228 protein-coding genes, 3 tRNA genes, 1 rRNA gene and 1 other RNA gene (1 of these 233 running past the window's edge) are annotated in these 227,339 nt (G+C 56.1%); 119 read left to right on the forward strand and 114 right to left on the reverse strand.

Translation table 11 applies throughout. The annotated features are described in order from the left end of the window. Positions 1-97, forward strand: a 5S ribosomal RNA gene (rrf, locus tag BJ885_RS13120); the annotation flags it as partial. Positions 98-203: 106 nt separating this feature from the next. On the opposite strand, the gene BJ885_RS13125 is transcribed toward rrf, so the two are convergent. The 7 genes from BJ885_RS13125 to BJ885_RS13155 all read right to left on the reverse strand — a co-directional run bounded on the left by BJ885_RS13125 (position 204) and on the right by BJ885_RS13155 (position 9,620). Next, entirely contained in the window at positions 204-962 is a 759-nt protein-coding gene (locus BJ885_RS13125) for an amino acid ABC transporter ATP-binding protein (protein WP_014171880.1), read from the reverse strand. Positions 963-969: 7 nt separating this feature from the next. After that, positions 970-2,073, reverse strand: coding sequence for an amino acid ABC transporter permease (locus tag BJ885_RS13130; protein ID WP_038417796.1), 1,104 nt, complete (start codon positions 2,071-2,073; stop codon positions 970-972). A gap of 9 nt (positions 2,074-2,082) precedes the next feature. Beyond that, positions 2,083-3,264, reverse strand: coding sequence for an amino acid ABC transporter permease (locus tag BJ885_RS13135; protein WP_038417798.1), 1,182 nt, complete (start codon positions 3,262-3,264; stop codon positions 2,083-2,085). A 67-nt stretch (positions 3,265-3,331) separates the two neighbouring features. Next, positions 3,332-4,357: an amino acid ABC transporter substrate-binding protein gene (locus BJ885_RS13140; protein ID WP_023333654.1), complete on the reverse strand. Its 1,026-nt coding sequence runs from the start codon at positions 4,355-4,357 to the stop codon at positions 3,332-3,334. A 473-nt stretch (positions 4,358-4,830) separates the two neighbouring features. Continuing rightward, a complete protein-coding gene (locus BJ885_RS13145) occupies positions 4,831-5,052 on the reverse strand; it encodes a lipoprotein (RefSeq protein WP_121932106.1) in 222 nt (73 codons plus the stop codon). Positions 5,053-5,355: 303 nt separating this feature from the next. Continuing rightward, positions 5,356-8,469, reverse strand: coding sequence for an efflux RND transporter permease subunit (locus BJ885_RS13150; protein WP_121932107.1), 3,114 nt, complete (start codon positions 8,467-8,469; stop codon positions 5,356-5,358). Between the two features lie 11 nt (positions 8,470-8,480). Then, complete coding sequence (locus tag BJ885_RS13155; protein WP_024906311.1) at positions 8,481-9,620, reverse strand: efflux RND transporter periplasmic adaptor subunit; 1,140 nt, start codon at positions 9,618-9,620, stop codon at positions 8,481-8,483. A 387-nt stretch (positions 9,621-10,007) separates the two neighbouring features. Between BJ885_RS13155 and envR the strand changes: the two genes are divergently transcribed. Further along, positions 10,008-10,727, forward strand: coding sequence for an acrEF/envCD operon transcriptional regulator (envR, locus tag BJ885_RS13160; RefSeq protein WP_121932108.1), 720 nt, complete (start codon positions 10,008-10,010; stop codon positions 10,725-10,727). Here envR and BJ885_RS13165 read toward each other — a convergent pair. The 14 genes from BJ885_RS13165 to BJ885_RS13230 form a co-directional block, all read right to left on the reverse strand. Beyond that, entirely contained in the window at positions 10,643-12,724 is a 2,082-nt protein-coding gene (locus tag BJ885_RS13165; RefSeq protein WP_029741744.1) for a bifunctional diguanylate cyclase/phosphodiesterase, read from the reverse strand. The two genes, envR and BJ885_RS13165, sit on opposite strands and share 85 nt — an antisense overlap. A 139-nt stretch (positions 12,725-12,863) precedes the next feature. Next, positions 12,864-13,028 carry a DUF2556 family protein gene (locus BJ885_RS13170; RefSeq protein WP_023309432.1) on the reverse strand — a complete coding sequence of 55 codons (165 nt, stop codon included), beginning with the start codon at positions 13,026-13,028 and terminating at the stop codon, positions 12,864-12,866. Positions 13,029-13,205: 177 nt separating this feature from the next. After that, positions 13,206-13,502, reverse strand: a complete 297-nt coding sequence (gene fis / locus BJ885_RS13175) for a DNA-binding transcriptional regulator Fis (protein ID WP_000462905.1) — start codon at positions 13,500-13,502, stop codon at positions 13,206-13,208. Between the two features lie 23 nt (positions 13,503-13,525). Continuing rightward, positions 13,526-14,491 carry a tRNA dihydrouridine synthase DusB gene (dusB, locus tag BJ885_RS13180; protein WP_023309409.1) on the reverse strand — a complete coding sequence of 322 codons (966 nt, stop codon included), beginning with the start codon at positions 14,489-14,491 and terminating at the stop codon, positions 13,526-13,528. A 330-nt stretch (positions 14,492-14,821) separates the two neighbouring features. Then, positions 14,822-15,562 carry a carbonic anhydrase gene (locus tag BJ885_RS13185; RefSeq protein WP_121932109.1) on the reverse strand — a complete coding sequence of 247 codons (741 nt, stop codon included), beginning with the start codon at positions 15,560-15,562 and terminating at the stop codon, positions 14,822-14,824. 128 nt (positions 15,563-15,690) lie between these two features. After that, the gene (prmA, locus tag BJ885_RS13190; protein ID WP_121932110.1) at positions 15,691-16,572 is read right to left on the reverse strand and encodes a 50S ribosomal protein L11 methyltransferase; all 882 of its coding nucleotides are present in this window, start codon (positions 16,570-16,572) and stop codon (positions 15,691-15,693) included. An 11-nt stretch (positions 16,573-16,583) separates the two neighbouring features. Continuing rightward, complete coding sequence (gene panF, locus BJ885_RS13195) at positions 16,584-18,035, reverse strand: sodium/pantothenate symporter (RefSeq protein WP_029741741.1); 1,452 nt, start codon at positions 18,033-18,035, stop codon at positions 16,584-16,586. Beyond that, the gene (locus BJ885_RS13200; protein WP_006178860.1) at positions 18,025-18,267 is read right to left on the reverse strand and encodes a YhdT family protein; all 243 of its coding nucleotides are present in this window, start codon (positions 18,265-18,267) and stop codon (positions 18,025-18,027) included. The genes panF and BJ885_RS13200 overlap by 11 nt, the downstream gene beginning before the upstream one ends. 108 nt (positions 18,268-18,375) lie before the next feature. Then, positions 18,376-19,725, reverse strand: coding sequence for an acetyl-CoA carboxylase biotin carboxylase subunit (gene accC / locus BJ885_RS13205; RefSeq protein WP_023333644.1), 1,350 nt, complete (start codon positions 19,723-19,725; stop codon positions 18,376-18,378). Positions 19,726-19,735: 10 nt separating this feature from the next. Then, the gene (accB, locus tag BJ885_RS13210) at positions 19,736-20,197 is read right to left on the reverse strand and encodes an acetyl-CoA carboxylase biotin carboxyl carrier protein (RefSeq protein ID WP_010436174.1); all 462 of its coding nucleotides are present in this window, start codon (positions 20,195-20,197) and stop codon (positions 19,736-19,738) included. A 21-nt stretch (positions 20,198-20,218) separates the two neighbouring features. After that, positions 20,219-20,671 carry a type II 3-dehydroquinate dehydratase gene (aroQ, locus tag BJ885_RS13215; RefSeq protein ID WP_023309405.1) on the reverse strand — a complete coding sequence of 151 codons (453 nt, stop codon included), beginning with the start codon at positions 20,669-20,671 and terminating at the stop codon, positions 20,219-20,221. A gap of 234 nt (positions 20,672-20,905) precedes the next feature. Further along, positions 20,906-21,505, reverse strand: a complete 600-nt coding sequence (msrQ, locus tag BJ885_RS13220; RefSeq protein ID WP_032659655.1) for a protein-methionine-sulfoxide reductase heme-binding subunit MsrQ — start codon at positions 21,503-21,505, stop codon at positions 20,906-20,908. Next, complete coding sequence (msrP, locus tag BJ885_RS13225) at positions 21,506-22,507, reverse strand: protein-methionine-sulfoxide reductase catalytic subunit MsrP (protein ID WP_029741739.1); 1,002 nt, start codon at positions 22,505-22,507, stop codon at positions 21,506-21,508. It lies immediately after the preceding gene. A 77-nt stretch (positions 22,508-22,584) separates the two neighbouring features. Next, positions 22,585-23,559: an MDR family oxidoreductase gene (locus BJ885_RS13230; protein ID WP_121932111.1), complete on the reverse strand. Its 975-nt coding sequence runs from the start codon at positions 23,557-23,559 to the stop codon at positions 22,585-22,587. A gap of 182 nt (positions 23,560-23,741) precedes the next feature. On the opposite strand from BJ885_RS13230, the gene csrD reads away from it, so the two are divergent. The 8 genes from csrD to tldD all read left to right on the forward strand — a co-directional run bounded on the left by csrD (position 23,742) and on the right by tldD (position 36,013). Continuing rightward, positions 23,742-25,682, forward strand: coding sequence for an RNase E specificity factor CsrD (gene csrD, locus BJ885_RS13235; RefSeq protein ID WP_121932112.1), 1,941 nt, complete (start codon positions 23,742-23,744; stop codon positions 25,680-25,682). Positions 25,683-25,964: 282 nt separating this feature from the next. Next, positions 25,965-27,008 carry a rod shape-determining protein MreB gene (gene mreB / locus BJ885_RS13240; RefSeq protein WP_000913396.1) on the forward strand — a complete coding sequence of 348 codons (1,044 nt, stop codon included), beginning with the start codon at positions 25,965-25,967 and terminating at the stop codon, positions 27,006-27,008. 62 nt (positions 27,009-27,070) lie between these two features. Further along, entirely contained in the window at positions 27,071-28,087 is a 1,017-nt protein-coding gene (mreC, locus tag BJ885_RS13245; protein ID WP_023309400.1) for a rod shape-determining protein MreC, read from the forward strand. Next, on the forward strand, positions 28,087-28,575 hold the full coding sequence (gene mreD, locus BJ885_RS13250; RefSeq protein ID WP_023309399.1) for a rod shape-determining protein MreD: 489 nt from the start codon (positions 28,087-28,089) through the stop codon (positions 28,573-28,575). The genes mreC and mreD overlap by 1 nt, the downstream gene beginning before the upstream one ends. 9 nt (positions 28,576-28,584) lie before the next feature. After that, complete coding sequence (locus tag BJ885_RS13255; protein WP_121932113.1) at positions 28,585-29,178, forward strand: nucleoside triphosphate pyrophosphatase; 594 nt, start codon at positions 28,585-28,587, stop codon at positions 29,176-29,178. Next, positions 29,168-30,637 (forward strand): ribonuclease G, encoded by a 1,470-nt coding sequence (gene rng, locus BJ885_RS13260; protein ID WP_010436156.1) that lies wholly within the window; start codon positions 29,168-29,170, stop codon positions 30,635-30,637. The genes BJ885_RS13255 and rng overlap by 11 nt, the downstream gene beginning before the upstream one ends. A gap of 42 nt (positions 30,638-30,679) precedes the next feature. Further along, a complete protein-coding gene (gene yhdP, locus BJ885_RS13265; protein WP_121932114.1) occupies positions 30,680-34,483 on the forward strand; it encodes an AsmA2 domain-containing protein YhdP in 3,804 nt (1,267 codons plus the stop codon). 84 nt (positions 34,484-34,567) lie between these two features. Beyond that, the gene (gene tldD / locus BJ885_RS13270; RefSeq protein ID WP_029740073.1) at positions 34,568-36,013 is read left to right on the forward strand and encodes a metalloprotease TldD; all 1,446 of its coding nucleotides are present in this window, start codon (positions 34,568-34,570) and stop codon (positions 36,011-36,013) included. Between the two features lie 76 nt (positions 36,014-36,089). Here the strand turns inward: tldD and aaeR are convergent, their stop codons facing one another. Then, positions 36,090-37,016, reverse strand: a complete 927-nt coding sequence (gene aaeR, locus BJ885_RS13275) for an HTH-type transcriptional activator AaeR (RefSeq protein WP_023309395.1) — start codon at positions 37,014-37,016, stop codon at positions 36,090-36,092. Between the two features lie 179 nt (positions 37,017-37,195). Here aaeR and aaeX point away from each other — a divergent pair, with 179 nt between their 5' ends. From aaeX to BJ885_RS13300, 5 genes are all read left to right on the forward strand, one after another. After that, a complete protein-coding gene (aaeX, locus tag BJ885_RS13280; RefSeq protein ID WP_003860416.1) occupies positions 37,196-37,399 on the forward strand; it encodes a p-hydroxybenzoic acid efflux pump operon protein AaeX in 204 nt (67 codons plus the stop codon). A gap of 7 nt (positions 37,400-37,406) precedes the next feature. Further along, positions 37,407-38,339 carry a p-hydroxybenzoic acid efflux pump subunit AaeA gene (gene aaeA / locus BJ885_RS13285; protein WP_023309394.1) on the forward strand — a complete coding sequence of 311 codons (933 nt, stop codon included), beginning with the start codon at positions 37,407-37,409 and terminating at the stop codon, positions 38,337-38,339. Between the two features lie 5 nt (positions 38,340-38,344). Beyond that, complete coding sequence (aaeB, locus tag BJ885_RS13290) at positions 38,345-40,312, forward strand: p-hydroxybenzoic acid efflux pump subunit AaeB (protein ID WP_121932115.1); 1,968 nt, start codon at positions 38,345-38,347, stop codon at positions 40,310-40,312. An 89-nt stretch (positions 40,313-40,401) separates the two neighbouring features. Then, entirely contained in the window at positions 40,402-41,856 is a 1,455-nt protein-coding gene (locus BJ885_RS13295) for an NAD-dependent succinate-semialdehyde dehydrogenase (RefSeq protein WP_121932116.1), read from the forward strand. Positions 41,857-41,901: 45 nt separating this feature from the next. Further along, entirely contained in the window at positions 41,902-42,174 is a 273-nt protein-coding gene (locus tag BJ885_RS13300; protein ID WP_121932117.1) for a barstar family protein, read from the forward strand. A gap of 62 nt (positions 42,175-42,236) precedes the next feature. Here the strand turns inward: BJ885_RS13300 and yhcN (BJ885_RS13305) are convergent, their stop codons facing one another. From yhcN (BJ885_RS13305) to argR, 3 genes are all read right to left on the reverse strand, one after another. Next, on the reverse strand, positions 42,237-42,503 hold the full coding sequence (yhcN, locus tag BJ885_RS13305) for a peroxide/acid stress response protein YhcN (RefSeq protein ID WP_023333630.1): 267 nt from the start codon (positions 42,501-42,503) through the stop codon (positions 42,237-42,239). Positions 42,504-42,614: 111 nt separating this feature from the next. Further along, positions 42,615-42,878, reverse strand: a complete 264-nt coding sequence (gene yhcN / locus BJ885_RS13310; protein ID WP_023309389.1) for a peroxide/acid stress response protein YhcN — start codon at positions 42,876-42,878, stop codon at positions 42,615-42,617. A gap of 376 nt (positions 42,879-43,254) precedes the next feature. Continuing rightward, on the reverse strand, positions 43,255-43,725 hold the full coding sequence (argR, locus tag BJ885_RS13315; RefSeq protein WP_023309388.1) for a transcriptional regulator ArgR: 471 nt from the start codon (positions 43,723-43,725) through the stop codon (positions 43,255-43,257). Between the two features lie 397 nt (positions 43,726-44,122). Here argR and mdh point away from each other — a divergent pair, with 397 nt between their 5' ends. Continuing rightward, positions 44,123-45,061, forward strand: coding sequence for a malate dehydrogenase (mdh, locus tag BJ885_RS13320; RefSeq protein ID WP_008502835.1), 939 nt, complete (start codon positions 44,123-44,125; stop codon positions 45,059-45,061). Between the two features lie 57 nt (positions 45,062-45,118). On the opposite strand, the gene degS is transcribed toward mdh, so the two are convergent. The 3 genes from degS to zapG form a co-directional block, all read right to left on the reverse strand. Further along, positions 45,119-46,186, reverse strand: a complete 1,068-nt coding sequence (gene degS, locus BJ885_RS13325) for an outer membrane-stress sensor serine endopeptidase DegS (RefSeq protein WP_121932118.1) — start codon at positions 46,184-46,186, stop codon at positions 45,119-45,121. Between the two features lie 91 nt (positions 46,187-46,277). Next, entirely contained in the window at positions 46,278-47,645 is a 1,368-nt protein-coding gene (gene degQ / locus BJ885_RS13330) for a serine endoprotease DegQ (protein WP_063442140.1), read from the reverse strand. Between the two features lie 171 nt (positions 47,646-47,816). Continuing rightward, the gene (zapG, locus tag BJ885_RS13335; RefSeq protein ID WP_008502832.1) at positions 47,817-48,215 is read right to left on the reverse strand and encodes a Z-ring associated protein ZapG; all 399 of its coding nucleotides are present in this window, start codon (positions 48,213-48,215) and stop codon (positions 47,817-47,819) included. A gap of 189 nt (positions 48,216-48,404) precedes the next feature. Between zapG and zapE the strand changes: the two genes are divergently transcribed. From zapE to sspB, 5 genes are all read left to right on the forward strand, one after another. After that, positions 48,405-49,529, forward strand: a complete 1,125-nt coding sequence (gene zapE, locus BJ885_RS13340; RefSeq protein WP_023309384.1) for a cell division protein ZapE — start codon at positions 48,405-48,407, stop codon at positions 49,527-49,529. Between the two features lie 292 nt (positions 49,530-49,821). Continuing rightward, positions 49,822-50,250 carry a 50S ribosomal protein L13 gene (gene rplM / locus BJ885_RS13345; RefSeq protein ID WP_006178824.1) on the forward strand — a complete coding sequence of 143 codons (429 nt, stop codon included), beginning with the start codon at positions 49,822-49,824 and terminating at the stop codon, positions 50,248-50,250. Positions 50,251-50,265: 15 nt separating this feature from the next. Then, positions 50,266-50,658: a 30S ribosomal protein S9 gene (gene rpsI / locus BJ885_RS13350; RefSeq protein ID WP_003860436.1), complete on the forward strand. Its 393-nt coding sequence runs from the start codon at positions 50,266-50,268 to the stop codon at positions 50,656-50,658. 308 nt (positions 50,659-50,966) lie between these two features. Further along, the gene (sspA, locus tag BJ885_RS13360) at positions 50,967-51,605 is read left to right on the forward strand and encodes a stringent starvation protein SspA (RefSeq protein ID WP_023333624.1); all 639 of its coding nucleotides are present in this window, start codon (positions 50,967-50,969) and stop codon (positions 51,603-51,605) included. Between the two features lie 5 nt (positions 51,606-51,610). Further along, entirely contained in the window at positions 51,611-52,108 is a 498-nt protein-coding gene (gene sspB / locus BJ885_RS13365) for a ClpXP protease specificity-enhancing factor (protein ID WP_029740078.1), read from the forward strand. A 29-nt stretch (positions 52,109-52,137) separates the two neighbouring features. Here sspB and gltD read toward each other — a convergent pair whose 3' ends face one another. Both gltD and gltB read right to left on the reverse strand, forming a co-directional pair. Further along, a complete protein-coding gene (gene gltD / locus BJ885_RS13370; RefSeq protein ID WP_029740079.1) occupies positions 52,138-53,556 on the reverse strand; it encodes a glutamate synthase subunit GltD in 1,419 nt (472 codons plus the stop codon). Positions 53,557-53,565: 9 nt separating this feature from the next. After that, entirely contained in the window at positions 53,566-58,026 is a 4,461-nt protein-coding gene (gltB, locus tag BJ885_RS13375; RefSeq protein WP_121932119.1) for a glutamate synthase large subunit, read from the reverse strand. A gap of 689 nt (positions 58,027-58,715) precedes the next feature. Here gltB and BJ885_RS13380 point away from each other — a divergent pair. Continuing rightward, entirely contained in the window at positions 58,716-59,657 is a 942-nt protein-coding gene (locus tag BJ885_RS13380; protein WP_121424786.1) for a TIGR01212 family radical SAM protein, read from the forward strand. Here BJ885_RS13380 and BJ885_RS13385 read toward each other — a convergent pair. Then, the gene (locus BJ885_RS13385) at positions 59,637-61,139 is read right to left on the reverse strand and encodes a helicase HerA-like C-terminal domain-containing protein (protein ID WP_023309371.1); all 1,503 of its coding nucleotides are present in this window, start codon (positions 61,137-61,139) and stop codon (positions 59,637-59,639) included. The genes BJ885_RS13380 and BJ885_RS13385 overlap by 21 nt on opposite strands. A gap of 137 nt (positions 61,140-61,276) precedes the next feature. On the opposite strand from BJ885_RS13385, the gene BJ885_RS13390 reads away from it, so the two are divergent. Continuing rightward, positions 61,277-62,923 carry a dihydroxyacetone kinase subunit DhaK gene (locus tag BJ885_RS13390; protein ID WP_121932120.1) on the forward strand — a complete coding sequence of 549 codons (1,647 nt, stop codon included), beginning with the start codon at positions 61,277-61,279 and terminating at the stop codon, positions 62,921-62,923. Between the two features lie 92 nt (positions 62,924-63,015). Here the strand turns inward: BJ885_RS13390 and BJ885_RS13395 are convergent, their stop codons facing one another. The 5 genes from BJ885_RS13395 to pepA form a co-directional block, all read right to left on the reverse strand. Further along, complete coding sequence (locus BJ885_RS13395; RefSeq protein WP_121932121.1) at positions 63,016-64,035, reverse strand: NAD(P)-dependent alcohol dehydrogenase; 1,020 nt, start codon at positions 64,033-64,035, stop codon at positions 63,016-63,018. Positions 64,036-64,118: 83 nt separating this feature from the next. Beyond that, complete coding sequence (locus BJ885_RS13400) at positions 64,119-64,622, reverse strand: GNAT family N-acetyltransferase (protein ID WP_029739608.1); 504 nt, start codon at positions 64,620-64,622, stop codon at positions 64,119-64,121. 123 nt (positions 64,623-64,745) lie between these two features. Then, positions 64,746-67,601, reverse strand: a complete 2,856-nt coding sequence (locus BJ885_RS13405) for a valine--tRNA ligase (RefSeq protein ID WP_121932122.1) — start codon at positions 67,599-67,601, stop codon at positions 64,746-64,748. After that, a complete protein-coding gene (holC, locus tag BJ885_RS13410; protein WP_008502815.1) occupies positions 67,601-68,044 on the reverse strand; it encodes a DNA polymerase III subunit chi in 444 nt (147 codons plus the stop codon). Before holC ends, BJ885_RS13405 begins: the two co-directional genes overlap by 1 nt. An 86-nt stretch (positions 68,045-68,130) precedes the next feature. Continuing rightward, the gene (gene pepA, locus BJ885_RS13415) at positions 68,131-69,642 is read right to left on the reverse strand and encodes a leucyl aminopeptidase (RefSeq protein WP_023309366.1); all 1,512 of its coding nucleotides are present in this window, start codon (positions 69,640-69,642) and stop codon (positions 68,131-68,133) included. Between the two features lie 266 nt (positions 69,643-69,908). Here pepA and lptF point away from each other — a divergent pair, with 266 nt between their 5' ends. The 5 genes from lptF (at position 69,909) to mtgA (ending at position 76,168) form a co-directional block, all read left to right on the forward strand. Then, positions 69,909-71,009: an LPS export ABC transporter permease LptF gene (gene lptF / locus BJ885_RS13425; protein ID WP_024906345.1), complete on the forward strand. Its 1,101-nt coding sequence runs from the start codon at positions 69,909-69,911 to the stop codon at positions 71,007-71,009. Continuing rightward, positions 71,009-72,091, forward strand: coding sequence for an LPS export ABC transporter permease LptG (gene lptG, locus BJ885_RS13430; protein WP_121932123.1), 1,083 nt, complete (start codon positions 71,009-71,011; stop codon positions 72,089-72,091). Before lptF ends, lptG begins: the two co-directional genes overlap by 1 nt. 135 nt (positions 72,092-72,226) lie before the next feature. After that, on the forward strand, positions 72,227-74,560 hold the full coding sequence (gene arcB, locus BJ885_RS13435; protein ID WP_029739611.1) for an aerobic respiration two-component sensor histidine kinase ArcB: 2,334 nt from the start codon (positions 72,227-72,229) through the stop codon (positions 74,558-74,560). Positions 74,561-74,792: 232 nt separating this feature from the next. Next, entirely contained in the window at positions 74,793-75,446 is a 654-nt protein-coding gene (gene elbB, locus BJ885_RS13440) for an isoprenoid biosynthesis glyoxalase ElbB (protein ID WP_121932328.1), read from the forward strand. Beyond that, positions 75,443-76,168, forward strand: coding sequence for a monofunctional biosynthetic peptidoglycan transglycosylase (gene mtgA / locus BJ885_RS13445; protein WP_029739613.1), 726 nt, complete (start codon positions 75,443-75,445; stop codon positions 76,166-76,168). Before elbB ends, mtgA begins: the two co-directional genes overlap by 4 nt. A 39-nt stretch (positions 76,169-76,207) precedes the next feature. Here the strand turns inward: mtgA and npr are convergent, their stop codons facing one another. The 11 genes from npr to BJ885_RS13500 form a co-directional block, all read right to left on the reverse strand. Next, positions 76,208-76,480, reverse strand: coding sequence for a PTS phosphocarrier protein NPr (gene npr / locus BJ885_RS13450; RefSeq protein ID WP_003861872.1), 273 nt, complete (start codon positions 76,478-76,480; stop codon positions 76,208-76,210). Beyond that, a complete protein-coding gene (gene rapZ, locus BJ885_RS13455) occupies positions 76,477-77,331 on the reverse strand; it encodes an RNase adapter RapZ (RefSeq protein ID WP_014885397.1) in 855 nt (284 codons plus the stop codon). The genes npr and rapZ overlap by 4 nt, the downstream gene beginning before the upstream one ends. 45 nt (positions 77,332-77,376) lie before the next feature. Further along, the gene (gene ptsN / locus BJ885_RS13460; protein WP_008501443.1) at positions 77,377-77,868 is read right to left on the reverse strand and encodes a PTS IIA-like nitrogen regulatory protein PtsN; all 492 of its coding nucleotides are present in this window, start codon (positions 77,866-77,868) and stop codon (positions 77,377-77,379) included. Between the two features lie 82 nt (positions 77,869-77,950). Beyond that, the gene (hpf, locus tag BJ885_RS13465; RefSeq protein WP_008501444.1) at positions 77,951-78,238 is read right to left on the reverse strand and encodes a ribosome hibernation promoting factor; all 288 of its coding nucleotides are present in this window, start codon (positions 78,236-78,238) and stop codon (positions 77,951-77,953) included. 22 nt (positions 78,239-78,260) lie between these two features. Next, positions 78,261-79,694 carry an RNA polymerase factor sigma-54 gene (gene rpoN / locus BJ885_RS13470; RefSeq protein WP_023309360.1) on the reverse strand — a complete coding sequence of 478 codons (1,434 nt, stop codon included), beginning with the start codon at positions 79,692-79,694 and terminating at the stop codon, positions 78,261-78,263. A 47-nt stretch (positions 79,695-79,741) separates the two neighbouring features. Then, positions 79,742-80,467 carry an LPS export ABC transporter ATP-binding protein gene (gene lptB / locus BJ885_RS13475; RefSeq protein WP_023309359.1) on the reverse strand — a complete coding sequence of 242 codons (726 nt, stop codon included), beginning with the start codon at positions 80,465-80,467 and terminating at the stop codon, positions 79,742-79,744. Between the two features lie 6 nt (positions 80,468-80,473). Continuing rightward, positions 80,474-81,028: a lipopolysaccharide ABC transporter substrate-binding protein LptA gene (gene lptA / locus BJ885_RS13480; protein WP_023309358.1), complete on the reverse strand. Its 555-nt coding sequence runs from the start codon at positions 81,026-81,028 to the stop codon at positions 80,474-80,476. Then, positions 80,997-81,572 carry an LPS export ABC transporter periplasmic protein LptC gene (gene lptC / locus BJ885_RS13485; RefSeq protein ID WP_023309357.1) on the reverse strand — a complete coding sequence of 192 codons (576 nt, stop codon included), beginning with the start codon at positions 81,570-81,572 and terminating at the stop codon, positions 80,997-80,999. Before lptC ends, lptA begins: the two co-directional genes overlap by 32 nt. After that, the gene (kdsC, locus tag BJ885_RS13490; protein ID WP_023309356.1) at positions 81,569-82,135 is read right to left on the reverse strand and encodes a 3-deoxy-manno-octulosonate-8-phosphatase KdsC; all 567 of its coding nucleotides are present in this window, start codon (positions 82,133-82,135) and stop codon (positions 81,569-81,571) included. Before kdsC ends, lptC begins: the two co-directional genes overlap by 4 nt. Before the next feature lie 14 nt (positions 82,136-82,149). Further along, positions 82,150-83,136: an arabinose-5-phosphate isomerase KdsD gene (gene kdsD, locus BJ885_RS13495; protein ID WP_023333606.1), complete on the reverse strand. Its 987-nt coding sequence runs from the start codon at positions 83,134-83,136 to the stop codon at positions 82,150-82,152. A 13-nt stretch (positions 83,137-83,149) separates the two neighbouring features. After that, positions 83,150-84,127, reverse strand: coding sequence for a calcium/sodium antiporter (locus BJ885_RS13500; protein WP_047646430.1), 978 nt, complete (start codon positions 84,125-84,127; stop codon positions 83,150-83,152). A 227-nt stretch (positions 84,128-84,354) separates the two neighbouring features. Here BJ885_RS13500 and mlaF point away from each other — a divergent pair, with 227 nt between their 5' ends. The 7 genes from mlaF to murA all read left to right on the forward strand — a co-directional run bounded on the left by mlaF (position 84,355) and on the right by murA (position 89,148). Then, on the forward strand, positions 84,355-85,167 hold the full coding sequence (gene mlaF / locus BJ885_RS13510) for a phospholipid ABC transporter ATP-binding protein MlaF (protein ID WP_023309353.1): 813 nt from the start codon (positions 84,355-84,357) through the stop codon (positions 85,165-85,167). Positions 85,168-85,174: 7 nt separating this feature from the next. Beyond that, positions 85,175-85,957 carry a lipid asymmetry maintenance ABC transporter permease subunit MlaE gene (gene mlaE, locus BJ885_RS13515; RefSeq protein ID WP_023333605.1) on the forward strand — a complete coding sequence of 261 codons (783 nt, stop codon included), beginning with the start codon at positions 85,175-85,177 and terminating at the stop codon, positions 85,955-85,957. Positions 85,958-85,961: 4 nt separating this feature from the next. Further along, positions 85,962-86,510 carry an outer membrane lipid asymmetry maintenance protein MlaD gene (gene mlaD, locus BJ885_RS13520; protein ID WP_023309352.1) on the forward strand — a complete coding sequence of 183 codons (549 nt, stop codon included), beginning with the start codon at positions 85,962-85,964 and terminating at the stop codon, positions 86,508-86,510. An 18-nt stretch (positions 86,511-86,528) separates the two neighbouring features. Continuing rightward, positions 86,529-87,164 carry a phospholipid-binding protein MlaC gene (gene mlaC / locus BJ885_RS13525; RefSeq protein WP_029739617.1) on the forward strand — a complete coding sequence of 212 codons (636 nt, stop codon included), beginning with the start codon at positions 86,529-86,531 and terminating at the stop codon, positions 87,162-87,164. Beyond that, entirely contained in the window at positions 87,164-87,457 is a 294-nt protein-coding gene (gene mlaB / locus BJ885_RS13530) for a lipid asymmetry maintenance protein MlaB (RefSeq protein ID WP_029739618.1), read from the forward strand. The genes mlaC and mlaB overlap by 1 nt, the downstream gene beginning before the upstream one ends. 126 nt (positions 87,458-87,583) lie before the next feature. Next, entirely contained in the window at positions 87,584-87,838 is a 255-nt protein-coding gene (gene ibaG, locus BJ885_RS13535; RefSeq protein WP_008501458.1) for a BolA family iron metabolism protein IbaG, read from the forward strand. A gap of 50 nt (positions 87,839-87,888) precedes the next feature. Next, on the forward strand, positions 87,889-89,148 hold the full coding sequence (gene murA, locus BJ885_RS13540; RefSeq protein ID WP_023309349.1) for a UDP-N-acetylglucosamine 1-carboxyvinyltransferase: 1,260 nt from the start codon (positions 87,889-87,891) through the stop codon (positions 89,146-89,148). A gap of 60 nt (positions 89,149-89,208) precedes the next feature. On the opposite strand, the gene sfsB is transcribed toward murA, so the two are convergent. Both sfsB and ispB read right to left on the reverse strand, forming a co-directional pair. Further along, positions 89,209-89,496, reverse strand: a complete 288-nt coding sequence (sfsB, locus tag BJ885_RS13545) for a DNA-binding transcriptional regulator SfsB (protein ID WP_029739619.1) — start codon at positions 89,494-89,496, stop codon at positions 89,209-89,211. Between the two features lie 229 nt (positions 89,497-89,725). After that, the gene (ispB, locus tag BJ885_RS13550) at positions 89,726-90,697 is read right to left on the reverse strand and encodes an octaprenyl diphosphate synthase (RefSeq protein ID WP_024906360.1); all 972 of its coding nucleotides are present in this window, start codon (positions 90,695-90,697) and stop codon (positions 89,726-89,728) included. 257 nt (positions 90,698-90,954) lie between these two features. On the opposite strand from ispB, the gene rplU reads away from it, so the two are divergent. From rplU to cgtA, 4 genes are all read left to right on the forward strand, one after another. Continuing rightward, positions 90,955-91,266, forward strand: coding sequence for a 50S ribosomal protein L21 (gene rplU, locus BJ885_RS13555; protein WP_003025032.1), 312 nt, complete (start codon positions 90,955-90,957; stop codon positions 91,264-91,266). Positions 91,267-91,285: 19 nt separating this feature from the next. After that, positions 91,286-91,543 carry a 50S ribosomal protein L27 gene (gene rpmA / locus BJ885_RS13560; protein ID WP_004385076.1) on the forward strand — a complete coding sequence of 86 codons (258 nt, stop codon included), beginning with the start codon at positions 91,286-91,288 and terminating at the stop codon, positions 91,541-91,543. Positions 91,544-91,639: 96 nt separating this feature from the next. Beyond that, the gene (locus BJ885_RS13565) at positions 91,640-92,605 is read left to right on the forward strand and encodes a DMT family transporter (RefSeq protein WP_121932124.1); all 966 of its coding nucleotides are present in this window, start codon (positions 91,640-91,642) and stop codon (positions 92,603-92,605) included. A 15-nt stretch (positions 92,606-92,620) separates the two neighbouring features. Further along, on the forward strand, positions 92,621-93,796 hold the full coding sequence (cgtA, locus tag BJ885_RS13570) for an Obg family GTPase CgtA (protein WP_029739622.1): 1,176 nt from the start codon (positions 92,621-92,623) through the stop codon (positions 93,794-93,796). Positions 93,797-93,830: 34 nt separating this feature from the next. Here cgtA and pmrB read toward each other — a convergent pair whose 3' ends face one another. From pmrB to dacB, 3 genes are read right to left on the reverse strand one after another with little or no spacing between them, the layout of a single operon-like run. After that, positions 93,831-94,874: a two-component system sensor histidine kinase PmrB gene (pmrB, locus tag BJ885_RS13575; RefSeq protein ID WP_047646427.1), complete on the reverse strand. Its 1,044-nt coding sequence runs from the start codon at positions 94,872-94,874 to the stop codon at positions 93,831-93,833. Continuing rightward, on the reverse strand, positions 94,871-95,533 hold the full coding sequence (gene pmrA / locus BJ885_RS13580) for a two-component system response regulator PmrA (RefSeq protein WP_033146744.1): 663 nt from the start codon (positions 95,531-95,533) through the stop codon (positions 94,871-94,873). The genes pmrB and pmrA overlap by 4 nt, the downstream gene beginning before the upstream one ends. Positions 95,534-95,535: 2 nt before the next feature. Further along, a complete protein-coding gene (dacB, locus tag BJ885_RS13585) occupies positions 95,536-96,969 on the reverse strand; it encodes a serine-type D-Ala-D-Ala carboxypeptidase (protein ID WP_047646426.1) in 1,434 nt (477 codons plus the stop codon). A 228-nt stretch (positions 96,970-97,197) separates the two neighbouring features. Between dacB and greA the strand changes: the two genes are divergently transcribed. After that, positions 97,198-97,674, forward strand: a complete 477-nt coding sequence (gene greA / locus BJ885_RS13590) for a transcription elongation factor GreA (RefSeq protein ID WP_014171793.1) — start codon at positions 97,198-97,200, stop codon at positions 97,672-97,674. 151 nt (positions 97,675-97,825) lie between these two features. Here the strand turns inward: greA and yhbY are convergent, their stop codons facing one another. Beyond that, on the reverse strand, positions 97,826-98,119 hold the full coding sequence (gene yhbY, locus BJ885_RS13595; protein ID WP_003861814.1) for a ribosome assembly RNA-binding protein YhbY: 294 nt from the start codon (positions 98,117-98,119) through the stop codon (positions 97,826-97,828). A 127-nt stretch (positions 98,120-98,246) separates the two neighbouring features. Here yhbY and rlmE point away from each other — a divergent pair, with 127 nt between their 5' ends. From rlmE to BJ885_RS13625, 6 genes are all read left to right on the forward strand, one after another. Then, entirely contained in the window at positions 98,247-98,873 is a 627-nt protein-coding gene (gene rlmE / locus BJ885_RS13600; protein WP_010436004.1) for a 23S rRNA (uridine(2552)-2'-O)-methyltransferase RlmE, read from the forward strand. Between the two features lie 102 nt (positions 98,874-98,975). Then, the gene (gene ftsH / locus BJ885_RS13605) at positions 98,976-100,910 is read left to right on the forward strand and encodes an ATP-dependent zinc metalloprotease FtsH (protein WP_029739626.1); all 1,935 of its coding nucleotides are present in this window, start codon (positions 98,976-98,978) and stop codon (positions 100,908-100,910) included. 98 nt (positions 100,911-101,008) lie between these two features. Then, positions 101,009-101,857: a dihydropteroate synthase gene (folP, locus tag BJ885_RS13610; protein WP_121932125.1), complete on the forward strand. Its 849-nt coding sequence runs from the start codon at positions 101,009-101,011 to the stop codon at positions 101,855-101,857. Then, on the forward strand, positions 101,850-103,187 hold the full coding sequence (gene glmM, locus BJ885_RS13615; protein ID WP_023309339.1) for a phosphoglucosamine mutase: 1,338 nt from the start codon (positions 101,850-101,852) through the stop codon (positions 103,185-103,187). Before folP ends, glmM begins: the two co-directional genes overlap by 8 nt. Before the next feature lie 223 nt (positions 103,188-103,410). Then, entirely contained in the window at positions 103,411-103,743 is a 333-nt protein-coding gene (secG, locus tag BJ885_RS13620) for a preprotein translocase subunit SecG (RefSeq protein ID WP_023309338.1), read from the forward strand. 9 nt (positions 103,744-103,752) lie between these two features. After that, positions 103,753-103,839, forward strand: a tRNA-Leu gene (locus tag BJ885_RS13625). A 190-nt stretch (positions 103,840-104,029) separates the two neighbouring features. Here the strand turns inward: BJ885_RS13625 and argG are convergent. After that, positions 104,030-105,376: an argininosuccinate synthase gene (gene argG / locus BJ885_RS13630; protein WP_121932126.1), complete on the reverse strand. Its 1,347-nt coding sequence runs from the start codon at positions 105,374-105,376 to the stop codon at positions 104,030-104,032. A 287-nt stretch (positions 105,377-105,663) separates the two neighbouring features. Between argG and BJ885_RS13635 the strand changes: the two genes are divergently transcribed. From BJ885_RS13635 to mtr, 12 genes are all read left to right on the forward strand, one after another. Continuing rightward, positions 105,664-105,740, forward strand: a tRNA-Met gene (locus BJ885_RS13635). 207 nt (positions 105,741-105,947) lie between these two features. Further along, complete coding sequence (gene rimP, locus BJ885_RS13640) at positions 105,948-106,400, forward strand: ribosome maturation factor RimP (protein WP_014833432.1); 453 nt, start codon at positions 105,948-105,950, stop codon at positions 106,398-106,400. Positions 106,401-106,428: 28 nt separating this feature from the next. Next, the gene (nusA, locus tag BJ885_RS13645; RefSeq protein ID WP_029739628.1) at positions 106,429-107,931 is read left to right on the forward strand and encodes a transcription termination factor NusA; all 1,503 of its coding nucleotides are present in this window, start codon (positions 106,429-106,431) and stop codon (positions 107,929-107,931) included. A 24-nt stretch (positions 107,932-107,955) separates the two neighbouring features. Beyond that, positions 107,956-110,643 (forward strand): translation initiation factor IF-2, encoded by a 2,688-nt coding sequence (gene infB / locus BJ885_RS13650; protein ID WP_029739629.1) that lies wholly within the window; start codon positions 107,956-107,958, stop codon positions 110,641-110,643. Positions 110,644-110,732: 89 nt separating this feature from the next. Then, positions 110,733-111,137, forward strand: coding sequence for a 30S ribosome-binding factor RbfA (gene rbfA / locus BJ885_RS13655; protein ID WP_003024988.1), 405 nt, complete (start codon positions 110,733-110,735; stop codon positions 111,135-111,137). Then, complete coding sequence (truB, locus tag BJ885_RS13660) at positions 111,137-112,087, forward strand: tRNA pseudouridine(55) synthase TruB (protein WP_063442175.1); 951 nt, start codon at positions 111,137-111,139, stop codon at positions 112,085-112,087. Before rbfA ends, truB begins: the two co-directional genes overlap by 1 nt. 154 nt (positions 112,088-112,241) lie before the next feature. Then, complete coding sequence (gene rpsO / locus BJ885_RS13665; RefSeq protein ID WP_003861789.1) at positions 112,242-112,511, forward strand: 30S ribosomal protein S15; 270 nt, start codon at positions 112,242-112,244, stop codon at positions 112,509-112,511. Between the two features lie 242 nt (positions 112,512-112,753). After that, positions 112,754-114,892, forward strand: coding sequence for a polyribonucleotide nucleotidyltransferase (gene pnp, locus BJ885_RS13670; protein ID WP_029739631.1), 2,139 nt, complete (start codon positions 112,754-112,756; stop codon positions 114,890-114,892). 108 nt (positions 114,893-115,000) lie between these two features. Then, positions 115,001-115,885 (forward strand): lipoprotein NlpI, encoded by an 885-nt coding sequence (gene nlpI / locus BJ885_RS13675; protein WP_121932127.1) that lies wholly within the window; start codon positions 115,001-115,003, stop codon positions 115,883-115,885. Between the two features lie 107 nt (positions 115,886-115,992). Beyond that, entirely contained in the window at positions 115,993-116,073 is an 81-nt protein-coding gene (yrbN, locus tag BJ885_RS13680; RefSeq protein WP_097397692.1) for a protein YrbN, read from the forward strand. Beyond that, a complete protein-coding gene (locus tag BJ885_RS13685) occupies positions 116,066-117,961 on the forward strand; it encodes a DEAD/DEAH family ATP-dependent RNA helicase (protein WP_029739632.1) in 1,896 nt (631 codons plus the stop codon). Before yrbN ends, BJ885_RS13685 begins: the two co-directional genes overlap by 8 nt. A gap of 142 nt (positions 117,962-118,103) precedes the next feature. After that, positions 118,104-119,348, forward strand: coding sequence for a tryptophan permease (gene mtr / locus BJ885_RS13690; RefSeq protein ID WP_047646463.1), 1,245 nt, complete (start codon positions 118,104-118,106; stop codon positions 119,346-119,348). 62 nt (positions 119,349-119,410) lie between these two features. Here mtr and BJ885_RS13695 read toward each other — a convergent pair whose 3' ends face one another. From BJ885_RS13695 to BJ885_RS13705, 3 genes are all read right to left on the reverse strand, one after another. Continuing rightward, entirely contained in the window at positions 119,411-120,418 is a 1,008-nt protein-coding gene (locus BJ885_RS13695) for an LLM class flavin-dependent oxidoreductase (protein ID WP_047646424.1), read from the reverse strand. Between the two features lie 78 nt (positions 120,419-120,496). Further along, positions 120,497-121,375, reverse strand: coding sequence for a U32 family peptidase (locus BJ885_RS13700; RefSeq protein WP_029739635.1), 879 nt, complete (start codon positions 121,373-121,375; stop codon positions 120,497-120,499). A gap of 7 nt (positions 121,376-121,382) precedes the next feature. Then, the gene (locus tag BJ885_RS13705; protein WP_023309326.1) at positions 121,383-122,378 is read right to left on the reverse strand and encodes a peptidase U32 family protein; all 996 of its coding nucleotides are present in this window, start codon (positions 122,376-122,378) and stop codon (positions 121,383-121,385) included. A gap of 211 nt (positions 122,379-122,589) precedes the next feature. Between BJ885_RS13705 and BJ885_RS13710 the strand changes: the two genes are divergently transcribed. Beyond that, entirely contained in the window at positions 122,590-123,114 is a 525-nt protein-coding gene (locus tag BJ885_RS13710; protein ID WP_029739636.1) for an SCP2 domain-containing protein, read from the forward strand. Then, complete coding sequence (locus BJ885_RS13715; protein WP_023309324.1) at positions 123,108-123,611, forward strand: GNAT family N-acetyltransferase; 504 nt, start codon at positions 123,108-123,110, stop codon at positions 123,609-123,611. The genes BJ885_RS13710 and BJ885_RS13715 overlap by 7 nt, the downstream gene beginning before the upstream one ends. Here the strand turns inward: BJ885_RS13715 and BJ885_RS13720 are convergent. Beyond that, on the reverse strand, positions 123,598-123,927 hold the full coding sequence (locus BJ885_RS13720; RefSeq protein WP_052194014.1) for a GIY-YIG nuclease family protein: 330 nt from the start codon (positions 123,925-123,927) through the stop codon (positions 123,598-123,600). The two genes, BJ885_RS13715 and BJ885_RS13720, sit on opposite strands and share 14 nt — an antisense overlap. A 14-nt stretch (positions 123,928-123,941) precedes the next feature. On the opposite strand from BJ885_RS13720, the gene BJ885_RS13725 reads away from it, so the two are divergent. Then, positions 123,942-124,376 carry a YhbP family protein gene (locus BJ885_RS13725; RefSeq protein ID WP_121932128.1) on the forward strand — a complete coding sequence of 145 codons (435 nt, stop codon included), beginning with the start codon at positions 123,942-123,944 and terminating at the stop codon, positions 124,374-124,376. Here the strand turns inward: BJ885_RS13725 and BJ885_RS13730 are convergent. After that, positions 124,356-124,874 carry a type 1 glutamine amidotransferase domain-containing protein gene (locus BJ885_RS13730; RefSeq protein WP_023333577.1) on the reverse strand — a complete coding sequence of 173 codons (519 nt, stop codon included), beginning with the start codon at positions 124,872-124,874 and terminating at the stop codon, positions 124,356-124,358. The two genes, BJ885_RS13725 and BJ885_RS13730, sit on opposite strands and share 21 nt — an antisense overlap. Before the next feature lie 128 nt (positions 124,875-125,002). Here BJ885_RS13730 and BJ885_RS13735 point away from each other — a divergent pair, with 128 nt between their 5' ends. Beyond that, on the forward strand, positions 125,003-125,647 hold the full coding sequence (locus BJ885_RS13735) for an NAD(P)H-binding protein (protein ID WP_033146736.1): 645 nt from the start codon (positions 125,003-125,005) through the stop codon (positions 125,645-125,647). A 41-nt stretch (positions 125,648-125,688) separates the two neighbouring features. Next, on the forward strand, positions 125,689-126,726 hold the full coding sequence (locus tag BJ885_RS13740) for a permease (RefSeq protein WP_059347581.1): 1,038 nt from the start codon (positions 125,689-125,691) through the stop codon (positions 126,724-126,726). A gap of 66 nt (positions 126,727-126,792) precedes the next feature. Here the strand turns inward: BJ885_RS13740 and dolP are convergent, their stop codons facing one another. Genes dolP through BJ885_RS13760 form a run of 4 tightly spaced genes read right to left on the reverse strand, consistent with a single transcriptional unit; the run spans position 126,793 to position 130,505 of the window. After that, positions 126,793-127,368 (reverse strand): division/outer membrane stress-associated lipid-binding lipoprotein, encoded by a 576-nt coding sequence (gene dolP, locus BJ885_RS13745; RefSeq protein WP_029739641.1) that lies wholly within the window; start codon positions 127,366-127,368, stop codon positions 126,793-126,795. Between the two features lie 9 nt (positions 127,369-127,377). Continuing rightward, complete coding sequence (gene diaA, locus BJ885_RS13750) at positions 127,378-127,968, reverse strand: DnaA initiator-associating protein DiaA (RefSeq protein ID WP_003861754.1); 591 nt, start codon at positions 127,966-127,968, stop codon at positions 127,378-127,380. A gap of 21 nt (positions 127,969-127,989) precedes the next feature. After that, complete coding sequence (locus tag BJ885_RS13755; RefSeq protein ID WP_121932129.1) at positions 127,990-128,385, reverse strand: YraN family protein; 396 nt, start codon at positions 128,383-128,385, stop codon at positions 127,990-127,992. Next, positions 128,343-130,505: a penicillin-binding protein activator gene (locus BJ885_RS13760; RefSeq protein ID WP_121932130.1), complete on the reverse strand. Its 2,163-nt coding sequence runs from the start codon at positions 130,503-130,505 to the stop codon at positions 128,343-128,345. The genes BJ885_RS13755 and BJ885_RS13760 overlap by 43 nt, the downstream gene beginning before the upstream one ends. A gap of 62 nt (positions 130,506-130,567) precedes the next feature. Between BJ885_RS13760 and rsmI the strand changes: the two genes are divergently transcribed. Then, positions 130,568-131,431: a 16S rRNA (cytidine(1402)-2'-O)-methyltransferase gene (rsmI, locus tag BJ885_RS13770; RefSeq protein WP_023309315.1), complete on the forward strand. Its 864-nt coding sequence runs from the start codon at positions 130,568-130,570 to the stop codon at positions 131,429-131,431. Positions 131,432-131,498: 67 nt separating this feature from the next. Here rsmI and BJ885_RS13775 read toward each other — a convergent pair whose 3' ends face one another. The 9 genes from BJ885_RS13775 to kbaZ all read right to left on the reverse strand — a co-directional run bounded on the left by BJ885_RS13775 (position 131,499) and on the right by kbaZ (position 140,717). Beyond that, positions 131,499-133,388, reverse strand: coding sequence for an enterotoxin (locus BJ885_RS13775; RefSeq protein ID WP_121932131.1), 1,890 nt, complete (start codon positions 133,386-133,388; stop codon positions 131,499-131,501). 20 nt (positions 133,389-133,408) lie between these two features. Then, the gene (gene kbaY / locus BJ885_RS13780; RefSeq protein ID WP_023309313.1) at positions 133,409-134,281 is read right to left on the reverse strand and encodes a tagatose-bisphosphate aldolase subunit KbaY; all 873 of its coding nucleotides are present in this window, start codon (positions 134,279-134,281) and stop codon (positions 133,409-133,411) included. A gap of 12 nt (positions 134,282-134,293) precedes the next feature. Continuing rightward, positions 134,294-135,442 (reverse strand): SIS domain-containing protein, encoded by a 1,149-nt coding sequence (locus BJ885_RS13785; RefSeq protein ID WP_121932132.1) that lies wholly within the window; start codon positions 135,440-135,442, stop codon positions 134,294-134,296. 246 nt (positions 135,443-135,688) lie between these two features. After that, a complete protein-coding gene (gene nagA, locus BJ885_RS13790; RefSeq protein WP_121932133.1) occupies positions 135,689-136,822 on the reverse strand; it encodes an N-acetylglucosamine-6-phosphate deacetylase in 1,134 nt (377 codons plus the stop codon). After that, positions 136,819-137,253, reverse strand: a complete 435-nt coding sequence (gene agaF / locus BJ885_RS13795) for a PTS galactosamine/N-acetylgalactosamine transporter subunit IIA (protein WP_029739648.1) — start codon at positions 137,251-137,253, stop codon at positions 136,819-136,821. Before agaF ends, nagA begins: the two co-directional genes overlap by 4 nt. A 16-nt stretch (positions 137,254-137,269) precedes the next feature. Then, positions 137,270-138,148, reverse strand: coding sequence for a PTS N-acetylgalactosamine transporter subunit IID (agaE, locus tag BJ885_RS13800; RefSeq protein WP_045355422.1), 879 nt, complete (start codon positions 138,146-138,148; stop codon positions 137,270-137,272). After that, positions 138,138-138,917 (reverse strand): PTS N-acetylgalactosamine transporter subunit IIC, encoded by a 780-nt coding sequence (agaW, locus tag BJ885_RS13805; protein WP_023309308.1) that lies wholly within the window; start codon positions 138,915-138,917, stop codon positions 138,138-138,140. The genes agaE and agaW overlap by 11 nt, the downstream gene beginning before the upstream one ends. A 10-nt stretch (positions 138,918-138,927) precedes the next feature. Next, on the reverse strand, positions 138,928-139,401 hold the full coding sequence (gene agaV / locus BJ885_RS13810) for a PTS N-acetylgalactosamine transporter subunit IIB (RefSeq protein ID WP_121932134.1): 474 nt from the start codon (positions 139,399-139,401) through the stop codon (positions 138,928-138,930). A 20-nt stretch (positions 139,402-139,421) separates the two neighbouring features. Further along, positions 139,422-140,717 (reverse strand): tagatose-bisphosphate aldolase subunit KbaZ, encoded by a 1,296-nt coding sequence (gene kbaZ, locus BJ885_RS13815; protein ID WP_259467221.1) that lies wholly within the window; start codon positions 140,715-140,717, stop codon positions 139,422-139,424. 251 nt (positions 140,718-140,968) lie between these two features. On the opposite strand from kbaZ, the gene BJ885_RS13820 reads away from it, so the two are divergent. Beyond that, complete coding sequence (locus tag BJ885_RS13820) at positions 140,969-141,772, forward strand: DeoR family transcriptional regulator (RefSeq protein WP_029739651.1); 804 nt, start codon at positions 140,969-140,971, stop codon at positions 141,770-141,772. Between the two features lie 72 nt (positions 141,773-141,844). Here BJ885_RS13820 and garD read toward each other — a convergent pair whose 3' ends face one another. Further along, positions 141,845-143,416: a galactarate dehydratase gene (gene garD / locus BJ885_RS13825; protein WP_121932136.1), complete on the reverse strand. Its 1,572-nt coding sequence runs from the start codon at positions 143,414-143,416 to the stop codon at positions 141,845-141,847. A gap of 373 nt (positions 143,417-143,789) precedes the next feature. Between garD and garL the strand changes: the two genes are divergently transcribed. The 9 genes from garL (at position 143,790) to BJ885_RS13870 (ending at position 154,048) form a co-directional block, all read left to right on the forward strand. Next, a complete protein-coding gene (gene garL / locus BJ885_RS13830) occupies positions 143,790-144,560 on the forward strand; it encodes a 2-dehydro-3-deoxyglucarate aldolase (protein ID WP_121932137.1) in 771 nt (256 codons plus the stop codon). Positions 144,561-144,581: 21 nt separating this feature from the next. Further along, on the forward strand, positions 144,582-145,472 hold the full coding sequence (garR, locus tag BJ885_RS13835) for a 2-hydroxy-3-oxopropionate reductase (RefSeq protein WP_047060279.1): 891 nt from the start codon (positions 144,582-144,584) through the stop codon (positions 145,470-145,472). 59 nt (positions 145,473-145,531) lie between these two features. Beyond that, positions 145,532-145,908: RNase P RNA component class A (rnpB, locus tag BJ885_RS13840), an RNA gene on the forward strand. A gap of 676 nt (positions 145,909-146,584) precedes the next feature. After that, complete coding sequence (gene tdcA / locus BJ885_RS13845; protein ID WP_121932138.1) at positions 146,585-147,505, forward strand: transcriptional regulator TdcA; 921 nt, start codon at positions 146,585-146,587, stop codon at positions 147,503-147,505. 100 nt (positions 147,506-147,605) lie between these two features. Further along, positions 147,606-148,595, forward strand: a complete 990-nt coding sequence (gene tdcB, locus BJ885_RS13850) for a bifunctional threonine ammonia-lyase/L-serine ammonia-lyase TdcB (protein WP_029739655.1) — start codon at positions 147,606-147,608, stop codon at positions 148,593-148,595. 9 nt (positions 148,596-148,604) lie between these two features. Further along, positions 148,605-149,936 carry a threonine/serine transporter TdcC gene (gene tdcC, locus BJ885_RS13855; protein ID WP_029739656.1) on the forward strand — a complete coding sequence of 444 codons (1,332 nt, stop codon included), beginning with the start codon at positions 148,605-148,607 and terminating at the stop codon, positions 149,934-149,936. Between the two features lie 30 nt (positions 149,937-149,966). Continuing rightward, positions 149,967-151,175 (forward strand): propionate kinase, encoded by a 1,209-nt coding sequence (gene tdcD, locus BJ885_RS13860; protein WP_121932329.1) that lies wholly within the window; start codon positions 149,967-149,969, stop codon positions 151,173-151,175. A gap of 15 nt (positions 151,176-151,190) precedes the next feature. Then, a complete protein-coding gene (gene pflB, locus BJ885_RS13865) occupies positions 151,191-153,485 on the forward strand; it encodes a formate C-acetyltransferase (RefSeq protein WP_121932139.1) in 2,295 nt (764 codons plus the stop codon). A gap of 152 nt (positions 153,486-153,637) precedes the next feature. Then, positions 153,638-154,048, forward strand: coding sequence for a Spy/CpxP family protein refolding chaperone (locus tag BJ885_RS13870; RefSeq protein ID WP_121932140.1), 411 nt, complete (start codon positions 153,638-153,640; stop codon positions 154,046-154,048). A gap of 90 nt (positions 154,049-154,138) precedes the next feature. Here the strand turns inward: BJ885_RS13870 and BJ885_RS13875 are convergent, their stop codons facing one another. Then, positions 154,139-154,840, reverse strand: a complete 702-nt coding sequence (locus BJ885_RS13875) for a pirin family protein (protein WP_121932141.1) — start codon at positions 154,838-154,840, stop codon at positions 154,139-154,141. A gap of 104 nt (positions 154,841-154,944) precedes the next feature. Here BJ885_RS13875 and BJ885_RS13880 point away from each other — a divergent pair, with 104 nt between their 5' ends. After that, positions 154,945-155,847: a LysR family transcriptional regulator gene (locus BJ885_RS13880; RefSeq protein WP_029739659.1), complete on the forward strand. Its 903-nt coding sequence runs from the start codon at positions 154,945-154,947 to the stop codon at positions 155,845-155,847. 46 nt (positions 155,848-155,893) lie between these two features. Here BJ885_RS13880 and BJ885_RS13885 read toward each other — a convergent pair whose 3' ends face one another. The 11 genes from BJ885_RS13885 to BJ885_RS13935 all read right to left on the reverse strand — a co-directional run bounded on the left by BJ885_RS13885 (position 155,894) and on the right by BJ885_RS13935 (position 163,191). After that, entirely contained in the window at positions 155,894-156,259 is a 366-nt protein-coding gene (locus BJ885_RS13885) for a DUF805 domain-containing protein (protein WP_029739660.1), read from the reverse strand. A 106-nt stretch (positions 156,260-156,365) separates the two neighbouring features. Next, a complete protein-coding gene (locus BJ885_RS13890; protein WP_033146724.1) occupies positions 156,366-157,352 on the reverse strand; it encodes a glutathione S-transferase family protein in 987 nt (328 codons plus the stop codon). Between the two features lie 69 nt (positions 157,353-157,421). Beyond that, positions 157,422-157,814 (reverse strand): DoxX family protein, encoded by a 393-nt coding sequence (locus BJ885_RS13895; protein WP_023309292.1) that lies wholly within the window; start codon positions 157,812-157,814, stop codon positions 157,422-157,424. Positions 157,815-158,066: 252 nt separating this feature from the next. Continuing rightward, positions 158,067-158,363: a YqjK-like family protein gene (locus tag BJ885_RS13900; protein WP_121932142.1), complete on the reverse strand. Its 297-nt coding sequence runs from the start codon at positions 158,361-158,363 to the stop codon at positions 158,067-158,069. 2 nt (positions 158,364-158,365) lie between these two features. Continuing rightward, complete coding sequence (locus BJ885_RS13905) at positions 158,366-158,758, reverse strand: phage holin family protein (RefSeq protein WP_023333540.1); 393 nt, start codon at positions 158,756-158,758, stop codon at positions 158,366-158,368. Position 158,759: 1 nt separating this feature from the next. After that, the gene (locus tag BJ885_RS13910) at positions 158,760-159,065 is read right to left on the reverse strand and encodes a YqjD family protein (protein WP_008503141.1); all 306 of its coding nucleotides are present in this window, start codon (positions 159,063-159,065) and stop codon (positions 158,760-158,762) included. A 31-nt stretch (positions 159,066-159,096) separates the two neighbouring features. Next, positions 159,097-159,465, reverse strand: coding sequence for a DUF1090 domain-containing protein (locus BJ885_RS13915; RefSeq protein ID WP_029739662.1), 369 nt, complete (start codon positions 159,463-159,465; stop codon positions 159,097-159,099). A gap of 142 nt (positions 159,466-159,607) precedes the next feature. After that, positions 159,608-159,991 (reverse strand): EnvZ/OmpR regulon moderator MzrA, encoded by a 384-nt coding sequence (gene mzrA, locus BJ885_RS13920; RefSeq protein ID WP_023309290.1) that lies wholly within the window; start codon positions 159,989-159,991, stop codon positions 159,608-159,610. A gap of 2 nt (positions 159,992-159,993) precedes the next feature. Then, positions 159,994-160,656 carry a DedA family general envelope maintenance protein YqjA gene (gene yqjA / locus BJ885_RS13925; RefSeq protein ID WP_023309289.1) on the reverse strand — a complete coding sequence of 221 codons (663 nt, stop codon included), beginning with the start codon at positions 160,654-160,656 and terminating at the stop codon, positions 159,994-159,996. A 344-nt stretch (positions 160,657-161,000) separates the two neighbouring features. After that, positions 161,001-161,777, reverse strand: a complete 777-nt coding sequence (exuR, locus tag BJ885_RS13930; RefSeq protein ID WP_023309288.1) for a transcriptional regulator ExuR — start codon at positions 161,775-161,777, stop codon at positions 161,001-161,003. Between the two features lie 115 nt (positions 161,778-161,892). Continuing rightward, positions 161,893-163,191: an MFS transporter gene (locus BJ885_RS13935; protein WP_121932143.1), complete on the reverse strand. Its 1,299-nt coding sequence runs from the start codon at positions 163,189-163,191 to the stop codon at positions 161,893-161,895. Between the two features lie 475 nt (positions 163,192-163,666). On the opposite strand from BJ885_RS13935, the gene uxaC reads away from it, so the two are divergent. Continuing rightward, positions 163,667-165,079 (forward strand): glucuronate isomerase, encoded by a 1,413-nt coding sequence (uxaC, locus tag BJ885_RS13940; protein ID WP_029739666.1) that lies wholly within the window; start codon positions 163,667-163,669, stop codon positions 165,077-165,079. A gap of 17 nt (positions 165,080-165,096) precedes the next feature. Further along, complete coding sequence (locus BJ885_RS13945; RefSeq protein ID WP_121932144.1) at positions 165,097-166,584, forward strand: UxaA family hydrolase; 1,488 nt, start codon at positions 165,097-165,099, stop codon at positions 166,582-166,584. A gap of 138 nt (positions 166,585-166,722) precedes the next feature. Here BJ885_RS13945 and sstT read toward each other — a convergent pair whose 3' ends face one another. The 4 genes from sstT to BJ885_RS13965 all read right to left on the reverse strand — a co-directional run bounded on the left by sstT (position 166,723) and on the right by BJ885_RS13965 (position 171,027). Continuing rightward, positions 166,723-167,964: a serine/threonine transporter SstT gene (sstT, locus tag BJ885_RS13950; protein WP_029739668.1), complete on the reverse strand. Its 1,242-nt coding sequence runs from the start codon at positions 167,962-167,964 to the stop codon at positions 166,723-166,725. Between the two features lie 271 nt (positions 167,965-168,235). Further along, entirely contained in the window at positions 168,236-169,204 is a 969-nt protein-coding gene (locus tag BJ885_RS13955) for a TerC family protein (protein ID WP_121932145.1), read from the reverse strand. Between the two features lie 250 nt (positions 169,205-169,454). Next, positions 169,455-170,453, reverse strand: a complete 999-nt coding sequence (locus BJ885_RS13960; protein ID WP_121932146.1) for a Gfo/Idh/MocA family protein — start codon at positions 170,451-170,453, stop codon at positions 169,455-169,457. Between the two features lie 70 nt (positions 170,454-170,523). Then, a complete protein-coding gene (locus BJ885_RS13965) occupies positions 170,524-171,027 on the reverse strand; it encodes a YgjP-like metallopeptidase domain-containing protein (protein ID WP_121932147.1) in 504 nt (167 codons plus the stop codon). 83 nt (positions 171,028-171,110) lie between these two features. Here BJ885_RS13965 and rlmG point away from each other — a divergent pair, with 83 nt between their 5' ends. After that, positions 171,111-172,247, forward strand: coding sequence for a 23S rRNA (guanine(1835)-N(2))-methyltransferase RlmG (rlmG, locus tag BJ885_RS13970; RefSeq protein ID WP_023333530.1), 1,137 nt, complete (start codon positions 171,111-171,113; stop codon positions 172,245-172,247). 106 nt (positions 172,248-172,353) lie between these two features. Here rlmG and BJ885_RS13975 read toward each other — a convergent pair whose 3' ends face one another. From BJ885_RS13975 to lsrR, 3 genes are all read right to left on the reverse strand, one after another. Next, complete coding sequence (locus BJ885_RS13975) at positions 172,354-174,375, reverse strand: NADPH-dependent 2,4-dienoyl-CoA reductase (protein WP_121932148.1); 2,022 nt, start codon at positions 174,373-174,375, stop codon at positions 172,354-172,356. A 178-nt stretch (positions 174,376-174,553) separates the two neighbouring features. Further along, entirely contained in the window at positions 174,554-176,149 is a 1,596-nt protein-coding gene (gene lsrK / locus BJ885_RS13980; RefSeq protein ID WP_047646400.1) for an autoinducer-2 kinase, read from the reverse strand. A 34-nt stretch (positions 176,150-176,183) separates the two neighbouring features. Next, positions 176,184-177,152, reverse strand: a complete 969-nt coding sequence (gene lsrR / locus BJ885_RS13985) for a transcriptional regulator LsrR (RefSeq protein WP_010435856.1) — start codon at positions 177,150-177,152, stop codon at positions 176,184-176,186. A 215-nt stretch (positions 177,153-177,367) separates the two neighbouring features. On the opposite strand from lsrR, the gene lsrA reads away from it, so the two are divergent. From lsrA to lsrG, 6 genes are read left to right on the forward strand one after another with little or no spacing between them, the layout of a single operon-like run. After that, positions 177,368-178,855 (forward strand): autoinducer 2 ABC transporter ATP-binding protein LsrA, encoded by a 1,488-nt coding sequence (gene lsrA, locus BJ885_RS13990; RefSeq protein ID WP_121932149.1) that lies wholly within the window; start codon positions 177,368-177,370, stop codon positions 178,853-178,855. Beyond that, complete coding sequence (gene lsrC, locus BJ885_RS13995) at positions 178,852-179,883, forward strand: autoinducer 2 ABC transporter permease LsrC (protein ID WP_121932150.1); 1,032 nt, start codon at positions 178,852-178,854, stop codon at positions 179,881-179,883. Before lsrA ends, lsrC begins: the two co-directional genes overlap by 4 nt. Further along, positions 179,884-180,861, forward strand: coding sequence for an autoinducer 2 ABC transporter permease LsrD (lsrD, locus tag BJ885_RS14000; protein ID WP_121932151.1), 978 nt, complete (start codon positions 179,884-179,886; stop codon positions 180,859-180,861). It begins immediately after the preceding gene. A gap of 1 nt (position 180,862) precedes the next feature. Then, the gene (gene lsrB / locus BJ885_RS14005; RefSeq protein ID WP_121932152.1) at positions 180,863-181,864 is read left to right on the forward strand and encodes an autoinducer 2 ABC transporter substrate-binding protein LsrB; all 1,002 of its coding nucleotides are present in this window, start codon (positions 180,863-180,865) and stop codon (positions 181,862-181,864) included. A gap of 11 nt (positions 181,865-181,875) precedes the next feature. Next, a complete protein-coding gene (gene lsrF, locus BJ885_RS14010) occupies positions 181,876-182,763 on the forward strand; it encodes a 3-hydroxy-5-phosphonooxypentane-2,4-dione thiolase (RefSeq protein ID WP_029741387.1) in 888 nt (295 codons plus the stop codon). Continuing rightward, positions 182,760-183,053 carry a (4S)-4-hydroxy-5-phosphonooxypentane-2,3-dione isomerase gene (gene lsrG / locus BJ885_RS14015; protein ID WP_023333521.1) on the forward strand — a complete coding sequence of 98 codons (294 nt, stop codon included), beginning with the start codon at positions 182,760-182,762 and terminating at the stop codon, positions 183,051-183,053. Before lsrF ends, lsrG begins: the two co-directional genes overlap by 4 nt. Positions 183,054-183,108: 55 nt before the next feature. On the opposite strand, the gene BJ885_RS14020 is transcribed toward lsrG, so the two are convergent. Together BJ885_RS14020 and BJ885_RS14025 are read right to left on the reverse strand one after the other, a co-directional pair. After that, the gene (locus tag BJ885_RS14020; protein WP_121932153.1) at positions 183,109-183,957 is read right to left on the reverse strand and encodes a dihydrodipicolinate synthase family protein; all 849 of its coding nucleotides are present in this window, start codon (positions 183,955-183,957) and stop codon (positions 183,109-183,111) included. A 12-nt stretch (positions 183,958-183,969) separates the two neighbouring features. Further along, the gene (locus BJ885_RS14025) at positions 183,970-184,656 is read right to left on the reverse strand and encodes a B3/4 domain-containing protein (RefSeq protein ID WP_121932154.1); all 687 of its coding nucleotides are present in this window, start codon (positions 184,654-184,656) and stop codon (positions 183,970-183,972) included. Between the two features lie 42 nt (positions 184,657-184,698). Here BJ885_RS14025 and BJ885_RS14030 point away from each other — a divergent pair, with 42 nt between their 5' ends. Beyond that, on the forward strand, positions 184,699-185,301 hold the full coding sequence (locus BJ885_RS14030; protein WP_063439561.1) for a helix-turn-helix domain-containing protein: 603 nt from the start codon (positions 184,699-184,701) through the stop codon (positions 185,299-185,301). Between the two features lie 38 nt (positions 185,302-185,339). Here BJ885_RS14030 and ygjG read toward each other — a convergent pair whose 3' ends face one another. Next, the gene (gene ygjG, locus BJ885_RS14035; protein ID WP_183128634.1) at positions 185,340-186,719 is read right to left on the reverse strand and encodes a putrescine aminotransferase; all 1,380 of its coding nucleotides are present in this window, start codon (positions 186,717-186,719) and stop codon (positions 185,340-185,342) included. 435 nt (positions 186,720-187,154) lie between these two features. Between ygjG and BJ885_RS14040 the strand changes: the two genes are divergently transcribed. Next, positions 187,155-188,675 (forward strand): PAS domain-containing methyl-accepting chemotaxis protein, encoded by a 1,521-nt coding sequence (locus tag BJ885_RS14040; protein WP_121932156.1) that lies wholly within the window; start codon positions 187,155-187,157, stop codon positions 188,673-188,675. A 336-nt stretch (positions 188,676-189,011) separates the two neighbouring features. Continuing rightward, positions 189,012-190,571, forward strand: a complete 1,560-nt coding sequence (locus tag BJ885_RS14045; RefSeq protein WP_121932157.1) for a methyl-accepting chemotaxis protein — start codon at positions 189,012-189,014, stop codon at positions 190,569-190,571. Here the strand turns inward: BJ885_RS14045 and BJ885_RS14050 are convergent. Next, entirely contained in the window at positions 190,568-191,062 is a 495-nt protein-coding gene (locus tag BJ885_RS14050; protein ID WP_047646390.1) for a PadR family transcriptional regulator, read from the reverse strand. The genes BJ885_RS14045 and BJ885_RS14050 overlap by 4 nt on opposite strands. A gap of 147 nt (positions 191,063-191,209) precedes the next feature. Here BJ885_RS14050 and BJ885_RS14055 point away from each other — a divergent pair, with 147 nt between their 5' ends. Further along, on the forward strand, positions 191,210-191,974 hold the full coding sequence (locus BJ885_RS14055; protein ID WP_047646389.1) for a siderophore-interacting protein: 765 nt from the start codon (positions 191,210-191,212) through the stop codon (positions 191,972-191,974). Here the strand turns inward: BJ885_RS14055 and BJ885_RS14060 are convergent, their stop codons facing one another. Next, positions 191,975-193,144 (reverse strand): DNA repair protein, encoded by a 1,170-nt coding sequence (locus BJ885_RS14060; RefSeq protein ID WP_047646388.1) that lies wholly within the window; start codon positions 193,142-193,144, stop codon positions 191,975-191,977. Positions 193,145-193,576: 432 nt separating this feature from the next. Between BJ885_RS14060 and BJ885_RS14065 the strand changes: the two genes are divergently transcribed. Together BJ885_RS14065 and BJ885_RS14070 are read left to right on the forward strand one after the other, a co-directional pair. Then, positions 193,577-194,080 (forward strand): hypothetical protein, encoded by a 504-nt coding sequence (locus tag BJ885_RS14065; RefSeq protein WP_029741396.1) that lies wholly within the window; start codon positions 193,577-193,579, stop codon positions 194,078-194,080. Continuing rightward, positions 194,077-194,424 carry a hypothetical protein gene (locus BJ885_RS14070; RefSeq protein ID WP_147449223.1) on the forward strand — a complete coding sequence of 116 codons (348 nt, stop codon included), beginning with the start codon at positions 194,077-194,079 and terminating at the stop codon, positions 194,422-194,424. Before BJ885_RS14065 ends, BJ885_RS14070 begins: the two co-directional genes overlap by 4 nt. Positions 194,425-194,479: 55 nt before the next feature. Here the strand turns inward: BJ885_RS14070 and BJ885_RS14075 are convergent, their stop codons facing one another. Further along, the gene (locus BJ885_RS14075) at positions 194,480-195,055 is read right to left on the reverse strand and encodes a phage repressor protein CI (RefSeq protein WP_047646387.1); all 576 of its coding nucleotides are present in this window, start codon (positions 195,053-195,055) and stop codon (positions 194,480-194,482) included. Positions 195,056-195,282: 227 nt separating this feature from the next. Between BJ885_RS14075 and BJ885_RS14080 the strand changes: the two genes are divergently transcribed. The 17 genes from BJ885_RS14080 to BJ885_RS14160 all read left to right on the forward strand — a co-directional run bounded on the left by BJ885_RS14080 (position 195,283) and on the right by BJ885_RS14160 (position 204,943). Further along, positions 195,283-195,621: a DUF5347 domain-containing protein gene (locus BJ885_RS14080; RefSeq protein WP_047646386.1), complete on the forward strand. Its 339-nt coding sequence runs from the start codon at positions 195,283-195,285 to the stop codon at positions 195,619-195,621. 68 nt (positions 195,622-195,689) lie between these two features. Further along, positions 195,690-195,917: a DUF2732 family protein gene (locus BJ885_RS14085; protein ID WP_121932159.1), complete on the forward strand. Its 228-nt coding sequence runs from the start codon at positions 195,690-195,692 to the stop codon at positions 195,915-195,917. Next, positions 195,917-196,138 (forward strand): TraR/DksA family transcriptional regulator, encoded by a 222-nt coding sequence (locus BJ885_RS14090; protein ID WP_059347618.1) that lies wholly within the window; start codon positions 195,917-195,919, stop codon positions 196,136-196,138. The genes BJ885_RS14085 and BJ885_RS14090 overlap by 1 nt, the downstream gene beginning before the upstream one ends. A gap of 1 nt (position 196,139) precedes the next feature. Then, positions 196,140-198,329, forward strand: a complete 2,190-nt coding sequence (locus BJ885_RS14095; RefSeq protein ID WP_121932160.1) for a replication endonuclease — start codon at positions 196,140-196,142, stop codon at positions 198,327-198,329. Positions 198,330-198,438: 109 nt separating this feature from the next. Next, on the forward strand, positions 198,439-198,879 hold the full coding sequence (locus BJ885_RS14100; RefSeq protein ID WP_029741403.1) for a DinI-like family protein: 441 nt from the start codon (positions 198,439-198,441) through the stop codon (positions 198,877-198,879). A gap of 179 nt (positions 198,880-199,058) precedes the next feature. After that, the gene (locus BJ885_RS14105; RefSeq protein ID WP_023309248.1) at positions 199,059-199,262 is read left to right on the forward strand and encodes a tail protein X; all 204 of its coding nucleotides are present in this window, start codon (positions 199,059-199,061) and stop codon (positions 199,260-199,262) included. Next, entirely contained in the window at positions 199,253-199,474 is a 222-nt protein-coding gene (locus tag BJ885_RS14110; RefSeq protein WP_029741404.1) for an HP1 family phage holin, read from the forward strand. Before BJ885_RS14105 ends, BJ885_RS14110 begins: the two co-directional genes overlap by 10 nt. After that, a complete protein-coding gene (locus BJ885_RS14115; RefSeq protein ID WP_121932161.1) occupies positions 199,458-199,967 on the forward strand; it encodes a lysozyme in 510 nt (169 codons plus the stop codon). Before BJ885_RS14110 ends, BJ885_RS14115 begins: the two co-directional genes overlap by 17 nt. Beyond that, positions 199,964-200,389, forward strand: coding sequence for an Rz-like lysis system protein LysB (gene lysB / locus BJ885_RS23485; protein ID WP_121932162.1), 426 nt, complete (start codon positions 199,964-199,966; stop codon positions 200,387-200,389). Before BJ885_RS14115 ends, lysB begins: the two co-directional genes overlap by 4 nt. Then, complete coding sequence (gene lysC, locus BJ885_RS23355) at positions 200,277-200,522, forward strand: Rz1-like lysis system protein LysC (RefSeq protein WP_229226321.1); 246 nt, start codon at positions 200,277-200,279, stop codon at positions 200,520-200,522. Before lysB ends, lysC begins: the two co-directional genes overlap by 113 nt. Beyond that, positions 200,485-200,952: a phage tail protein gene (locus BJ885_RS14130; protein ID WP_121932163.1), complete on the forward strand. Its 468-nt coding sequence runs from the start codon at positions 200,485-200,487 to the stop codon at positions 200,950-200,952. The genes lysC and BJ885_RS14130 overlap by 38 nt, the downstream gene beginning before the upstream one ends. A gap of 112 nt (positions 200,953-201,064) precedes the next feature. Then, a complete protein-coding gene (locus tag BJ885_RS14135; protein ID WP_121932164.1) occupies positions 201,065-201,706 on the forward strand; it encodes a phage baseplate assembly protein V in 642 nt (213 codons plus the stop codon). After that, entirely contained in the window at positions 201,703-202,053 is a 351-nt protein-coding gene (locus BJ885_RS14140; RefSeq protein ID WP_047646379.1) for a GPW/gp25 family protein, read from the forward strand. Before BJ885_RS14135 ends, BJ885_RS14140 begins: the two co-directional genes overlap by 4 nt. A gap of 5 nt (positions 202,054-202,058) precedes the next feature. Next, positions 202,059-202,967, forward strand: coding sequence for a baseplate assembly protein (locus BJ885_RS14145; protein WP_054830242.1), 909 nt, complete (start codon positions 202,059-202,061; stop codon positions 202,965-202,967). After that, complete coding sequence (locus BJ885_RS14150) at positions 202,960-203,568, forward strand: phage tail protein I (protein WP_029741411.1); 609 nt, start codon at positions 202,960-202,962, stop codon at positions 203,566-203,568. Before BJ885_RS14145 ends, BJ885_RS14150 begins: the two co-directional genes overlap by 8 nt. After that, positions 203,565-204,539, forward strand: coding sequence for a phage tail protein (locus BJ885_RS14155; RefSeq protein WP_121932165.1), 975 nt, complete (start codon positions 203,565-203,567; stop codon positions 204,537-204,539). The genes BJ885_RS14150 and BJ885_RS14155 overlap by 4 nt, the downstream gene beginning before the upstream one ends. A gap of 8 nt (positions 204,540-204,547) precedes the next feature. Further along, positions 204,548-204,943: a tail fiber assembly protein gene (locus BJ885_RS14160; RefSeq protein WP_121932166.1), complete on the forward strand. Its 396-nt coding sequence runs from the start codon at positions 204,548-204,550 to the stop codon at positions 204,941-204,943. Here BJ885_RS14160 and BJ885_RS14165 read toward each other — a convergent pair. After that, the gene (locus tag BJ885_RS14165) at positions 204,927-205,523 is read right to left on the reverse strand and encodes a tail fiber assembly protein (protein WP_121932167.1); all 597 of its coding nucleotides are present in this window, start codon (positions 205,521-205,523) and stop codon (positions 204,927-204,929) included. The genes BJ885_RS14160 and BJ885_RS14165 overlap by 17 nt on opposite strands. Further along, the gene (locus BJ885_RS14170) at positions 205,523-206,014 is read right to left on the reverse strand and encodes a phage tail protein (RefSeq protein ID WP_071841171.1); all 492 of its coding nucleotides are present in this window, start codon (positions 206,012-206,014) and stop codon (positions 205,523-205,525) included. The genes BJ885_RS14165 and BJ885_RS14170 overlap by 1 nt, the downstream gene beginning before the upstream one ends. A gap of 53 nt (positions 206,015-206,067) precedes the next feature. Here BJ885_RS14170 and BJ885_RS14175 point away from each other — a divergent pair, with 53 nt between their 5' ends. From BJ885_RS14175 to BJ885_RS14215, 9 genes are all read left to right on the forward strand, one after another. Then, a complete protein-coding gene (locus tag BJ885_RS14175; RefSeq protein WP_121932168.1) occupies positions 206,068-206,661 on the forward strand; it encodes a recombinase family protein in 594 nt (197 codons plus the stop codon). A 58-nt stretch (positions 206,662-206,719) separates the two neighbouring features. Then, positions 206,720-207,907, forward strand: a complete 1,188-nt coding sequence (locus BJ885_RS14180) for a phage tail sheath protein (RefSeq protein WP_047646375.1) — start codon at positions 206,720-206,722, stop codon at positions 207,905-207,907. Positions 207,908-207,918: 11 nt separating this feature from the next. Further along, positions 207,919-208,437, forward strand: coding sequence for a phage major tail tube protein (locus tag BJ885_RS14185; protein WP_023309235.1), 519 nt, complete (start codon positions 207,919-207,921; stop codon positions 208,435-208,437). 56 nt (positions 208,438-208,493) lie between these two features. Beyond that, on the forward strand, positions 208,494-208,802 hold the full coding sequence (locus BJ885_RS14190) for a phage tail assembly protein (RefSeq protein ID WP_121932169.1): 309 nt from the start codon (positions 208,494-208,496) through the stop codon (positions 208,800-208,802). A gap of 32 nt (positions 208,803-208,834) precedes the next feature. Further along, entirely contained in the window at positions 208,835-208,954 is a 120-nt protein-coding gene (locus tag BJ885_RS14195; protein ID WP_023616176.1) for a GpE family phage tail protein, read from the forward strand. Then, entirely contained in the window at positions 208,947-211,226 is a 2,280-nt protein-coding gene (locus tag BJ885_RS14200) for a phage tail tape measure protein (protein WP_121932170.1), read from the forward strand. Before BJ885_RS14195 ends, BJ885_RS14200 begins: the two co-directional genes overlap by 8 nt. Positions 211,227-211,237: 11 nt before the next feature. Beyond that, complete coding sequence (locus BJ885_RS14205) at positions 211,238-211,702, forward strand: phage tail protein (RefSeq protein ID WP_121932171.1); 465 nt, start codon at positions 211,238-211,240, stop codon at positions 211,700-211,702. After that, positions 211,699-212,853: a phage late control D family protein gene (locus BJ885_RS14210; protein WP_121932172.1), complete on the forward strand. Its 1,155-nt coding sequence runs from the start codon at positions 211,699-211,701 to the stop codon at positions 212,851-212,853. The genes BJ885_RS14205 and BJ885_RS14210 overlap by 4 nt, the downstream gene beginning before the upstream one ends. A 67-nt stretch (positions 212,854-212,920) precedes the next feature. Next, positions 212,921-213,121: an ogr/Delta-like zinc finger family protein gene (locus tag BJ885_RS14215; protein ID WP_029741756.1), complete on the forward strand. Its 201-nt coding sequence runs from the start codon at positions 212,921-212,923 to the stop codon at positions 213,119-213,121. A gap of 82 nt (positions 213,122-213,203) precedes the next feature. Here the strand turns inward: BJ885_RS14215 and BJ885_RS14220 are convergent. After that, a tRNA-Ile gene (locus tag BJ885_RS14220) sits at positions 213,204-213,279 on the reverse strand. Between the two features lie 125 nt (positions 213,280-213,404). On the opposite strand from BJ885_RS14220, the gene mug reads away from it, so the two are divergent. Further along, on the forward strand, positions 213,405-213,911 hold the full coding sequence (gene mug, locus BJ885_RS14225) for a G/U mismatch-specific DNA glycosylase (protein ID WP_029741755.1): 507 nt from the start codon (positions 213,405-213,407) through the stop codon (positions 213,909-213,911). A gap of 101 nt (positions 213,912-214,012) precedes the next feature. Here mug and rpoD read toward each other — a convergent pair whose 3' ends face one another. The 3 genes from rpoD to rpsU form a co-directional block, all read right to left on the reverse strand. After that, entirely contained in the window at positions 214,013-215,860 is a 1,848-nt protein-coding gene (rpoD, locus tag BJ885_RS14230; RefSeq protein WP_023309228.1) for an RNA polymerase sigma factor RpoD, read from the reverse strand. Positions 215,861-216,013: 153 nt separating this feature from the next. Further along, complete coding sequence (gene dnaG, locus BJ885_RS14235) at positions 216,014-217,759, reverse strand: DNA primase (RefSeq protein WP_029741754.1); 1,746 nt, start codon at positions 217,757-217,759, stop codon at positions 216,014-216,016. 115 nt (positions 217,760-217,874) lie between these two features. Next, positions 217,875-218,090 (reverse strand): 30S ribosomal protein S21, encoded by a 216-nt coding sequence (gene rpsU / locus BJ885_RS14240; protein ID WP_001144069.1) that lies wholly within the window; start codon positions 218,088-218,090, stop codon positions 217,875-217,877. 236 nt (positions 218,091-218,326) lie between these two features. Between rpsU and tsaD the strand changes: the two genes are divergently transcribed. Then, positions 218,327-219,340, forward strand: a complete 1,014-nt coding sequence (gene tsaD, locus BJ885_RS14250) for a tRNA (adenosine(37)-N6)-threonylcarbamoyltransferase complex transferase subunit TsaD (RefSeq protein ID WP_029741753.1) — start codon at positions 218,327-218,329, stop codon at positions 219,338-219,340. Between the two features lie 44 nt (positions 219,341-219,384). Here the strand turns inward: tsaD and ureG are convergent, their stop codons facing one another. From ureG to BJ885_RS14295, 9 genes are all read right to left on the reverse strand, one after another. Next, a complete protein-coding gene (ureG, locus tag BJ885_RS14255; RefSeq protein WP_023333456.1) occupies positions 219,385-220,002 on the reverse strand; it encodes an urease accessory protein UreG in 618 nt (205 codons plus the stop codon). 9 nt (positions 220,003-220,011) lie between these two features. Further along, positions 220,012-220,686, reverse strand: a complete 675-nt coding sequence (locus BJ885_RS14260; protein WP_029741752.1) for an urease accessory protein UreF — start codon at positions 220,684-220,686, stop codon at positions 220,012-220,014. Further along, positions 220,686-221,225, reverse strand: a complete 540-nt coding sequence (locus tag BJ885_RS14265) for a HupE/UreJ family protein (RefSeq protein ID WP_029741751.1) — start codon at positions 221,223-221,225, stop codon at positions 220,686-220,688. Before BJ885_RS14265 ends, BJ885_RS14260 begins: the two co-directional genes overlap by 1 nt. Positions 221,226-221,234: 9 nt before the next feature. Beyond that, complete coding sequence (gene ureE / locus BJ885_RS14270) at positions 221,235-221,699, reverse strand: urease accessory protein UreE (protein ID WP_063439541.1); 465 nt, start codon at positions 221,697-221,699, stop codon at positions 221,235-221,237. Positions 221,700-221,708: 9 nt separating this feature from the next. After that, complete coding sequence (ureC, locus tag BJ885_RS14275; RefSeq protein WP_121932173.1) at positions 221,709-223,412, reverse strand: urease subunit alpha; 1,704 nt, start codon at positions 223,410-223,412, stop codon at positions 221,709-221,711. Continuing rightward, positions 223,405-223,719 (reverse strand): urease subunit beta, encoded by a 315-nt coding sequence (locus tag BJ885_RS14280; RefSeq protein ID WP_121932174.1) that lies wholly within the window; start codon positions 223,717-223,719, stop codon positions 223,405-223,407. The genes ureC and BJ885_RS14280 overlap by 8 nt, the downstream gene beginning before the upstream one ends. Positions 223,720-223,729: 10 nt before the next feature. After that, the gene (locus tag BJ885_RS14285) at positions 223,730-224,032 is read right to left on the reverse strand and encodes an urease subunit gamma (protein ID WP_121932175.1); all 303 of its coding nucleotides are present in this window, start codon (positions 224,030-224,032) and stop codon (positions 223,730-223,732) included. Between the two features lie 10 nt (positions 224,033-224,042). Next, on the reverse strand, positions 224,043-224,870 hold the full coding sequence (locus BJ885_RS14290; protein WP_121932176.1) for an urease accessory protein UreD: 828 nt from the start codon (positions 224,868-224,870) through the stop codon (positions 224,043-224,045). Positions 224,871-225,015: 145 nt separating this feature from the next. Then, a complete protein-coding gene (locus BJ885_RS14295) occupies positions 225,016-226,029 on the reverse strand; it encodes an alpha/beta hydrolase (protein ID WP_033146672.1) in 1,014 nt (337 codons plus the stop codon). A 147-nt stretch (positions 226,030-226,176) separates the two neighbouring features. Here BJ885_RS14295 and BJ885_RS14300 point away from each other — a divergent pair, with 147 nt between their 5' ends. After that, positions 226,177-226,599, forward strand: a complete 423-nt coding sequence (locus BJ885_RS14300; RefSeq protein ID WP_045356087.1) for a MarR family winged helix-turn-helix transcriptional regulator — start codon at positions 226,177-226,179, stop codon at positions 226,597-226,599. 40 nt (positions 226,600-226,639) lie between these two features. Here the strand turns inward: BJ885_RS14300 and BJ885_RS14305 are convergent, their stop codons facing one another. Further along, positions 226,640-227,339 carry the 3' end of an MFS transporter gene (locus tag BJ885_RS14305; RefSeq protein WP_121932177.1) on the reverse strand. 767 nt of this gene lie beyond the right edge of the window, so the window shows 700 of its 1,467 coding nt (coding positions 768-1,467); its start codon lies off the right edge, out of view — the gene reads right to left on this strand; the stop codon is at positions 226,640-226,642.

Genomic DNA, 227,339 nt, shown 5'->3' on the forward strand with positions numbered 1-227,339 from the left:
TGGTCCCACCTGACCCCATGCCGAACTCAGAAGTGAAACGCCGTAGCGCCGATGGTAGTGTGGGGTCTCCCCATGTGAGAGTAGGGAACTGCCAGACATCAAATAAGTGAGAAGGCCATCCGAAAGGATGGCCTTTTTGCGTTTATGCGCCGAAAAAAGGGTAGGCCGGGTAAGGCGAAGCCTCCACCCGGCAGAGCAAACAACTAATGAATTACCTGCGACAGGAATGCTCTCGTGCGTTCTGACTTCGGATGCGCAAAGAACTCATCCGGCGGTGCCTGCTCAACAATCTCCCCACGGTCCATAAAGATCACCCGGTCGGCCACGGTTCGCGCAAACCCCATCTCATGCGTCACACACAGCATGGTCATGCCGGATTGAGCCAGCCCAATCATGGTGTCCAGAACCTCTTTCACCATTTCCGGATCGAGGGCAGATGTCGGTTCATCAAACAGCATAATTTTCGGTTTCATACACAGCGAACGGGCGATAGCCACACGCTGCTGTTGGCCACCTGATATCTGGCCAGGGAATTTATTGGCATGCTCTGCGATACGTACACGCTCCAGGTAGTGCATTGCCAACGCCTCCGCTTCCTTTTTTGGCATCTTTCGCACCCAAATTGGCGCAAGCGTACAGTTCTGCAGAACGGTCAGATGCGGAAACAGATTAAAGTGCTGAAATACCATTCCCACTTCCTGACGTACGCGCTCGATATTGCGGATATCTTCATTCAGCTCGATACCATCAACCACAATGCGTCCTTGCTGATGTTCTTCAAGATGATTAATACAGCGAATGGTTGTGGATTTCCCGGATCCAGAAGGGCCGCAAAGGACAATGCGCTCTCCCTGCTTGACCTTAAGATTAATGTCCTTCAGGACATGAAATTGTCCGTACCATTTATTCACATTTTCCAGCGTAATCATCGCGTCGGCGGGTGTCATAGTTATTTGGCTCATAATTTCCTCAGTGCGGTGTACGCCCGGTGTTAAAGCGCTTTTCCAGATGCTGGCTGTAGCGCGACATGCTAAAACAAAAGATCCAGTAGATCAGGGCAGCAAAGACATATCCTTCGGTGGACATACCCAGCCAGACAGGGTCAACGGTTGCCTGTTGCACGCTGCTAAAGAGATCGAACAATCCGATGATGATCACCAGGCTGGTATCCTTGAAGAGGGCGATGATCGTGTTAACCAGACCCGGAATGACCAGCTTGAGTGCTTGTGGAAGAATGACCAGTCCCTGCGTTTTCCAGTAACCGAGAGCCAGTGATTCCGCCGCTTCGTACTGGCCTTTAGGCAACGCTTGCAGACCACCACGTACAACTTCAGCGACATAGGCGGACTGGAAGAGAATCACCCCCACCAGGGCACGGATCAGCTTGTCGATGGTTGTACCTTCTGCCATAAACAGCGGCAGCATGACCGAGGACATAAACAGAACGGTGATAAGCGGTACGCCGCGCCAGAACTCAATGAAGATAACGGAGAGCACGCGGACGATCGGCATTTTTGAACGCCGTCCCAGGGCCAGTAAAATCCCCCAGGGTAAAGCACCGGCTATCCCCACTGAAGCGATAATCAGCGTCAGCGTCAGCCCGCCCCACTGGCGTGTTTCAACGCGTTCCAGTCCCAGGAAACCGCCATACAACAGTACCCAGACAATAATCGGATAAACCACTGCCCAGCCGGCAATATAGCGTCCCCGATGAGGCAGCTTTTTCCAGAACATGGCTGCGACAGAAAGCAGGCCGATAACCAGCGCCAGATTAATCCGCCAGCGCTGTTCGTGCGGATACAATCCATACATGAACTGGCCGAAGCGCTCATGAATAAACACCCAGCAGGCGCCGGCTTTAGTGCAGTCTGCTCGGGTTGAACCGACCCAGTTGGCCTGTAAAAACGCCCAATTCAGCAGGGGAGGAATCAATTCCCACATGAGCCACAGGCAGACAATCGTCAGCAGGCTGTTACTCCAGCTGGAGAATAGATTCTTACGCGCCCAGAGAATGAAACGTCCACCTGTCGAGTTGGCAGGGCGCGAGGAGTGCGACAGTATCGCTTTTGTCATCATAGATCCTTAGCGCTCGACCAGTGCTATACGACGGTTATAAAGGTTCATCAGCAATGAAATCACCAGGCTAATGATCAGATAGACAGACATCGTGATGGCGATAGTTTCAATGGCTTGCCCGGTCTGGTTAAGTACGGTTCCGGCGAAGAGTGACACCATATCGGGGTAGCCAATGGCAGCGGCCAGCGACGAGTTTTTGACGATGTTGAGATACTGGCTGGTCAGGGGAGGAATGATGACCCGTAAAGCCTGCGGAATGATGACCTGGCGAAGCGTCACGGTATGGGGCAATCCCAGCGAGCGTGCCGCCTCGTGCTGCCCGTAAGGTACGGCCTGGATCCCCGCACGGATAATCTCGGCAATAAACGCGGACGTATAAATCGACAGCGCCAGCGTCAGGGCTGCCAGCTCGGGAATTAATACCATTCCGCCCTGAAAGTTAAAGCCACGCAGATGTGGAATGTCCCAGTGCAGCGCGGCCCCAAACAGCCAGTGTGCAATTAGCGGCAGGCTAACGATCAGGACAGCTGCAGTGGGCCAGGTTCTACGAAGCTGACCGGTTTTTATCTGATGCTTGCGGTTAAAACGGAATACCCCCGCAGAGAGCGCAAGCGCTATCACAATCGCGCCGATAAAAGCGTACAGCCCTTCACCCGGCTGAGGAGAAGGAATGGACAACCCACGGTTACTCAGGAAAAACAGCTCAAACGCGTCGACGGCCTGGCGGGGGCCGGGAAGGTTACGCAGTACGGCGAAATACCAGAAGAAGATCTGCAGGAGCGGGGGGATATTACGGAACGTCTCGATATAAACGGTCGACAGTTTCCGCAGGAGCCAGTTTTCAGAAAGACGCGCCAGGCCAATAAAGAAGCCCAGTACCGACGCGAAGACGATACAAAGCGCCGATACCAACAGCGTATTCAGTAAACCGACTACGAACACGCGTCCGTACGTGTCACCTTCCTGGTAATCAATAAGGTGCTGAACAATACCAAACCCCGCGCTGCGATCTAAAAACGCGAAACCGGAAGTAATGCCGCGATTATTCAGGTTGGTGATGGTGTTATGGATGAGATACACGGCGATGAGAACAACCGCAACAATAGCAATAATCTGGAATAGCCAGGCGCGGACCGCGGGATGAGAAAAGGATAGCGATCCTTTTACGGCTGAGCGGCGATGGGACATAAAGAAACCTCAGTAACCATGACTCTGGAGTGGGCACTGCCGGAGCAGTGCCCGTTACAGCTATGACTTAACGTACTGGTGGTGCGTACTGAATACCGCCGTTGTTCCAGAGATTGTTCTGGCCGCGTTTGATCTTCAGCGGGCTTTCCGATCCCACGTTGCGCTCAAAGATCTCAGAGTAGTTGCCCACCTGTTTGATGATGTTGTAAGCCCACTTGTTATCCAGCTTTAGATCCTTGCCGAAATCACCTTCTTTACCGAGCAGGTGTGCCATATCCGGGTTGGATGGCTTAGCGGCTTTTTCATCAACGTTTTTGGAATTGATGCCCATCTCTTCTGCGTTCAGCATGGCAAACAGCGTCCAGCGAACAATGGAGAACCAGTCTTCATCACCACGACGAACGACGGGGCCGAGAGGTTCTTTGGAGATCACTTCAGGCAGGACAATCCACTCTGCCGGGTTGCTCAGCTTAATGCGTAAGGCATACAGCTGTGACTGGTCAGAGGCCAGCGTGTCGCAACGGCCGGATTCCAGCGCTTTGGCCGATTCATCCGAGCGGTCGAATGTCACCGGGGTGTATTTCATGTTGTTCGCTTTGAAATAATCCGCGACGTTCAGCTCGGTATCGGTGCCCGCCTGGATACAAACGGTGGCACCATCCAGTTCCTTAGCGCTTTTCAGGCCAGCTTTATTGTGGGTCAGGAAGCCGATGCCGTCATAATAGGTCACGCCCGTAAATGACATCCCCATGCCTGCATCACGGGAGGAAGTCCAGGTGGTATTACGGGAGAGCATGTCGACCTCGCCAGACTGCAGCGCCGTAAAGCGTTCTTTCGCCGTCAGCGGGGTATATTTTACTTTGCTGTCATCGCCAAAAACGGCGGCTGCAACGCCACGGCAGACATCCACATCAATACCGGTAAATTTGCCGTTCGCATCGGCATAAGAGAAGCCAGGCAAACCGTCACTGATACCACATTGAACAAAACCTTTCTTTTTAACGGCATCCAGTGTCGTTCCCGCATGGGCTTGACCGGCTACGGCAAACAACATGCCTGCAGCGGCGAGGCTGGCTATCATCGTCTTTTTCATAATGCATCCTGTGTGGCGAAATTTATCGTTATAGAGGCGTTTTTAAACGCTTTACCTGTCTGTGGCTTTGGCCAACGTTTATAAAGCAAACGTAATGCCAGTTTTGCGTTCGACAAAATAAGAGACGAGTGAACGCTTAATGCTGAGTGTAGACAGGCTTAAATAAAACGAGCGCCCCGAAACGGTGCGAAATTACAACCTGTGCCACAAATCGGAGCAAAAGTTGCGAGTCGGGTCAGGAAAAAGAAGAGATAGTTTTCAGCGTGAATATTGGCAGGGTATTCAATAATATTAATGTGTGAAAATCATCACGATAGAAGAAGCAATTTGAATGAGTATGCGAAAAAGTTGTGACTGACTTCAGGCTTAGATTAATTTAGTGAATATATACAGGGCTATTTTTTTACTTATTTGAAAATACTGCACTCATTAAAAGCAAAAGCGCGGCCAGAGCCGCGCTTTCTCAACAGATGTTACTTGGTCAGGGCAACAATACCCAGCGTCAGACCCGCTACTGCGGCAGCACCGCCGGCGATAACACCCGCAGTCTCCCAGTTATCCTGGGTGGTGCCTTTCATACAGGTATTGGTATGAACCAGTCGGCCCTGGTCGTCGTAAACCGGTACACATGGAGAGTCGTGCGCGCAACCAGCAAGCAGCGCAGCGAGAAGTGCAACGGAAATGAATCTTTTCATGATGTTACCTCAGTATTATTTCTCATCCGCTATAAAGCCAGGAGGGCGATTAACGAACTGGAGGTTATTTTACCACCGGGGTAAGTCCTCGTTACACGAGGAATAATCTCAAATTATGTAGTTTGTAAAAATCGTGGAGAAAAGTCGGTTTCAGGAGGAATTAATGGAGACATTATGGAGTTACAAGAGACTGTTTTTACTTAATGCAAATCATCATATTCTTAATGCTGCCTTTATGTAAAATCTAATTCGTTGTTTATGTTAAAAATAAAAAGGCACCAGAGATGCCTTTTCAGGGAAACATTAATCTTTATGGTGAGTAAACCGTCGCCGAACAACCACAAAGAAGACGGGCACGAAGAAAATTGCCAGAAGCGTTGCGGAAAGCATTCCCCCCATAACGCCCGTACCGACGGCGTTTTGCGCGCCGCTCCCGGCCCCGGTGCTGATTACCAGCGGCATGACGCCAAGAATAAAGGCCAGGGACGTCATCAGGATCGGTCGAAGGCGCATCCTGGAGGCTTCCAGCGTGGCTTCAATAATGCCTTTGCCTTCTTTATCCATCAGGTCTTTAGCAAATTCGACGATCAGGATGGCGTTTTTCGCCGATAAACCAATCGTCGTCAGCAGGCCGACCTGGAAATAGACGTCGTTGTTTAACCCGCGCAGCGACGCTGCGAGAAGAGCCCCAATGACTCCCAGCGGCACAACCAGCATGACGGAGAACGGAATGGACCAGCTTTCATACAGCGCAGCCAGGCACAGGAACACCACGATCAGTGAAATGGCGTACAGTGCTGGCGCCTGGTTACCCGAGAGGCGCTCCTGATAAGACATCCCCGTCCAGTCATAGCCGATACCAGAAGGCAGTTTTGCCGCGAGGCTTTCCATCATAGCCATGGCCTCACCGGTACTTTTACCCGGAGCGGATTCACCCAGGATCTCCATAGAGGGCATCCCGTTATAGCGCTCCAGACGAGGTGAACCATAGACCCAGTGAGCGTTGCTAAAGGCGGAGAACGGGACCATTTCCCCATTCGCGCTGCGCACGTAAAGGCTATTAATATCTCCTGGCAACATACGGAATTTTGCGTCGGCCTGGACGTAGACCTTTTTCACGCGCCCATGATCGATAAAGTCGTTCACATAGCTGCCGCCTAAGGCCGTCGAAATCGTCTGGTTGACGTCAGAAAGACTGACGCCCAGCGCCTGCGCTTTCTCCTGATCGACATCCAGCTTGAACTGAGGCGTATCTTCAAGACCGTTAGGGCGCACGCGAACCAGCAGGTCAGGGTGCTCATGCACCATGCTGAGCAGTTGGTTACGCGCCTGCGTCAGCTGGGTATGCCCCAGGTTGGCCTGATCGATCAATTCAAAATCGAAGCCCGTGGCAGTACCCAGTTCGATAATTGCAGGCAGGTTAAACGGGAACACGAGGCCGTCTTTAATTTGACTGAAGGCTTTCGTCGCGCGACCCACAATGGCTTCAACGCCGTTTTCCGCCCCCGGGCGCTCCTCCCAGGGCTTCAGGCTGACGAAGGCAATACCGGCGTTCTGACCCTGGCCGCTAAAGCTAAAGCCGTTTACGGTAAAGACGGATTCAACGTTCGCTTTCTCTTTGTTCAGATAGTAGTCCTGAACCTGGTCGAGCACCTGCTGAGTACGCGTCTGGGTTGCACCCGCCGGGAGTTGAACCATCGTCATAAACACCCCCTGATCCTCTTCGGGTAGGAAGGAGGTGGGCAAGCGCAGGAAGAGCACCGCCATCCCTCCGACGATAATGACGTACACCGCCAGATAGCGCCCTGCCTTACGCAAAATACCGCTCACGCTGTTGCTGTAGTGCTCCACGCTTTTATCAAAGAGCGCATTAAACCAGCCGAAGAAGCCCCCTTTCTTCTCATGATGGTCGCCGGATACGGGCTTAAGCAACGTTGCGCAGAGTGCGGGCGTAAGGATTAGCGCAACCAGTACGGACAAGGCCATTGCGGAAACAATAGTTAGCGAGAACTGGCGATAGATCGCCCCCGTCGAGCCGCCAAAAAAGGCCATCGGAATAAAGACCGCCGAGAGCACCATGGCGATCCCGACCAGTGCACCCTGGATCTGCTCCATCGACTTCTGCGTGGCCTCTTTCGGCGGCAGTTTGTCCTCGACCATGACGCGTTCAACGTTCTCAACGACCACGATAGCGTCATCGACCAGCAGACCTATCGCCAGCACCATGCCGAACATCGTCAGAGTATTGATGGAGAAACCGAATGCCGCCAGAACCGCAAAGGTACCCAGCAGAACAACCGGCACCGCGATAGTCGGGATGAGCGTCGCCCGAAGGTTTTGCAGGAACAGGTACATGACCAGGAAGACGAGAATGATTGCTTCAAACAGGGTCTTCACCACTTCGTGAATGGAGATCTTCACAAAAGGCGTGGTGTCATAGGGATAGACCACTTTCAGCCCCTGCGGGAAGAACTGCTGCAGCTGCGCCAGCTTGCTCTTAATGGCTGCCGCGGTGTCCAGCGCGTTTGCCCCGGTTGCCAGCTTAATCCCCAGACCGGTTGCCGCCTGCCCGTTGATTTTAGTGACCATGTTGTAGTTTTCGCCACCCAGCTCAATGCGAGCCACGTCCTTCAGATGAACCATCGAGCCGTCCTGGTTCACCTTCAGCGTCACGCGGCCAAACTCCTCCGGAGATTTCAGGCGGGTTTGCGCGATGATCGAGGCATTCAGCTGCTGCCCGGGAATGGACGGCGTTCCGCCCAGCTGGCCTGCCGCTATCTGATCGTTCTGCGTTTTCAGCTGGTTGATAATATCCTGCGGCGTCAGCTGGTATTTGTTCATCGCGTTGCTGTCGAGCCAGATGCGCATCGCATACTGAGCGCCAAACAGCTGAACGTCACCGACGCCAGACGTTCGGCTGATGGCATCTTTGACGTTCGACGCGACATAGTCAGAGATGTCATTCTGCGTGAGATTTTTGTTGTCTGAAACAAAGCCGGCGACCAGCAGGAAGCTGCTGCTGGATTTCTCCACGCCAATCCCTTGCTGCTGTACCTCTTGCGGCAGCAGCGGCATGGCGAGCTGCAGCTTGTTCTGCACCTGCACCTGGGCGATGTCCGGATCGGTTCCTGACTCGAAGGTCAGGGTGATGGTGACGTTACCCGCTGAATCGCTGGTGGAGGACATATACATCAGCTTATCGATACCGTTCATGTTCTGTTCGATAACCTGGGTCACGGTATCCTGCACCGTTTGAGCGTCAGCTCCCGGGTAGGTCGCGGATATCGCCACGGCGGGAGGGGCAATGGTCGGATACTGTGCGACGGGAAGTTTGAGAATGGCCAGTCCGCCTGCAATCATCAAAATGATGGCAAGTACCCAGGCGAAAACCGGTCTCTGAATAAAGAAATTAGCCATGTCGTCGTCCCTTAACCGGCTGGCGTCGTGGTGGTATCCGGCGTGGCGACGACGGTTACCCCCGGTCTGACTTTCTGTAGCCCGCTGACAATCACGCGATCACCGTTTTTCAGCCCTTCCGTCACCAGCCAGCGATCGCCAATTGCCTGAGGGGCCACGACGGTTCGCGGCTCAACCTGGTTTTTATCGTTCACCACCAGGACGGTTGCATCGCCTCGCGGTGTGCGGGTCACGCCTTGCTGTGGTACCAGAATCGCATCCGGCTGGGTGCCTTCATCAATGCGGGCGCGAACAAACATGCCGGGTAACAACAGATGCTGAGGGTTCGGGAAAATGGCGCGCAGGGTAATCGAGCCGGTACTTTCATCGACCGTGACGTCAGAGAACTGCAATGTGCCTTTCAGCGGATAGGGCTGCCCGTTCTCCATCAGCAGTTCAACGCTGCTGGCGGTATCGCCTTTTTGCAGGCTCGTCTGTTTCAGGCGCATAAAATCATTGCTGGACTGGGTGACATCGACATAAATCGGATCAAGCTGCTGGACCGTTGCCAGCGCTGCGGCTTGCCCGTTCGTCACCAGCGCCCCTTCGGTCACGCTGGATTTCCCGATACGACCATCAACCGGAGAGGTTACTTTGGTGTAGGCAAGGTTGATACGTGCGCTTTCAACGCCCGCTTTTGCGGCAACTACGCTGGCATCTGCCTGCTGAGCCGTCGCCACGGCCTGGTCATACTCCTGCTTACTGACATACTGGGTGCCTACCAGCGGGAGATAACGTTTCACCGTCAGGTGTGCAATATTGGCCGCCGCCTGAGCCTTCGCCAGTTCGCCTTTCGCGCTGTCATAGGCTGCCTGATAGGTCGCAGGATCAATCTGGTAGAGTGACTCGCCCGCTTTTACATCGCTACCCTCCGCGAAGTTACGGCGAAGGATAATGCCGCTAACCTGAGGACGAACCTCCGCAACGCGAAATGCATCTGTTCTGCCCGGGAGTTCAGTGGTGACAGCCAGAGGCGCGCTTTTCACAATATGCACGCTGACCTGAGGCGCCTGCAGGTGTTGTTGTTGATTTTCCTGACCATCGCATCCAGTGAGCAGTACCGCGCAGACAATGAAACCGGATAAGGGCAAGCGTCTGAAATGATTCGTCATTACTGTTCCTTTAAATACCCATTAACCGATATATGCCGCAAATCGGTAGCAGGGGCAGAGGGATAAAAATAAAATGTAGCTGCGTATAATAATGAGGGTATTTAATGTTTTTTAATTTATAAGTGCGAATGACCATGCTTGTAGAGGAAAATCAGAATCAGACCAGCTTCATTCTGGGATATAGTTCAGGCATGTTAATCAGGTAAATGAGATTAATATTTTATGATTATTCATTCCGTCAATTTAATTGATTGGATGTATTTGTATTAATTATAAATCAAGAGGAGTGACTTTTTTTGTGCAAAATTAAAACGGATTTTAGTGAATACTTACATTTGCATGAACGCAATATGACCTTTAAACCTTGTGAGTAACGAGTAGTTGCCTATGGCGCGTAAAAAGAAAGAAGAGGCTCAACAAACCCGGCAGCAGCTGATTGAGGCGGCTATCGGACAGTTTGCCACGCGTGGCGTAGCCAGCACGACGCTGACGGATATCGCTGATGCCGCTAAGTTGACTCGCGGCGCGATCTACTGGCACTTCACCAGTAAATCTGAAATATTTAATGCCATCTGGGAACACCAATTACCGCTTCGCGACATTATTCACGACAGGCTTTCGCTTTCCGATAGTGACGATCCATTGTTAAAACTTCGTGAGCAATTTATTACCGCGTTGCAGTATATTGCCCATGAACCCCGGCAATGTGCGCTTTTACAAATTCTGTATCATAAGTGTGAATTTAGCAGTGATATGATTTCTGAGCGTGAAATCAGAAAGCGTATCGGATTTAACGATGACACGCTACGTGCCGCGCTGGAGACCTGTATTTCGCGGAACATCATTTCGCCACAGGTGAATGTTGATCTCACCTTGATTGTATTCCACGGTTTTTTTAGCGGAATAATTAAAAACTGGTTAATGAATAACGATAGTTTTAATCTTTATCAACAGGCTCCCGCTCTGGTCGATAGCATACTGGCGATACTCCCGGTTATTCGCGTGTCGCCAGATGAGGGTGCTTACTGCTCAGCGCCAGGTAACATTTCCCCTCGGGCACAAAGTGCTTCTATGGTCTGCGCGCTGACGGGTTTACCTAACAGATAACCCTGAAGGGTGTTACAGCCAAGCTCGGTTAAAAAGGCTTGCTGCGCTTCGGTTTCCACACCTTCAGCCACGACTTTCAGGTTAAGTGTTTTAGCGAGAGCCACAATTGCTGAGACAATAGTGGCATCCTCGCTCTCGCCGCTGAGCTCTTTCACAAACGCCCTGTCGATTTTCAATTCGCAGGCCGGTAAGCGCTTGAGGTACAGCAGGCTCGAATATCCGGTACCAAAATCATCAATGGAGGCCTTCACGCCTGCATCCGTCAGCTCTGTCAGCACGCGTACGCTCTCATCCGGGTTGCTCATCGCCGTGGTTTCCGTCACTTCGAGGATCAACATTTCCGGTGGCACCTGGTGAAGTGCCAGGCAGTCGAGAACCGTTTTAACCAGCGAAGGTTGTTCAAACTGCAGTGTCGACAGATTTACCGCCATTGACCAGCTTTGATGCCCCTGGAGATGCCATTCCCGCAGCTGGCGACAGGCTTCATTAATCACCCAGTTGCCAATGGGGACGATTAGCCCCGTTTTTTCCGCCAGCGGCAGAAAAAGGTCCGGCGTCAGTAGCCCCTGCTTAGGATGCTGCCAGCGCAATAACGCCTCGAATCCGAGGACCGGGCCCGCCGGGGCGTGAAATTTTGGCTGATACAGCAGGCGCAGCTCATTGCGATCGACCGCCATCCACAGATCGTTCATTAACTGGAGATGGGTCTGCGCCAGGGTGTTCATGGAGGGCTGGAAAAAGTGGTAACCGTTACGGCCCATATGCTTCGTGTGATACATCGCCGCGTCGGCGTTAAACATCAGTTCACGCTCGGTTTTGCCGTCGTGAGGGTAGAGCGCGATACCAATGCTGAGGGTCACTACCAGTTCATAGGGGCTGAGATTGAACGGGCTATCGATCGCGCGCACCAGCGAATTTGCCAGCGATGCCGCGTCGTCCGGACCTTCTCCCTCTGCCAGCAGAACAAATTCATCACCGCCGATACGTGCAAGGGTGAACTGGCCTTTCAGGAGAAGCAGCAGACGCTGCGTAACGGCGACCAGCAGCCTGTCACCGACATCATGGCCGTAGGCGTCATTGATGGCTTTAAAGCCGTCGAGATCCATGAACATCAGGGCAAAATGGTTCCCTTCACGGTCGGCTTTGCTGATGGCCTGATCGAGTCTGTCTTCCAGCAGGATACGGTTGGGCAGGCGCGTCAGGGTATCGTGTAGCGCCAGCTGAGCGAGTTCCCGGTTAGCTTCTGCCAGCGACGAGGCCAGAAGGGCGGTACGTGCCTGAAGGCGGGCATCCAGCATCGACACCAGCAGGGTGATCCCAAGAATTGAGAGCGCGACGACGCTGACCAGCACCGCCAGCCAGCTCCCGTTGATACCCTCATGGTGAACCATTGTGGACATCGGAAACTGCGCCGCTTTCATCCCGGCATAGTGCATGCCGGCAATGGCAATTCCCATCGTGATGGCGGCACCCATGCGCATCAGCACGACCTGCGCGGCTTCGCGACGCAGGCGGAAGGTGAGCCATAATGCCGCGAGCGAAGCGGCAAGCGCAATCACGACCGAAATGGCCACCCACATCTTGTCCCAGATAATCCCGGGCATCACTTCCAGCGCCGCCATGCCGGTGTAATGCATAGCAACAATACCGCTTCCCATCACCAGCGCGCCGGGCAGCAGTCGGCGCAGGCGTAGTTGCTCGCAGCTCACGAGCCATAGCGCAAACAGCGACGAACCTATGGCTATGACCATGGATAGCACCGTCAGGGTGGCGTTGTAGCTCATGCTCATGGAGAGGTCCATCGCCAGCATGCCGATAAAATGCATGGCCCACACGCCGATGCCCATAGCAATACCGCCGCCAGCCAGCCAGACGCGGGCAGCGACGCCCTCACTCCCGGCGACGCGTGCAGCCATGTTCAGCGCGGTATACGCAGCAAGAATGGCAACAACAAAGGAGAGGACGACAAGGATATGGTTGTATTGGCTGACCAGCATGGACGGTTCTACTCGAGTGTGGGGTTACGCTAGAGCGGTTGAGAAGGGCGAGACATTATCACCGTCAGGTAATGGCTCAAAGGGATTTAAATCCCCGTTTTTAGTGGGTAATAACGGGGTGATTTGCGCAATCGGGCGGTTAGTCGAGCTCTGAGCAGTTTACGAGTTTCAGCGGATTAACGGAGTTCATATTGCGACACTTATCGGTTTCGGTGCTCATTAGTTCAATCCACTGCATCAGGAGTGTATCGAAAATGAGAACGGAGATTGCAAAGACAACCAGCCACCAGTATTTACGAATCATTGTGTCATTCCGCGGGAAGATCGCCAGTAAGGTGGGGGAAATATACACGAAAAACCGGGGTTGAAAAGCGGGAGAGGCGAAGGTTTACAATACGTTGACGGAGAAGCGCAGGTAATAAAAAAGGCGCTTCCCCATGCCGAAGAGCGCCTTTTTAAACAAGCATTTAACTGATTAGTATCAGTTCATGCCGTATTTTTTCAGTTTCTTACGCAGAGTACCACGGTTGATACCCATCATCAGCGCAGCGCGGGTTTGGTTACCGCGGGTGTATTGCATCACCATGTCCAACAGTGGCTGTTCAACTTCAGCCAATACCAGCTCATACAGATCATTAACATCCTGACCGTTCAGTTGAGCAAAATAGTTCTTCAGTGCCTGTTTAACCGAGTCACGCAGGGGCTTTTGAGTTACCTGGTCCTGAGAGTTAACGGTAGAAACGGTCAGTACGTCAGAATTTACGCGTTGTTCGAACATAGTTCTGTCAGCTCTTTATTTCATTACGCAAGATTTTCGAAGTATGCCTCCAACGCCTCCAGCTGTACGCTGGCATCCTCTATGGCGTTGAATGTGCGCCGAAACTGGTCATCTGGAGCGTGCTCCTGGAGATACCAGGAGACGTGTTTACGCGCAATTCGGTACCCTTTTGCCTGACCGTAGTGGTCATGCAGTTCCCGAACATGCGAACAAAGCAAGCGCTTAACCTCTGCCAGAGGCAGCGGGGCAAGCAGCTCCCCAGTGTCCAGATAATGCTGGATTTCCCGGAAGATCCAGGGTCTTCCCTGAGCTGCACGTCCTATCATCAGAGCATCAGCTCCCGTATAGTCGAGTACAGCCCTGGCTTTAAGCGGGTCAGTTATGTCGCCATTCGCGATAATCGGAATGGAAACTTTCTGCTTAACTGCCCGAATGCTGTCGTATTCAGCTTCACCGTTGAACAAACAGGCGCGAGTGCGTCCATGGATGGTCAGGGCCTGAATGCCACAGTCTTCGGCCAGTTGGGCAATCTCTACACAGTTACGGTGTTCCGGCGACCAACCCGTGCGAATCTTCAACGTAACAGGAACGTCCACCGCGCTGACAACCGCCGTCAGGATAGCTTTCACCTGGTCGGGGTATTGCAGAAGGGCTGAACCTGCAAGCTTGCGATTCACCTTTTTGGCCGGGCACCCCATATTGATATCAATAATCTGGGCACCACTTTCCACGTTAATCCGCGCGGCATCTGCCATCTCTTCAGGCACGCTTCCGGCAATTTGCACGGTGCGAATACCTGGTTCATCAACGTGCACCATCCGAAGGCGGGATTTATCGCTTTCCCAAACCTGCGGGTTAGACGACATCATCTCGGATACGGTTAAACCGGCTCCCATCTCATAGCACAGCGTCCTGAACGGCCGGTCTGTAATACCTGCCATTGGGGCTGCGATCAGGCGATTTCTAAGCTGGTGGTGTCCGATGCGCATGAGTTAAGAAATGACCATACTGTGACTGCAAGGCGGCGTATATTACGCATTTTTTGCACGAGATGAAAGGCCAAACTTTGAACAATCCACTGTTGTAGATCAAGGAATCGCCGCCCAATCTTTCCGTTCAAAATTATTCATTATTTAAATCATTAAGTTATATGATAATGGTTATTTTATGGACGCTTACAATTTCCCGTAACTTCTCATCATTTCTGAATAAATGCGTTACTGAAGCGGGATAATCTGCTGTTTTTAGCAGCAGATTTCCCCACTTCTTTGCGATCTGCGTCGCATTTTAGAACATGATCATCATGCGAAAAATGTGTGTTATTCGACCACGACGCGCCCATGCAGCGACTGTACCGGACGGTTATTATCGTGATGCATCGTCTGGGTGAATCTGGCCAGCTGTTCTGCAGAAACCGTCAGGGGCTGCTTAAGCACAATCCAGGTGACGCCTTCTGTACATGGTGGGGTGGTCAGTGAACCGCTAAAGCGCCAGTACGTTTTATCTTTTGGCAGCAGTTTGTTCAGGTTGAGATCCTGTTTGATGGAGACGTTCTGCTCGGCCTGCTGAGGCATAACGCGCCACAGTTTTTCTAGCTCCGGGTTTGCGGCTCCTTTATCAAACATGACCGCCACCACCGTCAGTTCCCCACTGGCATTTTTATGGACCAGATGCATTTCCATCGCGTATCTCTTGCCATGCACGGTGTTTTCGCTCGGCGCGTGGAAATGGAACTGCTGTAACGTCCAGGTTTGCTTATCAAGAGTAAGGGTATCTAGAGTGTTAGCCTGTTCACTTGCCTGAATGGTATGGCCGTTGTTTGTCAGTGTAACAGGGCCATCAACGTAGTGGGTTTGTAGCGGGGAGAGATGGGCGTTAGCGGTCGAATCAATATTAACAGGAGACTGGTTCATTCCGCTTTGACAGGTCTTGTATGCCCCGTCTAGCTCACTCCAGTGTTCCGGCGATCCTTCCCCTTCGTAGCTCCAGTGTGATGCGAATGCTGAAGCCGAGATCATGCTCAGCGCCAGCAGCGCTGCCTTGCCTGTAACGTGTGTCATCATATTCTTCCGGTGAATTTTTGTAATACAAATCAGCATGATTTGTAGGGTTATTTTACCGAAGAATGACCGGGGGAGAGAGGATTATCAGAGGGGGAGAGGCGTGGTCAGATGACCACGCCAAATGCTTATTTTTTACGGCCGGTGATGCGGCACCACTCTTCTTTTTCCACTGCCGGGTCAAGGGCAAAGAGATCGGCGTAGGCTTCACACACGCTGTCGGCCTGGCTCGCCAGGATACCGGAAAGACCCAGCAGACCGCCCTCAACGGGCAGCACGCTGATTAACGGAGCCAGTTCGCGCAGTGGGCCCGCCAGAATGTTTGCGACCACCACATCGGCTTTCATGGCTTCTGGCTGTGCATCCGGCAGATACAGCTCCAGACGATCGGAGACGCCGTTACGCTCGGCATTATCGCGGCTGGCCTGAATCGCCTGCGGATCGATATCGATCCCGATGGCTTTTGCCGCGCCCAGCTTCAGGGCTGCAATCGCGAGGATCCCGGATCCACAGCCGAAGTCGATCACTGTCTTACCGTCCAGATCCAGCCCATCCAGCCACTGCAGGCACAGAGACGTGGTGGGGTGAGTGCCGGTACCAAACGCCAGGCCCGGGTCGAGCATTACGTTGACCGCATTCTCGTCCGGAACGTCGCGCCAGCTTGGGCAGATCCACAGACGTTTGCCGAACTGCATCGGGTGGAAGTTATCCATCCACTCGCGTTCCCAGTCTTTGTCTTCCAGCTGTTCGATTTTGTGCACAAAACCCACGCCCAGCAGAGGATGATTCTCCAGAATCGCGACAACCTCTTTCATATCGGTTTCGGCATCAAACAGGCCAATAACGTCGGTATCACCCCACAGGCGGGTTTCGCCCGGCAGCGGCTCAAAGACCGGCGTGTCATGCGTGTCCTGGAAGGTGATAGAGACCGAACCGGCCTCCATCAGCGCATCGCTCAGCTCTTCAGCATTCGCGCCGGTTGTGTTCAGTTTTAGTTGGATCCACGGCATGGCAAAACTCTTTATTTATCAGTAGAAATCATAGCGGGTTGTGGAACGGGCTGACCGAAACGGTTCCCCACCACAAACGCCAGTAAACTTAGCAGTAACGAAGGCACAATTGGATGGAAGCCCAGGTACTGAATCTTAAACGTTGCGAGTACGGCGTAAAGCACGCCGCCGACAATCATAGCGCTCAGCGCACCGGCGGCATTCGCGCGCTCCCAGTAGAGCCCTAACACCAGCGGCCACAGGAATACCGCTTCAAGCCCACCGAATGCCAGCAGGTTCAGCCAGATGATCATCTCCGGCGGGCGCCACGCGGCTAACAGCAGCAATGCCCCTAATGCCAGAGTAATAACGGCCGACATGCGCTTCAGGCGCCGTTCATTCTCTGCCTGCTCAGGACGCAGGTTCAGATAGAGATCTTTAATGATCGTAGCGGAACTTTGCAGCAGCTGAGCGTTGATGGTCGACATAATGGCGGCCATCGGTGCGGCGAGGAAGATCCCGGCGGCAAATGGCGGCAGTACTTTAACCATCAGGGTTGGGATAACCAGATCGGGTACGGTAAGGTCAGGAATAACTGCCCGACCTAACGCGCCTGCCAGGTGCATACCAAACATCAGGATGGCGACAACGATAGTGCCGATAATGATACCTCTATGCACGGCTTTGCTGTCTTTGTAAGAGATACAGCGCACGGCGGTATGCGGCAGGCCGATCACCCCAAAGCACACCAACACCCAGAACGAAGTCATAAAGGTTGGCGAAAGGATGTCATCCGCGCCCTGCGGAGAGACCAGTTTCGGGTCGATGGTTTCCAGCGTTTCGACGGCGTGGCTCAGACCACCAGCAGCATGCACAATGCCCACCAGCAGAACAAGGGTGCCAACAAGCATCACCAAACCCTGCATCGTATCGTTCAGCACGCTGGCGCGGAATCCGCCAAACGCGGTATACAGCGCAATGCTGACTCCGAAGATGATCAAGCCTGTCTCGTAGGGAATACCCGCCGCCGTTTCCAGCAGGCGTGCCCCGCCGATAAACTGCACCGTCATTGCGCCAATAAAGGCCACCAGCAGGCTTAAGCTGGCCAGCCACACCAGTAAACGGCTCTGATAGCGGGCAAACAGCATATCGTTGAGCGTCACGGCATTATAACGGCGCGCCAGAATGGCAAATTTTTTACCCAGTATGCCCAGCGAGAGCCAGACGGCTGGAAGCTGGATCATGGCCAGCAGCACCCAGCCTAACCCGTATTTATAGGCTGCACCGGGTCCGCCGATAAACGAGCTGGCGCTGATGTAGGTCGCGGTCAGCGTCATGGCCAGCACGACGCCGCCCATCGAGCGGCTGCCAAGAAAATACTCGTTCAGGAAGGTGCCCGTCGTTCTTTTACGCATGGCGTAAACGGATAAACCAAACACCACTAACAAGTAAGCGATAAGCGGCAGAATGACTTCAAGCTGCATCATCGTCCTCCAGCGGAATATCGCGATAGATGAATTTCACCATTGCCCAGCACAGCAGGATGAAGACCAGCGGTACCAGCAGACACGCCATTTCGAACCAGTGCGGCAGGCCGGTGATGCCAATAGCGGAGTCAGGTAAGTAAGCAGTTACTAACCATGCTGCGAGATAGAGAAGGGTCAGCCACAGCGCCCAGCGCGCTTCTTTATGGGCCTGAACAAAACGTTTGTCCATTTTTTGTCCCTTGTGGATGAAGAAAGCGGGGATTGTACATGATGAGGCTTTCCAGGCCCCAGAAATAAAAAAGGCCGGATAATCCGGCCTTTTAGCAACACAGGTCTCTTACTTCTCGTTCAGACCGAGTTTTTTCTCCAGATAGTGGATGTTAGTTCCACCATTCTGGAAGTGCTCGTCGCTCATGATACGCATCTGCAGATCAACGTTGGTTTTGATACCGTCGATGATCAGTTCCTGCAGGGCGTTTTTCATGCGGGCAATCGCCACGTCACGGTTTTCGCCGTAGCAGATAAGCTTGCCGATCATTGAGTCATAGTACGGCGGTACGGTGTAACCGGCGTAGATATGAGACTCCCAGCGCACGCCAAAGCCACCCGGCGCGTGGAAACGCGTGATTTTACCCGGGCTTGGCAGGAAGGTGTTCGGGTCTTCGGCGTTAATACGGCACTCTACCGCATGGCCTTTCACCACAACTTCTTCCTGCTTGATGGACAGCGGCTGGCCTGCAGCGATACGCAGCTGTTCTTTGATCAGGTCAACGCCGGTGATCATTTCGGTAACCGGATGTTCAACCTGAATACGGGTGTTCATTTCGATGAAATAGAACTCGCCGTTCTCGAACAGGAACTCAAAGGTACCTGCACCGCGATAGCCGATATCGACACACGCTTTGGAGCAACGCTCGCCGATGTAGCGACGCAGTTCCGGCGTAATGCCCGGTGCTGGTGCTTCTTCGACCACTTTCTGGTGACGACGCTGCATGGAGCAGTCACGTTCTGCCAGATAGATCGCGTTACCCTGACCGTCAGCCAGCACCTGAATTTCGATGTGGCGTGGGTTTTCCAGGTATTTTTCCATGTACACCATGTCATTGCTGAAAGCGGCTTTCGCTTCTGCTTTGGTCATGGAGATGGACTGCGCCAGTTCAGCATCGCTACGCACAACGCGCATACCGCGACCGCCGCCACCGCCGGACGCCTTGATGATAACCGGATAGCCAATGCGTTTAGCATGAGCACGGTTAGCATCCATGTCGTCGGTCAGAGGGCCGTCAGAGCCTGGTACGGTTGGAACACCGGCTTTTTTCATCGCGGTGATTGCAGACACTTTGTCGCCCATCAGGCGGATAGTGTCGGCTTTCGGGCCAATGAAGATGAAGCCAGAGCGTTCAACCTGCTCAGCAAAGTTGGCGTTCTCAGAGAGGAAGCCGTAACCCGGATGAATTGCCACCGCGCCGGTGATTTCAGCGGCGCTGATGATAGCCGGGATGTTCAGATAGCTTTTTACGGACGGAGCCGGGCCAATACAGACCGTCTCATCCGCCAGCAATACGTGTTTTAAATCGCGATCCGCGCTTGAGTGCACAGCGACGGTCTTGATGCCCAGTTCTTTACAGGCACGAAGAATACGCAGTGCGATCTCGCCGCGGTTGGCGATAACAATTTTATCCAGCATGTACGCCTCGTTACTCGATGACGACCAGCGGCTCGTCAAATTCAACCGGCTGACCACTTTCGACCAGAATCGCTTTCACAGTACCTGATTTGTCTGCTTCGATCTGGTTCATCATTTTCATCGCTTCAACGATGCACAGGGTATCGCCTACGTTGACTTTCTGACCCACTTCGATGAACGCCTTCGCGTCCGGGCTCGGGGTGCGGTAGAAAGTACCAACCATTGGGGAACGTACGATGTGACCACTGATTTCTGCTGCAGCGGCAGGTGCGGCTTCAGCTGCTGGCGCAACGGCTGCGGAGAGCGCAGGCTGCTGCACTGGCGCAGCATAAGCCTGCTGCATTACCGGGAAGCTAGCGGCTGGGGCTGCACGGCTGATGCGTACAGACTCTTCGCCTTCAGAAATTTCCAGTTCGGAGATGCCTGATTCTTCAACCAGCTCGATCAGTTTTTTAATCTTACGAATATCCATGAGTGGGTTCCGTACTCTTGTTTAGTGTGATTGTGACAAGCGTTTTACCGCTGTCTGTAAAGCGTATGAATAGCCGTCTGCGCCCAGTCCACAGATAACGCCAGCAGCGATATCCGACAGATACGAATGGTGACGGAACGGCTCTCGTGCGTGCACATTACTCAGGTGGATCTCGATAAACGGGATACTCACCGCGAGCAGTGCGTCGCGGATAGCAACACTGGTGTGCGTAAACGCGGCCGGATTGATCAGGATATAGTCCACATTGTCTTTAGCCTGATGAATACGGTCGATGAGTGCGTACTCCGCATTCGACTGAAAATGATCCAAATCCACATTCAGTGACGCTGCTTCCGTTCCCAGACGGTTAACAATTTCACTCAATGTTAGCGTGCCGTACTTCTCTGGCTCACGGGTGCCGAGCATGTTCAGGTTCGGTCCGTTCAAAACTAAGATATGGAATTTATCAGTCATTATGCCGCTATCTCCTGCGATTTTCGGGTAAAAAACAAAATATACCTTCGAAACGCAAATGTCACCTTTTCAGAGGCTTAAAACCGCTGTCAGGCGAACCAAGGTCGCACATTATAACGATTTCGTAGCATTTAGCAGCTAAATACTGGTCTTATCAGGGAAGATTATCAACCGCTATCCGAAAAAGATTTGCGGTTGACGGGTAATCTGCGGGAAAACGCACAGTTTCGCGAACTATCGCAACCACTGGCGGAACTTCTTATAACGCCATGCTAAAAGCGCCACGGCCGCAAGTGCATACAGGATTGGCTGTGGCGAGAGGATCTTCACCGACCACAGGTAATGAATGGGAGCGAGGATCGCGACAAGATAGACGAAGTTATGCAGAAGCTGCCAGCGCCTGCCCAGTTTTCGCTGCGCATATTGCGTGGATGTCAGCGCTAACGCCAGTAAAACCACCCAGCTCACGATACCCAGCGTCAAATAAGGACGTGTCACCAGTTCGCGGCCAAGCAGCGCCAGATTGTTAATTCCCAGTTCCAGCAGGGCGTAGCTGGTTAGGTGCAGCGTCGCCCAGGCAAAACACCATAGCCCTAACAGGCGACGGGTGCGTATCAATAAGGGCTGTTTAGCGTAGCGCGCCAGCGGCGAGACGAGCAAGGTGGCCAGCAAAAATTTCAGAGCCATCCGACCGGTAAAATGCTGGATATCCTTCGCCGGGTCTGCGCTAAAGAGCCCCTGGCTTGCGGCCCAGAACAGCCATATAAAAGGAAGCAGCCCGGCCAGGTGCAGCAGCACTTTCAGCCAGGTAATCTGTTTTGCCGTTAAACGCACTCAGAAGTTCTCCCGTAAGTTGAGGCCACGGTAAAGCGAGGCCACTTCATCCGCATAGCCGTTAAACAGCAGCGTCGGCTGGCGCTTCACGTCCAGCGCACCGCCGGAACCGATAAACCGCTCGGTTGCCTGCGACCAGCGCGGATGATCCACGTGCGGGTTCACGTTGGCGAAGAAGCCGTATTCGTCCGGAGCCGCCAGATTCCAGGTGGTTGGCGGACGTTCGCGGGTAAGCTTAATGCTGACGATAGATTTAATCCCTTTGAAACCATATTTCCACGGTACGGTTAAACGGATAGGGGCACCGTTCTGCGGCGGAAGCGCTTTGCCATAAACGCCAACGGTCAGCAGGGTGAGGGGGTGCATAGCTTCGTCAAGACGTAGCCCTTCTACATACGGATACTCAAGCCCGCCGCCGATAAACCTATCTTTCTGCCCGGGCATCTCGTCCGGCGCATAGCGCGTCTGGAAAGCGACATATTTTGCGTTGCTGGTGGGCTCAACCATTGCCAGCAGTTTATGCAGCGGGAAGCCAATCCAGGGCACCACCATCGACCACGCCTCCACGCAGCGCATGCGATAGATACGCTCCTCGAGCGGGAAACGGGTGGTGAGATCGTGGTGGTCCAGCGTCAGGGGTTTCGCCACTTCGCCATCAATTTTCAGCGTCCACGGATCGGTTTTGAGGCTCCCCGCATTGGCGGCAGGATCGGCCTTATCGAGACCAAATTCGTAGAAGTTGTTGTAGCCGGTAACTTTATCTTCCGGCGTGAGCGTCAGCTTGTTTTGCCATTCGGCCGGTTTCGTAAAGGTGAGCGGGGCGCCGGATGGGGCCTTTGGCCGATCGTTGCCTTTAAACCAGTCGAGCAGGTCGGCGTGTGCCGCAGGAGAGAGCGTCAGGGCAGTGGCGCTGATGCCAAGCATTTTCAGGATCTGGCGGCGCTGTAACATAAAGACAGACTCGGACGTTACGTCGGCTTCCGTCAGTTTTCGGTTTTTCATGGCATCCTCCGTCATGCGTTTTTCTAAGCATGACGGAGGAGAGGGATTCGCGCGAATATGTCACGAAAATTTGAAGATTAGGCGATTTTCACCAGCGCGCGGCCGTGGAACTGGTTATCCATGATCTTACTGGCGTATTCCGGCGCCTGGCTGAGGGTTATCTCCGTTGCGCTCTGGGTATAGAAAGATTCCGGCAGATCGCGCACTAGCCGTTCCCAGGCTTCATGACGACGGGCCGCAGGGGTCATCACGGAATCCACACCCTGCAGGCGGACGTTACGCAGAATAAATGGCATCACGGTGGTTGGCAGGGCAAATCCGCCCGCCAGACCGCAGGCTGCCACGCAGCCGCCGTAGTTCATCTGCGCCAGGACTTTTGCAAGCACCTTATCACCGACGGTATCCACCGCTCCTGCCCAAACCTGTTTTTCCAGCGGACGGGTTTCGGCAAATTCGTCGCGGCTGAGAATGCGGCTGGCGCCGAGCTGGCGCAGATAGTCATGGGTACTTTCTCGGCCGGAAACCGCAGCGACCTGATAGCCCAGCTTGTGGAGCAGCGTGACTGCCGTGCTGCCCACGCCGCCGCTGGCGCCGGTGACGACAATTTCCCCTGACTCAGGGCGGATACCCGCATCTTCCAGCGCCATCACGCACAGCATGGCGGTAAAGCCTGCCGTGCCGACGATCATTGCTTTGCGGCCATCCATGCCTTTCGGCACAGGCACCAGCCAGTCGCCCTTCACGCGCGCCTGCGTTGCCAGCCCGCCCCAGTGATTTTCACCCACGCCCCAGCCGGTGAGCAGTACATGCTGGCCTGGATGGAAGCGCGGATCCTCGCTGGTATGAACCCGGCCAGCGAAATCAATCCCCGGCACCATAGGGAAATTTCGGATGATTTTACCCTTACCGGTAATAGCCAGCGCATCTTTATAATTTAAACTGGACCAGTCGATGTCGACGGTTACTTCGCCTTCCGGCAGGCGACTCTCTTCAACCGCCTGCACTGAGGCAAGCGTTTTTCCGTCCTGCTGTTCTAAGATCAAAGCCTGCATACGGGGTCCTCACGACTCAGATGATTGGAAAATAATTTCTGAAGACTATACTCGCTCAGGGAAACGCAGTGCCGATTTAACGCAATAAATTGCCAGATACGCCCGATTTGGTAGTATGCCGCATTTGAAATGCAAGTTAGCGCTTACTCGCTACCCCATCAACCCACGGAGTAATCTCAAGGATGCGATTAACGACGAAGTTCTCAGCTTTTATCACCTTGCTGACGGGGCTTACCATTTTTGTCACGCTCCTGGGTTGTTCCCTGAGCTTTTACACCGCCATTCAGGACAAGCTGGTCAACCGGGTACAGTCTGTTGCCTCGGTGATTGATACGCGTCTGCTGACGACGCCGCTACCGGCGCTCTCCCGTGAGCTCGATGAGTTGATGGTACCTGTTGATATCGTTCAGATCGACATTCAGCAGGGAAAGCATCGTGTTTTAAGCCACGAACGACCGGGAAGCTATCGCCCCGCGGGCGTGGTAAGCCAGTATCGGGAAGTGACGGTGCATTCCCTTAAAAATCCAGGGATGACCATACACATGGTCTACCTCGATCCGATGGCAAGCTATTTCCGTTCCATGATGACCACCGCGCCGCTCACCGTCGCCGTTGCGTTTATCGTCCTGCTGATCTTTCTCGCGGTCCGCTGGCTGCGTCGCCAGCTTTCCGGTCAGGAGCTGCTGGAGATGCGATCCGTACGCATCCTGAACGGTGAGCGCGGCCCGCAGGTGCGTGGCTCCGTTCACGAGTGGCCGTCTCGCGCCAGCAGCGCGCTGGATACCCTGCTCTCCGAAATCCAGTTTGCCAGCGACCAGCGCAGCCGTATGGATACGCTGATCCGCTCTTATGCGGCGCAGGATAATAAAACTGGCCTTAACAACCGTCTTTTCTTTGATAATCAGCTCGCCACGCTGCTCGACGATTCAGAAAAAGTGGGGACTCACGGGGTGGTGATGATGATTCGCCTGCCCGATTTCGATCTCCTGCGCGACACGTGGGGACAGCGGGTCGCGGAAGAAAATCTCTTTACGCTGATCAACCTGCTCTCCACCTTTATTATGCGCTACCCGGGCGCGCTGCTGGCCCGCTATCACCGCAGCGACTTTGCCGTGCTGTTGCCGCATCGCACGCTGAAGGAATCGGAAAGCATCGCCAGCCAGCTGCTGAAGGCGGTAGATGCGCTGCCGCAGAGCAAAATGCTCGACAGGGACGATATGGTCCACATGGGGATCTGCGCCTGGCGTGGCGGACAATCCACAGAGCAGGTGATGGAACATGCGGAAGCCGCTACCCGCAACGCCGTGTTGCAGGGGGCCAACGGATGGGCGGTTTACGATGACTCGCTGCCGGAAAAAGGGCGCGGCAACGTGCGCTGGCGCACGCTGATTGAGCAAATGCTCAGCCGCGGCGGTCCACGAATTTATCAAAAACCCGCGGTCATGAAAAACGGCAACGTTCATCACCGTGAACTGATGTGTCGTATTTTTGACGGTACCGAAGAGGTCATCTCTGCGGAATATCTGCCGATGGTGCTGCAATTTGGCCTGTCCGAAGAGTATGACCGCCAGCAAATTACCCGGCTGATTCCGTTTTTATCCTTCTGGCCTGAAGAAAACCTGGCGTTACAGGTCACCGTGGAGTCGTTAATACGCCCACGTTTTCAGCGCTGGCTACGTGATACGCTAATGCAATGCGAAAAATCGCAACGTAAACACATTATTTTTGAACTTGCTGAGGCCGATGTAGGTCAACACATCAGCCGGTTACGTCCGGTTGTACGTTTGATCAATGCGCTCGGTGCACGTATCGCTGTGACGCAGGCAGGTTTAACGCTGGTCAGCACCAGCTGGATCAAGGAGCTTGATGTGGAGTTATTAAAGCTACATCCGGGGCTGGTAAGGAATATTGAGAAGCGTACGGAAAACCAGCTGCTGGTACAGAGTCTGGTAGAAGCGTGCAAGGGTACGCGAACACAAGTATTTGCCACGGGCGTGCGCTCCAGAAGCGAATGGCAGATGTTAACAGCGCGCGGCGTGATGGGCGGTCAGGGGGATTTTTTTGCTGCCTCTCAACCGCTTGACACCAACGTGAAAAAATATTTGCAAAGATACTCTGTTTGACCTGCCGTTTACGCTGTTTTCACGTAGAATATCGCGCCTGTAGCTTTGAGTATGTCGAGCAAAAAGCCAGTGAACGACCTGTAACGGGTTACAAACGTCAGTGGGGAACGCTACTGTTTACTCAGCCCTGAGGGAGTCAGGGGATGATTTTGTAACATCAGGAAACGTACTGCACAAATTTTCACCGTTGCAGATGATTTTTGCGCCTTGTCGCTGCTGCGTGTGGTTGGTAAAGTAAGCGGATTTTGTTTTCCGCCCCAGCTTTCAGGATTATCCCTTAGTATGTTGAAAAAATTTCGTGGCATGTTTTCCAATGACCTGTCCATTGACCTGGGTACCGCGAATACCCTTATTTATGTAAAAGGACAAGGCATCGTATTGAATGAGCCTTCCGTTGTGGCCATTCGTCAGGATCGTGCAGGCTCGCCGAAAAGCGTGGCTGCAGTGGGTCATGACGCGAAGCAGATGCTGGGTCGTACCCCTGGCAACATCGCCGCCATTCGCCCAATGAAAGACGGCGTTATCGCCGACTTCTTCGTGACTGAAAAAATGCTTCAGCACTTCATCAAGCAGGTTCACAGCAACAGCTTCATGCGTCCAAGCCCGCGTGTTCTGGTGTGTGTGCCGGTTGGCGCAACCCAGGTAGAGCGTCGCGCAATCCGTGAATCTGCCCAGGGTGCAGGTGCACGTGAAGTGTTCCTGATTGAAGAGCCAATGGCTGCGGCCATCGGTGCGGGTCTGCCTGTTTCCGAAGCTACCGGTTCTATGGTGGTGGATATCGGTGGTGGTACCACTGAAGTGGCCGTTATCTCTCTGAATGGCGTGGTGTACTCCTCTTCCGTACGTATCGGTGGTGACCGTTTCGATGAAGCCATCATTAATTATGTGCGCCGTAACTACGGCTCTCTGATCGGTGAAGCCACCGCAGAGCGTATCAAACACGAAATCGGCTCTGCGTATCCGGGCGATGAAGTGCGTGAGATCGAAGTTCGTGGCCGTAACCTGGCTGAAGGTGTTCCACGCGGTTTCACCCTGAACTCCAACGAAATTCTGGAAGCTCTGCAGGAACCACTGACGGGCATCGTGAGCGCGGTAATGGTTGCGCTGGAACAGTGCCCACCAGAGCTGGCGTCCGATATCTCCGAGCGCGGTATGGTTCTGACCGGTGGTGGTGCGCTGCTGCGTAACCTCGACCGCCTGTTAATGGAAGAGACAGGTATTCCTGTCGTAGTTGCAGAAGATCCACTGACTTGCGTCGCCCGTGGTGGTGGCAAGGCGCTGGAAATGATCGACATGCACGGCGGCGATTTGTTCAGCGAAGAGTAGTCGAGTTTGAGAGGGTAGCAATTTGCTACCCTTTCTCTCTGACGCGAGAATACGCATAGCCTATGAAGCCAATTTTTAGCCGTGGCCCATCGCTACAGTTTCGCCTTATTCTGGCGGTTCTGGTTGCGCTTGGGGTCATTATTGCCGATAGCCGCCTCGGTACGTTCAGCCAGATCAGAACGTACATGGATACCGCCGTCAGTCCTTTCTACTTTGTTTCAAATGGTCCCCGTGAACTGCTCGACTCCGTTTCTCAAACGCTGTCTTCGCGTGACCAACTCGAACTCGAAAACCGGGCATTACGTCAGGAACTGCTGCTGAAAAACAGCGAACTGCTGATGCTGGGGCAATACAAGCAGGAAAACGCGCGTCTGCGTGAACTGCTCGGCTCGCCGCTGCGTCAGGATGAGCAGAAAATGGTCACGCAGGTGATCTCCACCGTGAACGACCCCTACAGCGATCAGGTTGTGATCGACAAAGGGAGCGTGAACGGGGTGTATGAAGGTCAGCCTGTTATCAGTGATAAAGGCGTCGTGGGCCAGGTTGTTGCCGTAGCCAAACTGACCAGCCGCGTGCTGCTGATTTGCGATGCCACGCATGCGCTGCCGATCCAGGTTCTGCGCAACGACATCCGCGTGATTGCGGCCGGTAACGGCTGTACGGACGACCTGCAGCTTGAACACCTGCCGGCTAACACGGATATTCGCGTGGGCGACGTGCTGGTGACGTCCGGTCTGGGTGGACGCTTCCCTGAAGGCTATCCGGTTGCGGTGGTCTCTTCGGTCAAGCTGGATACTCAGCGTGCCTATACCGTGATTCAGGCGCGTCCAACCGCCGGTTTGCAGCGTCTGCGCTATCTGCTGCTGCTGTGGGGCGCCGATCGTAACGGTGCTAATCCGATGACGCCTGAAGAGGTGCATCGCGTGGCAAACGAGCGCCTGATGCAGATGATGCCGCAGGTTCTCCCGCCAGCGGATTCCATGGGGCCGCCTGCGCCAGTTCCGGCGCCGGCAACCGGGTTAACGCAGCCGCTGCCGGATGCGCCGCCACCGCCTAAACTCTCTTCGGGAGGGCAGTAGTGGCAAGCTATCGTAGCCAGGGACGCTGGGTCATCTGGCTCTCGTTTCTCATTGCACTGTTACTGCAAGTGATGCCCTGGCCGGATGACATTCTCGTTTTCCGGCCAAACTGGGTATTGCTCATTTTACTCTACTGGATCCTTGCCCTGCCGCATCGCGTAAATGTCGGCACAGGTTTCGTGATGGGTGCCATACTGGATCTCATTAGCGGCTCTACGCTTGGCGTGCGCGCCTTGTCCATGAGCATTATTGCGTACCTCGTCGCACTCAAATTCCAGCTCTTTCGTAACCTTGCGCTCTGGCAACAGGCCCTGGTGGTGATGTTATTGTCGCTCGCTGCGGATATCGTTGTTTTCTGGGCAGAGTTTTTAGTGATCAACGTCTCTTTCCGACCGGAAGTGTTCTGGAGTAGTGTAGTAAACGGTGTGCTCTGGCCATGGTTATTCCTGCTGATGCGTAAGGTTCGCCAGCAGTTTGCTGTGCAATAAAAGGTTTCTATGACGTCTTTGTATCTCGCTTCCGGCTCCCCGCGCCGTCAGGAACTCCTGACGCAGCTAGGGGTCTCTTTTGAACGCATCGTTACCGGCATTGAAGAAAAACGTGCTGAGGGCGAAAGCGCTCAACAGTACGTGTCTCGCCTGGCGCGCGAGAAAGCGCAGGCGGGCGTGGCCAGTGTGCCACGCGATCTTCCCGTGCTGGGAGCAGATACCATCGTTATTCTGAACGGTGAAGTGCTTGAGAAACCGCACGACGCCGATCATGCGGCGCGCATGCTGCACAAAATGTCCGGACAAACGCATCAGGTGATGACGGCCGTCGCGCTGGCTGACCGCCAGCACGTGCTGGATTGCCTGGTGGTGACCGAAGTGACGTTCAGAGTACTTACCGACGACGACATCGCCGCTTATATTGCCAGCGGTGAACCGATGGATAAAGCAGGTGCATACGGTATTCAGGGGCTGGGTGGCTGTTTTGTCAGGAAGATTAATGGCAGCTATCACGCCGTAGTCGGCTTACCGCTGGTGGAAACGTATGAGTTGCTGAGCAATTTTAACTCACTGCGTGAGGGAAGGGATAATTATGACGGCTGAATTGTTGGTAAACGTAACGCCATCGGAAACCCGTGTGGCCTATATTGATGGTGGCATTCTTCAGGAAATTCATATTGAGCGTGAAGCGCGGCGCGGAATAGTAGGCAATATCTACAAAGGTCGTGTCAGTCGTGTACTACCGGGTATGCAGGCGGCTTTTGTAGATATTGGACTGGATAAGGCGGCGTTTTTACATGCCTCCGATATCATGCCGCACACCGAGTGCGTCGCGGGCGAAGAGCAAAAGCAGTTTGCCGTGCGCGATATTTCTGAACTGGTGCGTCAGGGGCAGGATCTGATGGTGCAGGTGGTGAAAGATCCCCTCGGCACCAAAGGCGCCCGTCTGACCACCGACATCACCTTACCTTCCCGCTATCTGGTCTTTATGCCCGGCGCGTCGCACGTGGGCGTTTCGCAGCGTATTGAGAGCGAAACCGAGCGCGAGCGTCTGAAGAAAGTGGTCAGCGCCTACTGCGATGAGCAGGGCGGGTTTATCATCCGTACCGCTGCGGAAGGGATCAGCGAAGAAGACCTGGCGTCGGATGCGGCTTATCTGAAGCGCGTCTGGACCAAGGTAATGGAGCGTAAAAAACGCAACCAGACCCGCTACCAGCTCTACGGTGAACTGGCGCTTGCTCAGCGCGTTCTGCGCGACTTTGCCGATGCGCAGCTCGACCGCATTCGCGTGGACTCGCGCCTGACCTATGAGGCGCTGCTGGAATTTACCGCTGAGTACATCCCGGAGATGCCAGGCCTGCTGGAGCATTATTCAGGGCGTCAGCCGATCTTCGATCTCTATGATGTCGAAAACGAGATCCAGCGAGCGCTGGAGCGTAAGGTCGAGCTGAAGTCAGGCGGCTATCTGATCATCGATCAGACCGAGGCGATGACCACCGTCGATATCAACACCGGCGCGTTTGTCGGCCATCGCAACCTGGATGACACCATCTTCAATACCAACATTGAAGCCACGCAGGCGATTGCGCGCCAGCTTCGTCTGCGCAATCTGGGCGGCATTATCATCATCGACTTCATCGATATGAGTAATGAAGACCATCGTCGCCGCGTGCTGCACTCGCTTGAGCAGGCGCTGAGCAAAGACCGCGTGAAAACCAGCATTAACGGCTTCTCGCAGCTGGGGCTGGTGGAAATGACGCGTAAGCGTACCCGCGAGAGCGTTGAGCATGTGCTGTGTAATGAATGCCCAACCTGCCATGGACGCGGAACGGTAAAGACTGTTGAGACCGTCTGCTACGAAATTATGCGTGAAATCGTCCGTGTTCATCATGCCTACGACTCCGATCGTTTTCTGGTCTATGCTTCCCCTGCGGTGGCTGAAGCGCTGAAAGGCGAAGAGTCACACGCGCTGGCGGAAGTGGAAATTTTTGTCGGCAAACAGGTAAAAGTACAAATTGAACCGCTCTATAACCAGGAGCAGTTTGACGTCGTGATGATGTAAGACGCAGTACGCTGCGTGACGAAAGCTGACAAGGAGAGATGCGTGAGGCGATTGCCGGGGATTTTATTGCTTACAGGGGCAACGCTGGTCGTGATTGTCGCGTTGCTCGTGAGCGGGCTACGCCTCGTATTACCGCATCTGGACAGCTGGCGTCCGCAGCTGCTGGCTAAAATTGAATCCACCACCGGCGTGCCGGTGAACGTAAGCCAGCTAAGCGCTAACTGGCAGAATTTTGGCCCGACGCTCGATGTCCGGGATATCAACGCCAGCCTGAAAGATGGCGGCTATCTGAAAATCAAACGCGTAACCCTGGCGCTGGACGTCTGGCAAAGCCTGCTGCATCTGCGCTGGCAGTTTCGCGATCTCACCTTTTATCAACTCCAGTTCCTGACCAATACGCCGCTGTCTGGCGGCGATAGCGGTCAGGGTCTTGAAGCCAACCGCTTTAGCGATCTTTTCCTCCGCCAGTTCGATCACTTCGATCTGCGCGACAGCGAAGTGAGCTTCATTACCCTCTCCGGCCAGCGCGCTGAACTGGCGATCCCTCAGCTGACCTGGCTCAACGGTAAAGAACGTCACCGCGCCGAGGGGCAGGTCAATCTCTCAAGCCTGAACGGCCAGCACGGCGTGATGCAGGTGCGTATGGATCTGCGGGACGACGACGGCCTGTTAAACAACGGCAAAGTCTGGCTACAGGCCGACGATGTGGACGTGAAGCCATGGCTGGGCGACTGGATCCAGCAAAACATGCAGCTGGAGACTGCCCGTTTCAGCCTTGAAGGCTGGCTGACCCTGACCAAAGGCGAATTTGCCAGCGGCGATATCTGGCTCAAGCAGGGGGGCGCAAGCTGGAAAGGCGAAAAACGGCAGCATCAGCTTTCCGTAGATAACCTCACCGCGCACGTGACGCAGGAGAAAGAGGGCTGGCAGTTTGCCATTCCGGATACGCGCATCACCATGGACGGCAAGCCGTGGCCGCGCGGTGCGCTGACGCTGGCCTGGATGCCGGAGCAGGACGTCGGTGGTACGGCCAGTAAACGCAGCGACGAGCTGCGCATCCGCGCCAGCAACCTGGATTTGGCGGCCATTGAAGGCCTGCGCTCGATGGCGGCAAAACTCTCTCCGGATTTGGGCGAGATCTGGCTGGCAACGCAGCCGAGCGGGAAGATAGACGCTCTGGCGCTGGATATCCCGCTCCAGGCGACGGAAAAAACCCGCTTCCAGGCAACGTGGAAAGATCTTGCCTGGAAGCAGTGGAAGCTGCTGCCGGGGGCGGAACACTTTAGCGGCAAGCTGGAAGGCAGCGTGGAAAACGGCAGGCTGACGGTTGATATGCACGACGCCAAAATGCCTTACGAGACGGTCTTCCGCGCGCCGCTGGAAATCGAACAGGGCAGCGCGGTGCTTAACTGGCTCCGTAACGACAAGGGCTTCCAGCTTGATGGCCGCCATATCGATGTGAAAGCCAAAGCCGTTCACGCGCGCGGCGATTTCCGCTATCTGCAGCCTGAGGGCGATGAGCCGTGGCTGGGTATTCTGGCCGGGATCAGCACCGATGACGGCTCTCAGGCCTGGCGTTACTTCCCGGAAAACCTGATGGGAAAAGCCCTGGTAGACTATCTCAGCGGCGCGATTCAGGGCGGTCAGGCGGACAATGCCACGCTGGTCTACGGCGGTAATCCGCATCTTTTCCCGTACAAACATAATGAAGGCCAGTTCCAGGTGCTGGTGCCGCTGCATAACGCGACATTTGCGTTCCAGCCCGGCTGGCCCGCGCTGAAAGACCTGGATATCGAACTCAACTTCCTCAATGACGGGCTATGGATGAAGTCCGACAGCGTGGCGCTGGGCGGCGTGACGGCCAGCAACCTGACGGCCAACATCCCGGACTACTCAAAAGAGAAGCTGCTGATTGATGCCAATATCAACGGTCCGGGCAAAGCGGTGGGACCGTACTTTGAGGAGACGCCGCTGAAAGAGTCGCTGGCGGCGACGCTCCAGCAGCTCCAGCTTGATGGCGATGTGAATGCTCGCTTACATCTTGATATCCCGCTGGACGGGGAGATGACCACCGCCAAAGGCGACGTCCGCCTGAAGAACAACAGCCTGTTCATCAAACCCCTTGAGAGCACGCTGAAAAATCTCAGCGGGCAGTTCAGCTTTGAGAACGGTAACCTTAAGAGCGAGCCGCTTACGGCCAGCTGGTTTAATCAGCCCGTTAATATCGACTTCACGACCACCGAGGGTGAAAAGGCTTATCAGGTGGCCGTCAATCTGGACGGTAACTGGCAGCCATCACGAATGGACGTCCTGCCGAAACCCATTGAGTCGTCAGTGCAGGGCGCAGTCGCCTGGCAGGGTAAAGTGGCAATTGACCTGCCTTATCACGCGGGCGCCCAGTATAAGGTCGACATCACGGGCGATCTGAAAAACCTTCAGAGCCAGCTGCCTGCGCCGCTGGATAAACAGGCCGGACAGCCGCTGCCGGTAAAGCTGAACGTCGATGGCAACCTGAACAGCTTCGCGCTGACCGGCAGCGCGGGCGGGACAAACCACTTCAACAGCCGCTGGCTGCTTAACCGCAAGCTCACCCTCGACAAAGCCATCTGGACAACGGATAGCCGCTCCACTCCGCCTCTGCCGGAGCAGGCTGGCATTGAGCTGAATCTCCCGCCGATGGACGGCGCAGAGTGGCTGGCGCTGTTCCAGAAAGGCGTAGGGCAGAACGTTGATGAAACCGCCCAGTTCCCGCAAACCATTACCGTACGTACGCCGTCGCTGATGCTGGGCGGACAGCAGTGGAACAACCTGAGCCTGGTTTCACAGCCTGGCGCTAACGGCACGAAGGTGGAGGCCCAGGGAAGAGAGATCAACGGCACGCTGACCATGCGCAATCACGCGCCGTGGCAGGCGGCGATCCGCTACCTCTACTACAACCCGGCAAGCGCCGCGAGCGGGAAAGATAAACCGGCAGAGGCGTCGCCGCTGAGTAATGTTTCCCGCGTCGATTTTAGCGGCTGGCCCGATCTTCAGCTGCGCTGTGCGGAGTGCTGGCTGTGGGGGCAGAAATATGGCCGTATCGACGGTGATTTCACTATTCAGGCCAACACGCTTACGCTCTCCGGTGGCCTGGTTGATACCGGTTTTGGCCGCATGACGGCCGCAGGGGAATGGGTGAATAACCCGGGCGAGCAGCGAACGTCCCTGAAGGGCGACATTAAAGGCAACAAGCTGGATGCGGCAGCCAATTTCTTTGGTATCAGCACGCCGCTGCGCGGCTCGTCGTTTGACGTTAATTACGATCTCCACTGGCGTGACGCCCCGTGGAAGCCGGATGAAGCCTCGCTGAACGGCATTCTGAAAACCCACTTTGGCAAAGGTGAAATTGCCGACGTGAGCACAGGGCGCGCCGGGCAGATCCTGCGCCTGCTGAGTTTTGACGCGCTGCTGCGCAAGCTGCGCTTCGATTTTAGCGATACCTTCAGCGAAGGTTTCTACTACGATTCCATCCGCAGCACGGCATGGATCAAGGACGGCGTTCTGCATACGGACGACACGCTGGTGGATGGCCTGGAAGCGGATATCGCCATGAAAGGCTCCGTCAACCTCGTGCGTCGCGAGCTGGATATGGAAGCCGTGGTGGCGCCGGAAATTTCCGCCAGCGTGGGCGTGGCGGCGGCCTTTGTGGTGAACCCGATTGTCGGTGCGGCGGTGTTTGCCGCCAGCAAAGTGCTGGGTCCGCTGTGGAGCAAAGTCTCCATTCTGCGCTACCGCATTACCGGTCCGGTAGATAAACCGCAGATTAACGAGGTGCTGCGCCAGCCGCGCAAAGATGCACAGCAATGATTTGACGTGGGCAGGTAATTGCCTCACTCTCAATAAATACGATCTTTATACCGCCACGGGCGGCAACGAACGAGTAGCAATACGATGAGTCTGAACCTGGTAAGTGAACATTTGCTCGCAGCGAACGGCCTGAGCCATCAGGACCTGTTCTCCATTCTTGGTCAACTGACCGAACGCCGTCTCGACTACGGCGACCTTTATTTCCAGTCGAGCTATCACGAATCCTGGGTTTTAGAAGACAGCATCATCAAAGATGGCTCCTACAACATTGACCAGGGCGTCGGCGTCCGTGCCGTCAGCGGCGAGAAAACCGGTTTCGCCTATGCCGATCAGATTAGCCTCACCGCACTTGAGCAGAGCGCACAGGCCGCGCGTACCATTGTGCGTGATACCGGCGATGGTCGCGTGAAAACCCTGGGAGAAGTGCAGCACTCTGCGCTCTATACCAGCATCGATCCGCTGCAGAGCATGAGCCGTGAAGAGAAGCTGGATATCCTACGTCGCGTGGACAAAGTTGCCCGCGCGGCGGACAAACGCGTGCAGGAAGTTTCTGCCAGCCTGAGCGGTGTGTATGAGTTGATTCTGGTTGCGGCAACGGACGGTACCCTTGCGGCAGACGTTCGCCCGCTGGTGCGTCTCTCCATCAGCGTGCAGGTCGATGACGACGGCAAACGCGAGCGCGGCTCAAGCGGCGGCGGCGGTCGTTTCGGCTATGACTGGTTCCTGGGCGACGTTGACGGTGAAGCGCGCGCCGACGCGTGGGCGAAAGAAGCCGTGCGCATGGCGCTGGTGAATCTGAATGCCGTCGCGGCGCCGGCGGGCTCATTCCCGGTGGTGCTGGGCGCTGGCTGGCCGGGCGTGCTGTTGCACGAGGCCGTAGGCCACGGCCTGGAAGGCGACTTTAACCGTCGCGGGACGTCCGTGTTCAGCGGTCAAATCGGGCAGCTCGTCTCCTCTGAGCTGTGCACCGTGGTGGATGACGGCACCATGCGCGATCGCCGCGGCTCGGTGGCTATCGACGATGAAGGTACGCCAGGGCAGTACAACGTGCTGATCGAAAACGGCGTGCTGAAAGGCTACATGCAGGACAAACTCAACGCGCGCCTGATGGGCGTAGCGCCGACGGGCAACGGACGCCGTGAATCTTACGCGCATCTGCCGATGCCGCGCATGACTAACACGTACATGCTGCCGGGCAAATCCACGCCGCAGGAGATTATCGAATCCGTTGATTACGGTATCTTTGCGCCAAACTTTGGCGGCGGCCAGGTGGACATCACCTCCGGTAAGTTTGTTTTCTCCACGTCAGAAGCGTATCTGATCGAGAAAGGCAAAGTGACCAAAGCGGTGAAAGGCGCGACGCTGATTGGCTCCGGTATTGAAGCCATGCAGCAGATCTCCATGGTCGGTAACGATCTGAAGCTGGATAACGGCGTGGGCGTCTGCGGTAAAGAGGGCCAGAGCCTGCCGGTTGGCGTAGGCCAGCCAACGCTGAAGGTGGACAACCTGACGGTGGGCGGCACGGCGTAATTTCCTGACCCTCTCCCCAAAGGGGAGAGGGTACTGCTCCACGCTGTCTTTTTTCCTCGTCCTTATGAAAAAAGGCCTACTCTTTCCTTCTCCCCCGCATCCCCTGAAACAACTCCGCCACGTCCACAAAATACTCGGTCAGATAGTTAATACACACCTGTACCTTGAGCGGGAGTTTGTCTTTTTCGGTATACAGGGCGTACACCGGACGCGGATCGGACTGGTAGCGCGGGAAGAGGATCTCCAGCACGCCGCTGTTGATCTCGTTGATCACCCACATTAACGGCACGTAGGCGATCCCGGCCCCGGCCACCAGCCAGCGCGAAATGGTCATCGGATCGTTAGTGACAAACCGTCCTTCCGGCAGCAGCCTGGTGGAGATCCCTTCCGGAGCGATCAGCTCAAATTCATTATCGGGCCGCACGCTGTACTCCAGCCACGAGTGGTTGGTGAGATCGGCGGGTTTCTCCGGAACGCCGTACTGCGCCAGATAGCTTTTCGAGGCGCAGACGACCATCGGCATGCTGCCCAGTCGTCGCGAGAACAGGCTGGAATCCTGCAACGCGCCGACGCGGATCACCACGTCCAGCCCGTCGGCAATCAGGTCCGGCGCCGGGATACCCGTCACCAGATTGACGGTAAGCCCAGGGTACTCTTTCAGCATATCCGCGGTCATGGCAGCGAGAACATTTTGTGCCATAGTTGAAGAACACCCGATGCGCAGCGTGCCGATAGGGGTGTTGTTGAAGGCATAGAGCTGTTCGTGAACATCCTGCACTTCAAGCAGCATACGGCGACAGCCCTGATAGTAAATTTTACCCGCTTCCGTCAGCCCAATGCTGCGGGTACTGCGGTTGAGCAGCTTGACCTGAAGCTCATCTTCCAGTTTGGACACCGTCTGGCTGATGGATGAGACGCTCATCTGAAGCTGGCGGGCAGCGGCGGTAAACGAGCCCAGTTCAACCACTTTGGCGAAGACCGACATGCGTTTTAAACGTTCCATTGTTCACTCTGGCTTAAAAGTGATTTAGATCACATATTATAGATAACAGCATAACAGTTACGTTAATATATTATTAATTACATAACGGCTGCGCCATTCTCGCCCGGCGTTTCTTGCTCTCCCGCGGTGGCGTACGCTTAAAAATTCTGAAGCCTGCACTCTCTCTTATCAAGGTCAACATGAGTCTGTTTCCCGTTATCGTGGTGTTCGGTCTGTCGTTCCCACCGATATTTTTCGAGCTTCTTTTATCACTGGCGATCTTCTGGCTGGTGCGCAAGGTGCTGGTCCCTACCGGGATCTACGATTTCGTCTGGCACCCTGCATTGTTCAATACCGCGCTGTATTGCTGCCTGTTTTACCTGATATCGCGCATGTTTGTCTGAGGTTGATGTGAAAACGCTAACAAGAAAAATCTCCCGCACTGCCATCACAATGGCGCTGGTTATCCTCGCCTTCATCGCTATTTTCCGCGCCTGGGTTTATTACACCGAATCACCGTGGACGCGTGATGCACGCTTCAGCGCCGATGTGGTGGCAATAGCCCCTGACGTGGCCGGTCTTATCACGGCGGTTAACGTCCACGATAACCAGCTGGTGAAAAAAGATCAGGTCCTGTTCACCATCGACCAGCCTCGTTACCAGAAAGCGCTGGAAGAGGCGGAAGCGGACGTGGCCTATTATCAGGCGCTCGCTGCGGAGAAACGCCGCGAGGCAGGCCGCCGTAATCAGCTGGGCGTTCAGGCAATGTCCCGTGAAGAGATTGACCAGTCCAACAACGTGCTGCAAACCGTGCTGCACCAGCTGGCGAAAGCGCAGGCAACGCGCGATCTGGCGAAGCTCGATCTCGAGCGCACCGTGATCCGCGCGCCGTCAGATGGCTGGGTGACCAACCTCAACGTCTATGCCGGGGAATTCATTACCCGTGGCTCTACCGCCGTGGCGCTGGTTAAACAGAACTCCTTCTACGTGCTCGCCTATATGGAAGAGACCAAGCTGGAAGGCGTGCGCCCAGGTTACCGGGCTGAAATCACGCCGCTCGGCAGCAACCGCGTCTTTAAAGGCACCGTCGACAGCGTTGCCGCAGGGGTGACTAACTCCAGCAGCTCTAACGATGCCAAAGGGATGGCGACGGTCGATTCCAACCTGGAGTGGGTGCGTCTGGCCCAGCGCGTGCCGGTGCGCATCCACCTGGATGAACAGCAGGGAAATCTGTGGCCCGCGGGTACCACGGCGACGGTGGTGATCACCGGTGAAAAGGACCGGGATGCCAGCCAGGACTCGTTCTTCCGTAAAATTGCCCACCGCCTGCGCGAGTTTGGTTAATCGCCATGGGTATCTTTTCCATCGCCAGCCAGCACATTCGCTTCGCCGTGAAGCTGGCGTGCGCCATCGTGCTGGCGCTGTTTGTTGGCTTTCACTTCCAGCTTGAAACCCCTCGCTGGGCAGTGCTGACGGCTGCGATTGTCGCGGCGGGCCCGGCCTTTGCCGCGGGCGGGGAACCCTATTCAGGCGCGATCCGCTATCGCGGGATGCTGCGTATCATCGGGACGTTTATCGGCTGTTTCGCGGCGCTGACCATTATTATTCTCATGATCCGCACCCCGCTGTTGATGCTGATGGTCTGCTGCATCTGGGCGGGTTTCTGCACCTGGATCTCGTCTCTGGTGAAAGTGGAGAACTCCTACGCCTGGGGGCTGGCGGGCTATACCGCGCTGATTATTATCATCACCATCCAGTCCGAGCCGCTGCTGGCCCCGCAGTTTGCGGTGGAGCGATGCAGCGAAATTGTGATTGGTATTGTCAGCGCGATCGTCGCTGATCTGCTTTTCTCCCCGCGCTCCATCAAGCAGGAAGTCGACCGTGAGCTTGACGCGCTGATCGTTGCCCAGTATCAGCTGATGCAGCTGTGCATTAAGCACGGCGACAGCGAAGAGGTGGATAAAGCCTGGAGCGGGCTGGTACGCCGTACGCAGGCGCTGGAAGGGATGCGCAGCAATCTTAATATGGAGTCCTCGCGCTGGGCCCGCGCGAATCGTCGTCTGAAAGCCCTCAACACCGTCTCTCTGACGCTGATTACCCAGGCATGTGAAACCTATCTGATTCAGAACACCCGCCCGGAAGCGGTCACCGATACGTTCCGCGAACTGTTTGCCGAGCCGGTGGAAACCGTACAGGACGTGCATAAGCAGCTTAAGCGCATGCGCCGGGTGATTGCCTGGACCGGGGAGCGCGACACGCCGGTAACCATCTACACATGGGTCGGCGCCGCGACGCGCTACCTGCTGCTGAAGCGCGGAGTGATCGGCAACACCAAAATCAGCGCGGCGGAAGAAGAGGTGCTGCAGGGGGAAGTGGTGATCAAGGCGGAATCCGCCGAGCGCCATCACGCCATGGTCAACTTCTGGCGTACGACGCTTGCCTGCATGCTCGGTACGCTGTTCTGGCTGTGGACGGGCTGGACGTCCGGCAGCGGCGCGATGGTGATGATTGCCGTCGTGACCGCACTGGCGATGCGTCTGCCTAACCCGCGTATGGTTGCCGTTGATTTCCTCTACGGCACCATTGCCGCCCTGCCGATAGGCGCGCTCTATTTCCTGGTCATCATCCCGTCGACGCAACAGAGCATGCTGCTGCTCTGTATTAGCCTGGCGGTAATGGCGTTCTTTATCGGCATTGAAGTGCAAAAGCGGCGCCTGGGATCGCTGGGGGCGCTGGCGAGTACGATTAACATCATCGTGCTCGATAATCCGATGACCTTCCATTTCAGCCAGTTCCTCGACAGCGCGTTAGGCCAGCTGGTGGGCTGCTTCCTGGCCATGATGGTGATACTGCTGGTGCGGGATAACTCGCAGGCAAGAACGGGCCGCGTGCTGCTGAACCAGTTCGTGTCGGCTGCCGTGTCGTCTTTGACTACCAATACCGCGCGCCGTAAAGAGAACCATCTGCCCGCGCTCTACCAGCAGCTGTTTTTACTGCTGAACAAGTTCCCGGGCGATATCGGGAAGTTCCGGCTGGCGTTAACCATGATCATCGCGCACCAGCGTTTGCGTAACGCGCCCGTGCCGATCAACGACGATCTGTCGGCCTGGCACCGCCAGCTGCGTCGTACCGCCGATCACGTGCTTTCTGCCAGCAGCGATGACAAACGGCGTCGCTACTTTACGCAGCTGCTTGAAGAGCTCGATACCTATCAGGAAAAGCTCAAGCACTGGGAGGCGCCGCCTCAGGTGACCGAGCCGGTAGGACGGCTGGTGTTTATGCTGCATCGCTACCAGAATGCCCTCACGGATAACTGACTGAAGTAAAAAACCGACGCCAAAAGCGTCGGTTTTTTTGTGGCTATACTTAGTCCAGCACGTTCTTACATTTCAGAAAGGGAGAACACATGACGACCCAGGCGCTTCAGGACCACATCCTTTTTCAGACCGGTTATCTGGTCAACGGAATCTGGAAAACGCTGGATACAACCTTTGATGTGCTGGACCCCGCGACCGGTGAGGTCATTGCTAAAGTCGCAAAAGCGGGTAAAGCGCAAACCGAAGACGCTATCGCAGCGGCTACCCAGGCCTTCCCGGCATGGCGTGCCAAAACCGCGAAAGAGCGCTCGGCGATTCTCTACCGCTGGTACGAGCTGATTATTGATAATAAAAGCTGGCTCGGGCGGTTGATGACCACCGAACAGGGCAAACCCCTGAAAGAGGCGGAGGGAGAAGTCGAGTATGCCGCCAGCTTTATCCAGTGGTTTGCCGAAGAGGCCAAACGCGCGAACGGTGAAATTATTCCGCCGATCAAACCCGGCTCACGCATTCTGGCGACCCGTGAACCCATTGGCGTGGTCGCGGCGATTACGCCGTGGAACTTCCCGATGGCCATGCTCACCCGCAAGTTAGGCCCGGCGCTGGCGGCCGGATGCACCGGGGTAATTAAACCGGCCAACAACACGCCGCTCAGCGCCTTTGCGCTGCTTACGCTGGCGAAACAGGCCGGAGTGCCCGACGGCGTGCTCAACGCCGTGGCCGGGAATACGCATGAAATCAGCGATGCGATTATGGCAAGCCGCGACGTGCGTAAAATCTCCTTTACCGGCTCAACCTCCGTCGGCAAAACGCTGGTGCGTAACGCCGCAGAAACCATGAAAAAAGTCTCGATGGAGCTGGGGGGAAATGCCCCGTATATCGTTTTTGAGGATGCGGACATCGACGCAGCGGTTAAGGGCGCGATCGCCAACAAGTTCCGCAATGCCGGGCAGGTCTGCGTCAGCGTGAACCGTTTTTATATTCAGGAAACCGTCTACGACAAATTTGTGAATAAACTTGCCGATGCGGTGAAGGCGCTGAAGGTGGGTAATGGTCTCGAAGACGGGGTCGTGGTCGGGCCGCTGATTGAACCTTCGGCGGTCAACAAGGTGCGTGAGCATGTCGACGATGCCGTTGCCCGGGGCGCAACCGTACTGGCTGGTGGGAAGCCTCATCCGCTTGGCGGGAATTTCTGGATGCCAACCGTACTGGGTGACTGCCATGAAGGCATGAAGCTCGCAGAAGAAGAGACGTTTGGCCCGGTGGCGGCGTGCTTCCGTTTTACCTCGGAAGATGAAGTTATCCAGCGCGCCAACAACACCCCCTATGGACTGGCGGCTTACTTCTACACCCAGAATCTTTCTCGGGTCTTCCGCGTTTCACAGGCCATCGAGAGCGGGATGATCGGCATCAACGAGTGCGCCGTCTCCACGGAGCTCGGGCCCTTTGGCGGCGTAAAAGAGTCAGGTCTTGGACGAGAGGGCTCCGTGCTGGGGCTGGAAGAGTATCTGGAAGTTAAAACCCTGCATATTGGGGGATTATAATAGACAGGGCGGCATCTGCCGCTCGCCTGGACTGGGTGGCTGGCAATGAAAACCTATACGTTTGATTTTGACGAGATCGACAGTCAGGAAGACTTCTACCGTGAATTTATCCGGGCGTTTAATCTTGAACGGGAAAGCGTGACGAATCTGGATACGCTGTGGGACGTGGTCACCGGCAGTCAGTTGCCGCTACCGCTGGAAATTGAGTTCATCCATTTGCCCGATAAGCTGCGAAGACGTTTTGGCGCGCTGATATTGCTGTTCGATGAAGCGGAAGAAGAGCTTGAAGGGCAGCTGCGCTTTAACGCGCGGCATTGAATGAAAAAAAGCCCCTGACCATGAGGCCAGGGGCAAGTCGTATGATGAGATACGACGAGGGTTTATTTATACAGTTCTGCCGTTGCATGCCAGTGGTCACCCTGATTCAGTTCGGTGACGCGGTAGCTGCTGGCGCCTGCTTTTTCAGCTTTGGCGGCAAGTTCGTGGCGGATATCCATCGGTGAACCGGTGACAGACGTTACGGAGATGCTGCCCATACGCTGTAGATTTTGTGCCTGGTCGGCATTTACCTGCTGTACGGCTGCGCTTGCGCCGAAAGAGAGAACAGATGCCAGACCGAGGGTTGCGATGATCAATTTGGTTTTCATAGTCTTTACTCCTGAATAGGGTTTTTTACTCAACGGCGAGAAGGGTTGAACCGCTATTTTTATGCCTGGTGCCGTTGAGTGGAGATTTACGTTTTCAGCTATTACTAAAACTTATTTGTACAGCTCAGCGGTGGCGTGCCAGTGGTCACCAGAACGCGCTTCGATGATGCGATAGGATGACGCACCCTGTTCTTCCGCTTTTTTGTTCAGCATCTCATGCATGTCCATTGGCGATGTGCCGACCGCGCCGACAGAAACCGTACCGATGGCCTGGCGGGATTGCGCCTGGTCAGCATTGATAGAGTCTGCTGCGAAAGCACCGAATGACAGGACGGACAGGACGCTGAGCGCCGCTACAGTTGATTTGATTTTCATGATTCTTACCTCGTCGAATTTTTTAGTGGGGTCTTGTTTCGTGACCCTCATCACAAAATCAAGTATACACTAATAACGGTAAAAATTAATACCAGACTAATGGTTTCCCTTGTTATTACGTGTTAACCAGTCTGTTTTTTATAACCAAAATGCATAATATTGGGTGTTTTTTGTACATCATTGTTGGTTATATCTAATAAAATCATATGGATAGCAGCTTTTTGATTTTTTGTGCGATTTTTTGATTTAGCATTCACCAGATGAATGTTAATAGGTGGTAAAAAGCACTATTTGTCAAAGTAAAGGGCAGTGGAAAAGAGGGGGAAACGCAGCAGAAGCAGAACGATCCCCGCAGCGGCGCTACGGGGAGGGGGGATTAGAGTTCCTGTTCGAACAGAACCAGAATCGCTTCGTGGAGATCTTTCACGGAGAAACCGCTAGCCGGTGTGGTGAAGATGGTGTCATCGCCGGCGATAGTCCCGAGGATACCCTCCGTTTTACCCAGCGAGTCCAGCATGCGGGCAATCAGCTGCGCGGCACCCGGGCTTGTGTGGATCACCACGACGGCGTCGTTATGATCGATATCCAGAACCAGATTCTTGAGCGGGCTGGAGGTGGTCGGCACGCCAAGTTCTGCCGGCAGGCAATAGACCATCTCCATCTTGGCGTTTCGCGTACGCACCGCGCCAAATTTCGTTAACATGCGGGAGACTTTCGACTGATTGATATTATCGAAGCCTTGTTCCTGCAGCGCCTGAACAATTTCTCCCTGAGAACTGAATTTCTCTTCTTTGAGTAGCGCCTTAAACGCCTTTACTAATTCTTCTTGCTTAGACGAGCTTCGCATAAGTCACCCGGAATATGACGATAGAAACAACATTATTATGCATGTGGATGAATTTTTATGCAAATTATCTACTCAGCGCCAGGCTGAAATAATGTTATGAAAGGGAGTGATTTTATCAGATTTCGTTATCAGAAAACATGCCTGGGTCACGCCGCGCAAATAAGCTTAAAAGTAAATTAAATGTTATCAAAATGATGTTGTTTTGGTGGCGGGGCAGGGTGTATTGTAACCACCTCTTAAAGCGTTGCCCTCTGTCGTCAGATAGTCTTCTGGTGAGAGATAAAGTCGCGTGACCTCAAATTCTTTAGCTACGAAAATTGTAATTATTTACTTGCTGAATTATGGTCGCCGCAACGGATTTACAGATACTTAAGTTAACCATAATAAGGAGTTTAGGATGAAAGTCGCAGTCCTCGGCGCTGCTGGTGGTATCGGCCAGGCGCTTGCCCTACTACTGAAAACCCAACTGCCTTCAGGCTCAGAACTCTCCCTGTACGATATTGCCCCGGTAACCCCAGGTGTGGCGGTTGACCTGAGCCACATCCCGACCGCTGTAAAAATCAAAGGCTTCTCCGGTGAAGATGCACGTCCTGCACTGCAGGGTGCCGACGTGGTGCTGATTTCTGCAGGCGTGGCGCGTAAGCCAGGCATGGATCGTTCAGACCTGTTCAACGTCAACGCGGGCATCGTGAAAAACCTGGTGCAGCAGATTGCAGAAGTCTGCCCGAAAGCATGCATCGGTATCATCACTAACCCGGTGAACACCACCGTGGCTATCGCGGCAGAAGTGCTGAAGAAAGCGGGTGTTTACGACAAAAACAAACTGTTCGGCGTGACCACGCTGGATATCATCCGTTCCAACACCTTTGTTGCTGAGCTGAAAGGCAAACAGCCAACAGAAGTGGAAGTTCCGGTCATCGGCGGTCACTCTGGCGTTACCATCCTGCCTCTGCTGTCGCAGATCCCAGGCGTGAGCTTCACCGAGCAGGAAGTGGCTGACCTGACTAAACGCATCCAGAACGCGGGCACCGAAGTGGTGGAAGCGAAGGCGGGTGGCGGTTCTGCGACCCTGTCTATGGGCCAGGCGGCTGCACGTTTTGGTCTGTCACTGGTTCGCGCTCTGCAGGGCGAGAAAGGCGTTGTTGAATGCGCTTACGTTGAAGGCGATGGCGAACACGCTCGCTTCTTCTCTCAGCCGCTGCTGCTGGGTAAAAACGGTATCGAAGAGCGTAAATCCATTGGTACGCTGAGCGCGTTTGAACAACACGCGATGGAAGGCATGCTGGATACGCTGAAGAAAGATATCACCCTGGGCGAAGAGTTCGTTAACAAGTAATACGAACCGTCTCCCGGTAAAAAAAACGGAGCTTATCGCTCCGTTTTTTTATGCCTGTCAGTTAGTGGCCGGGTATTCCTGAATCGTTACGTGCAGCGTCAGTTTCTTATCGTTGCGCATGACCTCAACAGGGATGATAGAACCCGGGCGAATTTCTGCCACCTGATCCATCGTCTCCAGCGCGGAGACCGCTGGCGTGCCGTTGACCGACACAATGACATCGTTTACCTGAATCCCCGCGTTAGCCGCCGGACCACCCGGTGCCACCTCGTTAACCACGATGCCCTGAATCTGATCGATACCGCCGCCCTGGGTGTGCAACGGCGCAATTTCGCGCCCGCCGATACCGATATAGCCGCGGATCACGCGTCCGTCGCGGATCAGTTTATCCATAATTTTGGTCGCCAGCTGGAACGGAATGGCAAAGCCGATCCCTTCCGGCGTCTCACCGTCGTTACTTTTATCGAACGAGAGGGTATTGATACCCATCAGCTCGCCCAATGAGTTGACCAGCGCTCCGCCGGAGTTACCGTGGTTGATGGAGGCATCGGTTTGCAGGAAGTTCTGCCGCCCGGAGGGGTTCAAACCGATACGACCGGTCGCGCTGATTATCCCCTGGGTGATGGTCTGGCCCAGGTTGTAAGGGTTACCGATAGCCAGTACGACGTCACCAATATGCGGGGTACGTTTACGGTTGATCGGGATGACCGGCAAACCGCCCGTGGCATTAATTTTCAGCACGGCCAGGTCGGTCAGGCTGTCAGAACCAACGAGTAACGCCTCAAACACGCGGCCATCCTGCAGAGCGACGATGATCTGGTCGGCATCGTTAATCACGTGCTTGTTGGTAATAATGTAGCCGCGCTCGTCCATGATCACGCCGGAGCCGAGGGTGCGGATCTCCAGCTGGTTATGGGCTGAGGTATTCAGGCCTCGGTTATAGACGTTAACCACGGCAGGTGCGGCACGGCGAACGGCCTGGTTATAGGTGGCCGGCGTTTCATCCGTGCTGTCGAACTGGGGAGCCGACAGTTTATTGAACTGACGTAAAGACGGCAGCGCCAGCAGCAGCAGGCCAGCGACAATCAAACCGATGACAGTAGAACGTAAGAGCTTTAAAAGCATGATGCGCGTGTCGTTAAAAAAGGAACGATTTGCAGCATAACATGAGTTATCCGGACATCACACGCAGCGGTGATGTCCGGGTCGCAAATGCTTAGCGCAACAGAATATAGATGGACTCATTGCCACGCATGACCTGCAGGGCAATAACCGCCGGTTTACTTTCCAGCACCTTGCGCAGTTCGGCAATAGACTGCACGCGGTTGCGGTTGACACCGATGATCACGTCATCCTGATGCAATCCAGCCTGTGCCGCAGGGCTGCTCTTCTCGACGGTGTCGATGCTAATGCCTTTCGTACCGTCCTTCAGCTGCCCATCGCTCAGCGTAGCCCCTTGCAGCGCCGGGGCGATAAGCTCCGCACTGGCCGAGGAAGAGGTGCTCTTATCCAGCGTCACTTCAACGTCAAGCGGCTTACCGTCACGTATCAGGCCCAGCTTCACTTTGGCGCCAGGCTCCGTTGTGGCAATCCGCGAACGCAGTTCTGCAAAGCTGCTCAGCGGTTTGTCGTTCAGGCTGACGATCACATCACCTGACTTCACGCCCGCTTTTGCCGAGCCGGAGTTTGGCAGCACTTCACTGACAAACGCCCCGCGCTGCACGTTGATGTTGAACGCTTTTGCGATATCCGCGCTCATCTCCATCCCTTTAATACCCAGCAGCCCGCGTTTGATTTCACCGAACTGGATGAGCTGCTGCGCCAGCGTTTTGGCCATATTGCTGGGGATAGCAAAACCGATCCCGATGCTGCCGCCGCCCGGGGCCAGAATTGCCGTGTTAATCCCAATCAGCTCGCCGTTAAGGTTGAGCAATGCCCCGCCGGAGTTACCACGGTTGATTGAGGCATCGGTCTGGATAAAGTTTTCCAGCCCTTCCAGATTGAGGCCGCTGCGCCCGAGCGCCGAGACGATCCCGGAAGTCGCGGTCTGCCCTAAACCAAAGGGGTTGCCCACGGCGACGGCAAAATCGCCGACGCGCAGTTTGTCGGAATCCGCGATGGCAATCTGGGTCAGGTTGCTTGGGTTTTGCACCTGAAGCAGCGCGATGTCGCTCTGATCATCGCCGCCGATCAGTTTGGCATCAAATTCACGGCCATCGTTCAGCTGGACGCTGATTTTATCGGCCTGGCTGATGACGTGATTGTTGGTGAGAATATAGCCTTTTGCCGCATCAATAATGACGCCAGAGCCCAGGCCTTCAAAAGGCTGCGCCTGCTGGTCCGGAGACTCATCGCCAAAATATTTTTTCAGTTCTTCAGGGACGCGTTGGCTTTGTACTGCGGTGCCCTCAACCTGAACGCTGACGACCGCAGGCAACACTTTTTCCAGCATTGGCGCGAGGCTTGGAATGGCCGCCTGGCCAGGCACCTGGGAAGGAATGGCGGCGAATACAGGGACGGACGCCGAGAGAGATAACCCGACACTTAACGCGATAGCGCTCAACAGCTGGTTTTTTTTCTTCATCGATGTTGACTCTCGTAACCTGGAATAAAGGAAAAACGGCCCTAAAAACACGTTGATGTTATTGAATTTTAAACCGCTGAACAATGAGGTATGTAACTAAATGATAGCTGGGGTCATCAAGAAAGGACGGGCGCAATCGCTGCGCCCGTAAAATAAATTCAGGTTGTGCGATTAATCGCGTTTTACACCGCCGCGCAGCAGGCCGGACGCGCCATCGGAATAGTCGCGAGGCATCTGAACGGGCGCCTGATCGTTACCGGCTTCAGAGTCAGCCAGACGGTTGCGGAACGGGTTGGTTTCCGCGGTCATTTCCGGCAGCAGGCTGCTGGAGCTTTTTGCCATATGTTGATACAGCTGACGATAGTCGGTTGCCATGTTGTCCAGCAGCTCGGCGCTACGGGCAAAATGGCTGACCAGCTCTTCGCGATACTCTTCCAGCTCGGCTTTGTTCTTTTCCAGTTCGTACTGCAGTGACTGCTGCTGACGCAATTTGCGATTACCGAAACGCATGGCCACAGCACCAATGACGATGCCGACGACTAAACCGATTAGCGCATATTCCCAGGTCATGAACTTCTCCCGTTGTCTTGTTGTTCCGTAGGGTGTTGGCTCGGCTCCTGCCTGTGCCTGATAATGCCACTATAACCGCTATTTCTGCAGAAGTGGAATCCTGACGTATCATCGCGTAGTGTAGAACGGCCTTTTTTTCATCAGTCACGTCTGCTGGTGAGCGTTAATTGAAGGAATAACAATAAGATTATGCAAAACCTGTCCCCTGCATCGCGATATCAACTGGCCCTTAACGAGGGCACTCATCAGCCTGATGACGTTCAACGTGAGGCGGTAAACCGCCTGGAGATGATTTACCAGGAGCTCACGGCAAAACCCGCTGAAGTCGAACAGAACGGTGGGTTAAAGGCGGCATTTGGGCGGTTACTCGGTAAAAAAGCGCCACAGGCTCACGCGCCGGTGCGCGGTTTATATATGTGGGGCGGGGTCGGTCGCGGAAAAACCTGGCTGATGGACCTGTTTTATATGAGCCTGCCTGGCGCACGTAAGCAGCGTCTGCACTTCCATCGTTTTATGCTGCGGGTGCATGAAGAGCTGACCGCACTGCAGGGCAAGAGCGATCCGCTGGAGATTGTGGCCGACAGGTTCAAAGCTGAAACGGACGTGCTCTGCTTCGATGAGTTTTTTGTGTCTGACATCACCGATGCCATGCTGCTAGGCGGCCTGATGAAAGCGCTATTTGCCCGCGGGATCACGCTGGTGGCCACGTCGAATATCCCGCCGGATGAGCTCTATCGTAACGGCCTGCAGCGGGCACGCTTCCTGCCCGCCATCGATGCCATCAAGCAGCACTGCGACATCATGAACGTCGATGCCGGTGTCGATTATCGTCTGCGCACGCTGACCCAGGCGCATCTGTGGCTTTCGCCGTTAAATGCAGAGACCACCCGCGAGATGGATACACTCTGGCTGGCGCTGGCGGGAGCAAAACGCGAGCACGCCCCGGAACTCGAGATTAACCATCGACCGCTGCCCACACTCGGCGTCGAAAACCAAACGCTGGCGGTCTCCTTTACGACGCTCTGCGTGGATGCCCGCAGCCAGCATGACTACATTGCGCTTTCGCGTCTGTTCCACACCGTGATGGTGCTGGACGTGCCGGTGATGACGCGGCTGATGGAGAGCGAAGCACGGCGCTTCATTGCGCTGGTGGACGAGTTTTATGAGCGTCACGTCAAGCTGGTGGTCAGCGCTGAGGTACCTTTATATGAGATTTACCAGGGCGAGCGGCTGAAGTTTGAGTTCCAGCGCTGCCTGTCGCGCCTGCAGGAGATGCAGAGCGAAGAATACCTGAAGCTGGAGCATATGCCGTAACAAATGCCACCCTCTCCCGTGGGAGAGGGGCTGGGGGTGAGGGCACCAGACCGCACAATACCCACCCCCGAAAAACCCATTCCAAAACGCATTTAAGGGTCGATCTTTGACCTCAACTTCTCTATAATCTTGCGACCCCACGTTACGAGAAGGTTTTTTTCCCAAAACTTTCTATGTGTCGGCATGTGCTATTCGAAGGGGTAGGTTTGCCGGACTTTGTCGTGTGAGCCTCAACTGACTAAACGTTTGGGTGTTCACCAACGTGTAACTTATTTATTTGGGTAAGCTTTTAATGAAAACTTTTACAGCTAAACCAGAAACCGTACAGCGCGACTGGTATGTTGTTGACGCGACCGGTAAAACTCTGGGCCGTCTGGCTACTGAACTGGCTCGTCGCCTGCGCGGTAAGCATAAAGCGGAATACACTCCGCACGTTGATACCGGTGATTACATCATCGTTCTGAACGCTGATAAAGTTGCTGTAACCGGCAACAAGCGTACTGACAAAGTGTACTATCACCACACCGGCCACATCGGTGGTATCAAAGAAGCGACCTTTGAAGAGATGATTGCCCGCCGTCCTGAGCGTGTGATTGAAATCGCGGTTAAAGGCATGCTGCCAAAAGGCCCGCTGGGTCGTGCTATGTTCCGTAAACTGAAAGTTTACGCAGGCAACGAGCACAACCACGCGGCACAGCAACCGCAAGTTCTTGACATCTAATCGGGATTATAGGCAATGGCTGAAAATCAATACTACGGCACTGGTCGCCGCAAAAGTTCCGCAGCTCGCGTTTTCATCAAACCGGGCAGTGGTAAAATCGTAATCAACCAGCGTTCTCTGGAACAATACTTCGGTCGCGAAACTGCCCGCATGGTAGTTCGCCAGCCGCTGGAACTGGTTGATATGGTAGAAAAACTGGATCTGTACATCACCGTTAAAGGTGGTGGTATCTCCGGTCAGGCAGGTGCGATCCGTCACGGTATCACCCGCGCTCTGATGGAGTACGACGAATCCCTGCGTTCTGAACTGCGTAAAGCTGGCTTCGTTACTCGTGACGCGCGTCAGGTTGAACGTAAGAAAGTGGGTCTGCGTAAAGCACGTCGTCGTCCACAGTTCTCCAAACGTTAATCCATTCTGCTTACGCAGAACGATTGGCGAAAAACCCGCTTCGGCGGGTTTTTTTATGGATAATGCGCAGGTTATCCACAATATCCATGCATATATCTTCTCTTTTTCCACATTTCCAGAATCCCCTCACCACAAAGCCATCAAAATCTGGTAAACTATCATCCAATTTTCTGCCCAAATATCGGTGAATACTCGATTTTTGTTCGTTTCTTGAACAATGCGTTTTCTCTGAGATGGGCGATACAACATCTGGCTGGCCCCTGTTGGGCTGGTAGCAGTAAAAATTCTGAATATACCTGGAGGTTTTCATGGCTGTCGCTGCCAACAAACGTTCGGTAATGACGCTGTTTTCTGGTCCTACTGACATTTATAGCCATCAGGTTCGTATCGTGCTGGCCGAGAAGGGTGTCAGTTTTGAGATCGAGCATGTGGAAAAGGATAACCCGCCTCAGGATCTGATCGATCTCAACCCGAGCCAAAGCGTACCGACTCTGGTGGATCGCGAGCTGACCCTGTGGGAATCCCGTATCATTATGGAATATCTGGATGAGCGTTTCCCGCATCCGCCACTGATGCCTGTTTACCCTGTCGCGCGTGGTGAAAGCCGCCTGTACATGCAGCGTATCGAAAAAGACTGGTACTCGCTGATGAACGTTATCGTCAGCGGTTCCGCTTCTGAAGCCGACGCTGCGCGTAAGCAACTGCGTGAAGAGCTGCTGGCTATCGCCCCGGTGTTTGGTCAGAAACCATTCTTCCTGAGCGATGAGTTCAGCCTGGTGGATTGCTACCTGGCACCGCTGCTGTGGCGTCTGCCAACCCTGGGCGTAGAGTTCAGCGGTCCTGGTGCGAAAGAGCTGAAGGGCTATATGACTCGCGTATTTGAACGCGACTCTTTCCTGGCATCTTTAACTGAACCGGAACGTGAAATGCGTCTCGGCCGAGGCTAATGACTGTGGAAATGTCACAACTTACCCCACGCCGTCCTTATCTGCTGCGCGCCTTCTATGAATGGCTGCTGGATAACCAGCTCACGCCGCACCTGGTTGTGGATGTGACGTTGCCGGGCGTGCTGGTTCCTATGGAATACGCGCGTGACGGACAGATCGTACTGAACATTGCGCCGCGTGCGGTGGGTAACCTGGAGCTGGCTAACGATGAAGTGCGCTTCAACGCGCGTTTCGGCGGCGTGCCGCGTCAGGTTTCCGTACCTCTGGCAGCCGTGCTGGCTATCTACGCGCGTGAAAACGGTGCGGGTACCATGTTCGAGCCGGAAGCGGCGTATGATGAAGATGTTGCCAGCCTGAATGATGACAACGCATCCGATGAGCGCGAAAGCGACACGGTGATGTCACTTATTGATGGCGATAAACCCGATCGTCACGACGACAATGACCCTGATGACGATCCGCCTCCGCGCGGTGGTCGTCCGGCTCTTCGCGTCGTGAAATAAAAAACAGGCCCAATCGGGCCTGTTTTTTTTTACACTTCCAGGTAGTTCAGGATCCCGTCAGCCGCCTTACGGCCTTCGGCAATCGCTGTTACCACCAGGTCAGAACCGCGAACGATATCGCCACCGGCGAAGATTTTCGGGTTGCTGGTCTGGAATGCGTTGTCGCTGCCTTCTGGCGCAATCACGCGGCCCTGCGAATCCAGCTCAACGCTGTGCTTCGCCAGCCATTCCATGCTGTGAGGACGGAAACCGAACGCCATCACCACGGCATCGGCCGGGATCACGTGCTCAGAACCGGCGACGATCTCGGCGCGACGACGGCCCTTCGCATCCGGTGCGCCCATCTCAGTGCGCGCCATCTTCACGCCGCTCACTTTACCGTTGGCATTCACTTCAATACCCAGAGGCTGGATGTTGAACTGGAACTCCACGCCCTCTTCACGCGCGTTTTTCACTTCGCGCTTAGAGCCCGGCATGTTCTCTTCGTCACGACGATAGGCGCAGATCACGTGTGCCGCATTCTGACGAATGGAGGTACGCACGCAGTCCATCGCGGTATCACCGCCGCCCAGCACCACCACGCGTTTGCCTTCCATGCTGACGAACGGCTCATCGGCGGTTTCGCCGTAGCCCATGATCTGCTTGGTGTTGGCAATCAGGAACGGCAGCGCGTCAAACACGCCCGGCGCATCTTCGTTCTCAAGACCGCCGCGCATGGACTGATAGGTGCCCACGCCGAGGAACACGGCGTCGTAATCCTTCAGCAGGTCGTCGAGCTGTACGTCGCGGCCCACTTCCACGTTCAATTTGAACTCAATGCCCATACCGGTGAAGATTTCACGGCGACGGGTCATAACCTCTTTTTCCAGCTTGAAGGCCGGGATACCGAAGGTCAGCAGACCGCCGATTTCCGGATGACGGTCAAAGACCACCGCCTTCACGCCGTTGCGGGTCAGGACGTCCGCACAGGCCAGGCCCGCCGGGCCCGCGCCGATAATGGCCACGCGCTTGTCGGTTTGCTTCACGCCGGTCATATCCGGACGCCAGCCCATCTCGAACGCTTTATCGTTGATATAGCGCTCGATGTTGCCGATGGTCACCGCACCGAATTCGTCGTTCAGCGTACAGGAGCCTTCGCACAGACGGTCCTGAGGACACACGCGGCCGCACACTTCCGGCAGGGTGTTGGTCTGGTGAGACAGCTCGGCGGCTTCAAAAATACGTCCTTCATTGGCCAGCTTCAGCCAGTTCGGGATGTAGTTGTGTACCGGACATTTCCATTCGCAGTAAGGGTTACCGCAGGACAGGCAGCGGTCTGCCTGTGCCTTGGCCTGGCCTTCTGAAAACGGCTCGTAGATTTCAACAAATTCAATTTTGCGGATCTTCAGCGGTTTCTTTGGCGGATCAACACGCTGCAGGTCGATAAACTGGTATACGTTCTGGCTCATCTGAATTCCTTACTGCGCCTGCACGCGCAGCTCTGCTGCGCTACGACTACGGTGACCCAACAGGGCTTTAACATCGCTGGACTTCGGCTTAACCAGCGCGAATTTCGCAGAGAACGCCGGCCAGTTCGCCAGGATCTCTTCGCCGCGCGAAGAACCGGTATGCTGCACGTGTTCGGTAATCAAGCCGCGCAGGTGTTCTTCATGGATAGCCAGCGTATCAACGTCCAGCACTTCTACCAGCTCCGGGTTCACGCGTTTGCGGAACTCGCCGTCTTCGTCCAGGACGTACGCAAAACCGCCCGTCATGCCCGCGCCGAAGTTCACGCCGGTTTTACCCAGAACGCAAACAATCCCGCCCGTCATGTATTCACAACCGTTATCGCCAATGCCTTCCACCACGGTGATAGCACCGGAGTTACGCACCGCAAAACGCTCGCCCGCACGGCCTGCTGCAAACAGACGACCGCCGGTCGCGCCGTACAGGCAGGTGTTACCGATGATGCTGGCTTCATGGCTGCGGAAGGCTGAGCCGACCGGAGGACGCACCGCCAGCAGACCGCCCGCCATGCCTTTACCGACGTAGTCGTTGGCATCGCCGGTCAGGTACAGCTCAACGCCGCCTGCGTTCCATACGCCGAAGCTCTGACCCGCGGTACCGCTGAAGTGCGCGGTAATCGGATCCGCTGCCAGCCCCTGGTCACCGTGCGTCTGCGCGATGTAGCCGGAAAGGGAGGCACCCACGGAGCGGTCGGTGTTGCGGATATCAAACCAGAACGTTTTGCTCTGCTTGTCGTCCACGTACGGTTTCGCCTGCTGCAGCAGCTGTGCGTTCAACACGCCGTTATCGAACGGCGGGTTGTTCTCGGTACAGTAGACCGCTTTGCCCGGGTGCGGCTGCGCGGTTTCCAGCAGCTTGCTCAGCTCCAGCTTCTGCTGCTTCGCCGTGAAGCCTTCCAGCTCTTTCAGCAGGTCGGTACGGCCAATCAGGTCCACCAGGCGTTTCACACCCAGCTGCGCCATCAGCTCGCGGGTTTCGCGGGCGATGAACTCAAAGTAGTTGGTCACTTTGAACGGCAGACCGTGATAGTGGTTCTTACGCAGCTTCTCGTCCTGGGTAGCAACGCCGGTTGCGCAGTTGTTCAGATGGCAAATACGCAGGTATTTACAGCCGAGCGCAACCATTGGGCCGGTACCGAAGCCGAAGCTTTCCGCGCCGAGGATCGCCGCTTTAATGATGTCGAGGCCCGTTTTCAGGCCGCCGTCCACCTGTAGGCGGATCTTGTGACGCAGACCGTTAGCCACCAGCGCCTGCTGGGTTTCCACCAGGCCAAGCTCCCACGGACAGCCCGCGTATTTCACGGAGGAGAGCGGGCTTGCACCGGTACCGCCGTCGTAGCCGGCGATGGTGATGAGATCCGCATAGGCTTTCGCCACGCCGGTGGCGATGGTGCCGACGCCCGGTTCGGAAACCAGCTTAACGGAGATCATCGCCTTCGGGTTGACCTGCTTCAGGTCGAAAATCAGCTGCGCTAAGTCCTCGATAGAGTAGATATCGTGGTGCGGCGGCGGGGAGATCAGCGTCACGCCCGGCACGGAATAGCGCAGTTTGGCGATGTACGGGGTAACTTTATCACCCGGTAGCTGACCGCCTTCGCCCGGTTTAGCACCCTGAGCGACTTTAATCTGGATCACGTCGGCGTTGACCAGGTACGCAGGCGTTACGCCAAAGCGACCGGATGCCACCTGCTTGATGCGGGACACTTTGTTGGTGCCGTAACGCGCCGGATCTTCACCGCCTTCGCCGGAGTTGGAGTTGCCGCCGATGCTGTTCATGGCTTCCGCCAGCGCTTCGTGGGCCTCTGGGCTCAGCGCGCCGATGGACATCGCCGCGGTATCAAAGCGTTTGAACAACTCGGATGCAGGCTCAACCTCGTCAATGCTGACCGCTTCATCACCCGGGTTCAGGGCAATGAGGTCGCGCAGCGTTGCCGCCGGACGGTTATTTACCAGCTCAGCGTACTGCTGGTAATCACTGTATTCACCGCTCTGAACCGCCTGCTGCAGCGTGCGCACCACGTCCGGGTTATAGGCATGATACTCGCCGCCGTGAACGTATTTCAGCAGACCGCCCTGATCCAGCGGCTTACGTGCCAGCCAGGCGCGTTTGGACAGGTTCACCAAATCCTGCTGGAAGTCAGCAAAACCGGCGCCGCCGATGCGGCTGACCACGCCCTGGAAGCAGAGGTTGGCGACCTCATCATGCAGGCCGACCGCTTCAAACAGCTTCGAACAGCGGTAGGAGGCAATGGTCGAGATGCCCATTTTGGACATGATCTTGTACAGACCTTTGTTGATGCCGTTACGGTAGTTCAGCATCACCGCGCGGTAATCTTTATCGATCGCGCGGGTATCCACCAGGCGGGCCAGCGTTTCGTAGGCCAGGTACGGGTAGATTGCCGTCGCGCCGAAGCCTAACAGCACGGCAAAGTGGTGCGGGTCGCGGGCGCTTGCGGTTTCAACAATGATGTTGGCGTCGCAGCGCAGGCTCTTATCGACCAGACGCGTCTGGATGGCGCCAACCGCCATGGGGGCAGGTACCGGCAGACGGTTTTTCGCGATATTACGGTCGGACAGCACCAGCAGAACGGTACCGTTACGCACCATCTGTTCGGCTTTGTCACACAGCGCATTCACCGTCTCTTCGAGGCTCGCTTCGGTCACGTCGAAAGTAATATCGAGCGTGTCGGCGCGGTAGTGCTCCTCTTTCATGGTGGTGAGCTGTTTGAAATCGGAGTACAGCAGGATCGGCGATTTAAAGGTCAGACGGTGCGCCTGGCCTTCTGCTTCGCAGAAAACGTTCATCTCGCGACCGATGCTGGTCGCCAGCGACATCACGTGCGCTTCGCGCAGCGGGTCGATCGGCGGGTTGGTGACCTGCGCGAACTGCTGACGGAAGTAATCGTAAATGATGCGTGGCTGGCTGGAGAGCACGGCAAACGGGGTATCGTCCCCCATGGAGCCGACCGCTTCCTGACCGTTTTCACCCAGTACGCGAATAACAGAGTCCAGCTCTTCCGCGCTGTAGTTAAACTGTTTCTGGAAGCTCGCAAGCATATCGTCGTCCAGTTCGCGACGACCCACTTCTTCATCCGATAAATCTTCGAACGGCACGAGGCGACGCACGTTCTTCTCCATCCACTCTTTGTACGGATGGCGGCTTTTCAGATCGTGATCGGTTTCGGCTGAGTGCAGAATGCGCCCGCCGCGGGTGTCGATAACCATCAGCTCGCCCGGACCGACGCGGCCCTTCTCGACCACTTCGTCAGGCTGGTAATCCCAGATACCGACCTCAGAGGCGCAGGTAATGAGCTTGTCTTTGGTGATGACGTAGCGCGCCGGACGCAGACCGTTACGGTCCAGGTTACAGGCAGCGAAGCGACCGTCGGACATGACGATGCCCGCCGGGCCGTCCCACGGTTCCATGTGCATGGAGTTAAAGTCGAAGAACGCGCGCAGCTCGGGGTCCATATCCGGGTTGTTCTGCCAGGCCGGTGGCACAAGCAGACGCATGGCGCGCACGATGTCCATCCCGCCTGCCAGCAGCAGTTCCAGCATGTTATCCATTGAGCTGGAGTCAGAGCCGGTTTCGTTCACGAACGGCGCGGCATCGTGCAGGTCAGGGATCAGTGGCGTCTGGAACTTATAGGTACGGGCGCGGGCCCACTGGCGGTTACCGGTGATGGTGTTGATCTCGCCGTTGTGCGCCAGGTAGCGGAACGGCTGAGCCAGCGGCCAGCGTGGAACGGTGTTGGTGGAGAAGCGCTGGTGGAACAGGCAAATGGCCGATTCCAGACGCAGGTCCGCCAGGTCCAGGTAGAAGCGCGGCAGGTCAGCCGGCATACACAGACCTTTATAGATGTTCACCAGGTTAGAGAGGCTACAAACGTAGAACTCTTTATCGTCCTGGAGACGTTTTTCAATGCGGCGGCGGGCGATAAACAGACGGCGTTCCATATCGCGTGGACGCCAGCCCGCAGGCGCATTAACGAAAATCTGTTCAATACGAGGCAGCGAGGAGAGGGCGATTTCACCGAGCACCCCTTCGTTGGTTGGCACATTGCGCCAGCCGACAATCGACAGGGTTTCGCGCTGAAGTTCTTCTTCGACGATGCGGCGTGAGGCGGCAGCCTTTTCAGGATCCTGGTTCAGGAACAGCATGCCGACAGCGTAGTTTTTGGCTAAACGCCAGCCGCGCTCTTCCGCCACGATGCGGAAGAAACGATCCGGTTTTTGCAGCAGCAGGCCGCAACCGTCGCCGGTTTTACCGTCGGCAAGAATCGCGCCACGGTGCTGCATTCGGGCCAGTGCGTGAATAGCAGTACGCACTACCTTGTGGCTAGGTTCGCCTTCTATGTGGGCGATCAGGCCGAAACCACAGTTATCCTTCTCAAGGGATTTATCGTACAACATATCAGTGAACCTCCCCAGGCTCGTCGGGCTTCCCACTGAACTTTAACCGTGGCGCACAGGCACAGAAAGAGCATGGCGACGGGGTTTGCGTTTCATACGCGGACCTCGCATTCGCCCTCTTTTTTCATCCTTTCGCGCAGGTAAACAAGTTTGAGGACTTGCTTCAGAGGGAATCTCAATTACTGCATAAATATGATGAGCAGGCCGCTCATCCAGAAAGCTTCCAGCGGATTTCCAACTTATCGGGAATTGGTACACAGGTCAAATGGCAATCTTATTTATACAAAAATGTGCTAAAGAGAGTTTATCTGATTGTAATTAAAGGGTATTTAACTATTTTTACATTGATTGTATGCCCTGGCAGGACGCAGCGGAGTGTGATCTGACTCACTATATGAAAGCGGTATTATCAATGTAGCGTGCTGAATAGCCGTTTTATAGCAGAATAATAATCTGGCATTGGCTGCAAACCCGCATAAAGCCACTGTTTTTCAGTGGTGGCGCTATAAATGAAAAAAACAATCAGAACATAAGGAAAAGTAATCACGGATAGCGTGAATGAAATTGCAGTAATCCTGAGTATTTATTCATATAGATAAAGGCCGTCCAGGGCGATTGATCCAGGTCATCGCCGACAGAGGCTAAAAGTGGCAGGCTTGTCCCCTTTCTCCGGGACGGTCTATCAGATTATGCAGTTACAGAAATTAGTCAATATGTTTGGTGGGGATCTTTTGCAGCGGTACGGGCAAAAGGTTCATAAGCTGACGCTGCACGGCGGGTTTAGCTGCCCGAATCGCGATGGCACCATCGGGCGCGGCGGCTGCACCTTCTGTAACGTAGCGTCCTTTGCTGACGAAGCCCAGCAGCATAAATCTATCGCGGAACAGCTCGCCCATCAGGCCAGCCTGGTGAACCGCGCGAAGCAGTATCTGGCCTATTTCCAGGCCTACACCAGCACGTGGGCGGAGGCGCAGGTGCTGCGCGCTATGTATCAGCAGGCCGTCAGCCAGGCTAACATCGTTGGGCTGTGCGTGGGCACGCGCCCGGACTGCGTGCCGGACGCAGTGCTGGACCTGCTCAGCGAGTACAAAGAACAAGGCTACGAGATCTGGCTGGAGCTGGGCCTGCAAACCGCGCACGACAAAACCCTGCACCGCATTAACCGTGGCCATGATTTTGCCTGCTACCAGCGCACCACGCGCCTGGCCCGTGAGCGAGGGCTGAAGGTCTGTTCACACCTGATTGTTGGGTTACCCGGTGAAGGTCAACAGCATGGCCTTGAAACGCTGGAAAAGGTGGTTGAGACCGGCGTGGACGGCATTAAGCTGCACCCGCTGCATATCGTTACGGGAAGCATTATGGCGAAAGCATGGGAAGCGGGGCGGTTAAGCGGAATTGAGCTTGAGGACTATACGGTGACGGCGGGGGAGATGATTCGCCACACGCCGCCGGAAATCGTCTACCACCGCATCTCGGCCAGCGCCCGCCGTCCAACGCTTCTGGCACCGCTATGGTGTGAGAACCGCTGGACGGGGATGGTGGAAATCGACCGTTATCTGCAGGAGAACGGCGTGCAGGGTTCGGCGCTTGGCCGCCCGTGGATTCCCCGTCTACCGGCGACGGCCGCCTAACAGACTCCCCAGCATGCCGCGCACTATCTGATTGGTGACCTGTCGCGCCGCGCTTTTCGCCATGGTTTGTACCACGCCGTCGCGCTTGCCGCCGCGCGGCCCGGTGCTGCCGAACAGAATGTCTTTGAGCCCCCCGAGAATACCGTCATCCACGGCGACAGACTGCCCTTTAGCGGCAGGCGCATCCTGCGATTCGGTGGTCGCCTGCACCCCCTTTTGCAGCATCTCGAACGCGGATTCGCGATCCACCTCGTCCTCGTACTTCCCGTAAACCGGAGAGTGGTTAATCAGGCCGTTACGTTCATCGTCGGTAACCGGCCCCATGCGCGAGCAGGGCGCGATCACCATGGCGCGTTCCACCACGGACGGGCTGCCCTTCGCATCCAGGAACGAGATCAGCGCTTCACCGGTGCCTAACGCCTGAATCGCCGCTTCGGTATCAAAGGCAGGATTGGCGCGCATGGTTTGCGCGGCGGCTTTCACCGCTTTTTGATCCTTCGGCGTAAAGGCGCGCAGGGCGTGCTGCACGCGGTTACCAAGCTGGCCGAGCACGTTATCCGGGATATCCGACGGGTTTTGTGAAACAAACCAGACGCCGACCCCTTTGGAGCGGATCAGGCGAATGACCTGTTCAATTTTATCCAGCAATACCTGCGGCGCGTCGTTAAACAGAAGGTGCGCTTCGTCAAAGAAGAACACCAGCTTCGGTTTTTCCAGGTCGCCCGCTTCCGGTAACTGCTCGTACAGTTCGGAGAGCATCCACAGCAGGCTGGCAGCGTAGAGCTTTGGCATCTGATAGAGCTTCTCGGAGCTCAGAATGTTGATGATGCCTTTGCCGCTGCTGTCGGTGCGCATCCAGTCTTTGATATCCAGCATCGGCTCGCCGAAGAAGTGTTCGGCACCCTGTTGCTCCAGAGTCAGCAACCCACGCTGAATGGCGCCCACCGAGGCGCTGCTGATATTGCCGTACTGGTTCTGGAAGGATTTGGCGTTATCGCCGATGTACTGGGTAATGGCGCGCAGATCTTTAAAATCAAGCAGCAGCAGTCCCTGATCGTCGGCAATGCGGAAGATAATATTCAGCACGCCGGACTGCACGTCGTTGAGGTTAAGCAGACGGGCCAGCAGCAGCGGGCCGAGATCGGAGACGGTTGCACGCACCGGATGGCCTTTCTCACCAAAGATATCCCACACCACCACCGGATTGTTATGCGGCGTCCAGTCCGTGATGCCAATATTCTTCAGCCGTTCGAGCAGTTTTTCAGAGGCCGTCCCTTCCTGAGCCACACCGGTTAAATCGCCTTTCACGTCAGCCATAAAGACCGGTACGCCAATCTCCGAAAGCGATTCCGCCAGCTTTTGCAGGGTGACGGTTTTCCCCGTCCCGGTCGCTCCGGTGATCAGACCGTGGCGGTTCGCCATCGCGGGCAGTAAATACAGCTCTTTTTCCAGCGTCCGGGCAATTAACAATGGTGTACTCATGATGCGCTTCCTCTCTTTGTCCTGGGTGGAGTATAGGCAACCTGATAGCAATTTGGTTGAGTAAATTCCTGACTTTGCGGCGCATTATCCAGTGCGGACTATGCTTTTGCATACGGTTCACAAAATAGTGGGAAACTATGTCCAGATTCTTCTTTAACGATCGCAAACAGCTGGTCAACGATGCCATTGAAGGCATACTGCTTTCTGCGCCACACGCAAACCTCGTCAAACTTGATATCGATCCGGCCATCAGGATCGTCGCGCGCGGCGACTGGGACAAAAGCCGCGTAGCGGTGATCTCCGGCGGCGGTTCAGGCCACGAACCCGCGCACGCCGGGTTTGTCGGCAAAGGGATGCTGACGGCGGCAGTGTGTGGCGATCTGTTTGCCTCGCCGAGCGTGGATGCGGTGCTGAATGCCATTGTGGCGGTCACGGGCGATCGCGGCTGTCTGCTGATCGTCAAAAACTACACCGGCGATCGCCTGAACTTTGGCCTGGCGGCAGAAAAGGCCAAACGCTACGGCCTCAAGGTGGAGATGGTGATCGTGGCGGATGATATCGCGCTGCCGGATAACAAACAGCCGCGCGGTATTGCCGGTACGGCACTGGTGCATAAGGTCGCGGGCTATGCGGCGGAGCACGGGAAATCGTTGAGTGAGGTGCGGGATATTGCGCAACAGGCCTGCGACAACCTGTGGAGCCTGGGCGTCGCAATGCAAACGTGCAACCTGCCGGGCAGCGACGAGGAAGAGGGGCGCATTAAGCAAGGCCATGTTGAGCTGGGTCTGGGCATTCACGGCGAGCCGGGGGCGTCCGTCGTGGATACGCAGAACAGCAAAGCCATTATCGACACGCTGGTGACGCCGTTACGCGCGCAGGCGGGTGAGGGGCGGTTTGCGGTATTGATTAACAATCTTGGCGGCGTATCGGCGCTCGAAATGGCGCTGCTGACCAAAGAGCTGGCGCATTCGGCGCTGAAAGAGGAGATCGCGTACCTGATAGGCCCCGCGCCGCTGGTGAGCGCGCTGGACATGAAGGGCTTTTCGCTCACGCTTCTGAAGCTTAATGATTTCTTCGAAAAGGCGATTCACGCCGAGGTCGAGACGCTGGGCTGGCAGAAGCCCGTGGCGTTTGCGCCACTGCGCACCGTGGCGCATAGCGCCATCCACGACCGCGTGGAATACACCCCGTCGGACAATCTGCGGGTGGGCGAATATGTCTCCACGGTGACCAGCACGCTGCTCCAGCTGGAAAACCGACTGAACGCGCTGGATGCCAAAGTGGGTGACGGTGATACCGGCTCTACCTTTGCGCAAGGCGCGCGGGATATTGCGCAGCGCCTGGAGGATCGCAAGCTCCCGCTTGATAACGTATCGACGCTGCTGCTGCTGGTGGGCGAGCGGCTGGCCACGGTGATGGGCGGATCGAGCGGGGTGCTGATGTCGATCTTCTTCACCGCAGCCGGGCAAAAGCTTCACGATGGACTGCCGCTACCGGAGGCATTGCTCGGCGGGCTGGCGCAGATGAAGCAGTACGGCGGGGCAGATCTCGGCGATCGTACCCTGATCGACGCGCTACAGCCGGCGCTGGAGGCGTTGCAGAAAGGCGATCTTCAGGAGGCAGTGCAGGCGGCACAGCAGGGGGCAGAGGCAACGGCGAAAATGGAGAAAGCCGGTGCAGGGCGCTCGTCGTATGTGAATAAAGAGAATCTGGACGGGGTAATGGACCCGGGGGCGGTCGCGGTGGCAGAGGTGTTTAAGGCCATGGTAGAAGCAAAACGGTAACAATCGTTACCGTTTTTAGTGTTTGCGCCCTCTCCCAGTGGGAGAGGGTTGGGGTGAGGGCATCAGGCCGCACATTCCCCGGCAATGTCACATCAAAAATCCGCTTTCAACACCACGCGGTAGCGGGCTTTGCCGTCACGCACGTGCTGGATCGCTTCGTTGATTTTCGACATCGGATACAGTTCGGTGGTCGGCGCCACTTTGGTGCGTCCGGCAAACTTCATCAGCTTGCGCAACTCAAACGGCGTACCGGTCGCGGAGCCTGACACGCTGCGATCGCCGCCGATCAGGGTAAACGCCGGAACCGGCAGCGGCTTCATTACGGCACCTACGGTATGGAAGTTGCCGCCGTAGGCCAGTGCTTCAAAGTACGGCTGCCAGTCGAGATCCACGTTAACGGTGTTGATGATCAGGTCAAACTGCCCAGCCAGCGCGTTCAGCGCTTCAGGATCGCGGCTGTTTACGACTTTATCCGCACCCATCGCCAGCACTTCTTTCTCTTTCGCCGGGTTCGAGCTAAACGCCGTGACTTCACAGCCCATCGCGTGCAGCAGCTTGATGGCGATATGCCCCAGACCGCCAATACCGATCACGCCCACGCGGCTGGTGGCGGTGATATGGTGCATCAGCAGGGGTTTAAAGACGGTGATACCGCCGCACAGCAGCGGACCAGCGGATTCGATATCAATGCTGTCCGGCAGCGGGATGACCCATTGCCAGTCGGCGCGCAGCTTATCGGCAAAACCGCCCTTGTTCAGAATGGTGGGAATGGCGCCTTCGAGGCAGTTGATCTGATTGCCGCTGATACAGGCATCGCAATGACCACAGCTGCGTGCCGTCCAGCCAATGCCCACGCGCTGGCCCACTTTCAGCCCTTTGTCCTGCGCGGCGCTACCGAGCGCCACGACGCGGCCAATGACTTCGTGCCCGGCAACCAGCGGATAGCTCGAGAAGCCCCATTCGTTGTCGATCATCGAGAGATCCGAGTGGCAGATCCCGCAGTAATCAACCTGTACTTCGACGTCTTCTGCTTTTAGTTCGCCCGCATCGTACTCGTACAGCTCAAGTTCTGCACCCGCCTGCGGTGCGGCGTAGCTTTTTATCTTCGACATCGTGTTTCCCCCGTTATGGTGTGAACTGAGAGTGTAGAGCATTCAGTTTACAGCCGCTTAACAGAAGAGGGCAGGAACGAAAGTTACAGACTTTTCAGCATCCTGACTTCGCAATCAACGTGGCCGGTACAGCCCAGCGGCGCATCGATATGCTCAAAGCCCAGATGTTCATACAGGCCGATGGCCTCTTTGAGGAAAGCGGTGGTTTCAAGGTAGCAGCGGGTAAAACCCTGCTTACGCGCGTGGTCCAGCGCAATCAGCGCCAGCTTTTTTGCCAGTCCTTGCCCGCGCGCCGTTGGCAGGAAATACATTTTCTGCAGCTCACAGATATCCGGCTCGCTGCAGCTGAGGGGCGCCACGCCGCCGCCGCCCACCACCCGGCCGTTCTGCTCGATTACCCAGTAGGCATGCCCTGGCTGGCTGTAGAGCTGGTAAAGCTCGTCCAGGTTCGGGTCAGCAACCGTGTAGCCTTTGTCAGCCGTCAGGCCATATTCGGCAGAAACGGTGCGGATTACGGCGGCGATAGCCGGATTATCCTGCTCAGTGATCCGACGCATCGTCGTCGCGACGGGGGTAATCACGCTCATAGCATTACTCATAACAAAAATTGACACATAACTGCTGTTAATAGCACCGCAGAAAGGGGAGTGCAAGCGAGGAGTTTTCAGGAAGGATACCCCTTACGCCCTGAAGCGTAAGGGGTAAAAGCATTACAGGGCTGCGATAACCGCCTGCTGCTCAATCAGCTTGGTCTTCGCATCGGCGAAAGCAACCAGACGCTCACGCTCTTTCGCGATGACCGCTTCCGGCGCGCGGGCGACAAAGCCTTCGTTCGCCAGCTTGCTTTCGATTTTGCCAATTTCCACGTCGACTTTCGCCACTTCTTTCGCCAGACGAGCCAGCTCGGCGTCTTTGTCGATCAGGCCCGCCATCGGGATCAGCAGCTCGGCGCCGTCGATGATTTTGGTCACGGAAACCGGACCTTTATCATCCGCAGGCAGCACGGTGATGCTTTCCAGACGTGCCATGGTTTTCAGGAAAGTGTTGTTCTCGGTGACGCGACGAACGGCAGCCTCGCTGCAGCCACGAAGCAGCAGCTCCAGCGGTTTGCCAGGGGCGATGTTCATTTCAGCACGGATGTTACGTACCGCGACGATCGCCTGTTTCAGCCACTCGGTATCCGCGGACGCCGCTTCATCAACCTTAGCCGCATCGAATTCCGGGAACGGCTGCAGCATGATGGTATCGGCGTTGATGCCTGCAATCACCTTCACGCGCTGCCAGATGGTTTCGGTGATAAATGGAATGACCGGATGCGCCAGGCGCAGCAGACCTTCCAGAACGGTAATCAGCGTGTTGCGCGTGCCGCGCAGTTCCGCCTCTGTACCGCCGTTCATCACCGGCTTCGCCAGCTCCAGATACCAGTCGCAGAACTGGTTCCAGGTGAATTCGTAAAGGATGCCCGCGGCGATATCGAAGCGGTAGCTGTCCAGCGCCTCGCGGAACGCTTTCACCGTCTGGTTGAATTCCGCCAGGATCCAGCGGTCTGCCAGAGACAGCTTCATCTCGCCGCCGTTGAAGCCGCAATCCTGATCTTCGGTATTCATCAGCACGAAGCGGCTGGCGTTCCACAGTTTGTTACAGAAGTTACGGTAACCTTCCAGACGCTTCATGTCCCAGTTGATGTCACGACCGGTAGAGGCCAGTGCCGCCAGGGTGAAGCGCAGGGCGTCGGTACCGTGAGACTCGATCCCGTTCGGGAACTGCTTCTCGGTGCGCTTGCGGATTTTCTCAGCCAGCTGCGGCTGCATCATGTTGCCGGTACGTTTTTCCAGCAGATCTTCCAGAGAGATACCGTCAACCATGTCCAGCGGGTCGATCACGTTACCCTTGGACTTGGACATCTTCTGGCCTTCGTCGTCGCGGATCAGACCGGTCATGTAGACGGTATGGAACGGAACCTGCGGCTTGCCGTCTTCGTCTTTGATGAAGTGCATGGTCATCATGATCATGCGGGCAATCCAGAAGAAGATAATGTCGAAGCCGGAAACCATCACGCTGGTTGGGTGGAACTGACGCAGCGCGTCGGTGTTTTCTGGCCAGCCGAGGGTGGAGAAGGTCCACAGCGCGGAGGAGAACCAGGTGTCCAGCACGTCTTCGTCCTGACGCAGCGCAATGTCCGCGCTCAGGTTGTTTTCCTGACGCACTTCGTCTTCGCTACGGCCAACGTAAACGTTGCCTTCGTTGTCGTACCACGCCGGGATACGGTGGCCCCACCACAGCTGACGGGAGATACACCAGTCCTGAATGTCACGCATCCAGGAGAAGTACATGTTTTCGTACTGCTTCGGCACGAACTGAATGCTGCCGTTTTCAACCGCTTCGACAGCCGGTTTCGCCAGCACGTCGGCACGCACGTACCACTGGTCGGTCAGCATTGGCTCGATAACCACGCCGCCACGGTCGCCGTACGGCACGGTCAGATCGTGAGGTTTGATCTCTTCCAGCAGGCCAAGCGCGTCAACGGCTGCCACGATGGCTTTACGCGCGGCAAAACGCTCCAGCTTCTGGAACTCAGCCGGGATGTCGCTGGAGTAGACGTCGGATTCGTTGCCTTTGGTGTCGTAAACTTCTGCGCTTTCACGGATATCACCGTCAAAGGTCAGGATGTTGATCATCGGCAGGGCGTGACGACGGCCGACTTCATAGTCGTTGAAGTCGTGCGCAGGGGTGATTTTTACGCAGCCGGTGCCTTTTTCCATATCGGCGTGTTCGTCGCCCACAATCGGAATACGGCGGTTTACCAGCGGCAGCACCACGAATTTGCCGATCAGATCTTTATAACGCGGATCTTCCGGGTTAACGGCCACGCCGGTATCGCCCAGCAGGGTTTCCGGACGGGTCGTTGCAACCACCAGGTAATCTTTACCGTCGGCGGTTTTTGCGCCATCGGCCAGCGGATAGCGGATGTGCCACATGGAGCCTTTAGACTCTCGGTTTTCCACTTCCAGGTCAGAGATGGCGGTGCGCAGTTTCGGATCCCAGTTTACCAGGCGTTTGCCGCGGTAAATCAGGTCTTCTTTGTACAGGCGGACGAAGACTTCTTTAACGGCGTTGGACAGGCCTTCGTCCATGGTGAAGCGCTCGCGCTCCCAGTCCACGGAGTTACCGAGACGGCGCATCTGACGAGTAATGGTGCCGCCGGATTCCGCCTTCCACTGCCAGATTTTGTCGATGAACGCGTCGCGACCGTAGTCGTGGCGGGTTTTTCCTTCTTCAGCGGCAATTTTACGCTCAACCACCATCTGGGTCGCGATACCCGCGTGGTCAGTCCCCGCCTGCCACAGGGTGTTTTTACCCTGCATGCGCTGGTAGCGGATCATGGTGTCCATGATGGTCTGCTGGAAAGCATGACCCATATGCAAACTGCCGGTGACGTTCGGCGGCGGGATCATGATGCAGAAGGACTCTTTGCTTTCGTCGCCGTTAGGCTTGAAATAGCCCTGCTGTTCCCAGTGCTCGTAAAGCGGCTGTTCGATATCGCGTGGGTTATATGTCTTTTCCATTATTTCCAGGTTGCCGTATTCAGGTTAAAACCAGCCAGGCGGTACGCTTTATAGCGTTCGCGCGCCAGTTGTTTCAAAGATTCTTCGTAAGGGACAAAGTCTACCACTTCTGTGAAAGCGGTGGCAAAATCTGCAAAATCTATCCGCAGGCTAATCAGAATATCGCGCGCGCTGCTGTTGCGCTTTTGCGGCCAGGCAATTTCAACCGGTGCACCGCCGCGCGGGCCTTCGCCCGACAGATTATGCGGCACAAAACTCTCCGGCGGGCGCGCCCACAGCGCTTCATCCAGGCGAATCGCCTGCTGTTCATCTTCACAGGCAATCAGAACGCGTTTACCTGCGCGCCAACGTTCTGCGGCAATTTCACACACCAGCTGTTCGACGGCGCTGAGGCCATCCTGATGGGTGTCGTTGTCCAGAAGGTAGAACGTTGCATTCTTCATATATGGGGCTTCTTGTGCTCACTTTAAATACTTAAGCCGGGTGGCGGCTTCGCCTTACCCGGCCTACGGTTTACTGCCGTTTTGACTTACTCGTCGCCGTTAAAACCCGCACGATTGAGCAGGAACTGCGACAGCAGCGCCACTGGACGACCGGTGGCGCCTTTGGCTTTACCGGAGCGCCATGCGGTGCCCGCGATATCCAGGTGCGCCCAGTTGTACTTGCGTGTGAAGCGTGCCAGGAAGCAGCCCGCGGTGATCGCACCGCCAGGACGTCCGCCAATGTTCGCCATATCCGCAAAGTTAGACTCCAGCTGATCCTGATACTCGTCACCCAGCGGCAGACGCCATGCGCGGTCCCCGGCCTGCTCTGAGGCACCAATAAGCTCGTGCGCCAGCGGGTTGTGGTTCGACATCAGGCCGGTGATGTGGTGACCCAGCGCAATCACACAGGCTCCGGTGAGGGTAGCGACGTCAATCACCGCTTCCGGCTCGAAGCGCTCAACGTAGGTCAGCACGTCACAGAGTACCAGACGGCCTTCGGCGTCGGTGTTCAGCACTTCAACGGTCTGGCCGGACATGGTGGTCAGAACGTCACCTGGACGATAGGCGCGCCCGCCAGGCATGTTTTCGCAGCCCGCCAGAACGCCGATCACGTTGATAGGCAACTGTAGTTCCGCGACCATGCGCATCACGCCGTAAACCGCCGCCGCGCCGCACATGTCGTACTTCATCTCATCCATGCCTTCGGCAGGCTTGATGGAGATACCGCCGGAGTCGAAGGTGAGGCCTTTACCGACGAGCACAATCGGGCGCGCGTCTTCGGACGGATTGCCTTTGTACTCGATGACGGACATCAGGGATTCGTTCTGCGAGCCGTTACCGACCGCCAGGTAAGAGTGCATGCCCAGCTCTTTCATCTGCTGTTCGCCGATGACGCGGGTAATGACGTTTTTGCTGTAGGCGTCGGCCAGCTGACGCGCCTGAGAGGCCAGGTACGCAGCGTTACAGATGTTAGGCGGCATGTTGCCGAGATCTTTGGCCGCTTTAATGCCGGCTGCGATCGCCAGACCGTGCTGGATCGCGCGTTCGCCGCTGGTCAGCTCGCGACGGGTTGGCACGTTAAAGACCATTTTACGCAGCGGACGACGCGGCTCGCTTTTATTAGTCTTCAGCTGATCGAAGCTGTACAGGCTCTCTTTTGCCGTTTCAACCGCCTGACGCACTTTCCAGTAGGTGTTACGCCCTTTAACGTGCAGTTCCGTCAGGAAGCAGACGGCTTCCATTGAGCCGGTATCATTCAGCGTATTGATTGTTTTCTGAATCACCTGCTTATACTGACGTTCATCAAGCTCGCGTTCTTTGCCGCAGCCAATCAGCAGAATACGTTCTGACAGCACGTTCGGAACATGGTGCAGTAACAGCGTCTGCCCAGGTTTGCCTTCCAGTTCGCCACGGCGCAGCAGGGCGCTAATATAGCCGTCACTGATTTTATCGAGTTGCTCGGCGATCGGGGAGAGTCGGCGTGGTTCAAAGACGCCCACAACGATGCAGGCACTCCGCTGTTTCTCCGGGCTACCGCTTTTTACACTGAACTCCATGCACTACGCTCCTGAATCTTAAAGACAACGGCGGCAGCTACGGATAGAATTGAAACCTTTCGTAACTCATGTCCGCTGTTGTGGTGACTTCGTGTTAATCTTACGTTACTACGGTTTCGACACGTCAGAAAAAGTCCTGAAGCGTGAATCCGCCGGATGTTTTAATCTTAGCGATGATTTCGACGACTCAAGAGAATAAATGACGTTTAAGCCATGAAACAAGCGATTTTCCAGCAAAGAGACGGGTTTTTACGGGCGTATTTAAAGTGATAATCATAAGATATCTGGTGCGGGAGACGCTCAAAAGCCAACTGGCGATCCTCTTCATCCTGCTGCTGATTTTTTTCTGTCAGAAGCTGGTTAAGATCCTCGGTGCGGCCGTTGACGGCGAAATTCCAACTAATCTGGTGCTTTCCCTGCTTGGTTTAGGGATCCCGGAAATGGCGCAGCTCATCCTGCCGCTAAGTCTTTTCCTTGGCCTGCTCATGACGCTTGGGAAACTCTACACCGAGAGTGAAATCACGGTGATGCATGCCTGTGGCCTGAGCAAAGCGGTACTGGTGAAAGCGGCCATGATACTGGCGCTGTTCACGGGTATTGTCGCGGCGGTGAATGTGATGTGGGCGGGTCCCATGTCTTCCCGTCATCAGGACGAAGTGCTGGCCGAAGCGAAAGCCAACCCCGGCATGGCAGCCTTAGCTCAGGGTCAGTTCCAGCAGGCGACCGACGGCAACTCCGTGCTGTTTATTGAGAGCGTTGACGGCAGTAAATTCAACGACGTATTCCTGGCGCAGTTACGTCCCAAAGGTAACGCGCGTCCTTCCGTGGTGGTTGCAGACTCCGGTCAGCTTGCTCAGCGCAAAGATGGTTCTCAGATCGTGACGCTGAACAAAGGCACCCGTTTCGAAGGCACCGCGATGCTGCGCGACTTCCGTATTACGGATTTCCAGAACTATCAGGCCATTATCGGCCACCAGGCGGTGGCGCTCGATCCAACGGATACCGAGCAAATGGACATGCGTACCCTCTGGAATACCGATACCGACAGAGCGCGCGCTGAGTTCCACTGGCGTATTACGCTTGTATTCACCGTGTTTATGATGGCGCTGATTGTCGTGCCGCTGAGCGTGGTGAACCCGCGCCAGGGACGCGTGCTCTCTATGCTGCCGGCGATGCTGCTTTACCTGATCTATTTCCTGCTGCAAACCTCGATTCGTTCTAACGGCGCGAAGGGTAAGCTGGACCCTATGGTCTGGACATGGTTCGTCAACAGCCTGTACATCTTACTGGCGCTGGGATTAAACCTGTGGGATACGGTGCCTGTGCGCCGCATACGTGCCCGATTCTCGCGTAAAGGAGCCATCTAATGCAGGCGTTTGGCGTTCTTGATCGCTATATCGGTAAAACCATTTTTACCACCATCATGATGACGTTGTTCATGCTGGTGTCGCTCTCCGGCATTATCAAATTTGTCGATCAGCTGAAAAAAGCCGGGCAGGGGAGCTATGACGCGATGGGCGCGGGGATGTATACCCTGCTCAGCGTGCCGAAAGATGTGCAGATTTTCTTCCCGATGGCGGCCCTGCTGGGCGCGCTGCTGGGGTTGGGAATGCTGGCGCAGCGCAGCGAGCTGGTCGTTATGCAGGCCTCGGGCTTTACCCGCATGCAGGTTGCGCTGTCGGTCATGAAAACCGCGATCCCACTGGTGCTGTTGACCATGGCGATTGGCGAGTGGGTCGCGCCGCAGGGCGAACAGATGGCGCGTAACTACCGTGCGCAGGCCATGTACGGCGGCTCGCTGCTCTCGACTCAACAAGGTTTATGGGCGAAAGACGGTAAAAACTTCGTCTACATCGAACGGGTGAAGGGGAATGATGAACTGGGTGGGGTGAGCATCTATGCTTTCGATGACCAGCGCCGTCTGGAGTCAGTCCGCCACGCCTCTTCGGCGAAATTTGACGCCGAGCATAAGCAGTGGCGTTTGTCCCAGGTCGATGAGTCTGACCTGACCGATCCGAAACAGATCGCCGGTTCTCAGACGGTAACCGGTACGTGGAAGACCAACCTGACGCCCGATAAGCTCGGTGTTGTTGTGCTGGACCCTGACGCGCTCTCCATCAGCGGTTTGCACAACTATGTGAAATACCTGAAGTCGAGCGGGCAGGATGCGGGACGTTATCAGCTCAACATGTGGAGCAAAATCTTCCAGCCGATGTCCGTGGCGGTGATGATGCTGATGGCGCTGTCGTTTATCTTCGGCCCGTTACGCAGCGTGCCGATGGGCGTACGCGTGGTGACCGGTATCAGCTTCGGCTTTGTGTTCTACGTGCTCGACCAGATCTTCGGTCCGCTGACGCTGGTTTATGGCATTCCGCCGATAATCGGAGCGCTGCTGCCAAGCGCCAGTTTCCTCCTGATCAGCCTCTGGCTGCTGTTGAAACGCTCCTGATCGACCTCTCCTCGCTTCCGGTTAACCGGGAGCGAGGCTAATCTCCTGTTTCACCCCGCACTTTTTCTCACAACCTTCAACGCCTCGCCCTGAATTTGAGTATTATTGAGCGATAAAGTCGTGAAGGGATCCTTTATGAAGCAAATTCGAATGCTTGCCCAGTATTACGTCGACCTGATGATGAAGCTTGGGCTGGTGCGTTTCTCCATGCTGCTTGCGCTGGCGCTGGTCGTTCTGGCCATTGTTGTGCAAATGGCCGTCACCATGGTTCTGCATGGTCAGGTCGAGAGTATCGACGTCATCCGCTCTATCTTCTTTGGCTTGCTCATTACTCCCTGGGCGGTCTATTTCCTTTCCGTGGTGGTTGAACAGCTGGAAGAGTCCCGTCAGCGTCTGTCAAAACTGGTCGATAAACTGGAAGAGATGCGCGAACGCGACCTGAAGCTCAACGTCCAGCTTAAAGACAACATTGCGCAGCTGAACCAGGAGATCTCCGATCGTGAGAAGGCGGAAGCCGAGCGTCAGGCCACGCTGGAGCAGCTAAAGATCGAAATGAAAGAGCGTGAGGTCACGCAGATCCAGCTTGAGCAGCAATCCTCTTTCCTGCGGTCGTTCCTCGATGCTTCGCCGGACCTGGTGTTTTACCGTAATGAAGATAAAGAGTTTTCCGGCTGTAACCGGGCGATGGAGCTGCTCACCGGGAAAAGCGAGAAGCAGCTGATTAACTTGAAGCCGCAGGACGTTTACTCTGAAGAGGCGGCGGCCAAGGTCATGGAGACGGACGAAAAAGTATTCCGCCATAACGTCTCGCTGACCTATGAACAGTGGCTGGATTACCCGGACGGACGCAAAGCCTGCTTTGAGATCCGTAAGGTGCCCTACTATGACCGCGTGGGGAAACGCCACGGCCTGATGGGCTTTGGCCGCGATATCACCGAGCGTAAGCGCTATCAGGACGCCCTGGAGCGCGCCAGCCGTGATAAGACTACCTTTATCTCCACCATCAGCCACGAGCTGCGTACGCCGCTTAATGGCATTGTCGGGCTGAGCCGTATTCTGCTGGATACCGACCTGACCGCAGAGCAGGAAAAATACCTCAAGACTATCCATGTCTCCGCGGTCACGCTGGGTAATATCTTCAACGATATTATTGATATGGATAAGATGGAGCGCCGTAAAGTTCAGCTTGATAATCAGCCTGTTGATTTCACCAGCTTCCTTGCCGATCTTGAAAACCTGTCCGGCCTGCAGGCGCAGCAGAAGGGACTGCGTTTTATTATGGAGCCAACCCTGCCGCTGCCGCATAAAGTGGTAACTGACGGCACGCGTCTGCGCCAGATCCTGTGGAACCTTATCAGCAACGCGGTGAAATTTACCCAGAAGGGGCAGGTGGCGGTGCGCATCCGCTTTGACGAAGGCGATATGCTGCACTTCGAGGTGGAGGACTCCGGGATGGGTATTCCGCAGGAGGAGCAGGACAAAATTTTCGCGATGTACTACCAGGTGAAGGACAGCAACGGCGGGAAACCGGCTACCGGAACCGGCATTGGCCTGGCGGTCTCTAAACGGCTGGCGAAGAGTATGGGGGGCGATATCACCGTTGCCAGCCAGCCGGGTAAAGGGTCAACCTTCACGCTGACGGTCCATGCGCCGGCGGTGGCGGAGGAGGTTGAGGACACCTTCGAAAACGACGACATGCCGCTGCCCGCGCTGCACGTCCTGCTGGTGGAAGACATTGAGCTGAACGTAATTGTGGCGCGCTCGGTGCTGGAAAAACTGGGCAACAGCGTGGATGTCGCGATGACCGGTAAGGCCGCGCTGGAGATGTTTAAACCGGGCGAATACGATCTTGTCCTGCTGGATATTCAGCTGCCGGATATGACCGGGCTGGATATCTCGCGTGAGCTGACGCGCCAGTACGCGGCCGACGAACTGCCGCCGCTGGTGGCGCTGACGGCGAACGTGCTGAAAGATAAAAAAGAGTATCTCGATGCCGGTATGGACGATGTACTCAGCAAGCCGCTGGCGGTGCCTGCTCTGACCGCCATGATTAAGAAGTTCTGGGATACCCGTGATGAAGAGGAGAGCACCATGACGTCTGTTGATAGCGCAAAAGCCCAAACGATACTCGATACCGCGATGCTGGAGCAGTACATCGATCTGGTTGGCCCGAAACTGATTACCGATGGTCTGGCGGTGTTCGAAAAAATGATGCCGGGCTATCTGAGCGTGCTGGAATCAAACCTGACGGCTCGTGACCAGAAGGGCATTGTGGAAGAAGGACATAAAATTAAAGGTGCGGCCGGCTCGGTCGGCTTACGCCATCTGCAGCAGCTGGGTCAACAGATTCAGTCGCCTGATTTACCTGCATGGGAAGATAACGTGGGTGATTGGGTTGAAGAGATGAAACAAGAGTGGCAAAACGATGTGGCGGTGCTTAAAGCCTGGGTCGACGCCAGAAAAAAATGACCCCGGCTTAACCGGGGTGCGCGAATACTGCGCCAACACCAGGGAAATCGTGGCTGCGCCTGTTTTATAAAGTTATTTTCGAAAGGGCGCTGCCTGAAAAATTTAGGCCGCACGCAGATAAGATAGCAAATCTTAAATGGTTTGTTACATGAATCAGTGAAATGTGTGAAGCATAGCGTTTTAATCAAAATTATTAATGTGCTTCAGCAAGTTGCAGAAAAGGATTGTCATGATGAAAAAGATTGGTGTCGTGCTGAGCGGATGCGGTGTTTACGATGGTTCTGAGATACATGAAGCCGTAATCACGCTGCTGGCCCTGGCAAAGCACGGAGCAGAGGTTATTTGGTTTGCGCCAGACAAAAATCAGGCGGATGTGATTAATCATCTGACCGGCGAGCCGATGGCGGAAACCCGTAATGTACTGATTGAAGCCGCGCGTATTGCGCGAGGTGATATCCATCCTCTTATTCAGGCAGACCCTACAGAGCTTGATGCGCTCATTGTGCCGGGTGGGTTTGGCGCGGCCAAAAATCTCAGTACCTTTGCTGCGCAGGGCGCGGAGTGTCAGGTCGATCCTCATTTAAAGGCGCTGTCGCAGGCCATGCATGCGGCAGGAAAACCGCTGGGCTTTATCTGCATCGCGCCGGCAATACTGCCCAGGATTTTTGATTTCCCGCTGCGCCTGACTATCGGGACGGATATTGATACCGCAGAGATCGTGGAGGAAATGGGGGGCGAACACGTTCCGTGCCCGGTTGATGACATTGTGGTTGATGAAGATAACAAAATTGTCACCACCCCGGCGTATATGCTGGCGAACAATATCGCTGAGGCGGCCTCAGGCATTGAAAAGCTGGTGGCCCGCGTGCTGGTGCTGACTGAATGAGGCGTAAATTTGCCGCAGGCGCAGGGGTGAAACGTTTTCTCTTGCGCATCGTACTTGTGCTGGCGGTATTCTGGGGAGGCGGGCTGGCTTTATTCAGCATTATGCCGGTTCCGTTCTCTGCCGTTATGGTTGAGCGCCAGCTTAGCGCGTGGTTCAGCGGCGATTTCAGCTACGTTGCCCACTCTGACTGGGTGAGCATGGACGAGATCTCCCCGTTCATGGGGCTGGCGGTCATCGCGGCGGAGGACCAGAAATTCCCGGAGCACTGGGGATTCGACGTTGCGGCCATTGAGAAGGCGCTAGCCCATAACGAACGCCATGAAAACCGCGTGCGCGGTGCGTCAACCTTGTCGCAGCAGACAGCCAAAAATCTGTTTCTGTGGGATGGTCGAAGCTGGGTGCGAAAAGGGCTGGAAGCGGGGTTGACCCTGGGAATGGAAACGGTCTGGAGCAAAAAACGCATTCTGACCGTCTATCTCAACGTCGCTGAGTTTGGCGACGGTATATTTGGCGTGGAAGCTGCCGCACAGCGGTATTTCAATAAGCCAGCCAGCCGTCTGAGCATGTCAGAAGCGGCGCTATTGGCCGCTGTGTTACCGAACCCCATCCGCTTTAAGGCAAGTGCCCCATCAGGGTACGTGCGAAGCCGTCAGGCGTGGATTATGCGCCAGATGAATCAGCTGGGTGGAGAGGGGTTTATGCAGCGTAATAATCTTATGTAGAGCGGGTAAGCGCAGCGCTACCCGCCTGAATGGCAGACCTTAATCTTCGTCGAACCCTGCGTTAAACAGGGCAATCACCGCCGCCAGAGCTTCCTCTTCCTGAGGACCGGTGGCTTCTACCTCAATCTGGCGCCCTTTGGCGGAATCCAGCATCAGCAGCGCAATCACGCTGTTCGCCTCCGCTTCGGTACCTTCGTCATTCCGCAGCAGAACCTCTGCATCGAAACCCTGCATCAGCTCAAACAGTTTCATCGCCGGGCGTGCATGCATACCCAGCTTGTTGGTGATCTCAACGGTTTGTTTAACGGTCATGTTTTACGTTTTTCCAGCGTGCGATGACGGGACTGAACGTTCTTCCCGCGCGAGCGGAAATAGTCGGCCAGCTGTTCGGCGATGTAAACCGAACGATGTTTACCGCCGGTACAGCCAATCGCCACCGTCAGGTAGCTACGATTGTTTGTCTCCAGCATAGGTAACCATAGCTCAAGGTAGCTTCGCGTCTGGTAGATAAAATTGTGTACTTCTGTGTGCCGGTCGAGGAACGCCGCGACGGGTTTATCCAGGCCGGTCATTGGACGCAGCTTCGGATCCCAGTGCGGGTTCGGCAGGAAGCGCACGTCGAAAACGTAATCCGCATCGATTGGAATACCGTGCTTAAAGCCGAAGGATTCGAACACCATCGTCAGTTCGCGCTCGCGTTTACCCAACAGCCGGGTACGTAGCATTTCCGCCAGCTCGTGAACGGACATCTCAGAGGTGTCGACAATCAGGTCGGCACGAGAACGCAGCGGCTCCAGCAGGTCGCTCTCTTCATCGATAGCGCTCTCCAGAGAGAGGTTCTTGCTGGATAGCGGGTGCAAGCGACGGGTATCGCTGTAGCGGCGGATTAGCGTATTGCGGTCTGCGTCGAGGAACAGCAGCTGAGGCGAGAACGCGTCAGGCAGGTTGCTCATGGCCTGTTCGAAGATCTCTGGCGATTCAGGCATGTTACGAACGTCGATACTGACGGCGGCAGAGGTTTGTCTCTCCGCCAGCGTGCGGGCCAGGTCGGGTAACAACACGACCGGCAGGTTATCGACGCAGTAAAAACCCATGTCTTCCAGCGCGCGCAGAGCAACGGATTTCCCCGACCCTGAACGGCCACTGACAATCATCAGCACCATGTTCCGTTTCTCCTCAGGACAACAGATGTGAAGGCCATCTCCTGGTTATGCATCATCCTGATTGCCTTCTGCTTCAGTGATAATTTGATAGAGCTCTTCATCACTTTGGGCCGAGCGCAGTCGACGGCAAATGGTTTTATCGGCCAGACGTTTTGCGACCAGCGACAGCGTATGCAGATGGGTTTTCGTCTGGTCGGCAGGCACCAGCAGCGCGAAGAGGAGATCGACGGGCTGGTTATCAATGGCATCGAAGGCGATGGGTGTTTCAAGCTGCACAAACACACCCACGGCACGCAGGGTATCCTCTTCCAGTTTGCCGTGCGGGATCGCGATGCCGTTGCCGATACCGGTACTGCCCATTTTTTCACGGGTCAGAATCGCTTCGAATACCACCTGCGGCGGCAGGCCCAGCTGTTTTGCAGCCAGTTCACTGATGATCTCCAGCGCACGTTTTTTGCTCTGGCAGTGAACCGCACTGCGGGTACATTCCTGGTTAAGGACATTGCTCAGTTGAAGAGCGGAATCGTTGTTCATCATAATTTCACCTAAGCGCTAACTGTACAAATGGCCTGTTGTGTTTCACAACAGGCCGTCCTGCACCCGTTAACTGCCCGGACAATTAGTGTTGTTTCAGTTTATCTTTATGTTTATTGAGCTGTCGTGCAAGCTTATCAATCAAGCCGTCGATAGCAGCGTACATGTCTTGCCCTTCCGCACTGGCATGCAGTTCACCCCCGTTAACATGCAGGGTGGCATCCGAGATATGAGTCACTTTCTCCACTTTCAACACAATATAGACCTGATTGATCCTTTCGAAATACTGCTCGAGTTTTGCAAACTTCGCGTTCACAAAGTCGCGTAATGCCTCAGTAATTTCGACGTTTTGTCCAGTGATGTTGAGCTGCATAGTGTCTTCCTTATCGGTTGTGTCAAACCAGCTGTTTACGCTGGTTGGACGGCGGAATGGATAAAGACTCTCGATACTTCGCAACAGTACGACGTGCCACCATAATACCCTGATCGGACAGCATGGTGGTTAACTTACTGTCGCTTAGTGGCTTCGCGGGGTTCTCCGCGGCGATCAACTTCTTCACCAGGGCACGAATGGCCGTTGACGACGCTTCGCCGCCGCCCTCGGTATTCACATGGCTGGAGAAGAAATACTTAAGCTCAAATATACCGCGTGGACTATGCAGATACTTCTGCGTGGTGACACGGGAAATGGTTGATTCATGCATCTCGACGGCCTGGGCGATATCCGCCAGTACCATCGGTTTCATATACTCTTCGCCCTGCTCAAAGAACGCCTGCTGCTGTTCGACAATACAGCGGCTGACGCGTAGCAGCGTATCATTTCGGCTCTCCAGACTTTTGATCAGCCATCGCGCTTCCTGAAGATTGCTGCGAATATATTGATTGTCGGAGTCGTTACGCGCGCTGGTGCACATGGAGGCATACTGCTGGTTGATTTGCAGGCGAGGGATGCTGTCTGAGTTCAGTTCAACGACCCAGCGGTCATTGTGTTTTCTGACCAGCACATCCGGGATCACGTACTCGGGCTCGCTGGTTTGGATCGACTGTCCCGGGCGCGGATCGAGCGACTGGATCAGATTCACCGCTTCTTTCAGCACCTCTTCCTTCAGGCGCGTGACGCGCATCAGGGAGCGGAAATCGTGGTTGGCCAACAGATCCAGATGATCGCTGATGATTAAGCGCGCCTCGTCGATCCATGGCGTCTCTTTGCTGAACTGAGATAGCTGGATCAGCAGGCAGTCGCGCAGATCTTTTGCGGCCACGCCTACCGGATCGAAACGCTGGATGCGCTTCAGTACGGCTTCGACTTCCTCAAGCTCAATCTCGTCGTCGCCCATGCTTTCCAGGATATCGTCCAGCGTGACGGTCAAATAGCCGGTGTCGTCAACGGCATCGACAATTGAGGTGGCAATCGCGCGGTCGGTATCCGAGAAGGGGGTGAGTTCCACCTGCCACATCAGGTAATCCTGCAGCGACTGGGTGGTCTCTCCCTGATAGACCGGTAGCTCATCATCCTGGTAGTCTGCACGCGTACCGGAAGGAGTTCCGGCGGTGTAGATTTCATCCCAGCTGGCATCCAGCGGTAGCTCGTCGGGCATCTCTTTTTGTTCGAGTGCATCCGCGGTGTCGAGCGCTTCTGTATCCTGTGACTGCTGAGTATCTACCTCGTCATGAAGATCGGTTTGTTCCAGCAGGGGGTTGCTGTCCAGCGCCTGCTGGAGCTCCTGCTGAAGTTCTAACGTGGACAGTTGCAACAGGCGAATTGCCTGCTGTAGCTGCGGCGTCATTGCCAGTTGTTGGCTGAGCCTTAATTGCAAACCTTGCTTCATGTTCAGAGCATTTTTCTCCGGTTCGGCGTTACGTTACCTCTACCCTATCAGAGTCTGAAGTCTTCCCCAAGATAGACGCGCTTAACATGATCGTCTTCGAGGATCTGCTGCGGCGTACCGTGGGCGATCAGATTGCCCTGGCTCACAATATACGCGCGTTCACACACGGCCAGCGTTTCACGGACGTTGTGGTCGGTGATCAGTACGCCAAGCCCGCTGTCACGCAGGTGTTCAATGATACGTTTAATGTCGATAACCGAGATCGGGTCAACGCCCGCAAACGGTTCATCCAGAAGGATAAATTTCGGGTTTGCGGCCAGCGCACGCGCAATCTCAACGCGGCGGCGTTCACCCCCGGAGAGTGCCTGACCGAGGCTGTCGCGCAGATGCTCAATATGGAACTCTTCCATCAGCTCGTTGGCACGATCCTGACGCTGTTCGCTGGTCAGATCGTTACGAATTTGCAGGACCGCCATCAGGTTATCGTAAACGCTGAGACGACGGAAAATGGAGGCTTCCTGCGGCAGGTAGCCGATCCCGCGACGCGCGCGCGCGTGCAGCGGCAGAAGGCTGATGTCTTCATCGTCAATGATAATGTTGCCGGCATCGCGAGGCACAATGCCAACGACCATGTAGAAGGTGGTGGTTTTACCCGCACCGTTAGGGCCAAGCAGCCCTACAATTTCGCCGGAGTTGACGGTCAGACTGACATCTTCTACGACACGGCGGCCCTTGTAGGCCTTCGCGAGATTTTTTGCAGTTAATGTTGCCATAACGAATTAGTTACTCTTCTTCTGTGCCGGGGCCTGGCCTTTGCCTTTGTCCTGCAGCTGCGACGGAACCAGTACGGTTGTGACGCGTTTGCCTTTCTCGCTGGAGGCCTGCATTTTTTGCTCTTTCACCAGATAGGTGATCTGGTCGCCGGTAATGTTGCTGTCCAGCTGTTCCAGATACGCATTTCCGGTCAGGATGACCAGGTCCTTCGCCAGCTCGTAGTGCATGTGCGAGGCGTGGCCTTTCACCGGCTTGCCGTTGTCCTGCATCTGGTAGAAGGTTGCCGGGTTGCCGTAACCATCAATGATCTCTTTGCCCTGCTCGCCACCCGGACGGGTCACGACCACTTTGTCGGCGTTAATTTTGATGGTGCCCTGAGTCATGACGACGTTACCCGTGAAGGTGACGACGTTGCCCTGCATATCGAGAGACTGGGTATCAGACTCGATATGGATCGGTTGGTCGGTATCGCCCGTTACAGCAAGCGCGGGGAGACTGGTCGCCAGCATCGCGCTGGCGATAATTACTTTAAGGCTGAGTTTGTTTGTTTTGAATTTCATAGGAGGTTCTAACCTTTTCAATCAGCTCGGCGTTCTTGCTGCGTAAGTTCCCGCGCATTCTCAAACCGCTGGAATTAAATGTTGTGCCATACAGTGTGACCAGATCCTGCGAGGTCACGTCCTGGGTTACCAGGTTAATCTGGGCATTATCCGTCGTAATTTTTCGCAGTTGCGAGTCAGCGGTCAGGGCGTTGACTTCAACGTGACCATACAGATAAAGCATACGGTCATTTGTCAGTTTTGCCCGATCTGACTTAATTGACCACGTCGGCACTTTGTCCTTATCAAATGTGGTCATGACAGGCTGGGTAAACCACGAAATACCGTCATCTGAAAAATATTCAACATGCTGGGCAATCAGGCGATAGTTCAGCGCGCCTTCCGGGCTGTAGACCACGGTGTCGCTGTGATCGCTTTTATAGGTTGGATCGTTATTGTTGACCACTTCCGTTTGCGTATCGTCGCGATCGGCAAGGTTCACGCCAATCAATACCAGTGCGACAAGCGAAAGCAAAATGATAATCCAGCGTCTGGTTTTACTCATATCGATTGCCCTTTGGCCTCATCAAGCTTGCCCTGCGCCAGCAAAAGCAGATCGCAGACTTCACGTACGGCACCGCGGCCTCCGTTGATGTGGGTAACGTAGTCAGCGCGCGGGATCAGCAGCGGATGCGCATCGGCAACGGCGATGCTCAGCCCTACTTCAGCCATCACGGGCCAGTCAATCAGATCGTCCCCGACGTAGGCCACGTTTTCCGGCGCGATAGCCAGTTTACCCAGTAAATCCTTAAACGCCGCCATCTTATCGGATTGACCCTGATACAGATGGGTAATTCCTAAGGTTTCACAGCGGTCTTCTACCAGTTTAGCTTTTCGCCCGGTGATGATAGCCACCTCAATACCCGAGGTGAGCGCACAGCGGATACCATAGCCGTCGCGAACGTTAAACGCTTTCAGCTCTTCACCATTATTGCCCATGTAAATCAGGCCATCGGAAAGTACGCCATCCACGTCCAGGATGAGCAGACGAATGTTTTCCGCCTTCGCCATCATCTGGGTGCTGACCGGTCCATAACAGGTTGCAAGGGATGCACCCGCATTACTCATTGTCTTATCCTTCATTACACTACGCCTGCGCGCAGCAGATCATGCATATGTACCACACCCAGCAACTGGTCGCCATCGGCAACCATCACTGAGGTAATGTGACGGGACTGCATCAGGTTCAGCACATCCACTGCCAGCGTTCCCGGACGCACGCGGATACCGCCCGGCGTCATCACATCGGCAATGCCGAGCGTGCGGACATCTACACCCATGTCGAACACGCGACGCAGGTCGCCATCGGTGAAGATCCCCTGAATTTTCATCAGATCGTCGCACACGACCGTCATACCCAGATTCTTACGGGTGATTTCCAGCAGCGCATCACGCAGTGAGGCTTCTTTACTGACGTGAGGGATCTCGTCCCCGGTGTGCATAATATCGTTTACCCGAAGCAGAAGCTTGCGCCCCAGCGCGCCGCCCGGGTGGGAAAGCGCGAAATCCTCCGGCGTAAAACCGCGGGCTTCGAGCAGCGCGACGGCAAGCGCATCACCCATGACCAGCGCGGCGGTGGTGCTGGACGTCGGCGCCAGGCCGAGCGGACAGGCCTCCTTGGGCACTTTCACGCACAGGTGAATATCGGCCGCCCGCGCCATGCTACTTTCCGGACGGCTGGTCATGCAAATAAGCGGCACCTGCAGTCGCTTCAGTACCGGGATCAGCGCCAGAATTTCATTGGACTCCCCGGAGTTGGACAGCGCGATGACGATATCCTGCGGCGTGACCATACCCAGGTCGCCGTGCGCGGCTTCCCCCGGATGTACAAAGAAGGAAGAGGTTCCGGTGCTGGCAAACGTTGCCGCCATTTTGCGTCCAATGTGGCCGGACTTACCCATCCCCATCACCACGACTTTGCCGGCACAGTAGAACATCTTCTCACATGCCAGACTAAAATCCTGATTAATGTACTGATCTAACTGCGCCAGACCTTCACGTTCAATCTCCAGAACCTCTTTGCCTGCTTTCTGAAAGTCAAAACCCGGCTGCAATTCTATTTGCGACATAATGCGTTTCCGTTTACCCAGAGAGAAGAGGCGAGAGCCAGTACAGCATCGCCATCCATACGATAAATCCACCCGTCAGCAGCGCGCCTGCTCCTTTGCCGATCTGTCTTTGCCGCCGCCAGCAGAGCAGGGCAAATATCACGCTGACCAATAACATCACACCGTAGTCGCGTGAGAATGCCAGGGGATTAAAGGGCCCTGGCGTAATCAGGGCCGGCAGGCCCATCACAATGGCGATATTAAATATGTTGGAACCGATGATATTACCAATGGCAATGTCATCCTCACCTTTACGTGCCCCCGCAATGGCCGTGGCCAGCTCCGGCAGGCTGGTGCCGATGGCAATCACCGTCAGGCCAATGGTCAGTTCACTGATGGCGAAATAGTTCGCCAGCACCGTCGCGTTATCCACGACCATGCGCGTTGCCATCGGCATGATGATCAGCGCAACGCCAAGCCAGAGCAGGGCAACAGGCAGCGTGCCTTCTCGCGGCAGTTCGGCGACCTGCTCCCGCGTGAGGCTATCCTGACCCTGCTTCTCAGCCAGACGGGCGATTTTAACACTATACAGCAGCCAGATGATGGCCAGCGCCAGCAGGAAAATACCGTCGCTGTAGCTCAGCACACCATCGTAAAATACGCAGCCTGCCAGCAGGCTTACGATTAACATTAGCGGCAATTCACGGCGCAGAACATCAGAATGCACGCGAAATGGATGGAGCAGTGCGGCCAGGCCTAAAATCAAGAGTATATTGACGATGTTGGAGCCAATCGCGGTACCTACTGCCAGGTCTAACTGACCATGCAGCGATGCCGAGACAGAGACGATGATTTCAGGAAGTGACGTTCCCACGCTGACAACGGTCATCCCGATGACGACAGGCGGTACGCCCGTCAGGCGACAGAGGATAGATGCAGCAAACACTAAACGGTCAGCACTGTAGACCACCAAAAGTAAACCAATTATTAACAGTGCTGTTGCTAAAAGCATCAAAAGTCCTTTCTTCAGGTATACTCGTCGGTCCATCGCACGGGAATGGCTGGACTGCATACAGTCTGAGGCGTAACGAATTCCTAATTTTGACTTTATGCGCCGGAAAAGTAAAACAAATGCCAGCTTTCGCTAACCTCAACGGCTATTATTCTGTAAAAATGCGGAGTTGAGGGCTGATTCAGGCGGCATGCCTTAACGTGAGCAGGGTAATAAAGGAACCATAAATGAGCCAAACGATGGCGAATTTAGTCGATGTTCGCGGCGTGAGTTTTTCTCGCGCCAACAGATTGATATTTGATGATATTTCGTTGACCGTACCGCGTGGTAAGATCACTGCCATCATGGGGCCGTCCGGGATCGGTAAAACGACCCTGCTGCGTCTCATTGGTGGGCAGATCCCACCCGATCGCGGTGAAATCCTCTTCGATGGCGAAAACATCCCGGAGATGTCACGCTCGCGTCTGTATACTGTCCGCAAACGCATGAGCATGCTCTTTCAGTCGGGAGCCTTGTTCACCGACATGAATGTCTTTGATAACGTGGCCTATCCGCTGCGCGAGCATACCAGCCTGCCGCCTGAACTGCTGAAAAGCACAGTGATGATGAAGCTCGAAGCCGTCGGTTTGCGGGGCGCCGCGAAGCTGATGCCTTCTGAGCTGTCCGGCGGGATGGCGCGCCGCGCCGCGCTGGCGCGAGCCATTGCATTAGAACCTGATTTAATCATGTTCGACGAACCATTTGTTGGACAGGATCCCATCACGATGGGCGTGCTGGTGAAGCTCATCTCTGAACTGAACAGCGCGCTTGGCGTCACCTGCATTGTGGTATCTCACGATGTACCTGAAGTATTGAGCATTGCCGATTACGCCTATATCGTGGCGGACAAAAAGATCGTCGCACACGGCAGCGCTCAGGCGCTGCAGGAAAATTGCGATCCGCGCGTGCGGCAGTTCCTCGACGGTATTGCCGATGGCCCTGTGCCGTTCCGCTACCCGGCGGGCGACTATCGTGACGATTTACTGGGAATAGGGAGTTAAGCCACTCATGCTGTTAAATGCGTTGGCCGCTCTCGGACACCGTGGCATAAAAACCATCAGGACGTTCGGGCGTGCCGGATTGATGTTATTCAACGCGCTGGTCGGCAAGCCGGAATTCCGCAAGCACGCACCGCTGCTGGTGCGGCAGCTTTATAATGTCGCCGTGCTGTCAATGCTCATCATCATTGTTTCCGGTCTGTTTATCGGTATGGTGCTTGGGCTGCAGGGCTATCTTGTTCTGACGACCTACAGTGCGGAAACCAGCCTTGGGATGCTGGTGGCGCTCTCGCTGCTGCGTGAACTGGGGCCGGTTGTGGCGGCGCTGCTGTTCGCCGGGCGCGCGGGGTCGGCATTAACGGCTGAAATTGGCCTGATGCGTGCGACCGAGCAGCTCTCCAGCATGGAGATGATGGCGGTCGATCCGCTGCGTCGCGTGATCTCGCCGCGTTTCTGGGCTGGGGTGATCTCTTTACCGTTACTGACTATTCTGTTTGTCGCCGTGGGTATCTGGGGCGGTTCGCTGGTTGGCGTGCACTGGAAAGGCATTGACGCCGGTTTCTTCTGGTCCGCAATGCAGGATGCCATCGACCTGCGAATGGATCTGGTTAACTGCCTGATCAAAAGCGTGGTATTTGCCATTACGGTCACCTGGATTGCATTGTTCAATGGTTACGATGCCATCCCGACGTCGGCGGGCATTAGCCGCGCAACTACACGTACAGTCGTACATTCGTCGCTGGCCGTACTGGGTCTGGATTTTGTGCTCACCGCACTGATGTTTGGGAATTGAGTTCATGCAAACGAGAAAAAATGAAATTTGGGTCGGTGTATTCCTGCTGCTGGCGCTGCTGGCCGCGCTGTTTATCTGCCTGAGAGCGGCGGATATCACGTCTGTGCGCACCGAGCCGACGTATCGCATCTATGCCACCTTCGATAACATCGGCGGGCTGAAGGCGCGTTCACCGGTTCGTATCGGCGGCGTGGTGATCGGACGCGTATCTGACATTACGCTTGATGAGAAAACCTATCTGCCACGCGTCGCGATGGATATCGAAGAGCGTTACAACCATATCCCGGACACCAGCTCCCTTTCTATTCGCACTTCCGGCCTGCTGGGCGAACAATATCTGGCGCTTAACGTCGGCTTTGAAGACCCCGAGCTGGGAACGACTATCCTTAAAGACGGTAGCGTCATTCAGGATACGAAATCCGCGATGGTGCTGGAGGATATGATTGGTCAGTTCCTTTACAGCAGTAAAGGGGATGAGAAAAAATCCGACGCTGCCCCAGCGCAGAGCGAAGATCATACCGACGTCGCACCGACGCCAGGTGCTGCGAATTAATATCAGGAGAAGTCATTCATGTTTAAACGACTGTTAATGGTTGCCATGCTGGTCATCGCCCCTCTTACCGCCGCCCACGCTGCGGATCAGAGTAACCCGTACAAACTGATGGACGAAGCGGCGAAAAAGACCTTCGACCGTCTTAAAAATGAACAGCCTAAAATTCGTGCTAATCCTGATTATCTGCGTGAAGTTGTTGACCAGGAGCTGCTGCCGTACGTGCAGATTAAATATGCGGGTGCGCTGGTGCTGGGACGTTATTACAAAGACGCGACCCCTGCGCAGCGTGATGCCTACTTTGCCGCGTTCCGTGAATACCTGAAACAGGCTTATGGCCAGGCGCTGGCGATGTACCACGGCCAGACCTATCAGATTGCGCCTGAGCAGCCGCTGGGCGATGCAACTATCGTCCCTATCCGTGTGACGATCATCGATCCTAACGGTCGTCCGCCGGTTCGTCTGGATTTCCAGTGGCGTAAAAACAGCCAGACCGGTCACTGGCAGGCGTATGACATGATTGCCGAAGGGGTAAGCATGATCACCACCAAACAGAACGAATGGAGCGATCTGCTGCGCACCAAAGGCATTGATGGCCTGACCGCTCAGCTGCAGTCTATCTCTCGCCAGAAAATTACCCTGGACGAGAAGAAGTAATGTCACAGCAACTCAGCTGGTCGCGTGAAGGCGAAACATTAAAGCTGTCCGGTGAACTGGATCAGGATCTGCTGAACCCACTGTGGGACAAACGCCACGAAGCGATGCAGGGCGTGACGCGTATCGACTTAACAGACGTTACGCGGGTGGATACGGCGGGTGTTGCGCTGCTTGCCCATCTGGTTGCCGTGGGGAAAAAGCAGGGGACAAGCGTTAAGCTTCACGGCGCGAGCGATAATGTCGTGACTCTTGCTCAGCTCTACAACCTCCCTGAGGACGTACTGCCTCGTTAATATTTTCAGTGCGTTACTTCCGAAAGCCCTGACTGTTTCATCGTCGGGGCTTTTTGCTTGTTTAAGACAACGCCACTTTGCTCTAAGATGTTGGGCTTGTTTTCACTATCAGATGATTAAGAGCCCATGGAAAATCATGAAATCCAGACAGTGCTGATGAATGCACTCTCCCTTCAGGAAGCCCACGTCACTGGCGATGGCAGTCACTTCCAGGTTATTGCTGTGGGTGAGATGTTCGACGGTATGAGCCGCGTGAAGAAACAGCAGGCTGTGTACGCGCCGCTGATGGAATATATTGCGGATAACCGCATCCACGCCCTGTCGATTAAAGCGTTCACGCCGCAAGAGTGGGCACGCGATCGCAAACTAAACGGTTTTTGAGCTGAGGGCGACAGGCCCGCAGCACGGTTGAATTTATAAGAGAGCACACAATGGATAAATTTCGTGTACAGGGGCCAACGCGTCTCCAGGGCGAAGTCACAATTTCTGGCGCAAAAAACGCCGCGCTGCCAATCCTCTTTGCTGCGCTGCTGGCTGAAGAGCCGGTAGAAATTCAGAACGTACCGAAGCTGAAAGATATCGATACCACCATGAAGCTGCTCACCCAGCTGGGCACGAAAGTTGAGCGTAACGGTTCCGTCTGGATCGACGCCAGCAAGGTGAACAACTTCTCAGCCCCTTACGATCTGGTGAAAACCATGCGTGCATCCATCTGGGCGCTTGGCCCGCTGGTAGCGCGTTTTGGTCAGGGACAGGTCTCTCTGCCGGGCGGCTGCGCCATCGGTGCGCGTCCGGTTGACCTGCACATCTTTGGTCTGGAGAAGCTGGGCGCCGAGATCAAGCTGGAAGAAGGTTACGTTAAAGCGTCCGTTAATGGTCGTCTGAAAGGCGCGCACATCGTCATGGACAAAGTGAGCGTGGGCGCAACGGTCACCATTATGTCTGCGGCGACGCTGGCAGAAGGGACCACCATCATCGAAAACGCCGCGCGCGAACCGGAAATTGTGGATACCGCCAATTTCCTCGTGGCGCTGGGGGCGAAGATTTCCGGTCAGGGTACTGACCGTATCACCATCGAAGGCGTTGAGCGTCTGGGCGGTGGTGTTTATCGCGTTCTGCCGGACCGTATCGAAACCGGTACCTTCCTGGTCGCTGCGGCGATTTCTGGCGGTAAGATTGTTTGTCGCAACGCGCAGCCAGATACCCTGGATGCGGTGCTGGCGAAACTGCGCGATGCGGGTGCGGATATCGAAATCGGTGAAGACTGGATCAGCCTCGATATGCACGGGCAGCGTCCAAAAGCGGTCAATGTGCGTACGGCGCCGCATCCGGCGTTCCCTACGGACATGCAGGCACAGTTCACCCTGTTGAACCTGGTCGCCGAAGGCACTGGCTTCATCACAGAAACCATTTTCGAGAACCGCTTTATGCACGTACCGGAGCTGATCCGTATGGGGGCGCATGCTGAGATCGAAAGTAATACCGTGATTTGCCACGGCGTTGAGAAACTGTCAGGTGCTCAGGTGATGGCAACCGATCTGCGTGCGTCTGCAAGCCTGGTGCTGGCGGGTTGTATCGCGGAAGGCACAACGATCGTGGATCGTATCTATCACATCGACCGTGGTTATGAGCGTATCGAAGATAAACTGCGCGCGCTGGGTGCCAACATTGAGCGTGTGAAGGGCGAGTAATCGTTCCGGCAGCCCCCTGCCAGCAATGACCGGGGGGTTGCTGTTCCTGTCAAAAACGCGTTATTCCTGCGGTTCTGTTTTTACCTTTCTCTGGCGAATCATGCGCGATCTGTCGATAAATTCATGGGTAATGGGGTCGTGATAGCGCGAAGGCCAAATTACCCACGGATGCGTATCCAGCGCCGTCGCGATAATTAATTCTCCCTTGGGCCAGGGGCGGGTGAGGGCGTTTGCCAGAGTTGAAGAACTCAGTCCATGGCGGCGGGACTCTGCTGCCAGTGAAGTGCCTCTTTTGCGCAGTGCGGCAATAATATCAGCCGTGTGCCAGTCGATAAATTTCGTATCCATAACGCCGTCCTTAAGTTCGGATTCACCTACGCCGTTTCTTCTGAAACGACGCGGTTACTATACCCATTTCAACTTCTTGTTCTAAAAAGTTCGCGTTACTTGAAGGGATATTCAGAATAAGACACGGCTTTATTCATGCGGTCTCTAAACCGATGAATTTACATGAACACGGAATTTACAGGTGTGTTCTGGAATCTCCCCGCTATCGCTGCGGGGAGAAACAAGGGGATTAACGGTCGCGCTGAACGGCGATGTGGGCAAGACCAATCAGTGCCTCGCGCCACGGACTGTCTGGAATGACCTGAAGCGCTTCGATGGCTTTGTCGGCTTCTTCTTCCGCACGCTGACGCGTCCATTCGAGCGATCCGCAGATAGCCATGGTTTCCAGTACAGGTTCCAGAAGATGGCGGCCATTTCCCTGCTCAATCGCTTCACGGATCATTTTCGCCTGGTCGGCTGTTCCGTTGCGCATAGCATGAAGCAGCGGCAGGGTGGGTTTGCCTTCGTTCAGGTCATCGCCCACGTTTTTGCCGAGCGTCTCGCCGTCCGCACTGTAGTCCAGCAAATCATCAATCAGCTGGAATGCCGTACCCAGATAGCGGCCATAGTCCTGCAGGCCTTTTTCCTGTGCTTCGGTACAGTCAGCCAGAATGCCGGAACACTGGGCTGCCGCTTCAAACAGGCGCGCAGTTTTGCTGTAGATGACGCGCATGTAGTTTTCTTCGGTAATGTCAGGGTCGTTGACGTTCATCAGCTGCAGCACTTCGCCTTCAGCTATGACGTTTACGGCTTCGGACATCACTTCCAGCACTTTCAGTGAGCCCAGGCTGGTCATCATCTGGAAGGCACGGGTATAGATAAAATCCCCCACCAGGACGCTGGCTGCGTTTCCGAAAGCAGCGTTTGCCGTGGCTTTGCCACGACGCATATCCGATTCATCCACAACATCGTCATGCAGAAGCGTCGCCGTGTGAATAAATTCGATGAGCGCTGCGATAGTGATGTGAGCATTTCCCTGATAGCCAACGGCTCTGGCAGCCAGAATGGCAATCATCGGACGAATGCGTTTACCGCCGCCGCTGACGATGTAATAGCCCAACTGATTGATCAGCTGAACGTCAGAGTTGAGTTGCTCCAGGATTGCTGCATTCACACCCGCCATATCTTGCGCGGTTAACTCGTTGATTTTTTCTAAATTCATCGCAAAAGCCGGGCTTTTTATCCTGTTGATCCCATCTTCAATGGGGTAACGAAGGGTTTCGGTTTATCAATAGTAGTGCTGATTGTACTGAAAAAACGGCACAGATAAACGTTACCGTACGTGTTGTGTTTTTTTTCTTCATGTATTGACGGTAGCACTTGTCAAAGGCTCGCGTTTTGCGTAATATTCGCGCCCTATTGTGAATATTTATAGCGCACTCTGATTCATACGAGGACGTGCGCGGAAGCGGAGTTTATATGTACGCGGTTTTCCAAAGTGGTGGTAAACAACACCGAGTAAGCGAAGGTCAGACCGTTCGCCTGGAAAAGCTGGACATCGCAACTGGCGAATCTGTTGAGTTCGCAGAAGTTCTGATGATCGCAAACGGTGAAGAAGTCAAAATCGGCGTTCCTTTCGTTGATGGCGGCGTTATCAAAGCTGAAGTTGTTGCACACGGTCGTGGCGAGAAAGTTAAAATCGTTAAGTTTCGTCGTCGTAAGCACTACCGTAAGCAGCAGGGCCACCGTCAGTGGTTCACTGATGTGAAAATTACTGGCATCAGCGCCTAAGACCTGAGGAGAGATTTAAATGGCACATAAAAAGGCTGGCGGCTCCACACGTAACGGTCGCGATTCAGAAGCTAAACGCCTTGGCGTTAAGCGTTTCGGTGGCGAATCCGTTCTGGCGGGTAGCATCATCGTTCGTCAACGTGGTACCAAATTCCACGCTGGCAACAACGTAGGTTGCGGTCGTGACCACACTCTGTTTGCTAAAGCAGACGGTAAAGTGAAATTTGAAGTTAAAGGCCCGAACAACCGTAAATACATCAGCATCGTTGCTGAGTAAGGTTTTCTCGGTCCGGTAACGGATTAAAGCCCCGCAACCTGTTGCGGGGCTTTTTACATTGGAAACCCGGTAATTTTTTCTGTAGGGAAAACGGGCATGAAGCAGCAGGCCGGCATGGGCATTCTTTTGGCACTCACCACCGCAATGTGCTGGGGTGCGTTGCCAATTGCAATGAAGCAGGTACTGGAAGTGATGGAGCCGCCTACGGTGGTCTTTTATCGCTTTCTGATGGCAAGCATCGGCCTCGGGGCCATTCTGGCTATCAAAGGTAAGCTTCCACCCTTGCGGCTTTTCCGCAAACCGCGCTGGCTGGTATTGCTGGCTATCGCGACGGGCGGTCTGTTCGGTAACTTCATCCTGTTCAGCTCTTCCCTGCAATATCTCAGCCCCACGGCGTCGCAGGTGATAGGTCAGCTTTCGCCGGTGGGCATGATGGTCGCCAGTGTCTTTATCCTCAAGGAAAAGATGCGCGGTACGCAGATTATCGGGGCGAGCATGCTGCTGTGCGGTCTGGTGATGTTCTTCAACACCAGTCTGATAGAGATTTTCACCCGCCTGACGGATTACACATGGGGTGTAATTTTTGGTGTGGGGGCAGCAACGGTCTGGGTGAGCTATGGCGTCGCACAAAAGGTGTTATTGCGTCGACTTGCCTCACAGCAGATCCTCTTTTTGCTGTACACTTTGTGTACAATAGCATTGCTGCCATTAGCAAAGCCGGGTGTGATTTCCCAGCTTAGCGACTGGCAACTGGCGTGCCTCATTTTTTGTGGGCTGAACACGCTGGTCGGTTATGGCGCGCTAGCCGAAGCGATGGCGCGCTGGCAGGCAGCACAGGTGAGCGCGTTAATTACGCTTACTCCGCTGTTTACGCTGTTATTTTCAGATTTGTTATCAATGGCCTGGCCCGATGTCTTCGTCAGACCGATGCTCAACCTGTTGGGTTATCTCGGTGCGTTTGTCGTGGTTGCGGGCGCGATGTATTCCGCCATTGGTCATCGTCTTTGGGGACGTTGGCGCAAAAATGAAGCGGTTGTAGTAGTCCCCCGCTCAGGCGAATGAGTTACGGAGAGTAAAATGAAGTTTGTTGATGAAGCGACGATCCTGGTCGTGGCTGGTGATGGCGGCAATGGTTGCGTGAGCTTCCGCCGTGAAAAGTATATCCCACGTGGCGGTCCTGACGGCGGCGACGGCGGGGATGGTGGTGACGTGTGGCTGGAGGCGGATGAAAACCTCAACACGCTGATCGACTACCGTTTCGAAAAATCTTTCCGTGCCGAGCGCGGCCAGAACGGCCAGAGCCGTGACTGTACCGGTAAACGTGGTAAAGACGTCAACATCAAGGTTCCGGTCGGTACGCGTGTGATTGACCAGGGCACCGGTGAAACCATGGGTGATATGACCAAACACGGTCAGCGCCTGCTGGTTGCTAAAGGTGGCTGGCACGGTCTCGGTAACAGCCGTTTTAAATCATCGGTTAACCGTGCTCCGCGTCAGAAAACCATGGGCACACCGGGCGATACGCGCGAGCTGCAGCTGGAACTGATGCTGCTGGCAGACGTGGGTATGCTGGGTATGCCTAACGCCGGTAAATCAACGTTTATCCGTGCTGTATCGGCCGCGAAGCCAAAAGTGGCGGATTATCCGTTTACGACGCTGGTGCCAAGCCTGGGCGTTGTTCGTATGGACCACGAAAAGAGCTTTGTTGTCGCTGATATCCCTGGTTTGATCGAGGGCGCAGCAGAAGGCGCAGGACTGGGTATTCGCTTCCTGAAACACCTTGAGCGCTGCCGCGTATTGCTGCATATCGTTGATATTAATCCAATCGATGAGTCCGATCCGGTCGAAAACGCCCGTATCATCATCGGTGAACTTGAAAAATACAGCGAAAAACTCGCAGGTAAGCCGCGCTGGCTGGTCTTCAACAAGATCGACCTGATGGACAAAGCCGAAGCGGAAGCGAAAGCCAAAGCGATTGCTGAAGCAATGGGTTGGGAAGATAAATACTACCTGATCTCTGCGGCAAGCCAGGTTGGCGTGAAAGATCTGTGCTGGGATGTGATGACTTTTATCATTGAGAACCCAATTGTTCAGGCGGAAGAAGCGAAACAGCCTGAAAAAGTCGAATTCATGTGGGATGACTACCACCGTCAGCAGCTCGAAGAGCTGGAAGCGGAAGACGATGATGAAGACTGGGACGATGACTGGGATGAAGACGACGAAGAAGGCGTCGAGTTCATCTACAAGCACTAATATCTGTCCAAAGCCCCCATTATGGGGGCTTTTTTTATTCCAGCGTTGCGGGCAGCCAGCAGCTGGCGATCAAACCACCTTCAGCGCCGTTCTCAAGCGTCAACCTGCCGTGGTGGAGCTGCACGATGCGCTGCACGATACTCAGGCCCAGGCCGCTGCCACCGTAGCGCTGGTCAAGACGGCGGAATGGCTCGGTAATTGACTGTCGGTGCGCTTCATCAATACCGGGCCCCTGATCGATCACACCGATCTGCGTCCCCCCGTCGATCTCGGTTAATGTCACTGTAATCGTTGTCCCTGCCGGGCTGTAGCGCCCGGCATTCTCCAGCAGGTTGCGCAGCATCAGACGAAGGAGCACGGCGTCTCCCTGAACCGTGAGCGCGCTTTTAGCGGGCCAAATCACCGTATGCTCTTTGGCTTCATGCCCCAGGCCGAGAGGTTCAATGATATTTTCCGTCCAGCTCACGGTTTCGTAGTGTCCGCTGGCCATTGCCTGTCCGGCACGGGCCAGCATCAGCAGCTGTTCGACGGTATGCATGAGCTGATCGATACGGCTAATTAACGTCGCGGCCTGTGGTGCGCCTGACTGCGCCATAAGCTCCAGATGAAGCCGGATACCGGCAAGGGGCGTTCGGAGCTCATGTGCGGCGTCAGCGGTGAAGAGACGCTCCTGCTGAATGGTATTGTCCAGCCGGGCGAGCAGCTGGTTCAGGGAGGTTGTCACCGCGCCTATTTCTTCCATGTCGGAATACATAGGAAGCGGAGTTAAGTTATCCGCCGAACGGTTAGCCAGGCTGTCACGCAGTTTATTCAGCGGTCGGGTTATCCAGGTGACCGCCCAGAATGAAAACAGCAGCGTGAAACCGACCATCACCAGAGAAGGGACGAGAAGGGAAGCAATCGCCTCGCGGATCTCTTTTTCGACATGGTTATTGCGGGCTTTTGCCGACAGCGTTTCATTCACCAGAAAGCCAATCTGCTCACGGCTTTCATGCCACAGCCAGATGACGCTTATCAGCTGGAAAAATAAGAGAATAACCGCCAGCAGAACCATCAAACGCCGACGCATACTGTTCATTTCTGGCTCTCAAGGCGATAGCCAACGCCACGGACGGTTTTGATTCTGTCCTTGCCGAGCTTGCGACGCAGGTTGTGAATGTGAACTTCAAGGGTATTTGACCCCGGGTCGTCCTGCCAGGAGTAGATATCCTGCTGGAGCGTTTCTCTGTGCACCGTTTGCCCGCTGCGCATGATCAGACGCGTAAGCAGGGCGAACTCTTTTGGCGTCACTTCTACCGCCTGGTCCCGGCGCAGTACCTGCTGGGTTTGCAGATTCAGCGTAATATCGCCGTCGGTCAGTAAGTTATCACTATGGCCCTGATAGCGGCGAATCAACGCCCGCACCCTAGCCTGCAGCTCCGCAAGCGCAAAAGGCTTCACCAGATAATCATCTGCGCCTGCATCAAGGCCGGTGATACGATCCTCAATGGCATCGCGCGCCGTCAGGATCAACACCGGGTTGGCGATACCGCGGCGTCGCCACTGGCTGAGCAACGTTGCGCCGTCTTTATCAGGCAGGCCCAAATCGAGGATCACCAGACTGTATTCGCCGCTCTGGATCAGGGCATCCGCCTCCGCTGCGGTGCCGGCACAGTCAAGGGCATACCCTTCATTGGCCAGCCCCAGCGCTAGCCCTTCCTGCAATAACAGATCGTCTTCAACTATGAGTAGTTTCATCGCTAGTTATTCTGGTAGATGTCCTTATAAAGCCTGCTTTCGAAGCGAACAAGCGGAATACGACGATTGCGCTGGTCGGTCGGTTCGACGGCATAGCCGGAAAGATACTGCACGAATGCCATGCGCTGTCCGCTGGCGGTAGTGATGAAGCCTGCAAGGTTGTAAACCCCCTGCAGTGAGCCTGTTTTAGCGGATACTTTGCCATCCACACCGGCAGCGTGAAGCCCGGCGCGGTACTGCAGTGAACCGTCATGCCCGGCCAGCGGCAGCATTGAAATAAAGTTTAGCTCAGTGTCGTGCTGTGCAATGTACTGAAGCACCTGCATCATCGTGGCCGGAGAGATCAAATTATGACGCGATAATCCGGAGCCATCGACGGCGATGGTATTACCCAGCTCGATCCCGGCCTGCTGGCGCAGGATCTGACGAACGGCGTCTGAACCCGCACGCCAGGTGCCCGGCACGCCGAAACGCGCGTGACCAATCATGCGAAATACGGTGTCGGCAATCATGTTGTCAGACTTTTTCAGCATGATTCGCAGTAAATCGTGCAGCGGAGGAGACTGTTTGCTGGCGATGACCGTGCCGGGCTGGTTAACCTGCGTCTGGCGAAGCAGCGTGCCGGAGTAGGTGATTCCCGCTTGTTTCAGCTCATCTTTCAGAATGGCGCCCGCATAGCTTGCCCCATCCTGTATCGCAAAGGCCAGCGGCAGCGGATCGGCGCGCTGCGTCAGGCAGCCGGTAAGCGTGAAGCGGTTAAGATCGCCCGGCACGACGTCCAGCTCACAATATTGCGCATCCGGGGAGCCTTTCGCCAGCGTGCGGACCTGACTAAACATTGTGACCGGGTAGTAGGACGCTATACGGATAAACGCTAAATCATCTGGCTTTGGCGCGCTGTAAAGCGAAACCGAGAAGCAGTTACGGTCAACAATAGCGGCGGCGGGTGGGGCGCTAAAACATTGGGTCATGTCGTTCCACGGCCAGCCAGGGGCTTTATCGTGGCTGGCAAAGATCGACGTGTCGATCAGTACATTGCCATCAATTTTCTGGACGCCAGATTTTTTCAATACCGCAACCATATTGCGGATATCCTGGCGCTTAAAGGTCGGATCGCCGCCAAAACGGGCGATAAGATCGCCTTTCAGTACGCCCCCCTCGACGTTACCTTTGGTCTCGAGTGTGGTCGTAAAACGGAAGTCAGGCCCGAGCTGGAGCAGGGCGGCGAGGGCAGTGATCACCTTTTGGGTACTGGCAGGCAGCGCCATCTGTTGACTGTGATAGTCAATCTCGGGAGCCTGTGCGCCAACCTTCTGCACCATCAGGGCAAGGTTCGCGCCTGCGGGGAGCTGATTAATGTACTCATCAACATTCGCGGCCTGGGCGGTGAACGTTATACTGGTAGTCAATCCGATGATAAATCTGGAAAATCGCATAATCTCGCGCTAACAACCCGAAAACAAACCGTCATACTACGGTGCATGGCACTGCAAAGTAAACGATGACCCATAGTGAACTTCGCGGTAAAATGCATATCAAATTGAAAAATTGCTGCTGACCTGGGGCATTGCTCCCGGGTCGGTTTTCTTTTTGCTTCTTGCCCGCTTAGGGGGGCAGGAGCAGGGAACACTGCTCCCAACAGGAATGTTTAAGAGGTATAACAAATGCAAGCTATTCCGATGACCTTACGTGGTGCCGAAAAACTGCGCGAAGAGCTGGATTTCCTGAAATCCGTGCGTCGCCCTGAAATCATCGCCGCTATCGCGGATGCGCGCGAGCATGGCGACCTGAAAGAGAACGCTGAATACCACGCCGCGCGTGAGCAGCAGGGCTTCTGTGAAGGGCGTATTAAAGATATCGAAGCAAAACTGTCCAATGCACAGGTTATCGATATCACCAAAATGCCTAATAATGGGCGTGTGATCTTTGGTTCTACCGTGACCGTGCTGAACCTGGACAACGACGAAGAGCAGACCTATCGCATCGTGGGTGATGATGAAGCAGACTTCAAACAGAACCTGATTTCAGTGAACTCTCCGATTGCTCGCGGCCTGATCGGCAAAGAGCAGGACGATGTTGTCACCATCCGCACCCCTGGCGGTGAAGTGGAATACGAAATTATCAAGGTTGAATACCTGTAATTCGCTTCTCTACTAAGATGTTGATACATTGTAAAGAAAAGAAAAAGGCCGCATAGCGGCCTTTTATCAACTCAAGGAGCATGGCATTTTGCTCGCCTGCTGACAGAAATCCCTCGTTTCACACAGAAAATGTGTTTGATTGAGGATATCCTTAGCGTGGCAGCGAGATTTTACGCTCTTTAGATGGGCGGTAGAGCACCAGCGTTTTACCGATGACCTGTACATTACAGGCGCCGGTTTCGCGCACGATGGCTTCCACGATCAGGTTTTTAGTGTCTCTGTCTTCAGAGGCGATTTTCACCTTGATCAGCTCGTGGTGTTCCAGCGCTTGTTCAATCTCGGCAAGCACCCCTTCGGTCAAACCATTGTTGCCAAGCATGACTACAGGCTTGAGCGGATGTGCCAGACCTTTAAGGTGCTGTTTTTGTTTAGTACTCAGATTCATCGTATATTTTTGCTTACGTTGGGATTGAAAACGGTTCATTCTACCGCCATCTCCCTAATATCGCCAAATAGCAGCGTAGAAATTTACGCCAAAGGTAAGCAACGATGAACCCGGACGGAAAAGTTAAATGACAGGTAAAAAGCGTTCTGCCAGTTCCAGCCGCTGGCTTCAGGAACACTTTAGCGATAAATATGTTCTGCAGGCGCAGAAAAAGGGGTTACGTTCCCGCGCCTGGTTTAAACTTGATGAAATACAGCAAAGTGACAAACTTTTTAAGCCGGGGATGACGGTTGTCGACCTCGGTGCTGCCCCTGGCGGATGGTCCCAGTATGCGGTCACGCAGATCGGCGGAGCGGGTCGAATCATCGCGTGCGATCTTTTACCAATGGATCCCATCGTCGGTGTCGACTTCCTTCAGGGCGACTTTCGTGATGAATTAGTGCTGAAAGCGTTACTTGAACGTGTGGGTGATAGTAAGGTTCAGGTTGTCATGTCTGATATGGCACCAAATATGTGTGGAACACCTGCGGTGGATATCCCCCGCGGCATGTATCTGGTGGAGCTAGCGTTAGAAATGTGTCGTGATGTTCTGGCGCCTGGTGGTAGTTTTGTTGTGAAGGTGTTTCAGGGCGAAGGTTTCGAGGAGTATCTTAAGGAAATTCGCTCCCTGTTTGCGAAGGTTAAAGTTCGTAAGCCGGACTCTTCCCGGGCCCGTTCCCGAGAAGTGTATATTGTAGCGACCGGGCGAAAATGATAACCGGTAGATTTCAGGCGAAAGTTTGAATGAAACTGGATATAGAGTATCCTGACGCTGTTTTTAACACAGTTGTAATGTGAGGTTAATCCCTTGAGTGACATGGCGAAAAACCTAATTCTCTGGCTAGTCATTGCCGTCGTGCTGATGTCAGTATTCCAGAGCTTTGGGCCCAGCGAGTCGAATGGCCGCAAGGTGGATTATTCTACCTTCCTGCAGGAGGTCAATCAGGACCAGGTTCGCGAAGCGCGTATCAACGGACGTGAGATCAACGTTACCAAGAAAGATAGTAACCGTTACACGACTTACATCCCGGTGAACGATCCTAAGCTGCTTGATAACCTTCTGACCAAAAACGTCAAGGTAGTTGGCGAGCCGCCAGAAGAACCAAGCCTGCTGGCTTCTATCTTCATTTCCTGGTTCCCGATGCTGCTTCTTATCGGCGTCTGGATCTTCTTTATGCGTCAGATGCAGGGCGGCGGTGGCAAAGGTGCCATGTCGTTCGGTAAGAGCAAGGCGCGTATGCTGACGGAAGACCAGATCAAGACCACGTTTGCTGATGTCGCCGGTTGTGACGAAGCGAAAGAAGAGGTGGGTGAACTGGTTGAATACCTGCGTGAACCGAGCCGTTTCCAGAAACTGGGCGGTAAGATCCCGAAAGGCGTGCTGATGGTTGGCCCTCCGGGTACCGGTAAAACCCTGCTGGCGAAAGCCATCGCGGGTGAAGCGAAGGTGCCGTTCTTTACTATTTCAGGTTCTGACTTCGTCGAAATGTTCGTGGGTGTCGGTGCATCTCGTGTGCGTGACATGTTCGAGCAGGCCAAGAAGGCAGCACCGTGCATTATCTTCATCGATGAAATCGACGCCGTAGGCCGCCAGCGTGGCGCTGGCCTGGGCGGTGGTCACGATGAACGTGAACAGACGCTGAACCAGATGCTGGTTGAGATGGACGGCTTCGAAGGTAACGAAGGTATCATCGTTATCGCGGCGACTAACCGTCCGGACGTACTTGACCCTGCGCTGCTGCGTCCAGGCCGTTTCGACCGTCAGGTTGTTGTGGGTCTGCCGGACGTTCGCGGTCGTGAACAGATTCTGAAAGTTCACATGCGTCGCGTACCGCTGGCGCCGGATATCGATGCGGCAATCATTGCGCGCGGTACCCCGGGCTTCTCCGGTGCGGACCTGGCGAACCTGGTCAACGAAGCTGCACTGTTTGCCGCTCGCGGTAACAAGCGCGTCGTATCGATGGTGGAGTTTGAGAAAGCGAAAGACAAAATCATGATGGGTGCGGAACGTCGCTCCATGGTGATGACGGAAGCGCAGAAAGAGTCCACGGCATACCACGAAGCGGGTCACGCGATTATCGGTCGCCTGGTGCCGGAACACGATCCGGTGCATAAAGTGACGATTATTCCGCGCGGTCGTGCGCTGGGTGTGACCTTCTTCCTGCCTGAAGGCGACGCGATCAGCGCCAGCCGTCAGAAGCTGGAAAGCCAGATTTCGACCCTGTACGGCGGTCGTCTGGCAGAAGAGATTATCTACGGTGTGGAACATGTTTCTACCGGTGCGTCCAACGACATTAAAGTTGCGACAAACCTGGCGCGTAACATGGTGACGCAGTGGGGCTTCTCCGACAAACTCGGTCCGCTGCTGTATGCAGAGGAAGAGGGTGAAGTATTCCTGGGCCGTTCTGTGGCTAAAGCGAAACATATGTCCGATGAGACGGCGCGTATCATCGACCAGGAAGTAAAATCTCTGGTAGAGCGTAACTACGCACGTGCACGCCAGATCCTGACCGACAATATGGACATCCTGCATTCAATGAAAGATGCGCTCATGAAATATGAGACCATCGATGCACCGCAGATTGACGACCTGATGGCGCGCCGCGAAGTGCGTCCGCCAGCAGGCTGGGAAGACCCAGGCGCTTCCAATAATTCTGACAACAATGGCACCCCGCGTGCGCCGCGTCCGGTTGATGAACCGCGTACGCCAAACCCGGGCAACACCATGTCAGAACAGTTGGGCGATAAGTAAGCCACTGCTGTTGAAGCGTTTGTCTGTAACTCAAACCCTGGAGCTTGCTCCGGGGTTTTTCATTTCTGTTTAACGATATAGATACCAGGGATTTCGCCATGAAACTATTCGCTCAGGACTCGCATCTCGATCTTTCACATCCCCATGTGATGGGGATCCTGAATGTTACCCCTGACTCCTTCTCTGACGGCGGCACGCATAACACGCTTATCGAGGCGGTTAAGCACGCGAATTTAATGATTAATGCGGGTGCCACAATCATTGACGTGGGCGGTGAATCGACGCGTCCTGGTGCAGCGGATGTGTCTGTGGAAGAAGAACTGGCGCGCGTGGTGCCGGTGGTTGAAGCTATCGCGCAGCGGTTTGAAGTATGGATCTCCGTTGATACCTCTAAACCCGAAGTGATTCGTGAAGTGGCGAGAGTGGGCGCTCACATTATCAATGATATTCGCTCACTCACCGAGCCTGGCGCACTTGAAGCCGCGGCAGAGACGGGGTTACCGGTCTGCCTGATGCATATGCAGGGCCAGCCGAAAACCATGCAGGAAGCACCGAAGTACGACGATGTCTTTGTCGACGTGAATCGCTTCTTTATTGAGCATATCGCGCGCTGTGAACGTGCAGGTATCCCAAAAGAGAAATTGTTGCTCGACCCAGGGTTCGGTTTCGGTAAAAATCTCTCCCACAATTATGCGTTGCTTGCGCGCTTATCGGAATTCCATCACTTTGACCTGCCGCTGCTGGTGGGGATGTCGAGAAAGTCGATGATTGGGCAGTTGCTGAACGTGGGGCCGAGCGAACGCCTGAGCGGCAGCCTGGCCTGCGCGGTGATTGCGGCGATGCAGGGCGCGCACATTATTCGTGTCCATGACGTCAAAGAAACAGTAGAAGCCATGCGTGTGGTGGAAGCCACACTGGCAGCGAAGGAAAACAAACGCTATGAGTAATCGTAAGTATTTTGGTACCGATGGTATCCGTGGGCGTGTAGGCGATGCTCCCATCACCCCTGATTTTGTCCTGAAGCTCGGCTGGGCTGCTGGCAAAGTGCTGGCGCGTCATGGTTCCCGTAAGATCATTATCGGTAAAGACACCCGTATTTCCGGCTATATGCTGGAATCAGCGCTGGAAGCGGGTCTGGCGGCGGCTGGACTGTCCGCGTCCTTTACGGGCCCAATGCCAACGCCTGCAGTCGCGTATCTGACGCGCACCTTCCGTGCGGAAGCGGGGATTGTTATCTCAGCTTCTCACAACCCGTTCTACGACAACGGCATTAAATTCTTCTCCATTGACGGCACCAAGCTCCCGGATGACGTGGAAGAAGCCATTGAAGCCGAAATGGAAAAAGAGATCACCTGCGTTGATTCCGCAGAGCTGGGTAAAGCGAACCGTATCGTTGATGCGGCGGGCCGTTATATCGAATTCTGTAAAGGCACCTTCCCGAATGAGCTAAGCCTTGCTCACCTCAAAATTGTGGTGGACTGTGCTAATGGCGCGACCTATCACATCGCCCCGAATGTTTTCCGCGAACTGGGTGCGAAAGTCATCACCATTGGCTGTGAGCCGGATGGTCTGAACATTAACGAGCAGGTGGGCGCAACTGACGTTCGTGCCCTGCAGGCGCGTGTTCTGGCAGAGAAAGCCGACCTGGGCATTGCGCTGGACGGCGACGGTGACCGCGTGATCATGGTCGACCACGAAGGTAACAAGGTCGACGGCGATCAGATCCTCTACATCATTGCACGTGAGGGCCTGCGTCAGGGCCAGCTGCGCGGCGGTGCGGTGGGCACGCTGATGAGTAACATGGGCCTGGAACTGGCGCTGAAACAGCTCGGTATTCCGTTTGTCCGCGCGAAAGTGGGTGACCGCTATGTGCTGGAAAAACTGCAGGAGAAGGGCTGGCGCATCGGTGCAGAAAACTCAGGTCACGTGATCCTGCTTGATAAAACCACCACCGGTGACGGTATCGTGGCCGCGCTGCAGGTGGTTGCCGCAATGGCGCGCAACCATATGAGCCTGCACGATCTGTGCAGCGGGATGAAAATGTTCCCACAGATCCTGGTAAACGTACGCTTCACTGCCGGTAAAGGCGATCCGCTGGAAAATGAGAACGTTAAAGCGGTGATGGCTGACGTTGAAGCGGCCCTGGGCAATCGTGGACGCGTGCTGCTGCGTAAGTCCGGTACTGAACCGCTGATCCGCGTGATGGTGGAAGGTGAAGACGAAGCGCAGGTAACCGAATTTGCACACCGTATTGCGGATGCTGTGAAAGCTGCATAATTGTGCACGCTAAATGTATAAAAAGGCGGCTTTTGTCGCCTTTCTTTTAAGCAATTAATGGCTTTTTGCTGTTTTTTTCCGCAGTTGATACAATGCGTCAAAAATGCCCTTGCGAAGGTCATTCGCTTTGGTTAGTATTCACACCCGCTTCAGTGGGAAACAAAAATCCTGCTAATTGGTCGAAGCATTGGTATGCGGCAAATCCGCAAGGAACAGGTTGATTATGTACGAAGCTCTTTTAGTTGTTTTCCTTATTGTAGCCATCGCTCTCGTAGCGCTGATTATGCTGCAGCAAGGTAAAGGCGCTGATATGGGAGCCTCCTTCGGAGCAGGCGCTTCCGGTACGCTGTTCGGTTCAAGTGGTTCTGCGAACTTCATGACCCGCACAACGGCGATTCTGGCTACGCTGTTCTTCATCATCAGTCTGGTGCTTGGCAATATCAACAGCAACAAGACCAGCAAAGGAAGCGAGTGGGAAAACCTGAGCGCGCCAGCGAAAACTGAGCAAACTCAGCCAGCTGCACCGGCTAAGCCAACCAGCGATATCCCGCACTAAGTATTCTGTACCGAGGTGGTGGAATTGGTAGACACGCTACCTTGAGGTGGTAGTGCCCTAACGGGCTTGTGGGTTCGAGTCCCATCCTCGGTACCAATATTCCAGAAGAAAGACGTCGAAAGACGTCTTTTTTTCGTCTGTAGATTGCGAGTCTCCGATCTTTTGTAGGGCGGGTAAGCGCATGCGCCACCCGCCATGTTGCCCGGTGGCGCTGCGCTTACCGGGCCTACAAAAATCAAAATAAAAAAGGCGCCCTGTGGGCGCCTTTTGCACGTTATATCAGCGATTACTTCTTATCGCTGTGCTCCAGGTTTTCAACCTGCGGCAGACCGTTACCGGAATTCGTGGAGAGCAGGCCATTCTCAACATAGTTGAACAGCTTCTCGCGGGTATCGGTGATGTCCAGATTACGCATGGTCAGCTGACCAATACGATCGTCCGGCGAGAACACTGATTCACCTTTCTCCATGGTCAGACGCTCTGCTTTATAGGTCAGGTTGTCAGACACGGTGTTCAGGATGGAGTAATCGTTACCGCGACGCAGTTCGAGCGTTACTTCACCGGTGATCGCGCTTGCCACCCAACGCTGCAGCGCATCACGCAGCATCAGCGCCTGTGGATCGAACCAGCGGCCCTGATACAGCAGTTTACCCAGCTGACGGCCATGAGAGTGATACTGCTCGATGGTATCTTCGTTGTGAATGCCGGTCAGTAGACGCTCGTAAGCGATGTGCAACAGCGCCATTCCCGGGGCTTCATAGATGCCACGGCTTTTCGCTTCGATGATGCGGTTTTCAATCTGATCGCTCATGCCCAGACCGTGACGACCGCCAATACGGTTAGCTTCCAGCATCAGTTCAACATCATCAGAGAAGGTTTTACCGTTCAGCGCCACCGGATGGCCGCGTTCGAAACGCACGGTCACTTCTTCAGCCTGGATTTTGACGTTTTCGTCCCAGAACTTCACGCCCATGATCGGGTTAACGATCTTCACGCTGGAGTTCAGGAATTCCAGGTCTTTCGCTTCGTGCGTCGCACCCAGCATGTTGGAGTCGGTGGAATAGGCTTTCTCGACTGACATCTTATAGTCGAAACCGCAGGCGATCATAAACTCGGACATCTCATGGCGGCCACCCAGCTCGTCGATGAAATCGGTATCCAGCCACGGCTTGTAGATCTGCAGTTCGGCGTTGGTCAGCAGGCCATAGCGATAGAAACGTTCAATATCGTTACCTTTATAGGTGCTGCCGTCACCCCAGATGTTGACGCCGTCTTCTTTCATCGCCGCAACCAGCATGGTGCCGGTGACCGCACGGCCCAGCGGGGTGGTGTTGAAGTAGGTCAGGCCGCCGGTGGTGTTATGGAATGCACCACACTGAATAGCCGCGATACCTTCAGCGACCAGTTGCTTACGGCAGTCAATCAGGCGCGCATTCTCTGCACCATACTCTTTAGCGCGACGAGGAATGGCATCATAGTCGTCCTCATCCGGCTGACCCAGGTTCGCAGTATAGGCGTACGGAACCGCTCCCTTCTGGCGCATCCACAGCAGTGCTGCGCTGGTATCCAGGCCACCTGAGAAAGCGATGCCAATACGTTGTCCAACCGGAAGATGCTTGAGAATCGTCGTCATAGAATAAAACCCTGCTTGATTGACTGATTAGAGACCGCTTTCGCTCTCTTGTGCATTTTTATGCAAAATAAGTGAGTATTCATTTAATCATCTTTTGGCGAAGACCGGAAGAGAGTCGTGCGTTTTTTGTAAAAATTTTGGTCTAATCGATCTGGCGGAAGTTGGGTTGACAGGTGGGGTCAACTATCAATATACTAAACGCCGATTTTACGTCCCGTCTTCGGTACCAAATCCCAGCATTATTTGCAAATTCTGTCCAAAACGCGTAGAATTTGCCACGTTTCAGGCGCGGGGTGGAGCAGCCTGGTAGCTCGTCGGGCTCATAACCCGAAGGTCGTCGGTTCAAATCCGGCCCCCGCAACCACTTTCCCATAAAGTTCTTTTTCAAATATACTGTGAAGACTTAGAGCCTTCGTAGCTGGATTTGAAAAAATTCTTTCGGAAAGTGCTCCAGGCCACAGTTGTGGCTATAGGGTTCAGTTATCTAAAGCCCCGATTTATCGGGGTTTTTTGTTATCTGACTACAGAATAACTGGGCTTTACGCCCTTTTTTTATGTCTTGGGGGTGGGCTTGTCCACATTAGAGCAAAAATTAACAGAGATGATTACTGCACCGGTCGAAGCACTGGGCTACGAACTGGTCGGCATCGAATTCGTTCGCGGCCGTACATCGACGCTGCGCATCTATATTGATAGTGAAGATGGCATCAATGTTGATGATTGTGCTGATGTCAGCCACCAGGTGAGTGCGGTTCTTGATGTTGAAGACCCGATTACCGTTGCGTACAACCTGGAAGTTTCCTCACCTGGCCTCGATCGCCCGATGTTCACGGCCGAGCACTACGTGCGCTTTACCGGTGAAGAAGTGGCTCTCGTTCTGCGTATGGCCGTACAGAACCGCCGTAAATGGCAGGGAATTATCAAAGCCGTTGATGGTGAAATGATCACGGTGACAGTCGAAGGCAAAGATGAAGTGTTCGCGCTGAGTAATATCCAGAAGGCGAACCTGGTTCCCCACTTTTAACAGTCTGGATTGAGGTGAAAAGCCCGCGATGAACAAAGAAATTTTGGCTGTTGTTGAAGCCGTCTCCAACGAGAAATCACTGCCGCGTGAGAAGATTTTCGAAGCGCTGGAAAGTGCACTGGCTACAGCAACCAAGAAAAAATACGAACAAGAGATCGATGTTCGCGTAGAAATCGATCGTAAAAGCGGTGACTTCGATACATTCCGTCGTTGGGTAATCGTAGAAGAAGTGACCCAGCCGACCAAAGAGATCACGCTGGAAGCCGCCCGTTTTGAAGACGAAAGTCTGAACGTGGGCGAGTACGTTGAAGATCAGATTGAATCTGTTACCTTCGACCGTATCACGACCCAGACCGCTAAACAGGTTATCGTGCAGAAAGTTCGCGAAGCCGAGCGCGCGCTGGTTGTCGATCAGTTCCGCGATCAGGAAGGCGAAATCATCACCGGTGTGGTGAAGAAAGTGAACCGCGACAACATCTCCCTGGAGATCAAATCCGAAGGGTTGCCGGGTAACGCTGAAGCCGTGATCCTGCGTGAAGATATGCTGCCGCGTGAAAACTTCCGTCCAGGCGACCGTATCCGCGGTGTTCTGTACGCCGTTCGTCCTGAAGCGCGTGGTGCACAGCTGTTCGTGACCCGTTCTAAACCAGAAATGCTGGTAGAACTGTTCCGTATCGAAGTGCCGGAAATCGGTGAAGAAGTTATCGAGATTAAAGCGGCGGCTCGCGATCCGGGCTCCCGTGCGAAAATTGCGGTGAAAACCAACGACAAGCGTATCGACCCGGTCGGTGCTTGCGTCGGTATGCGCGGTGCGCGTGTCCAGGCAGTTTCTACTGAGCTGGGCGGCGAACGTATTGATATCGTTCTGTGGGATGACAACCCGGCGCAATTCGTGATCAACGCAATGGCTCCAGCTGATGTGGCGTCTATCGTTGTTGACGAAGACAAACACACCATGGATATCGCTGTTGAAGCGGGCAACCTGGCGCAGGCAATCGGCCGTAACGGTCAGAACGTACGCCTGGCGTCACAGCTGAGCGGCTGGGAACTCAACGTAATGACCGTTGATGACCTGCAGGCTAAGCATCAGGCTGAAGCCCATGCGGCGATCGATACCTTCACTAAATACCTGGATATTGACGAAGACTTCGCCACTGTTCTGGTTGAAGAAGGTTTCTCTACGCTGGAAGAACTGGCCTATGTGCCAATGAAAGAGCTGCTGGAAATTGACGGTCTGGATGAACCAACCGTTGAAGCCCTGCGTGAACGCGCTAAAAACGCACTGACCACCCTGGCACTGGCTCAGGAAGAAAGCCTTGGCGATAAGAAGCCGGCTGATGACCTGCTGAATCTGGAAGGTCTTGATCGTGCGATTGCGTTCAAGCTGGCTGCCCGTGGTGTTTGTACGCTGGAAGATCTCGCTGAGCAAGGCGTTGATGACCTGGCTGATATCGAAGGTTTAACCGACGAGAAAGCCGGCGAGCTCATCATGGCCGCACGTAATATTTGCTGGTTCGGCGACGAAGCGTAATAAACTGTAGCAGGAAGGAACAGCATGACTGATGTAACTGTAAAATCGCTGGCTGCTGAGATTCAGACCTCCGTGGACCGCCTGGTACAGCAATTTGCTGATGCAGGGATCCCGAAGTCCGCTGATGACTCGGTGACCGCGCAAGAAAAACAAACCTTGTTAACGCACCTGAACCGTGAACACGGTTCTACGCCTGACAAGTTAACGCTGCAGCGCAAAACGCGCAGCACGTTAAACATCCCTGGTACTGGTGGCAAAAGCAAATCGGTACAAATTGAAGTCCGCAAGACGCGCACCTTTGTAAAACGTGATCCGCAAGAGGCAGAACGCCTTGCCGCGGAAGAGCAGGCACAGCGTGAAGCGGAAGAACAAGCTCAGCGTGAGGCGGAAGCAACCGCCAAACGTGAAGCAGAATTAAAAGCTGAACGTGAGGCCGCAGAAAAAGCGAAACGCGACGCAAGTGATAAAGTGAAGCGTGACGCTGCGGAAAAAGACAAAGTGAGCAATCAACAGACAGACGAAATGACCAAAACCGCCCAGGCTGAAAAAGCCCGCCGTGAAAATGAAGCTGCCGAGCTGAAGCGTAAAGCGGAAGAAGAAGCCCGCCGTAAGCTGGAAGAAGAAGCTCGCCGCGTCGCTGAAGAAGCGCGCCGTATGGCAGAAGAAAACGAGAAGAATGGTGTGAATACCGTTGAGCCGACTGAAGACACCAGCGACTATCACGTGACCACTTCTCAGCATGCGCGTCAGGCTGAAGATGATAACGACCGTGAAGTTGAAGGCGGTCGTGGCCGTGGCCGTAATGCAAAAGCTGCGCGTCCGGCGAAAAAAGGCAACAAGCACGCTGAATCCAAAGCTGACCGTGAAGAAGCACGCGCGGCTGTTCGCGGCGGTAAAGGTGGCAAGCGTAAAGGTTCCGCGCTGCAGCAGAGCTTCCAGAAGCCTGCGCAGGCCGTAAACCGTGACGTTGTGATTGGCGAAACCATCACCGTTGGCGATCTGGCGAACAAGATGGCTGTTAAAGGTTCTCAGGTCATCAAAGCGATGATGAAACTGGGCGCCATGGCGACCATCAACCAGGTAATCGATCAGGAAACCGCACAGCTGGTTGCTGAAGAGATGGGCCACAAAGTTATCCTGCGTCGTGAAAACGAGCTGGAAGAAGCAGTAATGAGCGACCGTGATACTGGTGCTGCGGCTGAACCGCGTGCACCGGTTGTGACCATCATGGGTCACGTTGACCACGGTAAAACCTCTCTGCTTGACTACATTCGTTCTACTAAGGTCGCCTCTGGTGAAGCGGGTGGTATTACCCAGCACATCGGTGCTTACCACGTAGAAACCGAAAACGGCATGATCACCTTCCTGGATACCCCAGGTCACGCAGCGTTTACCTCAATGCGTGCTCGTGGTGCTCAGGCAACGGATATCGTAGTCCTGGTTGTTGCCGCAGACGACGGCGTGATGCCACAGACCATCGAAGCTATCCAGCACGCGAAAGCGGCGCAGGTGCCTCTGGTTGTTGCAGTCAACAAAATCGATAAGCCAGAAGCCGATCTGGACCGCGTGAAGAACGAACTGTCTCAGTACGGCGTTATGCCGGAAGAGTGGGGCGGCGAAGCGCAGTTCATCCCAGTATCTGCTAAAGCGGGTACCGGTATCGACGACCTGCTGAACGCGATCCTGCTGCAGGCTGAAGTACTGGAGCTGAAAGCGATCCGTAATGGTATGGCGAGCGGCGCGGTGATTGAATCCTTCCTGGATAAAGGTCGTGGCCCGGTTGCAACCGTTCTGGTTCGTGAAGGTACCCTGAACAAGGGCGACATCGTTCTGTGTGGCTTCGAATACGGCCGCGTTCGTGCGATGCGTAACGAACTGGGTCAGGAAGTTCTGGAGGCGGGTCCGTCCATTCCAGTGGAAATCCTGGGTCTGTCCGGTGTTCCGGCTGCCGGTGACGAAGTGACCGTTGTGCGTGACGAGAAGAAAGCGCGTGAAGTGGCACTGTATCGTCAGGGCAAATTCCGTGAAGTTAAACTGGCTCGTCAACAGAAATCTAAACTCGAGAACATGTTTGCCAACATGACCGAGGGCGAAGTTCACGAAGTGAACATCGTTCTGAAAGCTGACGTTCAGGGTTCTGTGGAAGCGATCTCCGACTCCTTGCTGAAACTGTCTACCGACGAAGTGAAAGTGAAGATCATCGGTTCTGGCGTAGGTGGTATCACCGAAACCGACGCTACCCTGGCTGCTGCCTCCAACGCTATCCTGGTTGGCTTCAACGTTCGTGCGGATGCGTCTGCGCGTAAAGTAATTGAAGCTGAAAGCCTGGATCTGCGTTACTACTCCGTCATCTATAACCTGATCGACGAAGTGAAAGCAGCGATGAGCGGCATGCTGTCTCCTGAGCTGAAACAGCAGATCATCGGTCTGGCTGAAGTACGTGACGTGTTCAAATCACCGAAATTCGGTGCGATCGCGGGCTGTATGGTTACCGAAGGTAACATCAAGCGTCACAACCCAATCCGCGTACTGCGTGACAACGTGGTTATCTACGAAGGCGAGCTGGAATCCCTGCGCCGCTTCAAAGATGACGTTAACGAAGTCCGTAACGGCATGGAATGTGGTATCGGCGTGAAGAACTACAACGACGTTCGCGTTGGCGATATGATCGAAGTGTTCGAGATCATCGAAATTCAGCGTACCATCGCTTAATTACCGATTGTAAGCCGGGATCGCCTCGCGCCACCCGGCAATAATTTTAAAAGGGGCTTTTAGCCCCTTTTTTGTCTGGAGAATTTATTATGGCGAAAGAATTTGGTCGCCCTCAGCGCGTAGCGCAGGAAATGCAGAAAGAGATCGCACTCATTCTGCAACGTGAAATTAAAGACCCGCGCGTCGGCATGATGACCACCGTTTCCGGTGTCGAAATGTCCCGCGATCTGGCGTATGCAAAAGTGTTCGTCACCTTCCTGAACGATCAGGACGAAGCGGCAGTGAAAAACGGCATTAAAGCGCTGCAGGAAGCCTCTGGCTTCATCCGCTCCCTGCTTGGCAAAGCGATGCGCCTGCGTATCGTGCCTGAACTGACCTTCTTCTACGACAACTCGCTGGTCGAAGGTATGCGTATGTCCAATCTGGTGACCAGCGTGGTTAAACATGACGATGAGCGTCGTGTTAATCCGGCGGACGACAGCAAGGAGGACTGATGAGTCGTCCTCGTCGTCGCGGTCGCGACGTGCATGGTGTGCTGCTGCTGGATAAACCCCAGGGCGCTTCCAGCAACGACGTGCTGCAGAAAGTTAAGCGTATTTATAACGCCAACCGTGCGGGCCACACCGGCGCGCTGGATCCGCTGGCAACCGGCATGCTGCCGGTCTGCCTGGGAGAGGCGACAAAGTTTTCCCAGTACCTCCTCGACTCCGATAAGCGTTACCGCGTTATCGCTAAACTGGGCCAGCGCACGGATACCTCCGACGCGGATGGCCAGGTGGTAGAAGAGCGCCCGGTGACCTTCAGCGCGGAACAGCTTGATGCTGCGCTGGAGAGCTTCCGTGGGGACACGATGCAGGTGCCGTCGATGTATTCGGCGCTGAAATATCAGGGCAAGAAGCTCTACGAATATGCACGCCAGGGCATTGACGTCCCGCGTGAAGCCCGTCCGATAACCGTGTATGAGCTGTTGTTTATTCGCCACGAAGGTGATGAGCTGGAGCTGGAAGTACACTGTTCGAAAGGGACCTATATTCGCACCATCATCGACGACCTCGGTGAAAAGCTGGGCTGCGGTGCGCATGTGATTTACCTGCGCCGTCTGGCGGTAAGCAAGTACCCGGTGGAGCGGATGGTGACCCTGGAACAGCTGCGCGAGCTGGTAGAACAGGCGGAAGCGCAGGGGATTGCGCCGGCAGATTTGCTGGATCCCTTGCTGATGCCGATGGACAGTCCGGCAGCAGACTTCCCGGTTGTTAATCTTCCTTTAACGTCGTCCGTTTACTTTAAGAACGGCAACCCGGTTCGTACGGCGGAAGCGCCGCTGGAAGGACTGGTACGCGTGACCGAAGGTGACGAAGGGAAATTCATCGGTATGGGCGAAATGGATGGCGAAGGGCGCGTTGCGCCGCGTCGTCTGGTCGTCGAATATCCGGTCGACGCGTGACGGTGATAAGGGCTCACCTTGCGATAAGCAGGGGAGACGAGTAGAATATCGCCGCTTAACGCCTGGTAAATTGTTTAACAATCTGCGGGGCGTACATGGGATTGCTGAATTAGAGATCGGCATCCTTACATTCTTTATACTTTGGAGTTTGAAAATGTCTCTAAGCGTTGAAGCTAAAGCTAAAATCGTTTCTGAGTTTGGTCGTGGTACTAACGACAGCGGTTCTACCGAAGTTCAGGTTGCACTGCTGACTGCACAGATTAACCACCTGCAGGGTCACTTTGCAGAGCACAAAAAAGATCACCACAGCCGTCGTGGTCTGCTGCGTATGGTTTCTCAGCGTCGTAAACTGCTCGACTACCTGAAACGTAAAGATGTTGCACGCTACACCGCGCTGATCGAGCGTCTGGGTCTGCGTCGCTAATTCTTGCGAGTTTCAGAAAAGGGGGCCTGATGGCCCCTTTTTTCAACCAGACGGCAGCAATTCACTGGAAACTATTGTATTGTTGCTATAAATGATCTTCATTGCAGAGGTTCGCGCGGCTAATGAGAGGCTTCACCCATGGGGGTGTTGGTTGTCATTAGTCGCGAGGATGCGAAGAAGGTCGGGTTAAATCGACAGCACACCGGTGGTGTGCTGTCAAACATTTAAGAAAGGACAGAACTTTGCTGAATCCGATCGTTCGTAAATTCCAGTATGGTCAACATACCGTCACGCTGGAAACCGGCATGATGGCACGTCAGGCTACTGCTGCCGTTATGGTAAGCATGGATGACACTGCGGTATTCGTTACCGTTGTTGGCCAGAAAAAAGCTAAACCAGGTCAGGACTTCTTCCCGCTGACCGTTAACTACCAGGAGCGTACCTACGCTGCCGGTAAAATCCCGGGTGGTTTCTTCCGTCGTGAAGGCCGCCCAAGCGAAGGCGAAACCCTGATTGCGCGTCTGATTGACCGCCCGGTTCGTCCGCTGTTCCCGGAAGGCTTCGTTAACGAAGTACAGGTTATCGCGACCGTTGTTTCCGTTAACCCACAGGTTAACCCGGACATCGTTGCCATGATCGGCGCATCCGCTGCCCTGTCACTGTCTGGTATTCCATTCAATGGCCCAATCGGTGCCGCACGCGTTGGCTACATCAACGACCAGTACGTGCTGAACCCAACCCAGGAAGAGCTGAAAGAAAGTAAGCTGGACCTGGTTGTTGCGGGTACTGAAGCAGCTGTGCTGATGGTTGAATCCGAAGCTGAACTGCTGAGCGAAGACCAGATGCTGGGCGCTGTGGTATTTGGCCACGACCAGCAGCAGATCGTTATCCAGAACATCAACGACCTGGTGAAAGAAGCCGGTAAACCACGTTGGGACTGGCAGCCAGAAGCAGCAAACGACGCGCTGAACGCACGCGTTGCAGCGCTGGCAGAATCTCGCCTGAGCGATGCATACCGTATCACTGACAAACAGGAGCGTTACGCTCAGGTTGACGTGATCAAGTCTGAAACTATCGCGACCCTGGTTGCTGAAGACGAAGCGCTGGATGCTAACGAACTGAGCGACATTCTGCACGCTATCGAGAAAAACGTTGTTCGTAGCCGCGTACTGGCAGGCGAGCCGCGTATCGATGGCCGCGAAAAAGACATGATCCGTGGTCTGGATGTGCGTACTGGCGTTCTGCCACGTACTCACGGTTCCGCGCTGTTCACCCGTGGCGAAACGCAGGCGCTGGTTACCGCGACCCTGGGTACCGCACGTGACGCACAGAACATCGACGAACTGATGGGCGAGCGCACTGACAGCTTCCTGTTCCACTACAACTTCCCTCCGTACTCCGTAGGCGAAACCGGTATGGTTGGCTCGCCGAAGCGTCGTGAAATTGGTCACGGTCGTCTGGCGAAGCGCGGCGTGCTGGCAGTGATGCCAGAAGCAGACAAATTCCCGTACACCGTACGTGTGGTGTCTGAAATCACCGAATCCAACGGTTCTTCTTCCATGGCTTCCGTGTGTGGTGCCTCTCTGGCGCTGATGGATGCAGGCGTGCCAATCAAAGCCGCCGTTGCGGGTATCGCAATGGGCCTGGTGAAAGAAGGCGACAACTTCGTTGTTCTGTCTGACATTCTGGGTGACGAAGACCACCTGGGCGATATGGACTTCAAAGTAGCGGGTTCCCGCGAAGGTATCTCTGCGCTGCAGATGGATATCAAAATTGAAGGTATCACCAAAGAGATCATGCAGGTTGCTCTGAACCAGGCTAAAGGTGCGCGTCTGCACATCCTGGGCGTGATGGAACAGGCGATTAACGCGCCGCGTGGCGACATTTCTCAGTTCGCTCCACGTATCCACACCATCAAGATCAATCCAGACAAGATCAAAGATGTTATCGGTAAGGGCGGTTCCGTAATCCGTGCGCTGACCGAAGAGACTGGCACCACGATCGAAATCGAAGATGACGGTACTGTGAAGATCGCAGCAACCGACGGCGAGAAAGCGAAATTCGCGATCCGTCGCATCGAAGAAATCACGGCAGAGATCGAAGTGGGCCGCGTCTACGCAGGTAAAGTGACCCGTATCGTTGACTTTGGCGCGTTCGTTGCCATCGGTGGCGGTAAAGAAGGTCTGGTTCACATCTCTCAGATCGCTGACAAGCGCGTTGAGAAAGTGACCGATTACCTGCAGATGGGTCAGGAAGTCCCGGTGAAAGTTCTGGAAGTTGATCGCCAGGGCCGTATCCGTCTGAGCATTAAAGAAGCAACCGAGCAGTCTCAGCCAGCTGCTGCGCCAGAAGCACAGGCAGCAGAACAGCAAGGCGAGTAAGTTGCCATTTGCCCTCCGCTTTGCGGAGGGCCTATTATCAGGCAGGACGCCTTGTTAAGCCGCCGGGGGACAGGACGTTCATCCAATAGTTGTCTTCGGGAGTGGGAAATGAAGCCTTTTTTGCGCTGGTGTTTCGTTGCGACAGCTTTAACGCTGGCAGGATGCAGCAACTCTGCCTGGCGTAAGAGCGAAGTCCTCGCAGTGCCATTGCAACCGACTTTGCAGCAGGAAGTGATTCTGGCACGCATGGAACAAATACTTGCCAGTCGGGCTTTAACCGATGAAGAACGCGCACAGCTTTTATATGAGCGCGGAGTGTTGTATGATAGTCTCGGTCTGAGGGCATTGGCGCGAAATGATTTTTCACAAGCGCTGGCTATCCGACCTGATATGCCTGAAGTATTCAATTACTTAGGCATTTATTTAACGCAGGCAGGCAATTTTGATGCTGCCTATGAAGCGTTTGATTCTGTACTTGAGCTTGATCCAACTTACAACTACGCGCACTTGAATCGCGGTATCGCATTGTATTACGGCGGTCGTGATAAGTTAGCGCAAGATGATCTGCTGGCGTTTTATCAAGACGATCCTAATGATCCTTTCCGTAGCCTGTGGCTTTACATCGTTGAGCGGAAGCTCGATGAGAAGCAGGCAAAAGAGGCACTGAAACAGCGCTTCGATAAATCGGACAAGGAACAGTGGGGATGGAACATTGTCGAGTTCTACCTGGGCAACATTAGCGAAGTAACGCTGATGGAACGCCTCAAGGCGGACGCAACGGATAACACCTCGCTCGCTGAGCATCTCAGTGAAACCAACTTCTATTTAGGTAAGTACTACCTAAGTCTGGGGGATATGGACAGCGCTACGGCACTGTTCAAATTAGCGGTTGCTAACAACGTACACAACTTCGTTGAGCACCGTTATGCATTGTTGGAATTATCGCTCTTGGGCCAGGAGCATGACGACCTGGCAGAATCGGACCAGCAATAGCTGACGACATAAACATCAGCCCGTAATCTTTTGATTGCCATCACCTTAACTGGTGAGGGCGTTGTTGTTCGTCAATACACCTACTTTGAGCCGGTTCACACTTTTCAATGAAAATTGCTAATCATTTTCACGATGAGCTAAGTAGACTGGCCGCCATTAATATCGAGGCACTTGTACTACATGGCTGAATTCGAAACCACTTTTGCAGATCTGGGCCTGAAGGCTCCTATCCTTGAAGCCCTTAACGATCTGGGTTACGAAAAACCATCTCCGATCCAGGCTGAGTGTATCCCACACCTGCTTTCTGGTCGTGACGTGCTGGGCATGGCCCAGACTGGTAGCGGTAAAACTGCAGCATTCTCGCTGCCGCTGCTGAACAACATTGATCCGGACCTGCGTGCACCGCAGATCCTCGTCCTGGCTCCAACCCGTGAACTGGCTGTTCAGGTTGCAGAAGCAATGACGGAATTCTCTAAACATATGCGCGGCGTAAACGTGGTAGCCCTGTACGGCGGCCAGCGTTATGACGTGCAGTTACGCGCCCTGCGCCAGGGCCCACAGATTGTTGTCGGTACGCCGGGCCGTCTGCTGGATCACCTGAAGCGCGGTACTCTGGACCTCTCTAAACTGAGCGGCCTGGTACTGGATGAAGCAGATGAAATGCTGCGTATGGGCTTCATCGAAGACGTCGAAACCATCATGGCGCAGATCCCGGACGGTCATCAGACCGCGCTGTTCTCTGCCACCATGCCAGAAGCGATTCGTCGTATCACCAAGCGCTTCATGAAAGATCCTCAGGAAGTGCGTATTCAGTCCAGCGTTACCACTCGCCCGGACATCAGCCAGAGCTACTGGTCTGTGTACGGCATGCGCAAAAACGAAGCGCTGGTACGTTTCCTGGAAGCGGAAGATTTTGATGCGGCGATTATCTTCGTGCGTACCAAAAACGCGACCCTGGAAGTGGCTGAAGCCCTGGAGCGTAGCGGCTACAACAGCGCAGCGCTGAACGGCGACATGAACCAGGCCCTGCGTGAGCAGACTCTGGAGCGTCTGAAAGACGGTCGTCTGGATATCCTGATTGCAACCGACGTGGCAGCACGTGGTCTGGACGTTGAGCGTATCAGCCTGGTTGTGAACTACGACATCCCGATGGATTCCGAGTCTTACGTTCACCGTATCGGCCGTACCGGTCGTGCGGGTCGTGCTGGCCGCGCGCTGCTGTTCGTTGAGAACCGCGAGCGTCGTCTGCTGCGTAACATTGAACGCACCATGAAGCTGACCATTCCAGAAGCTGACCTGCCAAACGCAGATCTGCTGGGCAAACGCCGTCTGGAAAAATTCGCCGCGAAAGTACAGCAGCAGCTGGAAAGCAGCGATCTGGACCAGTACCGTGCGCTGCTGTCGCAGATTCAGCCTGTTGCTGAAGGCGAAGAGCTGGACATGGAAACCCTGGCTGCAGCACTGCTGAAAATGGCTCAGGGCGAACGTAGCCTGATCGTGCCACCAGATGCGCCGATGCGTCCTAAGCGTGAATTCCGTGACCGTGACGATCGCTTCGAACGTCGTGGCGACCGTAATGACCGCAATGACCGTGGCCCACGTGGTGACCGTCCAGAGCGTGGTGGTGAAGATCGTCCACGTCGCGAGCGTCGTGACGCTGGTGATATGGAACTGTACCGCATTGAAGTGGGCCGTGATGACGGCGTTGAAGTTCGTCACATCGTTGGCGCGATCGCTAACGAAGGCGACATCAGCAGCCGTTACATTGGTAACATCAAGCTGTTCGCATCCCACTCTACCATCGAGCTGCCAAAAGGTATGCCGGGTGAAGTACTGCAGCACTTTACGCGTACCCGCATCCTGAACAAGCCGATGAACATGCAGCTGATGGGCGATGCACAGCCACGCCCTGACCGCGGTGGTGAGCGTCGTGGCGGTGGTCGCAGCTTCGGTGGCGAACGTCGTGAAGGCGGCCGCAGCGAAGGTCGCGGTGAACCACGTCGTTTCTCCGGCGAGCGTCGCGAAAATCGCGGCCCACGTCGTGACGAAGGCACCAGCCGTCGCCGTGACGCGTAAGCCTTACGCAACTGACGTAAAGTAAAATATACAGCCCCGATAAACGCTATCGGGGCTTTTTTTATTCCTTTTGTACTCTTGTACTGGTACAGTGCGTCACATTAAAATGCAGAACCGCATGATTGACTGGAGAAAAGGCTGTATGGCGACACTAACCACCACCCAAACGTCACCTTCGCTGCTTGGCGGCGTGGTGATCATCGGCGGAACCATCATTGGTGCCGGGATGTTTTCCCTGCCTGTGGTCATGTCCGGTGCGTGGTTCTTCTGGTCGCTGGCCGCGCTGGTCTTCACCTGGTTCTGCATGCTCCATTCCGGGCTGATGATCCTTGAAGCAAACCTGAACTACCGCATTGGCTCCAGCTTCGACACCATCACCAAAGATCTGCTGGGTAAAGGCTGGAACCTGGTGAACGGGCTATCCATCGCGTTTGTACTCTATATCCTGACCTACGCGTACATTTCAGCGAGCGGCTCGATTCTGCACCACACCTTCTCGGAGATGTCGCTGAACGTTCCGGCGCGTCTGGCAGGGCTGTGTTTTGCGCTAGCTGTGGCGTTTATCGTCTGGATGAGTACCAAAGCGGTAAGCCGCATGACGGCGATCGTATTAGGCGCTAAGGTCATCACTTTCTTCCTGACTTTCGGCAGCCTGCTGGGGCACGTGACGCCCGCCACGCTGTTTAACGTCGCCGAAGTGAACACCTCCTACACGCCGTACCTGCTGATGACGCTGCCGTTCTGTCTGGCGTCGTTTGGCTACCACGGTAACGTGCCGAGCCTGATGAAGTACTACGGCAAAGATCCCCGCACCATTGTGAAGTGTCTGGTCTACGGCACGCTGCTGGCGCTGGGTCTGTATGTGATTTGGCTGCTGGGGACGATGGGCAACATCCCGCGTCCGGAATTTATCGGCATTGCCCAGAAGGGCGGTAACATCGACGTGCTGGTGCAGGCGCTGAGCGGCGTGTTGAACAGCCGCAGTCTGGATCTGCTGCTGGTTATCTTCTCTAACTTTGCGGTGGCGAGCTCTTTCCTCGGCGTAACCCTGGGCCTGTTTGACTACCTGGCGGATCTGTTTGGCTTTGATGATTCTGCGATGGGGCGTTTCAAAACCGCGCTGCTGACCTTCCTGCCACCGATTGTGGGCGGCCTGCTGTGGCCGAACGGCTTCCTCTACGCCATCGGCTATGCAGGGCTGGCGGCAACTATCTGGGCGGCGATTGTGCCAGCGCTGCTGGCACGTAAATCACGTAAACGCTTCGGCAGCCCGAAATTCCGCGTCTGGGGCGGTAAGCCGATGATTGCGCTGATTCTGGTATTCGGCGTTGGTAACGCTCTGGTACACGTGCTGTCGAGTTTTAACCTGTTGCCTGTGTATCAGTAAAACGAGGGGTTGAACCCCTCACCCCGGCCCTCTCCCATAGGGAGAGGGAGAAAAGCAAAAAACTACCCCACCAGTTCCTCTTTCACCTGCATCGCCAGTTCAAACGAATGCAAACGCGCCTGGTGATCGAAAATCTGGCCGTTAACCATAATCTCATCCGCCTGCGTTTCGCGTAGCACCGCGTCCAGCCCGTGTCGCACTTTCGCCTTATCGCCTACCAGCGACATGCTCAGCGCCTGCTGCACGCCATACTGTTCGGAGGCTGACCACAGCTGATGCATATTCTCCACCGGCGGCGGAAGCTGGCCCGTCTCACCGCGGCGCAGCTTCACAAACGCCTGCTGCATAGAGGTAAACAGGAATTCCGCGTCGCGATTGCTGTCGGCCGCAATGATGTTAATGCACACCATCGCGTACGGCTTCTCAAGACGTTCGGACGGTTTGAAGTTCGTGCGGTAAAGATGCAGCGCCTGATGCAGCATATCCGGTGCGAAGTGCGAGGCGAAGGCAAACGGCAGCCCCAGCTGCGCGGCAAGCTGGGCGCTGTAGAGGCTTGAGCCCAACAGCCACACCGGGATCTTCTCACCGTAGCCCGGCACCGGACGCACGTGCGGGTTCGGATCGCGCGCGTCGAACCAGTCCACCAGTTCAGCCACGTCGCGCGGGAAGTTGTCGATATCGCCGCTCATATGGCGACGCAGGGCGCGCATGGTCGGCTGGTCGCTGCCGGGCGCACGACCAAGCCCTAAATCTATACGGCCCGGGTAGAGCGTATTCAGCGTGCCAAACTGCTCGGCAATCACCAGCGGGGCGTGGTTCGGCAGCATTACGCCGCCGGAGCCCAGATGCAGGGTGGTGGTATTTGCCGCCAGATAGCCGATCAAAACCGAGGTCGCTGCGCTTGCGATGCCAACCATGTTGTGGTGCTCGGCCAGCCAGTAGCGGTGATAGCCACGCTTTTCGGCCAGCTGAGCCAGATCCAGGGAGTGCGAAAAGGCTTCTCTTGCAGAGGAGCCTTGTGGGATCGGCGCCAGATCCAGCACCGAAAACGGAATGGTTTTGTCAGTCATAACAGCTCACTTTGTCGACGGTGAATCTTTAATACTGCATTAAAAAATGATAACCGTTGTTAACAAAGTGAGCCATTTTTACGCCTGAAGTTCCAGCCCGGCGAGACGCCTCCAGTAGCCGTTGCAGTCGCTGTTTGCCGTCAGCGGCAGCGGTGAGGCCCCGTTTTCGTTGGCGCGGAAGGCGTCCAGCATCGCGAACACCCCGGTATCCAGGGGCGACAGCCGAACCATATCCACCAGCCCGTCCATCGACGCCAGCTCGTTGCCGAGGTTATAGACATAGCCGCTCATGGTTTGAATACCGTTGAGGACAAACACCTGCTGATTCTCCTGCGACAGCATGCTGCGTCCATTCGGGTATTTAATGCAGCAGGTTTCGCACTCGTCTTTCGGGCGGTCTTCCGAGCGCGCGGTAAAGCAGCGGGCGGAGTAGGCCAGCGGCAGATGACCGTAGCTCAGCACTTCCACTTCAAACTGATTGCGAATGCCCAGCTCGTCGCACTGGTTAAGCAGGTTAGCCAGCCAGTCACGGGAAAGCTCTACCGGCATGCACCAGCGCGTCATCCCCTGTTTGAGCAGCAGGCGCAGGGTGACGGCGTTGTAGCAGTTCAGGGCATGACCCGCGACAAACGGCAGCCTGCGTTCAGCGCACATGTTCACCACGCCGAGATCGCTCGCTTCCAGCAGGAACTCGCCGTTTTCGACGTAGCGCTTCAGCTCGCCCAGTTCGGAGGACGCCTGCACGAGTGCAAGCGTGGAGAGCACCACCTGCTTGCCGCTGCCTGCCAGGCCTTTCGCCATATCCAGCCAGTCACCCACTTTGGTGGCGCGGCGCTTGCTGCACACCGCCTCGCCGAGGTAAATCACGTCGGCGCTGCTGGTGGCGGCCTGTTGGTAAAAATCTTCCAGCGTCTCTTTTGGCCAGTAGTAGAGCACCGGTCCTAATGAATATTTCATGATGATCTCACTGCCATTTACGGTGATACGCGCCAAGCGTGGTTTGCGTGCCTTCGGACATCGAACCAAGCGTCTCCATCCAGGCCTGCTGTGGAGCGTAGTTCTGCGGATCCGCCATGCAGCGGTCGATGGCCTGACGCCATACTTTCGCGACCTGGCTCACGTAGGCCGGGCTGCGCTGACGTCCTTCGATTTTCACCGACGCAATATTGGCCGCCAGAAGTTCCGGCAGCAGCTCCAGCGTGTTGAGGCTGGTCGGTTCCTCCAGCGCGTGATAGCGCTCGCCGTCGACCAGATAGCGGCCTTTACACAGGGTTGGATAACCGGCGTTTTCACCGTCCTGGTAGCGGTCAATCAGCACCTCATTCAGGCGAGACTCCAGCCCCTGCGGGGTCTGCTGCCAGCGAACAAAGCGGGCAGGGGAGCAGGCTCCGACGGTATTTGGCGATTCTCCGGTTAAATAAGAGGAAAGATAGCAGCGGCCTTCGGCCATGATGCACAGGCTGCCAAAGGCAAAAACCTCCAGCGGTACTGGCGTGACGCGCGCGAGTTGCTTAACCTGATGAATAGAGAGCACGCGCGGCAGCACCACGCGGGCCACGTCAAAGTGTTGATGGTAAAAACGCACCGCCTCTTCGTTGGTGGCAGATGCCTGAACAGAGACGTGGCGCTCAATATGGGGATAGCGTTCTGCCGCATACTCAAGCATGGCGAGGTCGGCCAGGATCAGCGCATCGGCACCCAGCTGTGCCGCCATATCCACCGCGCGCTGCCAGCGGGCGTAGCCGTCAGGATGAGCAAAGGTATTGATGGCGATATGCAGCTTGCGGCGGTGCTGGTGAACGAAGTTAACGGCTTCCTGAAGCTTTTTCTCCGTAAAGTTGAGGCCAGCAAAATGGCGGGCGTTGGTGTCATCTTTCAGCCCGATATAGACCGCATCGGCCCCATTTTCGATGGCCGCCTTAAGCGCCGGAAGGTTTCCGGCAGGGCAGAGCAGCTCCATAATTTATCCTGATGTAGTCGATCGCAAAATTGTTAACGAGCTGGGATTTTAATTAACCCATACGCGACAATTTTTGATTTAAGGCAGCTAATGGCGTATTGATGACACCAATAATGAGGTACGGCGGGCGACGGTTTGTTGATTTACGCCGCTATGTTGCGCTTCGGATATGGCAAAATAGCAGGACTATAGATATCAGGGAGTAAAGCTCGTGCTGGATAAACTGCGTTCACGTCTCGTACAATTTGGTCCATCAATGCTGAGCGTGCCGGTCAAGCTGGCGCCGTTCGCGCTTAAACGCCAGGTGCTGGAGCAGGTCCTGAGCTGGCAGTTCCGCCAGGCGCTGCAGGACGGCGAGCTGGAGTTCCTGGAAGGCCGCTGGTTAAGCATTGAGGTGCGTGACATCGGGCTGCGCTGGTTTACCTCCGTTGAGAATGACCAGCTGATCGTACGCGAATCCGCCGACGCGGATGTGAGCTTTAGCGCCAACGCCAGCGATCTGCTGATGATCGCCGCGCGTAAGCAGGATCCGGATACGCTCTTCTTCCAGCGCCGTCTGGTGATTGAAGGCGACACGGAGCTGGGCCTGTACGTTAAGAATTTAATGGATGCCATTGAGCTGGAGCAGATGCCGAAAGCGCTGCGCGTGATGTTAATGCAAATGGCAGATTTCGTTGAGGCCGGGCTGAAAACCCCGCCGGACGGTAAACACACTTCAGTAGGTGAGCCATGCTGATTCGAGTCGAAATTGGGATTGATGCGCCGGGGATCGATGCGTTGTTACGCCGCGCCTTTGCGAGCGATGCCGAAGCCCAACTGGTCCACGACCTTCGCGAAGACGGCCTGATTACGCTGGGGCTTGTTGCCACCGATGACGAAGGTCAGGTGGTGGGCTATGTTGCCTTCAGTCCGGTCATCGTTCAGGGCGAAGAGCTGCAGTGGGTTGGCATGGCGCCGCTGGCGGTAGATGAAAGCTATCGCGGGCAGGGGCTGGCACGCCAGCTGGTCTATGAAGGGCTGGATTCGCTCAATGAGTTCGGTTACGCGGCCGTTGTCACGCTGGGCGATCCGGCATTCTATGGCCGTTTAGGCTTTGAGCAGGCCGCGCATTACGATCTGCGCTGCCGCTGGCCGGGTACGGAATCCGCTTTCCAGGTCCATCGCCTGGCGGACGACGCGCTCAACGGCGTCAATGGCCTGGTCGAGTACCACGACCATTTCAATCGCTTTTAATCAGGCTCTCGCGTAGCGCCTCAAAGGAGTCGTCTCCGGTCACGAGGCGCTCTTTCTGGCGCTTCGTCAGCTGCTTGATGCGATATTCCAGCCTGAGCGCCAGCGATCGGTCGCCGACGGCCGCTGAGAAGGCGAGCTGTAATTCCCCTTTCCCCCGCAGCGCCTTTGCCCCTTTTCCCGTTTGATGTTGTAAAAAACGCCGCGCCACATCGGTGGTGATCCCGGTGTAGAGGGCGTTATCAGCGGTTCGGACAAGATAGAGAAACCAGCACACGGTATACAGATTCAGTATGTTAAGGTGAACGCACCATAGCATGAGAGAGAACGAAAATGGAAACACTGGCCGCCATTAACCGCTGGCTGGCAAAGCAGCATGTTGTCACCTGGTGCGTCTATGACGAGGGTGAGATGTGGTGCGCAAATGCGTTTTACTACTATGACCCTGAGCGCGTGGCTTTTTATGTCATGAGTGAAGACAAAACGCGTCATGCGCAGATGACCGGCCAGCAGGCAAAGGTCGCGGGCACGGTAAACGGCCAGCCGAAAACGGTCGCGCTGATCCGCGGCGTGCAGTTTAAAGGGGAGATCCGTCGTCTGGATGGTGAAGAGAGCGACGCGCGCCGTAAGCTCTACACGCGCCGCTTTCCCGTTACCGCTGCGCTAAAAGCCCCGGTGTGGGAAATCCGCCTCGATGAGCTGAAATTTACCGACAACACCCTGGGCTTTGGCAAGAAGCTGCACTGGTTACGCGCCGAGCAGGCGTAGCGCTTCGCGGTTAAATGCCGGGAGATCGTCCGGGGTTCGGCTGGTGATCAGCTGGTCTTTGTCGTTGACCACCTCCTGATCGTAAAACTCGGCCCCCGCGTTTTTCAGATCGATAACGATCGGCTTCACGGCGGTAAGCTTACGCCCGCGGACCACTTCTGCGCTGATGAGCAGCTGCGGGCCGTGGCAGATGGCAAAGACCGGTTTGCCGGTAGAGACAAAGTCCCGGGTGAAGGTCACGAAGCGCTCGTCCCCGCGCAGGGAATCCGGGGAATGGCCGCCGGGTAACAGCAGGGCGTCAAAATCTGAGGGACTCACGTTATCGATGGTCTCATCGATGGTCACGGTCGCCTCGCCCTTATGGCCTGTCACCGTTTTACCCGCCTCTTTCTCAATGGTGATGACCTCATGTCCCGCCTTGCGGAACGCCTCTGCTGGAGAGGTGAATTCTGAATCTTCAAACTCGTCGGTAATCAAGACTGCGATTTTCTTGCCCATGCTTCCTCCGTTGTTTTGGCTTCAGACTGATTTTTCTCCGCTTGTGGTAAATACTTACCTGTAACAGACTTCTAAGTGTGGTCGACGACGCTGAGTTCGCAAACGGACAATTCTGTAAAGGGGAAAAGATGAGTCAGGTATTGATTACAGGTGCTACCGGGTTAGTGGGCGATCATCTGCTGCGGCTGCTGATTCAGGATCGCCGCGTGAACTATATCGCCGCCCCGACGCGTCGACCGCTGGCGGACTTATCCGGCGTCTTTAATCCGCACGATCCTCAGCTGACCGACGCGCTGGCGCAGGTGCAGGATCCCATTGATATCGCCTTTTGCTGTCTGGGCACCACGCGGCGGGAGGCGGGCAGCAAAGAGGCATTTATCCACGCCGACTATACGCTGGTGGTGGATACCGCGCTCACGGCGAAAAAGCTGGGGGCCAAACATTTTCTGGTGGTCAGCGCGCTGGGCGCCAGTGCCGGGTCGCCTTTCTTCTACAACAAGGTGAAGGGCAAGATGGAGGATGCGCTGATTGCGCAGAAATGGGAGCAGCTGACGATTGTGCGCCCCTCGATGCTGATCGGCCACCGGGACGAACGCCGGTTTAACGAGTCGATATTTGCCCCGCTGTTTCGCATTCTTCCCGGCAACTGGAAATCCATCGAGGCGCGGGACGTTGCGCGCGCGATGTTAAAAGAGGGGCTGGCCCCGTCGAAAGCGGGCGTCAACATTATCCCTTCGGCAAAACTGCGTGAAATCGCGCAGGGCGAGGCGTAAACTCCCCCCGGCTAATAACCTAATACTCTCCGGGGAATGCTATGACTGGTCAGTCTTCATCTCAGGCGGCAACACCTGTTCAATGGTGGAAGCCCGCACTCTTCTTTCTCGTGGTCATTGTTGGCCTCTGGTACGTGAAATGGCAGCCGTACTACGGCAAAGCCTTCACCGCCGCCGAAACGCACAGCATCGGTAAATCTATTCTCGCGCAGGCTGATTCCAGCCCGCTGCAGGCGGCGTGGGACTACGCCATGGTCTACTTCCTTGCCGTCTGGAAAGCCGCCGTCTTAGGCGTGATCCTGGGGTCACTGATTCAGGTGCTTATCCCGCGCAACTGGCTGGTGAAAACGCTCGGGCAGCCGCGCTTTCAGGGCACGCTGCTGGGAACGATTTTCTCCCTGCCGGGCATGATGTGCTCCTGCTGTGCCGCGCCCGTGGCCGCAGGGATGCGCCGTCAGCGCGTGTCGATGGGCGGCGCGCTGGCGTTCTGGATGGGGAACCCGCTGCTTAACCCGGCAACGCTGGTGTTTATGGGCTTTGTGCTGGGCTGGCACTTCGCGTTCATCCGCCTGGTCGCCGGGCTGCTGACCGTGCTGGTGGTGGCGACGCTGGTGCAAAAACTGGTGAAGGATACTGCCGCAGAACCCGCAGCCGTTGAGCTGGACGTCAGCGAGCCGCAGGGTGGCTTCTTTGCGCGCTGGGGCAGGGCGCTATGGCAGCTTTTCTGGAGCACCATCCCGGTCTATATCCTGGCGGTACTGGCTCTGGGGGCGGCGCGCGTCTGGCTCTTCCCGCATGCGGATGGCGCTATCGACAACACGCTGATGTGGGTCATTGCGATGGCCGTTGCAGGCTGTCTGTTTGTGATCCCAACGGCGGCGGAGATCCCGATTGTTCAGACCATGATGCTGGCCGGTATGGGGACCGCACCGGCGCTGGCGCTGCTAATTACGCTGCCGGCGATCAGCCTGCCGTCGCTTATCATGCTGCGTAAGTCGTTCCCGGCGAAAGCGCTGTGGCTGACCGCAGGGCTGGTGGCGTTGAGCGGGGTGATGGTGGGCAGTATTGCGTTGATGTAAAAAAAGCCCGGTGGCGCTGGCGCTTCCGGGCCTACAAAAAAATCCCCTCAAGCGAGGGGCGTTTTTTTATTTGATGTAAGTAAACGCGGTGGTGACGTGCTTCACGCCGCTCACCCGGCTGGCGATATCGGCCGCCGCTTTCCCTTCACGGTCGGTCACCAGACCCAGCAGGAACACTTCGCCGTTTTCAGTCGTCACTTTCACGTTGGAGGATTTCACCTGGTCCGAGCCCAGCAGCTGGGAACGCACTTTGGTGGTGATCCAGGTATCGGAAGAGGCGTCACCCAGGCCAATTGGCTTGCCCTGGCGCACTTCGTTAAACACCTCTGTGGTCCCTTCGACGCCCATCGCAATCTGTTTCGCGCGAGAGGCGAGCTCCAGATTCGGCGCCTGGCCTGCCAGCAGCACTTTGCCCTGATAAGCCGTCACGTTGATACGCGCTTCTTTCTTGATTTGTTCGTCTTTCGACAGCGCACTGTTGACGCGCAGCTCCAGCGTACCGTCATCCACCTGTGTCCCCACGGTGCGTGGATCGGTTGCCGCTTTGGTGCCTACCGCGGCGGTACCCACAACGGCCGCAGCGATACATCCCTGAAGCAGTAATGCAGACATAAGGACTGCGAGGGTCGATAAAGCCTTCATAAGAACTCCTTAATCATCCTGGTGAGGGAAAAGCGTGTTATCGATCAAATCACATAAGCAGTTCACCGTGAGCATATGCATCTCCTGAATACGCGCGCTCCGGTGAGAAGGAATGCGGATTTCCACATCCTGCGGCCCAAGCAGACCCGCCAGCTCACCCCCGTCATAGCCGGTTAAGGCCACGATTGTCATGTCGCGGGTGACGGCGGCTTCAACGGCTTTGACAATATCCCGGCTATTGCCGCGCGTGGAGATGGCCAGCAGCACATCTCCGGCGTGACCCAGGGCTCGCACCTGCTTTGCGTAAATTTCGTCATGCAGGCGATCGTTAGCAATCGCCGTTAAGACCACATTATCGGTATTAAGTGCAATGGCGGGTAAACTCGGGCGTTCTGTTTCAAAGCGATTGATCATGCTGGCAGCAAAATGCTGTGCGTTGGCGGCTGACGTGCCGTTGCCACAACAGAGGATTTTGTTGCCATTAAGCAGGGATTGCACCAGCGTCATTGCGGCACGCGAGATAGCATCCGGAAGGGCTTCCGCCGCGGCAATCTGAGTCTGGATGCTTTCTGTGAAGCACACTTTAATTCTTTCGAGCACGTTATCCCTTTTAAATCTTAATTATGCGTCTTCGCCAAAAGCGTTTTTAAGCCATTCGATCTCATTTCCGGTGAAGGCTATCACATCGAACCGGCAATCCACAGTATCAAAGCTTCCATTATCGCGGGCAAGCCACAAGTGGGCAGTCTGTAATAATTTATGTTGTTTGGCGAGCGTCACGCTGGCGGCAGCACCGCCAAAACGGGAAGACTGTCGAAAGCGGACTTCTACAAACACGATGACCTGACCGTCTTTCATGATCAGGTCGATTTCGCCGCCGCGCCCGCGGACGTTAGCGGCGATAAAGCGCAGTCCTTTGCCTTCAAGCCAGCGACGCGCCTTTAACTCCCACGCATCGCCGGTCTCTTTACGGCTTAACTGGCCGGGACGATTTGCCCCTGCTGGTATTTGAGCCATGATAACTTCCTGTTGATCACGCAGTCCTGAGTCGCGGTCAGATCGCCGGTGTTGCCGTTAAGCTCAAAGCCCGGCACCTGACGCATCTGGGTAAAGTGGTTCGCCAGCGCCCATGCATCGACACCCATCGCATACAGACGCGCCAGCGAATAATCGTTACGTACTGTACTCAGCGCCTGCTGCATCAGCGCCGGGTTGCTGCCTGCCAGCATCGGGATTTCGCTGTACTGCAGACCGTCCATTTCCAGACGGAAATCCGGGCCTGCGGTGCCCTGCGCGCTACGTGAGCTGGCGTAAAGCGTTGCGCCGCTCTGGCTGCCGTTACGCATCGCGATCATCGGTTTGATAAAGGCGATCTCCTGCGGCGTGGCAACGATATAGGCCGCATCCACTTTACCGCCACCGCTAATCTGCGCGTCGGTAGGCGGGGCAGGGATCGTCAGGCCGCCAATCGTCACGCTCTGCTGCTGCGGCAGGCTCGCGGTGACAGGACTGCCGTTAAGCGCGATACCCGCTCCACCGTTTACGCCCGCGCGCAGTTCAGAGACGGAACCGAATTTCTGCTGCAGCACCACGCCGCCGCCGAGCTTCTGCCACTCATCGGCAAAGGCGTTGGCCACGCGATCGCCCAGCGCGCTGCGTGGGATGAGCAGCAGCGGAGCCTGCTTACCCTGCTCGTGAATATGGCGCGCCGCATCGCGGGCTTCATCTTCAGGGGAAAGCGCGAAGTAGCAAATATTGGCCCGGTTCTGAACCTGCTCAGGCTGGTTGAGCGCCAGCACGTTCAGCGTGGTATTGCTCTTCATCAGCTCTTCCACGTTGTTTTTCAGCAGCGGACCGACAACGATGCTCGCCCCGTCCTGTTGAACCTGCGCCAGAACCTGGTCAAGCGGCTGCGAGCTGGTGTCGTAGATTTTCAACTCAGCGCCCGGGTTGGCGCTGGTGGTTGCCACGGCCTGCGGCTGCGCAGCAGGTTGGGCTGCGGGTTGTGCAGGCTGCGGTTGAGGCTGTTGTGCTGTTGCGTCAGGCGCTGGCGCCGCTTGCGTCTCGGCCGGAGCCTGAGTAGCAGGTGCTGCCGCAGCCGGTGCAGCTGTAGCCGGAGGCGTCGTCGGAGCCGTCACCGGGTTTTGCATTGTACCCTGCACCGGCGCTTGCGCCGTGGTCAGGTCGCTGGTCTCCGCTGCGGACGGGCTGACCACATCATTCACGTTAGCCGCCTGGGCCGCCTGCGCGGGAACCGCGCTGCCGGTTACCAAGGTGGTACCGTTTTTCGCGGCTTCAAAGCCCTGCTGAATGGTACGGCCAAACACCGCCGCCTGGCCGTTGAGCGGCAGAAGCAGCGCGATTTTGCTGGTGGACGCTGGCTTAAAGTTCTGCACATTCACCAGCTGGGTTGGCAGCATTTTCGCACCCGGGTTTTGCGGGTAGCGCGTCTGCCAGTCCGTAATACCGGCTTTAAGCATCTTTGGATCGCTGCGGTTGTTAAACCACATCTGCTGCAGATCCAGCCAGCCCTGCAGGATGTTTTCATCGGCGTTGATGACCAGCGCCTGCGCCTGTTCCTGAGTCATCGAGGCAAGCGCTTGCCAGGTGGCATCGATATTTTTCTGCTTGTCGGCACCGCCGAGCAGCGGCTCTTGCGCGACGAGGGCGCGGAGCAGCGTCAGGGAAGGGCGCCCCTGCTCCGCGGTAATGCCCGCCTGCCAGAAGCGAGCCTGCTGATTTTTATCCAGCGCGCTCACGTCAATATCCCCGAGGATCTTCTTCGCGGCGGCGTAATCTTTCAGCGCGACCTTCAGCTCGGCAGAGAGCAGGCTCTGCTCACGATGCTGGGCGTCGTTAAGATCTTTTGGCAACTGGTTAAACAGTTCGGCTGCCTGCTGGGTTTTACCCTCTTTCAGCAGTGCACGAATGGCGAGTAATTGCCAGTTGGTCTTGGTATCATTTGAACTCTGCGACATTTGTTGCAGATAAAAGCCAGAATCAGCCTGAGCAGAACCCTGAAGATGGGCGGTGCTCTGGTCAGGTGCCTGGGTGCCACAGCCTGCAAAGATCAGGGCTGCCAGCAGAAGCGGCACGCTGCGCGTGGCTTTTTTTCGAAGAAACGTTAACGGTACCATACTGTATCCAGTGATTTTTTTTACGCAATGCTCAATATTAAATCGGCAATACGGACGAAACAATGAAACAACACGAAACGGCAGATAATTCTCAAGGCCAGCTTTATATTGTACCTACTCCTATCGGGAATTTGTCTGATATTACCCAACGTGCGCTCACCGTACTGCAAGCTGTTGATTTAATTGCTGCTGAAGATACCCGCCACACCGGCCTGCTGCTGCAACATTTCGCGATTAACGCCCGTTTGTTTGCTCTGCACGATCACAATGAGCAACAAAAAGCCGAAACGCTGGTGGCGAAGCTGAAAGAGGGGCAGAACATTGCCCTGGTCTCCGACGCCGGTACGCCGCTGATCAACGATCCTGGCTATCACCTGGTGCGTACCTGTCGTGAAGCCGGTATTCGCGTTGTGCCGCTGCCGGGGCCGTGCGCTGCCATTGCTGCGCTGAGCGCCGCAGGTCTGCCGTCTGACCGTTTCTGCTATGAAGGCTTCCTGCCTGCCAAATCCAAAGGCCGCCGTGACGTGTTAAAAGATCTGGAAGCGGAACCGCGCACCCTGATTTTCTACGAATCCACGCACCGCCTGCTGGAGAGCCTGGAAGATATGGTGACCGTGTGGGGAGAAGCCCGCTACGTGGTGCTGGCGCGCGAGCTGACCAAAACCTGGGAAACCATTCACGGTGCTCCAGTGGGTGAACTGCTGGCGTGGGTGAAGGAAGACGAAAACCGCCGCAAGGGTGAAATGGTGCTGATTGTCGAAGGGCATAAGGCGCAGGAAGACGCGCTCCCTGCCGACGCGCTGCGCACGCTGGCGCTGCTGCAGGCGGAACTGCCGCTGAAGAAGGCCGCCGCGCTGGCGGCGGAAATTCACGGCGTGAAGAAAAATGCGCTGTATAAGCATGCGCTGGAGCAGCAGGGGGAGTAAGCCCCTGCCGCCTGTTTTGCCGGGTGGCGGCTGCGCCTAACCCGGCCTGCAGATCTTTATGTGCGTTTTAGCTAACTGGCACCGCCTCAAACACCAGCGTTTCCAGCGGCTGCAGGGTAATCACCACCGCGTTTTTGTACTCCTCCGGTACGGTTGAATTACTGCCGTAGACCGCTTTCAGACGAAACTGCGCCGCGTTCCCTGTCGGGATTTCGAAATCTTTTGTTAAATCCAGGTAGTAGCTTTGCGGCTTATCTGACGGGTTACGCAAGCCGAGAATCGCTTTGTCCTTGCTCCAGGATGCCCAGCCGTAAACCTGCAGCGCGGTTGGATCGCCACCAACCCAGTGCGTATCCACCAGCACGCCGGCGTTTTCCCGCGACCACTTCGCCGCCTGCGCCAGGGTATCCCACTTCGCCTTATTCAGCATTGAAGGGGTGATATACAGCTCCTGCAGCTGGGTTCCGGTCGCGAAGTAGCTCCAGACCTGATCGGCAAAGTCGCTGTCCGTTTGCACCTTCTCCAGCCCGTAATAGGCGTTTTCCGCGCTGACGATCCCGTGGTACATCAGCGAGTTCAGCGGGAACAGCGGGCCTTTGCGAACAATGGAGCGGTACGTTTCCGCATCGCGGTAGGTCATCCACTGCTGCACCGGCGTACCGGGGCCGTACAGGTTGATGTCATCGCCCTGGCGCCAGATGGAATCAGCGTAGAACAGCCAGGATGGGCTGGCGTTGGTACCTGTCGTCAGGTTAATAAACAGATTCGGGTTGGCGCTGCGCATGTTGTGCAGCAGAGCGATAGAGGCGTCAAAATCCGAGGCGAACGGGCTGCCCTTAATATGCGAATTGGCATTCCCCATCCCGTCCAGCTTGAACGAGGTAATGTGCTCGTTTTTAATTAGCTTAACGATCTGCTCATTGAAGTTTTTAAAATAGTTTGGGCCTGACAGCGCCAGTTTCCCGTCTACCGTTTCGAAACCGTACTCTTTTGCATGCGAGACGCGAGTGTCGCGCGGTTTGTTATATCCACCCCACGGCGAGAGCCACAGTCCAACCGAGCTTTGCATGCTGTCGGCTTTTTCCCGAACTTTGCCAAAACCGTTGCTGAATGCCGGGCCAAACAGCCAGCGTCCGGTCAGGTCATCCCAGCCGTCGTCAAGCAGGAACGCATCCAGCGCCACGCCGCGCCCGGTGATAAATTCCTTATTCCATTCATCCATCCGCCCCAGCACGTCCTGCTCGGAATATGGGGTAAAGAAGCCGATATCCATCCAGCTGTTGTAGTGTAAATAAGGCTTATACGGACGCGGGCGGACGGCATCAATAAACTGGTTTACGCTGCGGCGCAGCTGGCTGGTCTCCGGGAAGGTGCCGAACCAGGTGGTAAAGCTGACCGGCGACTCTGGCTGAATCGGCGTTTTCAGCTCTACGTTGAGATTGGTGGTCGCTTCATAGGCGTAAGTGTCAACGATGGGCTTGTCAGGCAGAATAAAGAACGAGTCCGCGACGATCGGCGAGCTGTTAATCGCCCCGTCTACGTAAGGTGCCTGAGCCTGCTTTTTGGTCGGGAAGAAGGTAATTTTCGCCACGTCTCGCGGCTGGCCAACGGCGGCAACGGTGTAGTCGATGCTGGCGTATTTCCCCTTCACCAGGTTCAGCTTCACCGTTACGTTAAAGTCCGGATGGGTGAAATCGATGACCAAGCCGCTGTCCTGCTTTTCGACATGCTTGATTTTAAAATCAGCGGTGTGGATTTTCGTCTCGTCCGGAAGCGTCAGAAAGAACAGCTCCTGCGGCGTGAGCGGATGGTTAGCTCTGATGTCCTTAACCACTACCGTTGAGTTTGCATCATCAAATGACAGGGCTATATTGTCGTTACCGAGCGCGTAATTCGCGGCCACCGCGCTATGGGAAACGCACAGGGCCAGCACTGAGAGTGCGAGGATTTTTTTCATCAGCGTAAGCTCCTTTTTAATCAGGCTTCTGCCGGAAGCAGCAATCGGTTTGCCGATCCGCAAACGGCGATCTTGCTTCTGACCACCTCTTTCATGGCGTCCATGCCGACCCGCATATAGAAGCGCGGATCGTTACCCTGCGGGTTTTCGGCAAACCAGGCCTTAACCGCGTCAGAGAAAGCAATTTTCAGCTCGGTCGCCACGTTGACTTTGCACACGCCCAGCTCGATGGTGCGGCGAACAAACTCATCAGGCACATCGCTCGCTCCGTGCAGCACCAGCGGCACGGTGACCACTTCGCGGATTTCTGCCAGCCGCTGGAAGTCGATTTTCGGGCGTTTGGTATACAGGCCGTGCGCGGTGCCGATGGCGACGGCAAGGCTGTCTACGCCGGTCAGTTCGACGAAGCGTTTCGCCTCCTGCGGATCGGTGAGGAATGCGCTTTCCGCGTCCACGCTCATGTCATCTTCCATACCGCCCAGACGGCCCAGCTCGGCCTCGACGCTGCAGTCGTTGAGGTGGCAGAAATCGACCACCGACTTCACCAGCTTCACGTTTTGTTCAAACGGATAGTGACTGCCGTCGATCATCGCGCTGCGCACGCCCGCGTTGACCTTGCGGCGGATATCGTCCAGCGATTCGTGGTGATCGAGGTGCAGCGCCAGCGGCATGTCGTAGGTGTGGGAGTAGGCGCTGCACAGAGCGTAGATCTCTTCCAGCGCAATATGCTTAAAGGTGCCCGGCGTGCCCGCGAGGATCACCGGCGATCGCATTTCGCTGCACGCTTCGAGGATCGCCTGAATCGTCTCCGCGTTGTGGATGTTGAACGCAGGAACGGCGTAGCCTTTTGCCTGCGCATCCTGCAGAAGATATTTCGTCGAGATAATACTCATAATCAGATCCTCTTAAGCCTGCCACGGATGAATAACGACGCCCTGCACCACGCGGTTGACCGTCCCGCTGGCGGATGGCGTATCGGGCGTAATGCCTGTGCTAAGCGACTGGGTGAGCGCAAAGACCTGGGCATACATCAGGAAGCAGAACGCCTGTTCCATATCGATAAACGGACGTGAAGGCGGCAGCAGAATGTGCGGACCCGCTTCAATGACCGGATCGTTTTCAGCGGCGATGGCAACGACGCGCAGAGCCTGGCGATCGCGGCGCAGCTCGGCCAGCAGATCCAGATCGTACTGACGCGTATACGGATGGCTGGAGATAAACACCACTACCAGCGTTTCGCTATCGACCAGAGACTTCGGCCCGTGACGGAAGCCCGTTGGGGAGTCGTAAAATGCCGCCAGCTTGCCCGCCGTCAGCTCCAGCACCTTCAGCGCCGATTCGCGCGCCGCGCCCTGCAGGCCGCCGCTTCCCAGATACACGATCCGTTTCCACGGTTCGCTGCCAAAGACGCCGTGGCTGAAATCCCCGAGCGAGGCGAGGATCGCCTGGCAGCGATCGGCGACGTCGCGGAAGGTGTGGGTATTGATCGTTTCCGGGGCGAACACGGCCAGACAGCTCGCCATCATGGTGGTGATGCTGCTGGTCATTGCGAACCCGCGATCGTGCGTTTCGGCAGGCATCAGCAGGGCAAAGGCGTTATCGCTGTCGACGGCGTTCTGGTACAGGCTGCCCGCCTCGTTGCAGGTAATCGACAGGTGGTAGCACTCCGGCACGAACTGGTTTGCCAGCTCGACGGCCGCGACGCTTTCCGGGCTGTTGCCGGAGCGGGCAAACGAAACCAGCAGCAGCGGGTGCGCAGGGCTGAAGTAGTCCATCGGGTTCGTGACCAGATCGGTTGTCGGGACGGCAGTGAAGTTTTTCCCGGTGTGGCTTGAAAGCCATGGCGCAATGATATCACCGATAAAGGCGGACGTGCCCGCGCCGGTCAGGACGATCCGCAGGTCGTCCTTGCGCAGCAGCGGCGTCAGGAAACTGTCGATTGAAGCATGCAGGTTATCGATGTTGTTGAGCGAGCGGATCCAGCTGGCAGGCTGCTGGCGGATCTCTTCCTCGGTCCAGGTGCCGGTTGTGGCGGCGGTAGTGGTTTGTGGCATAACTCAGTCCTTAGTCGTGTGAATTCCACATCAGACGCTGGCAATCGTGTCGCTATCTTTCGTTTCGTTTCACTTGTTCACTTAAGCAGTTAAATAAAATCTATAGAAAAGAAATCGAAACTTCAATGAAAGAAAAGAAATAAAACGAAAAGTGTGATCGTGAAAGGAAAGGGGAAATTTAAGGAAAGGAAAAGAAAGGCCTTACGGTTTCAGGCCGTAAAGCCAAAAGGTGACACAATGAAAGGGCTAAAGGGGGAGAGCCTGGCCCTGAATCCAGATCCGCTGGAGGTGTAAACCCCCGTCCAGCGCAATGATATTGGCGCGTTTGCCCGGGGCTAAGGATCCAAGCTGACCGTCAACGCCCAGCAGCCGGGCAGGGTGCAGCGAGGCCATATGGATCGCCTCTTCGGCGGTTACGCCCGCATACTCCACCATATTCCTGACCGCGGCATCCAGCGACAGCGTGCTGCCCGCCAGCCCGCCGGAGCCGGTTCGAACCACGCCGTTTTGCATCGTGACCTCTTCGCCGCACAGGGTATACCGTCCGTCCGGCATACCTGCCGCCTGCATGGCATCGGTAATCAGCACCACACGATCCTGCGCGCAGCCGCAGCATAAACGCATCGCCCCTGGATGCACGTGGTGGCCGTCGGCAATCAGCTCCAGCCACGCCCGTTTGTCCGTAAGCCCTGCGCCGACCATGCCTGGCTCTCTGTGGTGCAGCCCCGTCATGCCGTTGTAGCAGTGAACCAGCCCGTCGGCACCCGCATCAAACGCGGCGAGAGTTTGCCGGTAGGTGGCAGCGCTGTGGCCCAGCATGACGCGTATACCGCGCTGTTTAAGATGGCGAATCGCCTGCAGCGCGCCGGGTTTTTCCGGCGCGAGCGCCACCACCCGTAGCGTGCCCTGTGAAACGTCAGCCAGCCTGTCCAGCTCGGCGATATCCAGCTCCCGGAACAGCTCGGGCGGATGCGCCCCTTTGTTCTGGGGCGTAAAGTACGGTCCTTCCAGATAGCTGCCCAGGATCTGCGCGCCGGGGCCGCCGGACCGAGTGCGCCGGGCGATACGCATCAGCGCGCTGTGGATGGCTTCCATCGGCGCGGTGACGGTGGTGGGCAGAAATGCACCCACCCCTTCACGCGCTTTATGCATTGCCAGAGTGTCCAGCACGTCGGGCGCATCATCCATGACGTCCACGCCCGCGCCGCCGTGGACGTGCGTATCGATATAGGCCGGGCAAAGCAGCTCCGCATCGCGCGTCGTAACGCCCGCCGGAATGGGTTCAATCGCCGCAACCGCGCCGCTTTCAATGCGTAGCTGGTGGTCGTCCAGCCAGCCCTGCTCGGTAAGGATCCGTCGCGCGCGCAGCAGCTGGCTCATATCCCTTCCTCAGCCGGAGCTTCCTCGCGACAGCGCCCCAGCTCGTCCACCAGGCTCGTCAGGCCGCGGTGTCCGCACTCCAGCGCCTGCAGACGAAACGCCTCGCTGCTTAATCCGTCTCGCTCCAGCACCATCTCCAGCAGCAGCTGCAGGTTGGTGCCGGTGATCACTTCGCTACCCGGCCTTTGCATCGCGAGCGTTGACGCCACGCGGAACGGCGTGCCGCCGAGCAGGTCGGTGAGAAACACAATATCGTGCTGCGCATCGAGTTCGTTCACCGCCTGCTCAAGCTGAGCGGTCAGCCGCGCGGTGGTGGAGGTTTCCGGAAAATCGATGGCGATAAACTGCGGCTGCTCGCCGAGGATCTGCTTCATCGCCTGCTCAAGCCCGCTGGCAAAACCGCCGTGACCCGTCAAAATAATGCCTAACATCGCAACCTCTTTGCTTTTACAGGAAGTGACAGAATTTACCGACAACGCCCAGCAGCACGGTGATACCGATTAGCCGCAGCGGGCTCCAGCCGCGGCGTACCAGCCAGAACATGGTCAGGGTGTAGACCAGCGGCAGGAACGCGGGCATCAGCTTGTCGATGACGTCGGCCTGCAGTTTGACGACCGCATCACCCGCTTTGATTTCGAGCGTGGTATTGAGGCGGACGTAGGTTGCCACCAGCGCGCCAATCACCGTCATCCCGACGATAGACGCCGCGTGGCCGACCTTTTTGGTGTTGGCTTTAATCAGCGGAATGGCCGCGACGCCCATCCGGTAAGCGTAGTGCGCCAGGCCAAAGCGCAGGCCAAGGTGCACCACGTTAAACAGCACGATAAAGACCACCGCGCCCAGAATCGAACCCTGCAGCGCCAGGCTGGCGCCAATACCGCCGCAGATGGGCAGCAGGGTTAGCCAGAACATGGCGTCGCCAATACCACCGAGCGGCGCGCCGACGGCAATTTTGGTGCTCTGGATGCTGTTCACATCCTGCTTGGATCGCTCCATCGCCAGAATGATGCCGATAACAAAGGTCACCAGGAACGGATGGGTGTTAAAGAAGCCCATATGGCCTTTCATCGCCCGCGCCAGGTCCCGCTTGTTGGTGTGGATCTTTTTCAACGCGGGCAGCAGCCCGTACAGCCAGCCGGAGGCCTGCATACGTTCGTAGTTAAACGATGCCTGCAGCAGCATGGAACGCCAGGCCACGCGGTTAATATCCTTTTTCGTCAGCTCGGCACCGATGTTCTGGTCTTCGTAGACGTTTTCATTCACGCCGGTCAGCAGCGTCTCTTCGCTTTCAGACACGCCCGGCAGGGTGGTGTGGTTAGATGCCATCTTCGAATTCCTCTTTCTGAGCGGCGGGAGCCGTCGGTTCAGGTGATTTACGCATCAGGTCGATCAGCGCCATCGCCAGCGCGGCCGCCGCAATCGCCAGCACCGGAAGCTTGAGCCAGGCGGCGGCGACAAAACCGATAATGAAGTAAGGGATGTAGACGTTTTTCATCATGATCTTCAGCAGCACGGCGAAACCGATGGCTGGCATGATGCCGCCCGCGACGCCGAGGCCGTCAATCAGACGCGCTGGCAGAACGTCAATGGCGGTTTTCGCATGTTCCGCACCGAAGTAGATCGGCAGGAACGCGCACAGAAAATAGAAGATGCCGAGCGCCAGCAGCGCAAGATAGTTAACCCGTTCAATACCGTTTGTATCTGCATTAGCCGCCATGCGATCGCAGCGCGACATGACGCCGGACATCACCGAGAAGAGGAACGTAATCCCCATCTGAACCGCCACGGCAAACGGCACGGCGACGCCAACCGCGACTTCTGGCTTCACGCCGGTGCTGATGGCAAATGCGGTACCCACGATGGTGCCGATAATGACGTTAGGCGGCTGGGCACCGGCGAGCGGGGCCAGCCCCATCCAGACCAGCTCTAACGTCCCGCCGGTCAAAATGCCGGTATGCAGATCGCCCAGAATCAGGCCGACCAGCGGCCCGAGTACCACCGGGCGGTGCATGTGCGTTAACCCGTTAAACATATCCAGACCGGCGATAAAGGCGAGTATGCCTAACCCCAGCGCCTGCAACAGACTGATTTCCATTGTGAATCCCTCAGAGCAGTTTAAAGAGATCCAAAGCAGTTTCTGTTGGAACGCCCTGAACGAAGCATTCCACACCGGCCGCTTTCAGGCCGTTGAACGCGTCAATATCGTTCGCGTCGACAGAGACCGTTTTGGCAATTTGTTGTTTGCCACTGGCGTAGTGCATATTTCCGACGTTAATACGGATGATGGGTACGCCGCCCTCGACCAGCTTCAGAAAATCGGCGGGTGATTTGCAGACCAGCAGGATTTTCTGGCGGTCAGCGGCGCGGTGAATGTTGTCGATCACCTTTTGCAGCGACCAGAAGCGCACGGCGATCCCTTCCGCGAGCACCATTTCCATCAGGTTCTGTTGAACCGGATCCTCAGCGACCTCATCGTTAGCGACGAGCACCAGGTTTGCCCCCGCAAACCCCACCCACTGTACGCCCACCTGACCGTGGATCAGGCGTTCGTCGATGCGGCATAAGACAATGTTTGGCATAGCGTTTTCCTCTTTTTTAATTATGCGTCTTGAGTCGTTACGCCTTCGCAGGCGGCGTGGTACTGCTGGAGTATGTCCTGAATGTGGTCGATGATGAGTTCCCGTGGCGTTGACTTGAGAGCGCCCTCGCGAACTTTACTGTACTGCAGCGGCAGGTACTGGCTGATCAGCGGCAGGGGAACAGGCTCGTCTGCCAGGTTACGCACCAGCCGTGCAAAGGCGTCGTCAATCTGGCTGTCCGGCCAGTAGTAGCGCACGCGGTCAGAGTAGCTGTAGCCGCGCGCCAGGCGACGCGCGTTGCCGTCACCGTGGTAATGGCTTTGCCAGTATTCCGGGCGATCGAGCATGACGTTTTCCAGCACGTGACGCAGGCCGGAGCTGGCTTTTGCCGGCAGCAGCTCCTCTTCAATGGCGGCCAGCGAGAACAGCGCCTCGCGCAGGGCGAAGGTCAGGGCGGGGCCAACTTTCAGAATCGCAAAGTGATCGTTAACCAGCTGGCGCAGCGCCTGCGGCGTCTGGTAGTCGGTGGAGTGCGCTTCAAACACCAGCGTATCGTAGGCTTCAACCATTTTGCTCAGGGCAACGGCTTTCTGCGGCTGATAGTCGCAGACGTGCGCGTGGTCGAACTCCACGCCAGGCTGGACCACCAGGCCAATAATGCGCGGCCAGATGTCGCTCAAACCTTCCTTTTCGAACGCGTGACGATGCGCTTCAAGCGTGGCGCGGGCCGCGTCCGGCGTGGTGACGGCAAGTTCGGTGAGCGTCTCGTGCGCGCCACCGGGAACCGGCACTTCCGTGCCGATAACGTAGACCAGATCGGATTCACCAAACTGCTCGCGGCAGGTCGCTTCGGCAATCTTCGCCAGGCGTGCGGCGCGTCCGGCAACGATCGCGTCGGTCAAGGGAACCGGGTCGTCCTCGCAGGACATGCTGCAGTCCAGGTGGATCTTTTTGAATCCGGCGGAAACATAGCTTTTGATCAGATCGTCGGCATTTGCCATCGCCTGTTCCGCAGGGAGATTTTGCCAGCGGTTGGGGCCCAGATGATCGCCGCCGAGGATCAGCTGTGACGTCGGAAAACCGAGCGACTCGGCCAGCCGGCAGACAAATCCGTAAAAATCCGCAGGCGTCATGCCGGTATAGCCGCCAAACTGATCCACCTGGTTGGAGGTGGCCTCGATCAGCAGCGGCGACTGATGCGAATGCGCGTAACGAATGGCAGCTTCAAGTACCAGCGGATGTGCGGAACAGACGGCATAGATCCCGTTCGAATTCCCTCGTTTATGTTGTTCCACCATTTCTGTCAGATGTTTCACTTTCCTCTCCATTTCGGATGGTAATGATACTTGTCTTTCGTTTTGTTTCATTTAATCCTGCATCATGGTGATATAAAAATAAAACGAAAGATAATAGTTTTCCGATCTGTTTCACAAAAGAAACATAATGAAAGGTTTCAGAGCAGTGTTGGCTTGCGTCTGTACGTAAGGCGGGACTTGCATTCCCGAAAAAGAAAGGCCTTAATAGGCAAAACGAAATGAAACGAAAGACTATTTATTAAGGATCTCGTATGAGCAGCAGCGATTCATCCGCGGAAAAGCGCATCACCGGCACCAGTGAAAGGCGAGAGCAGATCATTCAGCGGTTGCGGGCGCAGGGAAGCGTGCAGGTTAACGATCTGTCTCATCTGTACGGCGTATCGACGGTGACGATCCGCAACGATCTGGCGTTCCTGGAGAAGCAGGGCATCGCCGTTCGCGCTTACGGTGGGGCATTGATTTGCGAAGGCAACATGCCGGGCGCTGAGCCTTCCGTGGAGGATAAAAGCTCGCTGAATACGGCGGTGAAGCGCAGTATCGCGCAGGCCGCTGCCGCCCTGGTCAAACCCGGGCACCGTATTATTCTGGACTCCGGCACCACGACGTATGAAATCGCCCGCATGCTGCGCCAGCACACGGACGTCATTGCGATGACCAACGGGATGAACGTGGCGAATGCGTTGCTGGAAGCGGAAGGGGTGGAACTGCTGATGACCGGCGGGCATCTGCGCCGTCAGTCGCAATCTTTCTACGGTGACCAGGCAGAACAGTCGCTACAGAATTACCATTTCGACTTGCTGTTCCTGGGCGTTGACGCCATCGATCTCGACCGCGGCGTAAGTACGCATAACGAAGACGAAGCCCGCCTGAACCGCAAAATGTGCGAGGTGGCGGAGCGTATTATCGTTGTCACGGACTCCAGTAAATTTAACCGCTCAAGCCTGCATAAAATCATTGATACACAAAGGATTGATATGATTATTGTCGATGAAGGCATTCCGGCGGAGAGTCTGGACGGGCTGCGGAAAAGCGGGATTGAGGTGGTGCTGGTTTAAGGGGGCTTTCCCCTCACCCTAACCCTCTCCCATAGGGGAGAGGGGACCGTTCGGTGCGGTTGGGAATAGGAATCACGTCACCGGTGCCGGGTTGAACACCGCCAGCTGATTATGTAATCCCCATTGATCCGAGAAGGATTTCTTCCGCCCGCTGGCGACATCCAGAATGAAGTGGAACAGCTTCCAGCCCACGTCCTCAATGCTCTCTTCCCCGGTGGCGATGGTGCCCGCGTTGATGTCCATTAAGTCATACCAGCGGTTTGCCAGCTCGGTGCGGGTCGCCATCTTGATCACCGGCACCGCCATCAGGCCGTACGGCGTGCCGCGCCCGGTGGTAAAGACCTGTACCGTAATGCCGGATGCCACCTGCTGCGTGCCGCAGACGAAATCGCTGGCCGGCGTTGCCGCGTAAATCAGGCCGCGTTTCGTCGGGCGCTGGCCCGGAGAGAGCACTTCCACAATCGCGCTCTGGCCGGATTTGGCAATCGATCCAAGCGCTTTTTCCACCACGTTGGCCAGGCCGCCTTTTTTGTTGCCCGGAGACGGGTTGGCGCTGCGGTCGGTTTTGCCCATATCGAGATAGCTATCGTACCAGGCCATTTCCTCGAGCAGACGCTTGCCGACCTCTTCATTAACGGCGCGTGGCGTGAGCAGATGGATGGCGTCACGCACTTCGGTTACCTCGGAGAACATCACCGTGGCGCCGCAGCGCACAAGCAGATCAGACGCATAGCCCACCGCCGGGTTGGCCGTCACGCCGGAGAAGGCATCGCTGCCGCCGCACTGTGTTCCCACTACCAAATCAGACGCCGGGCAGGTTTCGCGCTGGCGCTTGTTGAGCTTGTCCAGATGGCGTTCAGCCACCTGCAGGATATCGTCGACCATTGAGCGGAAACCCACGTGGCGTTCGTCCTGCAGACGCACGATGCTGGCCTCGTCTGCCGGAATGGCTTTGACATCTTCGGTGCCCTGCAGCAGGCGCTCTGGCTGCAATTTTTCACACCCCAGACCGATGACCATCACCTCGCCGCCAAAGTTCGGGTTCAGGGCGATATTATGGATGGTACGGATAGGCACCACGGCAGCGGGGGCGTTAATCGCCACGCCGCAGCCGTAGAGGTGGTTCAGGCCAACCACGCCGTCGACGTTCGGGTATTTCGGCAGCAGATCGCGTTCGATGATTTTCACCACGTAATCCACTACGCCCGCCACGCAGTGCACGCTGGTGGTAATGCCGAGCAGATTCTTGGTGCCGACGCTGCCGTCCGCGTTGCGGTAGCCTTCGAAGGTATAGCCCTCCAGCGGAGGAAGCGGTTCCGGCACGCGGGTCGCCAGCGGAAGCGTGTTTAGCGGCGGCGCTTCCGGCAGCGCCACCAGCGACTCCTCAACCCAGCTCCCCTGTGGTATAGAGCGAACGGCATAGCCGATGACTTCACCGTAACGTACGATTTCGCTATTAGCAGGGATATCCACCAGGGCGACCTTATGTCCCTGCGGAATATGCTCAATCAGTTCCAGCCCGTCCGGGAAGCGGGTGCCCGCTTTTAAGCCATTGTCGTTGACAATAATCGCCACATTATCAGTGTCGTGGACTTTTATATAAAACGCCGTCGGCGATGCCTGTCGAATTTCAATGTCGGCCATTGTTCAGTATTCTCCAGCAAAGTGTCTGATAATAAATTCAGCCAATTTTCAAATGGTAGAAATAAATACGCGGCTTTCAGAAATAAAGCATGTCAGCATAGGGGATATGAAAATGTGATCGCGATCGCTCCAGAACCAGTAATGCCTGATTCTGTGCATTAGCGCCCAGCGCCTTGTGCATATGCAAAAAAATTTATCGAAGTGTAACGCAATACTTGAGCATTAAAACAATGTGCGGTCGTGGATTGCGTCTTATACTGAATGACGATTTTATAACGCCAAAATATGTCAGAATAATAAATATAATGCTGGTGCGGTGTCTGAATAAATAAAATGATGCTGATATAGGCTGCGAATTAAAAAGGTAAATACGATGAATAACGATATCTTCCCGAATAAATTTAAAGCGGCCCTCGCGGCACACCAGATTCAGATTGGCTGCTGGTCCGCGCTGGCAAACCCTATCAGCACCGAAGTGCTGGGCCTGGCCGGTTTTGACTGGCTGGTGCTGGACGGCGAGCATGCGCCGAACGATATCAGCACCTTTATTCCGCAGCTGATGGCGCTGAAAGGCAGTCCCAGCGCCCCGGTAGTGCGCGTGCCAACTAACGAGCCGGTAATTATCAAGCGCCTGCTGGATATCGGTTTCTACAACTTTCTGATCCCGTTTGTGGAGACGGAAGAACAAGCGGCCCTGGCCGTAGCTTCAACGCGCTATCCGCCTGAAGGGATCCGCGGCGTTTCCGTTTCGCATCGCGCCAATATGTTTGGCACCGTGCCGGACTACTTCGCGCAGTCCAGTAACAACATCACCATTCTGGTTCAGATCGAGAGCCAGCAGGGCGTTGATAACGTTGACGCGATTGCAGCCACAAACGGCGTGGACGGTATCTTCGTCGGCCCGAGCGATCTGGCTGCCGCCTTTGGCCATCTGGGTAACGCCAGCCACCCTGACGTGCAGCGCGCGATCCAGCATATCTTTGCCCGCGCTAAAGCTCACGGCAAACCGTGCGGCATTCTGGCGCCGGTTGAGGCTGACGCCCGTCGCTATCTGGAGTGGGGAGCCACGTTTGTTGCCGTCGGCAGCGACCTCGGCGTATTCCGCGCAGCCACGCAGAAATTAGCCGACGCTTTTAAAAAATAACCATCATTGAGGAAACAGATTATGACGCTGAAAGTGGGTTTTATTGGCCTGGGGATCATGGGTAAACCAATGAGTAAGAACCTCATCAAAGCGGGTTACTCACTGGTGGTATCCGATCACAATCCGCAGGCCGTGGCAGAGGTGATAGCGGCTGGCGCTGAAACGGCCACCACCGCGAAGGCTATTGCCGAGCAGTGCGATGTCATCATCACCATGCTGCCAAACTCACCGCATGTTAAAGAGGTTGCGCTGGGTGAGAACGGCATTATCGACGGTGCGAAGCCGGGCCTGGTGCTGATTGATATGAGCTCTATTGCACCGCTCGCAAGCCGTGAAATCAGCGAGGCGTTAAAAGCGAAGGGCGTCGATATGCTGGATGCACCGGTCAGCGGCGGAGAGCCGAAAGCGATCGACGGCACGCTGTCGGTGATGGTCGGCGGTGATAAAGCCGTTTTCGATAGATACTACGACCTGATGAAAGCGATGGCGGGCTCCGTGGTGCATACCGGGGACATCGGGGCGGGTAACGTGACCAAGCTGGCCAACCAGGTGATTGTGGCGCTGAACATTGCCGCCATGTCCGAAGCGCTGACGCTGGCAACCAAAGCGGGCGTCAACCCGGATCTGGTCTATCAGGCCATTCGCGGTGGTCTGGCGGGCAGTACCGTGCTGGATGCCAAAGCGCCGATGGTCATGGATCGTAATTTCAAACCCGGTTTCCGCATCGACCTGCATATCAAAGATCTGGCGAACGCGCTGGATACGTCACACGGCGTGGGCGCACAGCTGCCGCTGACCGCGGCGGTCATGGAGATGATGCAGGCGCTGCGTGCCGATGGCCTGGGCACGGCCGATCACAGCGCGATTGCGTGCTACTACGAAAAACTGGCGAAGGTGGAAGTGGCGCGTTAATCACGCCTTGCCTACACCTTAGGGTGACAGCGGCGCGCAAACCCACTATACTGCGCGCCGAAGCTGACCAGACAGTCGCCGCTTCGTCGTCGTCCCTTTCGGGGGAGACGGGCGGAGGGGAGGAAAGTCCGGGCTCCATAGGGCAGGGTGCCAGGTAACGCCTGGGGGGGAAACCCACGACCAGTGCAACAGAGAGCAAACCGCCGATGGCCCGCGCAAGCGGGATCAGGTAAGGGTGAAAGGGTGCGGTAAGAGCGCACCGCGCGGCTGGTAACAGTCCGTGGCACGGTAAACTCCACCCGGAGCAAGGCCAAATAGGGGTTCACATGGTACGGCCCGTACTGAACCCGGGTAGGCTGCTTGAGCCAGTGAGCGATTGCTGGCCTAGATGAATGACTGTCCACGACAGAACCCGGCTTATCGGTCAGCTTCAACTTCTTAAAAAACCCCGCTTCGGCGGGGTTTTTGCTTTCTGGGTTCTGCTGGACGGGTAAGCGCAGCGCCGGACAAACGACATCAATTCTCATATTTGCGACATTAAGCACATTTCACTGCTTTTATACCTTTCGTATCGATCCTGTATCTGTAGACGATCGTCATCACAAAATTTCACGCTAAAAAACAGGTGAATTTCAGTATTGATAATTTGTTATGTTTGTTACCTATATGATCGAGAATCTTTTCTCGTTTGATATGCATATATTGAAATCAAATACATTTCTCCCGTGAATATGTGACGAATTCCACTCTTTTCCACAAACCTGAAAATTTGCATCGGAAAAATTTAATAAATTGAAAGAATGTTTCAAACAAATAGCGGTTATTTATTGGTCTTTAATTGCCTGAAAGATCGTCTTTATTGATTTTTTTAACGCAGGAAAATTTATCAAGGTTATCGCCATAAAATAAATTTATTACTACTGCTTTTATTGATCGATATCAGCGTAATGGTGTGGCTGTATTTATTCATGTTATTGATAATAAATGTATTTTTTGGTTGTCATTGTTCCTGTGAAGCGCGCGGAAAAGCAAATTGTGAGTGACAGCACATACCCCCTTAAACACTATTAGGTAGAATCCGCTCCGTCATAGGGAAATAAGCGCAGAATATTATGAACACTATTATTCTACCGAAAACACAGCACCTCGTGGTATTTCAGGAAGTCATTAAAAGTGGCTCCATAGGTTCTGCAGCAAGACAGCTGGGCCTGACGCAACCCGCCGTCAGCAAAATCATCAGCGATATTGAGTCCTACTTCGGCGTGGAAGTGATGGTGCGTAAAAACACCGGCGTAAAACTCACCGCCGCGGGCCAGGTTCTGCTCTCGTACTCTGAGTCGATCACCCGCGAAATGAAAAACATGGTGAGTGAGATTAACAGCCTGAGTTTCAGCACCGTTATGGACGTCTCCTTTGGCTACCCGTCGCTGATCGGCTTTACCTTCCTGTCTGAGATGATCAAAAAATTCAAGGAAGTGTTCCCGAAAGCACGCGTCTCGATGTATGAAGCCCAGCTCTCCTCTTTCCTTCCGGCCATTCGCGACGGTCGTCTGGATTTCGCTATCGGCACGCTGAGCGATGAAATGCTGCTGCAGGATCTGCACGTCGAACCGCTGTTTGAGTCCGAGTTTGTGCTGGTCGCCAGCAAAACGCGAACGTGCACCGGCCCGACGACACTGGCATCGCTCACGCACGAGCAGTGGGTGATGCCGCAAACCGATATGGGCTACTACAAAGAACTTCTGACTACTCTGCAAGACAACCACATCAGCATCGAAAACATCGTCCAGACCGATTCCGTCGTCACCATTTATAACCTCGTGCTGAATGCCGATTATCTGACGGTCATTCCCCGCGATATGATTGCCCCGTTCGGTTCTGATCAGTTTATTGTGTTGCCCGTGGAAGATGAATTACCCGTGGCACGTTATGCCGCCGTGTGGTCAAAAAATTACAGGATTAAAAAATCGGCGTCAGTATTAGTTGAGCTGGCAAAAAAGTATTCGTCGATGAATATCGAAAGACGACGATGAATAATGAGTAATCATTTTAAAAACACCCAGAGCTTATCTCTGTAACGCTCTGATACCCTGACTTTGCCTGAAAAGAATGAATTATTATAACGAGGATATTATGCATATTACCTACGATCTCCCGGTAACGATTGAAGATATTCAGGACGCCAGAAAACGACTGGCAGGAAAAATATATAAAACAGGTATGCCGCGCTCGAATTATCTTAGCGAACGCTGCAAGGGCGAAATATTCCTGAAGTTTGAGAACATGCAGCGTACCGGCTCGTTTAAGATCCGCGGCGCGTTTAACAAATTAAGCTCGCTGACCGACGCTGAAAAACGCAAAGGCGTTGTCGCCTGCTCCGCGGGAAACCACGCGCAGGGTGTGTCCCTCTCCTGCGCGATGCTTGGCATCGACGGCAAAGTGGTGATGCCGATGGGCGCGCCGAAGTCTAAAGTGGCCGCGACGCGCGACTACTCGGCGGAAGTTGTGCTGCACGGCGAGAACTTCAACGACACCATTGCCAAAGTCAGCGAAATCGTCGAGATGGAAGGACGTATTTTTATTCCGCCGTACGATGACGCCAAAGTGATCGCCGGGCAGGGCACCATCGGTCTGGAAATTCTCGAAGATTTATACGACGTGGATAACGTTATTGTGCCTATCGGCGGCGGCGGTTTAATTGCCGGAATTGCGACGGCAATTAAATCCATCAACCCCACCATTAATATCATCGGCGTGCAGTCAGAAAATGTTCACGGCATGGCGGCATCGTTTCAGGCCGGGGAAATAATGAGCCATCGCGTTACCGGCACGCTGGCCGACGGCTGTGATGTTTCTCGTCCCGGTAATTTACCGTTCGAAATTGTTCGCGAGCTGGTTGATGACATTGTGCTGGTCAGCGAAGACAACATTCGCGACAGCATGATCGCGCTTATTCAGCGAAATAAAGTGGTGACGGAAGGCGCCGGCGCGCTGGCCTGTGCCGCGTTATTAAGCGGCAAGCTTGACCACTATATTCAGGGGCGTAAAACCGTCTGCATTATTTCCGGCGGCAATATCGATCTCTCCCGTGTTTCCCAAATTACCGGCTTCGTTGACGCATAAAGGTGACCTATGAGCAACACAGAAAGCATTATCGTTGGCCAGACAAAAACGTCCTCCTGGCGTAAGTCTGATACCACATGGACCCTCGGCCTGTTTGGTACCGCCATTGGCGCAGGCGTGCTGTTCTTCCCCATTCGCGCAGGCTTTGGTGGATTGATCCCTATTCTGCTGATGCTGGTTCTCGCGTTCCCGATTGCGTTTTACTGTCACCGCGCGCTGGCGCGTTTGTGTCTGTCCGGCAGCAACGTCTCCGGCAACATCACCGAAACGGTGGAAGAGCACTTTGGTAAAACCGGTGGGGTGGTGATCACCTTCCTCTACTTCTTCGCCATTTGCCCGCTGCTGTGGATTTACGGCGTCACCATTACCAACACCTTTATGACCTTCTGGGAAAACCAGCTCCAGTTGCCTGCGCTGAACCGCGGCGTGGTGGCGCTGTTCCTGCTGCTGCTGATGGCCTTTGTTATCTGGTTTGGTAAAGACCTGATGGTGAAGGTCATGAGCTTCCTGGTGTTCCCGTTTATCGCCAGCCTGGTGCTGATTTCCCTGTCGCTGATCCCTTACTGGAACTCGGCGGTGATCGACCAGGTCAACCTGAGCGATATCGCTTTTACCGGTCATGACGGCATTCTGGTCACGGTGTGGCTGGGTATCTCCATCATGGTCTTCTCCTTCAACTTCTCGCCTATCGTCTCCTCGTTCGTGGTCTCCAAGCGCGAAGAGTACGAGCCGGAGTTCGGCAAAGCGTTCACCGAGCAGAAATGTTCCAAAATCATCGGTCGCGCCAGCCTGCTGATGGTGGCCGTGGTGATGTTCTTCGCCTTTAGCTGCCTGTTTACGCTCTCTCCCCAGAACATGGCGGACGCCAAGGCGCAGAACATTCCGGTGCTCTCCTACCTGGCGAACCACTTTGCGTCGATGTCCGGAACCAAATCGACGTTCGCGACGGTGCTGGAATACGGTGCCTCCATCATCGCGCTGGTGGCTATCTTCAAATCCTTCTTCGGCCACTACCTGGGCACGCTGGAAGGGCTGAACGGCCTGATCCTCAAGTTCGGCTACAAGGGCGATAAGAAGAAAGTCTCCGTTGGCAAACTGAATACCATCAGCATGGTGTTCATCATGGGCTCCACCTGGGTTGTGGCCTACGCCAACCCGAACATTCTGGACCTTATTGAAGCCATGGGCGCACCAATCATCGCCTCTCTGCTCTGCCTGCTGCCGATGTATGCCATCCGCAAAGCACCGGCGCTGGCGAAATATAAAGGGCGTACCGAGAACATCTTCGTTACCGCGGTCGGCCTGCTGACCATTCTGAATATCGTTTACAAACTGTTCTAACCCATTGCTCAGGAAGAGCGGAGTCACATGATGATTGAGTTTCCGGTTGTACTGGTTATTAACTGCGGATCGTCCTCTGTTAAGTTTTCGGTGCTCGACGCCAGCAGCTGCGATGCCCTGATGACGGGCATTGCAGACGGGATCAACACCGAGAAGGCCTTTATTTCCGTGAACGGGGGTGAGCCGGCCAGACTGGCTCACCATGACTACGAAGGGGCGCTGGCTGCCATCGCCCTGGAGCTGGAGAAGCGTAACCTGATGAGCAGCGTGGCCTTAATTGGCCACCGCATTGCGCACGGCGGCGACCTCTTCAGCGAGTCGACCCTGATTACGGAAGAGGTGATCGCGCAGATCCGCCAGGTCTCCCCGCTGGCGCCGCTGCATAACTACGCCAACCTGAGCGGCGTGGAAGCCGCAGAGCGCCTGTTCCCGGGCGTGCAGCAGGTGGCGGTATTTGACACCAGCTTCCACCAGACGCTGCCGCCGCAGGCGTATCTGTACGGATTGCCGTACCGCTATTTTGAAGCGCTGGGCGTGCGCCGCTACGGCTTCCACGGCACCTCTCACCGCTACGTGGCCGCGCAGGCGCATACGCTTCTCGGGCTGTCCCCCGATGACAGCGGCCTGGTGATTGCCCATCTCGGCAACGGGGCGTCCATCTGCGCGGTGCGCAACGGCGAAAGCGTCGACACCTCGATGGGGATGACGCCGCTGGAAGGGCTGGTGATGGGGACGCGCTGCGGCGATGTGGACTTCGGCGCGATAGCGTGGATTGCCCAGCAGACCGGCCAGTCGTTCGAGGATCTGGAGCGCGTGGTCAATAAAGAGTCCGGGTTGCTGGGGATCTCCGGTATCTCCTCCGATTTACGCGCACTGGAGAAAGCCTGGCACGAAGGCAACGAGCGGGCGCAGCTGGCTATCCGCACCTTCGTTCACCGCATTGCGCGACATATCGCCGGGCACGCGGCGTCGCTGCACCGCCTGGATGGGGTGGTCTTTACCGGCGGCATTGGCGAAAACTCGAAGCTTGTCCGCGCGCTGGTGGCGGAACATCTGAACGTATTCGGCATCCGCCTCGACGACGCCAAAAATGCCCTGCCGGGCAGCGCGGGCGAGCGCGTGATCTCCACCGAGTCGTCCCGCGTGGCCTGCGCGGTTATCCCTACCAACGAAGAAAAAATGATCGCGCTGGACGCCCTCCGTCTTGGGAAGGTTACCCCGGCCGCGGCTTACGCCTGATAAAGCGAGAAACACATGAAAGTAACAATCGATACGGGCGTCGCGCCCTACAGCGACGCATGGGCCGGGTTTCGCGGTGAAGAATGGAAAAACGCCGTCAACGTTCGCGATTTTATTCAGCATAACTACACCCCTTATGAAGGCGATGAAGCTTTCCTCGCGCAGGCGACGCCAGCAACGACGGCGCTGTGGCAGAAGGTAATGGTCGGCATTCGCCAGGAGAACGCCACCCACGCCCCGGTGGATTTTGACACCAACATTGCCACCACCATTACGGCCCACGGGCCGGGCTATATCGACCAGGATCTGGAGACGATCGTTGGTCTGCAAACCGATAAGCCGCTCAAGCGTGCGCTGCACCCGTACGGCGGGATCAACATGATCCGCAGCTCGTTCGAAGCCTATGGCCGGGAGATGGATCCGCAGTTCGAATACCTGTTTACCGACCTGCGCAAAACCCACAACCAGGGCGTGTTTGACGTCTACTCCCCGGAGATGATGCGCTGCCGTAAATCCGGCGTGTTGACCGGTCTGCCGGACGGCTACGGGCGCGGACGCATCATCGGCGACTATCGCCGCGTGGCGCTATACGGGATCGCTTATCTGGTGCGCGAGCGCGAACTTCAGTTTGCCGAGCTGCAGGGCAGGCTGGAGCGCGGTGAAGATCTGGAAGCCACGATCCGCCTGCGTGAAGAGCTGGCGGAGCACAGGCGCGCGCTGCTGCAGATCCAGCAGATGGCGGCGAACTACGGCTTTGATATCTCACGCCCGGCGATGAACGCCCAGGAAGCGGTGCAGTGGGTCTATTTTGCCTACCTTGCCGCGGTGAAATCCCAGAACGGCGGAGCGATGTCGCTGGGGCGCACGGCCTCGTTCCTCGATATCTACATTGAACGAGATATGCAGGCGGGGCGCCTGAATGAAGTCCAGGCGCAGGAGCTGATCGACCACTTCATCATGAAGATCCGCATGGTGCGCTTCCTGCGCACGCCGGAGTTTGACACGCTCTTCTCCGGCGATCCGATCTGGGCGACGGAAGTGATCGGCGGCATGGGGCTGGACGGGCGCACGCTGGTGACCAAAAACAGCTTCCGATATCTTCACACGCTGCACACCATGGGGCCTGCGCCGGAGCCGAACCTGACGATCCTCTGGTCTGAACAACTGCCGATCGCGTTCAAGAAATACGCCGCGCAGGTGTCGATCGTCACCTCTTCGCTGCAGTATGAGAACGACGATCTGATGCGTGCGGACTTCAACAGCGACGACTACGCCATTGCCTGCTGCGTCAGCCCGATGGTGATCGGCAAGCAGATGCAGTTCTTTGGCGCGCGCGCCAACCTCGCCAAAACGCTGCTGTACGCGATCAACGGCGGGGTGGACGAGAAGCTGAAGATCCAGGTCGGCCCGAAAACCGAGCCGCTGCTGGACGACGTGCTGGATTACGACACCGTGATGGCGAGCCTCGATCACTTTATGGACTGGCTGGCGGTGCAGTACATCAGCGCCCTGAACCTCATTCACTACATGCATGATAAGTACAGCTACGAAGCCTCGCTGATGGCGCTGCACGACCGGGACGTCTATCGCACCATGGCCTGCGGCATTGCCGGGCTGTCGGTGGCCGCAGATTCCCTGTCGGCCATTAAATACGCCACGGTGAAGCCGGTGCGCGACCATACCGGACTGGCGGTCGATTTCGTGATTGAAGGGGACTATCCACAGTATGGCAACAACGACGACCGCGTGGACAGCATCGCCTGCGACCTGGTGGAGCGCTTTATGAAGAAAATTCAGGCGCTGCCAACCTACCGCAACGCGGTGCCAACCCAGTCGATCCTGACCATCACCTCCAACGTGGTTTACGGTCAGAAGACCGGGAACACGCCGGACGGACGCCGCGGCGGAACGCCGTTTGCGCCTGGCGCGAACCCGATGCACGGCCGCGACAGAAAAGGGGCCGTGGCCTCGCTAACGTCGGTGGCCAAGCTGCCGTTCACCTATGCGAAAGACGGGATCTCCTACACCTTCTCCATCGTGCCGCAGGCGCTGGGCAAGGACGAGCTGGTGCGAAAAACCAACCTGGTGGGGCTGCTGGACGGGTACTTCCATCACGAAGCGTCCATTGAGGGCGGTCAGCATCTGAACGTCAACGTCATGAACCGGGAAATGCTCCTCGATGCCATTGCGCATCCCGAGAATTACCCAAACCTGACGATCCGCGTTTCAGGCTATGCGGTACGTTTTAATGCGCTGACGCGCGAGCAGCAGCAGGATGTGATTTCGAGGACGTTTACCCAATCTATCTGATGACATTCAGGTCTCATGCCCTCTCAACCCTGGGGGCATTTTTTTGCCCGCTAAACATACAAAATTGTTTATATAATTATTCACACATATTCATCCGCTCTTGAAAAACAATACGCCTGCTTTTCCCTATCACAGCATGTAAGGACAGTAAGATGATGAAAATGACCCGTATTGCGCTGGTCGCCGCCTCGCTGGCAGTGTGCAGTTTTACGGCAAAGGCCGCGAACGTTGAGGCTGCCCCGTCTCCCTCGCAGGATCCGCTGGTACAGCACCTGAAGCTCAGCAATGAGCAGGTTAAGAAGATTGAAGATCTGCATAAGCAGCTGGAACAAAATGTCAGTAAGATCCCGATGAAGGGAGTGAAGGACGGCGCGCTGATTGACATGTTCCAGGCGGGTAAATGGGACGAAAGCACGGTGAAAAGCCAGCTTGCTGCCTTTAGCAAAATTGAAGAGCAGACCCGCTATTACCGCGTGAAATATTACTTCGACGTCAGCCAGGTGTTGACGCCGGAACAGCGTAAGCAGATTAGAACCGATATGGCTAACGCGCTGGCAGAGTGATTTCGTACGTCGCATACGGCGCCGGATAATTCTCCCGTGGCTCGACCGGTTCCCTCTCCCACTGGGAGAGGGTTAGGGTGTGAGTATTTTCTAAACCGGCAAATCAATCAGCAGCGCGCGCAGCGGCGTATCCGCCACCAGGGTGATATTCGCTTCATCACAAATAAACGCCCCGTCGCCGCAGGTGAGCGCTTCTTTCTCTTCCGTGTGCGTCACCGCATGTACCGTACCGTGAATAGACTGTAAATAGGCGCGCGGACCATGAAGCTGGAAGCTCGCCTGTTCACCTTTCTTCAGTTCGATATGGTGCAGCCACACCTGCTGGCGCAGCTGCAGGCTACCTTTACTGCCGTCCGGCGATGCAATCAGCTGCTGCTTATCGCCCGTTAAATCTAACTTCTGCACCAGCGGATTTTCACGCTCGGGGCAGGCGTCCAGCCACAGCTGCATACGGGTCAGCGTTTTGTCTTTGCTGAGGTTATGTTCGCTGTAGCTGATGCCCGGCTGCGTGGAAATTAACAACGCTTCGCCAGCCTTTGCCTGGACATGATTGCCCTCGCTATCGCGGTATTCTGCCTCGCCTTCCAGGATCAGGTTCAGGATATCGACTTTCGGGTACGTACGCGGCTGGAAGGAGGCGCCCGGGGCGAGCACTTCCTGGTTTAACACGCGCAGTGAAGCGTAACCGAGGAGTTTAGGGTCAAAGTAGTGTCCAAAGGAAAAGGTGTAGCGGGCCTGCAGCCAACCGAAATCGGCTTGTCCGCACTGTTTAGCTGTTCTTGTCGTAATCATAAACTTGACCTCTCTTTACACTAAAACAATGGTAAAGGTATGGACGCTGCATTGTTAGCCAGATATTCTGCCCGGTATGTTCAAATTTCCTGAATGAGAACGAGATGGCTAAAGAGAGAGCATTGACGCTTGAGGCGCTTCGCGTCATGGACGCGATTGACCGGCGCGGCAGTTTTGCGGCGGCGGCAGATGAGCTGGGGCGCGTTCCGTCTGCGCTAAGCTACACCATGCAGAAGCTGGAGGAAGAGCTGGACGTGGTGCTGTTTGACCGCTCCGGTCATCGAACAAAATTCACCAACGTGGGGCGAATGCTGCTGGAGCGCGGCCGCGTGCTGCTGGAAGCGGCGGACAAGCTCACGACAGACGCGGAAGCGCTGGCGCGCGGCTGGGAAACCCATCTGACGCTGGTGACGGAAGCGCTGGTGCCGACTGAAGCGCTGTTCCCGCTGGTGGACCGCCTGGCGGCGAAGGCCAATACGCAACTGTCAATCATCACCGAGGTGCTGGCAGGCGCGTGGGAACGTCTGGAGACGGGCCGGGCGGATATCGTCATTGCGCCGGACATGCACTTCCGTTCCTCATCAGAAATCAACTCGCGCAAGCTTTACAGCGTGATGAACGTCTACGTTGCCGCCCCCAATCACCCGATTCACCAGGAGCCGGAGCCGCTCTCGGAGGTGACGCGCGTGAAGTATCGTGGCGTGGCGGTGGCGGATACCGCGCGCGAGCGTCCGGTGCTGACGGTGCAGCTGCTGGATAAGCAGCCTCGTCTGACGGTGACCTCGCTGGAAGACAAACGGCAGGCGCTGCTGGCAGGTCTGGGCGTGGCGACCATGCCCTACCCGTTTGTGGAAAAAGACATTGCTGAAGGGCGGCTGCGCGTTGTCAGCCCGGAATATAGCCACGAGGTGGATATCATTATGGCGTGGCGTCGCGACAGCATGGGCGAAGCCAAATCGTGGTGTTTGCGCGAAATTCCGAAGCTTTTCACGCAATATAATAAATAAAATCGTATTTTGTAGGCCCGGTAAGCGAAGCGCTACCGGGCTTTTTTTATGCGCCGATTTTCGGATCCGGACCAAAGCGGTTTTCGCCCGGCGTCCCGCTCTGGCAGTTGAAAATTAAAATCACGATCCAGCCAATAATCGGGATCAGCAGCAGCAGTAACCACCACGCTGAACGATCGGTGTCGTGCAGTCGACGGAACAGCACCGCCCATGATGGCAGCAGGACTAACAGGCCATAAATGGTAGTCAGCACGCCTTCACCGCCAGCCCGCTCCCAGCCAAGAATTTTATCCACAATACCCAGCACCATAATGAGAATGAAGTTCACCAGAACGAACATCCAGTACTCTTTCCGGCGGGCACGACCACCAAATCCAATGTAGTTACGCAGTACTTTTAAATACCAGTCCATTTTCCTTGCCTCATTAGTCAGTCAATCACTTGTTTTCTAAGCGATCGAGGTAAGGATAGATGGAGATTGTGAATTAAAAAAGGGCATCTGTTGATGCCCTTAATATTTAGCCAAATCGGACGTCGCGCCCGTGAGGTTCATCCAGATCCTGCCACGGCCCAATGGAGATAATACCCGTCGGGTTGATGGTTTTGTGGCTGCGGAAATAGTGGGTGCGGATATGGTCGAAGTCGACCGTGTCGGCAATACCCGGCATCTGGTAGATGTCGCGCAGGAAACCATGCAGGTTCAGGTAATCGCTGATGCGGTGCTTGTCGCACTTAAAGTGGGTGACATAGACCGGATCGAAGCGAACCAGCGTGGTCCACAGGCGAATGTCCGCTTCCGTCAGGCGATCGCCCGTCAGGTAGCGATGCTGGCCCAGGATCTGCTCGAGACGCTCAAGCGATTCAAACACCTTTCCGACCGCTTCGTCATACGCTTCCTGGCTGGTGGCGAAACCGGCCTTGTAGACACCGTTGTTGACGTTGTCGTAAATCCAGCTGTTCAGCTCGTCAATTTTCTCACGCAGCTCAGCCGGATAGTAATCTCCGGCGCGGGCGCCGTGCGCGTCAAACGCGGTATTGAACATGCGGATGATTTCCGCAGACTCATTGCTGACAATCGTCTGGTTTTTCTTGTCCCACAGCACCGGCACGGTAACGCGCCCGGTGTAGTGAGGATCGGCGCGCAGATAGAGCTGGTAAAGGAAATCGTGGTGGTAAAGATCGTCGCCGGTCGCCGCGGGGAAATCACTGTCAAACGTCCAGCCGTTTTCCAGCATCAGCGGGTTCACGACCGAAACAGGAATTAAGGATTCGAGACCTTTAAGCTTGCGCACAATCAGCGTGCGGTGTGCCCACGGGCAGGCAAGCGAAACATAAAGATGATAACGGTCTTTCTCAGCCGCGAAGCCGCCTTCGCCGCTCGGGCCTGGCGCGCCGTCGGCGGTCAGCCAGTTACGGAAGGCCGAAACTGAGCGCTTGAAGCGACCTCCGGTGGATTTGGTGTCATACCAGACATCCTGCCATACGCCGTCTACGAGTTGTCCCATTTTTTCCTCCGTCAGATAGCAAAAGCGAGGAGATATCTCCTCGCTTTGTGTTCATTCAGTATAGCGTGCTTACCACTTCTTATTCAGAACGCGGTCAATGCTGTATGCGCCCGGGCCAGTAACGGCCAGCAGCAGGAAGCCACCCGCGATGGTCAGGTTTTTCATGAACATCAGAGAGTTCACGCCTTCCGCAAAGTTGCTGTGGAAGATGAACGCCGTCAGCACGGTGAAGCCTGCGGTAAACAGCGCGGTAGTACGGGTCAGGAAGCCGAACAGTACCGCCAGGCCGCCGCCGAACTCAAGAAGAATGGTCAGCGGCAGCAGGAACCCCGGAACGCCCATGGCTTCCATATACTGCTGGGTACCCGCATAACCGGTGATTTTTCCCCAACCTGCCACGATGAACAGAATTGGCATCAGAATACGCGCGACCAGTACACCAACATCTTCTAATTTTTTCATTTTACTCTCCAGGAAACCACATGAGCGGCTGAACATTATTTGTCTGCAATTCCGGGTAGATACCGCGGCGTTGCTGTCGATGGAGAGCATAATAAACGGGGCGGGTGGTAATTGTTAGCAAGGAAAACTGTCAATCTTCTTCAAAGATATTGAGTAAGGGGCGTGCGCGCTGGTGCCCTCACCTCAACCCTCTCCCTGTGGGAGAGGGCGCAAAAACAAAAAACGGTAACCTGGGTTACCGTTTTGCTTTTATCACCGCTGCTGCTGCTGCCGCAACGTTGCTTTCACCAGACGCCAGGCGCTCCAGGCGCCGAATCCACGACGAGCCCAGCGGATCAGCATATTCGGATGACGAACGGACCAGATAGCCATCACGCTGCTGCCGACCAGCGCCCATGAACGCAGGCTCAGGACGGTATTCCAGCCCCGGTCAAACCGTCGCGTTGCGTCAATCCAGTCGCGACGACTGGCAGACAGATCCAGCCTTTGCTGCTGGATCTGGCTTAGCAGGTACGCTTTTCGCTTTTGACGTTCGGCTTTACCGCTCACGGCTAGTCATCCTCCAGCAGAGCGCGATCGTTCGCCAGCTCCTGACGCGTATGGCGCAGGAAAGTGGACTTGCGCGCTTTACGCAGCGTCCAGATACCGCCTATCAACGCGGCGACCAGCAGAACGACGGTGGTGGCAATCATCGCGTTAAGACGATACTGCGGATCGATGGCCCAGATGATTAACACCATTAGGCTCATCAGACCAAACGCGGCGAAGAGCATGGTCAGCCCGAGCATCAGCAGCATCTGGAAGAGGTTCGCTTTCTCCTCCTCCAGCTCGACCACTGCCAGCCGGACGCGCGTTTCGGCAATCCCGACCAGCGTCGTTAAAATACGCTGGCCGATGCCGAGGACGTTGTTAGCAGGCCCTTGTGCGTGACGAGGATCTTCCATATCAACGACGCGTCAGAAGGACACCCAGTACCACACCCACTGCGGCACCAATCCCTACACCCGTCCATGGATTATCACGCACATATTCGTCCGCGCGCGCAGCCGCTTCGCGGGTCTGTTTCGCCAGCGCATCACCGGTTTCACCCAGGCGATAGCGGCTCTCTTTCAGCGCCTGCTCCGCCTTGCTGCGCAGTTTGCTGACCTCTTCTTTTGACTTGTCAGCAGAGGAGTTCAGCACCTCTTCAAGGGTATCGGCCAGGGATTTCAGTTCAGCGCGCAGATGTTCAGACGTCGTATCTTTTGACATGATTCTCTCTCCTGTTGAGATTTCCGTTAACTCAATAATCGCGAGCTTCCAGCGCTTTCAGGTCATCCTGCGCTTCTTTCAACTTCTTCTCGCGCTTAGCAATTTTTTCCGCATCTCCTTTCTCTTTCGCTTCCTGCAGGTCGCGACGGCGCTCGGCTATCTCGTCCTTCTGTTCAGCGATTTTCTTCTTGTGGTCGGCACGAAGCTTGCTGTCTGAACAGTTCGCTTTCACTTCGCTCAGCGCTTTTTTAAGACCATCAACACGGTGCTGATTGTTATGTTTTTCGGCATAACCGATCTCACGCTGAATATCCTGTTCTTTCTCCTGACAGAGAGAGCTTGCGAAGGATGCTGTGCTTAAAGAAAAAAGGGCCAGAGCCAGAGTCATGCGGAATTTCATTATCGAAACCTTCCATTGTGTTGCGGCGTTAGCCGCTATCCAAAGTTATGCGGAGTACATCGAGGGGTGCTCCGCGTACTTAAGCATAGTAAGTAAACGGGGGATTCACCAAAGTGAGTGAAAAGATTCGGAATCCTGGAAGTTATCCAAACCGATGCGACGTATCGCGAATCAATGAGAGCCAGGCTGCAGGCTGGCTGTCATCTTCCTGCTGGGCAATGATATACCCGTGCGGCAGGGTACGGTCGAGAACCACTTTCGCGGCGGCACTTTGCGCACGGGAATCAAACTTGATCAGTAAAACGTCGTCCTGCGGGGTGATGCTCTTAAAGCGGATCCCATTCGCATCCAGATGATGCCAGACAGAAAAACCGTCAGGCACGCTGGCGCCCTGGTTTACCGGGCGGATGGCCAGCGTCGATTCCTGATGCGAAAGCGCGCTCCATGCCAGCAGCATGGCGCTGAGGACGATCAGCGTAATCACGGCAACGGCAAAACGGCGCAGGGCGAGCGGTGAGATAACCATCGTTAGCCTCTGGCTCCGTATTTCTTCTTCCACAGGACAACCAGTGAGCCAATCAGGCCGAAGACCAGCAGAACCACAGGCAGCAGCATCAGGCAGGACATCAGCTGGTCTTCATATTTCATAAAGACCGGCGTTTTACCCAACGCATAGCCCAGCGTCGTCAAAATAAGCACCCATAGCAGGCCGCTCATCCAGTTAAAGAACTGGAAGCGCGCGCTGCTCAACCCCGACAGACCGGCAATGGTCGGCAACAGGGTGCGAACAAAGGCGATAAAGCGGCCAATCAGCAGCGCGGAAAGCCCGTGCTTGTGGAACAGGTGGTGCGCCCTCTGGTGATAATGCGCAGGAAGATGAGAGAGCCAGTTCTGGACGATCCGGGTATTGCCCAGCCATCTTCCCTGGATATAGCTCACCCAGCAGCCGAGGCTGGCCGCAACGGTCAGTAATAAAATGGTGTGCGGAAACGCCATCGCCCCTTTGGCACACAGCACGCCGACAAGCACCAGCAAACTGTCACCGGGCAGGAAGGCTGCAGGCAGCAAACCGTTCTCAAGGAACAGGATCATAAACAAGACGAAATAGAGCATGCCAATCATGGAAGGGTTGGCCAGCGTTTCAAAATCCTGCGCCCAGAGGGCATGCAGTAGTTGGGTCAAAAGTTCCATTCAGTGTTCCTGGAAATCGGTTAACGTCACGCCTGTTATCCGGGACAAACAGCACGGCGACATTGTTGTGATTTCATTATGGTCGCTCGCGGACACATTGCGGTGTGGCCAACACTGTTCCCTGTTAATTGGCTGGTTAGCAAGCACTAACTTACAAAATAAGGAATTGAATCCAATTGTAACAAAGCCCAACGTTCTGCGTCACAGAATTTGCAGGGTTGAGTTGATTTTGGCGTAAGCCCAGGAAGTGAGCGAGGGGATTTACAAAGGCTGACACTATATATGTTTTGCTTACCCATGTAAGCCGGAAGGCGCGACGTAGCGCCTGCCAGCAGAAAGGTCATCTATTTTGCGGCACTGGAAGCCGTATCGAGATGAACAACCGGATTATCGGCAAAAAGATAGCGGTCAGCGTTAAATTCGAAGTCATCGCTGGTTTCGTTGAACAGCATCTGCTTGGTGTTTTCCAGGTGCTGCCACATCGCCAGCTTAGCGGCATGCGGATCTTTACGAATCAGCGCCTTAAGGATTTGGTCGTGATCGTCGCACCAGTTGTCGACGGTACGGGAATCGATATGGTCGTGCAGTTTTTTCCAGTACGGGTTGTGAACGCGCTGAGTCCACATTTTTTCAACGATTGCCGCCAGCGCTGTATTTTGGGTTGCCAGAGCGACCTGAACGTGGAACTGAAGATCCCACTCTGAATCGCGGAAACATTTTTCCTTACGGGCATTCTCCTGGATCTCCATCAGCTTCATGATGTCCTGCTTGGTCACCTGCGTCGCCGCAAACTCTGCAATATTGCTTTCAATCAGCTGGCGAGCCTGGAGCAGCTCAAACGGGCCATAGCTGGCGAATTCCAGACTTTCGTCCGCGACGGGAGAGTGTTTCGGCAGATTAGAAATCACGTGAATGCCGGAGCCTTTGCGTACCTCAACGTAGCCTTCCACTTCCAGCATGATAATTGCTTCACGCACCACGGTGCGGCTCACGCTTTTTTCATCCGCGATAAAGCGCTCGGCGGGAAGTTTATCACCGACAAGATAGACCCCTTGCTCGATGCGATCTTTCAGCTCCGCAGCAAGTTGTTGATATAAACGACGTGGTTCGGTGATTTCCATATGCGCTCCAGGCAGGGTACGGCAGATGATTTGTTATACCACTTTTGCGTGCCACTCTCCAGATTTTGCCATTAAAAAAGCCGCCCGAGGGCGGCTTAGGTGAAACGTATTTTTGCTAACTCTGCGTAGCCGGTTTGCCGATGGACTCTTTCGCCAGCTCCTCTGCCGATTTGCTTTTCAGCACCGTCCAGATAACCACCGCACCCATCAGGTCGAAGATCGCCAGCACCGCGAACAGCGGGCTGAAGCCGATGGTATCCGCCAGTGCGCCGACCACCAGTGCGAACATCGTACTCGCGGTCCAGGCGGCCATGCCGGTCAGACCGTTGGCGGTTGCCACTTCGTTACGACCAAAGACGTCAGACGAGAGCGTAATCAGCGCGCCGGACAGGGACTGGTGCGCAAAGCCACCGATGCACAGCAGGGCAATGGCGATGTACGGGCTGGTGAACAGGCCGATCATGCCTGGGCCGATCATCAGCAGTGCGCCCATGGTCACCACCATCTTACGGGAAACGATCAGGTTCACGCCAAACCAGCGCTGGAACAGCGGTGGCAGGTAGCCGCCCACGATACAGCCCAGGTCAGCGAACAGCATTGGCATCCAGGCGAACATCGCGATCTCTTTCAGGTTAAAGCCGTAAACTTTAAACATGAACAGGGGGATCCACGCGTTAAAGGTACCCCAGGCTGGTTCAGCCAGGAAACGCGGCAGGGCGATACCCCAGAACTGACGGGTGCCCAGGATCTGCCAGACGGTCATTTTTTTGCCGTTGTTGGTCTGATGCTGTGCTTCCTGACCGCCAATGATGTATTCACGTTCTTCTTCGGAGAGTTTTTTCTGATCGCGCGGGTGTTTATAGAAAACCAGCCACGCCATCGCCCAGGCAAAGCTCAGCACGCCTGAGATGATGAACGCCATCTGCCAGCTGTGCATCACGATAGCCCACACCACCAGCGGCGGCGCTATCATTGCCCCGATGGACGAGCCCACATTGAAGTAGCCGACCGCAATGGAGCGCTCTTTCGCCGGGAACCACTCGGAGCTGGCCTTCAGGCCCGCCGGGATCATCGCGGCTTCAGCCGCACCGACCGCACCGCGCGCCAGCGCCAGTCCACCCCAGCTGCCTGCCAGCGCGGTTGCGCCGCAGAACACCGCCCAGGCGATGGCGAAGAAGGCATAACCGATTTTGGTACCGAGAATGTCCAGCACATAGCCAGCAACAGGCTGCATGATGGTATAAGCCGCGGAATAGGCGGCAATGATGTAGGAGTATTGCTGCGTGGAGATATGCAGCTCTTCCATCAACGTTGGCGCTGCTGCTGCCACGGTGTTACGCGTCAGGTAGCCCAGCACGGTGCCTAACGTCACCAGCGCGATCATATACCAACGTAACCCTTTAATTTTACGCATCTAAAACCTCATCGTTATGTTATTTCCGCGCCAGAGCACGGCAACCTCTCAACCGTTTCCGGGAGCAGTTGTGTAACGGGAGGGGCGTAACCAGGAGCATGTCCCGGAACGGCCCGAACCTTGCCATAAGTAAGCGTGCATAAGTCGGTATCCGTACCGTTAAACCCGATGTCTCTCACACCGGTAATGCATTCCGTCGGCTTATAGTTTGCGACGGCGAAAAGATAACTTGTCATACAACTTTAAAAGGTGAGTGACATCACAAATGTATGATTCTTTGTGGGGACATTATCTGTTGCGCGCAAAGCCAGTACTGGCGGGGGTTGCAGAAGGGTTTACTCCATTGAGGGTAATTTATTTGTTGGCGTTTATTGATCTCACTCACGAAAAAAGCTTCGGTTGGTGGAAATTGGTGTGATAACTTTGCAGCATATGAACATACGCTTTCTGCGCTCCCGTAATGAGGAAGACGATAATGACGCCGTTTATGACCGAAGATTTTCTGTTAGATACCGAATTTGCTCGCCGCCTGTACCACGACTACGCAAAAGACCAGCCGATTTTCGACTACCACTGCCATTTACCGCCGCAGCAGGTTGCCGAAAATTATCGCTTCAAAAACCTGTATGACATCTGGCTGAAGGGTGACCACTACAAATGGCGCGCCATGCGCACCAACGGTGTGGCTGAGCGCCTGTGTACCGGCGATGCGACCGACCGCGAGAAATTTGACGCCTGGGCGGCGACCGTTCCGCACACCATCGGCAACCCGCTCTACCACTGGACCCATCTTGAGCTCCGCCGTCCGTTTGGCATCACCGGCAAGTTGCTCTCCCCAACGACCGCGGATGAAATCTGGGATCGCTGCAACGCGCTGCTGGCGCAGGATAACTTCTCCGCGCGCGGCATCATGAAGCAGATGAACGTGAAGATGGTGGGCACTACCGACGATCCGATCGACTCCCTGGAACATCATGCCGTTGTCGCCAAAGACACCTCTTTTGATATCAAAGTGCTGCCAAGCTGGCGCCCGGACAAAGCCTTCAACATTGAGCAGGCCACCTTCACCGACTACATGGCGAAGCTGGCGGAAGTGTCGGATACCGACATCCGTCGTTTCGCTGATCTGCAAACCGCGCTGACCAAACGCCTGGATCACTTTGCGGCGCACGGCTGTAAAGTGTCTGACCACGCGCTGGACGTGGTGCTGTTTGCGGAATCAAACGAAGCCGAGCTGGACAGCATTCTGGCGCGTCGTCTCTCCGGCGAAGGCTTAAGCGAGCACGAAGTGGCGCAGTTTAAAACGGCGGTGCTGGTATTCCTCGGTGCGGAATACGCGCGTCGCGGCTGGGTACAGCAGTACCATATCGGCGCGCTGCGCAATAACAACCAGCGCCAGTTCAAACTGATCGGTGCGGATGTGGGCTTCGACTCCATCAACGACCGTCCGCTGGCGGAAGAGCTGTCCAAACTGCTGAGCAAACAGAACGAACAAAACCTGCTGCCAAAAACCATCCTGTACTGCCTGAACCCGCGCGATAACGAAGTGCTGGGTACCATGGTCGGCAACTTCCAGGGCGAAGGGATGCCGGGCAAGATGCAGTTCGGTTCCGGCTGGTGGTTCAACGATCAGAAGGACGGCATGGAACGTCAAATGACGCAGCTGGCGCAGCTGGGTCTGCTGAGCCGCTTTGTCGGCATGCTGACCGACAGCCGCAGCTTCCTGTCCTATACCCGTCATGAATATTTCCGCCGCATTCTGTGCCAGATGATTGGCCGCTGGGTGCACGCAGGTGAAGCGCCAGCGGATATACAGCTGCTGGGCGAAATGGTGAGAAACATCTGCTTTAACAATGCGCGTGACTACTTCGCCATTGAACTGAACTAAGGCCGTTTGAGGTTGATATGCAATACATCAAAATCCATTCGCTGGATAATGTGGCCGTCGCGCTGACGGATCTCGGTGAAGGCGACGTGGTGACCGTTGATAACCAGAGCGTCACCCTGCGTCAGGCGATCGTTCGTGGACACAAGTTTGCCCTGATCCCCATTGCGAAAGGGGAGAACGTGGTGAAGTACGGTTTGCCCATCGGTCATGCGCTGGCGGATATTGCGCCGGGTGAATATATTCACTCCCACAATACCCGCACCAATCTGAGCGATCTGGACGAGTACAGCTATCAACCTGATTTCCAGGCGGAAGCCGGGCAGGCGGCAGATCGTGAGGTGCAGATCTATCGTCGCGCCAGCGGCGACGTGGGGATCCGCAACGAGCTGTGGATCCTCCCGACCGTCGGCTGCGTGAACGGAATTGCGCGTCAGATCCAGACGCGTTTTCTGAAAGAGACCAACGATGCCGAAGGGACTGACGGCGTGCATCTGTTCAGCCACACTTACGGCTGTTCCCAGCTCGGTGACGATCACATCAATACCCGCACCATGCTGCAAAACATGGTGCGCCACCCGAACGCGGGCGCGGTGCTGGTGATTGGCCTGGGCTGCGAGAACAACCAGGTGGACGCCTTCCGCGACACGCTGGGCGAGTTCGATCCTGAGCGCGTGCATTTTATGGTGTGCCAGCATCAGGACGACGAAGTGGAAGCGGGCGTTGAACAGCTTCACCAGCTTTATGAGGTGATGCGCCATGACAGGCGCGAGCCGGGCAAGCTGAGCGAGCTGAAGTTTGGGCTGGAGTGCGGCGGGTCAGATGGCCTTTCCGGCATTACCGCCAACCCGATGCTGGGCCGCTTCTCGGATTACGTGATTGCCAACGGCGGCACGACGGTACTGACCGAAGTGCCGGAAATGTTCGGCGCGGAGCGTATTCTGATGAGCCACTGCCGCGACGAAGAGACGTTTGAGAAGACCGTCACCATGGTGAACGACTTCAAACAGTATTTTATCGCCCACAATCAGCCGATTTACGAGAACCCGTCGCCGGGCAACAAAGCGGGCGGGATCACTACGCTGGAAGAGAAATCCCTCGGCTGCACTCAGAAAGCGGGCGCGAGCCAGGTGGTTGACGTGCTGCGCTACGGCGAGCGCCTGAAAACCCACGGTCTGAACCTGCTGAGCGCACCGGGCAACGATGCGGTCGCCACCAGCGCGCTGGCGGGTGCCGGCTGCCATATGGTGCTGTTCAGTACCGGTCGCGGTACGCCTTACGGTGGTTTTGTGCCGACGGTGAAAATCGCCACCAACAGCGAGCTGGCGGCGAAGAAAAAGCACTGGATCGACTTTGATGCGGGCCAGCTGATTCACGGCAAAGCCATGCCGCAGCTGCTGACGGAGTTCGTGGACACTATCGTGGAATTTGCTAACGGCAAGCAGACCTGTAACGAGAAGAACGACTTCCGCGAGCTGGCGATCTTTAAGAGTGGTGTGACGCTTTAATCGGTGCGGCCTGATGCCCTCACCCTGGACCTCTCCCACGGGGAGAGGGTACAAAAACTAAAAACGGCAACCGTTGGTTGCCGTTTTTAGTTTACCCTGTAGGCCCGGTAAGGCGTAGCCGCCACCGGGCTTTTATTGTTAACTGCGCAGGGCGTTCTTCGCTAAACGCGCGTCTTCCGCCTGACAGGCCGCTGCGGTAAACAGCACGTCGGTAGAGGAGTTCAGCGCGGTTTCGCAGGAGTCCTGCAGCACGCCGATGATAAAGCCGACGGCCACAACCTGCATCGCAATCTCGTTCGGGATGCCGAACATATTACACGCTAGCGGGATCAGCAGTAGCGAACCGCCCGCCACGCCGGATGCGCCACAGGCACACAGTGACGCCACGACGCTCAGCAGCAGCGCGGTTGGCAGATCCACCGGAATGCCCAGCGTATGCACTGCCGCCAGGGTCAGCACGGTAATGGTGATTGCCGCGCCCGCCATGTTCACGGTTGCACCCAGCGGGATCGACACGGAATAGGTATCGCGGTCCAGGTTCAGCTTCTCCGCCAGCGCCATATTAACCGGAATGTTCGCCGCAGAGCTGCGGGTGAAGAAAGCATATACGCCGCTCTCGCGCAGGCAGGTCAGCACCAGCGGATACGGGTTGCGGCGGATCTGCCAGAACACCAGCAGGGGGTTGATCACCAGCGCCACCAGCAGCATACAGCCGACCAGCACAACCAGCAGCTGCGCGTAGCCCCACAGCGCGTCGAAACCGGTGGTTGCAAGCGTAGAGGAGACCAGCCCGAAAATCCCGATTGGCGCAAAGCGAATCACCAGCTTCACCATAAAGGTCACGGCGTTGGACAGATCGTTGACCAGGTTTTTCGTGGTGTCGTTACCGTGACGCAGCGCGAAGCCCAGACCAATCGCCCAGACCAGGATGCCAATGTAGTTTCCGCTCATCAGCGCGGTGATGGGGTTAGAAACCATGCTCATCAGCAGGCCGCGAAGCACTTCGACAATGCCGGATGGCGGCGTGATGTCACCGGCCGCGCTGGTCAGGTGCAGCGTGGACGGGAACAGGAAGCTAAACACCACGGCCGTTAAGGCAGCCGAGAAGGTTCCCAGCAGATAAAGGAACAGAATGGGGCGAATGTTGGTTTTTTGTCCGTGCTGGTGGTTGGCAATTGACGCCATAACCAGCATCAGAACCAGTACCGGTGCGACGGCCTTCAGTGCGCCAACGAAAAGGGTCCCGAGCAGCCCCGTGGCCTCCGCAGCAGGTTTTGACACCATCGCCAGCAGAATACCCAGCACCAGCCCGACCAGAATTTGTTTAACGAGGCTGCCCTGCGCCAGGCGCGCGAACAGACCGCTTGATTGTGTGCTCATACGTATTTCCTGAGTGAAATTGCGTTCCATCCCGGATGTGCTCTTAGTCACATTTATGTCCGGATGTAAGTAAATGTTTGCCTGGTCGAGTATAGGGAATGCGCGAAAGGAGGGAAGCGTAAAATGCTGGATTTTACGTGTTGCGTCATGTTTTTTAACTATTGGTTAACGAAAGTGCCGGGTGGCGCTACGCTTACCCGGCCTACACTGCATTTCCCCCTCTCCCTGTGGGAGAGGGTCGGGGTGAGGGCATCAGCCCGCACCGAACGCTTTATTCCACCTGCTGCTTCTTATCGTGCTGGCGGTTAACCCAGGTATTGATAATTAGCGTCACGATCAGAATGCCAAACACCACGCCGAGCGAAATGGCGATCGGGATATGGTAGAAATCGACGATCAGCATCTTGATACCGATAAAGACCAGGATCACCGACAGACCGTACTTCAGCATCGAGAAGCGCTCCGCCGCGCCTGCCAGCAGGAAGTACATCGCACGCAGGCCGAGAATGGCGAACAGGTTTGAGGTCAGGACGATGAACGGGTCGGTGGTCACCGCGAAGATCGCCGGAATGCTGTCCACCGCGAAAATCACGTCGCTCAGCTCAACCAGAATCAGTACCAGCAGCAGCGGAGTGGCAAACAGCAGGTCGTTCTTGCGCACGAAGAAGTGCTCACTCTCAATCTTGTCGGTCATGCGCAGATGCCCACGGATCCACTTCACCAGCGGGCGATCGCCAATCGCGGAGCCGTCTTCTTTCGCCAGCGCCATTTTGACCCCGGTGAACAGCAGGAACGCGCCAAAGACGTACAGCAGCCATTCGAACTGGGTAATCAGCCAGCTGCCGGCGAAGATCATGATGGTACGCAGGATAATCGCGCCCAGCACGCCGTAGACCAGCACGCGTCGCTGCAGGGCAGCAGGCACGGCAAAGTAGCTGAACAGCATCAGCCAGACGAAGACGTTATCAACCGCCAGGGCTTTTTCAATCAGATAACCGGTGAGGAAGGCGAGCGCCTGAGGGTCGGCCACCGCGCGGCCTTCGGTCGAGGCCAGGTACCACCAGAAGGCGGCACAGAACAGCAGGGAGAGGGTGACCCATACCAGAGACCAGGCCGCAGCCTGTTTGATGCTCATGCCGTGCGCGCCGCGACGGCCCTGCAAAAAGAGGTCGATCGCCAGCATGATGAGCACGACAACCGCGAATCCGCCCCACAACATTGGAGTGCCGACAGAATGCATACTATTTTCCTTACACATAAAAAACAAAAACGGCCATGGTCAGAAGACGATAGCCGTTAGCTTTTTATGCATAGACCTCGCCTTCCGGCAAGGTCTCACTTACAACCACGAAGGTTGCCCGGCGACCGGATGCGTGTTTAACGCATCGTAATGACGATCCACCGGCGAAGAAGTTACTCCCCTTTGCAGGTAACAAAATATGTCAGACCATTGGTTTCGTCAATGGTCTGCGCCGTTTCATTACACAGCTTTACGCGATAACTTCCGCGCTGACGCCGTCTGCCGGGAACACCACGCCGGTCTGGCGGCGGATCTCCGTTTGCAGCTTCGCCGTGGTGCGGCTCACCGCGAGGCCAGGGTGATTCACTTCATTGTCTTCCACCAGACGGGCGAAGACCTCTGCCTCATAGAGCATAGTGTTAATATGCTGAGGCTGCGTCAGCTCCTGCGCTTTGCCGCCGCGCGGCACAAAGCTCACTTTCTGGCTCTCGGAGATCTTCTCGATAACCAGCGAGCCCGCTTCGCCCTGAATTTCGCTCGGCAGCACGGAATCGCTCACCTTGGAGTGCTGCAGCGTGACGCTGAAATCACCGTAGTCCAGCACCGCTACACCGTGCGCATCCACGCCGCTCTCCAGCAGGCTGGCGGTGGCGCTGACGCCGTGCGGCTCGCCCCACAGGGCCACGGCGGAGGCCAGGCAGTAGAAACCGATATCCATAATCGAGCCGTTCGAGAAGGCCGGATTAAAGGTGTTCGGGTTCTCGCCGTCCAGATAACGCTGGTAGCGCGACGAGTACTGGCAGTAGTTGATAAAGGCTTTACGCACTTTGCCAATTTTCGGCAGAGACTGCTGCAGCAGCAGGAAATTCGGCAGGCTGGCGGTTTTGAACGCTTCGAACAGCACCACCTGGTTTTCGCGGGCAAGCGCAATGGCCGCTTCCACTTCCTGGATATTTGACGCCAGCGGCTTCTCGCAAATCACATGCTTTTTATGGCTGAGGAACAGCTTTGTCTGCGGGAAGTGCAGGGAGTTCGGGCTGGCGATATACACCGCGTCAATGGCGTCGCTTTGCGCCATCTCATCAAGCGAAGTGAAGAGATGCTCAACGAGGTAGTCGTTAGCAAAACTCTGCGCCTGCTCAAGGCTGCGGGAATAGACTGCGGTAAGTTTAAGTTTGCCGGTTTCGTGGGCGGCGTCGACGAACTGGCGTGTGATCCAGTTCGTTCCAATGACTGCGAAACGTATCATAAACGTTTACGTACTCCGTAGCGGGGAACCTTTAGCCACTGTAGCACGTCATCATGACAATTCGCGTGCGCTATTCCGCATTACCATTTAACGATAAATGCGTAAGCCACAAGCGGGTATCAAACTCCAGCTGGTGGTACTGCGGCTCCATGTGGCAGCAAAGTGAATAGAACGCTTTGTCGTGCTCTTTCTCTTTCAAATGCGCCAGCTCGTGGACGACGATCATCCGCAGAAACGCCTCCGGCGCGTTACGGAAAACCGTCGCGACGCGGATTTCGGCCTTCGCTTTCAGCTTGCCGCCCTGCACGCGGGAGATGGCGGTGTGCAGACCGAGCGCGTTTTTCAGCACGTGGATCTTGTTGTCGTACATCACCTTGTTGATCGGCGGCGCGCTCTTCAAATACTGGCTTTTCAGATCCTGCGTATACTGCCAGAGGGCCTTATCGGTCGCGAAATCGTGCGTGCCGGGATAGCGTTTTTCCAGCACCGCGCCGAGCTTCTGCTCGGCAATCAGGCCGCGAACCTGAGTCAGTAAATGCTCCGGATAGCCCTGGAGATAAGTAAGTTGGTTCATCAACGCCCCAAATCGACAATAAAACGGGTATACTCACGCACCCTTTTCAGGGATACGCCAAATTTTACCATTCAGGAGGGCCGATGAGCCACTTAGACAACGGTTTCCGTTCACTCAACCTTAAACGTTTCCCGGAAACGGACGACGTTAACCCGCTCATGGCGTGGGAAGCGGCGGATGAATATCTGCTGCAGCAGTTGGATGAGACTGAAATCCGCGGCCCGGTTTTGATCCTGAATGACGCCTTTGGCGCGCTGGGCTGCGCCCTGGCGGAGCACACGCCTTACAGCATCGGCGATTCCTACCTGAGCGAGCTGGCGACGCGTGAAAACCTGCGCCATAACGACATCGAAGAGTCCAGCGTGAAATTCCTCGACAGCACCGCGGATTACCCGCAGGCGCCGGGCGTGGTGCTGATCAAAGTGCCAAAAACCATGGCGCTGCTGGAGCAACAGCTTCGCGCGCTGCGTAAGGTCGTGACGCCTGAAACGCGCATTATCGCGGGCGCAAAAGCGCGCGATATTCACACCTCAACGCTGGAGCTGTTCGAGAAGGTCCTCGGCCCGACCACCACCACGCTGGCGTGGAAAAAAGCGCGCCTGATCAACTGTACCTTCAGCGCGCCAGAGCTGGCCGACGCGCCGGAGACCCTGAGCTGGAAGCTGGAAGGGACCGACTGGACCATCCACAACCACGCGAACGTCTTCTCCCGCACCGGTCTGGATATCGGGGCGCGTTTCTTTATGGAACATCTGCCGGAAAATCTGGAAGGTGAGATTGTCGATCTGGGCTGCGGTAACGGCGTGATTGGCCTGACGCTGCTGGCGAAGAACCCGGACGCCAGCGTGGTGTTCAGCGACGAGTCGCCGATGGCGGTGGCCTCCAGCCGTCTGAACGTGGAAACCAACATGCCGGAAGCGCTGGACCGCTGCGAGTTTATGATCAACAACGCGCTGTCCGGCGTAGAGCCGTTCCGCTTCAACGCGGTGTTCTGCAACCCGCCGTTCCACCAGAAGCACGCCCTGACGGATAACGTCGCGTGGGAGATGTTCCATCACGCGCGCCGCTGCCTGAAAATTAACGGCGAGCTGTACATCGTGGCGAACCGCCACCTGGACTATTTCCACAAGCTGAAGAAGATTTTCGGTAACTGCGTCACCATTGCGACGAACAACAAGTTCGTGGTGCTGAAAGCGGTGAAGCTGGGGCGTCGTCGGTAAGATTGTTATGTACGGCCTGATGCCCTCTCCCACAGGGAGAGGGCGCAAACACTAAAAACGGCAACTGGGTTGCCGTTTTGCTTTTACCCTACCGCCCGGCAATGTCCTAGATCGCCAGAGCCAACTTCGTCCCCTGCGCAATTGCCCGCCGCGCGTCCAGCTCCATCGCCACGTCGCACCCGCCGATCAAATGCACCGTTTTACCGGCTTCGCGCAGCGGATCGGCCAGATCGCGCTTTGGCTCCTGACCGGCACATAAAATGACATGATCCACGCGCAGCAGCTGCGGTTCGCCGCCGATTGTGACGTGCAGACCCTCGTCGTCGATCTTCTGATAGCTCACCGCCGGGATCATCTTCACCCCGCGTGAGAGTAGGGTGGCACGGTGGATCCAGCCCGTGGTTTTGCCCAGCCCTTCGCCCGGCTTGCTGGCCTTACGCTGCAGCATCACGATCTGGCGCGGGCTTTTCGGCAGCTGCGGCCCTTCCGGGCGCAGTCCGCCGGACTGATTCAGGCTGGTGTCGATACCCCATTCTACGCAAAACTCGGCAATGTTCTGGCTGGTGGCCTCGCCCGGCTGGCTTAAGTACATGGCGGTATCAAAGCCGATCCCGCCGCAGCCGATAATCGCCACCTTCTCGCCAACTGGCGTTTTGTCACGCAATACATCCAGATAGCTCAACACCTTCGGATGATCGATACCCTCGATCGCCGGCAGGCGCGGTACGATCCCGCTCGCCAGGATCACCTCGTCGAAACCGATCAGATCCGCCGCGCTGACAAACTGGTTAAGCCGCAGATCGACGCCTGTAAGCTCGATCATCCGGCGGTAGTAGCGCAGGGTTTCATAGAACTCCTCTTTGCCGGGGATCTGTTTGGCGATATTAAACTGCCCGCCAATCTCCGCCAGCGCATCAAACAGCGTCACGCTGTGCCCGCGCGAGGCGGCATTCACCGCAAACGCCAGGCCCGCCGGGCCAGCGCCCACCACGGCCAGGCGTTTTTTATTCACCGCCGGAACGACCGGCATTTTGGTTTCATGGCAGGCGCGCGGGTTAACCAGGCAAGAGGTGACCTTGCCGACGAAGATCTGATCCAGACAAGCCTGGTTACAGCCGATGCAGGTATTGATCTCATCCGCACGGCCGCTTTGCGCTTTGGAGAGCAGTTCGGCATCCGCCAGGAACGGGCGCGCCATCGACACCATATCGGCGTCGCCTCGCGAAATCACATCGTCCGCCACCTGCGGATCGTTAATGCGGTTAGTGGTGACCAGCGGAACAGACACTTTGCCCTTCAGCCTGCGCGTTACCCAGCTGAACGCCGCGCGCGGCACCGGCGTGGCGATGGTCGGGATGCGTGCTTCGTGCCAGCCGATGCCGGTGTTGATAATCGTGGCACCTGCGGCTTCAATCGCCTGCGCCAGCTGCACGGTTTCGTCGAACGTGCCGCCGCCTTCCACCAGGTCGAGCATCGACAGGCGGAAGACGATAATAAAGTCTGCGCCCGCACGTTCGCGCACCGCGCGCACCACCTCCACGGCAAAGCGCATCCGGCGGGCATAGTCGCCGCCCCATTCGTCGTCGCGCTGGTTGGTGCGGGCCGCGAGGAACTCGTTGATCAGATAGCCTTCTGAACCCATCACCTCCACGCCGTCGTAGCCCGCCTCGCGGGCCAGCGCCGCGCAGCGGGCAAAGTCGTCGATCAGCGCGAGGATCTCGTCATGGGTGAGGGCGTGAGGTTTAAAACGGTTAATCGGTGCCTGGAGGGCCGACGGTGCGACCAGGTTCGGCTGATAGCTGTAGCGTCCGGTGTGCAGGATTTGCAGGGCGATTTTACCGCCCTCGCGGTGTACCGCGTCGGTCACAATGCGGTGGTGCGGCAGCTGTGACGCATCGTTCAGGACCGCGCCGCCCTCCATGCCCACGCCGGAAGGCGCAGGGGCTACGCCGCCGGTGACAATCAGCGCCACCCCGTGGCGGGCGCGCTCGGCATAGAAGGCTGCCAGACGCTCGGCCCCGTCCGGATGCTCCTCCAGCCCGGTGTGCATCGAGCCCATCAACACGCGGTTTTTGAGTGTGGTGAACCCCAGATCGAGAGGGGCGAATAACGACGGGTAGCGGCTCATAGTCTCTTCCAGTGTAAAATTATTGTTATGTGGTCGGATGAGTTACTAATTTAGCCAGCGGGGAGTAAAAGGGAAAAGGCGAATGCAGTGATTGTGATGGAATTCAAATATTGGTGTGGCCTGATGCCCTCACCCTAACCCTCTCCCACGGGGAGAGGGGACGTAATCTCCCTCTCCCTCAGGGAGAGGGCCGGGGTGAGGGGGATGTCCGCACTAGCCCCGGTGCCTGCCACATCGACGTCGTCAGCCCGCTGTCCACCAGCCCAAGCTGGTCGGCGTACACCTCCTGCCATTTCTGCATCATGCCGTCGTACAGCTCGCGGTGCTGCGGGTTTGGCGTGAACTCGCGGCTCCACTTCACCAGCCGCTCGCCCGTCGAGGCCATATCCGCAAACAGACCCGCGCCGGTGCCAGCGGCAATCGCGCAGCCGAGCGCCGTCGCCTCTTTTACTTCCGGCACGCGCACCGGCAGCCCGGTCACGTCGCTTAAGATCTGGCTCCACAACGCCCCTTTGGCCCCGCCACCCGCAAACACCAGGCTCTCAAACGTCACGCCGGAGAAGCGCGAGATCTGCGCCAGGTTGCAGGCCGAGACGATCGCCGCGTTCTCCTCCAGGGCGCGGAACAGCGTCGCTTTGTTGCACTTTTCCGGGTCGATGGAGAGGTTAATAAACGACGGCGCGGCGTGGTACCACTGCTTAAAATGCATCGCGTCGGAAAATATCGGCATCACCCCGTGGGAGCCTGCCGGTACGCGGCTCGCCATCTCTTCCAGCAGGGAGTAGGTGTCCATCCCCATCCGCTCGGCAATCAGCTTTTCCTCGGCGCAGAAGGCGTCGCGGAACCAGCGCATGGTCAGCCCGGTAAAGAAGCTGATCGACTCCGCCTGCGCCATGCCGGGAATAACGTGCGGGTTCACGCGGATGTTCATCTCGGGGTCGGTGCGCACCTGCGGCAGGTTGACCACCTGCTGCCAGAAGGTGCCGCCCAGCACCGCCGTTTGCCCGGCGCGGACCACGCCCAGCCCCAGACAGCCCAGCTGCACGTCGCCGCCGCCCATCACCACCGGCGTGCCTTCGCGCAGGCCGCTCTGCTGCGCGGCCTCTTTGGTGATAGCGCCCAGCACGGTGCCGGTCTCTTTCACCGGGGAGAGGATATCGGCGCGCAGCCCGGCCATGTCGAGCAGCGCCGGACGCCAGTCGCGGGAAAACAGATCCAGCATGCCGGTGGTGCCCGCGTTAGACGGGTCGACCGCCAGCTCGCCGGAGAGCTTCGCCGCCAGCCAGTCGCTGATCATGGTGATGGTCGCGGCCTTGCGGTAAATATCCGGACGATGGTGCGCCAGCCAAAGGAGGCGCGGCATGGCGCTCAGCGCCAGCGTCTGGCCGGAAACTTCATACACCTCGGATTCAAAACGGTCGTCGTGGATCTCTTTGAGTTCGGCCACCTCGCGGCTGGCGCGGGCGTCGACGTTGGCGCAGGCCCAGATGGCCTCGCCGTTGCGGTCGTACAGCACGATCCCTTCGCGCATCGAGCAGCAGGCGACGGACTGAATATCCGCCGCGCTCAGGCGCGCGCGCTCCAGCGCCTGATGAATGCACCGGCAGGCCAGCCGCCAGTTGGTCTCGAGGTCGAACTCCATCGATCCCGGCACGTTCTCCACGCTCAGGTGCTTCCACTCGGCCTGGCCGACGGCAATCTGGTTGCCCTGTAAATCGAAAATAACGGCGCGAACGCTGCCTGTCCCTGCATCTAACGCTAAAAGGTAACTCATGAGCTTGCCTCGTTGTTAGCGCAGGGCCTGCCCGTTACGTCAGGGCCAGCACCGCGCGGGCTGTCGTCTCCTCCGTCACCAGGCCATTGATACGGCGACCCTTCAGTGCGGCATAAATCGCATCGGCTTTCTCTTCCCCTCCGGCCACGCCAACGATGGTGGGCAGCTGCGCCAGTTCATCGAGCGTGACGCCCAGCAGTTCTTTGTGGATCTCCAGCTCCTCGACGCACTCGCCCTCGGCATTGAGGAAATAGCCGAGAATGTCGCCGACCGCGCCTTTGCGGGCGTACATCAGCTGTTCACCTTCGCTGATATAGCCGGAGCGCAGTATCGTCGCGTCACGGCGCTGGTTCACTGAACCAATGCCGACCACTGCGACATCGGCGGCGGTGGCGGCGAGGATCACGTCCCGCACGCTGGTCTCGCGTTTTAAGATCCCAGCCACCTCGGCGGATGACACGCGAAGCGGGGCGGGGATCATGCTGACGCTGCAGGCCGCGTCCAGCTGGCCGATACCGGTCATATACGGCCCGACGCCGCCGGAGAGTGTCACCAGGCGGATCTGCTGCGAGCTGATAAAGCCGCTCAGGTGCTGCAGGCTGCTCATGGTGGTTTCACCAAACCCCACCGCCAGCAGCTGGCCGGGCTCCAGTACGCCCATCAGCGACTGCGCCGCGCCAATGCCCAGCCGCACGTTCATCGGCGGCGTATTTAACGCGGGCATCACGCGCACCAGCTTCAGGCCGAAGCGCTGCTGTAGCTCGGTCTCCAGCGCCAGGCAGCCCTCGTAGCGGGAGTTGATCTGCACGCGGATCACCCCGGACTGACGGCCTTTTTCCAGCAGGCGGGAGATCTTCAGGCGCGGCAGCCCGAGCCGCTCGCCGATGTCGTTCTGGGTTAATCCGTCGTGGTAGTAGCACCAGGCCACGCGCGCCACGAGCTCCTCTTCCGCCAGTGCCAGCCCGGCAAACCGTCCTTCTTCCGCAGTGCGTTTATCGCTCATAGTTGAACTCTTATAAAAATTTAGATCATATGTTCGTGATGGCGCGAAGGGAAAGTGTGAGCCACGCGACAAAACGGATCTTTTAGATCGTTTCTGGTTTATCTGTATCTCAATCGATAAAACTGTGATCCCTGCACGGTTGTAAATATAGTTCACCGTCTACGCTTTTGAACATTATTAAATCTAAAAATCATTTGTTCAATAGCGGAGCGATGATGACCTCACTTCTCGACGCGCGAAATATCAGCAAGCAGTTCTCAGGCGTGCCGGTTCTAAAAGGCATTGATTTCACGCTGCTTGCGGGCCAGGTGCACGCGCTGATGGGCGGAAACGGCGCGGGGAAATCGACGCTGATGAAGATCATCGCCGGGGTGGAAACGCCGGACAGCGGTGAACTTTCTGTCGAGGGGCAGTCATATGCGCGGCTCACGCCCTTACAGGCGCACAGGTTAGGCATTTACCTGGTGCCGCAGGAGCCGCTGCTGTTTCCCAACCTGACGGTGCGGGAAAACATCCTGTTCCGCCTGCCGCGCGAGCGCGATCTGGAAAAGCGGCTGGCGGAGAAACTTCAGCAGCTGCAGTGCCAGCTTAACCTCGATGCCGCCGCCAGCACCCTGGAAGTGGCGGACCAGCAGATGGTGGAGATCCTACGCGGGCTGATGCGCAACGCGAGGATCCTGATCCTCGACGAACCTACGGCCTCCCTCACGCCGGGCGAAACCGAGCGGCTGTTCCGCCAGATCCGCGCCCTGCAGGCGCTCGGCGTCGGGATTGTCTTTATCTCGCACAAGCTGCCGGAAATCCGCATGCTTTCAAGCCACGTCTCGGTGATGCGCGACGGCGCGGTGGTGCTGAGCGGCGAAACCGCGCAGTTTGACGACAGCGCCCTGATCGCCGCCATGACGCCGGTAAGCCGGGGGAAATCCCTCAGCGATACGCAAAAGCTGTGGCTGGCGCTGCCGGGCAACCGCCGCACCCAGCCGCAGGATTTCCCGGTGCTGCGCGTTGACGATCTTACCGGGGAAGGGTTTATCGATCTCAGCCTTGAGATCTACGCCGGAGAGATCGTCGGCCTGGCCGGGCTGGTGGGATCCGGGCGCACCGAGCTTGCGGAAACGCTCTACGGCCTGCGGCCGGTACGCGGTGGGCGCGTCTGGCTGGAAAACCAGGAGATCACCGACGATCCGGTAAGTTCACGCCTGGAAAAAGGGCTGGTCTACCTGCCGGAAGACAGGCAGGTGTCCGGCCTGTTCCTCGACGCGCCGATCCGCTGGAACACCGTGGCGCTGAACGAGCCGTCTATCTGGCAGCAGCGCAAGCGGGAGTCGGCGGTGGTGGAGCGCTATCACCGGGCGCTGGGGATCAAGCTCAACCATGCGGATCAAAACGTGCGCACGCTCTCCGGCGGCAACCAGCAGAAGGTGCTGCTGGCGCGCTGCCTGGAGGCTAATCCTTTACTGCTGATCGTCGATGAACCGACGCGCGGGGTGGACGTCTCGGCGCGCGCCGATATCTACCAGCTGATAAAAAGCGTGGCGGCGCAGAACGTGGCGGTGCTGATGATCTCAAGCGATCTTGACGAGTTTCCCGGCCTTGCGGACCGGGTGCTGGTGATGCATCAGGGCGTGCTCAGCGGCGAGCTGCCGCGCCACGCCGTCAGCCTCGACAGAATGATGGCGCTGGCATTCGGAGGGCAATCATGAAGACCTTACTGAAAAACCGCGAGCTGAGCGCGTTTCTCGCCATTCTGGCGCTGTTCGCCGTGCTGGTGGCGCTGAACCCGTCCTACTTCAGCCTGCAGACGCTGGGGATGATCTTCGCCAGCTCGCAGATCCTGATCCTGCTGGCCATCGGCGCGTCGCTGGTGATGCTGACCCGCAATATCGACGTGTCCGTCGGCTCCATCGTCGGGCTGTCCGCCATCGCCGTCGGCGTGGCGCTTAATAGCGGCTACAGCCTGCCCGTTTCCATTCTCTTCGCGCTGTCTATTGGCGCGCTGGCCGGGACGTTCAACGGGTTCCTGGTGGTGGGGCTGCGCATCCCGGCGATTGTCGCCACCCTCGGCACGCTGGGGCTGTACCGCGGGGCAATGCTGCTCTGGACCGGCGGAAAGTGGATTGAAGGGCTGCCGCCGGGGCTGAAATCCCTCTCTGAGCCTGCCGCCGTCGGCATTTCGCCGCTCGGCATGCTGGCGTTGATTATCGCGGCCACAGGCGCATGGACGCTGTCGCGTACTGCGTTCGGGCGTGATTTCTACGCGGTGGGGGATAACCTCGCCGCCGCGCGCCAGCTGGGCGTGGCGGTGAACCGCACCCGCATGATCGCCTTTACCCTCAACGGCATGCTGGCGGCCTGCGCCGGGATCGTCTTTGCCGCGCAGATTGGCTTTGTGCCCAACCAGACCGGCAGCGGGCTGGAGATGAAGGCCATCGCCGCCTGCGTGCTCGGCGGTATTTCGCTGCTGGGCGGTACGGGCACGCTGGTTGGCGCGCTGCTCGGGGCCTTCTTCCTGACCCAAATCGATACCGTGCTGGTGTTGTTCAGGCTCCCGGCGTGGTGGAACGACTTTATCGCCGGGCTGGTGCTGCTGGGCGTGCTGGTGCTCGACGGGCGCCTGCGCCAGGCGCTGGCGCGCCATCAGCGGGCGCTGAAGTACGGTCGCTTCCAGCCGGGTAACAAAGGGGGAAAGCACGTCACCCCGTTTCCCAAACGCAAAAAAGAGGTGGCGTAAATGAGGCTTAACTGGGAAAGCGCGCTGCTGATTTTACTGGTGCTGGAGATCCTGCTCTTTGGCGCCATCAACCCGCGCATGCTCGACATCAACATGCTGCTGTTCAGCACCAGCGATTTCATCTGCATCGGCATCGTGGCGCTGCCGCTTACGCTGGTGATCATCAGCGGCGGGATCGACATCTCCCTCGGCTCGACCATCGGCCTGTGCGCCATCGCGCTGGGCGTGATGATGCAGGCCGGATGGCCGATGGCGGTTGCCATTCCGCTGACGCTGCTGCTCGGCCTGCTGTGCGGATTATTTAATGCCGCGCTGATCCACTACACCGGCATCAGCCCGCTGGTTATCACCCTCGGCACGCTCTACCTCTACGGCGGCGGCGCGCTGCTGCTCTCCGGCATGGCGGGGGCGACGGGCTACGAGGGCATCGGCGGCTTCCCGGACGGCTTCACGGCGTTCGCTAACCTCACGGTGCTGGGTCTGCCGATCCCGCTGGTGCTGTTCGCGGTGATTACGTTTTTCTTCTGGCTGATTACCCACCGCGGGCGCTTTGGCCGTCATCTGTTTTTGATTGGGCAGAATCCGCGCGCGGCGCGCTATGCGGCGCTGTCGGTGAACGGTATGCCCTACGCGCTGTACGGGCTGGTGGGCATGGCCTCCGCCATTGCCGCACTGGTGATGGTCTCCTATTTCGGCTCCGCGCGTTCGGATCTGGGGCGCGATTTGCTGATGCCCGCGCTCACCGCCGCCGTGCTCGGCGGGGCCAATATCTACGGCGGGTCAGGTTCGGTGGTCGGTACGGCGCTGGCGGCGCTGCTGGTGGGCTACCTGCAGCAGGGTTTACAGATGGTCGGCATCCCTAACCAGGTGTCGAGCGCGCTGTCAGGGGCGCTGCTGGTTGTGGTGGTGATGGGACGTTCGCTGAGTCTGCACCGCGAGTGGGTGCGTTCTCTCTTTAGAAAACTATCCGGAGCGTAAGATGAAAACAAAACTGTTCGTCCTGGCAATGGCCCTCAGCTTCGCCTCGGCGCAGGCGGCGGACCGCATTGCCTTTATCCCAAAGCTGGTGGGCGTGGGGTTCTTCACCAGCGGCGGCAACGGCGCGAAAGAGGCGGGGAAAGAACTCGGCGTAGATGTGACCTACGACGGCCCGACCGAGCCGAGCGTCTCCGGCCAGGTGCAGCTCATCAATAACTTCGTCAACCAGGGCTATAACGCCATTATCGTCTCCGCCGTGTCGCCGGACGGCCTCTGCCCGGCGCTCAAGCGCGCGATGCAGCGCGGCGTCAAGGTCCTGACCTGGGATTCCGACACCAAACCGGAGTGCCGCAGCATCTACATCAACCAGGGGACGCCGGAGCAGCTTGGCGGCCTGCTGGTGGAGATGGCGGGCAAACAGGTCACCAAACCGAACGCTAAAGTGGCGTTCTTCTACTCAAGCCCGACCGTCACCGACCAGAACCAGTGGGTGAAAGAGGCGAAGGCCAAAATCGAGAAAGATCACCCCCAGTGGCAGGTCGTGACGACCCAGTTTGGCTATAACGACGCCACCAAATCCCTGCAAACCGCCGAAGGGATCTTAAAAGCGTATCCGGATCTGGATGCGATCATCGCCCCGGACGCTAACGCGCTTCCAGCGGCGGCGCAGGCGGCGGAAAACCTGAAGCGGGAAGGGGTGGCGATTGTCGGGTTCAGCACGCCGAACGTGATGCGTCCGTACGTTGAGCGCGGCACGGTGAAAGCCTTCGGCCTGTGGGACGTGGTGCAACAGGGCAGAATTGTGGTCAATGTCGCCGATCGCCTGCTGAAAAAAGGCGATCTTAACGTCGGCGACAGCGTGGACGTAAAAAATATCGGCGCGCTGAAGGTCGAACCGAACAGCGTGCAGGGTTACCAGTATGAGGCGAAGGGCAACGGCATCGTGCTGCTGCCGGAGCGCGTGGTGTTCACTAAAGAGAACATCAGCAAATACGATTTCTGACGGGGGAGCAAATGGCTGATTTAGACGACATCAAAGACGGCAAGGATTTTGGCATCGGCACGCCGCAGCAGAACGTGCCTTACACACTGAAGGGCTGCGGCTCGCTGGACTGGGGCATGCAGTCCAGGCTTGCGCGCATCTTCAACCCGCAGAGCAACCGCACGGTGATGCTGGCCTTTGACCACGGCTACTTTCAGGGGCCGACCACCGGCCTTGAGCGCATCGATCTCTCCATCGCGCCGCTGTTTGGCGAAACCGACGTGCTGATGTGCACCCGCGGCATCCTCAGGAGCCAGGTGCCAGCCGCGACGAACAAACCGGTGGTGCTGCGCGCCTCGGGCGGTAACTCGATTCTGGGCGAGCTGTCGAACGAGTGCGTGGCGGTGGCGATGGAGGACGCGCTGCGCCTGAACGTCTGCGCGGTGGCGGCGCAGGTGTATATCGGCAGCGAGTTTGAGCATCAGTCGATCAACAACATCATCAAGCTGGTGGACGCGGGCGCGCGCTACGGCATGCCGACGCTGGCGGTGACGGGCGTCGGCAAGGAGATGGCGCGCGACGCACGCTATTTCTCGCTGGCCAGCCGCATCGCCGCCGAAATGGGGGCGCAGTTCGTCAAAACCTACTACGTGGACGAGGGCTTTGAAAAAGTGACCGCCAGCTGCCCGGTGCCGATTGTGATCGCCGGGGGCAAAAAGCTGCCGGAGCACGAGGCGCTGGAAATGTGCTGGCGCGCGATTGACCAGGGCGCGTCCGGCGTGGACATGGGTCGCAACATCTTCCAGTCCAGCGCGCCGCTCGCCATGCTGAAGGCGGTGAAAAAAGTGGTTCACGAGAACTGGAACGCCCGCGATGCGTTCCAGTTCTGGCAGGAAGAGAAACAGGGAGAAGCAAAATGAACGTGACGCTGGTTGAAATCAACATCAAGCCCGAGCGGGTGGACGAGTTTCTGGAGGTGTTTCGCGCCAACCACGAGGGGGCAATCAAGGAGCCGGGAAACCTGCGTTTTGACGTATTGCAGGACCCGAGGGTGAAGACCCGGTTCTTTATCTACGAGGCCTATAAAGACGAAGAGGCGGTGCTGGCGCATAAGCAAACCCCGCATTACCTGGCGTGCGTGGATAGGCTCGAAGAGCTGATGTCAGAGCCACGTAAGAAACGCAGTTTTGTGGGGTTGTTGCCGGAGTAACAGGCGTTATAAAGGTTTTGTAGGCCGGGTCAGCGCTAGCGCCACCCGGCGTTGTTCAGGCCAGCGCCAGATCCGCAAGTATCGTAGCAAGCGCTTCGCGCGGCTCACCCTGAATAGCCTGAAGGGGGAAGGGTAGCGCGGGCGTTTCCACTTTCCCCAGCATTTCTGCCGCTGCCGCTACCACCCGCAAACTACCATAATGGCGGAACAGCGCCCAAAGCGGCTCCAGCCGCTCGGATTGTGCCGACTCTTTCGAACGGGCAATCGCCAGCGCTGTTTGCGGAAACAACCCGCCGACCACCGAGTACCAGACGTCAAACCCGGCCTGCAGGGCGGAAGCCGCTCGCCAGTCACCGGCGATGCCCAGCGTGACGGTATCAGGAAGACGAGCGCGTACCTGCGACAGGTCCTCCGGCACGCGGCCAAGCTTTATGGACCCTATATTCGGCAGGGCCGCGGCGGCAAATAACAGTTCATCGCTAAACGAAAAACCGGTCGTAGCGGGATTATCGTAAATGCACAGCGGTACGGAGAGCTGGCGGGTCACCGTTTCATAGAGATGAAACACTTCGTCTTCCGTTAATCGCTGGTACGACACGGGTGCCAGCAGCACGCCGGAGACACCTGCCGATTGTGCGTCGTCAGCCAGACGCAGAATATCATCCAGCCGCAATGCGCCGATGCTGACGATGACCGGAATGTCATCAGCATGCGCCACCGCGCAGCGTGCGATCCGACCACGCTCTTCAACGGTCAGATAGGCATAACTTCCCGTTGAGCCCAAAATGCCCAGTGAATCCACGCCAGCGTCGACCACGGGGTGCAGAAGATTGATGAAGGCGTGCTCGTCAAACGTCCCCTCTCTCAGGGGCGTTAACGGAAACGCGCTTAACCCGTGAAACATCGTGTTGTCCTCCTACTGCGTCAGCAGCTGAACCCGAGCCGTGGCTCCCGGCATCAGCCGCTGCAGGTTGTTGACCAGCTCTTCTCCTGCCTCTTCCAGTGCCGCAAGCGGCATTGACGGCAGGCTTTCAAGAATAAACCACATAGATTGTGCCTGGCTGTCCAGACGGGTACGAACCCCCTGTCGCCAGTTCCAGCGGCGGCAGGTGACGCCGAGGTCGTCTCGCCAGATAACCTCGCCAGCATCCGGGTATTCCACTACCGGCTCTCCCTCCTTAAAGGTATCAAACGGTTCGCTGCCGTCTGCCAGCGTCAGGCGCGGCGCACCCGAGTACGCCGCGAGATTTTCCCCACCCACCGGAATGGCATAGCGAATGCTCACCGCGTTATAGATATCCACCACCGGATCCAGCGACGGCAGCGAACCGTCTTTCAGTACCCGCTTGCGCAGGGCGGAGGCCGAGCAGGGCGTGCGTTTCGGTTTCGCGCCGAAGGCTTTAAACACCTCATCCCAGTCTGAAAGATGTGCATCAGCCCACGGCACATCATCATTCAACATCTGCTGGCAGGCCTGCGCCAGCGCGGCGGGCGCAACCTCCGGGTGGGTAATCGGCGCAGCTTCAACCAGAATGCTCAGCGCCCGAAAGCCCGGGGCAATCCCGGCAAGACGCGAATCTATTGACGGCGTAACGAGAGACATAAATAATCCTGTATTGACTGTTTTATACCATGGTAGTGACCAATGACTGATAAAGTCAATATAATGACTGATTCGGGTGCCGATGTTGCCCAGGTAAGCCTGGCCGTGGCGAACCGCATCCGCAACTGGCGTAAAGAGAAAAAGCTGTCTTTGGACGAGCTGTCCCGCCGGGCCAGCGTCAGTAAAGGCATGCTGGTGGAGATCGAAAAGGGCGCAGCCAACCCCAGTATCGCCATCTTGTGCAAGCTGGCCGCCGCGCTCGGCATCTCCGTAGCGGATATCGTCAACGTCTCCAGCGAGCCGCTGGTGCATGTTATCGAAGAGGCCGCGATTCCGGTGCTGTGGCAGGGCGCACAGGGTGGATGCGCCAGACTGCTGGCGGGAACGGCAGGCCCGGATATGATTGAGCTATGGCAGTGGGAGATGCAGCCGGGAGAGCGCTTTACCTCTCCGGGGCACCCGGCGGGAACCTTTGAGCTGCTGCACGTGAACGAAGGCGTTTTAACGCTGACGGTGGACGAGACGGTGACGCAGGTTGCTGCAGGCGAATCGGCGGTGGCGAAAACGGAAGCTGCGCACGGTTATGCCAATGAGGGAAAAAACGTTCTGCGCTTTACCATGACGGTGGCGGAGTTCCACCGCTAAAAACCGGGCCTGTAACTGCCTGCAGGCCCGGTGATTTTTTACGCCTCTTCCACACTTATTCGCAGCGCTGCCAGCGCTTTACGCGCCGCTTTCAGCACCTGCTCACACTGTTCAATCGTCAGCGTCAGCGGCGGTTCGATGCGGATGGTTTTCGAGTTGTTGAGCGTTCCGGCGACCAGCACCCGCTGGCGGAACATCTCGCTCGCGAAGCTATAGCCGGTTTCGTTATCGACAAACTCAATCGCCATCAGCATCCCTTTCCCACGCGCGTCCTGCACCAGGTCCGGATACTCTCGGCCTAGCTGACGGAAGCCGTCCAGCAGCATGTCGCCTTTCTGCTCCGCCTGCGCGGGCAGGTTTTGCTGCAGCAGCACGTTGATGGTTGCCAGCGCGGCCGCACAGGCCAGCGGGTTACCGCCAAAGGTGGTGGTATGCAGGAACGGATTATCGAACAGCACCGAGAAGACCTCTTCAGTCGCAACCGTCGCACCAATCGGCATCACGCCGCCGCCGAGCGCCTTCGCCAGGCACAGGATGTCCGGCTGAACATTTTCGTGCTCGCAGGCAAACATTTTGCCGGTGCGCCCCATCCCGGTCTGGACTTCGTCGAGGATCAGCAGCGCGCCAAACTCATCGCACAGCTGACGCACGGCGGGCAGATAGCCCTGCGGAGGGAGGATCACGCCGCCTTCGCCCTGAATCGGCTCCAGGATCACCGCCGCCACGTCATCGCCGGTTTTACGGCATTCGCTCAGCACGGTGCGCATGGCGTTGATGTCGCCAAACGGCACGTGGCGGAAGCCCGGCAGCAGCGGCATAAACGGTTTGCGGAAGGTGGATTTGGCGGTAGCAGACAGTGCGCCCAGGGATTTACCGTGGAACGCGCCGCTGGTGGCGATAAAGGTGAATTTTCCGCGCGGCGACTGGTACGCTTTGGCGAGTTTAATCGCCGCTTCGACCGATTCCGTGCCGCTGTTGCTAAAGAAGCTGTACTTCAGCTTGCCGGGCGTCAAGGCCGCCAGCGTTTTCGCGAGCATGGCGCGAAGCGGGTCGAGCAGTTCCTGGCTATGGAGAGGTTGTTTCGCAAGTTGATTCTGTACGGCGGAAACCACAACTGGATTACGGTGCCCCACGTTGAAAATTCCAAAACCTCCCAGGCAATCTATAAACTCCTGTCCCTGGGTGTCGACAAGCGTGTTCAGACTTCCCGCTTGCCACTCTACGGCTCCGTAATCCCCGCCGGCGGTAACAGATTTGCGATACTCCAGAAAACCTGGATTGACGTGCTCTTTAAAGTAATCGATGACCTCTCGGTTAAGTTGTTTCATCTCCTCATGATCGAGCGTTCGCTTCTCAATGAGATTCAGTGCGTGCGCGGTACAGGCAAGAGCCGAGGCGCTGGAAGGTAACCTGTTCAAAATGTGCTCCCGGGGATCGCGTATCACATGATACTGGTTTAAGTATTGCAGGGATTACGCCACTTCAGATGCCTTAACGAAAATCGGGATAAACGCCAGGTTAAAATAATGTTGCACAATATTTAATCATGCCGGAGCAACCGAAACGGGATTTAGCGGTACAGGACAGAAAGGATAAATGAGGGCGGAAAAGCGCAGCTGCACTAAAGAAGTGCAGTCGCTGCAACTTAAGTGGGCATTAACAGGTCATGCTTTATAGGTAATTTCTTTGCGAAAGTATTTGAAATCAATGAATTATAAAATCGTACAAAAAGTATGGTTTAAGTGAAATCTGCGATCTTCATCAAGTTTAACAACTAAAGATAAATTGTTTACCGCCGAAAAAACATTGACCCACAAAATTAACATTCAAATAACCTGCAAGGGATGCCCACGATGTCCTCTCCAACCGATGTCACCCAGAATGAATACCCTCTGGACGATGACACCACCTTAATGTCTACCACAGACGTCCACAGCTATATCACACACGCCAACGACACCTTTGTGCAGGTGAGCGGCTACCAGCTTGATGAGCTGACGGGCCAGCCGCACAATCTGGTACGCCACCCCGACATGCCAAAAGCCGCGTTTGCCGATATGTGGTACACACTGCAGCAGGGCGAGCCGTGGAGCGGGATTGTCAAAAACCGGCGTAAAAACGGCGACCACTACTGGGTGCGTGCGAATGCGGTGCCAATGGTGCGCCGCGGGCAGGTGACGGGCTATATGTCCATTCGCACCAAAGCCACAGCGGAAGAGATTGCCACCGTGGAGCCGCTCTACCGGGCGCTGAACGACGGGCGCTGTAAGAAACGTGTGCACAAGGGGCTGGTGGTTGGAAAAGGCTGGCTGGGCAAACTGCCGGCTATGCCGCTGCGCTGGCGCGTGCGCAGCGTGATGGCGGCGCTTTATGCCGTTCTCGCCGCCACGCTGGTCGCGACCTCCGCCGGGTGGATGCCGCTCGCCGCAGCCGCGCTAGTGATGCTGCTGGGAACACTGCTGTTTGAGCAGCAGATTGTCCGCCCGGTAGAGAATGTGGCCCGACAGGCGCTGAAGGTCGCAACCGGCGAGCGCAACAGCGTGCAGCATCTGAACCGCAGCGACGAGCTGGGGCTGACGCTGCGCGCGGTCGGGCAACTGGGCCTGATGTGCCGCTGGTTAATCAATGACGTGTCGAGCCAGGTGGTGAGCGTCCGTGACGGCAGCGACAGGCTGGCGCAGGGAAATGAAGACCTGAACGATCGGACGCGTCAGACCGTGGCGAACGTGCAGCAGACCGTTGCAACAATGAACCAGATGGCCGCTTCCGTTCAGAGTAACTCTGAAACCGCCGCCGAGGTGGATAAACTCTCTGTGGCCGCGAGCAGCGCGGCGACGAAAGGGGGCAACGCGATGCAGACCGTCGTCAAAACCATGGATGACATTGCCGACAGCACGCAGCGAATTGGCTCGATTACCTCCCTGATTAACGATATCGCTTTCCAGACCAATATTCTGGCGCTGAACGCGGCGGTTGAAGCGGCAAGGGCAGGGGAGCAGGGCAAAGGTTTTGCCGTGGTCGCGGGCGAAGTCCGCCATCTTGCCAGCCGCAGCGCCAGCGCCGCCAATGATATTCGTAAACTCATTGATGCCAGCGCCAGCAAGGTGCAGTCCGGCTCTGAGCAGGTTCACGCCGCAGGCCGCACGATGGATGATATTGTCGAGCAGGTGAAAAACGTGACGCAGCTTATCGCCCAGATCAGCCACGCGACCTCCGAGCAGGCAACCGGACTGTCAGAGTTGACCCGCGCGGTCGCTGAACTCGACAGCATCACGCAGAAAAACGCCGACCTGGTCGAGGAGAGCGCCCACATTTCTGCGATGGTTAAGCACCGCGCCGGACGCCTTAAGGATGCGGTGACTGTGCTTCATTGAGTCAGTAATGTTCTAAAAAAGCCGTTTATTTCGTAAGGAATAAACGGCTTTTTATTTTCTGGTTGTGACTATTAATGTATTTTATTGTTAATTTAATATTAAATAACTAAAGAAATCGCCTCAGTTATTTATTCCTGCCTAAGTCAGTTCTTCAGAATGCTATTTCGAAAATACCCCGTTTGACGGTCTGGTAACGATCGATGAGGCAATATTAATAGCCTACACCTATGCATTGCGGGGGTTATGAAATAAAAAAACGATCAAACTCATAAAGTTAGCGAAATCGTTACCGATAACAGCGATCGTCTGAGAAATAATCACATCGATGGAGAAAATATGTTCTTACATGACGTAAAGATCGGCACGAAATTATTTCTGGCGTTTGGGTTCTTTATTGTCCTGATGGCGATCAGCGCGAGCCTGTCTCTGCTGAGCCTGAACCGGGCTAATAACGGGATGCAATCGATTATTACCAGCGATTATCCGACCACGGTAAAAGCGAACCAGTTAATCGATAACTTCCAGGAATTTATTAGCACCCAACAGCTGATGCTGCTGGACGAGCAGGGCACTTACACGGGGCAATCTCAGCAGCGCCTGAAAGAGATCAGCGAGCACATCACGGTGATCCTGGGCGAGCTGAACAACGCGCTGCAGGATCAAAAGTCTCAGCAGGTGCTGGCGGAAATCCGCAGCGTGCGCCAGCAGTATCTGGACTCGCGCTACCGCATTTTGCAGGCGGTGCAGAACAACAATCGTGCGGGTGCTATTCAGGAGATGATGACCACCACCCTCGCCGTGCAGCAGGCATATAAAGCGAAGGTGAAGGAGCTGATTACCATTCAAAACAGCGAGATGCAGAGTGCCGGCGCGCAGGTGGAAGGGGATTTCAGGTCTAACCGCCTGCTGCTGATCGTGCTCACGCTCTTTAGCGTCGCGGCAGGCAGCCTGATCGGCTGGTTTATCGTGCGCGCTATCACTCGGCCGCTCGGCGAGGCGGTGCATTTTGCGAAAGCCATTTCAGAGGGAGACCTGACGGGCAGCATCACGCCTCACGGCAAAGACGAAACGGGTCTGCTGCTGCATGCGCTGATGGAGATGAAGACCCGACTGCTGGACATTGTGCAGCAGGTGCAAACCGGCTCGGAGAATATCTCCAGCGCAGCCGCGCAGATTGTCGCCGGGAACCAGGATCTGGCCGCGCGCACGGAAGAGCAGGCAAGTTCCGTTGAACAGACCGCCGCCTCGATGGAGCAGATCACCGCGACGGTGAAAAATACCGCCTCGCATACCGGGGAAGCAACCAACCTCTCGGCGGATGCCGCCACGGTGGTCAAAAACAACGGTGAGATGATGAAACAGGTGACCAGCAAAATGCGCCTGATTAACGAAACATCAAACCGGATGTCAGACATTATCGACCTGATCGACGCCATTGCGTTCCAGACCAACATTCTGGCGCTGAACGCGGCGGTGGAAGCAGCGCGCGCCGGCGAGCACGGCCGCGGCTTCGCGGTGGTGGCCGGCGAGGTGCGCCAGCTTGCCCAGAAGAGCGCGTCGTCTGCCAGCGAAATCCGTGAACTGATTGAGAGCTCCACCAGCCAGACTCAGGACGGGATGAACCTGGTCGAAAAAGCGAGTGGGCTGATCAACGGGATGGTCGGCAACGTGGAAGAGATGGACGTGATCCTGCGGGAAATTCGCCAGGCCAGCCACGAGCAGACGGAAGGTATCTCGCAGATTAACAGCGCGATTGGCCTGATCGATGCCACCACCCAGCAGAACTCCGCGCTGGTGGAGGAGTCTGTGGCTGCAGCAGCATCGCTTAACGAACAGGCGATGCACCTGAAAGAGCTGGTGCGCGTCTTCCGCGTGAGCGAGCGCGCTCCGGCTTAATCCAACTGGGAGATCTCGAGCGCCGCGCGGTCAATGACGCCGATAATCTGCTTGAGCTGCGCGTCGCTGAGCTCTCCCTGATTCACCTTCAGGTCTAACACCGCTTTGAAGTTATCCAGCGCCCGCTTCATCTGCGGGTTTTTGCGCAGCTGAAAGCCGACGGAACGCGCTTTAATGCGCACCTGGATCTGTTCCAGCTGTTTCCGGTTTTCGTCCAGCCAGCGTTGTCCTTCAGCGGTAATCGTAATCGTCTTACGACCGCTCTCTTCTTCCGTGATGGTGATAAAGGTCTGATCCTGAAGATAATCCAGGGTTGGATAGATCACCCCTGGGCTCGGAGTGTAGTTCCCCTGGGTCAGATTCTCGATCTCTTTGATCAGCTCGTAGCCGTGGCTCGCGCTGCGGGTCAGGATATCCAGAATCACCAGCCGCAGATCGCCGTGGCCGAAAAAGCGCGGTCGGCGCCCGCCGCTGTCGTGTTCGTGTCGCATAACAGATCCTTCAATTTGATATATCTAAACTATATCTAAGATATATTCAGATGCAATCTAAAAGATCTTGCATTTTTGCTTATTAGTAATCATTATCATTTGAAAATTGATTTAGATATATCGTATTCACCAGAGAAGGGGCTAAAAATGGCATCTATCCGTTACCCACAGCGTGTTCGTAATGACCTGCGCTTTCGCGAGCTGACGGTGCTCCGCGTTGAGCGCCCCAGCGCGGGTTTCCAGCGCATTGTTTTAGGCGGTGAGCAGCTGGAGGGCTTTAGCTCCCGCGGTTTCGACGACCATACCAAAGTCTTTTTCCCGGCTCCTGGGGCGGTATTTGTACCGCCGGTGGTCACCGATGAAGGCATTGAATGGGGCGACGGCGTACGTCCTCAGACGCGCGACTATACGCCGCTGTACGACGAGGCAAACCATGAGCTGGTGCTCGATTTCTTCGTTCATGACGGCGGCATTGCCAGTCGCTGGGCGGTCGAGGCGAAAGCGGGTGACAGGCTGACCATCGGCGGCCCGCGCGGTTCGCTGGTGGTGCCGGAGGATTACGCCTGGCAGCTGTACGTGTGCGACGAGTCCGGCATGCCCGCGCTGCGCCGACGCCTGGAGAGCATTGCTAAGCTGCCGGTTCGCCCGGAAATTCATGCGGTAGTGACGGTCGGGGACGAATCTTATAAAGACTATCTGGCACACCTGAGCGAATTCAACATCACCTGGGTGGTGGGCCATAGCGAGCAGGCGGTAGCGGACCATCTGGCAGCGCTGACCGTTCCTGGGGAAGACTATTTCATCTGGCTGACCGGGGAAGGGAAGGTGGTGAAGACGCTGAGCCGTCAGTTTGAAACCGACGCGATTGACCAGCAGCTGGTCCGTGCCAGCGCATACTGGCACGCCAAATAATCAGGCGGCGGAATCCAGCTGCGCTTCGTTCACCTGATGTTCGAGCGAGGCGCGGACCTCGTGCAGCGCTTTCTCCTGCTGAGCGAAGTACGCTTCCATATTGTTGAGCGATGAGACCAGCAGCCAGGACTCCTCTTTCTCCAGTTCCGCCAGCTCGTTCACTAAGATGTCGATCTGCTCGCGGACCTGCGCCATTTTCTTGCGAATGCGTTCCAGATCGTTCAGCCTGTCGCTTGCCATCAATGGCTCAAAGCCCTGCTGCAGGCGGGCCACCAGTGAGCGGATAGTTTTAACGTCACCACGCTGCTTCGCCTGGTTGAGCTGCACCATCATCGCGTTGGCTTCTTCTTTCAGGTCGTCCGCCACCAGATCCGGGTGGCAGAGCTTGCTTGCCTGACGCCACAGGCGTTTCAGCTCGTTCCGATCCTCTTCCGAAAGATCCTTGCCCTTGCGCAGCCGCACTTCGGCATCGTGATGCTGCTCGCGATACTTCTCGTACTCTTCGTTAGCGTCGTCGCGCGCCTGACGCGCAGGCTCCTCTTCGCGCGTTAAGCCGCTCTCCAGCTCCAGCGCTTCGGCCAGCAGGTTAGCAATCAGATTGCTTTGCTGCTCCAGATGCTTACGCGCCTCAGCGGCCTGGACGGAGTCGGCCGGGAGATCGCGCCAGCGCTGGGTGAGCGTCGCCAGCACCTCCACCGCCTGCGCCATATAGCGCTGGCAGCGACGGTAATCTTCCTCGCGACGACGCGCTTCCGCCTGCTGACGACGCAGGTTGAGCTCTGCCAGCGTTTTACGCAGGGCGAGGATCTGCTGCATCAGCGGGCCGAGACGGGAGAAATAGAGATCGTTGAACTCATCGAGCTGCTGCACCCGGGCGTTGCGGCGGTCAATCAGATCGCGCAGACGCTCTTCCAGCGCCTTCAGCTCCAGCTTGCTGGCGGCCACCTGCGGATCGCGCCACTGGGTCACGGCGCGCTGGCCCTGCAGCCAGGCGGTAATTGCCGCCATCGCAGAGGTGTAGTTCTTCTCCTCAAGCGCCACGACGATTGCCTGTAGCTCATCGTCAAACGCTTCATTTTTCAGGCGTGTCAGCTGGCTCTGGATGATGTCGTCATCTTCCAGTTCAATGGCATTTTTAATGATTTCTAGCCGTTTGATCGGTGTGCTCATGATGCCTTTCGCTTTGGCGCTTAAGTATTTGAGTTAAGGTTAGTTGTTGTAAAAGCTACAGGAAATAATACACACGGATGATGATCGGCGCGATGGGGGATTTCTTTAGTTTTTAGGGTTTGTAAGTAAAGAGACAGGATGGTTTGCGTTCCCCGTTTCCGCTCTGCCAATGCTTCCACGCTTCGCCATGGGGTTCACAGCGCTTTCCGTGCCTGAGAAGCATCATATAGCAATGGGCATTTCATTGTACAAAGCGTATTAGTGAATTCCTCAAAATCCAACGTCACGCTCATTTTTATTACACTAAACCTAAATTTATTTTTTTTAGTTGACCTTTATATCTATGAGTGATTTGTTAATAACATTCCGGGTTGTTAATGCCCCGGCATTGTCTCCCGGGAAATAAGCAATGGTATATATAAAGGTAACGGTATGCGATTTTTAAAATATATAATTATTCCAGCAATAGTGAGTCTTTCTGGCTGTAGCACTTTCTTTCCTGAGCCGAAAATGTACACTCCTCCTCCGAATAGCGAGGATGTGGCTAAGATTCGCCTCATTGGCCCGCCGATGAGTTATGGCATCTATCAGTATGATAAAACAGGTAAAGAAACTGGTGGATGGGTACTTAAGCACAATCGCTATCTGAACCCTTTCCTTGGGTCGACAAAAGATATTGGTCTCCCTAAAGTGACGGGCAAGAAATATGATAAAGACTATTTTGAAACGCTGATTGTGCCAGACGAAAAAACGACTGTTCAGCACGCTTTATACCAGGGATGTAATGTCTCGCTCACCTTTACGCCAGAAAAGAAAAAGATTTACGAAGGGCATATTAGCTATAGCGATAAAACGGGATATTGCGTGCTTTATATGAAAGAAGTCGCACTGGATACCGTCAATGGTATTTATATTGAAAAGGATTTTGTACAGTGAGAACCATGAATGTCTTAGGCGTGGCGCTAGTCTGTCTCCTGAGCAGCTCTTGTGCATCAAACTACGATGGAACTAAGGCAACAAGCCTGGCGCAGTATTCTGAAAAAGAGATAAAGCAGAAGCTGATCCCGGAGGTCACGACCCGCAAAGATGTACTGATTGCTTTTGGCGTACCTGCCAATACGGCTGACTACAATAATACGCGCCACTGGGAATATACGTCGCAGATCCTCGACCGTCGTATCTATCTCATTATTCCAATTAATCTGGACCGCAAGCAGCAGCTGTCCGTTGATTTTTCTGACAAAGGAACTCTGACTTCATACAACTACATCGAAAAATAACGTTTAAAATCAATCAAAAGGCTGGCGAGCGTCGTCAGCCTTGAATCTTGCCGCCTCAGCTAACCTCGCTGTAAATCCCCACTACGCGACCCACCGTTTTTATCTCGTCGATACCGCATTCAAACGGAACCTTGCCGCCCGCCACGTGGAGTTTTTTACCCGGCAGCAGCGTGAGGTCGCGGATGCTGGCGGTGCCTTCAATCTCAACCAGCCACAGGCCGTCGGTTAACGATGCTTCTTTTTCAATAAAGTGCAGCTTCCCCTCCGCCCGAACGGCGATGCCGCGAGCCAGCGGTTTGCTAAAGAAACCAGAATCGATACTCAAAGTGGTATTTTTTTCCAGCTTTCCATCACTCAGTGTGAATGTGGAAACCGAAACCGGATCGCCCGGCGCGGGGTTACCTTCAAACTGCGCGCCTTGTCCAGTCATCAGCCAGCGGAGGCTGGCGCCGGTGTCCAGCGCGCACTGAACCGCAAAGTCGTAAGAGACGGTACCGCGCGCGTAGCGGTTCTGAAGCGAGCTGGCGGCGATATTAAAGTGCCGGGCCAGCTGGATTTTCTGCGTGAAACCATATACCTGACAGATTCTATCGAGTAACTCTTCATTATTCACTTGAGAATCTAAAATCAAAATATATTCCTTTGGGTGTTTACTAATACTCATTTGGGTATTAGTATCATTACAAATTCGGGCAATCAGCGGCAGGCGTTGGCAAACAGAGGCTAATGATTGCAGACATTATCAAAATGGGAATCATGCAGCATGGCATCTGAAATCGCAATCATCAAACGGCGGAAAAAACCGTGCTCTGCCCGTTTTCAGCGCACTAGCGTGCGTGAATTTACGCGAGGGGAGATATGGCGATAGAAGCTGCCCGTGCAAGGGTTCCACTTAGCGTGGGAGCGCGTCTTAGCGGGCTTAACCACGTCGCTGAACTGCGCGCCCGATACGGGGGCGATAGCGGAAAAGAGCTGGCGCGGTTTATGGCTGAAATGCGCGACAGGCGCGATCCCTGTTTTGAGGAGAACAGCAGGGCGCTGGCCGCCCTCTTTTTCCTGGCGAGATTGCCCGTCGCCCGCCACGAGTGCGATATCAGCGAGCTGACGACCGAAGAGAAACGGGCGCTGATTAATGCCATGAACCATTTTCGTGCTGTTGTGAGTTTATTTCCTGAACGGCTGACCATGCCGATATAACCCAACCCAAAAACTAATGGCGTAAACCCGCCGGGCACCCTATTGCCTGAAATTAAGGAGAACGCGTGATGCGAAACAGTGAAAACCGCCCTTATCCCACCGGAAGTGAAGAACTGAAACGCCTGCTGGCAGGGGCAAAAACAGAGGAACGATGCGCGCGAGCCCTCGCGGTCTCCCTGCGTCTGGAGGCGCTGGCGAGCCATATCTACAAAACCGGCATGAGCGGAGAAGACGTTGCCGAATTGCTGTGCCACGAGGCGGCTCGCTATGAGCGTGAATCCCAGGAGCTGCACTGATGGCCGATTTTATCGATCTTGCGCAGGCGCGCGAGCAGGAAGACAGAGAGCGATACATTAATCGCGCCCGCAGACGACCCGTATCGCCTTCGCGTTTCCTCTGCGAGGACTGCGAGGCGCCGATACCGGAGGCGCGCCGAATAGCGGTGCCCGGCGTAGCCCTGTGCGTAACCTGCCAGGAGATCGCAGAGATAAAAAATAAACACGTCCGGGGAGGATAAGTTGGCTACGTCATTTGCTTATCCGTGGAATGCCCCACGGTCGGCCATTGCCAGCCCTTATCTCACCCATGCCCAACAGCAGCGCCGCGATCGCCTTTTCGCGGCGCTGCAGCAGGCAAGAATTGCCCTCTCACAGCAGCCCGACTGCGTACGCTTCGAAATCTGGCGCACGGTTGACGCCCTCGAACAGCATCGGGGCAGCCCGCAGGCCAACGCCTTTTTGATCCGCTTCTGCAAAAGGATGTTGCCTCGCCTGCGGCGGGTCTCTGAACGTTATGCTTGCACAGGCCTGCACGACGAAGTCTCCAGGGCCGTGTTCGACGGCCATTTCGACACTCAGCTTCTGCAATACCTTGCCTCGCGGATGGTCGAACTGGTTGCCCGCTATAACCGCCTTCCGGATATGACCCGCGCGGACATCGACCTGCTGGCCGCAGATATCGCCAGCTTTATTCGCGGCGAGCTGGCGAATATTAACGATGCTGAAATGGGCGAATACCAGACGCTGTACGTCTGGTATCAGCGCGCCGGACTTATTGCCCGGCAGTTCAACGTGTCGCCACCGCACTGGGAGCGGGTGTCGAAGACGTTTTTCAACAAAGATGACGTTGCCGCGGCGGTGATCCGCATGTTTTCCGAGACGTGGTGGCGCGGGCGTCTGCGTCGGGTCGCGGCTGCCTGGCGCGAGCATCTGCAGATTGCCCTCGGCAACGTCAGCAAAAAGAGAACGGCGTATGCGAGTAAACGCTGCGTGACCGAGTGGCGCGAGCAGAAGCGCCGCACCCGCGAATTTCTCAAGGGCATGGAGCTGGAAGATGAAGAGGGCAACCGCATCAGCCTGATTGAAAAATACGACAGCTCGGTGGCCAACCCGGCGATACGTCGCTGTGAACTGATGACCCGCATCCGCGGATTTGAAAATATCTGTGAGGCGCTGGGCTACGTGGGCGAGTTCTATACCTTAACCGCGCCCGCGCAGTATCACGCGACGCTGAAATCAGGTTTCCCCAACGCGAAGTGGAACGGGGCCAGCCCGGCGGATACGCAAATCTACTTTACCCGTCTCTGGGCGCGTATCCGCGCAAAGCTCCACCGTGACGGGCACCGAATCTTCGGTATCCGCGTTGCGGAACCCCACCACGACGGTACGCCCCACTGGCACATGCTGATGTTTATGCTGCCGGAAGACGTTGAATGCGTTCGCCGAATTATCGGGGATTATGCCCGGCAGGATGCTGCTGCCGAGCTGCAGAGCGAAAGCGCCAGACAGGCGCGCTTTCACGCGGACGCGATCGATCCGCAGAAAGGCAGCGCTACCGGCTATATCGCCAAATACATCTCAAAGAATATCGACGGCTATGCGCTCGATGGCGAGACCGATAGCGAAAGCGGCGGGCTGCTGAAGGAGATGGCGTCCGCCGTGTCGGCCTGGGCAGGGCGCTGGCACATTCGCCAGTTTCAGTTTATCGGCGGCGCGCCGGTAACGGTCTACCGCGAGCTGCGGCGTCTGGCGGATCCCGAGGCCGCGCGCGGTCTGAGCGTTGAGTTTGCCGCCGTCCATGAGGCTGCCGACGCCGGGGACTGGGCGGGTTACGTCACTGCGCAGGGCGGGCCGTTTGTGCGTCGCGATGATTTACAGGTGCGCACCCTGTATGAGCCGCGCGCCGGGTTTAACCAGTACGGCGAGGAAACGGTCCGCATCCGCGGCGTGTACGATCCTGCCGTTGGCGCGGGCAGCCCGATTATAACCCGACTCACGCAGTGGAAAATTGTGCCGAAGCGGGCCGCAGATCTTAAGGATGCGCCCGTAGCCTCTCGGAGTTCTGTCAATAACTGTACGCAGGCCGATCTTTCTCAACCCCTCAGCCGACGTGCAAGACGTGCGTTAACCGAACGCATCAAATTCATCCGCCCTGGCGCTACAGCGCCCGTCGTCTTCGCGAGCGACCCGCAGAACGGGGTACCGGAGAAGGTGATCGATGAGATACGGCTCGCCAGCGGGATAGTCATCAGTCGGGCAGAAGCCCTGCATCTGATGGCGGGAGGCATCAGCCGCTTTAACGATAAATGGTGCAGGGGCGCAGCTGACGGATCGCTATTTCCGGCACCGTGCTCTTACCAGCAAAAGGCGCGGAAAATCCTTGAACGTATTGGGTATTTAACGGATCTCTTCGCTCAGAGAGCCCGCTAATCTCCATCCATATCATGTACATACCGTCAAGGGTTCTGATTTTTCGCTTCACTCTTTTTATGAATACGTGCTACTGTATGTTTATACAGTATCTCGTGGTGGAGGTTGTGTGGACAGAGAGTTGAACGAGCAGGTCATGATTGAACGAGTCGAGCTGATTGCGCGACTGACGACGGAAGGAACGTGTCAGGAAAGAGATCGTGAGATTGCCCTGAATTTGATTGCTGAGATTGCGCGGGGAAATTTAATCAAGAACAACGCATTTACCGTTGTGTTCTCAGCATCGCCTGTTCCGGAACGAATCAAAAAAGAGGGCAACGTTCGGGTGAACATTACTCTCGATAAAGATCAGCAGATTGGCCATGCCGTCGTTGAGGCCTTTCAGTGCGAACTGACCCGCAGAATACGATCCCTGTTTCCGTCATCGCGGGTGAATGTGAAAATCGGATCGGTGACGGGGGTCGAGCTCCAGGGGCTTGAAAAAGAAGCCGATCGCGAGGCGCTGGACGCTATCCTCCGGGAAGTCTGGGAAGACGAGAGCTGGCGCTAGCCCCGGCGTCATCGCCCGTACCAACACCCTCATTCCTGTTTTGCGCTTCCGTTGAATCACGCTTCGCCTCTTGCGGACGATCTGTTGTGCCCGCGATTGTCCATCCGTCAGCGATAGCGTAAAGCCTGCTGGCCCGGGAAACTCTACGGTACCTGGAAACCGGATGTTGGGAGCGTCTGATGAAAATCTATGCAATGCAGGGGGACACGCTTGATGCCGTTTGCGCCCGCTTTTATGGGCGCACGGCCGGCGTCGTTGAAGCCGTTCTGAAGGCCAATCCTGGCCTCGCGGAGTTAGGCGTTATCTTGCCTCACGGCACGCCGGTAGAGATGCCGGAGGTGAATAGCGCCCCCACAAAAGAATCCGTAAACCTATGGGACTGAGCCTGGAGAAAATCACCACGTTTATCGCCTACTGGCTGGCCGTGGCGCTGGCCTGGTTCGGGGCGATGTCTCCTGAAAAAGTCGCGCTGTACGTGGGGAGTCTGTGCGCCATTTTTACCGCGCTGACGAATTACTGGTTTAAGCGAAAAACCTGGCGCTATCTCCAGTCTCTTGGCCTCGATAAGAAGAGCATTCGTGAACTCAATCATTAAGCGTTGCAGCGTCGCCGGCGTGCTGGCCCTGGCGGTGCTGATGCCTGACTTTCGATTACTGAAAACGTCCCCGGAAGGATTGGCGTTGATTGCCGATCTCGAAGGATGTCGCCTCTCGCCCTACCGGTGTAGCGCCGGCGTATGGACGTCCGGCATTGGCCACACGGCAAACGTTGTGCCGACGCGGGACATTACCGAGCGTGAGGCTGCGGTAAATCTGGTCGCTGATGTGCTCAACGTTGAGCGGCGTCTGGCGGCGTGTGCGCCGGTAGAGATGCCGCCAGGGGTCTATGACGCGCTGGTGAGTTTTACCTTTAATGTTGGCGCAGGCGCCGCCTGCCGTTCGACGCTGGTGTCCTTTATCAAGCATAAACAGTGGCCGCAGGCATGCGGGCAGCTTACCCGCTGGGTGTACGTCAACGGCGTCAAAAATGCCGGTCTGGAAAACCGTCGCGTCCGCGAGAAGGCCTGGTGTATGAAGGGGCTGCCGTGAGAACCCTCATCCTGGCGCTGGCCGGGCTGTTGGCCATCACGCTGTGGCTTCGTCATGACAACCTGAACCTGTCCCGTTCCTTAGCCACGGCCAACCGGGTCGCCAGCGAGCAAAAAACGGCCCTCGCCACGCTTAACCAGCAGCTGTCCCTGTCGCAGCGGATGGCCAGGGCAAATGAAAATGCCCAGGTCAGGCTCCGTGAGGAACTTGTCACCGCGGGCGAGGAGAGGACAAGACGGGAAGCGACTATCGTGAGATTACTCAATGAAAATGAAGCGTTACGCCGCTGGTATACCGCTCAGCTGCCTGATGCTGTCCGCAGGCTGCACACCCGCTCCGCCTGCGCCTCCGCAGCCCATTGTTTACAACGCCTGCCCGAAGGTGAGCCGCTGCCCGATGCCGGGAAGCGAACCCGCCACTAACGGCGATCTCAGCGCGGATATTCGCAGGCTGGAATACGCCCTTATCGCCTGCGCGCTGCAGGTTGAAACCATCAAAGACTGTCAGGATAAACTCGATGCACAAACTCAAGAGCCTGCGTCAGGCATTAATTGACGCGATCCCCCAACTCAATGCCAACCCGGAGCGCCTGCAGATGTCGATCGGAGGCGGCAATATTGACGCCCGCCAGGCCTCCTCGCTCTCCTTTGAAAAGCAGTATGCGCTGAACGCGAAGGTTAGCGGCTTCACCGGCGACAGCGAGGGATTTTTCGTCCCGGTGCTGGCCTGGCTTCGGGAAAACCAGCCGGATATTTTTACCCTCGATGAAGGACGCAAAAACGGTTACACCTTCGCGATCGTCTTAAACGATGACGATACGATGGATATCACCATCAGCGTGCAATTAACCGAGCGAATTCTTGTTTCCCAGGATCAGGGCGCTCTGCACGCGACGTATTCCCCCGAGCCGCCGCTGCCGGAGCCCGTCACGCGGCCGAAGGCGCTGTACGTCAACGGCGAGCTGGTCAGCCAGTGGGAGGACTGATTTCCCCGCGCTGAAGGCCGCCTGGCGCCTGCTGTCTGGACCGCTTGTTGTATCATCCCGCAGAAAACCCCGTCTCGTTGCTGCCGTTCCTCCTGAACGGCATTCTCTTCTCATGAATACATTAACTTCCATGAACGGCATCGCTCGCGCGATCCGCAATCTTATTCGTATCGGTGTTGTGACCGATGTTGACCTCAACAGAGGGCTTTGTCGTGTCCAGACCGGCGGGATGAAAACCACCTGGCTGAACTGGCTAACCTGTCGTGCGGGACGTTCGCGCGTCTGGTGGGCTCCTTCCGAGGGAGAGCAGGTGCTGCTGCTGGCCATCGGCGGCGAGCTTGATACCGCCTTTGTGCTGCCCGGCATTTTCTCTGACGACCATCCGGCGCCGTCCGGGTCACCTGACGCGTTCCACGTCTCGTTCCCTGACGGCGCGGTGATCGAGTACGAACCCGGGCGCGGGGCGCTGACGGTTGCAGGCATTAAAACGGCCGACATTACCGCCTCTGAATCGCTGACCGCCACCGTGCCGGAGGTGAGGGTGACGTCAACGTCCCGCATCACGCTGGATACGCCTGAAGTGGTGTGTACCAACAAGTTAATTACTGCCTCTCTTGAAGTGCAGAAGGGCGGCGTGATGGCCGGAAATATTGAGCATTCCGGCGGTAAATTCACCTCAAACGGGGTGCAGGTGGATAACCACGCGCACGGCGGTGTGCAAAGCGGCGGAAGCTGGACTAAGGGGACACAATGACTGTGCGTTACAGGGGGATGAACAGGCAGACCGGACTGAGCATTTCAGAGGTTGAACACATCCGGCAAAGCGTGCGCGACATTCTGGTTACGCCGATTGGCTCGCGGGTCATGCGGCGGGATTACGGCTCGCTGCTGGCGGCGATGATCGACAGGCCGCAGAGCCCGGCGCTGCGTCTGCAAATCATGGCCGCCTGTTATTCCGCCATCCAGAAATGGGAGCCGCGGATAAGCCTGACGGCCATCACTTTCGAGCGTTCGGAGAACGACGGGACGTTGTATGTCGATATCACCGGCACGCGCCCGACCTCCGGGCAATCCTTATCTATCACCATTTCACTGAGTTAAACGCTATGGCTATTGTTGATCTGAGCCAGCTCGCCGCGCCTGATGTCGTGGAGGAGGTGGATTATGAAACGCTGTTGGCAGAACGAAAGGCCACCTTTGTCTCCCTCTATCCGGAAGAGGAGCGAGAGGCGATTGCACGGACGCTGACGCTGGAATCCGAGCCGATTGTGAAGCTGCTGCAGGAGAATGCCTACCGGGAAGTCATCTGGCGCCAGCGGGTTAATGAGGCTGCGCTGGCCGTGACGCTGGCCTATTCTTCCGGTCACGATCTGGACGTTATTGCGGCAAACAATAATACCGAACGCCTGACCATCACCCCGGGCGATGACACTACCATTCCGCCAACGGCTGCCGTCATGGAGTCTGATGCCGACCTGCGGCTGCGCGCGCAGCAGGCATTTGAGGGATTGAGCGTCGCGGGGCCGGTTGGAGCCTATGAATATCATGGTCGAAGTGCCGACGGACGGGTCGCTGACGTTTCGGTTGAAAGCCCTCAGCCTGCACATGTGACGATTTCGGTGTTATCCCGTGAGGGTGATGGTACCGCTCGTCCTGAACTACTGGCGGTTGTTGAAAAAGCGCTTAATGCTGAAACCGTCCGCCCGGTCGGCGATCGTGTGACTGTCCAGTCGGCAGAAATTGTACCTTACCAGATAAACGCGACGCTCTACGTTTATCCCGGACCAGAGTCTGAACCCATCAGGCAAGCAGCGGAGCAGAAGCTGCAGAATTATATCAGCGCACAGCATCGCCTTGGACGCGATATCCGTCTGTCGGCCATCTATGCAGCACTTCACGTTGAAGGCGTGCAGCGCGTTGAGCTGGAATCTCCCCACTCTGACATTGTACTGAGTAAGTCGCAGGCCTCGAACTGTACCTCGTATCAGATAGCGATCGGGGGTTCGGATGAGTGAAAGGCTATTACCCGTTGGGTCATCACCGCTGGAAGTCGCCGCTGCCGCAGCGCTCTCGAATATTGAACGAGTGCCGGTACCGCTACGCACCTTATGGAACCCCAGCGCGTGCCCGGTGAATTTACTTCCCTACCTGGCATGGGCGCTGTCGGTAGACCGTTGGGATGAGGCGTGGCCGGAGAGCACGAAGCGCAGCGTCATTATGTCCTCGTTTTTCGTCCATCAGCACAAAGGAACCATCAGCGCATTGCGTCGTGTGGTGGAACCGCTTGGTTTCTTGATTGAGGTGCGCGAGTGGTGGCAGCTCGGTGAGGAGCCTGGCACGTTCCGTCTGGTTGTCGGTGTGCTTGATAACGGCATCACTGACGAAATGTATCAGGAGCTTGAACGGCTCATTGAGGATGCCAAACCGGCAAGTAGACACATGACCGGGCTGGCTATCAGCCTGAGCTCAACGGGAGAGTTTTATGTTGGCGCAGGATGCTATCACGGCGATGCGCTGGCTGTTTATCCCTATACCACCGAGGAACTTATTGTCGGTGGTGATTATTACCCGGCCTCGGCCATCCATTTGATTGATAACCTGAGAGTGAACGCATGACCGCAAAATATTTTGCCATACTGACGAATCAGGGCGCGGCGCGGCTAGCTAACGCGACGGCACTTGGTACGCAACTCAACCTGACGCAAATGGCGGTAGGCGACGCCAACGGAACGTTGCCAACCCCCGACCCGGCGCAGACGAAGCTCGTCAACCAAAAACGCATAGCGCCGCTGAACCTGCTCGCTGTTGACCCAAATAATACCAGCCAGATCATCGCTGAACAGATTATTCCCGAGAATGAGGGCGGTTTCTGGATCCGAGAGATCGGTCTCTATGACGACGACGGCATTCTGATCGCCGTGGCTAACTGCCCGGAGACATACAAGCCTCAGCTGCAGGAAGGCAGCGGTCGCACGCAGACCATCCGCATGATTCTGATTGTGTCGAGCACATCGTCAATTTCCCTGAAAATTGATCCCTCAGTTGTGCTGGCAACTCGCCAGTACGTTGACGATAAAGTTATCGAGGTTAAGGGCTACGCTGATGATCAGATGAAAAAGCATATTGCTGCTGATAATCCGCATAAACAGTACCCTTTAATCGCCAATGCGTTAAAAGAAATTGCCGATGCGGGGTTGAGCGCTGAGGTTCTCAAAAACCTTGGTTTGAAAGAAGCGGCTAAAAGGGATGTTGGGACTGGCGCTAACCAGATTCCAGATATGGCATCATTCTCCAGTTCACAGAGTTCGCCGGGCTTTCAAAAACTACCTTCTGGTTTGATCCTACAGTGGGGCATCGTTAGCGGAGGCTCAAGCTATACGGTTACTTTTCCAGTGAGCTTCCCCATAAGGACACTCATGTTAATGGCAATCCCACATACAACTTCAGCGGCAGGAGTTACCTCAGTAGGCGTAGCAAACTGCTCTGATTTGGGTACATCTCAGTTCTATATCGTTGTTGGGAAAGTTAGCCAGGGTGCAATGATTGAATACGAACGCGCCTGTTACTGGTTCGCTGTTGGTATATAGGAGACAAAATGATTTATTTTTCCAAGTCGTCAAATGGCTTTTTCCTGGACAGCATAAACGACAATATGCCTGCTGATATCGTCGAAATTAACGCTGATTTATACAACGCCCTAATGGCGGGACAGCAAAATGATGGGAAGGTTATCGAATCAGATGATGATGGATATCCAATTCTTGTATCGCCCAAAGTTGACCACATTGCACAGGCAGAGAATCAGCGAGCGCAATTGCTGGCAACGGCTGATAATGTTACGGCAGACTGGCGTGTTGAGTTAATGCTGGGTGATATCAGCAATGAGGACAAAGCAAAATTATCATCATGGATGGACTATAAGAAGGAAGTGAAAGCCGTCGATACGTCGACGGCTCCTGATGTTAGCTGGCCTGTTAAACCGGCGATGTAGGCCATTTGATATTTGGCGCAGCGTCAGGAACGACCGCCTGCAATTCCTTTATGTAGGTCAGCCAGTGTATCAGGCTGGCCTTATCTTTATCACTGATAATGCCTAACTGTAGTTCGGTCTGCCATATATTGATCGTTGTTTGCGCCTCTAAAAGTAATGCAACTTTTTGTTGCTCCGCCGCTTCCACGTCCGCCGCGTGCTGCGCTTTAGTATCAATCACCCACTCATTACCATTCCACGTGTCATGATATGTTGCAGGTGCCAGCGTGGTAGTGCCGTCAGGGTAATCCCCCGGTGCTGTAATGACAATCGCTTCGCCTGTTTCAGTGCTGTATACCGTTTCACCACGGTGATCAGCCATATATTCCCAGGCTGTAAAATCTGCCTTCCGGCATATGGTAAATCCCTCTTTGTCTTCGCCCGGAGAGTCAATGCATGATTTAGCCGGAATGCCGACGCCGATCGGCAAATATTCAACCGATGAGGAAAGATATTCGCGCGTCTCACCATCGTAGTTAAACACAGTTATATCACCGGTCACTGTAGCAATAAGCTCATTGTTTAATTTTGCCTTCGCCATTATGCGGCCCTCACGATGTAGTTAAATGCGATGTTGCGCGGACGAGTTTCTGCTGCAGAACGCGCGACAAGGGATGAATCAAAGACAAGATCGACCCCCTGATAATCGGAATTCTGTCCGTTAGTATTTGGGTAAATAGAGCTTCCGCGTTTAAAAACCCCGCTAACATTAGACGTGCTGCTATTCACGAAGCCAGTTGCAGCACCATTACTTGCTGAACCAGTCATTTTTTGAAGGGCATCGAGCTGCAGAGAAAGCAGCGTTCGACCAGCATCAATACCACGTACATCATCCCAGCCACGGATAAACTCCCCGCGTAAGTCTGGAAGTTTCAAGGTTGGATAAGCCAGAGCCAATTTCGGATACTGAGAGGCCGCGAACGCCGCTCCGTTGCATTTGAGCCACCCCGTCGGTGGAGTTGCTGACGGCCACGGAACGGGGACGCCAACCGGCAAAGCTGACCCTTCTCCTAAACCAAGGTTTTCGAAAATGCGTGTTTATCCATTAAATGGCATGATTTCCGGTTTGGACGGAGAGAAATACCATGCTTATTGGATACATACGCGTGTCAACAAATGAACAAAACACCGCCTTACAGCGTGACGCGCTGCAGCGTTCAGGATGTGAGCTGATTTTTGAAGATAAAATCAGCGGTAAATCGACAAACAGACCGGGACTTAATCGTGCCCTCAGACAACTTAATGCGGGAGATACTCTCGTTGTATGGAAACTCGATCGTCTCGGGCGCAGTATGCGCCACCTTGTTTCAATGACCGAGGAACTACGCCAGCGAAGTATTAATTTCCGCAGTTTGACTGATAGCATTGATACCTCAACGCCAATGGGGCGTTTCTTCTTCCATATCATGGGGGCGCTTGCTGAAATGGAGCGTGAACTCATTGTCGAGAGGACGTGCGCCGGGCTAGCCGCAGCGCGGGAACAGGGACGAATTGGTGGCAGACGCCCTAAATTGACGCAGGATGAATGGGCTCAGACTGGCAGGCTGATTGCTGCCGGGGAATCCCGACAGCGCGTTGCGTTAATTTTTGATGTGGGTATTTCCACGCTTTATAAAAAATTCCCCGCCACGATAGTTGGACAATCGTTGTGCCAGCGGCCGCTGGACAGGGATGGTTAGCTCATAGCAAGCCCAGCCGCGACAATATCACTCACCAACTAACCAAGGAGTTAAACGGATGAGCGATTTTCACCACGGCGTGGAAGTTATCGAAATCAACGATGGCACCCGCACCATTTCCACCGTCTCGACGGCAATCATCGGCATGGTCTGTACGGCCAGCGATGCTGACGACAAGACATTTCCTTTAAACGAGCCCGTGCTCATTACCAACGTGCAAAACGCGATTGCGAAAGCCGGTAAGGCGGGGACGCTGTCCGCTTCTCTGCAGGCGATCGCCGACCAGTGCAAACCGGTTGTCGTGGTTGTTCGCGTGGCCGAAGGCACCGCTGAAACCCCGGAAGAGGCGCGCAAGCAGACCGTTTCCAACATCATCGGTACCACAGATGAAAACGGTAAATATACCGGCCTGAAGGCGCTTCTCACGGCGAAAACGGTAACCGGCGTTAAGCCGCGTATTCTCGGCGTTCCGGGGCTGGACTCTCAGGAAGTGGCGACCGCACTGGCCGCCATGTGCCAGAGCCTGCGCGCGTTCGGCTATGTCAGCGCGTGGGGCTGTAAAACCATTTCTGAGGCGATTAACTATCGCAAAAACTTCAGCCAGCGCGAGCTGATGGTTATTCATCCTGATTTTCTGGCATGGGATACCACCACGAACGCAACGACGACGGCCTGGGCTACCGCCCGTGCGCTTGGCCTGCGCGCCAAAATCGACCAGACAATCGGCTGGCATAAAACCCTGTCAAACGTTGGCGTCAACGGCGTTACCGGCGTAAGCGCCTCTGTCTCCTGGGATCTGCAGGAACAGGCTACCGATGCGAACCTGCTCAACCAGGCTGGCGTCACCACGCTGATTCGCAACGACGGCTTCAAATTCTGGGGTAACCGTACCTGCTCAGACGATCCGTTATTCGTCTTTGAAAACTACACCCGTACCGCACAGGTGCTGGCCGATACCATGGCGGAAGCGCACGCGTGGGCCATGGATAAACCCATCACGCCAACGCTTATCCGCGACATCGTTTCCGGTATTAACGCCAAGTTCCGCGAGCTGAAAACCAACGGCTATATCGTCGACGGCTCCTGCTGGTATGACCCTGACTCGAACGATGCAACCACCCTGAAAGCGGGGAAACTGTATATCGATTACGACTACACCCCTGTCCCGCCGCTGGAAAATCTGACCCTGCGCCAGCGCATCACCGATACCTATCTGGCAGACCTGTCAGATTCGGTTAACAGCTAAGGAGCTGAAGCATGGCGTTACCACGCAAACTTAAATACCTGAATATGTTCAACGATGGCCTGAGCTATATGGGCGTTGTTGAGTCTGTGACCCTACCGAAGCTTACCCGCAAGCTGGAGAAGTATCGCGGCGGCGGTATGCCGGGCTCGGTTTCTGTCGACCTCGGCCTGGACGATGATGCCCTGGCGCTGGAGTGGACCGTTGGCGGTCTGCCGGACGCCGCGCTATGGGCGCAGTACGCCTCTCCGGGCGCGGACAGCGTGCCGCTGCGCTTTACCGGCTCTTATCAGCGCGATGATACCGGCGAAATCTCCGCCGTCGAAATCGTCATGCGTGGCCGTCATAAAGAGTTTGATGGCGGTGAAAACAAGCAGGGCGAGAGCGGCACCACCAAGATGTCCACCGAGTGCGCTTACTACCAGCTGACCATTGATGGCAAAGAGATCATCGAAATCGACATCATCAACATGGTGCTCAAAGTCGATGGCGTCGATCGCCTGGCAGAACACCGTAAGGCCATCGGCCTGTAACCCTTTAACCGGCCGGGATTACCGGCCGGTGAATTAACTTTCAGAAGAGTAACGAAATGGAAAATATCAACGAGACCTCCATGAACGAAAGTGAAAACCCACATATCGTCACGCTTGATAGCCCCGTTCAGCGCGGTGAGCAAAAAATTGAAAAGGTGACGGTTTCTAAACCCAATGCGGGGACCCTGCGCGGCGTATCGCTGGCGTCGCTGGCACAATCTGACGTTGATGCGCTGATTAAGGTGCTGCCGCGAATGACCTCGCCAGCGCTGACCGAGCATGAGGTTGCGCGCCTGGACGCCTGCGATCTGCTCTCTTTTGCAGGTAAGGTGATCGGTTTTTTGTCACCGGCTTCGGCTCGCTGAAATTTCCCGAAAATGTGTCGGTCGACGATCTGATGGCGGATATCGCGGTGATTTTTCACTGGCCGCCGTCAGAACTGTACTCCCTGAGCGTGACCGAACTCCTCTTATGGCGCGAAAAAGCGCTGCAGCGAAGCGGAAACCACCATGAGTAATAATGTCAGTCTTCAGGAGCTGCTTAAGGCAGTCGACCGGGCAACCCGACCGCTTAACGCTCTCCAGAACGCCAGCCTCACTCTCGCGAGCGATATCCGCGAGGCGCAGACGGCGCTGGGGGCGCTCGATGAGCAGGCGGGGCGCATTAACGGCTTCAGAAAAGCAAATGCCCGGCTCGCCTCGACGGAGCAGTCGCTTGCTCAGGCGAAACAGCAGGCCGCGGCGCTGGCGGTGCAGTTTAAAAGCACGCAAAACCCCAGCCAGGCGCAGGCTGATGCGCTGACTGCAGCCCGAAAATCGGCGGCCGACCTTAAGCTTGAGTACAACAGCTTACGCTACTCGGTACAGCGTCAGCGCGCTGAACTCGCTCAGGCGGGAGTCAACACGCGCACGCTCTCGTCTGATGAGCGTCGTTTACGAACTCACATCAGCGAAAAAACGCAGCAGCTTAACCGACAGCGGGATGCGCTGGCCCGCGTCAATCAGCAGCAGGAGCGGCTGAGTACCGTTCAGAATCGCTACGAGTCAGGCAAACGCGTTACCGCGCGGGTGCGTCAGCTTGCGAATGCGGGCGTGGGCATGGCAAAAGCGGGCTTTGACCAGACGTCCCGGTTTATGGCGCCTGGCATCAGCTTTGAAAAGCAGATGTCGGCCATTCAGGCAAACCTTGGCCTGGCGAAGGGGGATTCCCGGCTTGAGGCGATTCGCCAGCAGGCGCGGGAGGTCAGCGCCAGGACCGGAGTACCTGCAGATACGGTCCTCCGGGCACAAACCGAACTGACTCGTTCAGGCTATGACGCCGATGGGCTGCTTGCGGCCACCGCGCCAACGGTCAACCTCAGCCTGGCGGGGAGTGTCGACGCGGCTAAAGCGGCCGATATGATCGCCAGCACGCAGGCCGCGTACAGCCTGGCCGATGCGGACGCGGGACGCATCGCAGATGTGCTTACGCGCGGTTTTACCTCTTCGAATACCAGCCTCGCTGAGATGGTGGCGGCCGTCACCGCCGCTGCGCCCGCTGCGGGTGCATCTGGTATGGGACTTGAAGAGACCACCGCGCTGCTTGGCGTTCTGGCGGAAAAAGGGATGAAAGGCGCCGCCGCGGGGGACGCGCTCAGCGCGATGTTGCGCCATGTTCAGACTCCGGATGCCATAAAAGCCGCGGGGGCGCTGGCTTCCGCTGCGGGTGATGGATCGCTTGATGAAAAACGCCAGCAGTTGCAGGGGGCAAAAGGCAGTACCGCGATTGCGGCGTCCGTGCAGACCGATAATCTTGACGGCGATATCAACCGATTCCAGGCCGCGTGGAGCGGGTTGAAGATTGATGTGTTTGATAAAGCGGATGGCGCTCTGCGCAACCTGATAACAACCGCAACCGGCTGGCTTGGCACGGCCTCCCTTTGGGTGAATGCCAACCCTGAGCTGACGCAGACCCTCGCCAGCATCGTTGTCGGCGCACAGGCGTTTGCTGGCGTACTGGGTGGCGTAGGCACTGTTATCGGCCCGGTTCTGACGGGCGTCAATATGGTTATTACCGCGGCCGGGATGTTGGGAACGGTATTAAGCGTGGTGGGCGGCGCCATCATGACGGTGCTGGGTGCCCTTAGCTGGCCGGTGATTGCCCTTGGCGCGGCGATTGCTGCCGGCGCCTTACTGATTTTTAAATACTGGGAGCCCATCAGCGCCTTCTTTGGTGGGGTGATGGAAGGGCTTTCGACGGCTTTCGCACCGCTGGGTGCGCTGTTCTCACCGGTGATGGCGGTATTTGACTCTATCTCGGAGAAGCTGGGCGGTATCTGGCAATGGTTCACCGACTTGATTACGCCGATCAAGGCGACGCAGGAAACGCTGGATGGCTGTAAAAACGCTGGCGTGATTTTTGGTCAGGCGCTGGGCGATGCGTTAATGGCACCGCTTGATCTCTTTAATAGCCTGAGCGGCAAGGCCAGCTGGCTGCTGGAGAAGCTCGGTATTATCAAAAACGAGTCGGGCGATCTCGACGCCGCTGCGGCAAAAGCAGAAGCGGCATCCTCACCGGCGGGCAGCGCTTATATTCCGGGCGCGGGGATCTCTGGCGGCAGCCTGGGGTATCAGCCGACCATTGCTACTGGAGGACGCTCTTACGTCGATCAGAGTAAAAGCGAATATAACATCACGCTGCAGGGGGGCACGGCCTCCGGAATGGATCTGACGCGTCAAATCCGGGAGACGATAGATAATATTGAACAGGATAAAGCGAGACGGCAGCAATCCAGCTTTATGTATAGTTAAGGAGAGAGAAAATGTTAATGGTGCTGGGTCTGTTTGTCTTTGAACGACGAACCTTACCGTATCAGTCAATGATATTCACAAAAGACTACCGCTGGGCATCCAGCGCTCGCATCGGGAAACCCAAAGCCTGGCAGTACCTTGGCGAAGGTGAGACATCCTTTAGCCTCTCCGGCTTACTTTACCCGGAACTCACGGGAGGGCGGCTTTCCCTCAAGGCGGTTGAGCTGATGGCAAATGAGGGGAGGGCATGGCCGTTGATAGACGGTACCGGCATCATTCACGGCATGTTTATCATTGAGAAAGTCACGCACACGCATTCGGATTTTTACAGTGACGGTACCGCTCGAAAAATTGAGTTTGCCCTGTCGCTAAAACGCGTGGACGAATCGCTGATGACGACGTTTGGCGACCTGCGAACGCAGGCCTCAGAGCTGGTGGAAAGCGCACGGAATAGCATTGGAGGGCTGGTGGGATGATCACCGAAATGAATATCCGGGCGGGTGGAAAAATCGCCCCTGATTTTATGCTTAAGCTTGACGATCGTGATATCACGCAAAATTTCAGCCATCGTCTTATCAGCCTGACCATGACCGACAAACGGGGGCTGGAAGCCGATCAGCTGGATATTCAACTGGATGATTCTGACGGGCTGCTGGACTTGCCTGCCCGGGGGGCAAGGCTGTCCTTATGGCTGGGATGGGAGGGAACCCCGCTCGAGGAGAAAGGGGACTTTACGATTGATGCGATTCATTTCCGGGGCGCGCCGGACACGCTGACCATCCAGGGATTCAGCGCAGATTTTCGTGGAAAGCTAAACGTGCGGCGCGAACAGTCGTGGCATGACACGACGATTGGCGCGATAGTCGATACCATCGCTCAGCGTAACCAGTTGACCGCCAGCGTCGCGTCGGGGCTTGCATCCATCGCCATCTCTCATATTGACCAGTCTCAGGAGACAGACGCGGCCTTCCTCTCCCGCCTTGCTGAACGTAATGGAGCATTTGTTTCAATCAAAGCCGGGAAGATTATCTTTATGAAAGCGGGCCAGGCCGTGACGGCCAGCGGCACTCCGCTTTCCTTAATGATGATTGAACGTGGGGATGGCGATAAGCACCTTTTTTCCATAACTGACCGTGAAAATTATTCCGGCGTAACGGCCAAATGGCTGCAAACGCGTGACCCCAAACAACAAAATACTCAATTGAGTATTAATCGTCAGTCCGGAGGGCAGCAGACAGAAGCACTGCAGCACCCGGATGCCGCCGCACCGGTAGCGGGAGCAGCAGGCAAGGAGCAGAAACCGCAAGAGAGGCTGGTGGGATCGGCGGAGAACGTATTTGAGCTCACCACTGTTTATGCCTCTGAAGAGCAGGCGCTCAGGGCTGCAGAGGCGAAGTGGCGCGCGCTTCAGCGGGGAACCGTAGAGTTTTCCATCCAGCTTGCCCTGGGACGCGCCGATCTGTTCCCCGAAACGCCGGTGCTGGTAAACGGTTTTAAACGCGTCATCGACGAGCAGGCGTGGATCATCAGCGAGGTGGTGCATACCCTCAACGATAGCGGATTTACCACGCAGCTTAAGCTTGAGCTGAACGTCAGCAACGAAAAATTTACTGTTGATAGTGAGTAATGTAGTTGCTATTGGTTTTGTTTTGGGTATTATTGATTCACAAAATGTGAATTAAGTGGAGGGGTACATGTTTCATTGTCCTAAGTGCAAGCACTCTGCGCATGCGCGTACCAGTCGCTATCTAAGTGAAAATACCAAAGAGCGCTATCACCAGTGCACCAATGTGGACTGCAGCTGTACGTTCGTGACGATGGAGTCCGTGGAGCGCCTGATTGCCACTCCCGGTGCGTCTGAGCGTGTCCGAACGGCTTCGCTGAACCACGGTTAGCGGTTGCGTCACCGGCTCAAAAAAATCAATAAAAAAGCCACTCAATAGAGTGGCTTAATCATATGATTCTAAAACTAAAATTTGGTGGCCCCTGCTGGACTTGAACCAGCGACCAAGCGATTATGAGTCGCCTGCTCTAACCACTGAGCTAAGGGGCCGTGGCGGTGAATTATAAAGTAACTCCCCGCAGCAATCCAGCCATTCACACCTGCCTGCTGTTTTTATAAACAACGCATAATCAATCCTTTATACTTCCCTGACGATGTATCGAGCGGGAGTAAAGATGATCAACGATATTCTGGCCCCTGGCCTGCGGGTGGTGTTCTGCGGAATCAACCCGGGTAAGTCCTCGGCGCACACCGGTTTTCACTTTGCCCATCCGGGTAATCGCTTCTGGAAGGTGATCTACCAGGCCGGGTTTACCGACAGGCTACTCAAGCCCGAAGAGGAACAGCATCTGCTGGACACGCGCTGCGGGATCACCATGCTGGTCGAGCGGCCTACGGTACAGGCGAGCGAGGTCAACCTGCATGAGCTGCGCAGCGGCGGGCGGGAGCTGATCAAGAAGATAGAGGATTATCAGCCGGCCGCGCTGGCGATCCTCGGCAAGCAGGCCTACGAGCAGGCGTTTAGCCAGCGCGGAACGCAGTGGGGCAAGCAGAGCATCATGATTGGCGTTACGCAGGTATGGGTGCTGCCAAATCCAAGCGGGCTCAACAGGGCGACGCTGGATAAGCTGGTAGAGGCGTACCGGGAGCTGGATGAGGCGCTGATGGTGCGGGGGCTGTAATCCTCTGCGGCCTGATGCCCTCACCCTGACCCTCTCCCACAGGGAGAGGGAATAAACAAAAAAAAGCTCCCGATTGGGAGCTTTTTCACTGTCAGGACCGATTAATCGTCCAGGAAGCTACGCAGCACTTCAGAGCGGCTTGGATGACGCAGCTTGCGCAGCGCCTTCGCTTCGATCTGACGGATACGTTCGCGGGTAACGTCGAACTGTTTACCCACTTCTTCCAGCGTGTGGTCGGTGTTCATATCAATACCGAAACGCATGCGCAGGACTTTTGCTTCACGGGCGGTCAGACCGGCCAGAACGTCGTGCGTCGCAGCGCGCAGGCTCTCGGTGGTGGCAGAGTCCAGCGGCAGCTCGAGGGTGGTATCCTCGATGAAATCACCCAGATGCGAATCTTCATCATCACCGATTGGTGTTTCCATGGAGATTGGCTCTTTGGCGATCTTCAGCACTTTACGGATCTTGTCTTCCGGCATCAGCATGCGCTCGGCCAGCTCTTCCGGCGTCGGCTCGCGGCCCATCTCCTGCAGCATCTGGCGGGAGATACGGTTGAGCTTGTTGATGGTCTCAATCATATGCACCGGAATACGGATGGTGCGCGCCTGATCCGCGATAGAGCGGGTGATAGCCTGACGGATCCACCAGGTTGCGTAGGTGGAGAACTTGTAACCACGACGGTATTCAAACTTATCTACCGCTTTCATCAGACCGATGTTGCCTTCCTGAATCAGATCCAGGAACTGCAGACCACGGTTGGTGTATTTCTTGGCGATAGAGATAACCAGACGTAAGTTCGCTTCAACCATCTCTTTCTTCGCACGGCGGGCTTTCGCTTCTCCGATGGACATACGACGGTTGATGTCTTTAACCTGCTCGATGGTCAGGCCGGTCTCTTCTTCAATCTGATGCAGTTTCTGCAGGCCGCGATGCACATCGTCCTTCACGTCGTGCAGTTTTTCAGACCACGGCTTGTTCATCGCGATAGCCGCGTTGAACCAGGTTTCGCTGGTTTCGTTGCCGGTGAAGAGGGTGATGAAGTTCTTCTTCGGCATTTTGCACTGCTCAACGCACAGCTTCATGATGATGCGTTCCTGGGTACGTACGCGATCCATCATCACGCGCATGCTGTTTACCAGGTAGTCGAACTGTTTTGGCACCAGGCGGAACTGTTTGAATACCTCAGACAGTTTCAGGATCTCTTCCTGTGCGGCGGCATGGCTGCGGCCTTTCGCTTTGATGGTGTCACGCGTCACTTCGTACTGGGTACGCAGTTCGGCAAACTTCTCACGCGCCAGCTCCGGGTCGATGCTGTTGTCATCGTCCGCGGTGTCGTCGTCACTCTCTTCCTCATCTTCGTCTTCGTCATCATCCATCTCTTCCTGAGACAGTTCAGAACCGACGTGAGTGGCGGTAGGCGCCATATCTTCTTCGGCGTTCGGGTCGACAAAACCGGTGATCAGGTCAGACAGGCGCGCTTCTTCCGCTTCAACGCGATCGTACTGCTCCAGCAGATAGGTGATCGCTTCCGGGTACTCGGCGACAGAGCACTGAACCTGGTTGATCCCGTCTTCGATGCGTTTTGCGATGTCAATTTCGCCTTCGCGGGTCAACAGTTCAACGGTACCCATTTCGCGCATGTACATGCGGACCGGGTCAGTGGTACGCCCGATTTCAGATTCCACGCTGGACAGTACCTGTGCAGCAGCTTCTTCCGCATCTTCGTCAGTGTTGTTGGAGGTTTCAGCCAGCAACAGATCATCGGCATCCGGTGCTTCTTCCATCACCTGAATGCCCATGTCATTGATCATTTGGATGATATCTTCGATTTGATCTGAATCGACGATATCTTCCGGCAGATGGTCATTGACCTCGGCATAGGTCAGATAGCCTTGCTCCTTACCACGTTGGACAAGAAGTTTCAGCTGTGACTGCGGGTTTTGCTCCATAAGACGGTATCCACACTTAATTCGTTTGATTGGTGTCGGCGATGGGGCTGCCAACCTTTAAAGCGAGGGCGTACTTATATTTTTGCCGCTGCCTCTCAGTGCGGCTGCCGGGGGCTTCCCGATCGATATTCGGCACTTAAGCCGTTAAATTTTTTATTTCTTCGCCAGTTCCTGGTTAATCATCCAGAGCTCCCGGCGTTCTTCGCTGCTTAAACCGTGTGTGCGCTCGCGAGCTATCAACTCTTCCTGGCGCAGCTCAAGCATCGAATCAAACATATGGTTGAGTGAGTCGGTGAACGTTTTTTCTGCAATGTCCTTATCTGCTATATCGTCCCACATCGACAATTTTTCAAGGGTAGCGGCCTCTTTTGTGCCGCGATAATGCTCTAAAAGTTGTCCGGTGGTCAGACCTGGCTGAGACAAACACGTGTTGACCAGTTCTGAAAATAAGCCAAGCCCGGGCAATTTTTCGTGGTTTAAACCCGCCAGCGACGGCACCTGCGGTGCGAGCTCGGGGTTTTGGACCAGCAACCCTATCAGTATACGCATGGTTGTGCGTTTTAGCTGAGGCGCGGGGCGAACCGCACCGTTTTCAGCCTGTTTAGGCATTAAACGTTCAAGCTGGCTGTCATCCAGAATGCCGAGCTTGTTGCCTAACTCCTGACGCAGATAGATGCGCAGCGTTTCGCCGGGCACCTGGCTGATTAACGGCAGCGCCAGCGTACTGAGCTGCGCGCGCCCGTCAGGAGTACTCAAATCGACCTGCGGCATCAGGCTGTTAAACAAAAACGTGGAGAGCGGCTGAGCCTGCTCCATCCGCGCTTCAAACGCCGCTTTGCCCTCTTTACGCACCAGCGTATCCGGGTCTTCGCCGTCGGGCAGAAACATAAAGCGTAGCTGACGCCCGTCGGTCATATACGGCAGCGCGGTTTCCAGCGCGCGCCAGGCGGCGTCGCGTCCTGCGCGATCACCGTCGTAACAGCAGATGACGTTGTTGGTCACCCGGAACAGCAGTTGAATATGATCGGCGGTGGTGGACGTCCCTAACGACGCAACCGCGTAGTTGATGTCGTACTGCGCCAGGGCCACGACGTCCATATAGCCTTCGACGACCAGAAGACGCGGAGGTTCCGCATTATTCTGCTGCGCCTCATAAAGGCCGTACAGCTGGCGGCCCTTATGGAAAATATCGGTTTCCGGGGAGTTGAGGTATTTCGGCAGGGCATCACCCAGCACGCGACCACCAAAACCAATTACCCGGCCACGCTTGTCGCGGATCGGGAACATTACCCGTTCGCGGAAGCGGTCGTAGCTTCGTCCCTGGTCGTTGGTGACCAGCATGCCTGCATCGATGAGAGACTTACGATCTTCGCTATTGCCGCCAAAACGCTTTAACACGTTGTCCCAGCCGGGCGGGGCGTAACCAATAGCGAAACGCGCAATGACATCGTCGCTCAGTCCGCGCTTGTTCAGATACTGACGCGCAGGCTCAGCCGCAGATTGCTTAAGAGACTGTTGGTAAAACGAATTCAGGCCATCCATCAGTTGATACAGCGTTTGCCGTTGATGGCGCTCGATCTGACTTGGCCCACTGCCTGCTTCATACGGCACTTCAAGGTTATGCATCGCCGCCAGCTCTTCGACGGTTTCAACGAACTCGAGCTTGTCGTAATTCATCAAAAAATCGACGGCATTACCGTGTGCGCCACAGCCGAAGCAATGGTAGAACTGCTTTTCACCGTTTACGGTGAAGGAGGGGGTTTTTTCGTTATGGAACGGACAGCACGCATGGTAGTTCTTGCCCTGCTTTTTTAGCTTTACCCGCGCGTCGATGAGATCGACGATGTCGGTTCTGGCAAGCAGGTCATTGATGAAAACGCGTGGGATTCTTCCGGCCATATGCCCCAAAATTTTAAGCGACTTATAAACGAAAACAAGCCGCGCATTCCTTCCGGAAGCACGGCCTTACGACTATTACTCTGTCTGTCAATTGAGGGCTGAGGCCCTCAACCAATTAGTACAGACGAGTACGGCGTGCGTTTTCGCGAGCCAGTTTCTTCGCGTGACGTTTCACAGCGGAAGCTTTAGCGCGCTTACGTTCGGTCGTTGGTTTTTCATAAAACTCACGACGACGAACTTCAGCCAGAACACCTGCTTTCTCGCATGAACGTTTGAAGCGACGCAGTGCTACGTCGAACGGCTCGTTTTCACGTACTTTAATTACCGGCATGTAACTCTCACCTTTAATAAATTCGGTTTGCCGCTGGCATCAACGCCAGCTTATTTCAAAATGGTGCGGAATTTTACTGCAAATGCTGCTGCTTTGTAAAGCACCGATGCGATTTTGAAAGGGACTTTAATAAGGGTGAGGAGTATACACGAGCCTTCTTCCTGGGGCGAACAAAGTTTTACATCAACCCGCCCAGGCTCTACACTGCGCGGTATTGAAACGAGGTAAAACAAGTCATGCGTGTACTGGGTATTGAAACATCCTGCGATGAAACCGGCATCGCCATTTACGACGACGAAAAAGGGCTTCTGGCCAACCAGCTGTATAGTCAGGTGAAATTGCACGCTGACTACGGCGGTGTCGTACCTGAACTGGCCTCTCGTGACCATGTGCGTAAAACGGTTCCCCTGATTCAGGCGGCGCTGAAAGAGGCCGGGTTGAGTTCAAACGATATCGACGCCGTAGCGTATACCGCGGGCCCGGGCCTGGTTGGCGCGCTGCTGGTTGGCGCAACGGTTGGCCGTTCGCTGGCGTTTGCGTGGGATGTGCCGGCGATCCCGGTTCACCATATGGAAGGGCATCTTCTGGCACCGATGCTGGAAGAGAATCCGCCTGAATTCCCGTTTGTGGCGCTGCTGGTCTCCGGCGGCCATACGCAGCTGATTAGCGTAACGGGCATTGGCAAGTACGAGCTGCTGGGCGAATCGATCGACGACGCCGCCGGTGAAGCCTTCGATAAAACCGCCAAGCTGCTGGGTCTGGATTACCCGGGCGGCCCGATGCTGTCGAAAATGGCGTCGCAGGGAACGGAAGGGCGCTTTGTCTTCCCGCGTCCGATGACCGACCGTCCAGGGCTGGATTTCAGCTTCTCCGGGCTGAAAACCTTCGCGGCGAATACGATTCGCAATAACGATGACAGCGAACAGACCCGCGCGGATATTGCGCGCGCGTTTGAAGATGCGGTGGTGGATACGCTGATGATCAAGTGCAAACGCGCGCTGGATCAGACCGGCTTTAAGCGTCTGGTGATGGCGGGCGGCGTCAGCGCTAACCGCACGCTGCGCGCGAAGCTCGCCGAGATGATGCAAAAGCGTCGCGGGGAAGTGTTCTATGCCCGTCCGGAATTTTGTACCGATAACGGCGCGATGATCGCTTACGCCGGAATGGTGCGCCTGAACGCGGGCGCTACGTCCGACCTGAGCGTGTCCGTGCGTCCGCGCTGGCCGCTGGCGGAACTGCCGGAGGCGTAATCCCTCACCCTAACCCTCTCCCAAAGGGAGAGGGGATCGTTTGATTACACCCGCAGCATCCCTTTCTCTTCCAGAAACGCAATAATTGTCGCTAACCCGTCACCCGCCTTCAGGTTGGTAAACGTCCACGGACGATCGCCGCGCATGCGGTTAGTGTCGCGCTCCATCACCTCCAGCGACGCACCGACGTACGGCGCGAGATCGGTTTTATTGATCACCAGAAAATCGGATTTGGTGATCCCCGGCCCGCCCTTGCGCGGAATTTTTTCCCCTTCGGCCACGTCGATCACGTAGATGGTCAGATCCGCCAGCTCCGGGCTAAACGTCGCGCTCAGGTTATCGCCGCCGCTTTCAACGAAGATCAGATCCAGATTGCCGAACTTCTCGCTTAGCGCCTCTACCGCCGCCAGGTTCATCGACGCATCTTCACGAATGGCGGTATGCGGGCAGCCGCCCGTCTCTACGCCCACGATGCGCTCCGGCTCCAGCGCGCCAGCCTCGGTCAGGATGCGCTGATCCTCTTTGGTGTAGATATCGTTGGTCACCACCGCAAGATGGTAGGTGTCGCGCATCGCCTTGCAGAGCGCTTCCAGCAGCGCGGTTTTGCCCGACCCTACCGGGCCGCCCACGCCCACGCGCAGGGGATGTTTGTAATCAGCCATGTTGACTCCTCAGGAACGGAATAGTCGTGAATATTGGGTTTCGTGGCGCGCGGAGGCGATGGCGGACAGCGGCGTTGCTGCCCCCAGCGCGTCGTCGCAACGCAAAAATGCCTGTTCAAGTCCGGCGGCGTAATGGTCGCCCAGTTCGATAATCAGCTGCTGCGCGGCCTGTTGCCCAAACGGCACCAGCTTGACGCCCGCCATCACCGCGCTTTCCATCCAGCTATAGCCGAGGCTGAGCGCCAGCTCGCGCGCGCTAATGCCCCAGCGCACGCCGAGCCAGGCCATGCCGCAGAGCTGGCTTTGCATAAACAGCGGCAGCCATTCGGGCGGACAGTCAGGTTCCCAGCTCTTAATCAGCCGCGTAAACGCCGCCCCACGGTTGCGCTCCTCTTCGCGCAGCTCGCGCGTTTCCCGGCAGGCGAGAAGGTATGCCGTCCAGCGTTTTGCATTTGTAAGAGAGCTTTGCTCACAGGCCTGATAAAGACGGATAAACAGCGGCAGGTCGACGCAGAAAAAGCTCTGCTCCATCTGATGGATTTGCCAGCGTTTGAACGCGTCGGCATCGGTGACCCAGCCAGCCTCAACGGCCCACTCCAGCCCCTGCGACCAGGTAAACGACCCGACCGGCAGGCTGCTGCTGGAGAGCTGCATCAGACGCAGCCTCTGGCGGGCGTGCTCCATCAGCTCATCAGCGCCAGCAGGGCGGAGACGATCAGCCCGCCGCCGAAGGTTTTACGCAGGCCGTCGTGACGGCGCAGCAGCAGCCCCGCGGCAAAGCTGGCGCACAGCACCGTGGCGCTGGCGAGCATAAAGCCGCTGGTGAAGAGCCAGAAGCTGTGGCCGGACATCTCCACGCCGTGCGCCCAGCCGTGGAACATCGCCAGAGCAGGCACCGCCAGCAGCAGACGGTTTTCAGTTTTAAACATCATCACGCCGGATACCGCCAGCGAGGCGATAATCAGCATCTCCATGCCGCTGAAGCCGCCGAGCAGGCTGCCCGCAATGGCGCCGACAAGCATCATCCCGAGGGTGGCAAACGGCAGCAGGAGTTTGCGGCCGCTCAGCGCAGAGAGCACGCCCGCACCGGTGAGCATCAGCAGGTGATCGAGCCCGGTCAGCGGATGAAGAAAACCGGCCTGAAAGCTGTCGGTGCCGTGGCCGGGATGCGCGAGCGCGGGAACGGAAAAAGCCAGCAGTAACAGCGGTAAATACTTGCGCATGATGGATCCTTAATGTGAATGAGCGTGAGAATGGCTGTGGCTGTGGGCATCGCTGGTGTAAGCGCCCGCTTCCGGTTCAAACGGCAGGCTGGCGTAGGCCACTTCCAGCCCGAACTGGCGCAGCATGTCGTCGAGAACGTGGTCGTGGTGATAGCGAAGCTCGCCGGGCATGATTTGCAGCGGCACGTGGCGGTTGCCCAGGTGGTAGCAGGCGCGGGCGAGCAGGAACGGATCGGCGCAGCGCACCACGGAAACTGACTCCGGGGCGGCGATCACTTCGATGACCTCGCTGCCGTCGTCGGTAGTCAGCAGGTCGCCCCCGCGCAGCAGCAGGCCGCGCGGCAGCATCAGCCCGGCTTCGCGGCCGTCGTTCAGCGCTACGCGGGCGCGGCTTTTCACCCGCACGTCAATCGGCAGCGTGACGCTGGCGGTAATCGGATGCGCATGGTCCAGGCGTTGGGTTAAATAGATCATCATCACTCCTCAAAACAGGAAATAGCGTTGCGCCATCGGCAGAACGTCAGCCGGTTCGCTGGTTATCAGTTCACCGTCGACGCGCACCTCGTAGGTTTGTGAGTCGACGGTGATATTTGGCTGCAGGCCGTTGTGGATCATGTCCGCCTTTTTCACCGTCCGGCAGCCTTTCACCACCGCGGTGGCGCTCTGCAGGTTGAGCTGCTGCGGGATGTCGTTCGCACTGGCGGCCTGCGAGATAAACGTCAGCCGGGTGGCGTGGCGCGCGGCGCCCAGCGCGCCAAACATCGGGCGGTAATGCACCGGCTGCGGCGTGGGGATCGAGGCGTTGATATCGCCCATTGGCGCACAGGCGATCATCCCGCCCTTGACGATGGTGGCGGGTTTGACGCCAAAGAACGCAGGAGACCAGACCACCAGATCCGCCAGCTTGCCCGCCTCAATCGAACCGACTTCGTGGGCGATGCCGTGGGTGAGCGCCGGGTTAATGGTGTATTTAGCGACGTAGCGCTTTACGCGGAAGTTGTCGTTATTACCGATCTCTTCCGGCAGCGCGCCGCGCTGGACCTTCATGCGGTGCGCCACCTGCCAGGTGCGGATAATGACTTCCCCGACGCGGCCCATGGCCTGCGAATCTGAAGAGGTGAGCGAGAACGCGCCGATGTCGTGCAGCACGTCTTCGGCGGCAATGGTTTCACGACGAATGCGGGATTCGGCAAACGCCACGTCCTCGGCGATATCCGGATCGAGGTGATGGCAAACCATCAGCATGTCGAGATGCTCGTCGATGGTGTTCACCGTATAGGGCAAGGTCGGGTTGGTGGAGGAGGGCAGAATATTCGGGTGCGCGCAGGCGGTGATGATATCCGGCGCGTGGCCGCCGCCCGCGCCTTCGGTGTGGAAGGTGTGGATGGTGCGCCCGGCGATAGCCGCCAGCGTGTCTTCGACAAAACCGGACTCGTTCAGCGTGTCGCTGTGCAGCGCCACCTGAATATCCATCTCGTCTGCCACCTCCAGCGAGCAGTTGATCGCCGCAGGCGTCGCTCCCCAGTCTTCGTGGATCTTCAGCCCGATGGCGCCCGCGGCAATCTGCTCGCGCAGGGCGTCCGGGTTGGAGCCGTTACCCTTGCCGAGCAGGCCGATATTCACCGGCAGCGTATCGGCAGCCTGCAGCATGCGGGCGATATACCACGGCCCCGGCGTGCAGGTGGTGGCGTTGGTGCCCGCCGCCGGTCCGGTGCCGCCGCCGATCATGGTGGTGACGCCGGAGACCAGCGCCTCTTCCGCCTGCTGCGGGCAGATCCAGTGGATGTGGGTGTCGATCCCGCCAGCGGTGACGATCTTCCCCTCGGCGGCAATCACTTCCGTTGCCGCGCCAATCGGGATCGTCACGCCGGGCTGAATGTCCGGATTTCCGGCTTTGCCAACGGCGAAGATCCGCCCGTTCTTGACGCCAATATCGGCTTTTACGATCCCCCAGTGATCGACGATCAGCGCATTGGTGAGAACCAGATCCACGCAGGCATCAGCGGTCATCTGCCCCTGGCCCATACCGTCGCGGATCACCTTTCCGCCGCCGAATTTGACCTCTTCGCCGTAGACCGTGAGATCGTCTTCCACTTCGATCCACAGCTCGCTGTCGGCCAGCCGCACTTTATCTCCGGTGGTGGGGCCGAACATATCGGCATACGCCCGGCGTGAAATCTCAGCCATGTTTCACCTCGCCCATTACCTCACCGCGAAAACCGAAAATGCGCTGCGCCCCCGTGACCTGAACCAGCGTCACTTCCCGCTTCTGGCCGGGCTCGAAGCGCACGGCGGTGCCCGCCGGGATGTTCAGTCGGAAGCCTTTGGTGGCTTCCCGAGCGAACTTCAGCGCCGGGTTGACCTCGTAAAAGTGATAGTGCGATCCGACCTGGATCGGCCTGTCGCCGTGATTTTCGACAACCACGCTTTGGGTTTCACGCCCGACGTTGAGGGCAATCGTTCCGGGCTGGATCTGGTATTCACCTGGGATCATCACGCGCTCCTTAGACGATCGGGTTGTGGACGGTGACGAGCTTCGATCCGTCCGGGAAGGTGGCTTCCACCTGAATATCCGGGATCATTTCCGGGACGCCCTCCATTACCTGGTCGCGGGTCAAAACGTGGCGGCCCGCTTCCATCAGCGAGGCGACGGTTTCGCCATCGCGCGCGCCTTCCATAATGAAGGCGCTGATCAGCGCGACCGATTCCGGGTAATTGAGCTTTACCCCGCGCACAAGGCGGCGTTCGGCAACCAGCGCGGCGGTGAACAGCAACAGCTTGTCTTTTTCTCTGGGGGTCAGTTCCATAACGTTTCTCTTATGTCTGCCAGATACGCGGCGAACAGGCGGGTTTGGTGGTGAGAAGCGGGCGAAGCGACTGCCAGATATCGCGCATCACCCGCTGGCAAATCAGGTTGTCGTCGGAGAGAAAACGCACCGACAGCAGGTCATCGGTGAGCGTTGCACCCGCATAATTTTCCAGCGGCGCGAGCCGTTCGCGCACCGCGTCGAGATGTTCTTCTTTGGCCGGATAGAACAGCAGAGTGCCGAGCCACGGACGTCCGGCGACGGGCGTGAGATCGCCGTCGCTAAGATGCTGACGCTCAATCAGGCGCGGCTCGTCATCTACCCACACCTCCAGGCGGCTCTCCAGCGTGCCGTGGCTGAATGTCTCACCGATCACCGGGCGCCCCAGGCAGTACAGCTCCCACGCCAGCAGCGTGCTGGAGGCCTTCAGGTGAAAAACGGAGCGCAGCGCGGCATTCGCGCCGGGGAAGATAATGGTGTCCTGCGGCAGCCACTCCAGCGTGGAATTTTCATCGAGATAAAAATGCTGGCTCAGACGAGCCTGCGGGCCGCTGCTGCGATAGAACTTGCTGGCGCCGGGCATGGTGATAAGCACATGGCTTTTGGCGTCCAGCCGAACGGAAATGTCCAGCGTATCGCCGCCCACAATCCCGCCGGGCGGGTGCAGCAGGTAAAGATGGCAGGTTTCGCCTTCGGGGTAAAAGGGACGCTGAACGGTAAGCGGCCCGACGTGGTGGGCGGAGTGCAGGAGGGTTTTCTCAGGGGTGTGACAAAGCTGCAGGGCAAGCGATGCCTGCCAGCCTTTATACGTATTATCAGTGACCTGAGCTGCTAACATGCTGCATCCATTTCCACACCATCGGGATACGTTTCAGTATGCCCTGGCGGAAATGAAGCCTGTCATATGAGTCGCTTATGGATGGCCAGGCAGGAGAAATAAAAAAGCACGGCTGGGGCCGTGCTCTGTATAAGCAATGACGATCCTACTTCAGGTGTTCATGCAACGCTGCACCTGCCTGCTCAAGGGCAACTTTCACCGTTGGCTCCTGGCTCAGCGGGTTAAGCAGGCCGTAGTCGTGGATCATGCCGTTATAGCGCGTGACGGTCACCGGGACGCCAGCCGCATCCAGTTTACGCCCGAATGCTTCACCTTCATCCCGCAGAACGTCCAGCTCAGCCGTCTGGATCAGCGTCTCGGGGAAGCCTTTCAACTGCGCGGTGCTGGCGCGAAGCGGAGAGGCAAGGATATTGTTGCGATCGGCAGCGCTGGTGGTGTAGTTATCCCAGAACCATTTCATCATGTTTTTCGACAGGAAATAGCCATTTTCGAACTGGTTATACGAGGCAGTATCAAAGTTCGCATCGGTAACTGGCCAGAGCATGACGTTGTAGCGAATTTTTGGCCCATTGAACTGTTTGGCCTGCAGCGCCACCGAAGCCACCATATTGCCGCCCACGCTGTTACCCACCAGACCCAGACGGCTACCGTCCACGCCAATTTCCTGACCGTGCCCGGCGACCCATTTTGTCGCTTCATAGGCCTGATTAATTGCTACCGGGAAATGGGCCTCAGGTGACGGGGTGTAATCGACGTAAACCGCAGCGGCACCCGAAGCGCGAACGAGGTCGCGGATTAAACGTTCGTGGGTAGGGAAGTCACCCAGCACCCAACCGCCGCCGTGAAAGAACATAAAGGCGGGGAGCGTGCCGCTGGCGTTTTCAGGTTTCACTATTTTCAGTTTGATCGCCTGGCCATTTACCTGGATCGTTTTTTCAGAAACCTGAGCGGGCGGCAGTTTTGCGCCTTGCTGCGCGCCAATCAGTACCTGGCGGGCCTCCTGCGGGGTCATCTGTTCCATTGGCTTACCCTTGCCGGAATTCAAAACATTAAGAAATGCCTGTACGCCTGCGGTCGGCGTTGGGGTATTGGTGGTTTGTGCGGATGCCGCAGCTGACGCGAAGACGGAAGAAACCAGGATGGCGGTTAGTGTTTTCATGGTAGTGCCTCTTTAAGCGTATTTGATCGGATGAGATAACTAAATAGTGCGCTACTTAGTTGTTGGTATAATACTTGCGCGCAAGACACTTTTAGTCAAACATTATTTATAATTTTTTTAGGCAACCGATTCGGAGTTGATAGAAAAATGAAAGAAAACAAAACGCTAGACGATTTACTTTGCTTCTCGCTGTACTCGGTCACCAACGCGTTTGTTCGCCAGTATCGCCCCTTACTGCAAGAGATGGATCTGACCTATCCGCAATTCGTTGTTTTGATGGCGCTTTATGAGAAAGACAACATTCCACTTCGCGATCTCAGCGATAAGACGTTTTTTGATTCGGGCACATTGACCCCGCTTGTACAAAAGCTTGAGGCAAAAGGATTCCTCAACCGTATCGCGGTTGTGGGTGATGAAAGGATGAAAAATGTTGTACTGACCGACAAGGCCAAAGACCTGAAGAAACGGGTGATGGCATTGCCGGATCAGATTCGCTGCAGCATGCGGATGAATGACGATGAGCTTGAGACGCTAAAAAAACTCTCCCGAACGCTGCTCGACGATTTGTAATAACCCTTCGGTGGGTTGAACCCACCGAAGTAATGTGTCGTTACCGATAGTCCTCCGCATCCACATCATACCCCGACGGCTCCCAGCGGATTGCCAGCAGCGACGCCAGGCCGATAAACGGCGCCAGCGCAATCACCCAGAACACGGCGGTATCCAGCGAGGCGACCAGCAGCGGGAACAGAAACAGCGACAGCGTGGAACTGCTGCGCATCAGCGTCTGGTTGAGGCCCACGCCCACGCCGCGCAGGGAGGTCGGGTAGCTCAGAGAGGCGAACGTCATGGTATGCGCGCCCGGGCCAAAGCCCTGGCCGAACAGGAAAAGCGCCAGCATGGCTACGGCAAGCACGCCTTCAGAGGCACCTTCCGGTCGGCCAATCAGCGCCAGGCCAAGCAATGCGACAAGCTGGCAGGCATAACCCGCCAGCGACATCCGCCAGGCGCCGAAGCGCGGCACGTAGCGTACAGCCAGCAGCCCGCCGACGAAGGCAAACAGCAGGTTAAGCGCCAGAGAAATGAGAATGGTGGTGAGCATCGACTGGACAAAGAAGCTGGAGATGATCACCGGCAGACCAAACGCCACGGCGTTATAGGCGAAGGAAGATACGACGGACAGCAGCGTGGCGAGCGTCGTGCGGCGCAAATAGATGCCGCGAAACAGGTTCAGATAGTTTGACCATTTCGCTTTATTCACGACAGGGGCTGGCTGGCCGAGCGCGTCCTGCGGCACGTGGGCATTGATG

Source organism: Enterobacter sp. WP_7_1 (genome assembly GCF_003688535.1).
GTDB classification, from domain to species: Bacteria; Pseudomonadota; Gammaproteobacteria; order Enterobacterales; family Enterobacteriaceae; genus Enterobacter; species Enterobacter asburiae.

Bases quoted from the DNA above. Each gene is read 5' to 3' on its own strand.
- BJ885_RS13125 (WP_014171880.1), bottom strand. From the start codon at position 962: ATGAGCCAAATAACTATGACACCCGCCGACGCGATGATTACGCTGGAA.
- BJ885_RS13130 (WP_038417796.1), bottom strand. From the start codon at position 2,073: ATGACAAAAGCGATACTGTCGCACTCCTCGCGCCCTGCCAACTCGACA.
- BJ885_RS13135 (WP_038417798.1), bottom strand. From the start codon at position 3,264: ATGTCCCATCGCCGCTCAGCCGTAAAAGGATCGCTATCCTTTTCTCAT.
- BJ885_RS13140 (WP_023333654.1), bottom strand. From the start codon at position 4,357: ATGAAAAAGACGATGATAGCCAGCCTCGCCGCTGCAGGCATGTTGTTT.
- BJ885_RS13145 (WP_121932106.1), bottom strand. From the start codon at position 5,052: ATGAAAAGATTCATTTCCGTTGCACTTCTCGCTGCGCTGCTTGCTGGT.
- BJ885_RS13150 (WP_121932107.1), bottom strand. From the start codon at position 8,469: ATGGCTAATTTCTTTATTCAGAGACCGGTTTTCGCCTGGGTACTTGCC.
- BJ885_RS13155 (WP_024906311.1), bottom strand. From the start codon at position 9,620: ATGACGAATCATTTCAGACGCTTGCCCTTATCCGGTTTCATTGTCTGC.
- envR (WP_121932108.1), top strand. From the start codon at position 10,008: ATGGCGCGTAAAAAGAAAGAAGAGGCTCAACAAACCCGGCAGCAGCTG.
- BJ885_RS13165 (WP_029741744.1), bottom strand. From the start codon at position 12,724: ATGCTGGTCAGCCAATACAACCATATCCTTGTCGTCCTCTCCTTTGTT.
- BJ885_RS13170 (WP_023309432.1), bottom strand. From the start codon at position 13,028: ATGATTCGTAAATACTGGTGGCTGGTTGTCTTTGCAATCTCCGTTCTC.
- fis (WP_000462905.1), bottom strand. From the start codon at position 13,502: ATGTTCGAACAACGCGTAAATTCTGACGTACTGACCGTTTCTACCGTT.
- dusB (WP_023309409.1), bottom strand. From the start codon at position 14,491: ATGCGCATCGGACACCACCAGCTTAGAAATCGCCTGATCGCAGCCCCA.
- BJ885_RS13185 (WP_121932109.1), bottom strand. From the start codon at position 15,562: ATGACACACGTTACAGGCAAGGCAGCGCTGCTGGCGCTGAGCATGATC.
- prmA (WP_121932110.1), bottom strand. From the start codon at position 16,572: ATGCCGTGGATCCAACTAAAACTGAACACAACCGGCGCGAATGCTGAA.
- panF (WP_029741741.1), bottom strand. From the start codon at position 18,035: ATGCAGCTTGAAGTCATTCTGCCGCTTATCGCTTACTTGTTAGTGGTG.
- BJ885_RS13200 (WP_006178860.1), bottom strand. From the start codon at position 18,267: ATGGACAAACGTTTTGTTCAGGCCCATAAAGAAGCGCGCTGGGCGCTG.
- accC (WP_023333644.1), bottom strand. From the start codon at position 19,725: ATGCTGGATAAAATTGTTATCGCCAACCGCGGCGAGATCGCACTGCGT.
- accB (WP_010436174.1), bottom strand. From the start codon at position 20,197: ATGGATATTCGTAAGATTAAAAAACTGATCGAGCTGGTTGAAGAATCA.
- aroQ (WP_023309405.1), bottom strand. From the start codon at position 20,671: ATGACTGATAAATTCCATATCTTAGTTTTGAACGGACCGAACCTGAAC.
- msrP (WP_029741739.1), bottom strand. From the start codon at position 22,507: ATGAAAAACCGAAAACTGACGGAAGCCGACGTAACGTCCGAGTCTGTC.
- BJ885_RS13230 (WP_121932111.1), bottom strand. From the start codon at position 23,559: ATGCAGGCTTTGATCTTAGAACAGCAGGACGGAAAAACGCTTGCCTCA.
- csrD (WP_121932112.1), top strand. From the start codon at position 23,742: ATGCGATTAACGACGAAGTTCTCAGCTTTTATCACCTTGCTGACGGGG.
- mreB (WP_000913396.1), top strand. From the start codon at position 25,965: ATGTTGAAAAAATTTCGTGGCATGTTTTCCAATGACCTGTCCATTGAC.
- mreC (WP_023309400.1), top strand. From the start codon at position 27,071: ATGAAGCCAATTTTTAGCCGTGGCCCATCGCTACAGTTTCGCCTTATT.
- BJ885_RS13255 (WP_121932113.1), top strand. From the start codon at position 28,585: ATGACGTCTTTGTATCTCGCTTCCGGCTCCCCGCGCCGTCAGGAACTC.
- rng (WP_010436156.1), top strand. From the start codon at position 29,168: ATGACGGCTGAATTGTTGGTAAACGTAACGCCATCGGAAACCCGTGTG.
- tldD (WP_029740073.1), top strand. From the start codon at position 34,568: ATGAGTCTGAACCTGGTAAGTGAACATTTGCTCGCAGCGAACGGCCTG.
- aaeR (WP_023309395.1), bottom strand. From the start codon at position 37,016: ATGGAACGTTTAAAACGCATGTCGGTCTTCGCCAAAGTGGTTGAACTG.
- aaeX (WP_003860416.1), top strand. From the start codon at position 37,196: ATGAGTCTGTTTCCCGTTATCGTGGTGTTCGGTCTGTCGTTCCCACCG.
- aaeB (WP_121932115.1), top strand. From the start codon at position 38,345: ATGGGTATCTTTTCCATCGCCAGCCAGCACATTCGCTTCGCCGTGAAG.
- BJ885_RS13295 (WP_121932116.1), top strand. From the start codon at position 40,402: ATGACGACCCAGGCGCTTCAGGACCACATCCTTTTTCAGACCGGTTAT.
- BJ885_RS13300 (WP_121932117.1), top strand. From the start codon at position 41,902: ATGAAAACCTATACGTTTGATTTTGACGAGATCGACAGTCAGGAAGAC.
- yhcN (WP_023333630.1), bottom strand. From the start codon at position 42,503: ATGAAAACCAAATTGATCATCGCAACCCTCGGTCTGGCATCTGTTCTC.
- yhcN (WP_023309389.1), bottom strand. From the start codon at position 42,878: ATGAAAATCAAATCAACTGTAGCGGCGCTCAGCGTCCTGTCCGTCCTG.
- argR (WP_023309388.1), bottom strand. From the start codon at position 43,725: ATGCGAAGCTCGTCTAAGCAAGAAGAATTAGTAAAGGCGTTTAAGGCG.
- mdh (WP_008502835.1), top strand. From the start codon at position 44,123: ATGAAAGTCGCAGTCCTCGGCGCTGCTGGTGGTATCGGCCAGGCGCTT.
- degS (WP_121932118.1), bottom strand. From the start codon at position 46,186: ATGCTTTTAAAGCTCTTACGTTCTACTGTCATCGGTTTGATTGTCGCT.
- degQ (WP_063442140.1), bottom strand. From the start codon at position 47,645: ATGAAGAAAAAAAACCAGCTGTTGAGCGCTATCGCGTTAAGTGTCGGG.
- zapG (WP_008502832.1), bottom strand. From the start codon at position 48,215: ATGACCTGGGAATATGCGCTAATCGGTTTAGTCGTCGGCATCGTCATT.
- zapE (WP_023309384.1), top strand. From the start codon at position 48,405: ATGCAAAACCTGTCCCCTGCATCGCGATATCAACTGGCCCTTAACGAG.
- rplM (WP_006178824.1), top strand. From the start codon at position 49,822: ATGAAAACTTTTACAGCTAAACCAGAAACCGTACAGCGCGACTGGTAT.
- rpsI (WP_003860436.1), top strand. From the start codon at position 50,266: ATGGCTGAAAATCAATACTACGGCACTGGTCGCCGCAAAAGTTCCGCA.
- sspA (WP_023333624.1), top strand. From the start codon at position 50,967: ATGGCTGTCGCTGCCAACAAACGTTCGGTAATGACGCTGTTTTCTGGT.
- gltD (WP_029740079.1), bottom strand. From the start codon at position 53,556: ATGAGCCAGAACGTATACCAGTTTATCGACCTGCAGCGTGTTGATCCG.
- gltB (WP_121932119.1), bottom strand. From the start codon at position 58,026: ATGTTGTACGATAAATCCCTTGAGAAGGATAACTGTGGTTTCGGCCTG.
- BJ885_RS13380 (WP_121424786.1), top strand. From the start codon at position 58,716: ATGCAGTTACAGAAATTAGTCAATATGTTTGGTGGGGATCTTTTGCAG.
- BJ885_RS13385 (WP_023309371.1), bottom strand. From the start codon at position 61,139: ATGAGTACACCATTGTTAATTGCCCGGACGCTGGAAAAAGAGCTGTAT.
- BJ885_RS13390 (WP_121932120.1), top strand. From the start codon at position 61,277: ATGTCCAGATTCTTCTTTAACGATCGCAAACAGCTGGTCAACGATGCC.
- BJ885_RS13395 (WP_121932121.1), bottom strand. From the start codon at position 64,035: ATGTCGAAGATAAAAAGCTACGCCGCACCGCAGGCGGGTGCAGAACTT.
- BJ885_RS13400 (WP_029739608.1), bottom strand. From the start codon at position 64,622: ATGAGCGTGATTACCCCCGTCGCGACGACGATGCGTCGGATCACTGAG.
- BJ885_RS13405 (WP_121932122.1), bottom strand. From the start codon at position 67,601: ATGGAAAAGACATATAACCCACGCGATATCGAACAGCCGCTTTACGAG.
- holC (WP_008502815.1), bottom strand. From the start codon at position 68,044: ATGAAGAATGCAACGTTCTACCTTCTGGACAACGACACCCATCAGGAT.
- pepA (WP_023309366.1), bottom strand. From the start codon at position 69,642: ATGGAGTTCAGTGTAAAAAGCGGTAGCCCGGAGAAACAGCGGAGTGCC.
- lptG (WP_121932123.1), top strand. From the start codon at position 71,009: ATGCAGGCGTTTGGCGTTCTTGATCGCTATATCGGTAAAACCATTTTT.
- arcB (WP_029739611.1), top strand. From the start codon at position 72,227: ATGAAGCAAATTCGAATGCTTGCCCAGTATTACGTCGACCTGATGATG.
- elbB (WP_121932328.1), top strand. From the start codon at position 74,793: ATGAAAAAGATTGGTGTCGTGCTGAGCGGATGCGGTGTTTACGATGGT.
- mtgA (WP_029739613.1), top strand. From the start codon at position 75,443: ATGAGGCGTAAATTTGCCGCAGGCGCAGGGGTGAAACGTTTTCTCTTG.
- npr (WP_003861872.1), bottom strand. From the start codon at position 76,480: ATGACCGTTAAACAAACCGTTGAGATCACCAACAAGCTGGGTATGCAT.
- rapZ (WP_014885397.1), bottom strand. From the start codon at position 77,331: ATGGTGCTGATGATTGTCAGTGGCCGTTCAGGGTCGGGGAAATCCGTT.
- ptsN (WP_008501443.1), bottom strand. From the start codon at position 77,868: ATGATGAACAACGATTCCGCTCTTCAACTGAGCAATGTCCTTAACCAG.
- hpf (WP_008501444.1), bottom strand. From the start codon at position 78,238: ATGCAGCTCAACATCACTGGACAAAACGTCGAAATTACTGAGGCATTA.
- rpoN (WP_023309360.1), bottom strand. From the start codon at position 79,694: ATGAAGCAAGGTTTGCAATTAAGGCTCAGCCAACAACTGGCAATGACG.
- lptB (WP_023309359.1), bottom strand. From the start codon at position 80,467: ATGGCAACATTAACTGCAAAAAATCTCGCGAAGGCCTACAAGGGCCGC.
- lptA (WP_023309358.1), bottom strand. From the start codon at position 81,028: ATGAAATTCAAAACAAACAAACTCAGCCTTAAAGTAATTATCGCCAGC.
- lptC (WP_023309357.1), bottom strand. From the start codon at position 81,572: ATGAGTAAAACCAGACGCTGGATTATCATTTTGCTTTCGCTTGTCGCA.
- kdsC (WP_023309356.1), bottom strand. From the start codon at position 82,135: ATGAGTAATGCGGGTGCATCCCTTGCAACCTGTTATGGACCGGTCAGC.
- kdsD (WP_023333606.1), bottom strand. From the start codon at position 83,136: ATGTCGCAAATAGAATTGCAGCCGGGTTTTGACTTTCAGAAAGCAGGC.
- BJ885_RS13500 (WP_047646430.1), bottom strand. From the start codon at position 84,127: ATGCTTTTAGCAACAGCACTGTTAATAATTGGTTTACTTTTGGTGGTC.
- mlaF (WP_023309353.1), top strand. From the start codon at position 84,355: ATGAGCCAAACGATGGCGAATTTAGTCGATGTTCGCGGCGTGAGTTTT.
- mlaE (WP_023333605.1), top strand. From the start codon at position 85,175: ATGCTGTTAAATGCGTTGGCCGCTCTCGGACACCGTGGCATAAAAACC.
- mlaD (WP_023309352.1), top strand. From the start codon at position 85,962: ATGCAAACGAGAAAAAATGAAATTTGGGTCGGTGTATTCCTGCTGCTG.
- mlaC (WP_029739617.1), top strand. From the start codon at position 86,529: ATGTTTAAACGACTGTTAATGGTTGCCATGCTGGTCATCGCCCCTCTT.
- mlaB (WP_029739618.1), top strand. From the start codon at position 87,164: ATGTCACAGCAACTCAGCTGGTCGCGTGAAGGCGAAACATTAAAGCTG.
- ibaG (WP_008501458.1), top strand. From the start codon at position 87,584: ATGGAAAATCATGAAATCCAGACAGTGCTGATGAATGCACTCTCCCTT.
- murA (WP_023309349.1), top strand. From the start codon at position 87,889: ATGGATAAATTTCGTGTACAGGGGCCAACGCGTCTCCAGGGCGAAGTC.
- sfsB (WP_029739619.1), bottom strand. From the start codon at position 89,496: ATGGATACGAAATTTATCGACTGGCACACGGCTGATATTATTGCCGCA.
- ispB (WP_024906360.1), bottom strand. From the start codon at position 90,697: ATGAATTTAGAAAAAATCAACGAGTTAACCGCGCAAGATATGGCGGGT.
- rplU (WP_003025032.1), top strand. From the start codon at position 90,955: ATGTACGCGGTTTTCCAAAGTGGTGGTAAACAACACCGAGTAAGCGAA.
- rpmA (WP_004385076.1), top strand. From the start codon at position 91,286: ATGGCACATAAAAAGGCTGGCGGCTCCACACGTAACGGTCGCGATTCA.
- BJ885_RS13565 (WP_121932124.1), top strand. From the start codon at position 91,640: ATGAAGCAGCAGGCCGGCATGGGCATTCTTTTGGCACTCACCACCGCA.
- cgtA (WP_029739622.1), top strand. From the start codon at position 92,621: ATGAAGTTTGTTGATGAAGCGACGATCCTGGTCGTGGCTGGTGATGGC.
- pmrB (WP_047646427.1), bottom strand. From the start codon at position 94,874: ATGAACAGTATGCGTCGGCGTTTGATGGTTCTGCTGGCGGTTATTCTC.
- pmrA (WP_033146744.1), bottom strand. From the start codon at position 95,533: ATGAAACTACTCATAGTTGAAGACGATCTGTTATTGCAGGAAGGGCTA.
- dacB (WP_047646426.1), bottom strand. From the start codon at position 96,969: ATGCGATTTTCCAGATTTATCATCGGATTGACTACCAGTATAACGTTC.
- greA (WP_014171793.1), top strand. From the start codon at position 97,198: ATGCAAGCTATTCCGATGACCTTACGTGGTGCCGAAAAACTGCGCGAA.
- yhbY (WP_003861814.1), bottom strand. From the start codon at position 98,119: ATGAATCTGAGTACTAAACAAAAACAGCACCTTAAAGGTCTGGCACAT.
- rlmE (WP_010436004.1), top strand. From the start codon at position 98,247: ATGACAGGTAAAAAGCGTTCTGCCAGTTCCAGCCGCTGGCTTCAGGAA.
- ftsH (WP_029739626.1), top strand. From the start codon at position 98,976: ATGGCGAAAAACCTAATTCTCTGGCTAGTCATTGCCGTCGTGCTGATG.
- folP (WP_121932125.1), top strand. From the start codon at position 101,009: ATGAAACTATTCGCTCAGGACTCGCATCTCGATCTTTCACATCCCCAT.
- glmM (WP_023309339.1), top strand. From the start codon at position 101,850: ATGAGTAATCGTAAGTATTTTGGTACCGATGGTATCCGTGGGCGTGTA.
- secG (WP_023309338.1), top strand. From the start codon at position 103,411: ATGTACGAAGCTCTTTTAGTTGTTTTCCTTATTGTAGCCATCGCTCTC.
- argG (WP_121932126.1), bottom strand. From the start codon at position 105,376: ATGACGACGATTCTCAAGCATCTTCCGGTTGGACAACGTATTGGCATC.
- nusA (WP_029739628.1), top strand. From the start codon at position 106,429: ATGAACAAAGAAATTTTGGCTGTTGTTGAAGCCGTCTCCAACGAGAAA.
- infB (WP_029739629.1), top strand. From the start codon at position 107,956: ATGACTGATGTAACTGTAAAATCGCTGGCTGCTGAGATTCAGACCTCC.
- rbfA (WP_003024988.1), top strand. From the start codon at position 110,733: ATGGCGAAAGAATTTGGTCGCCCTCAGCGCGTAGCGCAGGAAATGCAG.
- truB (WP_063442175.1), top strand. From the start codon at position 111,137: ATGAGTCGTCCTCGTCGTCGCGGTCGCGACGTGCATGGTGTGCTGCTG.
- rpsO (WP_003861789.1), top strand. From the start codon at position 112,242: ATGTCTCTAAGCGTTGAAGCTAAAGCTAAAATCGTTTCTGAGTTTGGT.
- nlpI (WP_121932127.1), top strand. From the start codon at position 115,001: ATGAAGCCTTTTTTGCGCTGGTGTTTCGTTGCGACAGCTTTAACGCTG.
- yrbN (WP_097397692.1), top strand. From the start codon at position 115,993: ATGAAAATTGCTAATCATTTTCACGATGAGCTAAGTAGACTGGCCGCC.
- BJ885_RS13685 (WP_029739632.1), top strand. From the start codon at position 116,066: ATGGCTGAATTCGAAACCACTTTTGCAGATCTGGGCCTGAAGGCTCCT.
- mtr (WP_047646463.1), top strand. From the start codon at position 118,104: ATGGCGACACTAACCACCACCCAAACGTCACCTTCGCTGCTTGGCGGC.
- BJ885_RS13695 (WP_047646424.1), bottom strand. From the start codon at position 120,418: ATGACTGACAAAACCATTCCGTTTTCGGTGCTGGATCTGGCGCCGATC.
- BJ885_RS13700 (WP_029739635.1), bottom strand. From the start codon at position 121,375: ATGAAATATTCATTAGGACCGGTGCTCTACTACTGGCCAAAAGAGACG.
- BJ885_RS13705 (WP_023309326.1), bottom strand. From the start codon at position 122,378: ATGGAGCTGCTCTGCCCTGCCGGAAACCTTCCGGCGCTTAAGGCGGCC.
- BJ885_RS13715 (WP_023309324.1), top strand. From the start codon at position 123,108: ATGCTGATTCGAGTCGAAATTGGGATTGATGCGCCGGGGATCGATGCG.
- BJ885_RS13720 (WP_052194014.1), bottom strand. From the start codon at position 123,927: ATGCTATGGTGCGTTCACCTTAACATACTGAATCTGTATACCGTGTGC.
- BJ885_RS13725 (WP_121932128.1), top strand. From the start codon at position 123,942: ATGGAAACACTGGCCGCCATTAACCGCTGGCTGGCAAAGCAGCATGTT.
- BJ885_RS13730 (WP_023333577.1), bottom strand. From the start codon at position 124,874: ATGGGCAAGAAAATCGCAGTCTTGATTACCGACGAGTTTGAAGATTCA.
- BJ885_RS13735 (WP_033146736.1), top strand. From the start codon at position 125,003: ATGAGTCAGGTATTGATTACAGGTGCTACCGGGTTAGTGGGCGATCAT.
- BJ885_RS13740 (WP_059347581.1), top strand. From the start codon at position 125,689: ATGACTGGTCAGTCTTCATCTCAGGCGGCAACACCTGTTCAATGGTGG.
- dolP (WP_029739641.1), bottom strand. From the start codon at position 127,368: ATGAAGGCTTTATCGACCCTCGCAGTCCTTATGTCTGCATTACTGCTT.
- BJ885_RS13755 (WP_121932129.1), bottom strand. From the start codon at position 128,385: ATGGCTCAAATACCAGCAGGGGCAAATCGTCCCGGCCAGTTAAGCCGT.
- BJ885_RS13760 (WP_121932130.1), bottom strand. From the start codon at position 130,505: ATGGTACCGTTAACGTTTCTTCGAAAAAAAGCCACGCGCAGCGTGCCG.
- rsmI (WP_023309315.1), top strand. From the start codon at position 130,568: ATGAAACAACACGAAACGGCAGATAATTCTCAAGGCCAGCTTTATATT.
- BJ885_RS13775 (WP_121932131.1), bottom strand. From the start codon at position 133,388: ATGAAAAAAATCCTCGCACTCTCAGTGCTGGCCCTGTGCGTTTCCCAT.
- kbaY (WP_023309313.1), bottom strand. From the start codon at position 134,281: ATGAGTATTATCTCGACGAAATATCTTCTGCAGGATGCGCAGGCAAAA.
- BJ885_RS13785 (WP_121932132.1), bottom strand. From the start codon at position 135,442: ATGCCACAAACCACTACCGCCGCCACAACCGGCACCTGGACCGAGGAA.
- nagA (WP_121932133.1), bottom strand. From the start codon at position 136,822: ATGAGCCAGCTGCTGCGCGCGCGACGGATCCTTACCGAGCAGGGCTGG.
- agaF (WP_029739648.1), bottom strand. From the start codon at position 137,253: ATGTTAGGCATTATTTTGACGGGTCACGGCGGTTTTGCCAGCGGGCTT.
- agaE (WP_045355422.1), bottom strand. From the start codon at position 138,148: ATGGCATCTAACCACACCACCCTGCCGGGCGTGTCTGAAAGCGAAGAG.
- agaW (WP_023309308.1), bottom strand. From the start codon at position 138,917: ATGGAAATCAGTCTGTTGCAGGCGCTGGGGTTAGGCATACTCGCCTTT.
- agaV (WP_121932134.1), bottom strand. From the start codon at position 139,401: ATGCCAAACATTGTCTTATGCCGCATCGACGAACGCCTGATCCACGGT.
- BJ885_RS13820 (WP_029739651.1), top strand. From the start codon at position 140,969: ATGAGCAGCAGCGATTCATCCGCGGAAAAGCGCATCACCGGCACCAGT.
- garD (WP_121932136.1), bottom strand. From the start codon at position 143,416: ATGGCCGACATTGAAATTCGACAGGCATCGCCGACGGCGTTTTATATA.
- garL (WP_121932137.1), top strand. From the start codon at position 143,790: ATGAATAACGATATCTTCCCGAATAAATTTAAAGCGGCCCTCGCGGCA.
- garR (WP_047060279.1), top strand. From the start codon at position 144,582: ATGACGCTGAAAGTGGGTTTTATTGGCCTGGGGATCATGGGTAAACCA.
- tdcA (WP_121932138.1), top strand. From the start codon at position 146,585: ATGAACACTATTATTCTACCGAAAACACAGCACCTCGTGGTATTTCAG.
- tdcB (WP_029739655.1), top strand. From the start codon at position 147,606: ATGCATATTACCTACGATCTCCCGGTAACGATTGAAGATATTCAGGAC.
- tdcC (WP_029739656.1), top strand. From the start codon at position 148,605: ATGAGCAACACAGAAAGCATTATCGTTGGCCAGACAAAAACGTCCTCC.
- tdcD (WP_121932329.1), top strand. From the start codon at position 149,967: ATGATTGAGTTTCCGGTTGTACTGGTTATTAACTGCGGATCGTCCTCT.
- pflB (WP_121932139.1), top strand. From the start codon at position 151,191: ATGAAAGTAACAATCGATACGGGCGTCGCGCCCTACAGCGACGCATGG.
- BJ885_RS13870 (WP_121932140.1), top strand. From the start codon at position 153,638: ATGATGAAAATGACCCGTATTGCGCTGGTCGCCGCCTCGCTGGCAGTG.
- BJ885_RS13875 (WP_121932141.1), bottom strand. From the start codon at position 154,840: ATGATTACGACAAGAACAGCTAAACAGTGCGGACAAGCCGATTTCGGT.
- BJ885_RS13880 (WP_029739659.1), top strand. From the start codon at position 154,945: ATGGCTAAAGAGAGAGCATTGACGCTTGAGGCGCTTCGCGTCATGGAC.
- BJ885_RS13885 (WP_029739660.1), bottom strand. From the start codon at position 156,259: ATGGACTGGTATTTAAAAGTACTGCGTAACTACATTGGATTTGGTGGT.
- BJ885_RS13890 (WP_033146724.1), bottom strand. From the start codon at position 157,352: ATGGGACAACTCGTAGACGGCGTATGGCAGGATGTCTGGTATGACACC.
- BJ885_RS13895 (WP_023309292.1), bottom strand. From the start codon at position 157,814: ATGAAAAAATTAGAAGATGTTGGTGTACTGGTCGCGCGTATTCTGATG.
- BJ885_RS13905 (WP_023333540.1), bottom strand. From the start codon at position 158,758: ATGGAAGATCCTCGTCACGCACAAGGGCCTGCTAACAACGTCCTCGGC.
- BJ885_RS13910 (WP_008503141.1), bottom strand. From the start codon at position 159,065: ATGTCAAAAGATACGACGTCTGAACATCTGCGCGCTGAACTGAAATCC.
- BJ885_RS13915 (WP_029739662.1), bottom strand. From the start codon at position 159,465: ATGAAATTCCGCATGACTCTGGCTCTGGCCCTTTTTTCTTTAAGCACA.
- mzrA (WP_023309290.1), bottom strand. From the start codon at position 159,991: ATGGTTATCTCACCGCTCGCCCTGCGCCGTTTTGCCGTTGCCGTGATT.
- yqjA (WP_023309289.1), bottom strand. From the start codon at position 160,656: ATGGAACTTTTGACCCAACTACTGCATGCCCTCTGGGCGCAGGATTTT.
- exuR (WP_023309288.1), bottom strand. From the start codon at position 161,777: ATGGAAATCACCGAACCACGTCGTTTATATCAACAACTTGCTGCGGAG.
- BJ885_RS13935 (WP_121932143.1), bottom strand. From the start codon at position 163,191: ATGCGTAAAATTAAAGGGTTACGTTGGTATATGATCGCGCTGGTGACG.
- uxaC (WP_029739666.1), top strand. From the start codon at position 163,667: ATGACGCCGTTTATGACCGAAGATTTTCTGTTAGATACCGAATTTGCT.
- BJ885_RS13945 (WP_121932144.1), top strand. From the start codon at position 165,097: ATGCAATACATCAAAATCCATTCGCTGGATAATGTGGCCGTCGCGCTG.
- sstT (WP_029739668.1), bottom strand. From the start codon at position 167,964: ATGAGCACACAATCAAGCGGTCTGTTCGCGCGCCTGGCGCAGGGCAGC.
- BJ885_RS13955 (WP_121932145.1), bottom strand. From the start codon at position 169,204: ATGCATTCTGTCGGCACTCCAATGTTGTGGGGCGGATTCGCGGTTGTC.
- BJ885_RS13960 (WP_121932146.1), bottom strand. From the start codon at position 170,453: ATGATACGTTTCGCAGTCATTGGAACGAACTGGATCACACGCCAGTTC.
- BJ885_RS13965 (WP_121932147.1), bottom strand. From the start codon at position 171,027: ATGAACCAACTTACTTATCTCCAGGGCTATCCGGAGCATTTACTGACT.
- rlmG (WP_023333530.1), top strand. From the start codon at position 171,111: ATGAGCCACTTAGACAACGGTTTCCGTTCACTCAACCTTAAACGTTTC.
- BJ885_RS13975 (WP_121932148.1), bottom strand. From the start codon at position 174,375: ATGAGCCGCTACCCGTCGTTATTCGCCCCTCTCGATCTGGGGTTCACC.
- lsrK (WP_047646400.1), bottom strand. From the start codon at position 176,149: ATGAGTTACCTTTTAGCGTTAGATGCAGGGACAGGCAGCGTTCGCGCC.
- lsrR (WP_010435856.1), bottom strand. From the start codon at position 177,152: ATGAGCGATAAACGCACTGCGGAAGAAGGACGGTTTGCCGGGCTGGCA.
- lsrA (WP_121932149.1), top strand. From the start codon at position 177,368: ATGACCTCACTTCTCGACGCGCGAAATATCAGCAAGCAGTTCTCAGGC.
- lsrC (WP_121932150.1), top strand. From the start codon at position 178,852: ATGAAGACCTTACTGAAAAACCGCGAGCTGAGCGCGTTTCTCGCCATT.
- lsrD (WP_121932151.1), top strand. From the start codon at position 179,884: ATGAGGCTTAACTGGGAAAGCGCGCTGCTGATTTTACTGGTGCTGGAG.
- lsrB (WP_121932152.1), top strand. From the start codon at position 180,863: ATGAAAACAAAACTGTTCGTCCTGGCAATGGCCCTCAGCTTCGCCTCG.
- lsrF (WP_029741387.1), top strand. From the start codon at position 181,876: ATGGCTGATTTAGACGACATCAAAGACGGCAAGGATTTTGGCATCGGC.
- lsrG (WP_023333521.1), top strand. From the start codon at position 182,760: ATGAACGTGACGCTGGTTGAAATCAACATCAAGCCCGAGCGGGTGGAC.
- BJ885_RS14020 (WP_121932153.1), bottom strand. From the start codon at position 183,957: ATGTTTCACGGGTTAAGCGCGTTTCCGTTAACGCCCCTGAGAGAGGGG.
- BJ885_RS14025 (WP_121932154.1), bottom strand. From the start codon at position 184,656: ATGTCTCTCGTTACGCCGTCAATAGATTCGCGTCTTGCCGGGATTGCC.
- BJ885_RS14030 (WP_063439561.1), top strand. From the start codon at position 184,699: ATGACTGATAAAGTCAATATAATGACTGATTCGGGTGCCGATGTTGCC.
- BJ885_RS14040 (WP_121932156.1), top strand. From the start codon at position 187,155: ATGTCCTCTCCAACCGATGTCACCCAGAATGAATACCCTCTGGACGAT.
- BJ885_RS14045 (WP_121932157.1), top strand. From the start codon at position 189,012: ATGTTCTTACATGACGTAAAGATCGGCACGAAATTATTTCTGGCGTTT.
- BJ885_RS14050 (WP_047646390.1), bottom strand. From the start codon at position 191,062: ATGCGACACGAACACGACAGCGGCGGGCGCCGACCGCGCTTTTTCGGC.
- BJ885_RS14055 (WP_047646389.1), top strand. From the start codon at position 191,210: ATGGCATCTATCCGTTACCCACAGCGTGTTCGTAATGACCTGCGCTTT.
- BJ885_RS14060 (WP_047646388.1), bottom strand. From the start codon at position 193,144: ATGAGCACACCGATCAAACGGCTAGAAATCATTAAAAATGCCATTGAA.
- BJ885_RS14065 (WP_029741396.1), top strand. From the start codon at position 193,577: ATGCGATTTTTAAAATATATAATTATTCCAGCAATAGTGAGTCTTTCT.
- BJ885_RS14080 (WP_047646386.1), top strand. From the start codon at position 195,283: ATGGCGATAGAAGCTGCCCGTGCAAGGGTTCCACTTAGCGTGGGAGCG.
- BJ885_RS14085 (WP_121932159.1), top strand. From the start codon at position 195,690: ATGCGAAACAGTGAAAACCGCCCTTATCCCACCGGAAGTGAAGAACTG.
- BJ885_RS14090 (WP_059347618.1), top strand. From the start codon at position 195,917: ATGGCCGATTTTATCGATCTTGCGCAGGCGCGCGAGCAGGAAGACAGA.
- BJ885_RS14105 (WP_023309248.1), top strand. From the start codon at position 199,059: ATGAAAATCTATGCAATGCAGGGGGACACGCTTGATGCCGTTTGCGCC.
- BJ885_RS14110 (WP_029741404.1), top strand. From the start codon at position 199,253: ATGGGACTGAGCCTGGAGAAAATCACCACGTTTATCGCCTACTGGCTG.
- lysC (WP_229226321.1), top strand. From the start codon at position 200,277: ATGCTGTCCGCAGGCTGCACACCCGCTCCGCCTGCGCCTCCGCAGCCC.
- BJ885_RS14130 (WP_121932163.1), top strand. From the start codon at position 200,485: ATGCACAAACTCAAGAGCCTGCGTCAGGCATTAATTGACGCGATCCCC.
- BJ885_RS14135 (WP_121932164.1), top strand. From the start codon at position 201,065: ATGAATACATTAACTTCCATGAACGGCATCGCTCGCGCGATCCGCAAT.
- BJ885_RS14140 (WP_047646379.1), top strand. From the start codon at position 201,703: ATGACTGTGCGTTACAGGGGGATGAACAGGCAGACCGGACTGAGCATT.
- BJ885_RS14145 (WP_054830242.1), top strand. From the start codon at position 202,059: ATGGCTATTGTTGATCTGAGCCAGCTCGCCGCGCCTGATGTCGTGGAG.
- BJ885_RS14150 (WP_029741411.1), top strand. From the start codon at position 202,960: ATGAGTGAAAGGCTATTACCCGTTGGGTCATCACCGCTGGAAGTCGCC.
- BJ885_RS14155 (WP_121932165.1), top strand. From the start codon at position 203,565: ATGACCGCAAAATATTTTGCCATACTGACGAATCAGGGCGCGGCGCGG.
- BJ885_RS14160 (WP_121932166.1), top strand. From the start codon at position 204,548: ATGATTTATTTTTCCAAGTCGTCAAATGGCTTTTTCCTGGACAGCATA.
- BJ885_RS14165 (WP_121932167.1), bottom strand. From the start codon at position 205,523: ATGGCGAAGGCAAAATTAAACAATGAGCTTATTGCTACAGTGACCGGT.
- BJ885_RS14175 (WP_121932168.1), top strand. From the start codon at position 206,068: ATGCTTATTGGATACATACGCGTGTCAACAAATGAACAAAACACCGCC.
- BJ885_RS14180 (WP_047646375.1), top strand. From the start codon at position 206,720: ATGAGCGATTTTCACCACGGCGTGGAAGTTATCGAAATCAACGATGGC.
- BJ885_RS14185 (WP_023309235.1), top strand. From the start codon at position 207,919: ATGGCGTTACCACGCAAACTTAAATACCTGAATATGTTCAACGATGGC.
- BJ885_RS14190 (WP_121932169.1), top strand. From the start codon at position 208,494: ATGGAAAATATCAACGAGACCTCCATGAACGAAAGTGAAAACCCACAT.
- BJ885_RS14195 (WP_023616176.1), top strand. From the start codon at position 208,835: ATGGCGGATATCGCGGTGATTTTTCACTGGCCGCCGTCAGAACTGTAC.
- BJ885_RS14200 (WP_121932170.1), top strand. From the start codon at position 208,947: ATGAGTAATAATGTCAGTCTTCAGGAGCTGCTTAAGGCAGTCGACCGG.
- BJ885_RS14205 (WP_121932171.1), top strand. From the start codon at position 211,238: ATGTTAATGGTGCTGGGTCTGTTTGTCTTTGAACGACGAACCTTACCG.
- BJ885_RS14210 (WP_121932172.1), top strand. From the start codon at position 211,699: ATGATCACCGAAATGAATATCCGGGCGGGTGGAAAAATCGCCCCTGAT.
- BJ885_RS14215 (WP_029741756.1), top strand. From the start codon at position 212,921: ATGTTTCATTGTCCTAAGTGCAAGCACTCTGCGCATGCGCGTACCAGT.
- mug (WP_029741755.1), top strand. From the start codon at position 213,405: ATGATCAACGATATTCTGGCCCCTGGCCTGCGGGTGGTGTTCTGCGGA.
- rpoD (WP_023309228.1), bottom strand. From the start codon at position 215,860: ATGGAGCAAAACCCGCAGTCACAGCTGAAACTTCTTGTCCAACGTGGT.
- dnaG (WP_029741754.1), bottom strand. From the start codon at position 217,759: ATGGCCGGAAGAATCCCACGCGTTTTCATCAATGACCTGCTTGCCAGA.
- rpsU (WP_001144069.1), bottom strand. From the start codon at position 218,090: ATGCCGGTAATTAAAGTACGTGAAAACGAGCCGTTCGACGTAGCACTG.
- tsaD (WP_029741753.1), top strand. From the start codon at position 218,327: ATGCGTGTACTGGGTATTGAAACATCCTGCGATGAAACCGGCATCGCC.
- ureG (WP_023333456.1), bottom strand. From the start codon at position 220,002: ATGGCTGATTACAAACATCCCCTGCGCGTGGGCGTGGGCGGCCCGGTA.
- BJ885_RS14260 (WP_029741752.1), bottom strand. From the start codon at position 220,686: ATGGAGCACGCCCGCCAGAGGCTGCGTCTGATGCAGCTCTCCAGCAGC.
- BJ885_RS14265 (WP_029741751.1), bottom strand. From the start codon at position 221,225: ATGCGCAAGTATTTACCGCTGTTACTGCTGGCTTTTTCCGTTCCCGCG.
- ureE (WP_063439541.1), bottom strand. From the start codon at position 221,699: ATGATCTATTTAACCCAACGCCTGGACCATGCGCATCCGATTACCGCC.
- ureC (WP_121932173.1), bottom strand. From the start codon at position 223,412: ATGGCTGAGATTTCACGCCGGGCGTATGCCGATATGTTCGGCCCCACC.
- BJ885_RS14280 (WP_121932174.1), bottom strand. From the start codon at position 223,719: ATGATCCCAGGTGAATACCAGATCCAGCCCGGAACGATTGCCCTCAAC.
- BJ885_RS14285 (WP_121932175.1), bottom strand. From the start codon at position 224,032: ATGGAACTGACCCCCAGAGAAAAAGACAAGCTGTTGCTGTTCACCGCC.
- BJ885_RS14290 (WP_121932176.1), bottom strand. From the start codon at position 224,870: ATGTTAGCAGCTCAGGTCACTGATAATACGTATAAAGGCTGGCAGGCA.
- BJ885_RS14295 (WP_033146672.1), bottom strand. From the start codon at position 226,029: ATGAAAACACTAACCGCCATCCTGGTTTCTTCCGTCTTCGCGTCAGCT.
- BJ885_RS14300 (WP_045356087.1), top strand. From the start codon at position 226,177: ATGAAAGAAAACAAAACGCTAGACGATTTACTTTGCTTCTCGCTGTAC.